Below are 230,686 nucleotides of genomic sequence, written 5' to 3'. Positions count from 1 at the left end.
GGAATGGCTTGATACTATTTATATCAGAGAAGCCCAAGACACACAAAAACTTTTTTTGGGAACAGGAGAAGGTTCATATGGAGGCTAAAATAGAGGGTCAACGGCTCCCGCAGGCGAATGTCGGCAACAAGCTGGAAAAAAAGAAGAAAAAACGCTACAAACAGCCGTGGATATTGCACTTCATGGTGCTGCCAGCGGCCATCATGGTCTTTATATTTTCATATATTCCGATGTCAGGTATTCTAATGGCCTTTCAGGATTACAAGCCCGCGTTGGGCTTCAGTGGTTCGGAGTGGGTGGGGCTGAAGCATTTCGAGTATATGTGGAAAAATGATTATTTCCTGCAAATTACGTGGAACACACTGTTCTTTGCCTGCTCGAAGATCATCATGAACCTGATCATTCCGTTTATCTTCGCGCTATTGCTCAATGAGGTGCGGAAGATGGCGCTGAAACGCACGATTCAGACGTTGGTGTATCTGCCACACTTCTTGTCCTGGGTGACGCTGTCCGGTATTCTGATCGACATTCTGGCACAGACGGGAATATTGAATCAGTTTCTGGTGTCGGTCTTTGGCATCAAACCGATCTTCTTCCTCGGGGACGGCAACTGGTTCCGGTTCACTGTCATTCTCAGTGATGTCTGGAAAGAGTTTGGTTTCAATACAATTATCTTCCTTGCTGCTCTCGCAGGCATTAATCCGTCTCTGTACGAAGCGGCTGAAGTGGATGGGGCGGGACGCTGGAAGCAGACAATGTATATCACCATTCCGGCACTCATTCCCATCGGAATTGTTATTGCCACATTGGCGCTGGGGAACGTCCTAAACGCAAACTTTGACCAAATCTTCAACTTGTACAGTCCATTAATCTATCAGCAAGCGGATATCATCGATACATTTGTGTATCGGGAAGGTTTGTTGAGTGGACAGTTCAGCTTTGCTACTGCGGTCAATCTGTTCAAATCGGTCATCAGTCTGGTCCTCATTGTGATCTCTTATCGACTGGCGTACCGTTTTGCCGGATACCGAATTTTCTAAGAAAGGATGATGACGAGCCATGTATCATAAAACGTTACCTTATCGCATTTTCAGCATCTTCAATAATGTGTTTCTGACCATCCTTTCGGTGCTCTGCTTGCTGCCGCTCTATCACTTGCTGATGGTATCACTCAGTTCGTCCGCACCTGCGAATGCCGGGCTCGTGACGTTCTGGCCGATTGGCTTTACGTTTGAAGCATACGCCAAGACATTCGCGAACGCTAACTTTCTCTCTTCCTTGTGGGTGTCCGTAGAGCGGACGGTGCTGGGCACCGGGCTTGCGCTCATCGTAAATACACTTGCGGCCTATGCGCTATCCAAGGAGACACGAGTGTTCCGCGCACGGAATATCTACTTGTGGTATTTTGTCATCACGATGTTGTTCAGCGGGGGTCTCATTCCGGGGTATATCCTCATTCTGAAGCTTGGACTAATGAATACGCTATGGGCACTGGTTCTGCCGGGTCTGGTCGCGGTATTCAACATCATTCTGCTGCTGAATTTCTTCCGCACGGTACCGAAGGATCTGGAAGAGGCCGCATTTATCGATGGCGCAGGTCATTTCCAGTCATTTATCAAAATCTATCTGCCTGTTTCTGTGCCAGTCATTGCTACTGTGTCTCTGTTCATGATGGTGGGGCACTGGAATGCGTACTTTGACGGGATCATCTACATCCGTGATGCAGAAAAACTGCCACTGGCGACGTTTATGCAGACGATCATCGTGCAGGGCGATATGACGAAGATGGACCCGCAAGCCATTGCGAACTTATCCCAACGCACGATTCGGGCATCGCAAATTTTCATCAGCGCACTGCCAATCCTGTTGGTGTATCCGTTCCTGCAACGTTACTTTGTAAGTGGGATTGTAGTTGGGGCTGTGAAGGAATAGGGACGTATCATCGGAGTGTCGGTGTAAATCTTTTTAGTTCAATCTGTATACAAATGTGAAAAGAAAGCTGTCAAACTGGGGAAGGCCAGGGAGGTGGCTTCTTTTTTTGTAGTCTTTAACAGATCATCGCCGCTTGGTGTAATCACGCAGGAGCCGTAATCATCGTGAATTCTAAGCTATGATCTTTGCAGACTTTGATTTGTATTACGTTTCTTAATCCATATCTTTAAGCAACTGTACGCGGTTACTATGATGTTCAACAATAATACACCTAAATATCCATCGGAAAATTTTGTTCGCTCAATCCACTTGTTCACCAGTTCTCCAGAAAGAGCTTGCTTCGCTAAATAGTGACTAATATCGTTCGAATGAATTTCATCGATGTATATAAGTGGGAACTCCATGCTATTGGAAGAAGCTAGTGGCGGATAGAACTCTACCCATTTCTGACCTGTCCAGCGATCATACTTATATTTGAAATCTGCGCTGGATTCAGATTCAAGATGGTCCCATCTCATAAAACCGAATAGCAGTAGAATACACAATGTAAAAATGCTAATGATTATCTTTTTATTTTTCAAATTAATCACATCCTTTTTTTGGCGCTAGCTATAAGTACTTCAATTATTGAAACCCAATTGATACTAATGGCACTGTACCCGCTTTTTATTTTACCAGTACTTCCAGTTCTATGTAAGTAGATTCTAACATGCTGAACTAAATCTCTCTGGTTACCTTTATTTGAATAAAATGGTACGATAGGAAAAATAAAAACGAATATGAGAGGAGGAAAAGCTCAACATGATGGCGGATTCAAACTCCTGGTCTGTGTGTATATCAAGCGATGTTGAGTTGAACTTTCTAGTTTATGTCGCCAGAGCGCATGGCATTTGCAATACGTATTTCCATGAGCAAGGTACATGGCCTGACAGGCAGGTTGTTTTAGCAGATGAGCTACATCTGGAGTTTGAGACACAATGGCAAGATTTCTGGAAGGGCAGCATTCAACAAAAAGCAAAAGCAAAGATCCAGCAAACAGCTGTATCCCATTTTCGATCACAGGCCCAAGAAAAGTTTGCACACCTTAACCATAACTATGTATCTCCTTTTGTACTTAGCCCGCCCCTCTTTGAAGCCATCGAACAACTGGGATTAAGGGATGCTTTGATCGCACTATGGCCGTGCTTCATCCAGTGGTGGAACATGCCCGCAGGCGGACAAGCTGCGATGCATTACTGGGAGGGTAAACCGGATGTTATAAGGTATGTTAGGGAGTTTGAGATGGAAACGGGCAGGACTATTCACCCCTTTCATATGAATGTGGAATTAATCTATAACGGTCCTCATGAGCCGATTGAAGTCGCAAATGACTACTTAATTATGCCGATCAGAACGGAATATCTAATGAAGAAGGACTGGTGGGCCGAACGATTTAGAGAGAAGTACTAAGATGAACATATATAAGCGCATGGATGATGGAGCATCAACAATGCACTCTACGAGCAGGGGGGAAAGAAATGGAATTCAGAAAAATCACTTGGGATAACTTTATTGAATGTATTGAACTCAAGGTGGCTCCGGAACAGCAACAATTCATCTCTTCGAATCAACATGCACTTGCTGAAGCGTACATAGCCTCGGATGAGGGGCAGATCATTATCACATTTGCAGTATACAAGGAAGAACGAATGGTCGGATTTATTTCGATGTATTATGACGATGGTGATGGAAATTTCGAGTACAGCAGCTATGGCATTTTCAAAATGATGATTGACCATCGGTACCAAGGCCAGGGGTACGGCAGAGAAATGGTTGAGAAAGCAATTGCGTATTCACGTTCAGCCCCGCGTGGGAAAGCCAAAGTGGTAGAACTGACGTATAAGCCAGAAAATGTGGCTGCTAAGGCAATCTATGACTCTCTTGGATTTCAACTTACTGGTGATGTACTGGCTTGTGGTGAGGTGCAGGCCGTATTAACGCTATAATTGCCCCATTCCCTCCATTCCTGCTATAATGCCCGTATATCGACTGTATTGGGGGTTATGACGTGGCAATAGGGATGATGCCGGATTGCTCGTTCGCTAGAAAGCCTTACGCAAAGCCTGAATAGGGGCGGACTTTGTGTAGGGCGCGACATCATGAGATCGTGTGCCCTGAAATCAACATCAATATCATGGTTCGACCCGCAGGCTTTGCACCTTATTGCTTGACCACTATAAATAAGGGGCTGAAGGCCATGCACACACCATTCATTCATAATCATCAATATAACACCATTTATAAACAAGCCGAATTTCTATTAAAAACGCTGCGCTCGGTCGTGGACCCCAAAGTATTGGATACGGTCCGATACACCGTCAGTACGAATGCCGTTGGCATCTTCGATCATCTGACGCTGGAACAAAAACAGCTGCTGGAGCAGCTATCCACGTATAATACGCCACATGACGTGCAGCAATATTTGAATCAGCTTGAGGCATATCTGATTCCATATCCACAAGTCACGGCGAAGCAGATTCAGAAGCTGTTTCCGAAGGCCAAAAAGCTCAAGCTGCCTGATCTGGAATCCATCGATTACGCACACACCACCTACCTGAGATGGATCGACATTGCGACAAGCCGATTGTTCATTGTGTACCCGCATGAAGGCAAGTTCCTCGGGGTCGAGGGCCGCCTTGCCGCCACGAACAAGAAGGGATACTGCATGTTCTGTCACCGCCATCAGGAGCTCGGATTCTACAACGTGAAGACCAAGGCACAGTCTGCGGACAACTTTGCGTCGATGGGTCAGTATGTGTGTATGGATGATAAGGCGTGTAACGAGAGCATTACCGACATTAGCATGCTGGAAAGATTCTTGCTGGCAACGATTAAATAAAGCTGGAGAGTCGTGTACAGTGAATATAGCAAAACCCAAGTCGTATCGAAAGCAACACAAAACACAGAAAGGTCGCTCAGTAGAGCGGCCTTTTTGATGTATAATGCCGGATTCTTACTTACCAAAACCGCTCTTGAAAAGCGGAAACGGGTGATCTATTTTTTCCGAGGCGGAGCGACATTTACAGAATTCTATTTCTTATCTTGAATGGTATGCAAGTAATCTGGTTTATGTTGTTAGTTGGTCAGCAGAATTGCTGGCATAGTTAACACCCAACTCGTACGCCTGATTCAGCAGTTCCTCATAGTGTTCCGGTGCAGCATCCACTGTTTCGTACAAAAATTCAACCTTTGAATTAGACACGCCACAGTAATCGGCAATTCCGACATTGAGCAGATTTTGGATGGCTTCACCGTAGTTTCGTTTATTCACCTGTTCTTCCGTCACACCGGCAAGGGCGATCCATAGAATTTGCTGATGATGCAGCTTATTCGAACCATAGGCAAAACTGTTGTTCATCACACGGTCAATGTATCCTTTCAGCATCGCTGGCAGATGCCACCACCATAGAGGGAAGACAAAAGCAATCGCATCGTGTTTCTGGAGTCGCTTCATCTCCGTTTCAATCTGAGGGGAGTAGCGCTGATTATCTTGTGTATAGTCTGGTTCATCTACTGCTCGAAGGATCGGATCAAAACCAATCTCATGTAAATCCACGATTTCGGCTTGATGGCCTGCTTCTGTCAGGCCTTGAACGAAACGATCGGTCACCTGAAAGGTCAGGGAATCTTTGCGCGAATGAGATACCACCACTAATACGTTCATTATCAATCACAACCTTTCTGGAGCTTGGTTTGGTAGCCGTAGCTCCTCTGCTGATGCTATTATAAACAGAGTTGAAAACATCTGGAAGTACGCACTTTGATGTCCTATAGGGAGATGAAAGTACCCTAGGAACATGAAATTTGAACGTAATACTTAAATGCACCTTAATGGAAATGTCATGTTACAAGAACGTATGATATAAAGGCCGTGATGTGAGGGCCAGAAATAACGGAGGGAAGACCAAGATGGAACAAGATCAGACAAAAAGTGAGGTTCCCAAGAAATATAGAGTTGGCGTTGAAGCGGCGCTAGAAGTGATGGGTGGCAAGTGGAAGCCGCTCATTATTTATCATTTGTTTACAGGGTGCAAAAGAACGTCGGAGCTGAAACGCTTAATCCCCGACATTACGCAGAAAATGCTGACAACACAGCTCCGAGCACTGGAAAAGGATGAGATCGTGCAGCGTAAGGTGTACTCTGAGGTACCACCCCGAGTGGAGTATGAGCTGACAGCATATGGATTGGGACTTAAACCCGCGCTGGATCTTCTGTGTTACTGGGGAGAAGAGCATCTGGATAAGGTTTACGGGGATAAGTCGAAGGTGTTGGAGGATTTTTAATTCCAGGGAAACGTGAAGGACAGGAGGCAGAATCGTTGGAACACACAACAAATGCTCAAGGAGTAAGCCAAGTGAACCAAACAGTTCAAACGGGTCTATCTGGCTCCATCCATCCAGCCATTCCAAGCAATCAAGCCGCTCCAACTGATTCACCCAAACAGACCGTGCCGATCCGCTGTGAAGGAGTTGCTGTAGTACTTTTGAAAAAATGTCTGGATGATTACCATGTACTGATGCTTAAGCGGGCTGGTCGTATGCTGCATGGTGAATGGTGTTATATCGGCGGCGGTATTGAACATGGAGAAAAAGCGTGGGAAGCCGCGCTTCGTGAGATTCGTGAAGAAACGGGCATCACGGAAGTTCGTTTATACACGTCGAATCAGTTCGAAAAGTTTTATTCACCGATAGAAGATTATATTTAATGGCTCCCGTATTTGTAGGTTATGTACACGAGGATCAGCAAGTCCAGTTGAATCATGAGCATAGCGATTACCAATGGATGACGTTTGATGAAGCGAAACAGAGCGCAGCACTGCCCGGAATCGATGATGTTCTGGATTTTGTAGAAAAGCATTTTGCCAGAAAGACCCCTTCCAAGTGGCTTCGGATTAATACTCATCAATAGAGAGGTTTGAAAATATGATTAATGAAGAATATTATGTAAAGCTTAATCAGGATGCGGCAGACAATTATTATTTTTACAAACAAGAAGCTGAGGCGCAAGTACATAGAAGAGAATATACCACAAGTAAACGATATGATATTATGCCCTATTGGTTTGAACGTGAGGGACTTATTGTTGGAGAACGTTCGGAAGAAGAGACGGATACGTATTATGAATTGGATGATCAAGGCAGATTGCTGATTTTGGCCTGTGACGATCTCATTGATGGTTATACGTATGTTACATATAGAGACGATTTAATAACGACAAGAACATATGTTGAGGGTGTATTGGACGGCGTTAAGGAATACTGGCTACAAGATAGGCATATTGGTCGATCCGTGGAATATGTCTCTCGATTTAATAAGATTAACGTTGAAGAATATATTTATGAGGGCAACCAACTTGTGCAAGTCTACCAGCCACAATATGAAAATAATGAATATTACACTCATCTTGTCCGCACATATTTTGAATATGATGAACAAGGTGGGCTGTTGCGAGTATTAGATGGTACACAAGGTGTGATTTATGTTGAGATGGCAGATGCAGAAGTTCAGACATTGCGGGAAATGGTGAAAAAGGAACTTATGCTGGCAGTGAAACAAACGATGGATACGATCTGTGAGTCTCCAGCGGAAAGAGCCTATTGTTTCTTATCCATCTACTTACATGATGAAGTTCATGCAGTGTATTCGCCCATGTTCAACCCAGGCTGGGAAGAGGTAAGAGAAGAACAGATAGAAGAAAAAGATGAGCATGACGAGTATTATTATTACAGACTCTGGAGTTCGGGCGAACATCCATTGAATGATCAACAAGAGCTGGAGGATCATGATCTGATTCAGAGGCTTCGGACTTTGATTATATATTGGCGCAGCAGAGGAGATTGGTTTGAGGAAGGCAAGCGTTTGTGGCAGGAAGTTGCTTACGAGCTAAATGTAACGACCAACTGGTCCGAATACTCCAAACTTACAGATTACTTTGTTGTGTTTGTTGAATGGGAAGCGATGGATGTCATGAATGGAGATTTACATGCAAGCATACCTGCAAACAAGTTAGCGTTGTTACAATCAGAAGATCTGGCACCAATCATTTGAGGTGCAATAAATGCATCGTAGATTAGGAGGAATAACCTATCACGTATAAGACGATTTATCCAAGAACTGTATTGAACCTGATATGTATGCTGATCATTGAGATCATTTTATCTAGAAGTGTTTTTATTAGCGGAAATGGTGTATTGAAGTACTTCGGTTTATTCTTGTTTGTCTATGTTTTAGTTTTCATTGTCTTTCTCATTCATCGGTTATTGTTCACCAAACCAAGCATTAAGCTGGAAAGCGACCACATCATCTCTACCAAATTACAGAAATACGATGCCTCTCAGATTGAGTGTATTTATATGAATTACAGACGAATCGGGTTTAAACGCTATGGCAAACGAATTGTGCCGATGGATCTATGCTTTTATTTTCAGAAAGGTCAGGAGACTGAAGGTGTAGAAGCAGTCCGTGAATGGGCCGCGCGGAACGATAAAGATATCAAACACAAATTTTTTCAAACCTTGGTGTAGAACAGCACGTCTGTTGAGTATAAGGGGACGTTGGGACTGGAGAATCATCTGGAGGAGTAGTCATGAAAACGATTGAACAATTGCTAAACAGTGATTGGTATAAAAATCTCACGGCTGAACTCATTCAGCTTAAACCTCAGGTCCAATTGGTGGATCATGCGAGCTATGAAGCATCTTTCTTGATGAATTCATTTAAAGAACGGAAGTATGTTCTGGAGGGCTTTGACGCATCGGAATCGGCCAAATTCGCATCACAGATTAAAAAGCTGTACGCATCGATATAAAATTGGACTAAGTTAAACAATTCCGTTATCGGATTGAACGTGTAAAGATCTACAGTTAACTCATATAGCAGGAGAGGTGCCCATGAAATATCTAACAAAAGAGTGGTACGAAACGTGAGCGAGCGCATATCGAAAAGCTGATTGCCGAGTATGATACCCGTCCTGCATTTGATGCGTGTAAGTGCAAAGCGGATTACCAAGAATCTATGGCGTGGAACTACCGATACCATGCGGAGAAGTTATCCTCGGAAATCTTGGAACAAATAGCGGATATCCGTGTGTTTGCACTGGGATATTGCACGAGAGAAGTCATGCAGAAGCTTAAGGAAGAGAGTGCGAGAAATACAAAAGAGATGGAACGTGTATTAGAAGAGTATAGAGAAACCATGATAAACCAGGATATTTCGAATGAAATTCGCCGCAAGGTGCAGTTTCATGATTGTGAGGTGACAGAGCTACTCACGGGGGACGATCTGGTTATCTGTTTTGACAACCGGGGAGGCTTCACTGAAATGAATAAACTCAAGTTGATTGCACCTGAAATTCTCAAGCAAGAGGGAGAGATTGTCGGTAGATTCTGGCTGTATGAGGAGCTGTATCGAATCGATAACGGATATGAGCTGCATGTTCTTCTGAACGGAGAACCGATGTCTGAATTGATTATTCGCTGTGCCGATATTGTTGCAGAAATACTAGAATGACACCGAGCCAACAGATGCACATCATCCGTTGGCGAGTAGATTCATTCCGTCATCCAGTTGGCCGGAAAGCGAAAGCACATCGTAGAAAATCCATTTGTCGGGATCAATGTGCTGTACCTTGCCTTGACGGACTGCGGTTAACTGTCTCCATATCGGATTACGCTGCAGTTGGTTATACGTTAGCACAGCCTCCGCACCATATACGATGACAAATAAACGATCGGCCTCATATTGCCAGAGCTGTTCAACCGTTACTTGTCTGCCGTACTGGTTAGGGTGCTCTACCAGCAGGTTACGAACAAGTGGAGGTGGCTGCAAACCAAAGGAACCATACATAATTTCACCCACATTTCGATCTCCAAGCACGAATAATTCGTTCCCTTCAATGACTATGAGGCCTACGGTCTCATGGGTATTTATATGAGGTTTAATCCGGTGCTGGGCGTACTCCCGTTTCAACTCATATTCGTTAATCCAGTTCTGTGCCTGCTTCTCCACACCGAGCAGATCGCCGATCGCTTGCAAATGCTCAATCGCATGCAGACCCATCCAGGGAATGGTTACCAGGGGAGCGATACGCTCCAGTTGTTGCTGATGTTCCAGATCAAGCGTATCACAACTGATAATAAGATCAGGTCTAAGCGCATGCATCTTGTCGTAATAGAATGTGGATTTATCTCCGATACTCGTAATGTTACCTGCCAGTTGTTGAGCATAATAACCCAGATGATAGGCAGGTGCCCCAATGGGTTGAATACCTAGAGCGAGCAGCGTGCCTACATAGCTCATGGACATGATTTTGTACTGGCGTGTATTTACATATACGCGCGGCGGGACACCGGTTATCTGTTTGAAGCGCCGATTAAAGTAATAACTGTCTCGATAGCCCACCTGCTCGGCAATTTCAGCAAGTGATTTTCTGGAAACAAGGAGCAGTTCTTTGGCTTTGCGTATACGCAGAGAGGACACGTATTCATGAGGCGTTAAGCCAGTTACTTTTTTGAATAAACGGGTGTAATGCTTGATGCCTAATCCAGCCTGCTCAGCTAACTGCTTCGTGCTGATCTCTTCGTGATAATGATCCATCAAAAAAGAAATGCTCTGTTCCACGGATTGCATGGCGGTGACGGTTGCAGATACATTCCTATTTTGCTTCAGCAGTGCGTACATCAGTTTCTGAAAACGAAAATAATAGGCAACCTGTTCTTCTTCGCTTACAGCAACCTTCATCGTAATCAGCTTCCGCATAGTTGAAATCGTACGACGAAAGGGCTCAATCATCAGTTCCCTATTGTTGAAACGGAGCAGCAGGTCGTGACCCGGATCTGCACCAATGATGTCAAAGGTCATACAGAGGTAGTGCAAGGATTTCTGATCTTCTCCAGCCGAAATAATGACCGGCTTGCTTCCAGGTGCAATGGAGTAGCTGCTTCCAGTCGTGAGCTTATAAGAACGGTCATCGATGTGAATTTTGCCCGATCCCTCAGATACAACGATTAGCCTGTAGCTCAAACTGACATTCAGAGGTATTTCGAGAGGGTGGTCGATCTTCAGGGATACAACATCAATTAATCTGAAAAAGCAGGAATGGAAGGCAGTGGACTGTTTAGAGTCCCTACTCGTAGAGTTAGTCATCATGAAAGGTTCGAATTCCTCCTGCGCAAATGAGAATTATTATCACTATTTTAAAGACAAAAAAGAAGCTAGTCAACCATTCGGCAGACCCGCTTCTTCTAGATCAATTTGCAGCAATAATTGCCTTCTTGACGTCTTCGAGTTTCTTCTCGTATGCGAGAGGACCATTCGTAATCCATACGTCACCGCGAACCTCATAGACATGACCTTGTTGAACAGCCGGGAGTCGTTTCCATAGCTTGCTTTCTTGGAGTTCCTTGGCCTGCTCCGCTCGACCTTCATCTACCGCGAGGAAAATATAATCGGCATCGATCTGTGGAATAGTTTCCATTGAAATGGTCTGAATGTCCTTATCTTCACCCCACGCCAGCTTCCGGACTATAGGTGCAGGCTCTAGTCCGAAATCACCATATAAGGCAGTCCCTACTTGGCCACCAGGACCGCCATATAATCGGATTTCTTTACTAGCATGTATGCGAACCATTGCAGCTGTCTTTCCTTCAGACGCGGCCTGTAATTGCTGCTTGGCAAGCTTTGTTTCCGCTTCGCGTTTCTGAATAACGGCGTCTGCTTGTTCTTTTTTACCGAGTAGGTCAGCAACAAGCAGCAAGTTCTTTTTCCAATTTTGCGGATACTGAATTTCACTGCCGGTGAATACATAGGTTGGTGCAATTTGGGATAACTTTTCATAGGTGCCTCCCTCTGCCCAACCCTGGAAGCCAAGGATAATGAGGTCTGGCTGTGCTGCCATAATGGCCTCAAAATTAAAAGCGGCTGTATCCAGCTTCGGCACATCTTTTAAATAGTTCTCAAGATAAGTCTGGTAATAGGTGCCACTGGAGTATTGCATAATCGGTTTGACGCCAAGCGCACTCATCTCATCTTCAACAAATAATCCAATGACCCTCTGAGGATGCTCCGGGATTTCAATTTTGCCAAGTACATGCTGGGCGGTTCGTGTTCCTGTTGTTTGATTTTCGGTTGAGGAAGTGGCAGGTTCCGGTTGGACCCCACTCGCCTCTGTACCTTCTTTTACTTTTCCCGCGCCGCCGCATGCAACAAGCACCAAGACAAGTACAATCATCATGCTCAATATAGATAAGCCTTTTTTATGATATGCCATCATGTTCACTTCTCCCACTGATATTTATTCTCATTTGTACACTTTGCTTATCATAATTAGCGGAACAGATTAGTTCAATGGACTTTTGAGATTGAAATATCGTTTTTTGAAATATGTCCAATATGTACATGTTACAATGCATTTGAAAATGATAGGCTACTTTAATAAAGAATGTGTTTCGACGAATGAAAGGATGGAGGAAGAACATTTGAAGATTAACAGCATAGAAACCAGATTCTCCACAAGATATGATGAGCTTGATCCTGAATACTTTTGGTATGGCAGGAATACAGTAAGAGTTTGGATCTGATTGAAAATAAATCTACTCAGCATGATGTTTACCTTTCTTGCTTCGGCTGCATGACTTGTAACTCTTGCATATAAAAAAAGAGATCATCCCCTGTTCACACAAAGGTTTGATCTCTTTTCCAATGGAAGACCTTGTATTCTTAATCCCAATTCCATATCTCTACCCGGTTCAGATGCACATGCTGGAATTCCGGATTCTCGGTAATCTTCTGCAATTCACGTACGGGGCCTGTTACAATAGCTCCATATACTTGTACGCCATTCTTTTTCAGATAGGCAAGTCGTCGTTGATCCAAATCAACACCGGTATAACTCAATTTGCTGGTCATCCATCCCAGATCAGACATCATGCCTTGAATTTGTTCCTTCATCGTTCCTTCTGACTGTGCCAGCTTCTGATCTACATGTTCTCTAGGAAAATAATTAAACCATCGACCTCCGCCGTCTTCCATTTCATAGAGCGGCTTAAGAGTCAGATGAGGAACATTATAGTCAAACATTCCTGCTCTCGAATAGGAAAGATTTTTTTCTTGCATTTCTCCTGAATAGATCAGCATCGCTGTTACTCGGACATCATACTTAGAGAGTAGCTGCATAAGTTGCTCAGGCGATTTTAGATTTTTCAATGAGATCGACATCTCGGCAACATGTCCGTCATCTATTTTACGAAGTCGCTTGGAACTGCTGTTTTCCTCCGTGTCCTCATGGGAAGGTTTGCCGTCAACCAAGTCATACGGAAGGTAAAATGGACCGGGTTCGTTCCCATTTAAATAAGCACCTGTGCTATTCATCTTGTAACTGAATTTACCGGTAATACTTCGTTCGGCTTGAACCTCACCAGTGATCACTTCCGATGAACCGACGAGGCGATATACTTTCAGATTAGCCTTCTGTGTTAAAAAGGGAGTGACTTCGAACGTCTGATTTGGATTTTTTTCGACGCGTAATCCGTCACCATGCATCTCCACCACCGAAATAATGGAACGCATGAACTCGTTCCGCACCTTGGATTGATCGAAATACATATGCAGAGCCGTGAGATAGACATGATAGAGTATAAATATTAAAAATAGAACGCCACCTGCGTTCAGGAAAATTTTCCAACGTGTTTTCCACACCATTCGTCTAAATTGCTTATGACTCCATTCCGGGCGTTGAGGTTCAAAATCATCTGCATGGAGTACATGCAGATCATCGGGTTCCGTTGACTTGGACATCATTCATTCTCTCCTTTCATCTGTAACATCTCTTCTTTAAATCGTGCTCTTGCACGAAACAGGGTAACTTTGACTTGGCTCATATTCATATCCAGAACCTCACACAGTTCCTTGTAAGACAGTTCATTCATCTCGCGAAGTAGCAGCACAGTCCGGTACTGTTCAGGCAGTTTTTTCATGACCTGTTGAATGAGCTTTATCCGTTCACGAGCAGCGAGCACTTCCTCAGGAGTACGATATGTATTCTCTACACTTTGTTTCTCCAGTTCTCGGCTCATTTCCATTTCCCCGCGGTTCTTCCGGTACCAATCGATAAACAAATGTCTGGCTACTTTGTATAACCAGGCTCTGGCATAGTCTGCATGTTTCGCTTTCATCGATACCATAGCTCTGTAAAATGTCTCTTGAACTAACTCCTCAGCCGTTTCTTGTGATCCACACATTCGGTAGAGATAGAGATGCAGGGAGGACTGGTACTGTTTGAATAGTTCGGCATATAAATCACTCCTCATTTCAGATTTCATCCTCCTTCATTTAAGACAACGGGCGGAGTTGAAAAATGTTACAATTAAATTGAATATTTATTAATAATATGAATTGAATTATGTTTTGTCAGGCACATAAGTTCATAGACACCAAGGAGATGTACACGACCATGGAGTTATTTACAGCGTTAATTGCCGTTTTTGTATTCATTATTTTCGTGCTCATTATTGCAGCAGTTGTACGTTATGCTGTTGATTCGTCCAAAACATCAAGGAAACTTGATCTACTGATGAAGGAAGTACGTAATCTGCGCGCAGAAGTCAGAGGGCTTCAACATACGAAAGGCCAGGACAGTCAACATATTATCGATGAAAAAGTGTAATAGCTGTGTGAAGCGGTGAGACCTTTAAGTTAGTGAATAGTGGTTAAAACAATAACTTAAATCGGGAATGAACAAACCTTATGACTGCAATTCCAAACGTTCAGGCTGTTTTTATCGACAGAGATGGCAGATCGGAGGTACAGGACATTTTATTCATCCAAGAGACTTTGAGTTATATCCGAATGCGCAGGAAGCGATTACGCTCTTAAAGCAGAACGGAATGAAGGTATTTGCACTCACTAATCAACACCGAATTTCACGCGGACAAGCAACGGTTCAGGAGTTTGAACAGCAGTTTCAGGAATACGGATTTGATCAGGCCTACATCTGCTCACATGAAGAAGAATGCGGCTGCTGAAAGCCTAAACCCGGCATGTTACTTCAGGCTGCGGAGCAGCACGATTTGGCTTTGACCCAATGTATCGTTATTGGAGACGTAGGCGAGACGGACATGCTTGCTGCGCATGTTGTAGGAGCGACCAAGATCATGGTGAGAACAGGCTGGGGCGAATCCTCATTAACGAAGTTCAGAGAGAAGTGGGCTCAGACTGACCCAGATTATATTGCTACAGATATTTTGGAGGCAGTACATTGGATTATTGGCGAATAATCCATTTGAGGATTAAAAGAAAAGTACATAACATTTAGGGGGAAATGAATTTTGAAGGTATTATCCATTATTGCAGTTATAGTATTTACATTGACGTTATTTTTCATATTTATTTTGGGACCCGTAGACGAGACGGCTGCAGTAGGATGGGCACTTTTATCTATGTTTTTTGCCATACCATATTCTATTTTTATGCTTGTAAAGGTCAATAAATTAAAGAAACCCGTAGTTAATGTCCATGAACAGCTTTTACAATTAGGGGAGCTAAAGGAAAAAAATATCATCTCGGAGTATGAATTTGACCAGAAGAAAGAGAAGTTGCTTGCAAAGATTAGATAAAACAGGAGAAAGATATGATGAATATCAACTCAAGCATCCAGGAGATCAACGAGCTATTTCGAAAGCATAGGAATCACGAGCAGATTATGGAAGTAAAGCAGCTGTCAGGAACGACAGCTGGTCGGGTGTTCAGGCTACTTGCGAGCTCGGGCGAACGGTACATTTTGAAATGGGATGATCCTGAGGACATTCGTGTTACATGTCAGTTTCTGAATGCATACAGTGAAGTGATGCTGCTGCCAAAGGTTCTTTTTTCGAGTTCGGACAACACTTATTTTGCATACAGCTTTATGGAAGGTGAGACCCATAACCATCGGGGAGCGAAGAAAGCCTGGTTAACCCGGATTGTGAACGAGCTGTTTAATACATATGTGCGTTTGCCGGGTACAAAGCCATGGGGAAGAATGGAGTATGCACGCGAGACATGGAAGGCATTCAATCAGATTAGTATTGATGAGGCGAGAGAGAATCTTGGTGATGTGCTTACAGCGGAAGACTACGATCTGGTTCAATCTACAGTGAATCGTCTGTTTGAGAAGGATGAGGCAGCGAGGTTTCTTTTACATGGGGATGCAGGTGTTCATAATATTGTGTTTGAGCAAAAGGAACTGATTGGGGTCATTGACCCATCTCCGATGGTTGGCCCCGTGATATATGACTTTCTGTATGCCTTTTGTTCCTCCCCCGATGACCTTGACCCGGTAATGTTATGGGATGTATTCGAGCATCTTGAACAGGTGACTATGAATAAGTCAAGATTGATGGAAGAAGCACTGGTTCATCTGTACTGCCGAATCGGGCTCAGTTGCAAACATCATCCGCAGGATTTGCCTGAGTATCTACAAGCGTGGGATTTGTGGAAACGGCAGTGTGAGAAGCATTGCTGAAATGCAATTGAGTTAAAAAGGGGATTGTGTAATTTTTGGAGATTTCGCCCTTGCCAGTCTTTAAACGTGAACTGAAATTCTAACGATCCCCACGAAGCTTATTTCATCAAAAACCTGAAAAATGTACTATATTGGAGCAAAACTAGCAAAATAGTGTCTCTGTGGATCGTTAGAAAATAAAAAGCAGCGAAACAGGCCATATAAGGCTTCTGGTAATCGTTAGCGTTTAAGTTGAGTAAGGACACAATGAACATCGCTCCATTCAACAACCTAAATTGTAAATGATGTATTACTGAGGAGGAAGTGTAATGGCGAGCACTTATAAGATTCCTGAGCTGTTGCAAGATATGATGAATTGGGAGCAGGAAATCAAGCATGAAGTACCTTATCTGGAGACACCAACGGGTTATTTTCTACAATTCGATCCTTATGATCATGGGGGTTATTTGAGTTCCCCTGCGGATGCGATCGTGTTTGCCAATACGGGCATGGATGGCATTCATTATTCATTTTTGACGGACTTTGGACATGCTCCTGATTTAAGCTTAGCACCTGTAATTCGTGTAGACCCCATGGCTTTTGGACATTATGCGAGGATTGTGGCCAGCAATATCCGGGAATTTTTCGCGCTTGGTTTTTCAGGTCATGAGGGCTTGCTTCTAAATGAATTTGAATCGAAACAAACATACCTGGACTATCTGAAAGAGGAAGAGGGGAACTCAAATAGTAGTGAATACTTTGATAGGAAACGTTGGGATCAACAAAAACATAAGGTTCGGGACTTGGCTATGCAGCGATTTGATCTTCAGCCCATTCCGGACGGTTACTCTTACATTCAGGAAGCCCGGCAGATCAGACGTGGTGAAGTCATTGTCGATACACTTGATGGCCTTGGTGTTGCCCTGGGAGAAGGTTTAGTAAGTGATCAGAAGAGAGCGGAGCCTCATCCGTGGCATGAGAAAGAGATCCCATACAATCAGGAGCAGCAGTTGAAGTCCTATATATCGAATGCAGATCCAATCGGTCTGTTTAGTTTGATCCGGGACAGTCAGGCTCAAGGTTTCGATGATCCAGATGTATACCGAGCCATGAAAGATCGGCTCATTTCATTCGGGCTGAGTATGGAAGCGCAAAAGCTGATGTACTACAGGTAAATTAAATTACGCCTGAAACCTAAGGAGGGAAAGAGAAATGCGAGAAATGCGGGAGACCCGAATTAGTCCTTATTTAAGCTACATTGGTTTTGGGTGTGGTTCTGACAATCATGTTGATATAACTTTCAAATGGGAATAGAACAAGGTTGGGATATGTAATTCTAAATTGGGATGAGATTGATATTTAGGCGGTGACAATTAGCTTGGATACATAACGATGTAGTTTGCCGAAACACCCTAGACTTACTGTTATTATATCTATAAAATGGAATTATAAAACGGAACTGAGTTTCATTAAGTGAAACTCAGTAGGGGGGTTGATGAATAGTATGAATTATAATTTCATCGGTATTGACCATGTGCAGTTGGCTGCTCCTGAAGGCTGTGAGAAGGAAGCTAGAGATTTTTTTAATCAAATTCTGGGCTGGACAGAAATTCCAAAGCCTGTATTGCTGCAGAAACGCGGCGGTGTGTGGTTTCAATGCGGCGATCATCAGGTTCATATCGGTGTGCAGCATGATTTTGTACCTGCTTCCAAAGCCCATCCGGCCTTTCATGTCCAGAATCTGGAGCAGCTGCGTGAACACTTACACATGCACGATATCCAAGTCATAGATGATGAGGCAAGAGCAGATGAGGGAGTAAGGCGCTTTTATCTGAATGATCCCTTTGGGAATCGGTTGGAGTTTCTGGAGTGGATCTCGGTTTAAACAGCCTGCATAGGCTGCAAATTCAAACCCAAAGCCAAACTATAAAACAAGCGTGAATAAATAAAAAACAGGGCGATCCCTTAACGGGAATTGTCCTGCTTTGCCTCATCAAATCGGCACAAGTGTCAGCCAGGCTGCACTAAAATCAATGATGGTGATGTGCGTGCGCGTCGGGTGCATCACCTTTTACGGTGCAAAGCACCGAGGTGTCATGAAGATGCTTTTCCGACTCGACCTGCAAGGTGACGTGTTTGATCTCTTTGTGCTCCAGCAGATGTTCGATCTTCTGTACAAGCACCTCGGATGCATATACATCCATCGTACCATCTACCACGATATGGGCGGTCAGTGCGTTCAGGTTGCTGGTGATTGACCAGACGTGCACATCGTGCACACCTTTGACACCATCGACCTGCTGGATGGTCTGCACCAGATCAGTAACATTCACGTTGGTCGGTGTGCCTTCCATCAGAATGTGTAGCGAGGACTTGGTGACATAAAATCCACTGCGTAATACCAGCACCGCGACAATGACACTTGCGAGTGGATCTGCCCAGCCCCAGCCGAAGAACATCATTAACAAGGCGGCGACAATCGCACCGATAGACCCCAGCATGTCACTGATCACGTGCAGATAAGCGCCGCGCATGTTCAGATTGCCCTCGGTATCGCTGCCACGCATCATAATCCAGGCGACCAGAATGTTCACGAGCAATCCGATTGTACTGATGATCAGCATACCCATGGTTGCGACTTCAGGCGGGTGGATAAAACGGCCAATGGCCTCGTAGAAAATATAAAGCGCAATGGCAATTAACGTAACTCCGTTAAGTGTGGCTGCCAGAATTTCAAAACGTCTGTAACCATAGGTTTTCCCCGTATTGACGGCTTTTGCTCCATATGTGAATGCCAGCAGAGCAATTCCGAGTGCAATAGAGTCCGAGAGCATGTGACCCGCATCGGAGATGAGTGCCAAACTATTGGTGATGAATCCCCCGAAGGCTTCCACGATCATATACAAGGTAATGATAATGAAGGAAAAGAGCAGTACTTTTTTGTTATTCGTACCGTGTGTGTGATTGTGCCCATGGTCGTGCCCTTGATTGTGACTATGTTGGTGTCCTGACATGATAAATCCTCTCCTTAGGAGCTTAGCTCCGTTATGTAAGTTGGATGGTAATGACTTGTGATGGTTATTTATATGAACATATGAGCAATTGCTCATATGTATGTGTTTATTATAATTCGACCTCATTCTAGTGTCAACCAGATTTGAACAAATATAAACATGCATCGACATAGATAGCTATACTGGAACTGTACTGGCTAATGACTTTGTTTTTGTGCTACCATCGGGGCAGGATCACTATAGAAGGGCGGACAACGAGATGAAACATCTGCTGCTGGCAGACGATGATGCTAATATTCGCGCGCTGCTGCGCCATGTCATGACGAAGGAGGGATACCGTGTACATGAAGCACAAGATGGTATGGAGGCGGTCAAAATCATACAGGAGACCTCCATCGATCTCGCGATCCTTGATGTCATGATGCCGGGCATGAACGGACTCGAACTCTGTGATTACATTCGTCAGCATTACGACATTCCTATTATGTTGCTGACGGCGCGGGATCAACTGGCGGACAAGAAAGAAGGATATTTGCGAGGCACGGATGAATACGTGACCAAGCCATTTGAACCCGAGGAACTGGTGTATCGGGTCAAAGCGTTATTTCGCCGATATCATCGGACCTCCAGCGATATGATTCGTATGAATCGAATTGTCATTGACCGCAACAATGTAGAGGTGAGTGACGGGCAATCGATTTTATTTTTACCGATGAAGGAATTCGAACTACTGTCTCAGCTTGCGCAGTTTCCGGGACGTTTGTTCTCGCGGGATGAGCTTATTCGGCTCGTGTGGGGTGTAGATTATGAAGGAGACGACCGAACGGTGGATGTACATATCAAGAGGCTGCGTGACCGATTCGCGGATTATGCAGATGATTTTGTGATTCAGACGGTGCGGGGCATTGGTTATAAGATCGAGGTGAAATCGCGTTGAGAACGTTGTACGTCCGTATATTTCTCATTACGGTAGCGGTGATTATAGTCAGCAGTGTGCTGGGTTTCTTTTTCTCCAACATCTATTATCACGCCAAACTCAAAGAGTTTAATGATGAGAAGCTGGTGGGCATCGCCATGGATATGAAAAAGTTTGCCGAAGAGCAGCCGGACACAGTGGAGAGGTATCTGAATAATGCGGCTTCACTTGGATACGAAATTTATGTCACAGATGGTGAGGGGCATGATCAATTTTACGGTCGTGAATTCCGTGAAAAGGATTTGGATCAACAGGCTATTCGCCTGGTGCTGGGCGGTGAAGTGTATCATGGTGTGGCCGAGTTTCCGAGCCAACCGTTTATTACCGGATTTTTTGACAATCAATTAAGTAATACGGTTGGTGTTCCGCTACAAGTGGGTGATACTCAATATGCCATGTTCATGCGTCCTGATATCATTTTGCAATTTGGGGAACTGCGGATTTTCTTTGCGCTCATTGGGACATTAACGGTTGGCATCAGTGTCCTGATCTTTCTGTTCAGCACGCGTTACCTGGTGAATCCGATTGAACGACTATCCGAAGCGACAAAACGAATTGCGCAAGGCAATTATAATCTGAAATTAAATACAGCAAGACGTGACGAAATCGGGCAACTCGCCCAGCATTTTATGACGATGAGTCGTGAATTGGAACGGGTGGATCAGGCACGGCAGCAGTTTGTGTCCAACGTATCCCATGAGATACAGTCACCGTTAACCTCGATTCAGGGGTTTGCCCAATTGGTGGCGGATCGGGAATTGCCGGAGCAGGAGCGTGAGCATTATGCATCGATTATTGAAGAGGAGAGTCGTCATCTCTCGCTGCTTAGTAAACAATTGCTGCTACTGTCTTCCCTTGAACAGGGAAATGAAGATATGCCCCCGACTCAAACGACCTTCTCGCTTAAAGGTCAATTCCGGCAGGCCGTTCAGGTGTTGCAATGGCAGCTCGAAGACAAAGAGTTGTCGCTTCGCATATCCGTACCTGAATCGATAGAGCTTAAGGGTAATGAAGTGCTGCTCATGCAGGTGTGGATGAATCTTCTGGGTAATGCGGTGCAGCATCTGCCAAAAGGCCGTAGCATTGAGATTCGGGCAGAGCAGACGGATAAAGCATGTATTGTTCATATTCAGGATACCGGAGACGGAATCGCAGCGGAGCATCTGCCGTTCCTGTTTGATCGTTTCTACCGTGTGGATCATGCACGTGAACGTTCTTCTGGTCGGACTGGCCTCGGCCTTGCGATTGTGCAGAAGATTGTCCGCATTCATCACGGCACGATTGAGGTGTCCAGTTCAGCCGAAGGCACGCTCTTTACGGTAACCCTTCCGCAGATGTAATGAGTTATTCATTTTCCGTTCATTTTCACCTCCTATACTTGGGTTATCAAGAGGGAGGTCAGAGCATATGTACTTGGCTTTACGGGAAATGAGATTTGCAAAAGGACGATACGCCTTGATTGCCACAATCATGGTGCTGGTTTCGTTTCTGGTGTTGTTTGTAACCGGACTTGCGCAGGGGCTGTCGTATGATAACGCGGCTTCGATTAAAAATATGGCAGCAACCCACTTTGTTCTCGAACAGGATTCGAATCATCGATTCACTCGTTCACAGGTGGGCCAGCAGGAGCTGGATAAGGCGCGTGCTGTCGTTGGACAGGACAATGCCGAGCCGCTTGGGGTCCGAATGACCACGGTGAGTCCGGCGGACGATACCAAGAAGATCGATGTCGCCCTATTCATGGTGAACCCCGGAAGCTGGCTGGCGCCAACCGTTACTGAAGGCAAAGCGATCAACGACCAGTCTGCGGGACAGGTTGTGGTGGATCAGAAGCTGGCGAAGTCTGGTGTGAAGATAGGCACAATTTTGGTGGATCAAGCCTCGGGAACGGAGTGGACAGTCAGTGGTTTTGTGCAAAATGAATCGTTCAGTCATGCGCCGGTGGTGTTTCTGAATGAGCAGGAATGGCTTGCATTGCAAGCTGGATCAAGGTCTGTACAGGTGTCATCAACAACAGGTGGAGTAGAAGCAAAATCGGGAGCGGGTACGATTGAAGCGAGCGCTGGCACGGACACTGGAAAGAGCGCTGAAGCTGTAACGGGTACTTCGACTCCATCTGGTTCACCGAGCAGACCAGTTTACAATGCCATCGCGGTCAAAGGTGCCGATGATCAGGCGAGCAAGCTGAGTGCAGCACTGTCAAATACGGAGATCATCACCAAATCGGATGCGGTATCTGCCATTCCTGGTTACAAGGAGGAGCAGGGCTCACTGCTGATGATGATTGCATTTCTGTATGTGATCTCGGCATTTGTGCTTGCGGTATTTTTCTACGTCATTACGATTCAGAAGACCAGTCAGTTTGGTATTTTAAAAGCCATCGGCACTCGAAACGCTTATCTGGCGGGCAGTGTCTCGCTGCAAGTGCTGCTGTTATCTGTGGGCAGTCTGGTGATTAGCGTGTTGCTCGTGCGGCTGTTTGAGTCCATTTTGCCTGCATCGATGCCTTTTCAATTAGGATTATCCACCCTTGCATTAACCTGTGTATTATTCATCCTGATGTCGATGGCGGGTTCGATGTTCTCGGTGTGGAAAGTGACCAAAATTGATGCGCTTGATGCGATTGGGAGGACGGCAGCATGAGAAACCGACTGGAATTACAAGGTATTACACAGACATTTGATGACGGCGGAAGCCAGCGCATTATTCTGGATCAGCTTGATCTGCAGGTTGCAGAAGGAGAACTTGTCGCTGTGATGGGCCCTTCGGGTTCAGGCAAAAGTACATTTCTGTCCATTGCAGGGGCACTGCTCGAACCCACGGATGGTGAGGTATTGCTGGACGGTGCTTCGATTATGGGCAAAAGTAAAACAGACATCTCGGATGTGCGGCTGCGGCAGCTCGGATTTATTTTTCAAAGTGCCAATCTGATTCCTTACCTGAAGGTGGAGGAGCAGCTATTCGTGGTTGCGAAGCTTGCAGGTATGGACAAAAGTAAAGCCGAGCGCCGTGCAGGTGAACTGCTGGAGACGGTGGGCCTGTCTCATCGGCGGAAAGCTTACACTGACAAGCTGTCCGGCGGGGAACGCCAGCGCGTTGCCATTGCGCGGGCGCTGATGAATGATCCGGCCGTGCTGCTGGCGGATGAACCAACGGCCAGCCTGGATGCGGAGCGCGGGCTGGATATTGTAGGCACGATTGCACGGCTCGTGAAGGAGCAGGGCAAGAGTGCAGTGATGGTTACGCATGATGAGCGGATTTTGCCGCTCTGTAGCCGGGTACTTTTTTTGGAAAAGGGAAAGCTCGTAGCGCGTTAGAGGAATGTAAATGTGAGGGTCACAACTCCTGCGGGGGAGGTGGCCTTCTTTTTGTGTTTTCGACTATAATTGGAAGGGAATGGAGTGTAGGTCATAGATATGAACGATTGCATAGCAGCTTGAATTACATAGGGGAGGAATGAATGCAGATGAACAGCATAAATGCAGAACAATTTCCGGCACTAAGCACATCGATCCATTGGGGAACTGTGGAGGCGGAGTTTAGGCTGGGCGAGCTTGTGGATGAATCTCTGGTGAGTAATGTGAGCATCATTCCGTTTGTTGGGAATCAGTGTGTCGTGTTTCAACTAGATAACGGTCTGTGGGAGCTGCCTGGAGGAACGTTGGAAGCAGGCGAGTCTTATCTGGATGGATTGAAACGTGAACTGATGGAAGAACTAGGTGCAGAGTTGCGTTCTTATCAGGTTTTTGGACAGTTTCATTGCACTTCCCGTGCCAAGGAGCCGTATCGACCTCACATTCCGCATCCACATTTCATCAGAGTTATTGGTTATGGCGATGTGGAATTGATATGTGACCCGCTCAATCCCGAAGATGGGGAACAGGTAGTGTTGGTTGAGTTGGTCAAGATTGATGAAGCGGTACGGCGTTTCCGGGAACAGAACCGGCATGATATTGCCGAGATGTACCAACTGGCCTATGTGTTGCGAAAAGCAGATAAAGGCTGATGTAGACGCAGAGTATTGTTACAGTTTAGTGGGATTACTTGTTAGATTCAAATGAGGTTGCTGTGTGATAGGTACATACGTATCTCATGCTCGATAAATGTTTTTATAAAGTATCTACAAACGTATCTACATAAAGGGAGGTTTCCCCATGGTTCGGGAAGAGATTAATCGGATGCTGGATGTGCTACCGGAAAGTGAACTCAACGTGGCGTACTCACGAATTGAAATGGTGTACCGCAAATATATGTATGAGAAAATGATCGCAGACAAAGGTGTGCAAGTGACTGAGTTCTGTGAGGAGTCTGAGGAAATGATTCAGCGTTGGGATGAGGTGTTTGCACACAACCTGGATGAACTTCTAAAAGAAACGATTTATTACAGCCAGTACAAATGGCATATGTTCAGTTACGAACAGCAGGAGTGTTTGGAAAGTGAAGCAGCGCGAGCAGCCTTCGATGCGGAGGAGAAAAATGATTTGTATGTGATGTATCAGAACACAGAATTTGTCCAGATCTACGAGAATGCCAGCGCTGTCGTCGCAGCCGATTTTGATGAGCAACAGGATATCTATATCTTTGACAAGGCGTTCACATGGACGTATGTACATACGCATGAATCGATGTGCGGCCCTTATTTTTATAAAATCGAGGCATAGAGGGAGGGAGTTCTGTTGCAGGAGCTGTTTAAAGAGATCATCAAGAACGAAGTAAAACCTCTATTTGCCCGTCACGGTTATGCCAAAAAAGCTCTGAATTTTCAAAGAGTCGAAGGCGGTCTTATTTACGGATTCAACATTCAGAAGTCCCAAGGCAATACAGCCAATCACGTTCGCTTCTATATTAACTGCATGATTCATTCCAAGGAGTTGGCGGAGTTGCAGTCTACGATATCAGGCGGTAAAACGATGGAGGAGCAATCTCATTTCACCTGCCGGATTGAAGAGATTGTCCCATCTGCTCCAGACCGCTACTCGTTGACACCTGACACCGACCTAGTCACCTTTTCAAAAGAACTTCTCTCCCATCTGGAAGAAGCTGTGGAATATATGCGGAACATAACCAGCCCTAGAGATATTGTGGAATACTATATGAAAAGAACAGCACTGCATTTGAGTGAAGAAACCTTTCATTTCCTGCTACAGAATGGTGATACGACGACTGCTCAGAAATATCTACAACTACTGCACGCTAAATATGGAGTCGAAAATCGCTGGGCGATCTTTGAGAAAAAGTCCAAATCCTCCAAAGCATCAGCAGCATGAGCTATAGCGTGTGCCCAACCCTTGGTTTCATCATATCCGCGATAATCCCTTTCTTCTCGTACATTGTGAAAGACAGCGTCTTTGATCTGATGAATGCGCCCACTTGACAGGAAAGGCGATTCTGCGTGTCTGATGAAAAGAAGAGGGATAACCAGCATGGAAAAAGAACGTGTGAATACGGAATCAGCTTGGGCTTCCCCCAGTTGATAAAGCAAATGCTTATGATCTAAAACGGTGGTTAAAATATGTTCTAATTCGTATGTAGTTAGAGTACTGCCAGGAATCCAGTGAGATAAGGTTGTATAGATCAACTCATCACGCAGTTGTGCGTCCAACGTACCAATGTTATGTAACATTTCTTGTACCAACTCGAATGCGTCTGCAGGTGCTTGATATTCGTTTTCTTGTATCAACAGCAGCTTTTCTTTTAAATCCATTAAACACACTCCTGAAAATTAAATTTCATTCTAGTACACTTGTTTATCAAAGGTATTATACAATCCCTGCGGGGGAAAGCCCATATGTCAATGGATAAAGAAGGATGTGCAACATTGAAACTATTTCTAAAATCGAACCCCATGAGACTGGAGATCGGCTATGAATTAGGCTACGGGCCGAACGCCGAAATAGCTGAACTCATCTTAGCCTTCAAGGAAGACGATGAAGAGATATTATTTCATTTTATAGAGTATGGCGAAACAAAAGAGCCGTATAAAGCAATGATTTCGAAAATGAATGTAGAATATTTCCATGCGGGTTTATTATGGGGCCCCGATTACGAAACGACAGCAAGAGTAGCCGATGTATTAAAGCGTAAATCCTACAATAAAGAAGCGAATCTAACCAATGAACAATGGATAGAAGAGTTTCGCAAGCAGGAACTGAACGACATGGATGCTGGATTAATACATGAAATTGAGGAGTTGTTATATGAATATGTTCACGACTTTCATGAATTGAAAGAGTATCCAGAAGCTGTACAGAACTTCATCTATCCACGAGTGAAATTTCAAAATAAGTTGTGGCTGAAGCATGTCGATATACCTCAGCATTTGAAGAATGTAATATGGTATGCATTACAGACAAAAGAAGAGATCATTAATGCTCTAGAATTAACGGATTTCTGGTTTAGTTGTGCTATCGTTAGTAAAGGCACTGCGCCCGAGCAGTTCAATAGTTATCTGTCCTATACCGAAGAACATGGTTTTGAACCGGAAGATCCAGATGGCATGGTGCTATATATCCAGATTAGGAATAAAGAAAGGTTTTTGGAGAAAACTCTCCCCAAATTAAAACGGTTCATGGATATAGAGGTTACAGAGGAGGAAAGTCCAAATGACAACCAATAAAGGAACACGACGAACATGTGAGAAGGGGCATGCTTTTGTTAAAAAGAGTGATTGTTCGACTTGCCCCAAGTGTGAGGCGGAACGGAAACCAAAAGAGGGATTGTCTTTTAAAGCATGATCTTAAGCTTTTTTCTAATCGTTTTCCTCATTCCTCAGCTCATTGGAAGCTACTCTATAACAGATAACAGCTCTTCCATCGTTACTTGATACAGCAAGTTCCCCTCACTCAGCAGCAGGTGATCCTGGCGGAAATCCTGTCGTGCCTGTTGGAAGGGGCGTTTTTTTTCGTTCAACAATGTGAACTTCGTTCCCTTGGAAAGGCTACCAGGCTTCTGCATTTTCTTGAAAATAAATGTTCCATGCTTCCCGTACCCGGCATCAAATAGGAAATGATATCCATCTGTACAGAAACCGGAGGAACCTGATATATTCGGATTCAGGAAGGTTACTTGGGTAGACTTCAATTCGACCCCACCCGTGATACAGCCGAGTTTAAAGTCAGTATAATAGTAGAACCAGATTTCCTTTTCGTTCACCACATTGAGTGCGTAACAGTCGGCAATGTCTGCGCTGTTATTTTTATAGAGGACATTCCCGTATTCGTCCCAGGCTAGCAAGCCACTCTCTCCAACGGGCTGATCCCAGCCATAGTTGCCAAAAATACCTTCATCGAAGTAACTGGTCCAGATCGTTCCACGCTCTGTCACCTGTACACTCTGAATCCCGTCTCCTAGCAAAAATTCACGAATCGTTGTGCCTTCCCTATCACACACTTTGGCATTCAGATCAAATTGATCCTTCCCGTAATAGGTGCAGCGCGCTCCCACCAGCAGTAAATGTTCTTGCAGAGGCTGTACGTAATGATAGTGATATTGTTGTCCCCAGATGACAACTTCCTCCACATGTTGATCCGATACGATCAGCACTTTGTACGTATAACTTTCGTTGAGTTTGGTTTGCACAAACATGCCTTGTTTTCGTTCAGGTACTTTGTTGATGAGTAGTATATATGCAAGGCCGTCGTGTCCCCACTGTACGGAGACGATATCGAAACCTTCGGTGTAACTGGAGATGTCGGTAAAAGGCAGTAACGTTAATTTTGGATCAGGCATGGCTTAAATCCTCCTTCATTATTATAGCAAGCGTAAAGCAGCATCTTCGACTGCTGTTGATATGTTGAATTATGACATGTACAGACTGGACGGAACATGGTGAAAGTATAACGATTCCGAAAAAGGGAGGATGGGAAAAATTGGGTATGCCTCTTTTCTCTCCTGTAGTACAATAAGGGAGATGTGTAAATTTTTATAAGAAATCTATAATGGCTTATGAACAGCATGAGAAAAGGAAAAGGAAGTGTTAGAAGTGCAACAAGAACCTCTGCAAGAATCATTTCAAGAATCAATGAGAGAACACCGCCCACTTGGTGTGTCTGGGCTCGGAGGATGGCTGATCCTTATCCAGATTGGGTTGTGGTTCACAGTAATTATGCTCCTGGTACAGATCAATCAGTCTATTTTACCTATCTTAAACGCAGAGACATGGGAGATTCTAACTGCGAAGGATTCAGGTTATTATCACCCGCTTTGGGCTCCGGTAATTATTTTTGAAGCTGTGTTTAACATATTGTTTCTGGTATTTACGGTGTACGTCATGCTTGCTTTCTATCGAAAAAAAGCAAGGCTTCCACGTCTGATGATTATTTTTTACAGTCTTAGCCTCACCGTTGGAGTTGTGGATTATTTGCTGCTCTATCAGATTCCGATGGCAAGAGAACTCGAAGATGGAAGCTCAATTCGGGACATTGCACGTTCTGTCATTGCTTGTGCGATTTGGATTCCGTATTTTAGGAAATCTGAACGGGTGCAGAATACGTTTGTTCGTTAAATGATGAGACAGCGAAAGGTGACGGTACACAATGAAGATTTTTCTGGTTCGGCATGGTGCAGATGAAGAAGGTTATCGGGGCGGTTGGAGCCAAAGGGGACTTACCGAAGCCGGTGTTATTCAGTCGAGAGCACTAGGAACGTATCTGCATGAGCATGCAGAGCAGTATGATATTCAAACGATGATAAGCAGTGATCTACCCCGTGCGGTGCAGACAAGCAGAGCGATTGAAGAGTCATTAGGTATTCAAGGCATCTATACATCCGACTGGCGTGAGATGAACAATGGTGAATTGGCGGGTATGCTCCATGCGGAAGCAGATGAAAAGTATCCTGGAGTTTATTTTAATACGCTCCAGATGGGTACTGCTTTTCCGGGCGGAGAAAGTCCGATTCATTTTTATACTAGAATAAGAAACACGTTCGAAAATCTATGTACGCAAATTGAGGCGAAGCAGATAAAATCCAATGTTCTTCTCGTTACCCACGGAGGTGTGATTAATATTCTGTATTATGTGCTGGCGAGTAGAGAGTGGAGCAATACGTCAAGCTTCTATCCCATCGACAACACGAGCATTCATACGGTTGAGAAAACGAAGAATGGCTGGAGTATAGTAGACACCAATAGAATTCTGCATTTGAGACCGTAAAGCAGATAAGCTTCTGCATGTTGCTATCGGTGTCTCGATACAAAACTCAAGAAGGAAGGAGGCAGGCAGATGAGCGGTAAACCAGAAGACCTGTTGCATCATTTAAAATCTTTATCTGGACCATTCCCAATTTGGAATATGGAACAACTACCGGATCAGCCGGGAGAGTTATTTCTGGATTGGTTAAGACTGGCTATCGAAAATAATGTAAAAGAGCCCCATGCTATGACGCTCTCTACCGTAGATCAACATGGTTATCCAGATGCGAGGGTGTTAATTTTAAAAAACATGATTCAGGATACCTTCTATTTTGCATCCAGCTTGGACAGTCGAAAAGGCCAGCAGCTGAAGGATAATCCACGGGTGGCACTTACCTTGTACTGGCCTTCTTTAGGAAGACAGATTCGAATCAGGGGGATTGCTCAAGATGAGGGAGATGCAGCAGGGGCAATGGACTTCCGGAAACGCAAACCTGGAGCCAAAGCAGTAGCCATGACGGAGCGCCAAAGTCAGCTATTGGATAGTGAGGAAGAGTTGAATGTTTCCATTGAAGTTCAGAAGAAACGACTTCAGGAGAACCCTGATTTCGCTGCACCTCATTGGCGGTTATATGCTGTACATGCACAGGAAGTAGAGTTTTGGCAGGGGGATACCGAGCGGAAACATATACGTGTTCAATATAAGTGGCAGGAAGGACATTGGCAAAAGAATAGGCTGTGGCCTTGATATTAAAGGCTCAGAGGAGCATCGTTATCAAAACTATCATTCAGTTTGGATTTGAAAAAAAGTGTACTATAGCGCATTCAAGCCAAATGGATGAATTGCAGAAAGGTGGGAAGATTTTGAATAAACGAATGTTATGCTTTGTTTCATTTATATTTTTATTAATACTCTCAGGTAATGATTAAAAGCTGCCTCAACTCAAAGCGCTGTATCTGATCATTTTACTGAGGATGAGTTCCAATTACAGTCTAAATCAAAGGGGATCTCTATTAAACTTGGATCTACACGTGATGAGGTTGAGAAGCAGTTGGGTTATGCAACTAACTATTACGCGCATTCTGAGTTCTATGATTATACTGATATGACAATCCACTATAAGGAAGGTATTGTGGACGCCATAATGATTAGTAGAGATAGTTGGTCTGACTGGTTTAATACTTATAAGACACCTAGTGGAATAGGTTTAGGTAGTAAAGTACATAAGGTTATTGAGCAATATGGCAGGGGGGCATGATGGATCCATCAGGTGAAGGACGGGTGGGAAGTATTACCTATCTCATGCATAAAAATAAACATGGAGAATATCATGTCAAATCTTCATTTAATTATGAAGAAACGAGAAAAATTTATAAAGATATTAACACGATAGCTATGAATTTTGATGATAGAGGGTACGTTCGTTTTATAATGCTGGCAACGTTTGAATATGCCTATGATCCTGATTTTGAATAAATAATCGAGGGAGCACGGAGCAAGTTTCACCAGTGAGATTACTTTTTTATGTTTTTCTGTGCAATCCTCCCTAAACGTACATAATGTCATAGCCCCTGCGGAATATCTTTCGCTATAATTTTCAGGTTATCAGGACGTGGATCTGAAATGCTGAAAAGATATTAGGGGAGGGCATATGACGATTAGAAACAAATACAAAGCACTTGAACTGGAGACTCCCGGCGTCTATGAGCTTGAGGGGTTGGAGGTAGGGGTGACTTCGAATTGCAATTATAAATGCGATTACTGCTGCGCCTACAATCGAGATGATGGCGAGTGTATTAACAGCGCAGAGGTTATCCGAATTATTCGTGAGCTTCCACATCTCAAGCGGGTACGCCTGTCAGGCGGCGAGGTGACGCTGAAATATCAGGATTGTTTGGAGATTGTAACGTACTGTACGGCACATGGTATCGATACACAACTCAATACGAATGCCAGCCTTCTGACGGAGGACAGAATCCTTGCGTTACGAGATGCAGGTTTGTCCAACATCCATATTTCTTTCAATTATACGGATGCAGAGTCGTACGCTGCCTACTACCGTGTGCATCCACGCATGTATGAGAGACTGGAGCAAAACATCCGCCTATGCACGGAACTAGGGTTGGAAACTGTTCTCGAAACCTTGCTGTTTAAAGGCAATCAGGACGATATGCAGGCGATCAGCGATAAAGTCTATGACTTGGGTGTACGCATTCATGAGATCCAGAACAGCATCATGATGCCACATACCGACTGGAGCCAGATTGTCTCCAAGGAGTCGCTGGTTCAATCGGTCACAGCATTAATCGAACATAAAAAGCCGGATACGACACTCTATTTTACATGTATGGATCGGTTTGCCGAACGATTGAATCTGCGTGAACAGCCGGGGGTGTACTTCTCGAACTGTGTAGATGGTACCAAACAATTACACTTGCACGGCAATGGAGACATCCTGATCTGTGAGCTGTGCCATCCGGTGGTGATAGGAAACATCTATAACGGAACATCGCTAAAGGATATCTATGTGAAGCAACCGGCTGCATTGACAGACTTTTTGGAAAAGCGACCGTGTCCGGCCTATGATGCATTATTTATGTAACGTAATGGATTGAATAAAGCTGAGGTCTTCTGAATTCCTTTATTAGGAAACGGAGGGCTTTTTCATATGTGTTTTATTGCAATCTTACCTCACTCTTTCAGATTCATTTAAGTTATCCGGCCTAATATGGCATTAACACTTAAATGAAGAGGTGAACGTTACATGGTAAAGCTATTTGAAAAACTAACTCGGAAAGATCAACATATACATCCAGTTTCGCGAAAAAAACGCAAGTGGCTCACGATAACGATCATTGTAGTATTGGTGATTGGCGGTATCCTTTACAGTCTGGCTGATCGATATCTGATCCAGCATGTACAGGTCGTTGTTGCTGACGGGAACACAGCAGTTGCAAGTACAACTACGAATATAAAATCTTCAGATACAACAACGTCTACACAGCCTTCAACCGATGTGAATGCAACGTCAGATGACTGGAATTATACCAGTGATAATCTGAAGATCCAGATTAAGAAGGTGCAGACAGGCTCCGGCTCGGATCAGATTACGTATTATGTCGCTGATGTAGAGGCTAAGGACGCAAGAAGCTTACGAAGTGCGCTGGCGGACAATAGCTTTGGCACCAATATCACGGAGGACACATCGGAGATTGCCGAGACAAACAACGCGATCTTCGCGGTAAACGGTGACTACTACGGATTCCGTGATGATGGTGTCATTATCCGTAATGGAGTGTTGTATCGGGACAGCCCGACAAGGGATGCGTTAGCACTGTTCAATGACGGGACGATGCAAACCTATAACGAAAATGAAATTTCTTCTGTTAAACTGCTGGCAGAAGGGGTAACCAATACGTTATCTTTTGGGCCGATTCTGGTGCAGAACGGTGACATTACCAGTGATTTCAGCAGTGTGAAAATCGACAATAACTTTGGCAACCGCTCCATTCAGGATGCTAACCCCCGAACAGCTATCGGTATGATTGCCCCGAACCATTATGTGTTTGTTGTAGTTGATGGAAGACAGGATGACAGCCGGGGCATGACGCTGTCCGAGCTTGCCCAGACGCTGAAAGAGCTGGGTGCAACCGAGGCGTATAACCTTGACGGTGGAGGTTCATCAACCATGTATTTTATGGGTAGAGTGGTGAACAATCCGCTGGGACGAAATCAGGAGCGTGGTGTAAGTGACATTCTGTATTTGACGGAGGGGAAATAATATGACGATCCTCATTCCATCCTATGAACCTGACGTTCGTTTGTTGAACCTTGTGATGCAGTTGCAGACGTTCAAGCTTGGCCCTATTATCATCGTGGATGATGGCAGCGGGCCTGGATATCGCGGTATATTTGATACAGCAGAGGCATACGGTTGTATAGTACTGACTCATGAAGTTAACCAGGGCAAAGGGCGGGCACTGAAAACGGGTTTTCAGCATATTAAAGAGCATGGCCCACAGGCTGGGGTCGTGTGTGCAGACAGTGACGGGCAACATCTGCCCCATGATATTCGCAGGATTGTTGAGACGCTACTTACGCAGACCAGCCTTGGAATCGTGCTGGGGAGCCGTCGATTTACAGGCAAGGTGCCAGCTCGCAGCCGTTTGGGCAATGCCGTTACTCGTGCCGTATTTTCGCTAACAACAGGTAGCAAGGTACACGATACACAGACGGGACTTCGGGGATTCCCATATGCCATGCTGGACTGGCTGTGCCAGATTCCGGGGGAACGATTTGAGTATGAGATGAACATGCTGCTTACAGCGCATAAGGAACGATATGAAATTACAGAGCAATTTATTGATACCGTTTATCTGGATCATAATGAGTCATCTCATTTTCGCCCTCTGGCAGACTCATTCCGTATTTACATGCCGATTCTGATGTTCAGTACTTCTTCTCTGTTATCTGCCTTGATTGATTTTGGATTATTATTCATCATGCAGTATTTCACTCATCATTTGTTTCTATCTGTGGCTGCAGCAAGGCTCTGCAGCTCCATGTTCAACTACAGCGTGAATCGCAAATATGTTTTCTCCGCAGGCCGAAGCTCCAAGGTTCGGCAATCGTTACTGAAGTATTTCACGCTAATGCTGCTAGTGCTACTGCTAAACTACGGATTGTTATATTTTTATAATGAGAAATTGATTATCCCGCTGCTGGCAGCCAAGATCCTGACTGAAATCTCAATCTTTGTGTTCAGTTACTGGGCACAGCGCAGGTTCGTATATTAATCTGCCTGAAGATCGCGAACATCTTGTGTAGCTCCCAACCGCGGTGCCTTATTCCGTAAAAACGTGGTCAGCTAAACGGATGAGCAAAGCAAGGAGTGAGCCAATGGGCTCGCTCTTTTTTTGTGTGGAGCGGTTTCCAAATGATTGGGTTATAGGGTACGATGGATAGAGTAGTTAACGTGAATCAATCTAATACAGGAGGTGAAGCATGTATCTTCGAAGTGTTGAATTGATGTCGGACAAGATTGAACAACCCGGTCAATATCCCTTTAGTATTCCATCGATTCAATCCTTGGATCGGCTCTCGTTCAAGAACAACATTACGTTTTTCGTTGGTGAAAATGGATCAGGGAAATCTACGCTGCTGGAAGGCATCGCTCATCAATGTGGATTTAATACCGCCGGGGGCGGACGAAATAATGTATTTGAGACACATGCATCAGAATCTTCACTCGGAGACTACCTGAAACTAGCCTGGCTACCCAAGATAACTAATGGCTTCTTCTTGCGATCTGAATCATTTTACCAGTTTGCATCCCATGTCGATGAGATGCCGGAATCGCTTCGATATTATGGCGGACGTTCACTGCATGAGCAATCCCATGGGGAATCTTTTCTTAACTTATTCATCAACCGTTTTAGTTCGAAGGGCATTTATCTGCTGGATGAGCCAGAGGCTGCCTTGTCTCCAGCCCGGCAGCTCTCGTTGCTTAGAATTCTCCATGATTTGTCCAATAATTCGCAATTTATCATTGCTACACATTCGCCGATTCTGCTTGGATATCCAGGGGCGGAGATTTTAAGTTTTGATGATGGATGTATTCAAGAGATTACGTATGAGGATACAGATCACTATCAGATCACTCGCAGTTTCCTGGAAAATAGGGATCGAATGCTTCATGAGTTATTTCGAGATGATTAGCCTGATCAGGAGAGAAAGAACAACGAGGCAAATCGTTAAAAAGTTGAAGGAGCGATCGGATGAAAACAGGATTATTAATTATCGATATGCAAGAGAGCATCGTGCGTCAAAAGATGGATCAGAAGGCCATAGACCATGCCTGTGAATATATTAATCATGTAGCGAATGTGCTCCGCTCCAATGATCATGTGGTCGTGCATATTCAAGATGTGGAAGGCATGGAAGGAGCAGAACCCGAACAGTATCAGGTCATTCCCGAGATTGATGTGGATGGCGAGGATATCACAATCACCAAAGAGAGTTCCAATGCATTCTGGCAGACCAATCTGGAGCAGACGCTTAGAAATCAGGGCGTTGAGCTGCTTATCGTATCCGGTTTTGCCGCAGAAGAATGTGTCCTGTTCACATACAATGGTGCCATGGAGCGTGGATTCAGACCCGTGATGCTGCAGAACGGCATTCTTAGCACACATCCCGAGGCCATATCCTCCACATATCGGGATCGCAATGTGATCTCGTACCCGGTGGTCGATTATTTGATCGGATAACGGATGTCATAAACGGAGTTTACTGTTTATCCAAACGCTTATTTATTTTCAAAGGGGGAAAAGGAGGATGGATGGATACTACATTGCTTTATTGATCGTCTCCTCTCTTGCACAGGTCTGATCTGGACGATGAAAGGCATAAAGAATAAGTTACGGCTGATGGTGTTTTTCGGAGTCATTCTGACTCTGGCACCTGTACTCATTATTATGGGTTGGATGGCGTGGTTACCACTTGTAAGTTCCGTTGCGCTTGTTGTTTCTTTGTTTGTGCGGAAAGAGGCAAAAGGGCATAAGCAAATGCCCTGCTGATAAGGGAGAGAAGAATCGCATGGAAAAGGCATTCGTTTGGTGCATTATGAAGAACGATATCATCAGGAATTAACCCGGTTTACGCTAAAAATGAACAAGTTCACTTTACGGCATTGCCTGTTGATGTGATCGATGAGGCTATGATGAATTCTGACAAAGATCCGATTATTATTTTACATCAGGATGTGCCTGTGGGGTTCTTTGTTTTACATAAAGGTTCGGAAGAAGTTGTCATGGTGATGCAGACGGAGCCAGGGGAGTATCGATTCAGAATCAAAAAAATAAATCAAGTTCAAATTCAGTTTATGGTGTACGAGATGCATGACAATTTTAGCTCACAGGTGGTCACAGAAGGGACTTTGCTGATGTCAGAGGAATTAACTCTGGTTAAGCTAACGAAATTATTTTACCGGGAATTCAGTAAGATGAGGGACTTAGGGCTAGAGGAATATAAGACTCGATGGAGCTATGAATTCCCTAATGATGCCTATGAACGAATTGGCCGAGTTGTTCAAATTAAGTAAATCCGGAGAAACGTGGCGAACGATGAATGAGTGGGTTCGGCAGCATCAAGACTTGGTTTTAGAGGTTAAGGGAGAGGCATAAAAAAACGAGCTAAAGGTCGTAAAACTACTCTGAAGAGTAGTTTTTTTGTTTTTAAATGCAACATAACAGCAGGTTCATGCAACAAAACGCAATATCGTGGGAAGTGTGCTAGCGGATATGTAATATGAGTGGTGAGAGGAGGACAGCATGTGAAAGTCATATTTGAAGAAAATCAGGAGATGCAGCCTAACGAGGCAAAAGTGATTACTCACCCAGCAGATCGACCAAAGTGGGCTCGTATTCGGGAAGCGATTGGTCAATCCGAGACAGAACTGGTCGTGATTCAGGCGAAAAACAATCGTCAGGTGAAGATTAGACTTAGCAGCGTCATTGCCATTGAATCGGAAGATCGCATGTGCGGGGTACGGGTTATTACAGGAGAGAGGTACTTGCTGAACCAACGTCTGAAATATGTAGAAAAAGAATTTCGAGATACTTCGTTCGTACGAATCAACAATCAGACGATGATTAACACCACATATATCAGCAACTTTTCAGCTGTGGAACATGCCAGAATTCAGGTTAACCTGACCGATGGCTCCAGCTACTCCGTCAGTCGGTTTTATATCCAAAACTTTAGGAGGAAACTATCATGATACAACAGCTTAAACAATCATTTTTTCAAGTATTTACAGTCAAAACACTCTGGGTGACTCTACTGCTGACGTTGTTCTACCGCGACCAATCGATTCAAATGTCGTTTCTGTGGAATGTGGCAGGTATTTCGCTCATTACAGCGGTGTTGTTCGGGGTGATGTACAGGGCACTCTGGAGCCATTTTACATTAAAGCCCATATGGAATATCGTTATCTCTTCTACATGTAACATTGCCGGAGGCATGCTCATCATTTGGTTGTTTTCCAGAGAAATGTTTGAATGGATCGCACCTTGGTTCCCTGGAATGTGGCTACTATCTATTGTGCTACACGTTATTGCATTTTATTTTTATGCTAGAATAGATAGCAGGAAAAAGGCGGAAGAGTTAAACGACATTCTAAAGTAAGCAAGGTGGACAGAGATGAATGAAGATGAGCTTTTGCAAATATACGGACTGGAGCCTGACAAGAAACATCGGGAATCGATTCGTAAGTTGGTGCATCAAGAAATGGAAAATCGGGAAGCAGAGGATCATGAAGTTCTCAAACTACTGTGCATCATGTTGTTTGCTATCGGTAGCGTAGAGGACACAGAGCTGATCTGGCAGGCCAAGCGAAAAAATCAGGACGCAGGCAGTTATATTGATGTGCAGCTACTTTGTGGTGCAGGATTTGAAGAGACAACAGTGTATCTGGCCAAAAAGGGCGGCGAACAAGCGAATGAACAGTTGCTATATCTTAGACAGTGCGAGCCATATGATTTTGTGGAGTTTTCCAAAGATCAATGGTTATCAGGATACAAAGCCTATTACGGTATCTGATGCCAAAGAAGGAGGGATATGGTGAAGCAGGAGAGCGCTATACACGTACAGAAGCAGCTGTGTGAAAAATACAATGCAGATTACGTCCCGAGTGAACCCCATATGAAGGTGGGGATTGCCTGGAACGTGAAGGAGAAGCGTGAACCCATCCATGGGATGCGAATCCAGCCAGAAGGCGATACCACAGGTTGGTACATTTGGGCCGAGGAATATTCGGCAGCCGATGATTTCTTTGTACCGCTACATGTTGCACATATCGATGAGTGGAATGAGAAGATTAATCGATATCTCGGACTTGCTCCGGGATGGAGGTTCTTGATTGCCGAGGATTACGAGGATGTATGGTTTGATGAAGGGCTGCTTAACAGATAGGAAAAAGGTATTGAGTTTTAACACGATGTGAAGGTTTACGAAATGAGGTCAGCTAAGATGGTAATTCAGCATAGGAAAACTAGAACTAGAAGCAGAAGATTACAGATTGGCGTTGCTGTGATGGCTCTGGTGGTTGGAATTTTGGCACTAACGAATCCAAATGAAAAAGATTTTGAGGCATGGCTTGAAAGTGAGTATGGAATTCATGTTTCATATGATGTGATTGATGGTAGAAGGTTTACCGAGCAGACTTCTGATGGTGAGAAGAAGCTTCAGTTTGTTAATGGACATTCACGAAAGTTGGGCATTTTATCAACTTACCAATATCTTTTGAAAGATGAGGATGGGAAGGAGCTTCAAGTTAGGGGTACAGGGATATTGAATAGGTTTGTAAATAAATAATTGAGTTAGCGCGCTTGCATATAGCATGGATATCCATGCAGGCAGCGTGTTTTTTTGTGTCAGGGGGAATGTATTCTGGAAGTAGACTAGTTTCCATTGCATTCGCAAATCCCACATTATGGGTTATGATGTACCTGGGAGAAAATTTGACAGCGACAGGAAGTCATGGGTTGAAAACGAACTGGGGGAGTGAAGTGGAATGATCCGTAAGTTAGCCTTGATTCTTGGTGTTATGATGTTGCTTGTAACGGCTTGTCAGAGTAAAACAGAACCTGAGGACGCACAGAAACCAGGTATCCCGGTAAGTACGAATGATGAATCATCTGTGGATGAAGATGAACCAGCAGTCTCTTTGCCACAAGATGAAGTTGTCCCGCCTGAATATGTGGATGAGAGAAAGTATTCTGGTGATGAGCTGGAAATTGTCAAACTAATGAATGCACGTATGCGTTATTTATATGAACAAGATGAAAAGGGATATATGAGCCTGTTTGCCCCGGAATCTCCAATCTCAGTCATGCCGAATCATACAGTCCGCAAAATTACCTCCATGGGTGACATTATGATTACCGAACAAAAAAAGCTCTATCAAGGTGTTGTAATCATTACGGAATTGAAAGAAGGGGACATCGAGGACAGCCCCATCATGGTATTTTGGAAAAAGAAAGCGGATGGTGATGCTGCAAAGTGGATCATTGCGGACATCGATTAACAAGTACAACATGAAAGAAGGTATAGAACCTGGTGCAGAAGACGTTATTTGAGCTTGTGAATGAGGTGCAGGATGAAGAGAGTTTTATTGTTTTTCTGAGTGCGTTGAGCAAGGATCGGCAAGCCTGTCCCGATGAATGGCAGCATGATTCGATAGAGTCATTTTTGGAAGCTGCGGCAGATTGGAGCCAGGAATCCGTTAACGGATTAACGCATTATGAGAAACCTGATAACTCCTGGAAGCGCTGTGCACAGATCATGTACATGGGCAAATTTTATGAGTAATTGGTAGAACTATGGGCAACTAAGAATGATACATAACGGAGGTTATATAAGATGATGGAAGTTGTAGAGATAGGTTTGATTGTTGTACTGGTAATGTTGTTCGTCCTGGGTGGGATTAGTAAACGTAAATCATTCATCAGGTGGGGGTTCGCAAGCCTCCTTCTACTAGTCGTGTTGTTTATTCCGTCGTTTGTGAGCGGATTCCAGAATGGATTGGTTGAGGGATGGGCGGCTAGATGACTGATGCGTTGAACAGAAATATATCGTATATGCAAGACAACAGCCGGTTTAACTTTCGTGTTGCCGGTATCGTGATGGATGCGGACAGAGTTCTTTTACATCAGGCGAAGCAGGATGATTTCTGGAACTTGCCTGGCGGGCGGGTGGAGATGAATGAATCAACAGAGGATGCGATTCGACGCGAGATGATGGAGGAGCTTGGCGTGTCTATCCAGGTAGAGAGGCTGGCATTTGTTTGCGAAGACTTTTATGAGTACGATGGCAAGGATATGCATGAGATGGGATTCTATTATGTGATCTCTTTGTCCGAAGGGCGTTCCTTTTATAATGAACCACAGTTTAATGGTTTGGAGCGCGATGGCGAATTAACGTTTCGCTGGTTTCCGATCCAAGAGACAGAGCAGATGGAGATTTATCCTGTTTTTTTGCGAAAAGAACTTGTTAATCTTCGTGAGGCGAGTGGCATCAGACACTTCATCCAGAAATAGAGGGGTAGCGAGTGGATATTACATTTATTCGTCATGGTCACGCGGAGCATTTGTTGAATTATCCGAAGGAGCTTAACCGATTACACCCGGGGCTAACTGAACAGGGAAAGAAACAAATCGTAGCCTTACGTAAAAACATCAACATAATTCCTCACGATACTATTGTGGTAAGTCCAACGAAACGCACCCTTGAAACGGCAGCATTATTAACGCCGAGAGAGCGTGGTAGTGCGGTAATCAGCCCCTTGGTTGGTCCAAGAATGTTTCCTCAAGATCCGAAGTTTACTCCTTTAGGCTGTGACCAAATCTATTCAAGGGCAGAACTCAGCGTATTATATCCAGATAAGCAATGCATAGATGTTGGAGTAGAAGCTTGGGAAGAAAGCATAAATCAAATGAATACACAACAGTTCACACGATTAGCAGAGCAATTTCTGGCATGGTGCAGGAAACAGACGGGCCATACGTTCATCGTGTCACATGATGGTACGATTACGAATTACAGAGTGCTGTTAGGTGAGCATGACCTAACCAGAGATGATTTTCTGGGAGAAGCAGGGTACTACACAGTCCGCGATGTTTAGCTTGAGAAGGAGACATGTTTGATGATGCTGTTTCAGCCGATGCAGACACAAAGACTGCATATGAGAGAGTTGACTTTGGCCCATCAATTGATCGGCACAGCAGGTTTTCACTGTTGGAATCCGAACGGCGTACCATCCAGCGCAGAGATCGGGTTCGATCTAGCCCCTTCTTATTGGGGGAAGGGGCTGATGCAACAAGCATTAAAGACCTTGATCCGGATGGGATGGAACGTCATGAAATTGGATTGGATTGAAGCAACTGTGGAGCAGGAAAATATTCAATCACAGCGACTCCTGGAAAAATTAAATTTTGTGAAGTCGGACGAATTGAAGGACGGTCTTTTTTATTACACATTACATAGGAAATAGGCTGTTTATCGTTAGTGACTGATCTTTCGAAATCGAACGGTACATTCTGAATCAATAGGGGGTTCACATGAAGACCATTTCCCTTTCATTTTCGATACTATTAGCCAGTTTTATTTTGGGGATCTCATTTATTATCGGCTCTGTACTGCTCTTGAATCAGGACAAAGATCAAAGTAGTGGAACACTGAATCAGATAGCGGAACAGCAGGCGCTCTTGTCTGACAAGGTTTTGTTGACATTGAAAGAGACGGCCACATATTTGGGCATGAACGAAGATCAGGTAATGAGCATTATTAAGACCGAGCAGAGCAGTTTGAATGCTTTTCACCACTTTGAGGGGAAAATGTTTCCCTTTATCAAAATTCAAGATCAGTTTTATGTAAGCCGGGTTGAACTGGATTTGTGGATACAAGATGCTTCAAGCAACCATCGTAGATATATTAATGGGCAATTGCAATAGCTCCAATATGCAACGCTATTAATAGCTTTTGATTATACTTGCATATCATTATTTTTAGAGAGGAGATATAAAAGGAGAACTAGTTTAGTTTAACTTTTATAAACGATCATGGAAATCATCGGACAAGAGATTAAAATTACGACCATAACCGAGCAGGATATGGATTTTATATGCAAACTGGAATGTGATGCAAGCTTGTGGACTTATGAGGAGAGTGTGGAAACGAAGGAAGAGGATGTGAAGGAGAAGTACCGGAGTCACTTCCCCGTTGAGGGCGAGACACCGTATGCGTATGATTTTGTTATCCGTCGCTTGAATGATGTCAGTGATACACCAGTGGGTATCGTTCAAATGTGGAGTTACGTTGATTTTCGTAAAAGCTGGGAACTTGGTTTCGCGGTTTTGCCTGAATATTCAGGCAAAGGGTACGGAAGCGAGGCGACCCGGTTATTGCTGCAATTCGCTTTTGACGAATTAAAGGCACATAAGGTCGTAGGCATGTGTAATGCCGAGAATATAAGGTCAGCTGCTTTAATGCAGCATGTAGGCATGACAAGAGAAGCCATTTTCAAGGAAGAATTATGGTGGCAGAATAAGTGGACGGACCAGTGTTTTTTCTCCATTTTGGACAGAGAGTTTAAGAAGTAGGAAATGCACGTAATTCGGTAGTAACAAGCTAAGACACGCCTTAATAATAGAGGGGGAGAATCTAATGGTCAGGCGTAAACTGGTTTTGCTTAGCGATCTGTATTTTGAGCCCAATGATGAACTGAATGAGGGAATTCGAAGCTTGTTCCAGCAACAAAAGCCTTCAATCGGTTACATCCCTTCCTGTTCCGACCCGCAGCGAATTTATGTCGAGCACACTCGGCGTTTTTATCGCCAGTTTGGGATTGAAGATGTGCAGTATTATGATCTCGATACCGAGTATGAGGAAAGCATGCTGGACTCTCTTTTCCGAAGTGATGCGATTCATTTATCTGGCGGGAATACGTTTTATTTTCTAAGTTTGCTACAGCAACGAAATATGTTTGAACAGCTACGTTCCTATGTCAGTGACGGTGGGACTTTGATTGGGGTTAGCGCGGGCAGTATTCTGATGACACCTACGATTCGAATAGCTGGATACGGTGAGGATGCAGACGAGAATTCGATCGGTTTGACCGATTTACAAGCCCTTGCCCTTGTAGATTTCGAGTTTGCACCTCACCTGGATCGTTCGGAAGAAATGATGCAATCATTCAGAGAATACGCTCAAAATCATCAAACCAAAGTATATGCGTGCCCGGATGGTGGGGCGGTTGTTGTTGAAAATGAATCACTTGAATTATACGGCGGGGCAATTCCTGCGTTGTGAGAGGATGAAGAGTAGATGCGTGCTATCCAAGTGTACCACTATGAAGCTTTTTCAAGCATTCCAGGCAAGGGCAACCCGGCTGGCGTTGTTTTTGATGCAGATCTTCTGAGTGAAACTGCAATGCAGCAGATTGCTCATGCTGTTGGTTTTAATGAGACGGTATTTGTATTGAAGTCTGAAACGGCCGATGTTCGATTGCGTTATTTCACTCCGGGCCACGAGATTAATCTGTGTGGTCATGCGACTATGGCGGCGATGTATGGGCTTAAGACACATGACTTACTACAAGGAAAAGATTCCATCACGATTGAAACGAACGTAGGTATATTACCAATTCAGTTTGAGCAACAAGGTGACACATGGTTGATGGAGATGAAGCAGGATCAGCCACGTTTTGTTCCCTTTCAAGGCGATGTAGAGAAACTGGCTAAGGCCATTCATCTGACAACGGATGATTTGGATATGACCATGCCCATCGTATATGGAAGTACAGGTACGTGGACGTTATTAATTCCGATTCGTCGTTTAGATGCATTTGTTAAAATGAAATCGGATTCTTCTCAGTTCCCGGACATTTTATCTGAAAATCCCAAGTCATCCTTACATCCATTCTGCTTCGAAACTCGCGATGATGATGCCCTGATGCATGCAAGGCATTTCTCTTCGCCATATTCAGGCACAACGGAAGACCCTGTCACAGGCACCGCATCAGGGGTGATGGGGGCCTATTATTTGACGTATGTGAATCCAGAGATTCATGAGGTTGATTTTACAGTGGAGCAGGGGCATGAGATTGATAGAGATGGCAAGGTTCAGGTGAGCATACGTCGGGAGCAAGAGGGAATAGATGTCCGAATCAGAGGCACGGCTGTTTATGTTCGGGAGATGACTGTGGAGATAGACAGTTGAAGTGATGACAGAAGGAGAGAAAGTCACTATGGATGAAAAGGCCGTATTGAGCAGGCTCGTTGATATATTAAAGGAAGAGTTAACCGACGCGTTAACAGGTGTGTATCTGCATGGTTCTATGGCTTTGGGATGTTTTCATCCGCAGCAGAGTGATATCGACATTTTAGTTGTTTGTAGAGAGAAACGCTCTTCTGAGACTTATCGCAGAATCGCCGATCAACTTATACGAATAGAAGATGAAATGCATCTTGCGAAAGGGTTTGAGATTAGTATCGTGGTAGAGTCAGCTGTAACAAGCGGTCAATACCCTACGCCTTTTGAGTTTCATTATTCTGCTTACCACCGGGAGAAGTATAGAAATGATCCTGCTTATCTCTGTGGTGGTGATGAAGACCCGGATGTTGTTGCACATATGGCGGTTATCTATGATCGAGGTATTGTGCTGTATGGCAAGCCGATCAAGGAACTGTTCCAGCCAGCGAACCGCGAGCATGTCATCCACTCCATTGCATCCGATGCAAGTTCAGCCCTGGAGGAAATCGGAGACAATCCGGTCTATAATGTCTTAACTTTGTCGCGCGTGCTGTTGTATATTCAGGAATCGGTAATCTATTCCAAGCGAGAGGCAGGTCAGCGGGCGCTGTCAGAAGCATTACCTGAACATCAGGAACTTGTCTCGCAATGTTTGGCTAAGTACAACGGGGAACGTGAATCGGTGAATATGGATCATGCACGCCTAAGAGATTATGCCGAATATATGCTCAGACAAATTCATCAAGCTATGCAAGCTTAAAGGAGAACATGACATATGAAAGAATCACAACGAATCAAATGGGAGAAACAATTGAAGCAAGGAAAAAGGCATCATATTCTCGTACGCGGCGTTCTCGGCTGGGGTCTTCCTTTGGCTTTTCTGTATACCTTGGTGATGACGTCATGGAGCGGACAAAATTTAACCCTAGATGGTGAGTTTTATGTAAACTTGCTGACTGCACTCGTTTTGTTCCCAGCCGCTGGTATCTGGTATGGTGCCTGGACGTGGAAAATCTTGAAAATGAAATTAGAGCAAGGCAGAAGGTAGATTCATATCTTGCAAAATAGGACTGATTATATGATTACTGAACTAAATGTATCTGAATTTCATAAAATAAAACATTTAACTGATGCCTACCGTAATATTGAGGTCAAAGCGGTAGCATCCGGCATGAATCCGGGACGGGTCTATGTCGACGATGCCGCTAACCCTGAGGCAGCACTCATATGGGTTCAGGGGCAATCCGGTTATCAGCTTATTGGTAATGCACAGAGTAAAGTTTTCCGAAGCGAACTGCGAATGTATATAGAGAATCATATCTATCCTGAATTGGCAACATTACAAATTTCTGACGTAGAGATTGGGGTTGCTGATCATACTTGGGGAGAGGTGCTTGAGCATATGGCTGGCCCGAGTGAACTCCACCATGATGCACAGCATGTATTCATGCCTAAGTCACTGGACGAAAGAATAGAGAAAATAGAGAGTGCCAAGCTCTCAGCTTCTTCAGGAGTTTTTTCACAACCAGCCGAGGGAACACAGGTACTTAAAATAGACGAAGCTCTAATGAATGACCGTAGACTGCATAACCTTTCATTTGTCACAGATAAAATAAAGCATTTCTGGACAGACGTAGATGCTTTTCAGAAGTATGGTGTGGGCTATGTTGTTACTCGTGAGGAAGAGATCGTTAGCATATGTCTTTCTGCTTTTGTCGAGGGAAACACACATGCCATTGATATTGAAACGTTGGAAGGTCACCGTAAACGAAATTATGCTGCCTTGGCGGCTCAAGCGTATATGAGCGAATGTAACGAAGCAGGCCTCTGTCCTTATTGGGATTGCACTCCTGATAACACAGGCTCTATCCGTTTAGCTCAAAGTGCAGGTTTATCTCTGGATTTTAACTATCAGGTGTATTGGTACAGCATTTCATAATGTATACATTTCAGCAATTGAAGGGGGTAAGAGCGTGGATGAGACACTAGAGTCGCAGATCCAATTTTTAATTGAAATTGACAAACTAAAAACGATTGAACGAAGAACGAGAATTATCCATGGTGAACGATTGGAAAATGATGCAGAACACTCATGGCATTTAGCAATGATGGCTTTAATATTGCATGGTCATTCCAACAAGAAGATCGATATTCTTAAAGTGATCAAGATGGTACTGGTGCATGACCTTGTCGAAATTGATGCCGGTGATACCTTTGCATATGATACCCAAGGAAATACAGATAAATATGAACGAGAGCTTAAGGCTGCTCATCGATTGTTTGGTATGTTGCCTGAAGACCAAGCTCAGGAACTGTTAAGTCTGTGGATGGAGTTTGAGACCAAGGAGACACCGGAAGCTAGGTTTGCTTCATCCATGGATCGGTTACAGCCAATCATTCATAATCATCAGAATGAAGGTGATACTTGGCAAAAATATAACATTACGAGTGATCAGGTATTAAACAGGAATGCAGAGATTGCGGACGGATCTGCAACGTTGTGGAAGTATGCACAACGGATTGTGCAACATTCCGTAGATCAAGGTATTTTGAAACAATCCGGTTCCTAAGTAAACTGGCCCTGTTTTAACTACATTTGGACTCAGGAGGCTAACATGGGGTACATCACGGATTTACGAAAACTGGTGGGTACACGTCCCTTAATTATGGCAGGTTCATGTGTATTGGTGTTTAATGAACAAGGTCACCTGCTGCTCCAGAAACGAACAGATAGTCTCGATTGGGGCACTATCGGCGGTTCGCTTGAACCGGGTGAATCGTTGGAAGAGGCTGCAGCGCGTGAACTCTACGAAGAAGCCGGGCTGCGCGCGGAGGCGTACAAGCTGATCACCGTATTTTCAGGTCAGGATATGTATTACCGTTATCCGCACGGAGATGAGGTCTACAATGTGACGGCGATCTATGAAGCCGGTGGCATAACGGGCAGTCCGACGGTTATGGATGATGAAGGGTTAGAGCTCAGGTACTTTGACTTGACTCAGCCAATTCCCGATATCAATCCATTTACCAAATATATGCTGTCCAAAGCGGGTTATATCAAAAACTAGGAGGAAGAAAAATGGATATGATGTTTGATTCGGGCATTGGTTACGGGTTTGGTATTGGTCCGTTAATCTCTATCGCAGTTGTTCTATTTAATCTATTGTTATATGGCTTGGGTGCCTACGCATTATTTTTATTTATCAAACTTGCCAAGCGAGGGATTCACGCTCTGGACATTTATTTATATGAGAAACGCGGAGGGCGTTATTAATCTCTCCGCACAACATTATCATTTTTCTCTCAGTGATTTACGGATGCCGATTTAGTATGATGAAGGTATCATTTTGCAAAGAGAGAGGGTTAGACATGGATACATTTTTGCAGCAAATCAACGAGTTAAATGAGCTTCAGATCGAGCTGGTCAGCCTGCATCCTTTTTTTGCAGAACATCATCCGGTTGTTGTAGTGCATGAGTCGTTGTTATATATCTATGATTATTCATCTGAATCCGGGCAATACGAATGGGTCAAGACTGTACCGGACGACCTGTATTTTCCCGATGAATGTCTCGCCGCGGTGCCTGTACACCATATGGACAATCGCATGTGCGCGATTGTGACGGCTTCTGTTTTCAAAGATTTAGAGCAGAAAGTTTTTTTGTTCCATGAATATGTTCATTGCTCGGTATATGGGAAATATGAGGAGCGGATCGTTAACCGTCTGCACATTAAACATAAAATGACCCAGTTGAAGCATGTAACCTGGGAAATCGATTATGAATTCCCGTATGAAGATGAGACTGTTGCTTGGCGGATTGAATCTCTTCTATCTGCTTTAAAGAATGAGGATTTTCAGGAAATTCAGGCGGCACGTATCGCATTGTTTCAATCTCTTACAGAAGAGCAAGCGGAATACTGGAGCTGGCTGGAGTGGAATGAAGGAGTAGCAAGGTATATCGAGAATTTGATTCGAGCCAAGTATGAATTGCAGCCTAATCATTATGGCGATACAGCACCATTTAACCGCCTCGTATTTTACGAGTGTGGATCGGAATATATCCGTTTGCTGGTAAAGGAGCAGCCTGCATATCATACGGATCTGGAGAAGTTGTTTGAGCGTATGCAGGACGAGAGAGTGGCAGGTTTGGTGAGCTAACGAGAGATTGAATATATAACCATTCCTTCAATGGAAAAAGGAGATCTGTCTATGCCTCTGCCTATGGTGCATCTAAGTGTAGCCCATCGATTGGCTGATAAGTTGCCTGAGCAGCTGGACCTGAGAGCATTTTATCTCGGAAATATCGCGCCGGATTCCATTCATATGCGTGAGGGAGCGACTCGGGACGATAAGCAGCACACTCATTTTTATCCTGAAAAAGAAGACAATTATACCGGATGTCTCCAAAAGTTATATGGTGATTACATTAGCGAGCATACGAATGAAGGCTGGACTTCCTTTGTCACGGGTTACTTTATGCATGTGATGACGGATTATTACTGGTTTCGAAGTGTATATCCCGAATTCGAAGGACGAGTTCGAGAGCTTGACCGGCGTGAGGGGATCGAACGAACCAAGGAAGAACTTTCCCGTTTATATTATCGGGAGACGGATCAGATTGATTTTAATCTCTATCGAACGGCAAGCTGGAGCCATGAAATATGGTCGCTATTAAACGAATCGTCAAGTTATGAGATGGCAGATCGTTTAACAGCAGATGAGATCATACGCTGGCGGGATCACACGTTTTCTTTCTTTCAAGGAGAAGAGCCGGGCCTTATTCCGTGTTATATTACCGAAGAGGTTGTACAAGCTTTTGTTCAAAAAACAGTTCCGCGCTTAATCGATTTGTTAGCTGAATGGGAGGCTGCTAGGTGAAACGTATCGGAATGCTATTTCTATTCTTCATCGTAATGTTGATTGCAGCGTGCGGGGGTAATAATTCCAGTGAGTTGGGCTCCGAAGAGGTCAAGAGAATAGAAAAGAGTGAAGGGGCTCCTACATTAATTATGCTAACCTGTCATCAAGCTCTTCCCTCGACTCCATGTCGGGATGTTGAATTTGATCGCTCTGACGAGATACGTATCGTGACCGAAGCCATATTCAGTGCAGAACGTATGAAAGGTGATCTTAATTATGCAGCTGAATACAAAATGGACATCACATATGCAAACGGCTCCGTTACTCGTTATGATCTGTCACTGGGTGCAGACCCAAAGATGCAGGGGCTGCTTGTAAACCAGGAGGATACGTCAACAGGCTACTCCATCTCCTTGGAGGACGCGAATCGACTCAGACAAATCATTCAGCGACGTACAGACTAATCTGAACGGACAAATAAACAACATGAATACAGGCGTATACATGAATGGAGATGCAGGCAAGTTGATAACTATCGGAACACTGACGGCAGCAGATGTGGATGAAGCATATCATATTTTTGAGACAACGATTCCAGAAGCGTACCGTCAGGAAGGAATTGGATCACTCCTGGATGAAATTCAGGAAGAGATCGAACATAAAAAGGCCGTAGTACAAGCTGTTTTACAGCATGAATCTGATCTTGAACCAACGACGACGAGTCCCTTTTTCCTTGTTGCTCGGAAAGAAGGTAAGGTCGTGGGTACGATCTCATATGGGCCTTGCGGGAAAGTCGTTCAGGAATGCACGAACCATCGTCTGGATCACGTTGGAACGCTGGGCTCACTGTATATTTTACCTGAACTGCAGGGGCAGGGGATTGGTTCTGCGCTTATTACAGCACTGGTCACCGAACTTCAGGTTCGAGGTATCACCCAATTTTGTCTGGACAGCGGTTATCGGATTGCACAGCAGAAGTGGCGGCGGAAGTTTGGAGATCCCTATGTTGTGACGAAGGACTACTGGGGCGAAGGTAGCGAGAATATGGTATGGTTGTGTGAAGTACAGGACTTTACTGGAAAATAAGCGAAAACAAAAGATGACCCTTGCACGTAAACAGGAGTCATCTTTTTTTATGTATTACATCTTGTTGCATCGATACACACCCTTATTCGTAAAGTATACAGACAAAAAGAGAAGAGCAGGAAGGAGAGACCGTTTAGGATGACAGAAACAATAGAAACAACAGGGGAATCGGGAACAGAAGTATGGAGTACACCGCAACAGAAACTTTCCCCGCATGCCGTAAGTCTGTGGAGAGTCAGCGCCATCATCTATAATGTGATTGGTTTCGTTGTATTGGCCGCGTTACTTATCCTGGATTCGGTCTATGATTGGAGACCGTGGATCGGCTGGATTTTATGGGGAGTCACAGTTTTATCGGTATGTTACGCCGTGTGGGATATATTTTTGCAGCCGGTATGGATGTATCGATATTGGTTCTATGGTGTTAACGCTGAGTTTTTACAGCTCAAGCATGGCGCGTTGAATAAGGTACATCAGGTGATTCCGATGGCCAAGGTGCAATCCGTTTCGACGAATCAGGGGCCTTTAATGCGAAAATACGGACTGTATTCGGTATCCATCGGAACGATGGGTTCGTCTCATCATATACCGGCCTTGCCGGAAGAAGTGGCTTTTGCCCTGCGAAACCAAATCGCGGATTACGCCCAAATCAACGAGGTGGATGAATGACGGGGATGAAACGACATCATGTACTGAGCTTGTTGTGGAGTCTGGGTAGTCTGATCAAAAGCACATTTGCCTTCATTCTATTTTTATTCGTATTCCGTGCAGGATCAGATTCGACATGGGTTTTCTATGCAAGAGTCATTTTTTATATTGGTATTTCCATCGCGCTGGTGTCCATTCTTTGGAAATGGTTTACAACCCGTTATTCCGCAGATGAGAAGGCCTTCCATATCTACACGGGGGCATTCAGTCGAACCCGCAGAACAATACCGTATACGAAAGTGCAAAATGTGAATCGGCATACGAGCTTTTTTCATCGCTTGTTTGGTGTGACCTCTTTACGCTTCGAAACGGGAATTAAGGGTGATGATGCAACATTCAAGTTGCAGGTCGTTTCCATCTCCGAAGCGGAGCAGCTGGAAAATAAGGTAGCCCGTCATTTATCCGAAGATCAAGCACAGGTTGGGAAAGAATTACATGCAAGCGAACAGGCCGCATGGGATGAGCATAACCAGAATACAGAACTTATCGAAACGAGAGCAGAAGCAGACCATGACGTAATTGAAAAGGCCAATACCACAGGCAGTACATCTTCAAACGAAGTGAGCCATACAGGTGATCAAGAACAAGCAAACAGTATCTCTACACCTGTTGGAAAATCTACACTCGACCGCGTCGTTCACTATCGTTCAACGCGCAAAGATGTGTTCAAAGCTTCATTTACCTCGTTCAGTTTTCTGGTGCTGATCCCCATCTTAATCTCCTTGTATTCAACGGTGAAGGATTTTTTCCCGAAGGAAACCGTAACCGAAAGTCTTGTATTATCCTGGCTTGAATCATGGTGGGTGATGAGTCTGATCATCCTTCTGCTGATCATCGTATCCATCGGACTTGGAATTGTTCGTACCTTTGTGAAATATGGAGATTTTCAGATTACGTCTGATGACAAGCAGATTTATATTACGAAGGGCATGCTGGAAAAGACATCGTTCTCGATCCAGAAAGATCGAGTGCAGGCCGTCAAGATCACACAGTCACCGATGAAAAGAATACTGGGTCTTGCTGAAGTAGAACTCACAACCGCAGGTAGTTTGGGTGAAGCCGGACAGGAGATGAATTCGTTATATCCTTTTTTGCCTGTGAAAGAGGCCCATCGCATTATTGAAGAAATTCTGCCTTCCTACCATGTAACGGAGGAGATGAAGATGCTGCCGCGGAGAGCATTGTGGCTGCGTTTGCTTAAACCGAACTGGTTCTGGATCATCGTCACGGGTGTGCTGGCATACTTCAAACCGGTTATGTTCAAGCTTGAACAGGCATGGTGGATGATTTCACTGCTGCTGCTCGTGTGGATCGCAACGTGCAGGGTGGTCAATTTTTATCATACGCGGTATGTACTGAACGATCACTTCATTCAGTTTCGCTCAGGTGCGTTGACTTCGACACTTTTTCTGTCCAAGCGGGAGAAGGTCATCGAAATCAAGATTACACGTCATCCCTTGCAGCGGAAGCTGGGGCTTGCTTCTATTCATACCGTGAATCGTGCCAAACCTGTTATGCACCATCATGTTAACGATATACCGGATGACGTGGCGAGCACATTCCAGATGTGGTACATGGCACGTTCCCAAGAGGTGCTGACTCGGTAGGCAAGCTAAAATAGATGAAAAAATGAGAGCGAGTGGAGATAGACCGTGCACAGAATGAGGTTTATTTTCGCTCGCTTTCGTTCTGATTTTTTCCATTTTAGTAAGGGGCGATAAGGTGAGTAAAACGAAGAAAATTGTATTCTGGACGATTGGCATAACGCTGATTTTATTGATTCTCACACCGTTTATTTATGTAAAAGTCAACAAAATGATCTATGCACATCGTGTCACAACTTATTTAACAGAGCAGAAACATTATTCTCCTGATGAGATTGAGTCGGTAGAAGGGGTCTGGAGCGTAAAACTGCCACCCTTCCTTGTCTTAGTGAAGTTTAAGGATGAGCCAGAGGTGGAATATATTTATTTTGCGCATAATGATGTGATTCAGTTTAACCACCGTATTTCGGAGGAAGCTCAGAAGAGGGGCAAGACAAAATCAGACCTGAAGCATTTCGCACCAATAGATGATTAGCCGTAGAGAGGATGAAGACTCGTGATTAAAGCTGTATTTTTTGATGTGGACGGTACGTTGCTCAGTGAGAAGGATCGCAGTTTATCCCAGCATACCGAAGAGTCGATCCGCACGTTAATCCGAAAAGGCATTCATATCATTCTTGTTACGGGCAGGCCTCATCATCTATGCGAAGAATTCAAACATCTGGGCATCGAAACGATCATTTCAGCGAACGGTGCTTTGATTACTTACCATGGTGAAAGGATTCATCAATCCATTCTTTCTTCATCAATGGTTAGAGAGTTCAGTGATTTTGCTGTTTCTCAAGGCCATGCAGTTTCCTATTTTACCGAGTTATTTAACATGAATGGAGCCTGCCGGACAGATAGCCGTGTGACAGAAGCCCTTCGGCAGACACTTGGAATCATTGAATATCCGCAACAAATGATGACGCTGGATGAGGACACATACTGTATGTGCTTATACGCAAATGAGGCAGAAACGAAAGACTATAGAGAGAAGTTCCCGTCCTTGCGATTTGTAAGATTCCATCCGTATGTGTGCAATGTACTTGAAGCAAATGAAGTAAATAAATCTGCAGCAGCCCGGACTATTCTTACTCACCTTAATGTACACAGAGAGGAAAGCATGGCTTTTGGGGACGGAGAGAACGATATCGATCTGTTAAGGTATGCTGGCATAGGTGTTGCAATGGGGAACGGTGGAGAACGTATTAAGCAAATTGCGGATTATGTCACGCTGAAAGCGAGTGAGGATGGAATAACTCATGCGCTGAGACACTTTAAGCTTATATAAAGGGACTTTAGTTGGAATAAGGGATATCCATATTGTGGATTTTTTATGTAAAATGAAATGAAGTGAAGTGAAGTGAAGTGAAAAACCCCTAAAGCATAGGTCGTGAAAAGAAAGGTGAATTTTAAGATGAAAAAAGGTTTTATTATCATTTTATCGCTGGTTATGCTTGTCGGTGTATCCTCCTCGGCGTATGCACATTCGGGTCGATTGGACAAAAACGGTGGACACAATTGCTCTGCGAAATCCATTAAAAAAGGACTGTGCACAGGTTATCACTATCATAAAAAGAGATCATAACAGCGAATTATTTTCCATAAGTCAAATGCATGTTAAGTTGGCGTGATTTCTTTTTTATACAGCATATTCTGGTATGATGGAAGAACGTGTCGGCACAGAACGATACAACGGGATACAGAGAGATGCAGGAGGATATAGTGAGATGAACAAGTTACAAGAAGAATTGGCGGAGTTGCTGCCGCTTGAACACATTGAAGGAATGTCCGGTGAAGAAATCGTGGGCAGCATTGCGATGGATATGTATAGGGCGGAATTTGCTACGATTATGGAGCATGTGGCGGAACTGCCGGTCGTGCTGAGAGACATCATGCTGATTATTGATCTCGACACGGAACTTTCCATGAACGGATTGACTGGTTATCTGGAGAATGCAAGCGGCCAGCATTTGAGAGAAGCCATCGAAGCTCTGAAGCGAAATGGTAATGAGACAGATGCGATGATTTTGCAAAAGGTGGAACAGCTCCTTGCGGAACAAAGTATCACAACAGGTGAGTTACGTGAGAATGTGGAACGTCTGTCTGTACACGACATCACAACAAGCCGGCAGACACATGGACCACAGATCCATGAGTTATTACAGCAGGTAGAGCAGGAAGGTCAACATTTAAGCTTTCAAGCGGATAATGAAGAAAGTTTCGACTTACTGTACCAGTACGTAGACGATCATAAAGATGAACTAAAGCAGCAACTGGAGCAGTTTCTCGTTCTATAAGAATAAGGGGGAGAAATGAATGCGTCTGAACAAACGTGTGGGGATTGAAACGATGGTCGTTACGTGTATTTTCACCCTTTTGTTGGTGGCTTGGAATGTAGTTCAAGGCATGGTTCTTACATTGGAGCATGTTCCGCAAGTAACAGCACTGCAAACGTCTGGTGCGTCTTCCCAAGTTGACTTTGGACATGTGGCAAGTGGAAGTGGTTTGATGATAGCCCTAAGCGTTGGTGGTATATTCCTTATTGCTATGACGTATTATGTCATTCGTTCTTATGTTGTGGGAAAAAGCAAGAGATAAAGAGAGCAGCCTTTGGCATCAGATGGATGCGTAGCCAAGGGCTGTTCTCTTTATATTGTTGAGTGTTCGCAGTTTAGAGATGTTCTGAAATAACCTCTTCCAAGCCTTGTGCTACAGAACGTACACCACGCTCCAGATGTCTCTCGTGCAGCTGCAGTCGCACATAGGTCTCATCCGTACCCATCGCTTCGGAGAATATTCCGCTAAGTCCACGTGCACGACGGTCAATCTGCAACAACAGCTCTAGTGAATCCCCCATTGGATAAAAAAGAACCTCAAGTTCATCCAAATATCCGCGAAACTTGGTAGTTGGCACAAACTCAAACTCCTGTACAAATGGCAGATTACCACCGAGTTTTGGAGCATAATCATTGGTTACTTCACGAAGTTTGAAACCCAGCATATCAATGGCATCTAGTACGATCTTCATCTCTCTGGAAGGCACAACATGTATAAGATCCCGATCTGAGGGGTCTACTGCGCTAGAGATGTCCAGCCCCGTTTCCACCCATACTTCCGCACGATGCAGTGTAATCGGTAGATTTTGCGGTAAATCGAATTGGAAACCCTTCTCCAGTTTTGCACCCGCCTGCAAGGTGAATCCATCCGTCAGCAGATATTTGGCAACAACAGCTGTCTCCTTCACTTTACGATCATTGCTTTCCCGAATGTAGTGGGTTTTGATCAATAGATAGATCCGATCGACCTGCTGCTCTACATCCCCGCCCTCAATGTACACCTTTCCCGCAAGAGTTCCACCGGGCGTGGCTTCTGTCGTATGTAATTCCGTATTCACTTTCGCTGCGCCTACACCAATACTGGCCAACATTTTTTTGAAAAATGACATGTGAGCAACCTCCAGATTCAATGGGTTATGATGGGGAAAAATAACTTCGAGCATAATACGGATACTGGAATAGCTACGTTTCAATTTTTACAAGAACAGGGAATTAGCTTGGTTTTGTCGAATATTGGATTAGGAGAGAAGATAGATCTAGTGGAGTATCGTTGAAGAAGATTGGAGGATCGGAATGCGCAAAACGAAGGTGTATAGCATGATTGGAATCCTGGTATTGCTCTTCGCGGGTATATTGATATACCGTCAGATGGCATCAAGTATCACTGCTCAGGATGTAACGGTATCAGGTACTATACGTTCATTGGATTCAAAAACCGTTGAAGTTGTATTACATGTTGTTCGGACAAAAGAAGATGAGGGGCAGCATATGATGTTCCCTGTCATCCCGGGTTGGGGAGGACTTTCTTTCACTGGAGAACAGGCAGATGGTCGGTTCAGACCTTCATCTGTGGGAACTTCATATGATAATCAAGTCATTCTAGAGCAGGCTGTCCAGCAGGAGGGCCGTGATGAAGGCCAGTTGAAGCAGGTATTCTCACAAGACCTGATCGGCTTTTCTTTACCCGTGAAGATTGGAACGTATAACATGCGTTTTACGTTGAAAGCCCTGGATGGAACACCTCAGCCGCTTCACGAACCAATGATATATTATGTTCACAATGAACGATTATTAGGCAAAAATTTGAGCTGGGCCATGGGTTACAAACTGGATATCGTAAAAGAGGGATCGAAATGAACAACGTATATCAAACAGAAGAAATAACCGTTCGTTTACTGGAAACCAAGGACGAGACGACTCTCGTCAAATGGTTGTCTGACCCTGAGGTTCTGCAGTATTACGAAGGTCGGGATCAGCCGCATGATCTGGAGCTTGTGAGGGCACATTTTTACAATCAGGATGATGAGGCTGCCCGTTGTATTGTGGAATATGATGGTCGGCCAATCGGATACATTCAGTTCTATGAACTTGAGCCAGAGGAACGTGCGGCGTATGGTTATGTTGACAATGGTGAGATCATCTATGGAACGGATCAGTTTATCGGGGAAACGGATTGCTGGAACATAGGCATTGGCACACGACTGGTGAAGTCTATGACAGCGTATTTGATTGGAGAGAAACATGCCCGCAGAATCGTTATGGACCCGCAAGCCTGGAACGAACGTGCGTTATCTTGTTACGAGAAGTGTGGATTCAGACGGGTTAAACAGCTGCCACAACATGAACTGCATGAAGGGCAGATGCGAGACTGTTTGCTGATGGAGTATACTCCAGAAATAGAATAGAACGAGTAGTGTTAATGTGTAGCAAACAAATCATATGGGGGATTGAAAATGGACTTTAGATATCCAATTGGGCAGTTTACACATGCAGGTGAGATAACGCTGGCTCAGAGGCAGCAATGGATTCAAGATATTGCAGACTTGCCAGAACGTGCGAGAGAAGCGGTAAAAGGACTAAATGAAGAACAGCTAAGTCTGCCATATCGGGAGGGCGGCTGGATGCTGAGACAAGTCATTCACCACATGGCAGATAGTCATATGAACAGTGTGATTCGGTTCAAGCTTGCTCTGACAGAGGACATGCCTGCGATTCGCCCTTATTATGAAGAGCGCTGGGCAGAACTGAGTGACTCAAGGGATCTGAACATTGAGTTTTCACTGCAACTTCTGGATGCATTGCATCGCCGCTGGGCGGCATTGTTAAACTCGTTCTCGGATGATGACTACGCCAAACAGTTCTATCATCCTGTATCGAAAGAAACGATGAGACTTGATCATTGTTTGGGACTATATGCATGGCATGGGAAACATCATGTTGCCCAGATCACTTCGCTTCGAGATCGACTGGGGATCTAAAAAGTACAACAAACTTTCGTCATAGTATAGGTGTTACTTTTACAAAAGGCTGTAATTGAGGGGAGAACATCATGAGTAATGTACATATTCGCCATTTAACGAAGCAGGACGCGCAAGTCATCTCGGAGGCATTTCAAGAACAGGGGTGGCACAAACCGTTAGGATTGTATGAACGGTATTGGGAAGAACAGCAGAATGGGGAACGCGTGACCTTGATTGCCGAATTACACGGACAATTCGCCGGTTATGTCAACGTGATCTGGACTTCGGATTATCCTTCATTTCAGGAACAGGGCATTCCGGAGATCAATGATTTTAATGTGCTGATGAAGTTCCAACGGCAAGGGATTGGTTCCAAGCTGATGGATCATGCCGAGAATGTGGTAAGGGAACGCTCTGCTGTGGCAGGCATTGGTGTAGGTGTATATGCGGATTATGGAAAGGCCCAGGTGTTATACGCGCATCGTGGATATATTCCAGACGGGCGGGGGCTTCACCGAGATGATCATTACCTTCAACCAGGTGAAGAGACGATCATTGATGATGATGTGGTGCTGTATTTGACCAAAAAACTGCTGTAATTCCAGAGCCGTTGAGAGAAGAACAAGATGCGGATTATGAAACGTCCAGATTATGCTTTATGTAGATAACCAGGATGAATCGCTGGCTTTTTGGACAGAAGTAGCCGGATTCCACATCGTGGATGAGGTCATCCTTGATGAAGGTATGAGATGGATTGAAGTCGCGCCTGCGAAAGACTCACAGACAAGCATCATTTTGCATGATAAAGAGGTCGTGGCACGTATGTCGGCCGAGCTAAATTTGGGGACACCTTCGTTGATGTTTTTCACTGATGACCTTGATCGGTTATATGCCGATTTGGTCGCTAAACATGTAACGGTTGGGGAAGTTGTAGAGATGCCAACAGGGCGTGTCTTTAATTTTGCAGATAATGAGAAGAACTACTTTGCTGTGATGGAGCGCAAGGTTAAAAAATAGACGATTAAACAGCGGTACAGCGGTGATTTTATAGCGGGAATATCAAGCGGGTGACATACCATGTCGCTCGCTTTTTTGTGTGGGAAAACAATGAATATTCTACCAAAATTAAACTTGGAAAATAGAGAATGATTGGTTAAAAATGTTATAATAGAGTGTATTGATTGTGCTGGATTTATTGGAAGATGTCTATAATTTGCAGTGAAAACATTCATCCATAGTGTTGAACAGGAGGGAATTAGACTTTGGAAAAAACAATAAAAAGTGTGCAGGATCTCTATGATATGCTCGATGCGGATTTCAGATCGGCCAAGCAATTTTGGGAGCCGTTCTATGAGAATCGGGACAGACCGATTCCATTTTTTCCAAACAAGCCAGATGAGAATCTGGTCGCTGAAGTAGAAGCGGGACGGTTAAGAGGCGGCAGAGCACTGGAGCTGGGATGTGGCCCCGGCCGGAATGCGTTGTATCTAGCTCGCCACGGTTATCAGGTCGATGCTTATGATCTGTCAGAGACAGCGATTGCCTGGGCAAAGGAACGGGCAGTGGAAGAACAGCTGGATGTATACTTTGAATGTCGATCGGTGTTCGAACTGGCACCAGAGCAAGAATATGATTTGGTCTATGATTCGGGTTGCCTGCATCATCTGTTGCCGCATCAGCGTATTCCTTACATCGAGATGATTCATCGTGCGCTGAAGCCGGGAGGTCTGTTTGGCATGACCTGTTTTGCACCGGGATTTGGCGGTCAGGGTGGGCCGGAACATGTGATGGACGATTGGGAAGTTTACCGCGAGAAGTCGATGCGGGGAGGGCTTGCTTTTACAGAGGAGAAACTTCGGTATTTGCTGGAGGAAGAATTTGAGTGTGTGGAATTGCGTCCCATGAAGGCGATGGGGCAGGAAGAGCCGTATTTTGGTCTGCCTATCCTGTGGGTGACGTTGTGGAGAAAAAAACAATAGAGAGGCGGCGAGCACATGGGGAACAGAATCTTTATTATCACAGGTACGTCCAAAGGAATTGGCAGACAGCTTGCAGAACTTTGTTTGGAAAAAGGGGACACAGTCTATGGCATAGCACGCGGAGCATCCGACTTGAACAATACCTACGAACGATACACTCATGTCCAGTTCGATCTTGAAGACACTCATCATATTGACGATTTGATCTCGGGGATATTGGACCAGATCCCGCTCGCTTCTGTGGAATGCATTGGACTTATTAATAATGCAGCCATGCTGGAACCGTTAAAACCCATAGATCAGTGCCTAGCGAGCGACATTAGCATTCATCTGAATATCAGCTTGGCTGCGCCTATGATTCTTACATCATCTTTTATCCGTTACACCAGTCATATGCCGGCACGTCGAAAAATCATCAATGTCAGTTCCGCTTCGGGCAGTTATCCTGCTCCTTCAATGGCAGCCTATTGCACATCAAAGGCAGGAATCAACATGTTCACACAATGTGTAGCGATGGAACAAACTTCACAGTCTAATCCGGCAGAGATCATCGTCTTTGATCCGGGCATGGTGGATACGGAATTGCAGGCCGTGGCGAGAGGAAAGGATGCAGAAGAGTTTGCTCTGTCTGGCGTATTCCAGAATGTGTACGAGTCGGGTCAACTCCGATCTCCGGGTGATGTGGCACAGGCTTTATTGGATTGCTTTGAGGAAAGCGCTACTTCGGACAACATTGTCCCAACCATGGACGAGGAGTGATATGCTATGGCTGGAGTTCAAGATGCCGTCTTCGGAATATAAATGGAATCAATTAGGTGCCCTGAATGCTTCTTTTTACGAAACGTATTCAGAGTATTCGCTGGATGAACTACGTGCTATGTTTCGCGAGACGGAACAACAGTGGCAGCAGTGGCTGGAGACATTAACGTATCAAGAATTATTTGCACAAGGAGCGAGACAGTGGACAGTGACCAAGTCTGGGTGGCCTATGGTGAAGTGGATTCAGATTAACTCGGTAGCCCCGTTCAAAACGTTTCGTACCCAGATTCGAAAATGGAAAAAGGCTTAGGAAATCAATATGTAAATGAACAAGCAGGAGGTGCGCAAAAAATGACTAATCCAAACATTACACCAAGTACCGAAGCAGATTCCGCATATGTCCGCCAGCAATTAATCGCTTATAATGCGGCAAATGTGAGCGAAGCGTTAAAGAATAGATATGAGGAACTTCATTTTCATATTCGAAACGAGGCGGGGCAGATTGTAGCTGGGGTACTGAGCACCTTATGCTGGAACTGGGTTGAGCTAGATATCCTATGGGTAGATGCCAAGGAAAGACACAAGGGTTATGGAACACAGCTACTTCAGGAGATTGAACGTTTAGCCCAGGAAAAGGGCTGTGATTTTATTATGCTGAACACGTTCTCCTACCAGGCCCCCGAATTTTACCAAAAGCACGGGTACGAGCTGATGACGTTGATCGAGAATGCGCCTACGGGACACCAGCATTACTATTTCAAGAAGGATCTTATCACACCAGAAGGAGTAGAGACATCACGATGATTACAATTAAGCAGATTGAAGCGCAGGATTTGTCAGGGTTAAACCAGCTATATCATGAATTGATGGGCACACCTTCCAATGAACAGCAAATGAATGAACAACTGATGCAAAAGACGTTGCAACAAATGAAGAAACAGAGTCACTACTATGTGCTTGGAGCCTATGATCAGGATGAACTTGTTGGATCAGTTATGGGGATCGAGTGTTTGGATCTGCTCGGTTCTTGCGAGCCATTCATGGTCGTGGAAAATGTAATTGTCTCCGAACGGGTGCGCAGGCAGGGCATTGGACAGAAACTGATGCTTAAGATTGAACATATTGCCAAGGATCTGGGGTGTGCATACATCATTCTGGTGTCTGGAGATCAACGCAAAGAAGCACATCGATTTTACGAAAAACTGGGCTTTAGGGATGAGAAGGTTCAGGGATACCGAAAACATTTATAAGTTGCAGTAAGGGCGGAAGGATTACTTAAGAAGCATGACGAATAAGGCATAGTCTTACTGAATGAACAGAATAAGAGGGAGGTACTCTTGTGTTCAAAAAATGGGCTAATGTCTTTATGATTGTGGCACTTGTCTTTGCTGTGTGTTCTCCAACGTCTTACGCTGCAGCCAAATCAGTCAAAGTCACGGTTACGTTGGTCAGTGCGGAACTGGTCGAGAATAACTCGGTCGGTAACGAGTGGGCGATCGGCGCAAGTGTGAACGGGAAAGAGCTGGAAGAAGGTTCATCCGTGACACTGAATATGAAGCCGAGTGGTACGTTGAAGTTGGAGGCTCTTGCGGAAGAACAGGACAAAATTCCGGATTACGGCAGTAAAAGCACCAATGTGAAACTTTCTTCGTTCTCAAAATCAACCACTAAGACAGTGGCGGTTGTGGTGACGGAGAACAGAGGTCGATATTCGGGTAACACGGCGACGTGGGAGTTTAAGTTTAAGATTACAAAGAAGTAGGTTAGGAAAAAGAGAGCGTATCCTTAGCGGACGTTCTCTTTTTTGTTAAACTAAGGGAAAGAATACATAGGAGGTTACCAAAACATGCGTATCGTGGATAACATCAAAGTTTGGGGGGAACCGCTGGAGAATGCTGTCAGTCAGGCGGTGACTTGTTCCAAATATGGGGATGTGATGGGTGTAGCCTTAATGGCCGATCATCACAAGGGATATTCGCAGCCGATTGGCGGAGTGGTTGCTTACCGCAACATGATCAGTCCGTCAGGAGTGGGATACGATATTGCCTGCGGCAACAAAGCTGTGCGCACCAACCTGATGTGGGACGATATTCGTGACCGGATTGCGGTCATTATGGATGATATCAATGCAACAATCTCATTCGGCGTAGGCCGGAACAATCCAACCCCGGTGGAGCATGAGCTGTTCGACGATCCGAACTGGAACCTCTTTGATGCCATTGAAGGCGGATTGCAACAGAAGTTGAAGACATTGGCACGTAATCAACTTGGAACGGTGGGCAGCGGCAATCATTTTGTCGATGTTTTTGTGGAAGAGGAAACGGGAAAGGTATGGATTGCGAATCATTTTGGCAGTCGTGGCTTCGGGCATAAGGTGGCAAGTGGATTCCTTAACTTGGCGGCTGGACGGAAGTTCAGTGGCAAAGCACCGGGCGAATCCATGGATCAGCCGCCGACCCTGTTTGACCTGAATAGTGAAATGGGTGATATGTATTGGGCGGGTATGACACTGGCGGGTCGGTATGCCTATGCCGGAAGGGATTACGTGATCGAGCAGGTGTTGGCTATCCTTGGAGCGAGCGCAGAATATGCCGTACATAATCATCATAACTTTGCTTGGAAAGAACATCATATGGGCGAAGAAGTCGTCGTTGTTCGTAAAGGAGCCACACCGCTGGCGCCGGACCAGCTTGGTTTTGTTGGCGGGAGTATGGGCGATATTTCGGTGATTGTAGAGGGGATCGACAGTCAGGAGAATACCGAGTCTTTCCGTAGCACGGTTCACGGGGCAGGGCGCATTATGAGCCGTACACAGGCGGCAGGCAAAATGAATTACAAACTTCGCACGCGTATGGGCGGCGAAATTAGTGAAGAGCAGATGCAAGCAGCGATTCGTGCTTATGGTGTAGAGCTACGCGGAGCAGGTACAGATGAAAGCCCGTTTGTATATAAAAAATTGCAGGATGTGCTGAATGCACATGCGAATACGCTGAAAATCAATCATGTCCTGCGCCCGGTAGGCGTGGCGATGGCTGGTGGCAATGAGTTTGATCCCTACAAGGATTAATCAAAGATCAATCCAGGACACCTCATCATCTTTTTTAACTAGAATTCAGACACAAGAAGGAGGGCAAACACCCTATGAGGAACTGTGCGATTTACAGCTCCCAGTTTGACTTGGATCAATTATATGAAATCATTCAATCCATTTACCCTGAGTCCACTATCCAGCGGAGAGAAGACCAGACGCACATTCAGGTGACTCAGAAAAAGTGGTTCAGCAAAAAAACAAAAGGTTTCAACATGATGACGAGCCAGACGCATCCGGAAGAGTTCAGCACGATGATTCAAGGTATGCTTGGGTTTCTAAGTCAGATCGAGGGACGTAATGCGGCGCTTCAGGAAAAAGTACTGATTAAATGCTCCACCCTGAATATGGTGGTTGGCATCGAGACCGAGGAAAATATCTCGGAAGAGTTCTTTAACGAGTTATTACAATTGGCTGAAGCGCTGGACGCCGTCATTTTCTGGGGAGGGGGCTCCTTGCTGAATGCTCAAGGTCAGCTGCTTCTGGATGTGAACGGAGAATCCGAGGTAGAGGATTACAAGGTAACTGCGCACACCAGTTATCTGGATGACAGCCGTTCACCTTCAGCGGATGCTGTAGGGCGCAAGGCACGTTCAGAGCAGCAATTAGCTGCACTGGGGATTCCGTATAATGTTAATCTGCCGGCAAGATCGGGAGAGCAAGACACGGAGATCCGAACGAAAGAAGAGGTAGCGCAGCGTGCTGTGGCTCTCTGCTTGGCCGCGCTCAAAGGCGAATGTCTGGGAGCAGGTGAAAGTGACGATGACACTGCAGCGCTTGTGCAGGAAGTGATCGATAAATATGATGCGTCTGCCTTCTTTTCGCCCGATGAAAAGTCGTTTCTGGATCAGCAGGGAGCAGAACAGCAAGAGGTCATTCGTTTCTCTTGGGGATATGAGGCATACCATGTGATGTTGTGGGCACTGGGGTACGTGGAGGAATTGGGTTCACCTGCAGAGCTGTGTAACGTAAGTAAAGATGTTGGTTATTTACAGCAAAAGGACAGCTTCGAGGCGTTTCTGTCGGGTGCTACCCTGCGCACCAAAGGTGAAATCTTGGACGAGGCAGATTTAATCTATCGGTACAACTGGGTATGTGTGGATAGCCGGATCAAGGAGAGCACACCGCCTGCTGGGCTGAATCCTGGTGTAGCTTATGAACGGCATCACGCACTTAACTGGCTCATCTGTTATCTCGATCAAGCGTGGGACGAGGTACGTACGGATACGTAAACGAGATCAAAATGAAAAGAGCCATCGACTAGATTTTTTGAATCTGATCGGTGGCTCTTAACTAATTAATGAAATTGAACCCATTGAAATACTAATTTGCGGAGTGAGATAACATAGCTTGGATCTGAGAAATTAGACTCACACTATTTGTAAATAAAATGTAAGATTGATTTGTGGTGCGAATCAGAATTCGTTCGGTTGTACCACCGACAGGACCAATTCGAATCGCTGAGGGTTCACTCCCTCCATATGTATCATCCAGCGTGACAGATGTGATCTGAGCGAGGGGAAGTTCATATTTGGATAACTGCCAGCGAATGATCAATTGATCCTCTACTTGTTTTGCGCTTACAGCAAACATCGGATGACCTCCTTCTTTTGCACGAATAAAATGATGATTGAACTAACAAAATGAGGAAATAGTTGTACGTATACAATAATTATAGTTTATCATTTTTTTGGTTAAAAATTCCTAATTAATAAGGGAGTCAAATTGATATTACAACATATTAGTCATAGAAAGAGCCAATGCGAGATAAGTCATCTATATACATAGAGAGATCCGCCGGGATCTAATCGGGGAAGTAGAAACAATCCAATGTGTTGATAGGAGATGATCTGTATGGGGCACCTCAATGGCTATCATCATTCCATGGGATGAACTCCCCCCAGAAGTTGTGAGTTTCAAATATGGCGACCTCTTTCCAACGATGCGTTATGCTGACGGAAAACCTTACCGCCAGCAGGTGTACACCAAAGACGATATGGAGCAGATTGTATTGTCAATCCGGAATCACGGTTTCGATCTCCAGCCGTTGAAGATTTTCGATCCATTCAGCCGGGCAAGCGGAGTCGGTAATGACCATGGATATATGCTCAACGGGTGCAATCTTGGCAAACGTGGAGCGTCCAAACTTGGTATGATCCGCCACGAGGATCGCTTCCTCCGCACGTTCCATCATTTTACGCGAGATCAAAGCTTCCTCCAGTACATAATCCGTGATGCCATCCGTGAAGGAAACACCCCCTGCCGAGATGAACGATTTGTTGACTTTGAACTGACTCAGCATTTCGTGTGCGGCAGGTCCGGTGGAGGCTTGAACCGCGGTGTGGATCTCACCTCCGGCAAAAATGATTTTGCCAGCAAAAGATTCCAGAGCAACAGCCAGAATTGGAACTGAATTGGTGATCACCGTCACTTGGGAACGGTGCTGCAATTGACGCATAATTTCGAGTGTGGTTGTGCCATTGTCGAGCATGATAGTCTCACCGTCCTCAATCAAGGAAGCTGCTGCGACAGCAATGGCCTGTTTTTCTTGGAGCTGCAGCTGTGAACGCTTTTGGAAGGGAGCTTCGATCATGCCAGAGCGCACACGTACAGCACCCCCGTAAACTTTACGCAATTCGCCTTCTTTCTCCAGACGATCCAGATCCCGCCGAATGGTTTCTGTGGACACCTGAAAGTGCTGAGCTAGCGTTTGTACCTGAACTTTGCCTTGTGTGGCAAGCTGGGTAAGGATGGTATCTTTTCGTTCCTCGTATGTTAATGACATTCAAATCTGGCCTCCTTACGTTCTACGGTTGGTATTTGTGTGGATTGTTGTTGTTTTTAATAGTGTAATTTTGTGAAAAGCACTTGTCAATTTCATTTGGTAGTTGTGAGTAAACGTATTGACAGACCATTGATGTGAGGATAATATCATATAAAACAACAAAAAACCACATGATAATACAGGGTATAAATAAGTCTATTAGCGCCATAATCAGCAATACATATAGCTATCTATCAAACTGCATGGAATAAGTGAAAGTTCTTGCTCGATTTCATTGCGTATTCATGTGGTATTCGGGAGGACAGTATATTGAAAAGACAACTTGCTTTTCACGAAAATAGCACCTTCACCATCGTACAGTTTACCGATTTGCATTGGAAAGACGGGCGGCCAGAAGATCTCCGAACCCAGCGGATGATGCAAACCACCATCGAGCTGGAGCAGCCGGATCTTGTTGTTTTTACAGGAGATGTAATTTACACCGGGCCTGTGGAACCGGGGAATCAAGCGTGTGAGCATCCAGAGCAGGCTTTTCGTGATGCTGTCTCGGTTGTGGAGGCGTGTGGGATTCCGTGGGCTTTTGTGTTTGGCAATCATGATGCCGAGCAGCGAATTACGCAAGCAGAGCTCATTCATGTTGTTCAGGAGCATCCGCATAGCGTGACGGAAGCAGGGCCGCGTGACATTGCAGGTATGGGCAATTACACGCTGGAGATTGCCGGAGAGGATGGTCTTCCGGCAGCCGTGTTGTACTTATTTGATTCGGGGAGTTATTCGACCGTGGAATCGATCCCCGGTTATGGCTGGATTCAGCAGAGTCAGCTCCGGTGGCTGATGGATGAATCCACACGCGTTAATCCCGACCGCAGCCGCGGGGATAAGCTGCCAGCCTTGGCGTTTTTCCATATCCCGATTCCCGAATATCAGCTGATGTGGAATAGTCAGATTTGTTATGGCAACAAATATGAACCGGTCTGCTGCGCACCAATCAATTCGGGGTTGTTTGCTACGTTGCTGGAGATGGGTGATGTGATGGGCACATTCTGCGGGCATGATCATGTGAATGATTTTCACGGCGATTATCACGGCATACGTCTTTGTTATGGTCGTTCCAGCGGTCACAGTACATACGGAAGAGAAGGTATGTTGCGCGGAGGGCGCGTTATTCAGATGCGTGCAGGTAAGCGGGCATTTGACACCTGGCTTCGTCTGGAGGACGGATCGGTAGTGAAGGAACAGCCGGAGCATCAACCTGAGCAAGAGAAACAGAGAGGAACATAAACATCATGATTTTACCGTTAATTCTGGTACTTGCTTCGGGGATGGCGCATGCCGTCTGGAGTATGTTTACGAAGCGTAGTTTGAACAAAAGTGTTTTTCTATGGTCTATTATGATGATTCCGACCGTATTACTGCTGCCTGTGCTGGTGAAGGAATTGTCTCGTGAATCGTTACCGATATCAGCCTATGCACTGCTGATCGTATCGATGGGGCTGCAGGCATTATATTCCTGGCTATTGTCTCAGACGTATGAGCTTGGTGATCTATCGCAAATTTATCCGATTATGAGAGGCACAAGCACGTTGCTGGTGCCTTTGATCGGGGTTGCTTTTCTGGGGGAGAAGTTGTCGGGATACGGATGGCTAGGCATTGCCTGCATGATTGTTGGTTTCACGGTTCTTAGCGGTGTGGGGAGCAGGAAGGTGAGACCAGGGTCCGGGATGCAAGGGGCGAAGCCGGTTCTGATGGCTCTGTGCGTTGGATTATGTACGACGAGTTATGTGTTTGTGGACAAATTAAATCTGCAGCATATTTCGCCACTGGCATTGCTTGAGATCACGAATATTGGTTTTGTGGCTGGATTAACACCGGCACTACTCGCTTCAGGTGGTTTGCGTCAGGAGTGGAGGGTGAATCGTTCGACCATTCTGCTTGGAGCTTTGCTGAATCCGGGGTCGTATCTGCTCTTTCTGTTTGCACTGGAACAGGCACCAATGTCCAGGTTAGGCCCGCTTCGGGAAGTAGGTACAGTGTTCGCGGCTTTTCTAGGGATATGGTTATTAAAAGAACAGCAAGGCATGAAACGCATCCTCTGTTCCATTGTTATTTTTGGTGGCATCCTGCTGATTGGCATGTGGGGATGATATAAGAGACATAGCGGTGTTTGTCGGGGCGTGAAGTACACACCGCATACCTCATACTGCTACCGGACAGAGATAAGCACAAAATGACAGGCCTCTGTGCGCATCATCTTGTATTATTAGGAGCAAGGAGTGATGAAGCACATGAAATGGGTCGAAGCGATACAGAAGACTATTCAATACATGGAAGAGCATTTACTGGAGCCTTTGACGGTGGATCAGATTGCAGCGCAAGCCCATATGTCGGCGTTTCATTTTCAACGTATCTTCCATTTAATGACCGACGTTACCGTGGCGGAGTACATCAGACGCAGAAGGTTAACATTGGCAGCCCATGAACTGTTACAAGGCGACCGTAAAATTATGGATTTGGCTTTCAAGTATGGCTATGATACGCCTGAATCATTCTCCAAAGCCTTTCGCAGACAACATGGCATAACGCCAAGCGAAACTCGAAAGTCTGGTGCTACAGTCCAGTCGTATAATCGACTCGTTATTCAAGTCCATTTACAAGGAGCAGAGCCAATGAAACATCATATTGTCGAACAAGAGGCATTTTCCATAACAGGTATCAAACAACGGTTTTCGTATGTGGATGGGCAGCACTTGCAGGGGATCGGCAACATGTGGGAAGAAGCCTACAACAGTGGTTTAGAGGATCGAATACTTGCATTAAATGATGGGGTAATTCCAGGTTTGTTAGGTGTGTGTGTGGATCAAGCCGAGATTCAGGACAAACAGATGGAGTACTGGATTGCAACAACGTATAAAGGTGAGCAGCCGGAAGGGTTATCTACGTTAACGTTTCCCGCCAGCAAATGGGTGGTTTTCGAGGTAGAGGAACCGATGCCTCAGGGGATACAACGTTTGTGGAAACGGATAGTCGGCGAGTGGTTCCCTTCCAATTCGTACGAACATGCATGGCTGCCTGAACTGGAAGTCTACCGGGGCATGAATCAGCCGCCTCAAATCTGGATACCAATCAAATAGAATGGGGAGAGCCCATTAGAAATCATCACAACTCCGCTCAGGAACCGTGATTTTCAGGCGTGCATTCGTTTCGGATGTAATTGAAAATGACAGCTTGAGGGGAGTTGTTTATTTTATTCCAAGGTTAAAAACATGTTATATTGAAAGATAATGGATTGTAGTCTACTATAACGAGCGTGTGTGCAAAAGAATTGGCAAACCCACTGGCCCAAGCTAACAATGATCAGGGCATAAGATAAAGATTGTGGGTGACGATGTATGGAAGGGAGTGTTGCTGTACTGATACAGAAATTTTTACGGGAAAAAGGATATATTCTTGATCTGATCCTGCTGGCGTGTCTGGTTTTCTTTTTGATCTTCTGGGGCTGGAACTTTGCCGTCAAGTTTTTTACTCTCCTCGCGGCGACCTTTATCATACTAAGACGAATTGATTATGAGAAACACATCTGGCTGAAACGTGTGGTGTTGGTCGTTTTCGGGATCGGTGCAGTGTCCTTTGTTATTATTGAAGCCCTGGTTTTTACCCAGCTTGGTTCAAAGGATACGGATCGAGCAGATTATGTCATCATTCTTGGATCAGGGATCAAGGGAACGGAATTGTCACTGACCTTGAAACAAAGACTGGATGCCAGTCTGGATTACATTCGCAGCCATCCGCAGACGCCAGTCATTGTATCCGGGGGTCAGGGGCCGGGTGAGTCCATTCCCGAAGCTCTAGCAATGAAGAATTATCTGGTGGATCAGGGCATTGCACCCGATCAAATCATTATGGAGGATCGCTCGACAAACACGCAGGAAAATTTGGCTTTTTCTAAAAATATCATCCTTGCCTCCGGGCTGGAACATCCCAAAATTATGATTGTCACGAGCGACTACCATATGTTCAGATCGAAATATATCGCAGCCAAAAATGGCTACGCCGCAGAATATGGTATATCCGCTCCTTCACCCGGATATTTGAAACCGATCAATATGATTCGTGAATACTTTGGCGCAGTCAAGGCATTTCTATAATAAAACGAGAAACAGGGCGAAGCGGTATGAAGATGCTTCGTCCTGTTTCTCGTTTTAATGGGCGACGTATGCTTACAGGGTGTTCGCGACACATCCTATTTTTCAGCAGGATCACTAACAGCTCTAATTTCAGTAGCTGGGGTTGTAACGGATCTAGAGGTACTAGGAGAAGGGGCAACTTCAGCAACCTCATCCCTAGGGGAAGTAGCCCTGATCTCAGCAGCCGGTACCAAAGTATCTCTGGAAGAGCTAACGGAAGGGGCGACTTCAGCGACCTCATCCTTAGGGACAGTAATGCTCACCTCAGCAGCTTGGGCTGAAGATTTTCCGGAAGTATCAGGTACAGGCACAGCTTCAGTCGCTTTTGATTCTACTTTGGGTGTATGGTTAGACGCCCATACGGCTGTGGACGTACTTGCTACGGCAATCAGACATAAAGCTCCGATCGTTATCATCCGATGCTTTTTGTTCATTTTTTTTACATCCAACATCATCGTTAGTCTCCTTTTGAGTTGTTTTCCTTCCCCGGAAAGGGAGGAGCAAAATTGCACAGGCAGGCTTCGTGCGCCCGCCACCACCTTTAAAATCGTTTCTCCATAACGTCTGCGATCTTCGAGGGACATCTCCCGCACTACCTTTTCATCACAAGAAAACTCGCTCCACGTATGAATCTCCTGACGAAGAAGGTGAACCAGTGGATTGAACCAGTGCAGGGCGCTGACGAATAAAGTGATGGCCTTGACCCATAGATCCTTATGTTTAAGATGAGTTAATTCATGGTGATAAACCAGTCTCATATCCAGGTGGATTGTACCGGATAGAGGTAAATAAATAATAGGTTTAGTCAAACCGACCAGTACAGGACTTCGGAGAATCGGACTATAGGCCAGTTGAACATGCCGCCGAATACGCAGCTTTTTCTTCATGATCGGAAGTAAAAGGGCTGCCTCGCTGTTCTCTTGCACATCCGTTCGTGTACGTTTCAATTCAATGGTGAATTTGCGATAACAGTAGATCTGCCACGTTGAATAAACGAGAACGCCCACTCCCCAAGCACCGAGCAGAACATAGGCCACAGTAGATGGTATAGTCCACTCTGGTGCAGGAATTCCCCCAAACATGCTTCGCCCGCTGTCGGATGGTTTAACGGTTGTGTTTGATGTGTGTTGAAACAAGCTTGCGAAGCAGGGAATACCGAACGAGAGGGGCAGTACATAAAAAACGACAGCCATTTTACTCAGTCCGTAACGCCAGTGAGCCGGGAAAACGTGAACATTCAGAAAGCGCAGTGCAAGGATGCAGGCTGTAGCCATGCTTCCGGCCATCGTCAATGCGACCAACAGCTCTAGAAAGATATTCATGTTTGGCACCTACTTTTCCGACAGCCATTTTTTTAATTCTGCAATGTCATCCTCTGAAAGTTTATCCCCGTCGTACATGGCTGAAACCAGATTTTTAACAGAGCCTTGGTAGAGTCCATCAAGTACCGTTTTTGTTTTCTGGAGTTTGTAGTCTTCGGGCAGCAGAAGAGGTTCGTAATAGTTTGTACGACCTTGTCTTGTTACGGTGAGCGCTCCCTTATCAACGAGTCTGGATAGAAAAGTAGAGATGGTCTGTGCTTTCCACGCTTTTCCTTTTTCATTAAACATGTCTAACAGTTCGGAAGAAGTGACTGGAGGAGTACAAGACCAGATCACCTCCATCAGTTCCAGCTCGGTTTCGGACCATTTTTGAATTTGGTGCACCACAAGCACTCCTTTAAAACGTTATGCGTCCATAACGAAAATTTTAACTACTACACTACGTAGTACATTCAAATTACTACAACATGTAGTAATAGTCAAGCGCGTGTATGAAAGCCTTCTGATTCTTCTTGTGCATCGCAGGCAGCATTGGAGAAAAGCATGTTATACTATAGGTCAATAATAGATGAACGAGTCAGGAGTGAACCATCATTACAGGATTTCAATTAACCGCTCTGGAGGAGCGAAAGGATATTTCAACGAACGAATTGCAAGACATTATACGAATGCTTGCCCATGCGCCCTTATTATACGATGACGGTCAGCATATTCAGGTTCAGGATTATGTGGAAGGTCTTGAGGTGGAGCTGACACATGACATTCGCCGTGCGGCAAATGAAATATTTGAATTGGGTGTCAAGGCTTGTCGCCGTTTCACGGATTTACTGGCCTATGAGCAGCTGCAGGACGTGCTTGGTTTGCAGGCAGAGTTATGGCAGGATGGCGTGCTCACACTGCATGACTGGATGAATTGGCTGAAGCAGATTGGCGAAGGGCAGCGAGCGCTACCCGTGTATAATTTTGAAGCTATATTGGGTGAACTGCCCGAAGGTTATATGATTCATGATTTTCATGATGAACTACAGTATCGACTTGAACAGGATGCTACGAATGTGTGGGCAAACGAAGAGCGAAGCAGGTTATATGAAACGATTGGTGTGCAAGGACGAGTCTGAGTACACGAGTGGAGTAAAATCAAACGAAACGGCCTCTTGTGTTGTTTAATCTGATATAAATGTACTGCATATATGGCATTGACCATCTGGTGGAAATGAGGGATACCATGAAAAAGGTTGTACTTGCTGGTGGAACGGGATTTGTTGGTCAGGATTTTGCACCCCGATTTAAAAAGCTGGGATATGATGTGCTTGTGATCTCACGCCAGTCCGGGCACATCGCCTGGGAAGATCGATCAGCTATCATTGAAGCGCTTGAAGGTGCAGAGATGCTAATCAACCTGGCTGGCAAATCGGTGAATTGCCGCTACACGGAAGAGAACCGCAGAATCATTTTCGACTCCAGGACAGAAACCACACATATTCTTGGAGAAGCGATACTGGCATGTGCACAGCCGCCTGAATTATGGATTAACTCCAGTACAGCAACCATTTACAGACATGCGGAAGATCGACCTATGACGGAAAAAGATGGCGAGATCGGTTCAGGTTTTTCCGTAGAGGTAGCCAAAGCATGGGAGCAGTCATTTTTCGGTTTTAATCTGCCCTCTACGCGACAGATTGCGCTGCGCATTGCAATTGTACTTGGTGAAGGCGGGGTTATGGAACCGTTGACGAATCTGGTTCGATTTGGCCTGGGAGGAGCGCAGGGAGCAGGAACCCAGCAGTTCAGCTGGATTCATATTGAGGATCTGTTCCGCATGGTGAGGTTTGTACAAGAGCATCCAGAGCTGGAAGGTGTCTTTAATGCCTCGTCTCCTCATCCGGTGACCAATCGAGAACTGATGGCAAGTCTTAGGAAACAGATGGGTGTCCGCATTGGATTGCCTTCTCCACGCTGGATGCTTGAACTTGGAGCCATATTCATCCGTACGGAAACGGAACTGGTACTTAAGAGCCGCTGGGTGATTCCTGATCGCATGGAAAAGGCAGGATTCACGTTTACTTATGCTTCGCTGGATGCGGCGCTCGCTGATCTCCTCAAGCGGACCAAGTAACTCGCGACAGTGGACAAGCGGAAGCTCACATTGTGTACACAATGTGCAGAAGATCATTCATATCGTAATGGGGAGGGCAGAGCAATCTGCCCTTCTGTCGATTGCACCCTTATTCAGTTGGAGGCATATGCGTTTAATGATTACTAGCACAAAATTTACATAAGACCTACGAAAGAGAAGAGGTTGGGCAAATGCAACTTAGAAGAGTAAGAATCGCAGGTACAGGGAAATATCTCCCCCATATGAAGGTGACGGATGAGGAATTGGATGAGCGCTTGAATGTACCGGCAGGCTGGGTCAGCAAAGCAACGGGGGTAGGTTTTCGTTATTACGCCTCGGACGAGGAGACTTCTTCCTACATGGGTGCGAGAGCTGCTGAAGCGGCTCTTGCCGATGCAGGTCTGTCCTTTGGAGAGATCGATTGTCTGGTATGCACAAGCGGAACGAAGGAACAGCCGCTGCCAAGTACAGCTGTCTTTATTCAGCAGGCCATGGGAGAGGAAGATTCGGGTGTACCTGCCTTTGATATGGATGCGACCTGTCTGAGTTTTCTGAACGGTCTTGATGTCATTTCTTATATGGTGGATGCTGGACGTTACCAGCGTGTATTACTTGTAGCCACCGAGATTGCCTCAGCCGGATTGAACTGGAAAGACCCGGAAAGTGCTGCCTTATTTGGGGATGGAGCTGCGGCAGTCATCATAGAGCGTACATCTGAAGAGTCAGGCTCACAGATCGTACACGCATCTCTGCGCACCTATAGCCGCGGGGCACGGTTTTCGGAGATTGCAGGCGGGGGAACAAGGCAACATGCAGCCCATTATAATGTGGCGCAGCCAGATTCATTTCTCTTTCATATGGATGGACAAGTTATTTTCCGTATGGCATCCAAGCTGTTACCCGGTTTCATGGACGAGATGCTTCAAGCTTCCGGGAACCAGATGCAGGATTTCGGGCTGGTCATTCCTCATCAGGGAAGTGCAATGGCTATGCGCCTGATTCGCAAGAAGCTGGGTATTCCGGAGGAACGCTTCATGGATATTACACGAGGTCATGGCAATACCATTGCGGCTTCCATTCCGATGGGACTGCACGAAGCGATTCGTCAGCAACGAATACAGCGTGGTGATCGTGTACTGATGATTGGAACGGCGGCGGGTTTATCCTTGGGAGGACTCATCTTTGATTACTAGATTCGGACAACGTGGGCTTCAAGCACAAGCTGGTCATTCATACAAGGTACTCCTTACTGGAGGCCGGGCTCCGGTGACGTTGGACTTGGCTCGTATGCTGCATCGGTCAGGCCAACTTGTATATGTTGCGGAGAGTATGGAACGTCATCTGTGCAGAACATCCAGTGCGGTGGAGCAGTGTGCACTTGTTCCATCGCCACGTCATCATACGGAAGATTACTTGTCAGCATTGGAACAGTGGATCAAAACATGGCAGATTGATCTGCTGATTCCGATGTGTGAGGAAGTATTTTATGTGGCTGGAGGGGTTGGTCGGTTGCGGCAGCATTGTCGTGTTCTGGTTTCCCCTTTGCAGCAGTTACATGTCCTTCATCATAAATACGATTTTATTCAGCTTGCCAAGTCTATGGGACTGCCGGTTCCCGATACACATCTTATTCAAAGTCCACAGGAGTGGCTGAAGACTCAGCATGTCCTGAATGGGTCAGGGGAATGGGTCTGGAAGCCGGTCTATTCCCGTTTTGCTGCCAAAGTGCGTATGCCAATAGCTGAAATGCGTCACGATCCGCCAGGGGAAGAGGTGTTATCTCCTGCTTCTCCTTGGGTTGCACAGCAGTACATCCATGGACGAGGACTGTGCACCTACAGTGTAGTGCATGAAGGCCAGTTGATTGCCCATGCCACCTATGACAGCCGATATCGTACAGGCAATGTAGGTGCGAGTGTTTTTTTTGAACAGGTGCAGCATGAGGGTGTGCGAGCGTGGGTACAGCAATTTGTGCAGGCGGCAGGTTTTAGCGGGCAGATTGGTTTTGATTTTATCGAAGACCTGTCAGGTCAGGTGTACGCTATTGAGTGTAACCCGAGGGCAACCAGTGGCATTCATCTGTTTCATCCTGGTGATGGTTTGGTGCGTGCATTGCTTGAACCCGAGGTGTTGTTAGACCAAAGAACAAAAGTTACACCGCAGTCAGGTAGTGATAAAGCCATGCTTGCCTTACCCATGCTGGGGAGTGGCCTCAGGCAGATCCAAGGCAGCAAAGGTAGCTTGCGCGCATGGAGAACAGCTTGGCGCAGTGCGAGGGATGTCGTGTATACACGGCAAGATTGGCGGCCTTTTTTCGAACAAGTCGCGGTAGTTCTTGCTGCTTGGCGTCTTGCGCGTTCACAGCAGATCTCGCTGACGGAAGCATTGACTCACGACATAGAATGGAATGGTGAACAACGATGAAGAGAGCATTAGTGACCGGGGCTACGGGGTGTTTGGGTAGACATCTGGCGATAAGGCTTTCATCCGAAGGATGGGATGTTACGGGTATGGGGAGACAACCAGAGATCGGTGCCACTCTTGAAACGGCTGGAGTGCGTTTCGTGAAAGGAGATATCCTGGATCAGCAGGCTGTGAATGCAGCATGTGCAGGTCAGGATGTGGTGTTCCACTGTGCGGCGTTATCGTCACCGTGGGGGAAATATCGGGATTTTTACAGCACTAATGTGCAGGGAACGCAGAATTTGGTTGAAAGCTCTGTACGCAGTCAGGTACAGCGGTTTGTGCATGTCTCGACGCCAAGTATATATTTTAATTACATCCCGCGGTATGAGGTTCATGAATATGATCCGTTGCCAGTCAAACCTGCCAATCATTATGCGGCTACCAAACGTCTCGCTGAAGAAATCGTGCTGAGCGCCCATGGAAAAGGACTGCCCTCGATCATCATTCGTCCGCGAGCTATTTTTGGACCCTATGATCAAACGCTTTTCCCACGTATTGTTGCAGCAAATGCCAAACGAGGCGTGCCAATGATCGATGGCGGACAGGCATTGATTGACCTGACGTGCGTGGATAATGTGGTGGATGCCCTGATGCTGTGCAGTGAAACTTCTGACGATGCACTTGGGCGAGCTTACAATATTTCGAATGCAGATCCGAGACCGTTTGCCGAGTTGGTCGAGTCTCTGTTCGGCATGTTAGACATGCAGCTCCGGCGTCGGAATATTCCTTACACGATAGCCTATGGAGTGGCTAGTATGCTGGAGGGGGTTCATCGTTTTATTCCGGCTCTGGGTGAGCCGCCTCTCACCAGATACACGGTTGGATCTTTGGGTGTACCACAGACATTAAGCATAGTGGATGCAAAAGAGCAGCTGGGATATACACCGCGGGTGTCTATTGAAGAGGGCTTGCAGCAATTTGCAGATTGGTGGAGGGCTGAATCATGTTAACAACCAAGCGGGTTAAGCTATATTTGGGCGCAGCAGGTTATTGTACACATCCTGAGTTTCTAACATTGCGAGGAGGGAGCTTACGAGCGGTCCCTTTTCCGGCAGGCTTTGCCTGTATCCTTCATCCAGATCATGGCCCGATTTTGCTGGACACGGGATATAGTTCCCGTTTTTTTGAAGAGACTGCTCGCCTGCCTAATGCCTTGTATCGTCATATCACACCCGTAGTATATCGGGAAGAAGACAGTGCTGTTCATTTTCTGGAGCGGATCGGGCTTAAGGCAACAGACATCCGTTATGTCATTCTTTCGCATTTTCACGGGGATCACATCGCTGGAGTGAGGGACTTCCCGGAGGCCCGGTTTATTTATTTGCCAAGAGCGTATGATGCGGTTCGCTCCCTTGGTTCGATGGCGGCAGTGAAGGCTGGTTTTCTGGCTGGACTGCTCCCGGATGATTTTATCCAGCGATCAATGCCCGTGAACGATCATCCCAAACGTTGGGCGGAAGTGGCGGAGAGTAGAGGCATAACAGCTCCGGATCGTTTCCCATGGGACGAGGTATACGATATTTTTGGAGATGGCAGTCTGCTCGGGGTAGATGTATCGGGTCATGCGGAAGGCATGATGGGATTGTTGCTGCGGACAGAACAGCATGAATATTTTTTATGTGCGGATGCGGTATGGTCAAGTCGGGCTTTTCGTGAACAACGCAGACCTCATGCACTTGCGGGTATCATTATGTCAGATCGGCAGCAGTACAGACAGAACTTTGACAAGTTGATACAGCTGCATCAGCAGTTTCCTGCGCTTCGCATTGTACCGAGCCACTGCCAAGAGGTGCTGAGCGAATGGGGCACAGGAGGAACGGGACGATGAGTAATCCCATTCGAATTGTAACTCATTATGCCTTGGCGCGTGGCTTGCGCAGATGGCGTACACGGACACAGCTTGAACGCTGGCAGGAACGCCGAATCAAGCGACATGTCGAGCAGGTTCGGGCGCAGTCTCCATTTTATCAAAAGTGGTGGGAGGGGCTGAACGCATCTGATTGGAGACAGTTTCCGCAGATTGACAAATCCATAATGATGCAGCATTTTGATACCTTGAACACCGTTGGGATTTCGAAAGAAGAGGCATTGATCCTGGTTGGTGAGAGTGAAGATACTCGTGATTTCAAGCAGTCCTCCATCAAGGGGGTAACGGTAGGACTCTCTTCAGGCACATCCGGTAACCGGGGCTTATTTCTGGTCAGTGATCAAGAGCAGGACGCATGGACGGGTACGGTACTTGCCAAACTGTTACCAGGCGGGCTGTGGAAACCTGCAAAGATCGCTTTTTTCTTGCGCGCGAACAGCAATTTGTATGAATCGGTGAAGCGTGGCAAGCTGCAATTCCAGTATTTCGACTTGCTGGAGCATGTGGATGTCTTGGTTGAGCGCATGGAAGAATATCAACCCACGGTATGGGTGGCTCCGCCCTCTATGCTTCGTATGCTGGCTGATGCTTATCTACAGGGACGTTTAACCCATGTGCCAGACAAAATCATTTCTGTAGCCGAGGTGCTTGATCCACTGGATCGTAACGTGCTGGAGCGTGTTTTTCGGCAGACCGTCCATCAGGTGTACCAGTGTACAGAAGGTTTCTTGGGAGCGACCTGCGAATACGGAACCTTACATCTGAATGAAGACATTGTGTATATTGAAAAAGAATACCTTGATCCGGCCACCCGGCGGTTCGTGCCTGTGATCACGGATTTTTCCAGAACATCACAGCCGATTATCCGGTATCGGCTGAATGATATATTAACCGAGGCGGCAGAGCCGTGCGCCTGTGGCTCATTGTTTACTGCCATTGAGCGGATTGAGGGCCGCTGTGATGATACGCTTTATTTTTCACATCAACATGAGGGTAAGGCTGTTTCGGTTTTTCCGGATTTCATCAGTCGTGCGGTCATTGCGGCCTCGCCAGCCATTGAGCATTATCGCGTGGTGCAGGGTGGCAGTGGAGTATTGGAAGTATCCATGCGGATCAGGGAAGAAGCGGGTCAGGAGCAGGTACAGGCGGCTGTGTTGCATGAAATGGGAAAATTGGCAGATAGGCTGCAATGTGTGCTTCCAGAGGTACACTTTGTGCCGTATACGTATGAACCGGGGATAACGAAGTTGCGGCGGGTGGAGAGACGTGTGAATTAATGAGGCTTGCTTGCCCAATGAACGATATAGATTGAACTATTCTTTTACACTTAAACGGAGGTGATGAAGTGACCGCGTGGGCCTATAAAATAGGAGAGGATTCTCCCAACCCTGTGGATGGCAATGGTACATCGGAATCGGGTAATACAACAGATTCTCCATCAACAGTAAAAACAAGAGAAACAAGATTAGCCGGGCTGGGAGATCAACATCCTTTAGCTTTGATCACAGGAACATCCAGTGGCTTCGGTATGCTGACTGCTATCACACTTGCCAAGCAAGGTTATCGTGTTATTGCGACGATGCGTGATCTGAGCCGTAAGGGAGAACTTTCGAACCGTGCCGAGGAGGCAGGAGTGACCGATCGACTCTACTATGTACAGCTTGATGTAACAGATTCGGAATCAGTGCAGACCGCTGTGGAAACGGTTCTACAGCAATATGGGCGAATTGACATGTTGGTGAATAATGCAGGCTTTGCTGTAGGCGGATTTATTGAGGAAGTGTCGATGGAGGATTGGCGGCGGCAGATAGAAACGAATCTGTTTGGACTTATTGCAGTTACCCGCGCCGTTCTGCCTGTCATGCGTGAACAGAATTGCGGGCTGATTGTTAATCTTTCGAGTGTGAGTGGTTTGTCCGGTTTTCCGGGATATGCACCCTACGCTGCTTCCAAGTTCGCCGTGGAAGGGTTTAGCGAAAGTCTGCGCCATGAGATGTCCTCATTTGGTATCCGGGTGGTGCTGGTGGAACCCGGGGCATATCGTACACCTATCTGGAACAAAGGATTGGGAGAGATTCACCAGAAGGAGAATTCCCCTTATAAACATAAGCTGAATGCGGTTTTGCGGTATTCCAAAAAGGCGAGTGAGACTGCACCTGATCCGCAGGAGGTCGCTGATCTGATCGGGCGGATTGCGCAAATGCGTGCACCGAGGCTACGATATGCGCTGGGCAAAGGCTCTCGGTTACTCATCATCGGGAAGGCACTGCTGCCATGGAAGTGGCTGGAGTGGCTGATTGCCCGTGGCCTTCAATAGTTTAAGAGTGTTTTGATGGTGTGCTTATACGCGAGCAGAAGTCATAACCTTTTCAAAGGGAGGGCTGATTCATGTTTGAGGTCATTGTTATTGTGCTGCTGATTATCATTACAGGTTTGCTATTGCATATCAACAGCAAACTACCAGCGCGTGATCGGGTACATGAAGCGATGGAATTGGATCGTCATCGGAGTGACAACGTTAATCAGGATTGGAAAAAATAGGGGGTTGACGAGGGATGACAACAGATGCTGGACAGGGCAAGTACATTCTGCGTAATGTCCAAAGGGATGAATCTGATCTATATTGGCCTTTACGGCTTGAAGCACTGCGAACACACCCCGAAGCTTTTGGGGCTTCCTATGAGTTATCCAGCCAGTTATCCATGAGTGAAGTGCAAGAACGCATACATAACAAGCCCGATGATTACATTTTGGGTGCGTACACCTTTGACGGCAAACTTGCGGGCATGATGGGGTTTAAAAGGGAATTCGGTCTGAAGCTCAGACATAAGGGATTTATCTGGGGTGTCTATGTATCACCTGCTCATCGGAGGAATGGATTGGCATCCCGATTGTTATCCGAGGTTCTGAAGCGAGGCAGATATCTGGAAAACCTCAAGCAGATTAACCTGAGTGTAGTGACTACCAATGTCTCTGCGAAACGGTTGTATGAAGGGCACGGATTTGAAACCTACGGAATCGAGCGCAACGCGCTTGAAGTAAGCGGGCAAGGGTATGATGAGGCACATATGACGTATTTTTACAGGCGAGAGGAGTTGTCTAATGACAAATCAGATCGTTCATGAAATCGATGGTGTCTCGTTTATGTTAAAAGAAAAACATGCTTTCGACTGGCTAATGCCGCTTGGAACTGTCTTCTGTGTATTTGATCAACAGGACTCTGGCAATATTTCATTTGGTTTAGTACAAAAGGATGGTCAAAAGAAATTTGTGAAGTATGCAGGAGCACGCACTCTTTGTGCCAATGTTATGGCAAGCCCGGTAGAAGCTATACGTCATTTGCGATCCTCTGTCTTGATTTATGAAGATCTGGCACATGACAGTCTGATTCGGTTGAGAGACCATTTTGCCACAGACGACGGTTATGCTTGTGTGTTCGATTGGGTGGAAGGAGAGTGTTTGCATTTGCACTGGTCTTTCCCGCCTCCGGCCAAGTACGAAGATCCGCGCTCACCCTATGTTCAGTTCAGGCAGCTTCCGGTACAGACACGCTTGCCGGCTATGGAACGTATTCTCGACTTTCATATCGAAGCGGAGCGTAGAGGTTATGTAGCTGTAGATTTCTACGATGGCAGTCTGATTTATAATTTTGCGGCGAAGGAAGTTCGCATATGTGATATAGATCTATACCGAAAAGGTGAGTTCACGAATACGATGGGACGCATGTGGGGTTCATCCCGCTTTATGTCACCGGAGGAATTTGAGCTTGGGGCACCGATTGACTCCGTCACGAATGTTTTTAACATGGGGGCTATGGCCTTTGCCCTGCTTGGGGGAGAATTGGATCGTTCCTGGGAACGTTGGGAAGCTGGAGAAGCGTTGTATGATGTTGTCCTATGTGCGGTGAATGCAGATCGTACCCTGAGGTACACCTCTGTAGCTGAATTTGGTCGGGCTTGGAAAGAGGGGATGCGCAATGACGCAATAGGAGATTCGTAACTATGCAGAAAATCCCGTATAATGGAAAATAATGAGGAGGTGATGACGATGTGCCGATATGCGATGTCTGGACCTTATAAAGGGATCTATGCTTGTTTTAACTGTCGCAAGTCTTTTAAACAAGTATCACCTTACGATCTGAGCTCGGAAACCGTGGGAACTCTTGAACATAAGTGCCCACAATGTGCGGAGATTATGGTGAGCATGGGGCATGATTTTCAAGCTCCAAAGCAAAAGGACATCAAACAGTGGACCAAAGTGATGACGCTCTATCGTCATGGTGTTACTTATCATAACTGTGGATGTGGGGCAGGATATCGTCCAGCCGAACTGCGTGAAGTCCCTGAATTTCTGGAGCAGCAGGCTGCTGGACAAAGAAGTGAAGGGGAGAAACTGCTTCATCGCTGGATGGAATAGCAGATCAAACAGTATGATTCGTACATTCATACAAAAAGATTTGCAATATGTCATAGAAGCGCATATCCGTATTTATCGCAACGAGTATAATTATGATGACTGCTTTGCGGCATATATTACCAATGCGGTAGAAAAGCAGAATCTGCGCCAGGAGATATAGCGATGAAAACAGAGCCTGTTTATGCTGAAAATACAATTGTTGGCGTTTGGTTTCAGAGCCGGTGGCGCTGGTACGTCACTGAACGGGAGTATTGGTTTTTAAACGTAGAGATGGAAGAACGTTTTGGTATCCATGTGTTGAATGAGGAGACAGCGGCTGTTTTCTTACAGGCTATTCAGGAGGAGCAGGTAAGCGCGGCTGAATTGAGGAGTGTGCTTCTGCAGTTTCGGGAGATGCATCACGTGGGTGATGAATGGCTGAAGTATGTGCCGTCATTTCTTGTCGATTTTGACAGGCGGCTATTCTTTTCTATGTTTCCGGAGCCTGCCTCCTTTGAGCATTACATGCCGGATGGCTGGACAGGGAGTTACATGGATTTTTTAGAGCAGGTTCCAGAGGATGAACGATACTGGAAGATAGCAGGCAAGTCTTTATTTGAAGAAAACCTTTAAGCTTCACCTCCAGTCAGCATGAGCAGTAATGAGCGGTTCCCCGAACCGAAAGAATACGTTATAGAGGTGACATCTTTGACGAAAAACATTGCTTTTTTTGATTCAGGCATCGGTGGATTAACGGTACTGCATACCGCTTTGCAGCAGTTTCCGGGAGAGTCCTATATCTATTACGCAGATACATTGCACGTTCCGTATGGAACCAAGTCTGCGGACGAAGTTCGTCGTTATATTTTTGCCTGCACGGATGCTATTGTTCGAGAACGAGCAGACGCGATTGTAATCGCATGTAATACAGCAACCAGCCTGACCGTTAATGAGCTTCGTTCCATGTATGACATTCCGATCATCGGTATGGAGCCAGCGGTGAAACCAGCTGTTGAGATGAACCGGGATAACGATAAGCGTGTGCTTGTGTTTGCTACGGCTCTGACACTGAGTCAAACGAAGTATAACGAACTGGTGTCACGCGTGGATGATGAGCACCGGGTTGATTCCTTCGCGCTTCCTGAACTGGTGGAGTGGTGTGAGCAGCTGGAGTTTGATCCGGTCAAAATAACTGCATACTTCCGCTCCAAGCTGGCGGATCTGGATCTGGAACAATACGGAACGGTGGTCATGGGCTGTACGCATTACCCGTTCTACACACCTATCTTGCGCAAGATGCTGCCGAATCATATTCAGATCCTTGATGGTAGCCAAGGGACGGTAAACCACTTGCAGCAACGGCTTGGACTTGTTGTACAACAGCATTCTGAAAGTATTCACCTGGAGCAGGCAGGGAACGTGTCCTTTTTCAGTTCATCAGGCCGAACGGAAGATCAGGATAAAATGCGTATAGCACTTCAATATCTCAAACAAAGATCATTGTAGACCAGACCACCGGAGGTGTTAGCAATGGAGTCCATTGTTCTGATTCGTCACGCAAAAGCCGAAGGACAGGAGGCATACGCAAGTCTGACGGATGAGGGTTACAGACAGGCTGAAAAATTGGCAGGAATGCTATCCGGTCACCCAATCTCCTATATTGTATCCAGTCCATGGAAAAGGGCAGTGCAAACGGCCGTGCCTTTAGGCGCGGCGATACAGCAGCACATTCATACGGATGAACGCTTGCAGGAAAGGGTGCTGAGTACACAGAATCTGCCGAACTGGATGGATGTGCTGAAACGTACATATGAGGATGAAGATTGGGCCGCAGAGGGCGGGGAATCGTCTCGAACCGCAGCTGCCAGAGGTTTGGCATTGCTGGAGGAATGTTGGAACAGACCAGAACCCCATGGAGCAGTTGTCACGCATGGCAATCTGTTATCGTTAATCATTCGTCATTACGATTCTTCTTTTGGTTATTCCGATTGGGCCAAGCTTTCCAATCCGGATGTATATATTTTGAGACGGGCGCAGGACTCGTCAGCAGAGGGAAGTTACCAAGAGGATGGGCATAAGGTCACTATATCCAGACTGTGGATGGAGTGAATGAAAAAGAGTGCTCCAGCATCACGTTCGTTCAGCTGGAACACTCTGTAGGATCGGTGAAAATGACTCTCTTCTTACAGTGCTGCGAACAGCAAGGTAATCCAGCCGGCGAGGAAGGCTACACCACCTATGGGTGTCACAGCTCCCCACTTGCGGACACCTGTAATGCTTAGTGTATAGAGGCTTCCGGAGAACAGAATGATTCCGGCGAACAAGAGCCAACCTGCTGTTATGACAAGGGATGAGGAACTCAGCCGATCTGCGAACAATCCAAGCAGGATGATGCCGAGTCCATGAGCAATATGATACTGAACACCAGTCTCATAGATTTTGATCATGTCGGCGGATAACTTGCGCTTGAGCGCGTGTGCCCCGAAGGCACCCAGTGCAACGGCCAGAAACATCATAATACTGCCGAGAACCACTAGACTTTGCATGTCGTTTTCTCTCCTTTATAAGGGTAATAACCGTTTATCTAACGGGTAATAAGCAGTATGTCCATCACTTGGTGATCGAGGCTGCTTGGTATTTCATTTACAACTTGCGTAATTGGATCTGCTGAATGGAGTGATCGGCTTCTTTTTTCAAAATTAACCTTGCACGTCCTTTGGTTGGCAAAATGTTTTCATGCAGATTTTTCGCGTTAATGTCTTGCCAGATCTGGTTGGCTGTTTCAATGGTTTCCTCTTCGTTAATATTGGCGAAGCGCTGATGGAAGAAGGAATCTTTATTCTGAAAAGCAGTCTGACGAAGCAGCTTGAAACGTTCGACGTACCAGTGTCGGATGTGCTCTTCCTCTGCATCAATGTAGATGGAAAAATCAAAGAAATCACTAACCAGTAAAGGGGTCTCCCGCTTCACTTGCAGCACGTTGATGCCTTCAATAATCAAAATGTCCGGCTGGCAAATCGTTTTCTCTTCACCTTTAATTACATCGTAAGCCAGATGTGAATAAACAGGTGCTTTAACCTCAGGCTTGCCTGATTTCACATCGCCCATGAATTTAATGAGGGATTTGATATCATAGCTTTCGGGAAAACCTTTGCGATTCATGATGCCCTTTTCTTGTAGCACCGCATTCGGATATAAAAAGCCATCTGTGGTGACCAGGTCAACCTTCGGTTTATTCTTGCCTCTGGCAAGTAAAGCCTGGATCAGCCGGGCTGCTGTACTTTTTCCCACGGCAACACTGCCCCCGATCCCGATAATATAGGGGGTGTGAAGTGCTTCCTTTTTCATAAATGAGGCCGTTAGTTGGTCAAGCTCCCGTGAAGCTCTGGCATATAAGTCAATGAAGTGGGTAAGGGGCAGATAAACATCCTCAACTTCCTGAATGGATACTTCTTCGTTCAAGCCCTTTAACTGTTCCAGTTCAGCTTCCGTCAGAGGAAGAGTGATCTGATGTTCTTTGAGTCCAGCCCATTCTTTGCGGTTAAACTCGATGTAAGGTGAGTATAAATTCATGAGATCCCGCTTTCTGTATGTAATGTAATCGAAGACACAATCATTAGTGTACCAAATTTCAGCGAACTGACAACACCTTTACATGCTCTGTTTCAGGATGACCGTTATGTATATAGGATGTAAAGCAGCTAAACGCGGTGTGTATAGTAGCCTATAAGAAAGTGTAACCCAATTTATGTTAAAGTCAACGTATACCATGCGGAAGGGTGACAGCAAATGATCGTATATGAGAGAGAGAATGATTTTGTTTTGACCGCACAGCATGAGCATGGAATTGTCGCTGGAGACATGGCTGCTCATTGGAAGAAGGAGTGGCTTCCCCTTGGATCACATCGGGATGAATTAATTTTTGCTGCGAAGGAGCATGATCGGGGCTGGATTGAGCTGGACGCGGCACCGCTATGGAACGATTATAATCAAATTCCGTACTCCTTTCGTGATTTTCCGTTGCGTCCGCGTTTTGTGTTCTACCGCAAGGGAATTGAAGAAGTTAGACAGCAAAATTCATATGCGGGTTTACTGTGTAGTCTGATGTATACAGAACTGTTTCAGAAAACGCTTGGAGCAAGTCCGGAGGATGATGACGACATCCGGGAATACCTGCTCGAAGAGCAGAAACAGCAGGGGGACTGGAAACAAGAACTTGGCGGTGATGCTGCAGAGCTGGAACAGCGGCTGAAGAACGATGTAGAGATCATGTTGTTCTGCGATCAACTCAGTCTCTTTTTATGTATGGAGGAGCCAGGTACACCTACGGCACGTTATGATTTTTTTGCAGAAGGGCTCGGTTGTGGCTTCGATACCTGTCCAAGTGCAAACATTCAAGTTGAGTGGGCATCAGGCGAGAAGGTAGCTTTATCTTTTTTCCCATTTGATGAGGAGTTCGAAGTCACGATGTCTTATAAAGTGTTGCCCAAGGCCAGCATCCGCAAATTTGGAATGTTACAGGCATATCGCCGGGCTAATTGGAAGAAACGCAGTGTATGGATAACAGAATTATCCTGAGTTGGAGTTAAGCATACCCTATGAAACTCAGGTGAAACGGCATATATACATGATCATTCAAGCGGGCATCTGGTATTACGGGCGTCCGTTTTTGATGTGGAAAAAGTCTAGCAGGAATAATCGGATGACTTCCAGAAATCTTAGTGAAACGAGAGATAAGCACATCTTGGGAGGCTGAGCATGAATCATCAGGTTAAGATTTATACGATGTGTATGGTGTGGAACCCGGTTACCGATCAGGTTTTGCTGATGAACCGTCCGAATCACAAGGGGTTCCCGGGATACATTGCACCTGGAGGGAAAGTGGAATTTCCCGAAAGTATCGTGGACGGAGCCATACGTGAAGTTTGTGAAGAGACAGGGCTTGTTGTGAAGGAAATTATGTACAAAGGGCTCGATGAGTTCTGTGACCCTGAGCAAGGGTTAAGATACATGGTGTTTAACTATTTGGCTACGTCATACGAAGGCGAACTTCTTACCGAACCGCCAGAGGGGGAGTTAATCTGGGTATCCTTGAAGCAGGCAATGGATTTGCCGATGCAGGACTGGTTTGCAGAGCGGTTCCCGCGTTTTTTTAACTCCGGTACATTTGAACGAAGTGTTGTATGGGAGAAGTCAAGCGGACAAACCCTGCAAGAAACCTTCAAGACATACTCGGACCAGATTGTGACGTGACCCATAGAGCATTCATGATGTGTGAATAGGAACGATTAGATCGTATCCATATCTATATATTTAGTTCCAGATATTATGATATAATGGAGTTTGCTTTGTTTTGGAGGTGCAGGTGATGGAAATTGTATTTCGGGATACCCTGGCGGGAATTGACTGTGAGCAATTAAGTGGCGGGTTCTTTGACGGTTGGCCGAACCCGCCATCCACTTCAACGTTTCTCAAATTGTTAGAGCAGTCGTATGCGATTGAACTGGCTGTCGATGAGCAGACAGGGAATGTGGTAGGTTTCATTCAAGCCATATCGGATGGCGTACTCAGCGCATACATTCCTTTACTGGAAGTACTGCCGGAGTATAAAGGTCAAGGGATTGGTAGTACGCTTATGCAACGTATGCTTTATCGTCTCCAGGGACTATATATGATTGATCTTCTGTGTGATCCGGAGATCCAGACATTTTATGAAAAACATTCGATGCAGAGGTCAACGGGCATGTCCGTTCGCCATTATTCCAATCAAGCAGGACACATAGGCAACAAACAGAACGACTAACATAGATTGCAGAACAGCAGAAACATCAGGAATAACAGACACATCAGGCATATCATGTAACTGGGAAGCTTCAGAATGAGTAATTTGTAGATTTGCCATACATAGGCTTCTGCAAAAGGCATGGAAAGAATAATTTGGATGTGAAAAGGTGGGGATTGGCATGAACTTGTCGTTCCGAATATTGGACTGGGATGAAGAAAAACCGTATGAACTTTTGCTGATGGCAGATCCTTCCAAAACCATTGTGGACGAATACCTTAGCAGAGGCGTTTGTTTTATAGCGGAGTATGAAGGAGAAATGGTAGGAGAGTTTGTATTACTCAAAACTCGTCCGGAGACAGCAGAGATTGTGAACATCGCCGTACAAGAGGAACTGCAGGGACAGGGTGTTGGCAAACACATGATTAAGGAAGCCATGGAGGCTGCGAGAAGGCTTGGTTGTCGTATATTGGAGATCGGAACGGGGAATTCCAGTTTTCACCAATTGAAATTGTATCAGCGCTGTGGTTTTCGGATTACGGGTGTGGAACGGGATTATTTTGTAAGACATTATGAGGAAGAGATCATCGAAAACGACATTCGTTGCGTGGATATGATTCGTCTTGCCGTTGATCTAAATGCTGTAACGGATGAGGAGAAGAAGTAGAGGCAGAACCTGATGGGGAAGACTCGCTGGGAGCAGCATGGTTTACAACGGAGCAATTGAAAGAACTGCAACTAACACCTTTGGCAAAATATATGATAAACCTGTCCTAAGAGGAAATTAGGACAGTGCGTAAAGAAGCCGCCGGTAAGTTCTCATTCGAGCGGCTTTATTCTATTTATGTGTTGTCAGGATACTTCCTGAAAAAATCCAATTTTTTGTTGAATAACATGTCAAGTGGTTAATGTTTGAATGCACGGTTTGTTTTTGGACAGAATGGACCACAATTCTTATTAAGGAGGTTTATACGGAAATCAGATCTGGATTTCAAGAAATCCGGCGTTCGTGGCTTGCCCTGAATTGCACCAATTATTCGATTCATCTAATTTATGCATCAATCGAGCTAAAAATAGGAAATGCTCCTGAGCGTAAAAGTTTATAGAATAGATATTAGAACACGAACTTCTCTGAAAACGGAGAGGAACGTATAACCTTCGAACGGATCAGGACATTTTTCGACATCTGTGCGACGGTAGTCTAATCATTGTTTTACTTTGATTTTGAAAACGCAGACAAACCTTTGACGGGAGCGTCGGAACAACGTTATTACCACGAACAGCATGAGAATTGGACTTCATGAAAAATTTCGCTTAAAATGTTGAACGAACGCGAATTACGGCTTATTCAATGATTTCCGTCAAACCCTATGACAAAATCAAGACGGAGGGAACGTCGATGACGATTGAGAAAGGCAACATGAAACCTTGGGAGAGTTACTATGGTCCCAATATGGGATATGTACAAGAACAGTATGAATTATTCACTCAAGATCCGGGTGCAGTGACACCGGCATATCGTGAATTGTTTGAACAATGGGGCGCACCGCCGATGTCTGGTAGAGGTGCAGACGTTCTTTCGAATTCCGATAATGCTCAATCTGCATCCGGAAGCGTAGATATCCAACTTTTGCAGAAAGCGGTTACAGCAGGCAAACTCGTATGGAACATCCGTACGTATGGCCACCTAGCTGCAGATATTGATCCACTTGGAATCAGTGAAGCTACAGATACATCATTGCTGGAACCAAAGCATTTTCAATTAAACGAGGAAGATTTGAAAGCATTACCTGCTTCTCTGATCTGGGAAGGTGCAGATGGTCAGACAACAACGGGCTGGGATGCTATTCAACGTCTTCGTCAGATTTATACAGGACCGATTGCTTACGAATTCAGTCATGTACATGAAGTACAAGAACGTGAGTGGCTGAATCGCCGTGCGGAATCCCGCACCTCCCCGGCTCCCCTTACACAGAAAGAACGTACGGCGTTGTTGGAACGTTTGGTTGAAGCTGAACAATTCGAAGATTTCCTGCACAAAACGTTTGTTGGACAGAAGCGTTTCTCCATCGAGGGAAATGATGTGTTAGTGCCTATGCTGGATGAAGCAGTCCGCCTTATGACAGAAGCAGGCTCCAGTCACATTCTGATGGGTATGGCTCACCGTGGACGTTTGAACGTTCTCGCTCACGTACTGGGCAAGCCGTACAGCAAAATTTTCTCTGAATTCCATCATGCCCCGAACAAAGACTTGGTTCCATCCGAAGGTTCAACAGGAATCAACTATGGATGGACGGGGGATGTCAAATATCATATGGGCGCGAACCGTTTTGTAAAAGACGGGGAGACTGTGCAGGCTCGCCTGACACTTGCAAACAACCCGAGCCATCTGGAATATGTCAATCCGGTTGTGCAAGGTTTCGCACGCGCAGCTCAGGATGACCGCCGTGAACCAGGTTATCCGAAGCAGGATGTAACGAAGGCAGCAACGATTCTGATGCACGGGGATGCGGCTTTCCCAGGTGAAGGCATTGTGGCTGAAACGCTGAATTTCAAAGCATTGCCAGGTTACCAAAATGGCGGAACGATTCATATTATCGTGAACAATCGTCTTGGGTTCACTACCGATAGCAGCGATTCACGTTCGACTTATTATGCAAGTGACCTTGCCAAAGGTTACGAGATTCCGATTGTACATGTGAACGCAGATAACCCTGAAGCTTGTATTGCAGCGATCCGTATGGCAGCAGAGTATCGCAACCGTTTCAAAAAGGACTTCCTGATCGACCTGATCGGATATCGCCGTTATGGTCATAACGAGACGGATGACCCTGAAACTACACAACCGCTCGTGTATGACAAGGTGAAGAATCACCCAACAGTAAGTCATCTGTATCAGGAAATGCTTAAGAAGGAATCTGTCATTGATGATGCATCTATCGCGAGCGTACGTGAAGGTGTAGCAAATCGCTTAAAAGAAGCTTATGACCAGATGAAGAAAAATGAAGTGCATGAGTACTACCAACGCAACATCAGTGAGTCCGAGGCAGTTACAATCACGCCAACAGCGGTGCCTCTGGAGCAATTGCGAAGCATTAATGCCGATCTTTTGAAATGGCCGGAGACCTTCAATGTATATCCCAAATTGCAACGGATTTTGCAACGCCGGAATACAGCTCTGAATGAAGGAGAGAAAGTCGACTGGAGCCTTGCCGAGACGCTGGCATTTGCAACAATTCTGGCAGACGGCAAGCCGATTCGTATCAGTGGTCAGGATGCAGAGCGCGCAACCTTCGCGCACCGTAACCTTGTCCTGCATGACGCGAAAAATGGTGAGAAATTCTGTCCGTTGCATCATCTGCCACAGGCCAAAGCATCGTTTGCCATCTATAACAGCCCGCTGTCTGAAGAATCTGTCGTTGGATTCGAATATGGATACAACGTGTACTCACCAGATACACTCGTGATCTGGGAAGCACAATTCGGTGACTTCGCTAACTGTGCACAGGTCATTTTTGACCAGTTCATATCAGCAGGACGTGCAAAATGGTCTCAAAAATCGAGCCTGGTTATGCTGCTTCCACACGCAAATGAAGGACAAGGGCCAGAACACACAAGCGCACGTCTGGAACGTTTCCTGCAACTGTGTGCGGAAGACAATATGACGGTGGTTAATCTGTCGAGTGCTTCACAATACTTCCACCTGTTGCGTCGTCAAGCTTCGTTAACTGAGACTGAAGATGCCCGTCCACTCGTCATGATGTCTCCTAAGAGTTTGATCCGCAATCCGCGTGTTGCGTCACCAGCTGTGGAATTCAGTGAAGGCAAATTTGAACTTGTACTGGAGCAGCCGGGTCTGGGTACGAAACCGGATCGGGTAGAACGAATTATTTTGTGCAGTGGTAAAGTTGCCATTGATCTGGAAGATGCGATTGAGAAGGATAAGGGAGACTTGTCCTGGCTTCATATCATTCGTGTCGAGCAGCTTTATCCGTTCCCAGCGGAAGAGATCAAACGTGTACTCGCACGTTTCAGTCAATTAAAAGAGCTGGTATGGGTGCAGGAAGAAAACAAAAACATGGGTGCCTGGACGTTTATGGAGCCTCGTCTTCGCGAAATCGCGCCTGAAGGCACTACAGTGAGGTATGAAGGCCGTCCGGAACATGCGAGTCCTTCCAGCGGTTATCAGCTTGTGCATAGCATGGAGCAGCAATTGATTATTACAGCAGCGTTGAAACAAACGGCGAAGAATAATATTCCACTGGGGAGGTAACAGCTGTGAGTGAAATTAAAGTACCTGCAATGGGTGAATCAATAACTGAAGGAACGGTATCCAGATGGATGGTTAAAGAAGGAGACAGCGTTAACCAAGGCGATGTTCTGCTTGAACTGGAGACGGATAAAGTCAACATCGAGATCAGTGCTGAAGAGAGTGGTGTACTCGAAAAGATCATTCGCCAAGAAGGCGAGACGGTAGTTATTGGTGAAACGATCGGTACACTTTCGGCTGGAGCAGGGGGAGGGAGCGCTCCAGCTGCTTCCGAACCGGCAGCGGCTGAATCCAAACCTGCACCTGCACCGGAAGCTCCAGTAGCACCAGCTGCTGTTGCGGCACCACCAGAGTCATCCGACAGTAACAAAACAGCATCTCCTTCTGCACGCAAGCTTGCTCGTGAGCGTGGGATTGAATTGGATCAAGTGCAGAGCAAAGATCCGATTGGCCGAGTGTATCAGGATGATGTGAAAAGCCACGGCAGTCAGCCGTCTGCTCCAGCAGCACCGCCAGCTGCCAAAGCTCCTGCTTCTGCGCCTAGTGCTCCAGCAGCCGGCGGCGCAACGTTTGCCAAGCCGGTAGAGCGTCAGCGCATGTCCCGCCGCCGTGCAACCATTGCTAAACGTTTGGTTGAAGCGCAGCAGACTGCAGCCATGTTAACGACCTTTAATGAGGTTGACATGACAGCGATCATGGACGTTCGTAAACGTCGCAAGGACAAGTTCAAAGAGAAGCATGATATCAACCTGGGTTTCATGTCTTTCTTTACCAAAGCGGTTGTTGGTGCACTGAAAAAGTTCCCAACGATTAACGCAGAGATTGATGGCGAAGATGTTGTACTCAAGAAATTCTATGATATCGGTATTGCGGTATCCGCTAAAGAAGGTCTGGTTGTTCCGGTTGTGCGGGATGCTGACCGTCTGGGCTTTGCCGAAATCGAAAGAAGCATTGCAGACCTTGCGTCCAAAGCACGTTCCAATACGCTGGCATTATCTGATCTGCAAGGTGGTACATTTACCATTACCAATGGCGGAACATTTGGTTCCCTGCTGTCTACGCCAATCCTGAATACTCCACAAGTAGGTATTCTCGGGATGCACAAGATTCAGCTTCGCCCAGTAGCGATTGATGCTGAGCGGATGGAAAACCGTCCAATGATGTATATCGCTTTGTCATACGATCATCGGATTATTGATGGAAGCGAAGCGGTTCGATTCCTGGTAACGGTAAAAGAATTGCTTGAAGATCCAGAATCCTTGCTGATCGAAGGTTAATGAGTTTTAATGTCTGCAATGGACTATTTCATACCTATGAGATTTAAATTTTTGCAATAGAACAAAATCCCCTGATCAAGCACAGTCTTTACTGTGCCGATCAGGGGACTTTTTTGTAATTGGATCAGAAAAAGATTTTCTTCAAAATGATCTCACGGTTCAGCCTGAACTTTGGATGGAGTGGGGTGTATCTTTCCGATCATGGATTTGTTCACCATTTTGATCAGCATGTGGCATGTGACATTTCAACCAGTTCAGGACATCTCGTGCCACTTCTGTACGATTTGTCTCGTGCAGCATCTCATGGCGGCCTCCAGGATAAAGACGATACTGCACGTCTTTCAGTCCAAGCTTCTGATACTGGGAGTAAAGGTTAAGTACACCTTTGCCCCGTAGCCCGACAGGATCGAGTTCACCTGAGAATAGAAAAACCGGTTTGTGTTTGGGGATACGCTCCATATTCTGCGGAAGATGGATTTGGAGTAACAATTTAAAAAAATCCCGAAAAAAACCAGCTGTGCATATCGCTCCACACATCGGGTCCTCAATAAATCGCTGCACCTCCTGATGGTCACGGGACAACCAGTCAAAAGGGGTTGTGGCTGGCCGAAAGGCACGGTTAAATCCGCCAAATACAATGGCATTTAACAGCAGGCTTCGATGATTGTCACCTTGAATGCCGCACTGTAACAAAGCAAGCTTTTCTCCAAATCGGAGTAGTCCTCGTTTGCCGTTGGTACCGGACAACACAAAAGCATGGTACCTTTCATGTCCGGTATACATGAGATACTGTACTAAAAAAGAACCCATGCTGTGTCCCATGAGAAACAGGGGAACTCCCGGATGTTCCGCGGCTGCCACTTCGCCCAAATCAACGATATCACTAGCCATCCAGCGAAATGCGTCCACCCCTGCATCGCCCAGTAACTCGGTGTTCTCTACAGTTTTGCCATGACCTCGATGGTCATTGGCATACACGGCATACCCGTGCTTGGTGAGATAACCCGCAAATTCGGCATAACGCGCTGCCGTCTCGCCCATTCCGTGTGCGATCTGCACAATGCCTTGAATGTGTTCGTCCGAATCGGGAAGCCAGCGGTACACATGAATACGGGTACCTTCATCGGCGATCAACGCAAAGGTAGATTCCTGCATCTCGTGTAATTCCTCCTTCACAGGTTATCGGTAACTAAAGCTTACGGAAGATAGGATCGAAGAACGGTTGTATTTCCGCTCAGTGTATAGGCACCCAGATTAGCAGGCAGGAGATAACATTGACCTGCTTTCAATGTCAGATGCTCGCCCGCTTCAGCTCCATTCCATTCAAGTGTACCTTCACCTTCACATACGACAAGAATGGTAAAGCTGTCCGGTGTAGTAGATAACTCCCAGTGATCGGTTACCACGCCTTTTTCTACAACAAAGTAAGGGCACGAGGCAAGCTGCATCCATTCACCTGGTACTGCATTGCTGGTTTTCATCGTTGTGGCCCCGGCGCCTTCATATGCAGTGACATTCAGGGAATCTTCCACATGCAGTTCACGCGGCTTGCCGTCCAGTCCGGGACGGTTGTAATCATAGATCCGGTACGTTGTATCCGAATTTTGTTGTATTTCGGCCACGACAACGCCTGCGCATAGAGCATGCACTGTTCCGGCAGGGATAAAGAATGTATCCCCGGCCTCCACGGGTACTTGACGGAGGGTGTCCATCACGGTGCCATTTTCCAACGCATGTTTCAACACGTTACGATCTACACCTTCATTAAGGCCGTAGATAATATGAGCGCCGGGCTCTGCATCAAGCACGTACCACATCTCCGTTTTACCCAGTTCACCCGGAGGAAGAGCGGCGTAATCATCTGTAGGATGTACCTGAACGGACAAATCATCGTTACAGTCCAGCAATTTAATCAGCAGAGGAAAACGTCCCCCTTTTTCTGAAACACCTTTGGACCCAAGCCAGGCAGTTCCGAGCTGTTCACGCACCTCGTCAAGTCCTTTGCCAGCGAGTGAGCCGTTCAGTACCTTGGTCGTGCCATTGGCATGATCTGCGATCATCCAGCCTTCACCAATATGTCCTTCGGGGGGGGTCAGACCGAATTGCTCCAGCGCGCGACCTCCCCATACACGTTCTTTGAATTCGGGTTGGAATTGTAATGGGTACGGCGTAGACATGGATATCTCTCCTCTAGTATATGAAATGGTGAATCGATTTAACCAGTTTCGGGCGGCCCAAAACGGCTGGCACATGCAGATGAAGCGTAAAAAGTGTATACGTTTGCATTAGCTTATGTGGAACACTGTGACATGGATGAAGCCATAGAGGCTCGTCCAGTGAATGTGTCCAGTGTATTTCATTTGGGGAACAAAGGAAATTGTTTTTTTATTTTTTCTCAATACCGATTAGATAAGGTGAAGTTTCGCGTTGCATCTGACGGTACATCACAACTTGTGCTTGTTCGACAGGCAAAGCAGCAGCCCACCTGGACACAGCTTCAGCTTCCTGAGCGCCCCCGTCATGACCGGGATACAGAACGACTGTAATAATGCCACGTGGACGCAATAACGTTGTAGCAGCCTCAAGTGCTGTAATAGTACTTGCCGTCTCGGTAATGACAGAAGTGTTCGCACCTTCAGCAGGTAAGTATCCCAGATTAAACATGATGGCTCCGACCCTGCCAATCCAGACGTCAGGTACGGCTTCTGCCATCCGTGCATGGCTCAATTCCAGCATGGATATAGAGCCGAGCTTGCTGCCTTCAGAATGTTTACGAATCCGGGTCTGGGCCAGTGTCAGTGCCTCGCTCTGGATATCAAATCCGATCACCTGACCACGAGGCCCCACCTGTTGAGCCAGAAACAATGTATCAGCACCTGTACCTACCGTAGCGTCGATTGCACAATCTCCTGGCTGGAGCCGGGAACCGACCCATTGATGTGCACAACTTAGAACCGACAGAAAACCCATCTATACTTCCCTCCAATACTTACCCTGCCAAGTATCCCGTTCACGCAGCTCCCGGTCAATGGAATTCAGAACTTCCCATTTGTTCAATGACCACATGGGTCCAATAAGCAGGTCACGCGGGGCGTCTCCTGTAAGACGATGTACAATCATTTCGGGCGGGAGCATCTCGAGGGTATCCACGATCAATTTGATATATTCATCCTGCTCAAGGAATCGAAGCAGACCGGCTTCATATTGCTTCACCATTGGCGTTTTGCGCATTAGATGAAGTAGATGAATTTTAATGCCCTGTACATCCATATTGGCCACCGCACGACCGGTATCCAGCATCATTTCGTGTGTTTCTTGTGGCAAGCCATAGATGATGTGTGTACAGACTCGAATGTTGTGTTTGCGTAGCTTGTCTACTGCTTCTTCATAACACGCCGTATCATGTGCACGGTTGATCAAAAGCGAAGTGGAGTCGTGGATCGTCTGCAGACCCATCTCTACCCATAAATAAGTGCGCTCATTAAGTTCTGCCAAATACTCCACCACATCATCTGGTAAACAGTCAGGGCGAGTAGCAATAGATAAACCGACAACACCAGGTTGTTGCAAAATTTCTTCAAAATATTCGCGCAACTCTTCGACGGGCGCATAGGTGTTGGTATACGCCTGGAAGTAACCGATATAGTGAGCCGAAGGCCACTTCAGATGCTGCCTGTCTCGAATCGTGTTGAACTGGCTCACGAGGTCTTCACGTCTGCTGCCCGCAAAATCGCCTGAACCTCGTGCACTGCAGAAGGTGCAGCCGCCTTTGGCAATGGAGCCATCCCGGTTCGGGCAAGTGAATCCGGCGTCCAGCATCACTTTAAAGACTTTGTTATTAAATTGATCGCGCATTTCGTAATTCCAGGTATGGAATCGTTTATCCCCCCACATCAGGGGAGGCTGTAAAGCGGGTGCATTCATTTTCACGGTGCTCCTTTTAAGGTCTATGTCTTTATATGCATACGTAATTTGTACGGTAATATCATATCTGAGCAGATGTACAAGCGCTGTGCGGTTTTCGTCACTTATTGTATCAAAAATTCGAAAAAAAGGGGAATAAAAACGAAAAAAAAGGCCGTCAAATCAACGTTTTTCACTTGATATAGTTTACACCATATGTTATATTTAAATCAGCGTCAGACACCATCCAGTGAGTAGTTATCATCGTGGCATTTGAATGAATGTCGACGTCATGGATCATACTATACCGTGAGGTGATATGAATGAATTCCCAAGTTAAAGATAATGAATTCCATCATGTGTCCGTTGAACTGACTGCAGAAGAGGCGCTGGCTTTAACAGGCGTTCGTTTTAATGGAAATCCAAAAGTGAAAGCGGCTGCAAGACAAAAAGTTCGTGATGCTTTCGAAAAGACATTTGATTTTTCACACCAAGATAAGGTAGACTATGAACTACTAAAGTAGTTGGACCCCAATTCCAAATAAATCGAAAAGGGAATCTTTGAGATTTGCCCAACGTGGCAGGTCTGGAGATTCCTTTTTCATTGCTCTTTACAATTTGTCAGTTCTTCGGCAAAATAAGTCTAAGACAAGTATAGACAAACGGAGGAATAAAATGCGTTTACGTGGTAGAAAAGGGATTAGAGAAAATCTGGAGCAGCAAGAGGATCTTGTTGTACTGGAGCCAAAGCAATACAAAGGCAAATGGGCCGAGCTGTTTGGCAACGATCATCCGATCTTTGTCGAATTTGGCATGGGTAAAGGACAATTCATCAGTCAAATGAGTTATAAATATCCGGAGTACAATTTTATCGGATTTGATATGTATGATGAGCTCGTCCGTCGTGCCAGTGAGAAAGCACGTAATGCCTGGAGTCAGGCTGAGGTGGAGACACCTCCGAATCTGAAGCTCGCGCTAGCCAACATTGAACAGATTGAAGAGGTATTCGAACCGCAGGAACTGGAGCGCATTTATTTGAATTTCAGTGATCCCTGGCCAAAAGCGAAACATGCACGCCGCCGGTTGACTCATCCACGTTTCTTGAAAAAATATATCGGATTGCTGAATCCGAAAGGACAGATTCATTTTAAAACAGATTCAGAGACGCTGTTTGAGTTCTCCCTGAACTCAATTGCTGACTTCGGCTTGCAGATGACCAATCTTTCTTTGAATTTGCACCGTGACGGTTTGAATGAAGAGCATGTCATGACCGAGTATGAACAAAAATTCATGGGTAAAGGCATGAACATTCATCGGGTCGAAGTGATTGTTGGGGAAGAGGCTTTGCGAGAATATAACGAAATGCGTCTGGATAAGTACAAAGTGCGTGAAGCGGCGGACGAGTCTGTTGAAGATCAGGACGAAGCACAATAAAAAGAGCGATATCTGAAGGCGAATGTTTGGCTTTCGGATACCGCTCTTTTCTTTTAAAGCTCAGTCAGAGATGGTCGGAATGGAGCTTTTTTCGTCGATAATCATTGGGAGTAACCCCGTTTAACTTTTTAAACATTCGATAAAAATAAGAGCTATTCGTAAAGCCGGTTCTCTCAGCAATATCCGCAACAGAATTTTCAGTCTGTACGAGCATGTGTTGCGCTTTAGTAATGCGTGTCTCATTGATCACATCTGTAAGCCCTTTCAACGTGAGCTGTTTGTACAGCCTGCTGACGTAAATGGGAGACATACTTAATTCCTCAGCAATAGAGGTCAGGCACAGATTTGGATCAGCATAGTCCCGTTCAACAATATCGTTGATTCTTTGAATGAGTTCCTCGTGCTTGAGTGTACGTTTTTCTTCCACCTTGGAGCCAAGTTCATCAAACATGCGATAAAAATGTTCATACACCTCGCTGATATCCTCGGCATTTTTTACTGGGAGCATCAAACTTCCTGATACAGAATCCAGTGTAAGTTGATTGTTCTTCTTGAGGGTGTTACGTACGTGATTAAGAGTCATTGTCAGATGTGACAGAGCGAGTTGAAACACGTTGAACGGATATGTTACGGTTTCACTTACAATATCTGCGTAGAGCTGCTTAGCTTCCTCGGTCTTACCTGTCATCAAACAATCTACAAGCTGTCTTTCTTTGCCTGCGGGGAAAGTGTACTCCTTGCTCTGATACGCCATAATATCCGAGGTGTGAATCAGACATCCTGGCCCCATGAACAAGCGGTGAAGTGAAGCTTCAGCGGAGCGCGCATAACCCTCAATACATTCCTCCAGCGAGTTTTCCTCAGACCCTAGTGTGCAAGAGATAGAGCATTTTAAATGCGTCATGACTGCGGCCTGCATCATACGAAGCAATTCTTCAAAGTGATGTGAGTCCTCGTTTCCTATAAGCGAATCATTTCCCGATTTTTCATTAAACAACAGTGTAATCAAGTCACCGCCCATATCCACAGCCTCTGTATTATAATGAAGGTCCGCTGTCTCGGTGCAGATGTTCATCATCGCGTATTTTACGAGTTTCGTATCATCCCGGTAAGTCTCGCAAAATTCCGTATAGTGGTCAATGCGCAGTAAAACCAGTCTGGATGAGCGATGCACATCAACAGGAGAACCATAGAACTTCATTCGTTCTTCAAGCATATTACACCTCACCGTCTCTCGCCCTTGCAGCGCTCCTCGTAGAAAGTCCTGCCTTAGCAGGTGTAGACTACCCCGCCGTTCGGCTTCCATCACACGCATGCGTTCAAGTACATTATTGATCGGGTGATACAACTTCCGGGATACCAGATAAGAGAGAATCAAACCTGCAGCCAGTAGCCCTATGCAGAACAGCAGAGTGTGTGTGCGCATACCGCGAATATCGGCTGTAATGACATCATATGGAGTTATCCGGACATAACGCCATCCCAGGCTATCTGGAGCGGTGTAGGTGATAAGTGAGTTTTCCCCGTCCACATGCTCTGTAAAATAAGCGGAATGCTCCGTATCCTGCATAATTGGACGCATGAATGTTTCGTTAGAGAGATTGCTGAGCAAGGGACGATTCCCTAAATCGGATAACAAGTCTCCTTGTTCATTCACAATAAACGTTTTGCCTGGCTGATCCGCTGCGTTCATGTTGGGACTAAGCCAGTCATCTTTAATGTTTACGATAACTGCATAATTCAGCTTGGCGTTATCATTAATGGTGTCGTAACACAGGTAAGTGTAGCTGTTCACCTCACTTGCCTCGGTTGAGCCGACCTTATACGTACGCGGGATGGGTACAAAGGGTTTATAGTCATGGAAACGATCCAGAATATGCTTGATCCCTTGATCATCTATCTCAGATACAGACTGCTGCCCATTGCGAACTCCGTCGGAACTGATGAAAAATTCATTGCTTTTGGAGTTGTATACATAGATGGATTCAATAAAGGGAAGAGACATGCGGTAATTATCGAGCTGCTCCATGGCAGAGGTAATTTGATAAATACTTGGTTTGGAATAGAGCATCAGGGAAGAAATTGTGTAGTCTTGATAGATCTGATAGGAGAGCGACTTGGCGCTTTCAGTCATTTTAGCGACTTCTCGGCTGGTCTGGGTGAGGCTGTTCACATCTGTACGGTAGACTTGGCGCAGAGCAATCCGATTATAGTTGACGTATAAAATGGCCGATGCCACAAGCAGCGTTGCAGCTGTGCTGATAATGATGCCAATGAGAATCCGCGCGAATACTTTCTGACTGTCTTCTGAACGTTTCCGCATTTTGTTTCCTCCTCGAACCTCCTGAGTTGAGTGAACATATGTATTTTTCATAAGGCATAATCGAACTTCATATGAAACAGAGCAAGAAGAGAAAGGTAACTTGAATTATATATTATGTATGCGTTTACATCAATGCTGCACAAGCATTTTGGTTCGTTTTCCCTAGATAAAGTTCAATTTACGCGGGATTGTTCATCTGACCTTAGCTATGCACGATATCAACTTTTGTGACCGTACATGCGTTCATTTCATGATTAGTGCAAATTGTTCACAGGTCATTTCGCAGTATCGTTCATGAATCAGCAGGAAGCTTCAGTATCCAGAAGTGAAGTGGGCAGTCTACACTAAATTTAGAGATTAACCAATGCATCATATCAAGCATCACCGCTACAATTTGGGAGGGATCGAGCCATGCTCAAAGAATTGAACAAAAACAAAATTATGTTTCTGATGCTGCTGCCCACGCTGATCTTTTTTCTCATTAACTCGTATTTTCCGATGGTTGGTATTTACTACGCATTCACCAGTTATGATTTTGCAGGAGGGTTATTTGGAAGTCCATTTGTCGGACTGGAAAACTTCAAATTCCTCTGGCAATCGGGAATGCTTCTGAAACTGACCACAAACACTGTAGGTTACAATCTGGCTTTCATTATATTAGGGAATGGTCTGGCAATCTTCTGTGCGATCCTGCTCAGCGAAATCCGGGGCAAGTTGTTCAAAAAAATTACCCAGTCCGTCATGTTCCTGCCGTACTTTATCTCTTTTGTTCTATTAAGTGTAATCGCTTACAATATGTTCAACTATGAATCCGGGTTTGTAAACACCGTACTCAAACGTTTTGAGGCCGGGCCAGTTGATATCTACAACACCCCATGGATCTGGGTGTTTCTGATTATTATTTTTTATCTGTGGAAAAATCTCGGGTACAGCATGGTCATCTATCTGGCAGCGATAACGGGAATAAGTGACGAGTATTATGAAGCAGCTCGCATTGACGGGGCGAATATCTTCCAGCGAATCTGGTACATTACGGTGCCGATGCTGAAACCGACATTTGTGATTCTCCTGTTATTTTCACTTGGCAGCATTATGAAAGGACAATTCGATCTGTTCTATCAATTAATCGGAAATAACGGCGTGTTGTACAACGCAACCGATATCATTGATACGTATGTGTACCGTTCCTTGAAGGTCACCTTCGATATCGGTATGGCAACAGCAGCAGGTTTATACCAGTCATTATTCGGTTTCATCCTGATTATGACGGTCAACTATATCATCCGTAAAATTAATGAAGACTATGCTTTGTTTTAGATCAAGCAAGCCCACAGGGCAGAAGGGAGAACATTCATGAGCACACCAATGCAGATTCAAAAACGGATACGAACCCGAACCCGTGCCAAAGATTCGGAATTCAATCTGGCGTTTCAGTTGATCGCTTATAGTGTCATCATTATTTTGTCATTAATGTGCCTGTTGCCATTCCTGCTTATTTTGTCGGGTTCATTCAGCAGCAACGAATCCATTGTCAGGGATGGTTATCATCTCTTTCCTACGCACTTCTCTTTGGAAGGCTACAAGATGGTATTCAAATTCCCAACCCAGGTACTTAAAGCCTATGGGGTAACCGTGTTTACAACTGTAGTCGGCACGACACTAGGTTTGTTTTTTATCACCATGGCTGGATTTGTACTTCAGCGCAAAGATTTTAAATATCGGAACACGTTCTCCTTTTTCATCTACTTTACAACACTGTTTGGCGGGGGGCTTGTGCCTTGGTACATTATGCTGGCGAACTACTTCAACCTGACGGACACGTACACCGTACTGATCTTTCCGGGCCTGATGACACCTTTTCTGATCATTCTGATGAAAAACTTTATTCGCTCGGCTGTGCCGGATGAACTGATTGAATCGGCGAAGATTGATGGCGCCCACGATTTTCGGATCTATTTCAGTATTGTGTTAAAACTGGCGATGCCAGGCATTGCAACCGTTGGACTGTTTCTTGCCCTGGGGTACTGGAATGACTGGTTTACATCCTCTTTGTTTATCAACAACCCGGATATGTACCAGCTGCAGTTTTATCTCTACAACACGATGAATACGATTACTTTTATTGACCAGATGGCGATTGGTACGGGCGTTACGCTTAGCCAGGACGTTCCAACAGAGTCGACTAAGATGGCAATGGCCATTATCGTTACTGGCCCGATCTTGTTCCTGTATCCGTTTGTACAGCGTTATTTTGTCAAAGGACTCACGATTGGTGCGGTGAAAGGTTAGAACGTATACACGCTGGGGACGTCAGGCTGTCAAGAATTATCGAGGGTCTGATGCATAGCGGGGCTGCGCTAACATATATAAGGTTTAACACAAAAAGGGAGGATGCATATGCGTAATAAAAGGATTCGTCATCTGTCTATGGTACTGGCCCTGATGTTGTTTGCTGGAGTGCTTGCTGCCTGTAACGGCGGTTCTGGAGGAAATGCGCAAGGTAGTACTAAGGGAGGTTCATCCGATAATAAAAGCGAGAAAGTGACCCTGCAATTTTACATGCTCGGAGATGCTCCCAAAGACCTGCCTGTCATCGAAGCCGAAATTAACAAGCTGGCTGAGGCAGATTTGAACGCTACTGTAAAATTCAATTTCACTTCCTGGACGGACTGGGATCAAAAATATAAACTGCTGCTGTCTTCTGGACAGCCGATCGACCTGATCTTTACTGCTGACTGGACGAATTACCAGTCCTATGCGAAGAAAGGTGCTTTCCTGCCACTGGATGAACTTTTGGCGAAGACACCGAAGCTGAAATCTCATGTTCCGGATGATATGTGGAATGCGGTTAAGATTAATGACAAAATCTACACAGTCCCATCCACATGGGTTGAATATGTAACCGAGGGCATTGCGTACCGCGAAGACTTGCGTGAGAAGTATAATCTGCCTAAGCCAGAATCGCTGGAAACGCTGGAAGCATACCTGGACGGCATCAAAGCAAACGAACCGGGCATGATTCCAATTGCAGACAGCAATGCTAACCACACGCACGGAGTTCGTCAATTAACGTCCAAGCTGGTAAATACAGCAGGTCAGCTTCCATATGGTCTGGATATTATGTATGATACACCATCTACAGTGACCTCTTATTGGGGTTCACCACAGCATCTGCAGGATCTGAAAACATACAAACGCTGGATGGATAAAGGCTTTTTCCCGAAAAACGTGCTGAACGTTAAGGATACATCCAATTCCCTGCTGCAAAATGGTAAAGCGGCTGTTATTCTCGCAGGAGAGAATCCGAACAAATTTAATTCTGATGTTATCAAAGTCCAGTCCACTCACCCGGATTGGAAGCTGGGTTATTTCCCGTATCCGAATGCGAAAGGGTTTGCACAGCCGGTTCATCCGATCCATAATGGTTTTGCCATTCCGCGCAGCAGCAAAAATCCAGAAAGAGCACTGGCGTTCTACGAGAAACTTGTGACCGACAAACGTTATAACTGGTTGACCGAGTATGGTGTGGAAGGTAAAAACTTTGAAGTGAAAGATGGGTATTACCATATGATCGGGGATGCGCAAAGCAATGGCTTCCCTCGTGAAGGCATGAATGGTTGGGCATGGCGTAATCCTGAGTTTATGCTGTATGATAAGAGCTTTGATGAAGTGCTGACGATGTTCAAAGAGCTTGATAAAATCAAGAAGCCAGATATTTTCACTGGTTTTGCCGAAGATTGGACTCCTTATCAGGCGGAGAAAGCGGCTCTGGAGCAAGTTGAGAAACAATACTTGTATCCGCTTAATGTAGGCCTTGTTGCCGATGTAGAAGGGGGTCTGAACACCTTTATGGAAAAGGCAAAACAAGCAGGTCTTGAGAAGATCCAGTCTGAGTATACCAAGCAATGGCAGGAGTATCTGAAATCTGCAGGTATACAATAGGCAGCGTGGTTAATATGCAGGCTTAAGAAACAGAAAAAAGGTGCCTTCGATTTCGAAGGTACCTTTTTCATTAGCTAAAAGAGTTATGAGAGCGAAATGTTCAGATCTTTAAGTTATACAGGTGTTTCTTCTGAAGATGAAGGGTGCATATCCTGTAACAAATTCATGATACACTGGGCGCTTTCCATGGGATGCACTTTTGCGATTTCGAGCAGATGTCTTTTCCGCTTCTCCACCACATCAGGATAATGATGAAGAAGTTTATTCAGCCAGTTTACAACGACATCAAGTGAGGTAATTCTTTCCCCTAATCCTCTGGCTGTGAAGTAATGTACATTCTCTTCTTCCTGACCCGGGATAGGATTATGAAACAGCATCGGTATGCCTTTGGCTAAACCTTCACTGCAAGTCATCCCGCCTGGTTTGGTAATCAGCAGATCAGAGACTTCCATTAATTTGTCAACTTCATTTGTGTATCCGATGATATGAATGTTTTTTTGTTGGAATAGTGGATCCTGTTCCATGCTGATTCGTATTTTGTCATTCCGTCCAAGGCAGAAGATGATCTGGATATCTTCATGCCAGCGTGCCAACAGCTGATGCACAACCTTATCACTGAGCATGCCCCAGCCACCACCCATTACAAGTACAGTAGGCATATTTTTCAGATTAAATCGCGTGCGAACCTCATCGTGCCCAGGGTGCTCCCAGAAGTTAGGGTGAACCGGTATGCCTGTCACTTTAATTTTATCTACGGATACACCTCGATGCATCAATTTGGACTTTACTTCGTCCGAGGAAACGAGGTACAAGTCAACTTCAGGACTAATCCATGTACCGTGTGCATCGTAATCGGTTAAAACGTTACATAGCGGAACCTTAGTGCCCAGCCGTTTTAACCGCGATATCACAGCACTTGGAATGGGGTGGGTGCAGACAATAGCATTGGGATGCAACTGACGAACGACGCTGCGGGTATGCGTATAGAACAATTTGTGCAATGCAAGGGTCGTCAGACGATTCAATGGTTTTTTATATTGTTGTTTGTACATGTATCCAACGAGTTTCGGCTGATTGGTCACCGTTTTTTTGTACGCATTAAGAATAAGTGGTGCTACTTTGGGATTAAGAAAGCTCCCCAGCTCAAGTACTTTAGTCTGGATACTAGGCGACAGCTTTCGTAAATGGCTTGATAATGCATAAGCGGCTTGGGTGTGGCCTGCACCAAAACCCTCAGATAATAGTAAAATTCTTTTTTTCTCCACGCTTCATTCACCTGTTCCTGCTAGGTTTTCCTGAGTCTAACATTATCGGCTTTAAGTCCAGAATGCAACTGTAGCAAGTGCGACTAAAGTACCGATTGTGGCTCCTGCCAAAACATCGGAAGGATAGTGTAACCCCAGATAGATTCGAGAGAATCCGACAATAAGAGCCACAGGCAGCAATGTTAGCAATAGAAACGGCTCAGTAGCCATGAAGGGTACTGTGACCGAAAAAATAGCGGTCGTATGCCCCGACGGGAATGAATGATCCGACAGAGGATTACGGAACGTTATTGTATCAGGCAAGGCCAGATAGGGCCGGATGCGAGGATACAATTTTTTGGCAATGGCTACAGGGATGTGACTTACTGCCAGCGCGATACAGGCCTGCAGTCCAGTCGTGCTCCATGGAGCCGGGGCTAGTAACCAGATCAGTAAAGATACAGCTATTGAAGAAGTTGCTCCACCGAGATGCGTGAAATAGTACAGCCAGAAGTTCATAAATCGATTATGAAGCCGGCCGTTAATCCACATAAACACATTGCGATCATACTCTTGAAACTTTAAGAAAAAACGGCTCATATTGGCCTCCTGCCAGTCAGGCCGCCCCGAGGGCGGCAGTAATTTTCGGGATGTTACCCGTATCCGGTTTCCACCTGATTAGTATATAACCGTATTTTAAGGTCATGAGGTTATTTCAGGGATATGTTTATCATATTTTTAAATGTTGTCCTTTTCAAGAAGAAGACATGTAAAGAACGTAAAATTCATGTAAAAGAGTGGGTGGAGAACCAATGCTTTTTTTTGACTTGATTCAGATAAAAAAGATACAATGATTCAATGTGGCTGAAATGAGGTAAAAAAATGTGAGTTTTATATTAAACTTTTTGGTGCCTATTTACGTTATATAATGTAGAGGTATGCTTCATCTGCAGTAGGCCTCAGAAAAAAGAAGGGACTTTAGAAATAAAAATCAAGAAAACGGCTGAAAATAAGATATAACAGGCATGAATGCAAGGTTGTGGTATCACTGAGTCTCTATTCAGCGTTTAAAGTTCACATTTCTGCTTCAGACAGTAGAATTGGGGTTTTGACAAATTGCTGAAAAGAATACAGAATCGATAAAGCAGCCAACTGGCCGCAGCCATGATTTGAAACATTGTCTGAATGATTGACGTATTACACAAAAGCACAGGGTCATATTCTGCAATTACAAAAAAATAAAATGCAGAATCAGGAAGAGAAATACTAAAGTAATCTGGGTTTTATAAAAAGGGGGTAACAGAGAACGATGTTGGACGCTATATTTGTCACGCTACAGGTCATTTTGGCACTGCTGGCCGTGTACCAATTCACGTTTTCGCTGTTCGGTCTGTATAAGAAAAAGAAAAAGAAAAATTATCCTGCTACAAAATCATTTGCCGTGCTTGTTGCGGCACACAATGAAGAACAAGTAATCGGTGCGCTGATGGACAATCTGAAGGAACTTGATTACCCGAGAGATCTGTATGATGTATTTGTCATCTGTGACAACTGCACCGACAGTACAGCAGATATCGTTCGTGAGCATGGCTGGAATGCATGTGTCCGTACGAATCCGGACTTGAGAGGTAAAGGGTATGCCATTGAATGGATGCTTAAATACCTTTGGGATTTACCGCGCCAGTATGATGCGGTGGTTATGTTTGACGCTGATAATCTGGTGGAACAGAACTTTTTGCGTGAAATGAACAATGATTTGTGCAATGGAGCACGTGTTATTCAAGGGTACATTGATACGAAGAACCCTGAAGATTCATGGATTACAGCTGCTTATGGTGTGTCGTACTGGTACATCAACCGTTTGTGGCAGCTGTCTCGTCACAACCTGAACATGGCCAACTTCCTCGGTGGTACTGGTATGTGCTTCGAGACCAATTTGCTTAAAGAGATTGGCTGGGGAGCAACAAGCCTGGTAGAAGATCTGGAGTTTACCATGCGCAGTGTACAACGTAATGTGTATCCGGTGTTTAACTACGACGCCAAAGTATTTGATGAGAAACCATTGACATTTAAGGCTTCTGCCAGACAGCGTCTACGCTGGATGCAAGGTCACTTTACGGTAGCTAGAAGATATTTCTTCCCGTTATTGTGGCAGTCAATCAAGGAAAGAAGTCTGGTTAAGTTTGATCTGGCTGTGTATGGTGCCAATGTGTACGTGGTGCTGCTTACCTTCCTGTTGACGGCTGTAATGTCAGTCGATATATATGTTTTGGATGGTCCGCATATCGCTAACATCTATGGATACTTCCCGTTATGGGTTGGATTCGTGGCCGTTGGTATGAACGTGCTGACGTTCTTGTTATCCATGGCTCTGGAGAAAGTTACTTTTGCCAAAGTTTATCTCTATTTAATCCTGTTCCCGATCTATCTGTTGTCCTGGTATCCAATTACGTTCTATGCGTTCTTCACACAGAACAACAAACAGTGGAGCCACACTCAGCATACACGGGTTGTCCGTCTGGATGAGGTGCAAAGCAAACAAGGATAACTTTTGCAAAGATTAATTCGAGAAATGACGCACTGCTATGCGATTGTCACGCTGCTTTCAAAAAAAATGTGTTGTATGTGTTGACAATGATGTATAATCGATGCTATAGTATTTAAGTGCGTTAAACAAACGTTAAACAAATAGCAAAATGGAATCACAAGCAGAAGTCCGACTTCTCACCTGACCAACATAAGTTGGCTGGTCAACGATCCCAATAATTTATGAAGTGTATACTCATGAAGGATTGTGTTGATTACAGGGATGTCGGTAGCTTGACCGGCATCCCTTTTATTTTTGTGTAACTGGATATTCAAAATGACCTGGAGGTGGACGGTTATTAGTAAAGATCACATGATTAATGACGAGATTCGGGCGAAAGAAGTACGCCTTGTAGGAGCTGAAGGAGAACAAATCGGGATTACTCCCATTCGTGAAGCACTTCAAATGGCAATTGACCTGAACTTGGACCTGGTTAATGTGGCCCCACAGGCTAAACCGCCGGTGTGCCGCATCATGGACTATGGCAAATTCCGCTATGAGCAACAAAAGAAAGACAAAGAAGCCCGTAAGAACCAGAAAATTGTTGATATTAAAGAAGTATGGTTCCGTTCCAATATTGAGGAGCACGATTATCAAACGAAGCTTCGTAATGTAGTTAAGTTTTTGAAAGAAGGCGACAAAGTGAAATGCTCCGTTCGTTATCGTGGACGTGAGATTGCACACGCTTCTATTGGTCAACGGATTTTGGAACGCGTTAAGGTGGAAGTTGCAGAACTTTGTACCGTTGAACGTCAACCAAAACTGGAAGGCCGCAGTATGATCATGATTTTGGCTCCTAAAGCCTGATAACATTGGAGGAGGAAACACAACATGCCTAAAATGAAAACACACAGCAGTTTGAAAGGACGCTTCAAAATTACCGGTTCCGGTAAAGTCCTTCGTTACAAAGCTCACAAAAATCACTTGCTTTCTCACAAATCCAAACGTGCGAAGCGCGTCCTGAACGGTAACCCAGTTATGGCTGCCGGAGATGTTAGACGTTTGAAACAAGGCTTGGCTAACCTGAAAGGTTAAATCAAAAAAAGTAGATTCCGTATGGGGGATTGGCTTCGGCCTTACACATACCACGGATACATTTATATTTATTTGGGAGGTTCTTTAATATGGCAAGAGTAAAAGGCGGTTTTGTAGTACGTCGTCGTCATAAAAAGGTTTTGAAACTGGCAAGAGGTTATTTCGGTTCCAAACACCGTATCTTTAAAACAGCTAATGAGCAAGTAATGAAATCCTTGGTATACGCATACCGTGACCGTCGCAACACGAAACGTAACTTCCGCAGACTGTGGATCGTTCGTATCAATGCTGCAGCACGTATGAATGGTTTGTCTTACAACAAACTGATCCACGGATTGAAACTTGCTGGAGTAGATATGAACCGCAAAATGTTGGCTGATCTGGCCGTTAACGACATCAATGCGTTCAACTCTTTGGCTACTGTAGCTAAAGGCAAAATCAACGCTTAAATCTGTATTATGTAAGCCGCCGTACTACGGCGGCTTTTTTTACGGCTAGGGAATAAGAATGGCATAGGAAGAACAACCTAAACATATCGCAAAAGCTGGAAGTGATAGCAAACTGCGAGCGCCGTGGGTGAATAACGCAACATGACATTACATAAAACACGATCGGTGAAAAAGTACAAACACAATGGAGTTTTTTGCTTGATTTTCGAAAGCGGTGTAATAATTATGTTACGCAACATCACATTGCTATAACGTTAGTGTGTTAAAACGTTAAATTATTAAGCGCTTTCAGTAAAAAAAGTACAAAAATAAGTGAACTTTGGTGATTATACATCTGGATTTTAACACTGGTTGATTGTATAATCACCTCTAGTAGCCTAGTCCTAGATTTTTCTTTTCGGGTCGTAATGTTCGGTTTTTCGACAGTTGAGCAGAAGTTGCATGTATAGGAATGCGCTTTTATTGAGCCATTAACGAAACATTTCGCTTATAATCTGCTCTTCCTTCCAGTTGATCCGTGCAATGCAGACAAGATTTGAAAGGGACATATTATTAAGGGGGAAAAAGAGAAATGAAAAAAATGCTCAGCCTGTCTCTAGTGATGTTGCTGGCAGTATCGGTTATGCTCGCAGGATGCGGTAGCAAACCGAAAGAAGAGTCTAATGCCGGAGGAAACAACGGTGGTGCTGCGACTGAAGCTAAATCCGATGTTCAAATCGGTATGGTTACTGACGTAGGCGGCGTTAACGACAAATCCTTTAACCAATCCGCTTGGGAAGCTCTTCAAGCAACTGAAACTGAAACAGGTGCTAAAGTTAAATACCTGCAAAGTAAATCCGATGAAGAATATATTCCAAACCTGAACGAATTCGTTAAAGGTGGATACAGTCTGACTTGGGGTATCGGTTTCCAATTGGCTGATGCGATCAAAACGGTAGCTGGGCAAAACCCTGATGCTAAACTGGCGATCATCGACAGCGTAGTCGATGCACCTAACGTGAAATCCGTAACATTCGCTGAAGAAGAAGGATCTTTCTTGGTTGGTGTCGTTGCTGGTCTGTCAACAAAAACAAACAAAGTTGGTTTCGTAGGTGGTATGGACAGCCCGCTGATCAAAAAGTTTGAAGTTGGTTTCAGAGAAGGGGTTAAAGCAGTAAACCCTAAAGCTGAATTCATTTCAAACTACACAGGTGCTTTTGACAAGCCTGATCTGGGTAAAGCAGCTGCAGCTACACTTTACAACAAAGGCGTAGACATTATTTTCCACGCTTCTGGTGCGACAGGTAATGGTGTGTTCAACGAAGCAAGTGCTCGTAAGAAGCAAGGTCAAGAGGTATGGGTAATCGGTGTAGACAAAGACCAATCTTTGGAATTTGGCGATGAAATTACACTGACTTCCATGATCAAAAAAGTAGACGAAGCGGTTAAACGCGTAAATAAAGAAGTCGTTGATGGTAAATTTGCTGGTGGATCTGAGAATCTGACGCTGAAAGAAAACGGCGTAGGTATTGCAGACACTTCCAGTAAAAATGTAAAACCAGATGTTCTGGCTAAAGTTGACGAATACAAAGAAAAAATCATCAGCGGCGAGATCAAAGTACCTACTGAGTAATACGAATAAGTAGCCATTTTGATATTCGCTGTATCATAATCACTGGGGCCGGTCTTGACCGGCCTTGTGATTGTAAAGACAGGAACATTTGATCAAGCCATAATAACATTTGTACAAGCTAACAACTGTAACAATGCTCCGGGTAGGAGCTTTTCTTTCGTTTGCGGAACACACTATATCAGTTATAAGGGTGATTACATGGGTGCAGCAACCCCCGTCGTTGAGTTGAAACAAATAACGAAGCGTTTCCCAGGCATTGTTGCCAACGACGCCATCAGCCTTCAGCTCCAGAAAGGCGAGATCCATGCTCTACTGGGCGAAAACGGCGCTGGTAAGTCAACATTGATGAACATTGTTTTTGGTCTCTATCAGCCGGATGAAGGTTCCATTGAAGTGAATGGCAAACCTGTCATCATCGACAGCCCGAACCGGGCAATTGATCTTGGCATCGGTATGGTGCATCAGCACTTTAAGCTTGTGCAGCCGTTCACGGTAACAGAGAACATTATTTTGGGATCCGAGCCTATGAAGGGTCTCAATATTAACTATAAAAAAGCCGCTGCAGAAGTACAGCGTTTGTCCGAGCAATATGGACTTAAGGTCAATCCTCACGCCAAAATTCATGATATTTCTGTCGGTATGCAACAACGTGTTGAGATTGTAAAAACATTGTATCGCGGTGCAGACATTTTGATCTTTGATGAACCTACAGCAGTGCTTACGCCGCAAGAGATCAAAGAGTTAATGATTATCATGAAAAAGCTTGTTGCAGAAGGCAAGTCAATCATCCTGATTACACACAAGTTGAAAGAAATCATGGAAATTTCGGATACGGTAACCATTATTCGTCGTGGTAAAGTTATTGACTCGGTCAAAACATCGGAAACGAACCCGAATGAGCTGGCAGAAAAAATGGTTGGTCGCAACGTTACGTTCAAAGTAGACAAGAAGCCTGCTACGCCTGGAGCTAACGTCCTTGAGGTCAGCAAACTGACAGCTAAAAACAAAGATGGTATCGCGGTTCTGAACGAATTGAATCTCAATGTACGTGCCGGAGAAATTGTTGGTATTGCCGGAGTTGATGGGAATGGGCAAAGTGAATTGATTGAAGCCCTCACAGGTCTGCGCAAAGTGGATAGTGGGTCGATCCGTCTGGAAGGAAAAGAGCTCTCTAATCATTCCCCTCGTCATATCTCGGAATCAGGCGTTGCTCATATTCCAGAGGATAGACATAAGCATGGACTTGTACTGGATTTCTCAGTGAGCGAAAATATCGTTCTGGAATCGTATTACAAGGAACCCTACACACGGAAAGGTTTCTTGAACTTTGACGCGATCAAAAAACAGGCTAAGCGGCTTGTTGAAGCATTTGATGTGCGCACACCGAGCATCGAGACAAAAGCACGTTCTCTGTCCGGAGGAAATCAGCAGAAGGCCATTATTGCCCGTGAGGTTGATAAAAACCCTGAATTGCTGATTGCCGCCCAGCCAACACGTGGTTTGGACGTAGGTGCTATCGAGTTTGTACAAAAGCAGTTGATCGCTCAGCGTGACCAAGGCAAAGCCGTTCTGCTCATTTCGTTTGAACTCGATGAGATCATGAACGTCTCGGATCGCATCGCGGTTATCTATGAAGGACAGATCGTTGGCGAGGTGCTGCCGGAAGAAACCAATGACAGGGAGCTCGGCTTGATGATGGCGGGCAGCACCCAAAAGAGAGGTACTGCGCATGAATAAGGTATTAAAATGGTTTACCCGAGATTCATTTATTTTGCCTGTTGTGGCAATTGTAATGGGGCTTATTCTCGGCGGGATTGTGATGATGATTGGTGGATACAACCCGTTTGAAGCTTATGGTGCTTTGTTCAAAAAAGTATTTGGCGACATGTACAACTTCGGTGAAGCTGTAAGGGAAATGACTCCGCTCATCATGACGGGACTAGCCTTCGCTTTTGCTGCCCGTGCCGGTTTGTTCAATATCGGGGGCGAAGGACAGTTTCTCGTAGGTATGACAGCGGCCACCTTCGTTGGTGTAAAGTTCGCAGGTCTGCCTATTTATATTCACGCACCACTGGCGCTGATTGCAGGTGCTGTATTTGGCGGGCTCTGGGCCGCGATTGCTGGTTACCTGAAAGCAGCCCGTGGGGTTAACGAAGTAATTAGCAGTATTATGCTGAATTGGATTGGTCTGTATTTGGCCAATTTGGTTGTTCGTCAATTCTTGCTGTTGCAAGGAGAGAACCGCTCTGTAAATATTAGCGAGTCAGCTTCCATCAGTCTGACTTGGCTTTCTGAGTTGATGGGTAACTCACGTGTTCATATGGGTACGTTGATTGCTCTTGTAATGGCAGTACTCTTTTATATCTACATGTGGAAAACAAAACAGGGTTTTGAAATCCGTGCCGTTGGTTATAACCCGAATGCAGCGGAGTATGCGGGGATGCATGTTAACCGGAATATCGTAAAAGCGATGTTTATCAGTGGTATGCTTGCAGGGCTTGGCGGAGCGTTCCAGGTTCTTGGGGTGTTCCAGTATCAGACGGTAATGTCTGGTTCGCCAGGTACTGGTTTTGACGGTATTGCGGTAGCTCTGATTGGTTTGAATCATCCGTTTGGAGTACTTCTGGGTGCATTGCTCTTTGGTACGCTCACTTACGGTTCTGCAGGTATGAGCTTTGCTGCGGATGTACCACCTGAGATTATTCGGATTGTCATCGGTTCGATTATCTTCTTTATTGCCGCACAAGGCATCGTGCGCTGGGTACTTAAACCGTTCTATTCCAAGCGCAAGAAAGAGAAGGTGTTGTAGATGGACTTCTTGACAATCGGGCAAATTATCAACACGACGCTTGTCTTTGCTACGGCATTGATTTTTGCTTCCCTCGGCGGGATTTTCTCGGAAAAATCCGGGGTAACGAACCTCGGACTTGAAGGTTTTATGGTATTTGGTGCCTTTGCAGCGGGTATTGGTGCTCACTATGCTCAAGAAGCGGGTATGGGCGGAACAACTTCCGCTTGGATGGGTGTACTGCTTGCCATCGTGCTTGGCGTACTTGTTTCGCTTATTCACGCAGTGGCTTCCATTACGTTCAAAGCTGACCAAATTATTAGCGGTATCGTGATCAACTTTTTGGCAGCAGGAAGTACGCTGTACTTGGTCAAACTGTTATTTGAGGGTTCAGGTGATTCACCTTTGGTTCAAGGATTCAGTAAATTCAATGTTCCATTTCTTGAAGACATTCCATTGCTGGGAGAGGCGTTCTTCAAAAATGTGTATCCAACGACTTACTTGGCGATTTTGTTTGTGTTCGTGACATATTACATCATGTTCAAGACGCCATTTGGACTTCGTCTGCGTTCTGTAGGTGAACATCCAAGTGCTGCCGATACGGTTGGTATCAAAGTGCGTCGTTATCGTTACATTGCTGTTATGATCAGTGGTGCTCTTGCAGCTATTGGTGGAGCGGCGATTACACTGACAACAACAGGCACATTCTCACATAATACTGTTTCTGGCCAAGGTTATATTGCGATTGCAGCAATGATCTTTGGTAAATGGAATCCAATTGGTGCCTTTGGTGCAGCTGTATTCTTCGGGTTTTCTCAAGCGATCCGTAACTATGTGCAGTTGTTTGAATGGTCGCAAAGTATTCCCCAGGAAATTATTTTCATGTTGCCTTATCTGCTCACGATCATCGTTCTTGTGGCTGCGGTTGGGCGTTCTTCGGCTCCGTCTGCGCTGGGTGAACCATATGATCCGGGTAAAAGATAATTACAAAGACACCATTTCATTAGTGTCACAGATGTTTATAAAAAAAGATCCGCAACCAAGCGGATCTTTTTTTGTGCAATCCTTTTGAAAGTACCCAACTTTCTCGGTAGGGACAAAGAAACAGGCGAATCTGGTGATGGACGAATACACTGTTTTGAATGATCCGAGGAGGAGGGATAGTATGAGAAAACATGTTACGCGTACTGAAGCGATGAAACTTATAGGCAAAAATATTGTAGCGGTCAAAAAAGACGGTACTCGGGTTACAGGGAAGCTGTTAAAAGTTTCAGGCAATAAACTCGTTCTCAAGCGTTCAGGTGGGAAAAAAGTGCGTACCAAAGCTATTTTGCCTTTGGTATTATTTGATCTGCTCGCCATTGCAACGTTGCCTTACGCTTATGGTTCTGGCCCGGGTTTTGGTCCGGGGTATGGCCCAGGTCCGAAACAAGAATGTTGCCACGGGTATGGCTCTGGTTATGGACCGGGACCGGGATACGGCCCTGGCCCAGGATATGGTCCTTATGGTCCTGGACCGAGACCACCAGGACTTTTCTAGGAGAGATTAAAGTCTCTTTTCCATTTCATAACAACGGCTTATCATAATATATCTCAGCATTTGATATCCATTTTTTTGATAAAATTGAGTTCCTTTTGTATTGCCTTCATCTACCATGACTTTGGATTTTCTACAGCCACGAGATCGTGCAAAATTCTCTGCTTTATCCAGTAAAGTATGTCCGTAACGTTTGCGCTGCTCTTTCGGACTTACGGCCATCATATCCACGTATAGTAATTCTCCGTGCATGAGAAAATGAATGAATGCAACAGCAGCTTTATTCGGCTCCGGCGAGATTACAAAGGTCATGCCCCTGTTCATTCGCAGGGGTATTTCTTTGCGTATTTTATGGATTTCCTTCTCGCTCATATGTGATAAAGGAACAAGCTGTGTGTCAATCAGCTTCATTATTGCGCCGTCATCCAGTTTGGATGAACGCTGACGAATGATCATGCGGAGCCTCCTTTCAAGGCCACTTTTTCGGCCTGTATATCTTATGCCTGAGGCCAGATAAAAGGTGACTGCATGAAGGTCAGGCATTGGGGAAATCATAGAGTGGGGGCAGGTGTGAAAAGAGGTCTGCATATTTTTATCAAAAACAGGTATTGACTTATCGCTTGGAGGAATCATATAATGTTCCTAACATTTAACGAGAATATTTGATCGGCTATGAAGAGGACGAAGTTTTAAGGGCTCTTTTGCTCAGAGAGTGGATGGATTTGCTGAAACCACCACCATTACCCCTTATATACGAGCTCACCTCGGAGCTGTTTTCCTGAAAAGCACTGGATCGTCAAATCCAACGCGTATTAGGGGGAATCGTAAGTCTGCGTTACAGACAACAGGTATGGGAGACGACTTTGTTCGTTTGAACATCGTTTTGTTATACCTGGTAAGGTCCGTTATTGCGAAATTTCGGACAAAGTTGGGTGGTACCACGGAAGCGATAACCTTTCGTCCCTCGCAAGCATGAACTTGTTTGCAGGGATGGAAGGTTTTTTTTGTAACTTTTTATGTCAGAATGGTGTGAATTTCGAGAGGAGGATGACTAATGGGAGCTCAAATTCCAGAAGTACGATCGACAGATGAATTACGTGAAAGATGGATGAAGCCGGAGGTCATTAGCGGTTCCGAGATTTTGCTAAGAAGTTTGCTGCTTGAAGGTGTGGATTGTGTCTTCGGTTATCCGGGCGGCGCGGTATTGTACATTTACGATGCGATGTATGGCTTTGAGGATTTCAAACACGTTCTGACTCGTCACGAACAAGGTGCCATTCACGCGGCTGACGGTTATGCAAGAGCCAGTGGCAAAGTAGGCGTGTGCATTGCGACCTCTGGTCCAGGTGCAACGAACCTTGTTACAGGAATTGCAACGGCATATATGGATTCTGTACCTTTGGTTGTCATTACGGGTAATGTCAATTCCAGTTTGATTGGCTCAGATGCTTTCCAGGAAGCGGATATCACCGGAATTACAATGCCGATTACCAAACACAGTTATCTGGTAAAGGATGTAAAAGACCTGGCAGGTATCATTCATGAGGCATTTCATATCGCCAATACCGGGCGTAAAGGACCTGTACTGATCGATATTCCAAAAGATGTATCGGCGAACAAAACATTGTTTGAACCGAGCACTGAACCTGTTATATTGAGAGGGTACAATCCACGCACGGTGCCGAATAAATTACAAGTAGATCGCTTGGCGCAGGCAATTCAGGAAGCGGAACGGCCAATGATCATTGCAGGTGGAGGCGTGGTATATTCCGGTGGACACGAGGCACTTTTCGAGTTTGTTGAGAAGACAGGCATTCCAATCACGACAACTCTCCTTGGACTCGGTGCTTTCCCTAGTGGTCATGAACTTTGGACAGGGATGCCAGGAATGCACGGAACGTACACTTCGAATCTGGCGATTCAACAATCCGATCTTCTGATTAACATTGGAGCACGCTTCGATGACCGGGTTACTGGTAAGCTGGATGGTTTTGCGCCACATGCCAAAATTGTGCACATCGATATTGATCCTGCGGAGATTGGTAAAAATATTGCAACGGATATTCCAATTGTGGGCGATGTGAAGACGGTACTGGAAATTGCTAACAAAGAAGTTCAGCGTGCTGAGCGTGCAGACGCATGGCGAGATCAGATTAAGCAATGGAAACAAGAGAAACCATATAGTTACACGGATTCAGATGAAGTATTGAAACCGCAGTGGGTTATTGAAATGTTGAACGATACAACCAAAGGGGAAGCGATCGTAACAACAGATGTTGGACAACATCAAATGTGGGCAGCTCAATACTACAAATTCAATCAACCACGCTCTTGGGTTACTTCAGGTGGACTCGGGACAATGGGCTTTGGATTTCCTTCTGCCATCGGTGCACAAATGGCTAATCCGGATCGACTGGTAATTTCCATCAACGGAGATGGCGGGATGCAGATGTGTTCTCAGGAACTTGCCATCTGTGCGATCAACAACATTCCAGTTAAAATTGTAATTATTAACAATGAAGTGCTTGGTATGGTTCGTCAGTGGCAGGAACTGATTTACGAGAATCGTTACAGTCACATTGATTTGGCAGGAAGCCCTGATTTTGTGAAGTTGGCTGAAGCATACGGAGTTAAAGGACTGCGTGCTACGAACAAAGAAGAAGCTGAGCGTGCTTGGCAAGAAGCTTTGGATACACCAGGGCCTGTCGTCGTAGAATTCGTTGTACGGAAGGAAGAAAATGTATATCCGATGGTTCCGCAAGGAGCAACAATCGATCAAATGCTGATGGGAGATGCTGAAGAATGATAAGACATACGATTTCGATATTGGTTAATGACCAGCCAGGTGTCCTTCAGCGTGTATCCGGATTGTTTGGTCGACGTGGGTATAACATTGAGAGTATTACTGTAGGTCAATCCGAAGAGCCCGGACTTTCCCGGATGGTCATTGTTACGATTGGTGACGACAAAACAATTGAGCAAATTGAGAAACAGCTGTATAAAATTATTGATGTTATCAAAGTGGTTGACTTTAGCTTGAAACCGATGGTTGCTCGTGAACTCGCGCTGATCAAGGTGAAGGCAGAGCCTTCCGAGCGTCCGGAAATTTTGGGTGTGGTGGAAACATTCCGCGCATCGGTTGTCGATGTAGGCCCAGCAAGTCTGATGGTACAGGCAGTCGGTGATACAGATAAAATTGATGCAATGATCGAACTGCTCAAGCCATATGGCATTCGTGAATTGTCCCGTACGGGTGTAACGGCATTGGTACGAGGCAACGTATAGAGGTATAATATAATCAGGATGGGCTGATGCATACATGAACACAATGATATACTTGTGAAAATGCACAGTTAGCGTAGAGTGTATAACCGCTATCTGATCGAAATGTGTCAGTCCCATAACTGCTGTAAACTAACATTTTAGTGATGTAACGCTTGAAAAGGGAGCCACACCCCCGCATTAACGAGCGGGTGTCTGAACGGATCGGATGATATGCAGCAACGGGATTAGCATTGATCAGGCAATTTTACCAAGATGTGAAAATTACCGATCCATTGAGACACCCGCTCATTAATGAAGGGTTCTTTACAATACAAAGGAGGACTTATAACATGCCAGTAACTACTTATTATGAACAGGATGCAGAGCTTAGCGTATTGAAAGGAAAAACGATCGCGGTGATCGGATATGGTAGCCAAGGTCATGCTCAGGCACAAAACCTGCGTGATAGCGGATTGAACGTAGTCATCGGACTTCGTGAAGGTAAATCTTTTGACGCTGCTAAAAATGATGGATTTGAAGTATTGTCTCCGGCTGAAGCAACTAGCCGTGCAGATGTTGTTCAAATCTTGCTGCCGGACGAAACACAAGCTTCTGTATACAAAAATGAAATCGAACCAAACCTGAAACAAGGTGCGGCATTGCTCTTCTCTCACGGTTTCAACGTTCATTTCGGTCAAATCGTTGCTCCAAAAAACAGCGATGTATTGCTGGTAGCTCCTAAGTCCCCAGGTCACATGGTACGTCGTACCTATGTGGAAGGATTTGGTGTTCCTGGTCTGATCGCAATCGAGCAGGATGCAACAGGCAAAGCAAAAGAAATCGGCTTGGCTTACGCTAAAGGTATCGGTTGTACTCGCGCAGGAGTTATCGAAACATCCTTCCGTGAAGAAACAGAAACAGACTTGTTCGGTGAGCAAGCGGTTCTGTGCGGTGGTGTAAGTGCCCTCGTTAAAGCTGGATTCGAAACGTTGACAGAAGCAGGTTATGCTCCAGAAATGGCATACTTCGAGTGTCTGCATGAATTGAAACTGATCGTTGACATGATGTATGAAGGCGGACTGGCAAGTATGCGTGATTCGATCAGTAACACAGCCGAGTACGGTGACTATGTAACTGGACCGCGCGTGGTAACTGAAGATACGAAGAAAGCAATGAAAGAAGTACTGACGGATATCCAACAAGGTAAATTCGCACGTGACTTCATCTTGGAAAATCAATCCGGCCGTGCATTCTTGACTGCAACACGCCGTAATGAAGCTGAACACCCAATCGAAGTGGTTGGCGGACAATTGCGTGAAATGATGCACTGGATCAAAAAGTAAGCAACAATTTTTGTTAACTTGTTGAACAAGCATTTCAAAAGATTGAAGCAACTTACTGTGTAATCTGGTAATAGCGGCCGTGCTTATGCGTGAGCCGCTATTCTGGTTTGCAGGAATCTATAATGAAACAGGTGGTGCGAAGCGTGCGTAAAATCTATGTATTTGACACAACGTTGCGTGATGGAGAACAGTCTCCAGGAGTCAATCTGAACACTCGCGAAAAGGTGGAGATTGCGCATCAACTGGAGCGGCTTGGCATTGACCGGATGGAGGCAGGGTTCCCGGCGGCATCTCCAGGTGACCTCGCTGCAGTCAACGCCGTAGCGAAAGCGGTTAAAAACGTTACAGTGATTGGTTTGTCCCGCTCCAGAGAGCAGGATATTGATGCGGTTAAGGAAGCTCTGAAAGGTGCAGAAGACCCGTGTATTCACGTATTTCTGGCTACTTCACCGATTCATCGCCAGCACAAGCTGCGCATGGATAAAGGACAAGTGTTGGATACTGCACGTTCTGCGATCCGTTATGCAAAAAAGACATTTTCGAAAATTGAGTTTTCTCTGGAAGATGCCGGTCGTACCGAGTATGATTTCCTCGTGGAAATGGTGAATATGGCAGTGGAAGAAGGCGCTTCTGTTGTTAATATTCCGGATACAGTTGGTTACCTGAGTCCATACGAATACGGTAATATTTTCAAACATCTGAAAGAAAATGTTCATAACATCGATAAAGTTCAGCTGAGCGCCCACTGTCACAACGATCTGGGTATGGCAACAGCCAATACGCTTGCAGCCATTTTGAACGGGGCCGATCAGATTGAAGGAACAATCAACGGAATTGGAGAACGTGCAGGCAACACAGCGATTGAAGAAATCGCAATGGCGCTGGAAACACGTCAGGAATTTTTCCAGGCGAAAACAACGCTCCAATTGTCCGAAATTGCACGTACCAGCCGTTTGGTTAGCCGTTTGACCGGTATGGTTGTCCCGGGGAACAAAGCGATTGTTGGTGCAAATGCCTTTGCTCATGAATCGGGTATTCACCAGGATGGCATGTTGAAGGAAAAAACAACTTACGAGATCATGACACCAGAAACGATCGGTCTCAAAGAAAGCAAGCTGGTGCTTGGTAAACACTCTGGACGTCATGCATTCCGTGAACGTCTGATTGACCTTGGATATGAGCTGGATGAAGAGGCGTTGAACCGTGCTTTTGCACAGTTTAAAGATCTGGCAGACAAGAAAAAAGAGGTTACTGATGATGATCTGCTTGCTGTGATCGAAGAGAAATTACAGGATGCACCTGAAGTGTACAAACTGGAATCGATCTTTGTTACGTACGGTGATGAATCCGTGCCTACGGCGAAGGTTCGCATTGCAACGTTGGATGGTGAGACTGTAGAGAAGCAGGCTGAGGGTAATGGTTCGGTGGATGCCATCTATAACGCTATTGACCAAGTGAGCCGAGAAGAAGTTACGCTATCCGACTATTCCATCAAATCGGTAACACATGGTAAAGATGCGCTTGGTGAAGTACATGTTGTCCTTACCCAGAATCAAGTTTCTGTTCAAGGACGCGGCGTAAGCACAGATATTCTTGGTGCTAGTGCTCGTGCGTATGTAGACGGCTTGAATCAATTGCTTGAGAAACGCAAAACATACACCAACCGGGTGAACGTCAATTTGTAGAAGAGACTTCATTCTTGGTGCACAATTCTCATTCATGCTGACCAGGCCAATATAATAAAAGCCGAGTAACCTAAAAGGTCTGACCCCTATGAAAATGAACTGCCCGTGTAGTAGAGACGATGTAAGTGGTCTATACTACACGAATAGTTCAGCAGGAGTCAGACTTTTTCTAGTTCATTTACCACGCGTATGCATTAGGAGCATGTCCACCAGGACCAGGGAAGATTTCATCCAAACGTTTGAGCGTAGACTCGTCCAGTACCAGATCAAGACATTTCAATGCGGTTTCGAATTGCTCCAGGGTACGCGGACCGATGATTGGTGCAGTTACAGCCGGATTAGCAGCTACCCAGGCAAGTGCGACCGTATCCTGTGGCTCACCAAGATCACGGCAAAGCGCAGCAAAATCTTCAAGCTGTGTCTCATGTTTCTCAATTCGTTCAGCAATGCCTCCACTGCGGGTTCCTTCCAGTTTCTGCAATGCGTTACGTCCAAGCAAACCGCCATCCAGCGGACTCCATGGAATGACGCCGAGTCCGAGTGCCTTAGCTGCTGGTAATACCTCCAGCTCGGGCAGACGGCAGTTCAGGCTGTATTTATGCTGTTCGGATACAAGACCGAGGAAGTGACGGTTTTTCGCCTCGCTCTGGGCAAGGGCAATTTGCCAAGCAGCAAAATTGCTTGAGCCGACATAACCGATTTTACCCTGATATACTGCATGTTCGAATGCGCCCCACAGCTCATCCCATGTGATGACCGGGTCAACATGATGCATCTGGTACAGTTCAACATGATCGGTTTGCAGACGTTGTAGTGAACCTTCAAGGTGACGTCTGATTTTATATGCGGATAGACCTGCCTCGTTGTTGGGGCCGTCTGTTTCATCATGCATGGAACCATAGACCTTCGTAGCAAGCACGACTTTTTCGCGCCGACCACCGCCTTGTTTGAACCAGCGTCCAATGATTTCTTCTGTCAGACCGGAATTTTCACCCCAGCCATAAATGTTAGCGGTATCAAAAAAGTTCACGCCTGCATCCAGTGCTGCGTCCATAATGCGGAAAGCTTCTTTCTCGTCAGTGGCCGGTCCAAAATTCATCGTACCAAGACAGATCCGGCTGACTTTAAGACCTGATTTTCCTAAATACGAATATTGCATGGCGAACATCCCTCCAACATATCTAATTTGATTTCAGGTATATTTTACCTTACCCTGCACTGACGAACAACTTGGATGGCTGTGAGCTGTCTTCTAGCTTGAATGTCTGTAATTTTCTGCTTATAGGTAAAAACTATTAAAGTCATAGATTGTATATCTTGGTCAAATGACCGTAGAATATGATACAAAGAAGAGAGTTATTTATGAGACGATGTTGAATGAAGATGAGGGAGTGGACAACCTATGGCAGACGTGAAAAAAATTGCAGTAATCGCAGGTGACGGAATTGGTCCTGAAGTTGTGGCCGAGGCAGAGAAAGTTCTGAAGCGTACGGAGGAAGTGTTCGGTTATCGCTTTGAAACTGAACATGCACTGTTTGGTGGTATTGCCATTGATGAGAAAGGCACCCCTCTTCCAGAAGAAACACTGACTGTATGTAAAAATGCAGATGCCGTGTTACTCGGAGCAGTAGGTGGTCCAAAGTGGGACAATAACAGCAAGGAATTACGTCCTGAAACAGGACTGCTCGGCATTCGTAAAGCGCTCGGGTTGTTCTCTAACCTGCGTCCAGCTGTCGTGTTTGACTGTCTGAAAGACGCATCCACACTGAAACCGGAAGTGCTGGAAGGTACAGACCTGATGGTTGTTCGTGAACTGACGGGCGGAATTTATTTTGGAGAAAAATTCAGACGTGAAAGTGCACAAGGTGAAGAGGCAGTAGACACTTGTGCTTACAATGTATCGGAAGTAGAACGTATCGTGCGTCAAGCGTTCGAGATCGCTCAGGGCCGCCGCAAAAAGTTGGCTTCGGTCGATAAAGCAAACGTGCTCGAAACGTCCCGTCTCTGGCGTGAAGTCGTTAACCGGGTAGCACCGGATTATCCTGATGTTGAGCTGGAGCACGTGCTTGTAGACAATTGCGCGATGCAGTTGCTGCGTCGTCCAGCAAGCTTTGACGTCATCGTAACAGAAAATATGTTTGGTGATATTCTGAGTGATGAAGCGGCAATGCTGACAGGTTCCATTGGCATGCTCGCTTCTGCATCATTGGGAGAAGGAAGCTTTGGCCTTTACGAACCGGTACACGGCTCTGCTCCGGATATTGCAGGTCAAGGACTGGCTAACCCGATTGCAACCATCCTGTCACTGGCATTGATGTTCCGTACAACGTTTGGATATGCTGAAGGTGCAGATGCGATTGAAGAGGCAGTAGCGAACGTGCTGAATTCGGGCCACCGTACAAGTGACATCGCTGTTGATAAGAGCAAAGCGATCAGCACAACCGAAATGGGCGACCTGATTGTCGCAGCTATTCAGAAAAAAGCCTAAGTTTCAGTATTAGACTAATCACCTGTTCACACATGAACATATCACAGAATGAATCCTGTGATTCGTATAAGAAACAGCCCTTTGATGCCCAAAGTAGACCTTTCTATTGGTTTCTAAATTGGAAAATACAAAGGCTGTTTTTTTATCATTTTGAGCTTGAATTTGGCACTAAAATTTCTTATTTATAATTATTATAAAAAAATAACGATTATAATCTTGACTTTGAGAAGTACGGATGATAACATTTTATTTGTACTTGAGAACAAGTATCAAGTTAATTAATGACAGGACAAGCGCTTGCGTGTATCCTGATGATGAGCAATCCATATGGATGCTTACATAATCCCAAAGGAGGAATTTTTAGTTATGGCAGAACGTTTGGTAGGTAGACCAGCACCAGATTTCGCAATGGAAACAGTATCAGGAGACGGACAAGATTTTGGTTCCGTTAAACTGTCCGATTACCGTGGCAAATGGCTTGTATTCTTCTTTTATCCTTTGGACTTCACATTTGTGTGCCCAACTGAAATTACAGCTTTGAGCGACGCTTCCGAGCAATTCAAAGCTTTGGATACAGAAATTCTTGGCGTGAGCGTAGACTCCGTACACAGCCACAAAGCATGGATCAACACACCGAAAGACAGCAATGGCCTCGGTCAATTGAACTTCCCGCTCGCTTCCGATATCACAAAGCAAGTGGCTAAAGATTACGGCGTTCTGATCGAAGAAGAAGGCGTAGCATTGCGCGGTCTGTTCATCATCGATCCAGAAGGCGAACTGAAATATCAAGTGGTTAACCACAACGATGTAGGCCGTAGTGTTGAAGAAACACTTCGTGTACTGCAAGCACTTCAATCCGGCGGATTGTGTGCAATGAACTGGAAACCAGGCGACAACAACCTGTAAGCCGGGTTTACTTGAACGATTGATGTTCAAGCCCTCATCCCACTCGGGATTGAGGGCTTTTTGCAACATTTTTCTGCAAAAGAACGTTAACTTCATTAAGGTGTTTGAACAAGCTATCAGGCGTGTTAATAATGTAATAGAAGAATATCTTCTTTTTTATAGGATGAAAGAGGAATTGAAGGCTTGTAAGGCGAATAGGGTATGGAAACCCGGTATTCTTTCCGGTAATCCGCATTTATAATTGTATATGAATGTGATACACTGTTTGAACGATTCCCTTTCGGAAGTTTTTGAAGTGCACGGGTTGTTAATTTATAAAATCCCGGCACCTAATAAGGAGGGTGAACAAAAATGAGTTACTGTTGTGGGGCAAGTATGGTGGGAACGAAGGGCACGCTGAAGCATTACCGCACCCAGGTTCATAATGTTCCCCTGCTGTTCTGTCCGGTATGTCACCGGGTAGAGGTGCATTACAAGGTTGAGAACGAATACGAGATTCTTGCTGAGTATGCGCATGGCGATGGAGCTTCTGAAATTGATTTTCAGGACTATGTGACAGAGGACGAGGATGCTATCTTCGAAAATTGCGTAAACCGTGAAAGTGAAGATGCGATGGTGATTGTTCAACGGCAGATTGATATGTCACTGGATCTGCTACGACTCGCCAAGGAAATGAACGATGAGAAATGGGAGAGCGAATTGAAGCGTCGCCTTGCCGTCATGAGTCAACGTAAACTTAAAATTCAGCATAACAAGACTGGGCTATAGATTGCAGTGAGATGTTACATGGATAGACGTATATCGGAAAAAGCAATATGAAACGAAGCTGATTTGCCTTTAGGGTGAGGAAGCTTCGTTTTTTGTGTATTTTAGATTGATCTTTTGTTATTTTTGCAAAATAATTTCCATTCGACACTTTCTCCGATTGACTCTATTCCCTAAACTTGTCTATGATAAAAACAGACTTGCAAAAGAGGCGGAGCGTTATAAAAGGTTTTTGGTTGGGAATTGGAAAAGGTTGGAAAGGAACAAAACGTATATGATTTCTCCGGATCAACTGTTACTTACCGGATTAGACCAAGCTTATGTTCCGGACATGCCATCCATATTTTCGGCTCAGCCCCCTAATGAAAGGGACCCGGTAATCAACAACAAAATCGGCCCTTCCTGTTTCTGTGATGATATGATGTCCGAACGGCAAAGTTTATCATTTACGTGAAAAGGAGGAACCTGAAGTGATCAGTGAATTTCAGGATACAGTGCCTCGACCAACGGATGTACTCCCTCAGGTGCATCTGGATCACAATAAGTATGAGAATGTGTTGGAACACATGGATAGTGGCATCATGCTGTTTGACAACCAAGGTATCTTGACCTTTATTAACGTTCAGATGGCTAAACTGTTGGAACTTCCCAGAGATCTGTTAAGTGGCTGCACATTGATGCAGATGCTGCGACTAGCACAGATGAGTCGATTCAAGAAAAAGAAAATTTTGCGGATTTATCGGGAAACGATCTTTCATCGTAAGCGCTATCATGAATTGACGGATGAATATGGACGGCACTGGCTGGTTACAGTCACCTATGGGGATCAGATGGATGGCGATTTTCTGTTTAGTGTCAAGGATGTTTCGGATTATAAGCAGATCGAGCAGACCGCCTATCAAAACGATAAACTGGCTATGCTTGGCCGTATCTCTGCATCGATTGCTCATGAAATCCGCAATCCATTGACGGCGATCCGCGGATTCATTCAGCTGCTCCGACCCCATCTGCTGCAGCTTGGCAAAGACGAGTATGCACGAATTATTTTAACGGAGATTGACAGGGCGAACGATATTATTTATGAATTTCTGAATTCCTCCAAACCTTCAGCTCCGCAGAAAACGGTCATGACCGTAGAGTCTTTGCTGAAAGAGGTCGTTCTGCTGACGGAAAGTGAAGGGCTGATGAAAGGGTGCGAGATTCTGCTTGAGGTGGAAGACACACCACTTAATGTATCCATCGATGTTAAACAGATTAAACAGGTCATTCTGAATATGGTCAAAAATGCAATGGACGCGATTGAAGAAGTTGGGGAAGAGCATACGGGCATGATTCGGATTACGACAGCTACGGAAAATAACTTTGTACAAATCACGATAGCTGATAATGGCCATGGCATGGATCACAATACGCTGGTACGTTTATTTGATCCTTTCTTTACAACGAAAGAGAGCGGAACCGGTCTTGGGCTTTCCGTGAGCTACCGCATCATTAAAAATCATGGGGGTACCATCTCTGTAGATAGTCAAAAGGGCGAGGGTACCAGCTTTATGATCAAACTTCCATTGGTGTATTGACACAGACGATATCACAAGGGATCGGTATCTTGCCGATTCCTTTGTTTTTTGTTCGTGCAATTAGGGTTATAGTTAGAAATGAATGCGAATACATATGCATCGCGGAAGGAAGGGATTATGATGAATATTCAGGATATGGAGCGCATGAACGGACAATTAATCGAGCATGCAGGTAAAGTGATTGTGGGGAAAGAGCATACGATGGAACTGATTGTGACAGCGATCATCGCGTCAGGTCATGTACTTCTGGAAGATGTTCCGGGCACAGGCAAAACCATGCTTGCCAAATCAATGGCTTCTTCACTCGATTGTACATTTCAACGGATACAGTTTACGCCTGACTTGCTGCCGTCCGATTTGACAGGTATCCATTTCTATAATCAGAAATCCGGTGAATTTGAATTCAGACCTGGTCCGCTGTTTGCGAATTTTGTGCTAGCAGATGAGATTAATCGGGCGACACCGAGGACACAGTCCAGCTTGCTGGAATGTATGGAAGAACGTCAGATCAGTATCGATGGCTCAACGAGACAGCTCGAACGACCTTTTATTGTTATCGCTACACAGAATCCGATTGATAATCAAGGGACATTTCCTTTACCTGAAGCACAGATGGATCGGTTTATGATGAAGATTCGTATGGGTTATCCCACCGGGAAAGAAAGTGTAGAGATATTGAGAAGAACCGTTAACGGCTGCTCCGTTGAAGACCTGTCTTCCATTATCTCTCGCGAGCAGCTTCTGGAAGCACAGGAAACCTATAAGACGGTTACCGTAAACGAGGATCTCATGCATTATATCGTGCAGCTTACTGAAGCCACCAGAAAACATCCTGAACTGTCGCTTGGCGTTAGTCCACGAGGCGCACAGGCGCTTTTAAAAGCAAGTCAGGCTTGGGCTGCACTACATGGCAGAGACTATGTTGTCCCAGATGACATTAAAAAACTGGCAGAACCTGTACTGGCTCACCGACTGGTGTTTCGTAATCGGATCAGACAGCAGGAAGGGCTTGCGGAACAAATCATTCAACAGATACGGAGTCAGACCGAGGTGCCAACAGAGACGTTTACTACAGGCGGACGTTAGGTTTATGACACTTCTATGGCTTGTCGTTGTTGGAAGTTTGGTCATTGTGTTGCATGGCATATGGTTTGGACGTCCGGTGTTGCATAATCTTAAGTACAGCAGACAGTTCAGCGAAACAAGGTGTTACGCTGGAGATGAACTTGAGATGATTGAGACGATATCCAATGAAAAGCGAGTATCCGTTCCCTGGCTCAGACTTGAGGCTATGATGCCAGCTTCATTTGTTTTTCACTCAGGTTCCGGCATGGATATTAGTCAAGGCAATATTTATCAGAATCATAAAAGTGTTTTTACATTAAAACCCTACAATCGGATAACGCGCACACATCCGTTTGTCTGCTCCAAGAGGGGAGTGTATACGATGGATACAGCCACCATGACGGGTGGAGACCTGTTTGGTGTATGGCGTTACACGAAGCCCATTCCTGTGCAAATGTCGATGATTGTGTATCCTTCGCTCGTGAGCATTGATGATATGCCGGCCATCTATCAGGTGTGGCAAGGAGAGGTGGAGGTTGCCAGGTGGATTGTGGAAGACCCGTTTCTGATCTTGGGGGTACGGCCTTATGGGGCTGGTGATCCAATGAATCGTATTCACTGGAAAGCAAGTGCACGAACAGGAGAACTTCAGGTGTACAAGCAAGGGTGGACCGCAGATCCACAGTCCTGGATTATTGTGAATATTCAAGATTCGGCGGAGATGTGGAGTGTTGTTACCCGGCCTGAGCTGATTGAGCAGGCGCTCCGTTATGCAGCGACTGCAGCTGTGGAGGCTATTGGCAGAGGCTTGCCTGCTGGATTTGCTCATAATGGCTATCGTGCTGGCAGAGGACGTGATGTACTTCGGATCGAACCGGATTATGGCACACCTCATCTGGAATCGTTGCTAGAGGCCATGGCTGAGACCGAGTTAAAGTGTTTGGTGCCGATGGAGCAGTTTTTGCAAGATGAAGTCAGATTAAATGAAGAAGAGCAGCAGGTACGAAGTTATTTGTTGATTACGCCATATGTCTCGGCAGCAATGGAACAGGAGATTGAACGTTTGCATGATCAGGGACATCGGGTAACGATTCTGCCTGTAGAGCAGGTGAAACGTGATGTAGGGGCGGTGGGCGCGTGAGTGAAAATGATGAAATAAAGCGAATATACATCATATCCATTTTGGCTTTTCTTACAATAGGAATATACCTGTTTCCGATCTTCACGGTCACATCACTGTATACCAGCTCTTATTTCCCGTATCTGTTATTCGGTTGGTTTGTTGTGACAGGCTGGTTTGGTCAGTGGATTCGGCATCGATTTATGGACTTTGTTGAGAAAAGCATATTTGTGCGAGGGCTAACAGCTGTTGTTGCAGGTATTTTATTTGCACTGCTTCCGAGTATGATAGTGACACTTTCGCTCCCGGAAGTTATTACGCTTGGAGCAGGGGGATTCTTTTCTGTTTACACAGGTTTGGATGTTGATCCTGATTTTCGTTCTATCTACCTTTGGCGTCTGCAGATCACGGGTACAATCAGTGCCATTGTACTCACCATCGCAGCAACTCAGATCGAATTCGTGCTGCCGATACAGAGCTATACCGTTCCAATCTATGTTGCTGGAGTCATCAGCTTTGGATTGTGGATTGTGGGGCAATACAGGGCACAACTGGATCGCGCGGTGCTTAACGATGGCAGGCGCAGAATAGTATTACGGGAATTCACAAGGGCGAACCACCTTCGGATCACATGGATGTTGATCGTTATCGCAGGGATCGGTGCTTTCCCCAGTCTTGCTGCATGGCTTGCGCCGTTACGGGATCGTCTTCTTACATGGATCAGAGGTTTATTTGGTTCTTCTGCTGCGCAGGAGCTACCACTTACACCTGAGATGCCGAACGAACCGATGAATCTGCCGGATGAATTAAGAACTCCACCTTCGGAGCCTTCTGTATTCTGGGAAATCCTCGGTTGGATTGTTTTTGGAGCAGCAGCGGCTGTAATCCTCTGGCTTCTGATCAAGCTCGGTAGAACAATTATGAATAAACTGGCGGAGCGGTTCAAAGGATTGTTACAGCCTGTGCAGAAAAGGCAAGAACCCAAAACAGAGTATGTGGATATCAGCGAAACGCTGGAAGTGCCGACTAAAGTTCGCAAACGATGGTTTCGTAAAAAAGAGCCTGTTCCAGTTCAGGCTGGAGAACGTATGCGATATTATTATCGAATCTGGGTGAGCAATGCGGTGGAGCGCGGAGCCCAGATTGAAAAGTCTCATACGCCGCTGGAGGCAGCAGAAAGCATTAAGAAGAGTCATTCGAAGCATAAAGAGGGTACGGAGGAAGAGATAGCAAGGAGGCTTCCTGAAGTCTACAATGCTGCGCGCTATGGGGAGAAAGCTGATGATCCCCCCCATATGGCTGAGATGGACCGAATCTGGAAATCTTATAGTAAATAAGCCCGGAATCCCTTTACTTTTCTTGTCTCGTTCAAGTATCATGAGAGGAATACACAAGTTGGTCAGAAAAGGAGCAGACTTTAATGAAGACAAATCATTGCAAAATTGTAGATTGTACCATCCGTGATGGTGGATTGGTGAATAATTGGGATTTTAGCGTCGACTTTGTTCAAAAGCTGTATGCAGGACTGAACGAAGCTGGCGTTGATTATATGGAAATTGGCTACAAAAACTCGCCGAAGTTGCTTAAAGGCTCCGAAGATGCTGGACCTTGGCGCTTCCTGAACGATGATTTTCTTCGTAAAGTGATTCCACAAAAAGGGAATACCAAATTGTCTGCACTTGTTGATGTAGGACGTGTGGATGAAAATGATATTTTGCCGCGCAGTGAGAGCATGCTTGATCTGATTCGTGTCGCTTGTTACAGTAAAGATGTGGACAAGGCACTTGCACTGGTGCAAACGTTCCATGATCGTGGTTACGAAACGACAATAAATATTATGGCGCTCTCCAACGTTATGGAAAATGAATTGCTGGAAGCTTTTGAGTTAATCAGAGAGAGTTCGGTTGATGTGGTATACATCGTAGACTCCTACGGCAGCCTGGATCATAACGATGTGAAATACCTGGTGGAGAAGTTCAAGACGCATCTTCCGAACAAACGTCTTGGCGTTCACACGCATAACAATATGCAGCTTGCGTTCTCCAACACGCTCGTAGCCGCAGAACTTGGTGTTGAATTGCTCGATGCTTCTGTATATGGTATGGGACGTGCGGCAGGAAACTGCCCGACTGAACTGCTGGTAGCTCATTTGAAAGGCACAAAGTATAATCTGCGTCCAGTACTTGAAGTATTGGAACAGCTTATGGTTCCTCTTAGAGAAAAAGAAGAGTGGGGTTACATTCTACCTTACATGATTACAGGTGCATTGGACGAGCATCCACGTTCAGCTATGGCGCTTCGTTCATCGGAGAACAAAGACAACGTCGTTGACTTCTACGATAAGTTGACAACACCTGAAGTGAACTTCGATAAATAAAAAATAGTCTGAAATACAGTTGTAAATTCGAAAAAAACATGGTCTCTAATCTGAGAACCATGTTTTTTTAGTTCTTTATTCCTTGTTTTTACTCACTTTTATGAATAGATATTCCTATGTATAACTATTTTTTAGTTCACGAATACGGATTTAAATGTTATTATGTACCAGATAGAACATGAGGATAATTAAATTAAACAATGGTCAATATATTTTTTTGTCGAAATGTGTAATATACTTGGTGAATTAGAACAACAGAATTCATTTGTACACGTATATCAGGATAGTGATCCCGGGAAGGAAAACATGGCATGAAGTTTAAAATGCAAGGTCAGAGTCACATAGGTTGGGTCGCTATCGGCGGTTTATTGTTTTTCCTCGCAAGTCAATGGTTTCGTTCTTCTTCAGGTTCTGATCTGATTTTTTCGGGTTACCCGGTGATAACGCTTCTGGGTGGATTCGCTGCAACGGCCGCCTGTATTGGGATTTATAATCAAAGCTGGCTATTTCAAACCCAGAAATTAACACTGCGCAGAGTGTTACTGACCACACTCTTTTTAATGATAGGTCTCTTTGAACTGGTGCACATCATTTCATTTGCAGAAGAAGTCCCCAGCAGAGCAATGATGGAATCCGATTTCTCATTAATGATGTTAACGATGGGATCACTGGTTTGTTCAGCAGGACTGCTCTTGATATACACCGTACACGAGAAGCAAGTTGCATTACCGCGCAAATTTCTTCTGTTCAGTGCTACTATAGGTGTCTTCCTGATTTTGTACATCTGTTCTATTCAACAGTGGAGCTTTATGCCTGAGATGCTTGATGGTCCTTTGCTTGGCAAAGTATTCACTCGTATGCATGGGGTTGCTGGGTTGCTGTATTTCACGGGGGCTGTGGTTCTGTATGTGCAGTGGAAAAAGATGAAAAATGACGATTTACCCCCCATCCTCTGTGGCATACTCTGTTTTTTGCTAGGACAGGGCTATTTCGTGACCGCAAGTGCAGTGGACGATCTCAATCTACTGCTTGGTATGCTTAGCAATTGTATGGGTTATTTTTTCATCCAAAAAGGGCTCTATGCGTCTGTGGTTGATACGCCATTCCTGCAGCAACAGGCTGCTGAGGCCAAAATGAATTATATTGCGCATCATGATGATGTTACAGGCCTTCCGAATCGCCGTCGTCTAAGTCAGCGGCTCCAACTTACATTGGATGATGCGGTTAAGGAGGAGAAGCTCGTAGGTGTGCTGGTGCTTAATATTAATCGGTTCAAAACGATTAATGACTCCCTTGGACAACAGGCCGCTAACCGGGTTTTGCGACAAGTCGGACAACGTCTGAGTCGCTCATCTCTTCCGGGAGAAGAAGTGTTTGGGCTGGGTAGAGATGAATTTGCGTTGACCATGACTGATTTTTACAGTACAGATACGGCGTTATGCCGCACAAGGTCCATTCTGCAGCTCTTCGAGAAACCTGTGATGGTGGATGGGAGCGAGTATCACCTTACGCTGGGCATAGGCATGGCGATTTTCCCTTATGACGGGGAGTCTCCGCAAGAGATTATTCAGAATGCTGACACGGCTCTGCATAGTGCGAAGGAACAGGGAATTGAACTCAACCGCTATGCACATGCCATGCAGATGAAAGCACAGGAACGTTTACAACTTGAAAATGATCTGCGTAAAGCACTGGCTCGGGGGCAGTTTTACCTGGTATATCAGCCTCAGGTGAATCTGCAAAGCGGACTGGTCGTAGGCATGGAAGCCCTTGTGCGGTGGCAGCATCCGCAGCGAGGCTCGGTATCCCCGGCGGAGTTTATCCCGCTGGCTGAGGAGAGCGGACTGATTGTCCCGCTTGGAGAATGGGTGCTGCGAGAGGCATGTGCACAGAACAAGCTTTGGCAGGAAGCAGGGTATCGCAAGCTATGCGTATCTGTCAACCTGTCGATGAGACAGTTCAGACATTCCCACCTGCTCGATAGTATCAACAGTATTCTCAGAGAAACGGGACTCGAGCCGGTATGGCTTGAACTGGAGATTACGGAGAGTATGACATTTGACAAGGACCGAGCCTTTGAACAGCTTCATAAAATTAAGGAGATTGGTGTACATATCAGTATTGATGATTTTGGCACGGGATACAGCTCACTACATTATCTCAAAGATTTGCCGATTGACCGGCTCAAGATTGACCGCTCATTTGTGAATGAAATAATGGAAGATAGTAATAACGCTGCTATTGTATCAACCATCACCTCGATGGCACACCATTTGCAATTAAAGGTTACAGCTGAAGGGGTAGAGAACGAGGAACAGATGATGTTTCTGCGTAATCAGCATTGCCATGAGGCACAAGGGTATTTCTTCAGTAAACCGATCGAAGCAGCAGACTTCGAGATGAGGTTTCTGAGGGAAGTAGACAAACCTGCGGGGTAAGCAGCAGGGCCGCGAGAGCGTTCCTGCCTTTTTCGTATACCGTTTTATGGGAAAAATCACCAATATCCCTTGCGCGTTGGTTCGGATCATGGTATATTAGTTTTTGTAAAATTACTGTTAACTTCCATTTGGAATTTAACGGGACGTAGCTCAGCTTGGTAGAGCACCTGGTTTGGGACCAGGGGGTCGCATGTTCAAATCGTGTCGTCCCGATTGTTAATCTTGCGGGTGTAGTTCAATGGTAGAACTTTAGCCTTCCAAGCTAATAGCGTGGGTTCGATTCCCATCACCCGCTTAACAGCAGTACTCGAAAACCCTTAGTTATCAAGGGTTTTTATTTTTTGCCTGGATTTTAGAAAGGGTCCGTGACATCCTCACCTTTGCTTTTTTTCAATGATCTGGTACAATAACGGAGATTGATACTACACATGAATGAGAGGTAACCATACGTCCCATGAAGTAAGACACATGAAATGAACCCCAGTTAACTGCACATTGATTATAACGCAGTCAGCCGAGCGGCTGAGCAATGAGGGGATTCGTGTGTCCAAATTCAGCTATAGGGAATAGTATGGAACAAGCAGTTTTTTTCTGCTTACGTATGCCCTCATTGGGGGTTCTTTGTTCATGCTAGGGTAATCCTCATATCTGTATTTTGAACGCGTTAATCCATTAAGAATTGCTAAACCGCCGGCTGATGCCAGCGGTTTTTTTGATTTTTTTGTTCAGGAAAGGATGAGGACTCATGATGACATTGGTGCGCTTACATGAAGTATCAAAAGAATGGAACGGAAACGAATTATTTGCGGGATTAAACCTTGAAATAAACGAAGGAGAACGACTTGCCATATTGGGCCGTAATGGATGCGGCAAAACCACACTTTTACGGATTATACTCGGAGAAGAGGATGGGGGTGGACGGATTGATCGTCAACTTCCCCTGTCCGAGTGGGGATTCATGCGTCAGCGTTCAGAGGTGCCGAGCGGAATAAATGTTTTGGATGCAGTAAGGCGGGAGAGTGGTCGGATAGAGGAGATCAAACGGAAGCTGGAAGAGCTGGAGCGCCGATTGAGCGATGCTGATGCTGCCGAAGGTACAGCCTTGCTGGGTGAATATGCTCGTTCAATGGAGGAATATGAGCAATTGAACGGGTACATGTGGGAAACAGAGGTGGAGAAGGTGTTGACCCGGCTTGGTTTGACGACAGAACACTGGAGCAGGCCCTATCACTCACTCAGCGGTGGTCAGAAAACGAAGGCACGGCTTGCAGGACTGCTGGTCACCAATCCCAAGTTTCTGATTCTGGATGAACCGACCAACCATCTGGATGAGGAGAGCATGCGCTGGCTGGAGATGTGGTTATCCGCATACGAGGGAACGGTACTGTTTGTATCCCATGACCGGACATTTATTGATCGGGTAGCTACCGGTGTAATAGAATTCAGCCCGGACCAATTGAAAAAATACAAAGGCGGTTACACCGATTACAAAGGGCATAAAGAGCGGGAACTGAAGGAGCAGGAGACGATTTATCGCAAGCAGCAGCTGGAACGTAAAGCACTGGAGGAGACCATTCGTAATTATCAGCAGTGGTTCCATAAAGCTCATAACGCGGCAGGAGGCCAAGAGGTGAAGATTACCCAGAGCTTCTACAAGGCCAGAGCCAACAAAAACATTTCGCGTTATCATGCCAAACAGAAGCAGCTGGAACGGCTCGAAAATGAGCGAGTGGATAAACCTCGGGAAGCCACGAAACTGAATATGGAGCTACAGATGACTTCACTCGGTGCACGTCAACTTCTTGCACTTGAAGGAGTAAGCTTTTCGTACGATCTCAAGCAGTCATTTCTCCATGATTTGCGGATTGCAGTCGAACGTGGGGATCGGCTTGCCGTACGTGGGGCAAACGGGACGGGCAAGAGCACACTCCTGAAATTAATGATTGGAGAGCTGCAGCCTTCTGAGGGTGAAGTGAGCCGTCATCCCCAGCTTAGCATCGGTTATTTCTCACAAGAGCTGGAGGGGTTGCCTGAGAAGGCAACACTGCTGGACAGCTTACTGGTTCTTCCTTCTATGACGCAAAGTGCTGCGAGAACCATCTTGGGATGTTTTTTATTTTCAAGAGAAGATGTGTTCAAACGCATTGGGGACTTAAGCATGGGGGAGAAATGCCGTGTGGCATTTCTACGGTTGTATTTCGGCGGTGCTAACCTGCTTGTACTGGATGAGCCAACGAATTATCTCGACATCGACACCCAGGAAGTGATGGAAAATGTGTTAAAAGAAGCCTCTGGTGCACTGGTTATCGTATCCCATGACCGGATGTTGATTCGATCACTGGCAAACCGCCTGTGTGATTTGAAGCCGGACGGAATAGCATCGCTCTTCGAGGGCGGTGTAGCCGATTGGGAACAATCGGTGCAGTTGAGAGAGTCTGCACTGGATACACGTGATTCGGATGATGAGCGTCTGCGGCTGGAAATGCGGCTGGCTGAATTACTTTCGCCGGTAAGCGCTACTGGAGGAGAGCGACTAACGGCAAAAGATAATGAGACAGAGAGAGAGGCGGAGGCAGCAGAGATCCGCGAAATTCAGCAGCGATTGAAAGAGCTGAGAAATCAGCGTATATCTGCAAATTAGCATCCTGGGCAAGCTTGCTATTTCGCCGTATTTTGCATATAATAATGAACGATCATCGATCATTGGTATCGATAAAGGTTAGTCTAATTGAACAAACGTATTGATGGAGACAAGTAAGCAGTGCCTCTGGACAGGGAGGAAGCGCCGTAGATTGAGAGCGTTTCTGTAGAACCAGGCTGACGAAATTCACTCCGGAGCGGTTCCCTGAACCTGATGATGTGTGCTTACACAGAGGCGACAGTAGGGGTAAACGGTTAACGGTCGTTATTCCGTACAAAGTGAGACAGAACGTGTTGCAGAGCTTGATTTGATGTGGCAACGGGAGTCTAACAAGGGTGGTACCACGGTCTTTTCGTCCCTTTTGGGGAGAAAAGGCCTTTTTTTGTTGCAATTACAGCACATTAAGGAGGCAATTACACATGAAAGAACGTTTAGAAGCATTAAAGATCGAAGCGCTGGAACAGTTGTCCAGTGTGAATGATCCGCAGACGCTTGCTGATCTGCGTGTAAAGTATTTGGGCAAAAAAGGGGCATTGACTGAGATTCTGCGCGGCATGGGTGCGCTTAGTGCGGAAGAGCGTCCAGTCATTGGACAAGTGGGTAACGAGGTTCGGGGAGCGATTGAAGAGGTTATCAACAGCAAGCAGGAGCAATTCCAGAAGGAAGAAACCGCGAAGCGTCTTCAATCCGAGAAGATTGACGTGACCTTACCGGGACGCCGCGGGCGTCAAGGCGGACTGCATCCACTGACGAAAGTGGTGCAGGAGATCGAAGATATTTTCATCGGTATGGGATATCGTGTAGCAGAAGGTCCTGAAGTTGAGATGGACTATTATAACTTTGAAGCATTGAACCTGCCCAAGAATCACCCGGCGCGTGATATGCAGGATTCCTTCTATGTGACAGAGGACCTGCTCATGCGTACGCACACATCACCCGTGCAGGTTCGTACGATGCAGAGCATGAAAGGCGAAGTGCCTGTCAAGGTCATCTGCCCAGGTAAAGTATATCGTCGTGATGATGACGATGCGACACACTCCTTCCAGTTCCATCAGGTCGAAGGTCTGGTGATCAGTGAAAACATTCGTATGAGTGACCTGAAAGGAACGTTGCTGCAATTTGTGCGAGAAATGTTCGGGGCTCACACTGAAATCCGTCTGCGTCCAAGCTTCTTCCCTTTTACCGAGCCAAGTGCGGAAGTGGATGTAACTTGTGTGCAATGTGCGGGCAGCGGCTGCCGTGTCTGCAAACAAACAGGCTGGCTCGAAATTTTGGGCGGCGGTATGGTTCACCCGAAAGTGCTTGAGATGGGCGGATATGATCCGGAGAAATACAGCGGTTTTGCCTTTGGTATGGGGGTAGAGCGAATTGCGATGCTGAAGTACGGTATTGATGACATCCGTCATTTCTATAACAGTGATCAGACTTTCCTCAAACAATTCGGACGGCTGTAATTATATTAAACGTCAATGAATGTCAAACTAATATATAGATTAAGGAAGTGAACGTGCATGAGAGTATCGACAGATTGGCTGTCTGATTATATTGCCCTTGAAGGTGTGACGCCACAGGAGCTGGCAGAGAAAATCACCCGTGCAGGGATCGAGATTGATGTTGTGGAGAACCGTAATCAAGGCGTAAACAAGGTTGTTGTCGGTTACGTGAAGAGCAAAGAGAAACACCCGGATGCGGATAAACTGAATGTATGTATTATTGATGCAGGACAAGAGGAAGAGTTGCAGATTGTATGCGGCGCGAAAAATGTGGATGCGGGACAAAAGGTAGCGGTAGCCCTTGTTGGTGCAAAGCTTCCAGGCGGGCTGGATATCAAAAAAGCGAAGCTGCGCGGCGTAGTATCGCTCGGCATGATCTGTTCCGCCAAAGAGCTTGGCATGAACGACAAATTGCTGCCGAAGGATCAACAGGAAGGCATCCTGGTTCTGCCCGAGCATACCGAGATCGGTACGCCCATCAGCCAAGTGCTCGGTCTCGACGATCATGTGCTGGAACTGGATCTGACACCGAACCGTTCTGACTGCTTGAGCATGCGCGGTGCAGCATACGAAGTGGGCGCGATTCTGGGACGTGAAGTGAAATTGCCGAATCCGAAAGAGCAGTTGGTCGAAGCTGGCGATGAAGCAGCTAATCACATTTCTGTAGAGATCAAAGCTCAGGAACAATGTAGCCACTATGCAGCTCGTTATGTGACGGGAATCAAGCTGTGTGCTTCCCCGCTGTGGATGCAAAACCGTCTGATGGCAGCAGGTGTTCGTCCGATCAACAATATCGTAGATATTACGAATTATGTCATGTTGGAATATGGTCAGCCACTGCACGCGTTTGATGCAGATAAGCTGGATCATGGACGCATTGAAGTGCGTATGGCACATGAAGGCGAAACGATTGTGACGTTGGATGGTCAGGAGCGCAAGTTGGAACCGCATATGCTGCTCATCACCGATGGCGTGAAACCAGTCGCCATCGCTGGGGTAATGGGCGGTGAAAATTCCGAGGTATCGGAAGGCACCGTGAATCTGTTGCTGGAGTCCGCCAAGTTTGACGGCGGAACGGTTCGGAAGACGTCGCGCCAACTGGGGCTGCGTTCCGAAGCAAGCTTGCGTTTTGAAAAAGAAGTAGACCCTGGGGCGGTGATTACGGCTCTGGATCGTGCGGCTGAACTCATTCAGCGTTATGCTTCAGGCCAAGTACATCAGGGGATTGTCCAGGCTGGATTGGAAACTTCCGAGAAACGTGTCATTCAAATGTCACTGGATAGACTCAACCGTTATCTGGGAACAGATTTGTCTTTGCTTGAGGTGAAAACGATCTTCGCTCGGTTGCATTTTGCATGCGGAGATGCGGAGCAAGGCGTTCTGGATGTTGAAGTGCCGACACGCAGAGGAGATATCACGCTTGATGTCGATCTGTTTGAAGAGGTTGCGCGCCTGTACGGATATGACAACATTCCAACAACATGGATTGAAGGCCCAACTACACCGGGAGCATATACCCGTCCTCAAGCCATTCGTCGTACGATCCGTGGTGTAATGTCTGGAACGGGCTGGCAGGAAATGATCAGTTATTCCTTTGTTCATCCGGACAAAGCAGTTCTGTTCCCTGCGCTGACTCAAGGAAGCAAAGCGGTTAAGCTGGCTATGCCGATGAGTGAGGATCGCAGTGTGCTGCGGACGAGCATTTTGCCACAAATGCTGGATGCTGCTGTATACAACATGAACCGGAAGCAGGATTCACTCGCTGTGTTTGAAGTAGGAAGTGTTTTCTTCACGGAGGAAGAGAAGCTGACCAAGCAACCCCATGAAATTCCAGTTTTGGCTATGTTACTTACGGGTAACCGTTCGGCTCAGCAATGGAATGTTGGAGCAGAGAAGGTGGACTTCTTTGACCTGAAAGGTGAACTAGAGAATCTGTTTGCTTACATGGGACTGGAGCAACGTATTCGTTTCGTGGCAAACAGTCCGGAAGGATTCCATCCGGGGCGCTCTGCATCCGTATATCTGGATGGTAAGGATGGCAGTGAAGGCACATTGATTGGTACACTCGGTCAATTGCATCCAGAGTTGCAGCAGCAATATGATCTGAATGATGTTTATGTTGCTGAAATTGCCCTTGAAGCAATTTATAAGGAAGCAGATGCAGATATTAGTTATCGGGAGCTTCCGCGCTTCCCGGCAATTGAGCGTGATATTGCGGTGGTCGTTAGCAAGGATATTGAAGCTGGCGATATGCTGCGTACCATTCGTGAATCTGCAGGTGAATTGTTGCAGACGGTACAGGTATTCGATGTATTCACAGGCAGCAAGCTTGGTGAAGATAAGAAAAGTGTGGCCATGGCTCTGGTCTACCGGAATCGTGAGCGCACGTTGACAGACGAGGAAGTTACCGAAGTTCATGCGCGTGTGGTAACACGTCTGGAAGAGCAATTCGACGCAGAACTGCGCAAATAGGACAGAAGTCAATTTTTTGAACAAAGATTAGCAGGAATTGCTTGAAGTCACATCGAATCCTTAGCAATAGAGGATCGATGTGACTTTTTTGTCATTACAGCTTAGAATCAACATACAGACTTGAAGGAGGGCACAACTGTGACTACACCTGATCGTACACGCGTCACCGTAGAGATCTACGGGACTTCCTATAAACTGGTCGGCAGCAGTGCCGACTATATGAAACAAGTAGCTAATCTGGTAGATGAGCGTATGAGCGCTATCTCCAAAAGTCATTCCCGTTTGGATACGCCGCGTATTGCTGTACTTGCGGCTGTACATATGGCTGAACAGTCACTTCAGACGCAGGAAATCCGAAACGAGCTCAAGATGCTCACAGGGGAACGTACAGAGCTCCGCAATGAATTAAATCGGTTAAACGCCATTCAGAGTGAACACCAACAAGAACTGCAGCAACGGGACCAGTCTCTTGCTGAGGTTCAGCAACAGAAAAATGAAGCCGAACAGGCTTTGAAAAAACGGACAGCGGACAAACAGGCGGAAATCTCCAAGCTGAATGCTTTGCTGGAGCAAGAGCGCAATCAGACCAAAGAGCAGGTTCAGAAGCTACAGACGCAGGCTGCGGCGCAACTGAAAGAGGCAGAAACAAAAGCTAATTCACGGGTAAAGGAAGCAGAGGAAAAAGCGGCCAATCAGCTCAAGCAAGTGCAAGCTCAGTCTGCTTCACAACTCAAAGAAGCTCAAAACCGTGCGGCAGCCGAATTGCAACAGGTACAGGCCAAAGCCGCGGCTCAATATAAAGAGCTGCAGGACAAAACCGCAGCTCAGTTGAAGGAGGCGGAGAGCCGTGCATTAGCAGAACGTCAGAGAGTACAGGCTCAAGCGGCGCAGCAAGTGCAAGCAGCCAAAGAAGAAGCGGAGTCAGCTATTTTGTCCGAGCTGGAACAGGCCGAGGCCAAATTGAAGCAGGTGCAGGAAAAGGCAGCTCTTCAATATAGCGAACTTGAAGAACAAATGAAGCAACGTCTGGAGCAAGCCGAGCAGAATGCACGAAAGCAGGCAGATGAATGGGAAGCGGAAGCGAAACAGGAGCGTGAATCCTTGCTCGCTGAAGCCGAACAGATGCGTCAGGCTGCAGTTGAGAAGCTACAGGCTGAGTTCAAAACTCTTTCCGAGCAGTCCGAACTGGAATGGATGGAAAAAGAGGCTCTGTATGAAGAACAGTTGAAAGAAGAACAGGAGTCGGCGGCTTCTCGCATTACGGAGGCAACAACTGCAGCTGAGGAATTGCTACATCAAGAGCAGCGTAAGCTGGAGCACCAATTGCAGGAAGAACGCGCTCAGGCCAAAACTCGCATAACCGAGATCAATGAGCAGCTTACTGAAGTTCGTAGTCAGCTACAGCATGCACAGGAAGTCATTTCTGAACAGGAACATTTGCTCCAGGCAGAACGCACCCAAGTGGAGTCGCTACGTCATGAGCATGGAGTTCTTGTTCAGGAGCAAGAGACTCAAACACGTCGTATCTCGGAGCTTCAGCAGCAACTGGAGCAATTGAAAGAGCGCAGCACGGAGTTGCAAAATAAACTCCGTGAAACGGAACAGTCGTTGAAACAGGCACGGGACTCACAGAAGCAATGGCAAGATCAGTATAATGAAGCGATTGATCGTGAAACGGCGCTGACAGCCCAGTTACGCAAACTTCAGGAGCAACATGCCCAGCTTGAACAGGATGCGCAGCATCTGTTGGAAGCAGAGACAAAGTCAGAAGAAGAACAGCGTAGACTGCATAAGGTGCTGGAGCAAGCTCATGCTGCTGTGCGTACATTGCAAAATGAAATCACTGCACTTACGGAGAGTGAGCAGTCATGGAAAGAGATCGCCGAACAGCGACTGGCAGATATCGGTGATCTGGAAAATCAGATCCTTGAGGCTGCTGAACAGAATGAAACGCTGGAATCTGGCGTTCAGTCCTTGCATGATGAGCTTTCGGTCGTGAAGGATGAGGCTAGGCTCTACAATGAAGAGGCCGTTCGTTATGAGAAAGAAAACGAGACTCTGCAAGAGAAACTCCAATCATTAAACGAGCAACTATATGTCACTCGTAGTGAGTTAGATGATGTTCACGGGGAATTGCAGAGTGCTCAAGAGGAATTAAGCCGTCTGCAAGAGCAATATAAGCAGATCCGTAACGATTACAGCGACGCTCTTCAACGAGAAGAGAATGTTGGTTCCCGAATGAGTGAATTCGAAGTGGAGAAGCAAGAGCTGGAGGTTGCGCTTAACGAAGCAAGACAGTCCGCTGAACAGCTTGCCAAGCGTTATACGGAGCAGGCGAATCAACTAGCACAGACGGAAGAGGAAGCCCTCGAATGGCAAATCAAACATGAGGATCTGTCTGCTAATCAGGCGGAACTGTCTTCTCGCATTCAGCAATTGACGACACGAGAAGGAGAGCTTCGCTCGCAATTGGAATCAGCAGCTCAGGAAGTTGATCAGAAGGAACAAGTGTGGCAGCAGCGTGCAAATGAATGGGCAACCCAAGAGAAAGCATGGCAGGAGCGCTGGACAGCACTGGAAGATGAATTGACAGCTTGGCAGCGTGAAAGTGCAACAAGTTCGGAAAAGCTGGACGAATTGGCACAAGAACGAGACCAGTTGTTGAAGGAACGAACGGAGCGAGAGCAGCTGCAAGCCGAAATAGATGAAGAGAAACAGATTATGGAGAATGAACTGCGGGAGATCGGTGAACGTTATGAACTGGCAGCCAACCAGTTACGTTTGCTGCAGGTCGAGCGTGAAATGGAACAAGAAAAAGCGGAGCAGTTGAATACAGAGTATCGTCAGTTGCATGATGAATATACGAAATTACAGACGGAATATAACGAATGGATTGAATTGATTGAGCAGGATCAGACGTAGCGGAACATGCTTTCCGTTCAGGCTTTGACCAGCGAACTCGTGCATAATTTGTTATAATACAAAAGAGCTCCCGTCGCTACGGGGGCTCCTTGTATTGAAGTCTTATTCTTCGACAATAATTTTAGAGATCATGCTGCTATGTCCGGAACCACAAAAAACGGAACAGGACATTTCAAATTCTCCGACTTTGTCCGGGACAATAACTTTAGAACTTTTTTGGGTGTCTAACCGAAGATTAAACTCAGGCACAAGCAAACCGTGATTTCCGTTGACGTTTTCATAGACAATCTTCACAGGCACGCCTTTTTTAAGTCGGTATTCGGGTTGATCAAATTTGTAGTTGCTGGCCTTGATCACGAGTTGTTCACTGGCTGTAACCTCCGGTTCGGATGCTTCGGAGTCTTTGGAGCTGCCGCATGCAGCAAGAACGAGGATTAACATACAGGCGACAAGCCATGTTATGCCTTTCTTCATCATGTGCCTCCTTCAACGTGTGAGATGGATAAAATTTAAATGATTTCTCAAGTCATCATACCGTAATCTGACGATGCCTGTACATGTCGGGTATGTCATTTTTTCGAAAATTATTGGAGTTTTATTCTCATGGGGCTTTAAATATGAAAAAAACCTCTTCAGACCTAAGGCCTTCCGAGGTTTATATTCCTTGCGAGCGTAGTCAGCATGAGTAGGATGTTTAGCCTTTGGAGTTACGTCCGGCATCAAACGGTGTGGAGACCGGAATAAAGAGATCGATAATCCCGATGACCAGAGCGGCGAGAATGGCACCGAGCAGGCTGACCTCAACGTGATCAACCACATATTGGCCCAGCCAAATAACCAGTGCACTCACGATAAAGCCGACAATTCCGCGGCCAAAAGGATTAACTCTTTTGCCAAAGATGCCTTCAACGATCCAGCCCAGCAAGGCAATAACCAAGGCAAGCATCAGCGCGCTCCAGAAACCACCAACGGCGAAACCGGGAACAATCCAGCTAACCACCATTAATACAATAGCTGCAATAATAAATCGTACGACATGGCCAAGAAAATTCATGGGGGTACCTCCTTTGTTCAGATTGGACTGAGCATAAGCATGTAGACTCACAGTGAGTTATATGAGTCGCACAATCCTGACACTCGTAGTTTGTGGCGTCGTGCTTCAAGTTATGTGTGGAAGGATTCGTTAAATAGCGCAGCAAAGTTTCTTTCGTTATAATACAGATATAGTTTGGAAGGAGTTGTACACTTGGACACGAAAATATTACACACGCTTGAATATCGCAAAATTTTAAATACATTGCTGGGCTTTGCTCAAACGTCAATGGGCAAGAAAAAGGCAGAACTTCTTGAGCCTGTTGGTGAGTTGGAAGAAGTAAAACGTCTGCTTCAGCAAACAGATGAAGCGTTCACCTTTGATCGTCTGAAAGGTTCACCTTCTTTTGGCGGAATTGTAGACATCACGGCTTCCGTGAAGCGGGCTGAAATTGGCGGTACTCTCAATCCACATGAACTTCTCAGCATTGCTACGACGACGCAAGCAGCCAGACGTTTGAAACGTCAGATTGCATCGCTCCATGAAGATGAGACAATTGAATCACTCTTCTATATCAGTGACCAGTTGTCCGAGCAGAAAGAGCTTGAAGATGCGATTCGTATCTGTATCGACGATAATGCAGAAGTTGCAGATAGTGCGAGTGTGACGTTGGCACAGATTCGCCGTGAATTGCGCGGGGGAGAAGCTCGCATTCGTGAAAAGCTGGATTCGATGATTCGTTCGTCCACCGTATCCAAAATGCTGCAAGATCAGCTTATTACGATCCGTGGAGATCGATTTGTTATTCCCGTCAAAGCGGAGTACCGCTCCTATTTCGGGGGCATTGTCCATGACCAGTCAGGATCAGGAGCAACACTGTTCATTGAGCCGGAATCCATTGTGACTATGAATAATAAATTACGTGAAACCCGGATCCGGGAAGAACGCGAAATTGAAATTATTTTGCAGAAATTGACGGCGCATGTCAGCGAGCAGGGTGAATGGCTGTTATATGATGTCGATTTGCTGGCATCGCTTGATTTTATTTTTGCCAAAGCACGCTTGGCCCGTGAACTGAAAGCAACATTGCCTCGGATGAACGACAGGGGTTTCCTCAAGCTGAAAAAAGGACGTCATCCGCTGATTCCGATTGAACATGTTGTTCCCATCGATGTGGAGCTTGGTAACGATTACACCTCTATTATCGTGACTGGACCGAATACGGGCGGTAAAACGGTAACTTTGAAAACGATCGGTCTATTGAGCTTGATGGCCATGTCTGGATTGTTTGTTCCAGCCGAAGACGGCAGTCAGCTATGTGTATTTGATGCCATTTACGCTGACATTGGTGACGAGCAGAGTATCGAACAGAGTCTGAGTACATTCTCCAGTCATATGACCAACATCATTCGTATTTTGAAAAATATGACGCCGAAAAGTCTTGTCCTGCTGGACGAGCTTGGAGCAGGAACAGACCCGGCGGAAGGATCAGCACTTGCAATCTCCATGCTGGAGCATATGCACCGGACTGGCTGCCGGATGGTGGCAACCACTCACTACAGTGAGCTAAAAGCCTACGCGTATGAGCGCAAAGGTGTTATCAATGCTAGTATGGAATTTGATATCAATACACTGAGTCCGACGTACCGTCTTCTGGTAGGTGTACCTGGACGCAGTAACGCTTTTGCGATTGCAGAGCGCTTGGGACTTCCGGGTTACATCTTGGATTACGCCCGCGGTGAAGTGAAGGAAGAAGATCAGCGGATTGAACATATGATCGCTTCCCTCGAAGAGAACCGTCTTACAGCTGAACAAGAGCGTGAGAAGGCAGAGGCTCTTCGTCAGGATATGGAAAAATTACGCAGCCGCCATCAAGCCGAGCTGGAGAAGCTGGAACAACAGCGTGACCGCAGGATTGAAAAGGCAGAGGATGATGCTCGCAGCATCGTAGACAAGGCACGTGCAGAAGCGGAGAAAATCATTGCGGATCTTCGCCAGCTCGCTTTGGAAGAGGGCGCATCTGTCAAAGAGCATAAATTAATTGCTGCTCGCAAACAGTTGGATGAAGCAGAGCCGGAGAAACGGAGAAAAACCATCAAAAAAGCAGCGGTACCAAAAGCCCGCGCGATCGGACCTGGGGACGAAGTGCTTGTCTACAGTCTTAATCAGAAGGGGCATGTTGTGGAGATGGCTGGCAGCAAGGATGCTGTTGTGCAACTCGGCATTATGAAAATGAAGGTATCACTGGATGATTTGGAATTGCAGCAGGCAGCCCCGGCAGCGAAGCAGCCAAAGCAAAAACCGGTCACAGGCATGAAACGTACTCGGGATGATAATGTGAAGAGCGAGCTGGATCTGCGGGGGACGAATCTGGAAGAGGCGTTGATGGAAACAGATCGTTTCATCGATGAAGCTTTCCTTGCCAACTTGGGTCAAGTGTACATTATTCATGGTAAGGGTACAGGGATTTTGCGTACGGGTATTCAGGATTACCTGCGGAAGCATAAACATATTAAAAGTTATCGTCTGGGCAATTACGGTGAAGGCGGCAATGGTGTGACCGTCGCAGAACTGGAATAACCTGAACAAGAATGAAAAATATCTGCTGTTCAGGCAAATTGGACAGCAGATTCGGAAGGAGAATGGGGAGTGAAAGAAGCGATTGACGGACTACTGTCTCATCCTTTAGGGATGGTCCTCGGTTTCTTCTCGGTTGCAATCATGGAGTTGCTCGTTTTTCTGGCATGCTTTGAACTGGTGACCAAATATAAATGCTGGACGGAAATCAAAAAAGGCAATGTGGCCGTTGCAATGGCTACAGGAGGTAAAATCTTCGGTATATGCAATGTACTCCGTTTTTGCATTCAGGCAAAATCTTCAGTCTATGAAGCGATGACATGGTCTTTTGTCGGGTTTATTTTGCTGCTAATTGCATACTTTTTGTTCGAGTTCCTAACGCCAGTGTTTTCAATTGACCGGGAGATTGAAGCGGATAACCGTGCAGTCGGATTGATATCGATGATCATTTCTATCTCATTGTCCTTTGTTATCGGCGCAAGCATTATCTAGGGGGATCGATGATGAAAATATTGATACGGATTTTGTTTGCGGCATCGATTGTATTTTTTGCCATCGGTGTAATCTATGTGTTGAATACGTGATTATCTGAAAGAGAAAGGTTGATACATGATGGAAACAACAGTATGTCCTTGGTGTCAAACAGAGATCGTTTGGGATGAGGAACTCGGGCCTGAAGAAGAATGCCCTTATTGTCACAATGAATTGAAGGGTTACCGTACTCTGAACATTAACATTGGTGACGAAGAGAGCGATGAAAATGAAGAAGATTTTTCTGTCCAGGACATTGCAAATGATAAAGAGCAAATATCAGATCTTACTTCACTTTGGGGCGATGAAGTTGAACTTAAACTGCCAGAGCTGCGCACATTGAATAAATATGCGGATGAAGGCAACGATCTGATCCAGTATGAACAAGGTGTGGAGAAGCAATTGGATCAACAAGAGGAAGTGCCTGAATGTCCAAATTGCCGGGAATTTATGATTCTTGCCGGATCACAGGCAGCTGGTCAAGATACATTTACGCCGATTGCCAATGCGGCTACAGGTAAAGGCACCGTATTGTCACCTCCATTTACTGTCCTGACCTATGTATGCTCTGGTTGTTTCCAGGTTCAATACAGTTTGTCTGAAGATGATCGTCTACGGTTAATTCAAAATCTGAGTGCACAGTAACTAATCCTATACATTCTGTAAGTTAATTTTATACAAACCTAAAAATTCATCATGTTTTCCTTCTGCTTGGGGTAGGTTAAGCCTAACACCAGCCTGTTCATGTTATTGCTTCAGGTGATCAAGGAGGGGCAGATGAAGAGTACTTTGGGAAGACAATCCATTCTGCTTTTGGGCGTGAATGGATTGTTTGCGTTAGCCGGAGCGTTGTCCGGCACATTTTTGAATGTGTTTCTCTGGAAGAGTCGTCCGGATTATGCCATGCTCGGATGGTTCACTATCAGTCAGCAACTCGCGATCGGCATTACGTTTTGGCTCGCAGGCAAATGGGTCAAAGAGCATAATAAGATGAGTGCGCTCAGGCTGGGGATTGCGTTGTCCGGAATGTTCTATATGCTCGTTCTGTGGACAGGTGCGAGTGCAGTGGATTGGATCTGGCCGCTTGGGTTGCTGTTAGGCTGTGCACTGGGGCTGTTCTGGATTGCCTTTAATGTGGTGTATTTTGAAATTACAGATCGGGAAAACAGAGACTTGTTTAATGGTTGGGTAGGATTGTTGGGCTCCATGACAGGCATTATCGGGCCCTGGTTTTCCGGTCTCCTTATTTCACGTATGGCGGACAATACAGGATATCGGGTTATATTTACCGTTTCTCTTGTCATTTATATCATCGCAATGTTTTCTAGTTTTTTCCTAAAAAAAAGAAAAGTCAGCGGTACATACCGCTGGTCAGAGCCGTTTCGCCAGCTATCGGTAGCAAAGAGTCCTTGGCGGACGCTAGCAATGGGGTTATTTGCCCAAGGGGTTCGGGAAGGTGTTTTTGCTTTTCTGATTGCTTTACTTGTGTATTTGGCGACAACTCAAGAATATAAACTTGGACAGTTCTCCCTTATTACTTCGGCAGTGGCTCTTGCCTGTTATTGGGCTGCAGGAAAATGGTTCAAACCCCAATATCGATCTAAAGGTATGCTGACAGGTTCTGTGTTGCTGCTTTTGGTACTACTTCCATTGCTCTGGAAAATAACTTACGGGACGTTGCTTTTTATGGGGATCGGAAGCGCAATAGCGATGCCGTTATATATTTTGCCGATGATTTCCGCAGGTTTCGACATGATGGGCACGAGCGGCGAAAATGTAGAAAAAAGGGTTGAACTTGTCGTATTAAGAGAGCTGTGCTTGATGACTGGACGACTTTTTGGGTTGACCGTATTTATGATCACTGTAATGAATTCGCCATCCACTTCAATCTTAGTTTGGCTGATGATTATTCTGGGTGCATTTCCGCTCATTGGCTGGATGTTTATGCGGAGGCTTTTGGTCGAGACTGCGCCTCGTGATTCGTAAAGTGAATAATTTGGAAATAAATTTGAAAAGGGTACAGCATAGGGAGGTGTAAACTCTCCCTTCGCCGTACCCTTTTGAAGTTTTAACAGGGTGAATGGTTAGTGAGTGATATTGATTTGTTCTTTATTAGGTTGGTGATGGTTTGCTGGTTCTGGTTAGAGAGAACAGCTTCATATCATCATTTTCTATACCGTTAATGGCATCTTCGATCAGAGAGGCCGCAATCATACTGTATACTGTTCCGTTTCCCCCGTATCCTTCAACAAAATAGGAATGTGGATAATCCGGATGTGTACCGATAAGGGGGAGACCATCATGCGTATTACCGAACACAGCACCCCAGGCATAATCGACCTCAAGCGTATCAGTCGGGAAATAGGACAGAACTTCTTCCAGTAACACATCACCTTGGTTTTTCGCACGTAGCTCACGCTGATCATGCTCAGGTATTTCCTCATCAAGCCCACCCGCAATGATTCGATTGTCCGGTGTGGTACGCATATAAAGATAAGGGCGGGCTGTTTCCCAAATCATAGCTTGCTCATGCCAACGGCTCAGATCAGGCAGAGGTTTGGTGGTAATTGCATACGTTGCTTTCAGATAGGCTCCCTTGTCTTTCTTGATTTCCTGAGTTTCATATCCAGCAGCGTATACAACCTGTTTAGCTCGTATTTTACCATGAGGGGTGTAACACCATACCCCTTCATCATCATAGACACAGTGAATCATTTCCGTTTGTTCATAAATTCGTGCCCCATATTGTGCGGTTGATTCAAACAAGCCTTGAACAAAGCGATACGGATTTACCTCCGCATCACCTTTTGTGTACAGAGCAGCTGGCTTTTCAAATGGAAAATGACTTTTGATCTGATCTGCGTACCACAGCTCTGCATCAAATCCATGCTTTTGCAACGTCTGATACTCTTCCTCCAGCATGGCAACATCTTCTTCAGAGCTGGCGAAGCAGAAGCTGTTTCGAGGAATAAACCAGGCATCGGTCTTCAGACTTTCGGCCATCTCGGTAAGCTGTTGCATGGCTTTGCGGCATAATTCATAAAAGCGAACGCCTTTTTCTTCCCCGAACGTGTTGATACAAGAGGTCAACGTTTTGTCATTGGTATATTGTAGCAGACCAGTATTGGCTGAACTGCTCCCATGAGCGATTTTACGCTTATCAATTACAACGGTGTCCAGACCACGCTCTGCAAGTAATCTTGAAGTCAGTGCACCTCCCATGCCGCCGCCGATAATCAGGCAGTCACAAGAGATTTCGCCATGTAAAGAGGGATAATCAACATCCGAGTTATAAGTAGAAGGCCAGTAAGGTGTGCCATAAACGAGATCCATTAGAACCGCTCCTTTGTCATCACATTGGTATAGTTTTGCAATTCGAGGTAACAATAAAGTCGCATAAACTTTAGCTCAAGGAGGTAAGACGTACATGCAACATTCACAGATGCAAGCACTGAGCCCGAAGGAACTGAACTATATTGCGGATTCCATCTCTAACGAGGAGATGCTGATTAAACAATGCTCCGCTACAGCTTCGATCTCCACGAATCCGGCTATCCAGCAGGCGTTGAATCAATATGTCCGCTCGCATGAGCAGCATATGAATACGCTGATCCAGACCCTGCATCAACATCAGTCACTTGCTCCTTCACAATCGCAATAACTTTCATAGGCAAACGACAGTAATATCAACGTATAGGAGGAAATCACATGTACAATCAAACCGGTAACTTTATGCAGGAACAGGATTTGTTGAAAACGATCCTTGCCGATCTAAGACGAACTTCACGCGAATACACAACAGCGACAACGGAGTCTGCTTGTCCCATGGTTCGCAGCATGTTCAATAATTTGACAAATGATACACTCCGGCTGCAAGGAGAGTTGTTCCACCTTATGCAGCAGAACAATATGTATTCGGCTTCTGCCAAAGCACCACGTCAGGACTTGGACAAGCAGATTCAGTCTGCACACCAGGCACAGCAGAAATGTCAGCAATTTGTGCAGGAGAAAAATGTACTAAATAGCCCTTACAGTCAAGTGCCTAATGTGTCTCCGCGCCAGCCGAATTACAACAACCCTTATTACATGTAACCTGTGGTTAAGGGGTTTGAAGCATATCCTTGAAGACCATACCACCGCTTGCCTGAATTGGAGGCAAGCGGTCTTTTGTCTATGCATTAACGTTAAATTCATGTAATATAAGTATTAATTCATTTTAGGAACCTGGATGACGCTGGAGGGAAAACGATGAAAGATTTGAACGATCTGCAACTCAAAGTTCTGGATCTGTTGAAGGAAGACGCGAGAAGGACTCCCGCACTGCTGTCAACGCTACTGGGGGAGTCGGAAGATAAGATCAAAGATGCTGTAGCAAAGCTTGAACAAGACCACGTTATCGTGAAATATGCAACGGTTGTGAATTGGAGCAAGATCGATGATGAGAAAGTGACAGCCCTGATTGAAGTTCAGATTACACCTGAGCGTGGCCGTGGATTCGAAGGGATTGCTGAACGTATTTATCTCTATCCACAAGTGAAGTCCGTTTATCTCATGTCAGGGGCGTACGATCTGCTTGTTGAAGTAGAAGGCGGCAACCTGCGTGAAGTTGCAAATTTTGTGTCGGAGAAACTGTCTCCGATTGATTCAGTACTGTCAACCAAGACGAATTTTATTCTTAAAAAATATAAGCAGGACGGGATTATTTTTGAAGACCATCAGGAAGACAACCGTCTCATGATCTCGCCGTAAAGGAAGATGTGTCATGATAGTGAATGAACAGACAACCGGAAATAACAAAACGATGTCCTCATATCTGGCTCCGCTCGTGAAGCAGATCCCCCCATCCGGTATTCGCAAGTTTTTTGATCTGGTGGGCGATAACAAGGATATCATTACATTAGGCGTAGGTGAGCCAGATTTCGTAACACCATGGCATATGCGCGAAGCTTGCGTATACTCGCTTGAAAGAGGCATGACAAGTTACACATCGAATGCAGGTATGCCCAAGCTGCGTGAAGCGATCAGCAATTATCTGGATACGCAGTTTGATACTAAGTATGATCCAAAAGACGAAATTATTGTTACTGTAGGTGGAAGTGAAGCAATTGACCTTGCTTTGCGTGCATTGATCGTACCCGGAGACGAAATTCTGATCCCGGAGCCTTCTTATGTAGCCTACTCACCCATAGCATCCATCGGTGGAGGTATCCCTGTTGGTGTGGAGACCTACGCGAAGGATCAGTTCAAGGTGACAGCTGAAGCGCTGGAGGCTAGCATTACACCGAAATCAAAGGTCGTTATTCTATGTTATCCAAGCAATCCTACAGGGGCTATCATGACTTATGAAGAATGGCTTCCTATCGCTGAAGTTATCAAAAAACATGATCTGATCGTGATTGCTGACGAAATTTACGCTGAATTGACGTATAATCAAAAACATGTCAGCTTTGCTTCGATTCCAGATATGAAAGATCGCACGATTCTGGTGAGTGGTTTTTCCAAGGCATTTGCAATGACGGGCTGGCGAATCGGATACATGTGCGGACATCCTGAGCTGATAGGAGCGATGCTCAAAATTCATCAGTATACCGTGATGTGTGCACCAGCCATGGGACAGGTTGCTGCCCTCGAAGCGCTGACGAATGGACTCGGTGAGAAAGACCGGATGGTTGAATCTTATAATCAGCGTCGACGTTTGATTGTGCAGGGATTCCGAGATATCGGGCTTGAATGTCATGAACCTCAAGGAGCATTCTATGCTTTTCCAAGTGTTCAGAATACAGGCCTGAGTTCTGATCTGTTTGCTGAACGATTATTAACAGAGAACAAGGTGGCTGCTGTACCAGGTAACGTATTCGGCCCACAAGGAGAAGGATTTTTACGTTGCTCTTATGCGACCTCGGTTTCCCAGTTGGGTGAAGCGTTGGAGCGAATTGGAAACTTTGTTTACAAAGTTCAAAAAGAGGGTTAATAGTCAGAAAGAATTACATTATAAATAAGGCATTTGGAACTTTTCCAAAAAAGTACTTTCTTTTACAAAATATTATGATATAATTTCAATTTGAAATGGGATTTCATATATTTGGGAAAAATTTTCCGAGGAGGGGTTAGCTTTGTTTTGTGTTGAATATGATTTACCGACAAATCGTGGACAAGTTCTGGCAGAAAGCGATCATGGCGACCGATGGTCGGTGAACCCTGATCACGCATCCTTGCATAACATTTCCTTGGAAGATGAGATCCGTATGCTTCGGAGCAAGATGGAGCAGATTTTCCGGGAAGAAAAATCATTTACGTCCGATATTGTGATTGAGATCAGCAGTCTGCTGGACTTGAAGATTAACGAATACATGAAGGCTAATCCGGTTAAACCGAAGTAAATATCGGGTTGATGGATATACGCTGGGAACATGTAGAATGATATAATTTGTAGCACGGTAGAGAAGGAGGTCCGAAAGGGTCTCCTTTTTGCTATTTACTTTAATATAATTGTTGAATAGACAGGTTATTTTTTTGCGTGGAACAATTGTGATATATTGGAGTTAGGAGACTAAAGGGGGAGCTGGAATGAAAAGATTTTGGGGACTTGCCGCGATAATTTCATTAATCTTTATATTAGCTGGGTGTGGCGGCAAAGATGGGTTTACGGTGTTTATTATTGATAATCAAGGTAATCCATCCGGTATTTCCGAACAGCTGCAAGCAAATTTGCAAAAAAAGCTCGGTGAAGAGCCAAAAGTCGAAATCATTACAAGTGCAATGTACGATGTTCAAAAAATATTGGTTGAATATGCCGCAGGCAGCCATGACATCTTCATTTTGCCGGAAAATGATATGAAACAGTATGGTCAGAACGGATCGAATGTTCCGCTAGATGATACTTTTGAAGTCAAAAAATATGAACGCGGTGTATTTGAGGGATCTGTATTGGTTGAAAAAGGGAAGGGCGACGATGGTTCTGATATGAAAAAGGAAACTCATCTGTATGGTATTCCGCTTGAAGACATGAAAATGTTCAAGGATGTAAACTATGCCCCGAGTAATTTGTTTGCTACCATTCCTTTGTCAGCAGCTAACAAAGAAGAGTCAAAAAAAGTACTTCAAGCGCTGACAGAGTAACATCCATTTAGATCAGGTATGGAAGGAGGGGGCGGATTGCTGATTACGGTCACAGGCGGCATAGGTAGCGGAAAAACGCGCTTTGCGTTGAAATATGCGGCTCAAATGAGCCGGGAAGGTGTATATTTATCTACTGGTGATCATGATCCCGTTATTCCCGAATTGCCATCCGCTCATTATCGTGCCATTCAGACGGGAAACGGCCAGAAGCTTGCTGAAGTGGTGAACCAGATTAACCGGGAATCCAATCTTTTTCTGGCGGATCAACGCATTTTGATTGTGGATAGTCTGACTTCCTGGATGGCAGCGAGTTTCAGGGAAGCAAGCGATCTGGATCAGCAACGTGTGGAAACACAACGGTTACTAGATGCACTGCTATCCTATCAGGGTAAATTACTTGTTATTACAAATGAGATGCATGGCAGCTTACATCCGTCAGAAGAGGAACGTATTTTTGTAGCGAGAATGGCTTCGGTGAATCGGATTTTGCAGTCCAATGCAAAACAGATGTTTATGTTGGTGTCTGGCCTTGCGATTGATTTGAAAGCTCAGCATTTGCCTTATGAAGATTAAGAATAGACGAGCTTTAGGTAATCGGGTAAGATATTTCAGCGTTTGATAAATGATTGATGCCTAATTGGAGGGATTATGATGGGGATATATACACGAACCGGTGATGAAGGCCAAACTTCAGTCATTGGAGGTCGAGTTATCAAAGATGATGATCGGGTAGAGGCTTATGGTACGATTGATGAATTAAATTGCTTTGTGGGTCAAGCCATTAGTCTGATTGACTCTGCTAATGGGGAGTTCGAAGAATTGCGTGAACATTTGCTGGAGGTACAGCAGGAGCTGTTTGACTGCGGGTCGGATCTGGCTTTTGTGCGCATAAGTGAGACAAAGTACAAGGTACACGATGAAATGGTTATACGTCTGGAACAGTGGATCGATCAATACGATGCCGAAAATCCTAAAGTGGAACGTTTTATTATTCCTGGAGGAAGTCTGCTTTCCTCTGCACTGCATGTGTGCCGCACCGTATGCCGCCGTGCAGAGCGCCGTACCGTTACGCTGGGACAGCATACAGATATTAATCCGTCGGTGCGTCGGTACTTGAACCGTTTATCCGATTATTTCTTTGTTGTTGCACGGACAGCCAATGCAAGACAACAAGTTGCGGATATTGAGTATGTGCGGAGTAAAAAAGTATTCCGCCGCAAAGAATGAGCCAGTATTATGCGCCAATTACCTACAGGGTGACCGAAGTGGAGGACGGCTGGCTGCTAAAGACCGTACTTCAGAAGCGACTGCAGGTTTCGCGCAAGCTTTTGTCCAAAATCAAGTTGACTGAGCAAGGGGTTATGCTTAATGGTGAACGGGTATATATCAGTGTCAAGGTGAATGCCGGTGATCTGGTAGAGGTTCGGATGGAGCAGGAGGTATCTGATGATATTTTGCCGGAAGATATCCCGTTTACCGTATTGTATGAAGATGAACATCTGCTGATTGTAAACAAGGATGCAGGGATTATCGTTCATCCAACCCATGGACATTATACAGGTACTCTGGCTAATGGTGTGGTTCATTATTGGCAGAAAAAAGGTGAGAAATTCCGCTTTCGGCCCATCCACCGATTGGATCAGGAAACATCTGGCGTGCTGGCGATTGCCAAAAATCCGTACGTGCATCAGCATGTGTCGGAGCAGATGATCGCAGGAACTGTAGATAAAAGATATATCGCGCTGGTGCACGGTAGCCCTGTTCCAGAACATGGAGCAGTCGACGGACCGATTGACCGCGACCCGGAAGAGCCGCATCGCCGTATTGTTACACCAGATGGATATGCCGCAAGAACGCTTTACACAACGCTCTCACGTTGGTCAGATGGTAGTGCCAGTGCCGTAAGTCTGAAGCTGGAAAGTGGGAGGACCCACCAGATTCGAGTGCATATGACATCGATCGGCTGCCCGTTGATTGGTGATCAGATGTATAAGACTTTACCTGAACATACATTGGACGAACAGACCATGTCCGAGAGACAAGAACGGGATACATGGATTGAACGCCAGGCGTTGCATGCGTGTGAGCTGACGTTTGAACACCCGATTCTCCGCAAACGCATGATCTTTGAAGCTCCATTTCCGGCAGATATGGCCGCTTTGGAGAAACGTTTGGATGATGAGGCGTCGCCTAGGGAAACGGTGTAGAAAGCAGTTTAGCTTACAAATACGGTGAAGGGCGAATGCATCTGAACGTTACCCTGAAGGCTAGAAGGCCGAGATTATAAATTGGACCTGACTCCTGAGGGTTTGGCGGAACTAAGTTGAGGCTGCCGCCGAGCAGCTTTGATTTCAGGATCTGTAAAGGTTCCGTGCTGCTGGCGAAGCCTAAATAAGCTTGTTGAAACGAAAGTACGGTTAAAGTCCTAGTTAATATTCCTATGGGGGTAGTCGTCATTATGACTACCCCTGATCTTACAAAGTTCACGAATAATTATGTGGAAAAAGCAATAGACTGTTCATCGGAACAGCGAATTGCTGGGCTATTTATGTAGTTTAATTGTGAGCCGAGCAATTCGCTGGTTAATTTGCTGGATTACCGTATAGACTATTTATTCGCTATTATTTACTATATTTAGTCCAACATCGATGTCGCATTGTGCCCCCAAAAGATTCAATTCTATTTTTGCTCTCATCTTTCTCTTATTAATCTTCTTAATTAACTCTTCTCGTCCCTTTAACGGACCGGAAGTTACCACTATTTCGTTATCTGTAGCTATTGCTTGTGAATAATCAATAATTCCATCATTTCCAACTAAACCAAGGATGGGCTCAATTTCTTTTTCATCAATCTCAGTATAATATGAATCTATATCAGTGCGGCTATACTTTCCTTTACGTAATATACGGAATATCCTTGGTATTTTATTAATTGATGTATATAAATCAGGATTCATTTGTGCATATACGAATACATACCCAGGGAATAGTGGCTTTACAACTTCTACGAAAGAACCTTCTACTCTTTCAGGAACTTTCCTCATAGGAAAAAAACACCTTAAATCTAATTGTTTGAAATATTTGTTTAAGTAAAGTGATACAAGAGATTCCTTGCTTGTTTCTACATATACTACATACCACTTCATAATTACCTCCATATACAACATTTGTAAGTTATTACCAATATTCCGAATTGAAATGAAAGCACTTACTTAGGATTTTATGGCGGCTTCTCGCATCAATTGTATTATTCCATGTTTGTTTCCTTATGTCAAATAATATTAAATTATATAAAAATTAATATATATTTCTAATTTTCTGGATACGGAATCCTCTAAAATTAGTACTTTCATATATAATTTTATATAAAATATTGATAAAAAACTGTTTGTTATCGCAAGTCGGTCGGGTGATATATACAAAGCATCGGTGTCCTTGCGAAATAACTCGATGTCGGGTGATATATACAAAGCAGTTGTCATAGTCATTTATGCCTTGGCAGAGCATGCTGAGATAACTCTTCATGACATAACTGTTTCCGAGAATGGTATGCTCCGTTCCTTTAATGACCGATCCATTCAAACGTTGCGATAATCGGGTAAGTGAAATGAGATGATTGATATTTATCTTTAGATTTCGACATTAGAAGTGCAATTCCTATAATTACCTCGCATTTAATAAATCATGTATTTTAAGGAAAAAGATATCTTTTTGTCGAAATTCCGGATGAAGGTTCATTCGTTTAAGGTTGATTTCTGTTATCGTTTGAGCATTGTTCTTCAGAAAAGGGATCTGTGCATATCCTAACGATTTCAGTAAATAACCGGTATTGACGTTCCAGTAATACATAGTGTACTATGCAAGTGAGGAAGGGTATTCCTTTTTTCGACATTTTAGGATTTTCTTTAAGAAATTATATGATATGGTGAGAATGTTATTAAGGAGTATTCTAAGGAAAGTTAATCGCTGTTTAGGCACGTTAATGGATCTTAGATGTCATACACACTATTAGTCGACTGTGTAACTAGTCGACCATGGCGAAGCTATGTCCAAATTGCATGAGCAACTCACAATAGCCAAGGGAAAACGAGGGAGCTTTGTTGATGAATATTGTAGATTATACAGAGACTGTTTTTTATCCTTTAACACATCCCCAGAAGAGAATTTGGTATCAAGAAAAGATTTACCCACATACATCTCTATACAATATTGGTGGACCGATTAGAGTCAAAGGTGATGTCAAATTAGATGTACTTAAAAAGTGTATAAATCATTTTATAAAGAAGAATGATGCCCTAAGATTGAGAATAATTGAAGACGAACTCGATGTTAAGCAATATGTTAGTGAATACAATAAGGTTGATTTAGATTTCATTGATTTTTCCGAACATGTTAACCCTGAAGATGAATTCAATAAGTGGATAGATAAAGAAGCAAAAAAACCAATTGTACTAGAGAACAATTGGCTTTTTTATTTTGCATTATTTAAAATATCAGACAATGATATGGGGTATTTAGCGAAATTTCATCATATTATATGCGACGGTTGGTCCATTAATATAATGACGGATGAAATCTCCAGTAATTATATGAGATCGATTTCTGGAGAAGAGCTCGATGATCGTATTAAGTTCTCCTATTTAGAATATATTGACAATGAGAAGAAATATCTTTCATCAGACAGGTTTTTGAAAAACAAGAATTTTTGGATGGAAAAATATAAAAAATTTCCTGAATCATTATTAAATGATAAATCGGAGAGTATAGAAGGCCACCGAAAAACATTTGATCTTGATGTGGAGTTGGGTTTGAAGATCAAGAATTTCGCAGCCGATCGCAAATATTCTCTCAATACATTCTTCGTAACATTATATCTACTATACATACACAAAAAAACTCAGCATGAGGATATTATAATTGGGACTCCCGTGCTGAACAGGTCTGGCAAAAAGGAAAAGAGCATTGTTGGCATGTTCACAAGTACAATGCCATTCAGATTTAAAATAGACGAGGATATAAGTGTAGCGGATATGATGTTTAGAGTAAATGAGGAACTTCAAAGATGCTATTTTAATCAGAAGTATCCTTATAATCTTCTCATACAGGATTTGGAGATGAAAAAAAATGGGTATGATAATCTGTTCAATTTTTGTCTGAATTACTATAATACACAGCTTGCTTCAGAAATGAATGGTTCCCCAGTTGAGAATAAGGAGTTCTATAACGGAAATCAGATCTATGCATTACAAATGGTTGTTAAAGACTGGTCCAGTGAGGGAAGCTTAACATTAGACTTTGACTACAAAATAACAAATTACTCTGCTAACGATATTGAGTGCATGTTTAATCATCTCCTCACTCTAATTAATCAAATCGTAGAGCGTCCATTTGATTGCATAAGAGATTTAAGTTTATTGTCTTACAGTGAGAGAACAAAGCTATTGTTTGAATTTAATGATACGAATACAGATTATCCAAAAGATAAATTGATTTATGAACTTTTTGAAGAGCAGGTACTAAAGACACCTCATAAGATAGCTGTTAGCTATAATAACTCTGAACTAACCTACAAAGGGCTAAATGAGAAAGCCAACCAGCTGGCTAGATTTATTGTTGAAAAGGGAGTAGAAGAAGAAACCATCGTTGGATTATTGATTTCGCATTCTTTTGAAAGCGTAATCAGTATGTTGGCCATAATAAAAGCCGGTGGGGCATATCTCCCCATTGATCCAAGCTATCCTTCTGACAGGGTAAACTATATGCTTGAAGATTCGAATTGCAAAATGTTGCTAACCAACATTGAACTAAGTGAAATGATTAGGTTCAGCGGCGAGATCATCGATGTTAGCAATGTTGAATTGTATGTAGGAGATACAAGGAATCTAGATGTAATCAACAAACCTGGAGACTTGGTTTATGTAATGTATACATCGGGTTCTACTGGGAAGCCGAAAGGAACAATGATTGAACATCAAGGGCTCGTCAATTATACCTGGTGGGCCAAAAAGATGTATGTAAAAAGTGACGATGAAGTATTCCCGCTATATTCGTCCCTGTCCTTTGATTTAACAGTAACATCAGTATTTACTCCACTAATAAGTGGCAGTCGTATTATTGTATATGACGATCATCGTGATGATGAGGAATATGTGCTTTATCGAATTATGAAAGATAATAAGGCTACTATCATTAAGTTGACTCCATCCCATCTGTCTTTACTAAGAGATATGAATAATAAAGGATCATCAGTCCGGAGATTTATTGTAGGTGGGGAAGACTTGAAAGTAAGCCTTGCAAGTGAAATATATGCAAGTTTTGAGGGAGAAATAGAACTATATAATGAATATGGTCCTACTGAAACAGTTGTCGGGTGTATGATTCACAAGTTTGATTGTGAGAACGATACACGAGTTTCGGTGCCAATAGGGGTGCCAGCCGATAACGTACAAATATACATTCTAGATAAAAACCTTCAGGTCATCCCCTCCAAGATGGTTGGAGAATTGTATATATCCGGTGATGGAGTTGCCCGGGGATACATGAACAGACCAGAACTGACTCAGGAAAAGTTTGTTTTAAATGATTCAGTATTTAACGGGAAGAGGCTGTATAAGACAGGAGACTTAGCCAGGTTTCTAGAGAATGGGATCATTGAGTATGTTGGAAGGGAAGATCAACAGACCAAGATTCGTGGGTATCGCATAGAATTGGGTGAAGTAGAGGGATATCTATTAAGACACGAATCTGTGAAAGATGCAATTGTTGTAGATTTAGAGGATAGCGGTGCAAGAAAATATCTGAGTGCTTACTTTGTTCGTAAATTTGAGGCACTAGAGGTTAAGGACAATGAGCTGAAAGACTTTCTCCTAAGTTTTTTACCTAGTTATATGATTCCAGTACATTTTGTTGAGCTCGATCACATTCCTTTGAATAGGAATGGCAAAGTAAACAGAGCACTGTTGCCAAAACCAGACGATTTGAATTTTGCTCATGCAGATTTCATTGAATATAGTAATGAGAAGGAGAGAATTTTAGTAAATGCAATCTGCACTGTATTAAACATGGAAAGCGTTAGCCTTAATCATAATTTTTATCATCTTGGTGGAGACTCGATTAAAGCAATTCAAATGGCCTCCAAACTAAAAGAGCAAGGCTTCAAAATTAAAGTAAAAGATATACTGTCCAATCCTATAATCTTGGATATGGCTTCATACATCGAACAGAGCAACGGAGTGACTATTTCCCAAGAGCCATGCGAAGGGGCAATTAAGCAAACGCCTATACTATCGTGGTTCTTTGCGCAACGCTTCAAGAACCCGAATTATTACAACCAAAGCATCTTCTTGGAAGTACAACAAACAGTAGAGGTCGAAGCACTTGAGATTGTCTTTAATGAATTAATCAGACACCATGATTCATTAAGGATTAGCTGTAGCTTACAAACAGGCGGGTTGTATTATAATAACCAGCATTTGGATAGACATTATACCATTTCAGTACATGACTTAACTGAATGTTCAAATATCGAGCGAGCTAATAGAATGACTGATTTGGCTAATAACTTAAAGTCTAGTTTTAACATTGAAGAAGATATTTTAATTAAAGCATGTATTCTGGAGCTCGGACCAAACGAGAAGAGATTGTTGATAACCGCTCACCATGTAGTGGTTGACGGAGTATCTTGGAGAATCATTATTGAAGATCTTAATACGATGCTTATGCAGCTTAATCGGGGAGAAGTAATTAAACTTCCTCTAAAGACACATTCCTACCAAGAATGGGCAAATGTGCTAGAAAGCCATTGTGAGAATGAAAATATAGAAAACGAAAAGAACTATTGGGAACAAATTCTAGCCAAGGACTTCAGATTCCCCACAGACAATGAATCAGAAGAAGATACGGTTAGCACAAGGATTACACTGACTGAGGAAATAGGAGAAAACGATACAGGGCGTTTGCTTACAAAAGCCGGTAATTCTTATCAGACTGAAGCAAAGGATTTATTAATTGCATCGCTCTTAAGGATAATTAAAAAGTATTCTGAAAGCAACGAAATTGTAATCGAGCTTGAAGGCCATGGCAGGAACGAAATGTTCGAGAACATAGACATCTCAAGAACAGTTGGGTGGTTCACTTGTCTGTACCCATTCTATATCAAGCTGGAAGAGGATGACTTACCCTCTCAGATTAAGGCGATTAAAGAGAGAATTAGGGATATCCCTAACAAGGGAATCGGCTATGGAATACTTGCGAATGGATCAACGGGTTTTAGTAGTAACAGCAATAAAAATAACAATACGAGAAAATATATTAGATTCAATTTCTTGGGTGAATTCACATTTAGAAGAAATGATTTTTTGAATATATTAGATGAGCAGATGGAGGGTGATTACGATCAACGCAACCAACTAACATCTGTGATGGAGATCGATGCGTTCATAATGAATGGAAGGCTGAAAGTGAATTTGTCGTACAGCACGAGTGTGTTATCTAGTGGAAGAATGGAGAAATTTTTAAATGATTACATGACCGATTTAATAGCATTGATTAACCATTGCTGTGAGAAGGAATCAGTCGAGTTTACACCATCTGATTTTGATGCTGCAGATATATCTCAGCATGAATTGGATAGCCTCTTTAACTAATAAAAAAGGCGAGGTATATAATGAGGAAAATTTGTCTTACCCTTCTGTTAACAATCATATTTCTTGGCGTGTTGCCCGTCACTGCGTTAGCAGATACGAACGATAGAGCTGCCCAAAGCTCTGGAAATTCTCTCTTGACAGAGAAGAAAATTGAACAAATTGAGTCGTGGATCAAGGAGAACATGAAAGATGGAAAAATTCCAGGTGCCTCGGTTGTAATAGTCGAGGGAAATAAAACGCTTTATAGTAAAGGATTTGGATACTCAAACTTAAAAGAAAAGAGAGCAGTTAATTCAAAGACATTGTTTGAGCTTGGGTCGGTAAGCAAAGCGTTTACTGCCCTAGGGATACGCAAACTCGAAAAAGATGGTCTAATTCATCTGGATGATCCAGTGAACATGTATATCCCTTGGTTCCAAATGAAATATGTAGGCAATCATAGAGGAGAAACGATTGACGGATATGTAGATATTACATTAAGGCAGTTATTGCACCATACAAGCGGTATTCCATTTAACTCCATTGGAGATATTCCAATTGACGAAAGCGATGATGCCCTAGAAAAGACTGTCAGAACACAGGTAGGCAAAAAGCTTGAATTTTATCCTGGAGAGAAATATCTATATGCAACTATAAATTATGACATCCTTGGTCTTGTTATAAAAAATGTATCGCAGATGCCTTATGAAGACTATATGAAGAAACATGTCATAGAAGCACTAGGGATTAATAATACCTATTTATCAAGAGACGAGGCAGCTAAGTATGATTTAGCGGATGGCTATAAAGTAAAATTTCTAAAGCAGTTCGAATACGCTGCGCCCACATACAGAGGCAATACTCCCGCAGGATATATTATTACGAATGCGGAAGATTTGGCAAAATGGATTAAAATTCAGCTTGGTACGGAAGTACCGATAACATTTGACAAGGACTTAATAGAAATCTCTCATTTGCCTGATCGTACTGTAGATCCAAGTAACGATGGCTCATCGTATGCGAGCGGGTGGTCAGTTTATCAAAGCGGTGGAGGAAAAATAGCCCACGACGGGAGCAATCCTAACTACTCATCTGAAGTAACGTTTAGGCCACAATTTCAATACGGGATCGGCATTCTCACGAACTCTAACTCCGAATACACGAATGCGATAGCTAACGGGATCGATAACATTATTCTGGGGGTGCCGCCGAAGGGTATTAATGCCGACACAAACCTTTCAATTGATAACGCTTCTTTTACTATTGTTATCATAACTTTTCCAATCATCATAATTACGATGATATTGCTTTTGCTGTTAATAGTTCAAGTTATTCAGAGAAAACGTGTATATATTGGCGATTCTAAGAAAGCAGTTTCTAGTTTTGTAATACTTTCAATTTTTATTATAGGTATCGGATATTGTATGTATAGAATACCTGATATTCTATACTGGGGACTCCCATGGAGTTTTATTGAAGTTTGGGCTCCACAGAGCTTAATTATTGGGGTCATTTCGATATTCTCTACAATCGTGGTTTTTTGTATATACTATTTTTGTACGGTGATTTTTCCCAAAAAAAAAGAAAAATCGATTTTTATCATCTCGGTTCTGAGCGTAATTAGTGGCTTTGGAAACGCAATTATTATTTTTATCGTTAATGAAGCATTAAATAGGACGCAAAGCTTTCAAACAGGATTATTATTATTCTTTTTTATGGGAATTGTGTTTTATGTGTTCGGTCAGCGGATTGTTCGAATTAGACTTTTAAAGCTGACCAATGAACTAGTGTATACGAAGCGAATACAGCTAATCAATAAGATACTTAAATCCTCTTATGAGAAAATCGAGAAATTAGAAAATGGGAAAATACATGCCGGATTAAATAATGATACGGAGACGATAAGCCATTTTGCCAATATCGTTATTACTGCGGCAACAAGCCTAGTCACGCTTATTTGTTGTTTTGTCTACTTAGGAATTATTAATTTTTACGGCATGCTAATTTCACTTGGAGTAATCATTGTTGCGACAGGATTTTATTTTTTGGTAGGCACCCGTGCGAACAAACTATGGGAAGAGACAAGGAACATTCAAAATGTATTTTTCAGCTTTATTAGCAGCTTACTAGGCGGCTTTAAAGAATTAAAAATGAATACCAAACGACAAAGCGAATTTCGAGAGGAGATGCAAGCAAGCTGCGAGCAATATAGAGACAAGCGCATTAAGGGCGAATTAGGATTTGCGAATGGTTTTGTTGTCGGAGAACTGCTCTTTACTTTTGTAATCGGTGTTGTCGCCTTCGTATTCCCGATTGTTTTCAACGATATCGAGACGGGTACTTTACGGAATTATATATTTGTCTTTCTTTATATGACGGGGCCGGTTCATGGCGTTCTCGAATCAATTCCAGAGATCATTCGCACCAAAATAAGCTATCAACGATTAATTTCACTTATTGAAGAAATCGATTCCACAGAAAAGTCTAAAATGGAGGAGACTCTTATTGAAGGGGGAAATCTTAGTGAATTAACCAAATTAGAATTACATAATGTAGAGTATCTTTACAAGAATGGCGAAGGTGAGGAGTTTCAAGTAGGTCCTGTCAGTTGTACGTTCCAGCCAGGGGAAATTACATTTATAACTGGAGGCAACGGGAGCGGAAAGTCAACACTTGCTAAACTTATTACAGGGCTTTATCAGCCTGATAAAGGTGAAATAACAGTAAACAACCATAAAGTGACAAGTGAAGTATTGAGTCAGAGTTTCTCGACAGTCATGAGTGATTATTTCCTGTTTGAGAAATTATATGGAATTGATTATACGGTTAAGGCAGAGCGGATTACAGAGCTGCTTAAAAAACTACGATTTGAAGATAAGCTTAGTATTAAGAACGGAGTATTCAGTACCACTAAGCTATCAAGCGGACAAAGGAAAAGACTGGCGCTTATGGTCAGTTATCTGGAAGATAGAAATATATATATCTTTGACGAGTGGGCAGCGGATCAGGATCCCGAGTTTAGAAGCTATTTTTATGAACATTTGCTTCCGGAATTAAGACAAAAAGGAAAGTGCATCATTGCAATCACACATGACGATCGGTATTATTCTATAGCGGATAAGGTTATTAAGATGGAAATGGGCAGGATGGTAGAGTGAATCAGTGTTTAATGGCTATTCATATGAAATCAAATAAAGATTTGAGAGGCGTATCCAATGGGGAATATTAAATTGATATGCATACCGTATGCAGGCGGCAGTAAGCATGCTTATAGAAATTGGAGCAAATATTTAAATGATTCTGTTGAACTTAATGCCGTGGAGCTTGCGGGGCGGGGAAGAAGATTTCTGGAACCAGGATATGAAGATATGAATGCTGCGGTAGATGATGTTTATCATATCGTTAAACCGCTGATCCAAAACTCGGACTATGCCATTTTTGGACATAGTATGGGGAGTATCATCGCGTATGAGTTGATTCATAGATTGAAGGGGGAAGGTTTGCATGATCCCGAACATGCATTTTTTTCGGGACGATATCCTCCTTTTATAAAAAAGGACGATCCTAGCTTTCATGATGCACCATTAGAGGCATTTATAGAGGAGCTATTAGAAATGGGAGGGACGCCAAAGGTACTGCTGGAAAACGAAGAATTTATTGATACTTTTGTTCCGATTATAAGATCCGATTATAGGATAGTAGAAACATATTGCTCACCACAAAGAGACTCAAAATATGAGTTTGACATCTCCATATTAAACGGCAACCAGGATAAGGGGATTGAACCAAACGATTTGGAAATGTGGAAAAGTTGTACTTCTGGTAAATGCAGAATTCACGAGTTTGATGGAGGACATTTCTTCATTAATGAGCAGATCGAGGATGTAACTAAAATTATAAATGATGTATTAACACCCGAGGTGATTTCTTGTGAGTAATGAAATAAAGTGTATTATCTGGGATTTGGACCATACGATATGGGATGGAGTGCTGCTCGAGGACGAGGAAGTTACATTGAAGCCTGGTATTGTAGGTATTATTAAACAACTAGATAATCGAGGAATCCTGCATTCGATCGCAAGCAAAAATAACTTCAATCATGCTATGCGAAAATTAGAAGAATTTGGGCTTTCTGAATTTTTCTTATATCCTGAGATCAATTGGAATCCCAAGTCCGAATCCATATCAAAGATACAAAAAAGCTTAAACATCGGAATTGACTCTTTATTATTTATTGATGATCAGGCATTTGAAAGAGATGAAGTGAAATTTGCGTATCCGGATATTACCTGTATGGATGTATTGGAATATGACTCCTTGCTCAATAACAGCCGTTTAAAGCATAAATATGTGACTGAAGATGCTCAAAGACGGCGTCTTATGTACGTCCAAGACCAGCAGAGAAGGGAGGAAGAGGAAAAATTCATTGGTACGCCCGAGGCATTTCTTGCTTCTCTAAATATGACATTAATCATCTCTCAAGCACAAGAGGAAGACTTAACCAGAGCGATTGAATTGACTGAAAGGACTAACCAGCTGAATACGACCGGTTATACGTACAGCTACGACGAACTCAACTGGTTCAGAACCTCGGATCAACATATCTTGTTCGTGTGCGAGCTTGTCGATTACTATGGTTCATATGGAAAGATCGGTTTAGCTTTAGTAGAAATTAAGGAATCCTGCTATCATCTTAACCTGCTTCTCATGTCTTGCAGGGTAATGTCAAGAGGTGTAGGAACAATCTTATTATCCTATATTATGCAGATGGCAAAGTCGAATAATAAAATCCTGCTTGCCGATTTTAAAAAGACGGATAAAAACAAAATGATGTACGTCACTTATAAGTTTGCGAATTTTAAAGAAGTTTCTACAGGCGCGGATGGGATTACGGTGCTTAGCAATGATTTGTCGAGTATTCAAAAATTTCCGCCATATGTAAAGGTCGAGACTAAATCGTAGTTTGGGCTTAACTTTAACAAGAAAGGATGTCGTTCATGGATATTAAAAAAAGAATTAGAACGTTTATTGAGGATAATTTAATCAGGTATGATGAGGAGATAAGCTTTACAGATGATGACGACATCTTCACGATGGGTTTCGTAAATTCACTTTTTGCAATGAAATTATTAAATTATATCGAAATTGAGTTTAGTATCACTGTTGAGGGCGACGAGATGGAGATGTCCAATTTTTCGTCTATAAATAACATATTTGGCTTCTTGAAAAAGAAGCTGGATCTGCCAATCAGCATTAACTCAGAAGCGTAAGGGATTTTTGAATCATCAATGGATTGTGAAAAATTAACGAGAAGAGTTCGGACAATCGTCCGGGCTCTTTTCCGATTCCTAAATATTACAGAAGGTGAGATAACATGGAATATAAGAAGATCGGTATTGTCGGTGCAGGGACTATGGGGAGAGGCATAGCTGCTGACTTACTCTTTCATGGCATGAGCTGTATACTAGTTGACATTTCTAATGATGTGCTTGAGAGGGCAAAAGCAGAAATCATCCGAATTATCCGCTTTGCACCTCTTGCGAACGCTTCACTTCCTAAATTGAATGCAGAGGATGCAATCAGTAGGATTAAATTTACAACCAATATTGAGGAGATCAGTGATGCGGAGTTCATCATAGAGAATATACCGGAGAAATGGGACATGAAGGAAACCGTCTATCGGGAATTGTCCAAAGTGTGCAAATCAGAGGTCAATTTTGCCGTTAATACCTCGTGTATCTCCGTCACAAAGGTGGCGAGTGTAACCGACCGTCCGGACAAAGTGATAGGTATACATTTTATGAATCCTTCCTATCTGAAAAATTGTGTAGAAGTAATCCGAGGGTATCACACATCAGAAGAGTGTATAGACAACGTAAAGGCATTACTTGGACAATTGAATAAGGATGTTGTTCTTGTGAATGACTATCCGGGATTTGTTACTAATCGAATTTCCCACTTGTTTATGAATGAGGCTGCTTTTGTAGTGCAAGACGGAGTGGCAAAACCCGCTGAGGTAGATGAGATTTTCAAAAAATGTTATGGGCATAAAATGGGGCCTTTGGAAACTGCAGATTTGATTGGACTGGATACAGTCGCCAACTCGCTGGATATTTTGTACGAGAGCTATCAAGACCCCAAGTTTCGCTGCTGCCCTTTGTTGAGGAAGATGGTTGATGCTAACTTGCTTGGAAGAAAAACGGGCAAAGGCTTTTATCAATATTAATCAAAGAATAATTAGGAGGTTAAGTTATGATGGAATATCATGCAGTTGCTGAGAAAGTGAATCAATATGTCCTGAGTAATGTAAACATAGATCGTATTGATTACGACCTGGATATTTTTGAAGAGGGATTGATTAGTTCTCTATTTGCCATAGAATTGATGACATTTCTTGAGAGGAATTTTGATATAAAAATTACTACGGATGATTTAGATATGAATAATTACAAATCTATTCATCGAATTGCTGATTTCGTATGCAATAAGAAAGCAGGTGCGAATTGATATGATGGATTTGCTTTCTACGGAGCACAGAGAAAAACATTTGGAGTTTGCCAAATTTGTCGAATCGAATATACAGCCATTTGCAAGCCAATGGGAAGTAGACGAGGCTATTCCAAGGGAAATTATCGATAAATGCAGAGAAGCAGGTTATTTAGGTGGAATCCTGCCAAAAGAGCTGGGTGGATTAGGTTGGGACCACTTGACATTTGGTTTGTTTATTGAAGCTGTTGCCAAAGAAAGTACCTCATTAAGCGGTCTATTCAATGTCCATACTATGGTGATGAAGTCGATCCAAAAATGGGGGACTGAAGCGCAGGTTCAAAAATGGCTTCCATCTATGACCTGCGGCAAAAGAATAGGAGCTCTTGCATTAACAGAGCCTGAAGCAGGCAGTGATATTAAGGGAATTGGGACTACATTTACAGAGGACGATGACAAGATCATTATAAACGGAACTAAAAGGTGGATAACCTTTGGTGGGCTAGCTGATGTATTCATTGTTTTTGGCAAATTAAACGGAGAAAAAGAAAAAGCTACCGCAGTATTGGTGGAAAGGAATACACCTGGATTAAATGTGAGTCCAATTCATAATATGATTGGCTTTAAAGCCGGTGAATTAGCCACTCTGGAATTCAATAATTGCATTGTAAGTAAGGAAAATATATTAGGAAAACCGGGATTTGCATTCTCGCATATAGCTCCATATGCTCTGGATTACGGACGTGTAAGTGTTGCTTTCACGGCTTTAGGAATCCTGCGGGGGTGTCTTGAATACTGCAGCAGACACGTTCTTAAAAGGAAAGCCTTTGGAGAGAAGTTGATTGTCCAAAGTACAATTAAGGAAATGATGACCCAGATGGGTGTGGATTATGAAGCCGCAAGTTATCTATGTGTACACTCATGTTATGCAAAGGAGGTTCATCTTCCTAACTCCGCAGAGAAGGTGATTATGGCTAAATACTTTGCTACGAAGGCAGCGCGCAAGCATTCGGACAATGCTGTCCAGATTCATGGCGCCATGGGCTGTAATGAGACTCACCCTGTGGCTAGATACTACAGGGACAGTAAAACGTTGGAAATTATTGAGGGAAGTAATCAGATCATCGAGATGATACTAGGAAACAGCATTGTGAGGAAACACAGCAGTTCAGGCAGAAAATACGCTAATGTTTAATTTTATAGTTTTTTGGAGTGTATGAGACGATGAACCATTGTGAAACAAGCGAGATTGAATTGATGTACAGGATGCTCAATGATTCAAGAGCGCCATATCCAGAAGATAAGACGGTTATTCAGCTATTTGAGACACAGGTTGAAAAAACTCCCGATGCCGTAGCAGTTGTTTTTGGTGAAGAGTGTCTTACATTCAGAGAGTTGAACAGAAAGGCAGGGCAAGTAGCATATGCCCTTCGCCAAAGCGGAATTCAGAAAAACGAAATAATCGGCATAATAACAGAGCGATCGTTGGAAATGATCGTAGCTATTTATGGTGTTTTGAAGTACGGAGCAGTCTATATGCCCATTTCGCCAGACTATCCAGACAAGAGGATAGAGTACATCGTTTCGGACAGTAATCCAAGCGGCTTAATAGGGCAGAACAAGACGATGTACAAAACAAGCAGATTTCATAAAACTTATATAAATATGGATGACGAATCCCTGTATGCTCTTCCGGAATACAGCAATGTAACTAACGTTAAGCCTGATGATTTAATGTATGTCATTTATACTTCAGGTTCGACGGGTAATCCTAAAGGAGTAATGGTTGAACAGCGTTCGGTTGTCAACAGATTGAACTGGATGCAAAACAAGTACCCTGTTGCCCCTGGTGACACCATTTTACAAAAAACTCCGTTTGTATTTGACGTATCGGTATGGGAACTGTTTTGGTGGGCAATAACGGGTGCTACTGTAAGTATGCTGAAGCCAGGATTTGAGAAATTTCCACAGGGAATAATTGAAGAGGCAGAGCGAAGCAAAATAACCATAATGCATTTTGTGCCTTCCATGCTGGATTCTTTCCTGAATTATATAAGCAACGAAGATTATAGTAAAAAGCTAATGTCACTGAGGCACATTTTCTGCAGCGGGGAGTCGCTTACGCCCGCTCATGTTAAGAAATTCAATACACAATGGGGACAAAAGACCGGAACAAGATTAACAAATCTGTATGGACCTACCGAAGCGACGGTGGATGTTACCTACTACGAATGTCCTACTAACGGAGATATCGTTAAGGTGCCTATCGGAAAGCCAATACAGAATACAGCATTATACATTTTGGGAGAATCGGGTCTTTGTCCTCCAGGGGAAAAAGGTGAGCTCTGTATTGCTGGTGTCGGACTTGCTAAGGGGTATCTTAATCAACCTGAGCTGACGGAAGACAAGTTTGTTAACAGTCCGGTGTGTAGAGGAGAAAGGATCTACAGAACAGGGGACTATGCATGTCTTCTGCCTGATGGGAATATAGAATACTTGGGCAGAATGGACAATCAGGTGAAAATTAGGGGAATTCGGATAGAACTTGGAGAAATAGAATCAAAGATCTGTGAGCATGAGTCGGTTAGTCAATGTATGGTGATTTTAGTGGATGCAGATCGTATTAATCCAGTATTGAAAGCGTATATACGAACCACAGATCCAAATTTGACGATTCAAAAATTGAAAGAGTTTTCGAAGGTAGTGCTTCCCGATTATATGTTACCTAATGAATACGTAATTATGGAAAGCTTCCCGATCACGATGAATGGGAAGGTTGACCGCAATGCACTCGCATTATTGTAAACGATTTCCTTGAGATGCTTTTAGCTATAAAGCAGAAAATAATATGGAATAGAGGAGCAATATGCACAGGATCGAACCTCAAATTGCTCTGGTTTTCCCGGGCGTTGGTTCTCAACATACGAATATGGCCAAGAGTTTTTACGATAACTCGCCGATAGCTAGAGAAACCTTCGAAGAAGCCAGTGATCGATTAAATATGAATATGGCAGAAATATGTTTCCGTGAGGAGTCTGCCGATAGATTGAATGAAATAGACGTTTCCCAGCTAGCATTGGTGACTGCGAGCATCGCAATATACAGGGTGTACCTGAAGGAAATCGGATTAAAGCCGTCAATCTGTTTGGGGCATAGCTTGGGTGAATACTCTGCATTGTGTGCAAGTGGCGTAATTGAATTCTCAGATGCTCTACAAATTGTGAAGCAAAGAGGAAGGATTATCAAAGAAACCATCCCCTCTTGCGATGGAACGATGATTTGGGTCATAAATATTGATAATAAAGCTGTAGAGGAAGCATGCAAAGCGTATTCAGAGAATGGAGGTGAACTGTATGTTTCAGCATATGATTCTCCCACTCAATGCTCAGTTTCGGGTAAGAACGATGCCATCAAAAATTTGACGAAACTATTGGAAAACAAAGGTGCTATTGTATATCCCTTGAAGATGTCGGGCCCCTTTCATTCTCCTCTCATGTTAAGAGCGAGAAATGAGATGAAAGCTGTCTTACAGGAGTACCGTTATCACCCTTCTAAATACGAGGTGCTTTCCAATTACAGTACACTACCTTATACGGGAGATCAGTCGGTTATAGATAATTTATCCAATCAGCTTATATACCCTGTCAGATGGCAGGAGTCTATTGCTTATCTTGTTAATCATAATATCAAATATGTGATTGAGATGGGCCCGAAGGATGTATTAAAGTTTTTAATTCGAAAAAACACTAAGCTGCTGACCCCTCATTCCTTTAATAAATTCAGTCAGTGTGATGAACTGAAAGATATGCTGTTCCTAAAGAATGATGAATATGTAAAGGTCATAGAAAGATGCTTGAAGGTGGCAACGACTACAAGAAATTATAACTCCAACTTTGAGGAGTACCATATTGGTGCAGTTCGGCCTTATAAAGAAATTGAGGGGATTTATGACAGTATCCTAAAGGAGAATGATACTCCTTCGGAAAATCAAGTCATTCAAGCGATAAATATGGCTATTTCTGTGATGGAAACGAAGAAAATACCCAGACCATTATTTGAGAAAAGGTTGAATCAAATTACTGAAGGAAAGTTGTTACAGCGATATCCTCTAGAGTCATAGAAATTCATAACTATCACTTTGGCATCCTTCCTTTGATTAAAATTGTACTTAACTGCAAGGATGAAGGGATCGTTATTGGGGAGAACGGTTGGTTATAACATTATGATTTATTTTATGCTCAAGTGACCTTGAAAGTGAGGCGGGGAGATTATGAACTACAGCGAAGCTGCAACTATTAGTAGTGAGTTTTTACTTCAAATCGTATCTGAGTTGTATGGGCTTGAAGGATATGAAATTAACCCAGTAGCGCCACATGAAGGAGGGCGTAATGTCATTTATACTTGTGAAAAAGAAGGTGCTGAAGCTAAGATAATTCGAATCGCCTTCTTAAATGACAGAAACCGGGAAGACTTTATAGCCGAAGTTGAATTTGTCAGGTATTTATACGAACATGGTGGAAGTGTAGCGGATGTAATCAGCTCCCGGAAGGGAAGGTTGCTGGAAGAGATCACTCATAATAATCGGACTTTTTACATCAACCTATTTAAAAAAGCCAAGGGAAAAATGCTTGTAGAAAATAATTATCGATACCGGGAAGGAGTACCCCTCACCGAATATTATTATAATTGCGGAAAAGTTCTGGGGAAGCTGCATCAGATCTCAAAAGGGTATGTGCCTGTCCATCGACGGTATAGTTTTTTTGATAAATACAATGCCGGCTTTATCGACAAACTGATACCCGATTCGTTATCTTTGCTGAAAGAGAAACTGTTTAAGCTGTTAAAAACCTTAGAAGGACTAGAAAGAAACCACGAGTCTTTCGGGCTAGTTCATTTCGATTACAGCGATGGAAACTATTCGATCGATTTTGAGACTGGACAAATTACCGTATATGACTTCGACAACTCCTGTTATTGCTGGTATATGTTTGACCTAGCAGGGCTCTGGACACATGGAGTGGGTTGGATACAATTTGAACCTGATGCGGGTAAACGAAAAAAATTCATGGATGAATATTTCGAAACAGTTCTAGCGGGGTACAGATCCGAGACCATGATCGATGATTCGATGCTGGATCACTTGCCCTTATACATCCAAGTGACCCTTATGGAAAACATTGTGGACGCTTTCGAGGTAATGCGGAACAACGGCGATAAGCCAATATGTGATGAGGCACTATCCTATCGAATAAAGTGCATGGAAGACGATATCCCTTTTATGGGATTCTTAGATGACATATACTCGTCAGAAGAACCCTTCGAGTATGAGGAACGATTGATATAACGCATTGCAGGCAGGAATCCAGCTATTCTTTAGCCTACATTTTTATTAAATCAAATAGGAAGAAGGAGATATTATGAAATATAGCGAGGTAGTTTCGATCAGTAATACTTATTTGCTTCCACAAGTAACAGAATTGTATGAGTTGGAGGGCTATGAGATTACGCTAGTAGATACGCATGAAGGGGGCCGCAATGTCATTTATAACTGTGAGAAAGGGGGGGCTGTTGCTAAAATATTCAGAGTCGCTTATCTCAAAGAAAGAACTAAGGAAGAGTTGCTGGCCGAGGTTGAATATGTTCAATATTTATTTGAGCATGGAGGCAGTGTCTCAAATGCTGTCCGTTCCAAGAACGGAGAATTGTTGGAAGCGATAACTCATAAACATCACACTTTCATGGTATGTGTATTTGAAAAGGCCAAGGGGAAAAAGCTGGCGGATAATCATTATCAGTATCGGGAAGGAGTACCCATTACCGAATACTATTATAACTGTGGTAAAGCTATTGGAAAAATACACCAATTATCAAAGGAATATACCCCGGTTCATCGGAGGAATAGTTTTTTTGATAAATACAATTTCAAATATATCGACCATCTGATACCTGATTCTTTATCAATGCTGAAACAGAAGCTGAAGGAGCTCTTTAATACCTTAGAAGGACTAGATCGGGGCCGCGATTCGTTCGGTATGATTCATTTTGATTACAATGATGGAAATTATGTAATTGATTTTGATACCGGGCAAATAACCGTATATGATTTTGATAATTCATGTTTCGGCTGGTATATGTATGACCTAGCAGATCTTTGGAGAAGCGGAATGGGCTGGATACAATTTGAACCAGACGCCGGGAAACGCAAAATATTTATGGAGGATTTCTTCAATACGGCTCTTGAAGGATATAAATCCGAGACTATGATTAGTGATTCAATGTTGGAAAAGTTACCTTTATTCATTCAAGTAACCTTAATGGAACAAATTGTAGATGAATTTGAAAATATGAGGGACAATGGCGAGGAACTGGAGTGCGATGAGGAGCTTTCTTATTGCATAAAATGCCTGGAGGATGACATTCCGTACATTGGTTTTTACCATGATATTTACTCATGTGAAGAACCGTTTGAGTATGAGGAACGAGAAATATAGTCAACTAGTATAAATTACTATTTTGATAAGAGGTAGGTATAAATGAGAAACCTAAATAAGAATAATGTGGACAATATATTGCGGCTCACTCCCGTTCAGGAGGGGCTGCTTTTTCATTATTTGATGGAGCCTGCCTCTCAACTGTACCATGCACAATTGGTTCTTGAGCTGGAAGGCAGTCTCGATCCGGTCACTTTCAACAGAGTTTGGAATAAGCTTGTTGAAAAGCATGAAATGCTGAGAACACTTTTCCGATGGGAGGGTTTGAACAATCCGATCCAAGTCAATCTGAAGAATCATCTGCTCCCCATCCGGTTTTTCGATCTATCTACGGTATCGCCGTCCTATCGAGAGCAGGAGTATGCCGAGATACTGGACCGCGATAGAAACGAAATCTTTTCATTGGACGAGGTCCCGTTCCGGGTAACTCTGTGTACGGTTGATGAGCATAGACATTATATGCTCATCACACATCACCATATTTTGTATGATGGATGGAGTACATATATCCTTTTAAAGGATTTTTTCAGACTATACGGTTCGACGCCTGAAAGCTTTAAAAGTCCAATGAGCAGGGGCACTTACCGAGATTACGTGAAGGTACTGGCCAAAATGGATAAGAAAAAAGAAGAAGCCTATTGGTCCAATTACTTAAAGAGGGGGGACAGCGAATTAAGCTGGTTCATCACCCCTCGTGACAAGAAAACATCTATTTATTTGGAAGAAAAGTTTATCGTGGATAGTAAGCTGCAAAAACAGATTGAAGGTTTTTTAAGAGAAAGGAATGTTCTCGTTTCATCCTTCTTTTATTTTGTGTATGGAGCTATGCTGAAGGCATACCAGAACGTCAGGGAAGTTACCATCGGTTATACGCTTTCTTCAAGGGGGATCGAAGGAAACTCCTTCGAGGATACGATTGGCTTATTTATTAATACGTTGCCATTAAGGATAGATCTGTCAAACAATAAAAAAATACTTGATGTCATTGAAGAGATTACACAGACTCTCGGTGAACAGCGGGAAGTATGCACCACCCCTTTAGTCGATATTAAGAAATACAGCAATACGAGCGGGGAATTATTCAATTCTATTATTGTCATTGAGAATTATCCTGCTGATATGAAAAAGTTGAGCAACAACGAATTGCAGTTGAAGTCCTTTGCATCCTCAGAGCAATCCAATTATCCCTTAACGATAGGGCTTGAATTGTTTGATGCGATGGAAATCTCCCTTTCCTATGACCAGACCGCAGTCGATCCTGTTATTATTCAAAGAATGGGTAGAGACTTCCTACATATGCTGGAGGAGGTTGCAGCAAACCTTAATGGAACTTGCGATGAACTGAGTCTGATTAGCTCCCCGGAGAAGAGAATAATCCTTGAAGAGTTCAATAAATTGGAGCTTTCTTCAGACGCATCCATCCCTTTGTTCAAGCAGTTCGAAAAGGCAGCGCATACTCATCCCTCAAAAATAGCGATTCGTACTGCCGATGGGCAAATCGATTATATGACCCTGAATGCGATGAGTGATTCGATTGCACGGTCATTAAGCGCCAAAGGAATTGTGCCTGGGAGCACCGTACTCATATTCCTGCCCAATTCCATCAAGGCTGTTGCCGCAATGTTAGGAGTTCAAAAAGCAGGACTTGGTTATGTTCCTATCGACATATTCTCGCCGGAAGAGAGAGTACGGTACATACTGAACGACTGCCGAGCTTCCTGTGTCATAACAGGAGGACCGGAAACGAAAAAGATAAAGCAGGTTTACGATGGAACAATCATTGATTTAACCGATATTGGTCATTCCATTGACTTGGATCATAATAAACCTGTTGAAGTCGATATCAATATGGATGACACTTGTTATATTATTTACACCTCCGGAACCTCAGGAAATCCGAAAGGTGTTATGGTGAGCCATAAGAATGTAGCGTCCTATGTCCAATCTTTTTCTAGGGAGTTTGCTGTTCATACACAAGATGTTGTTCTTCAGCAGGCTTCTTTGGCCTTCGATGCAAGTGTCGAGGAAATATTTCCTGCCCTGGTTAATGGTGGAGAAATTTCCATACTAGGTCATGATAAAATCTTTGATATCCATGAAGTTCACCAGTTTATCCGGGATCGTAAAGTATCGATTGTTTCTTGCTCACCGCTGCTGCTGAATGAATTAAACAAGCTGGAATTATTGAAGGATGTCAGATTGTTTATTAGCGGCGGCGATGTGCTCAAGACAGAATATATAGATCGTTTGAAGCAAAACTGTACGGTATACAATAGTTATGGTCCGACGGAAGCCACCGTATGCGCCGCTTATTATAATTGCGCAGAGATGGACGCTGCGAGTATTAGAATTCCGATTGGGAAGCCGATAGACAATGCCCAAATCTATATTGTGGATACCGAAGCAAGGCTTGCACCGATAGGGGTTCCCGGTGAGTTATGTATTGCCGGGCTTGGAGTGGCCAAAGGTTATGTGAACCTACCGAGGCCTACAGCTGAGAAGTTTACGACAGCGGTTATACCCGGTCAAACTCTCTATAAAACTGGTGACCGTGCGAGATGGCTTCCAGGCGGTAATATTGATTTCATGGGTCGAATGGACAATCAGGTCAGTATCCGGGGATATCGGATTGAGCTTGAAGAGGTAGAAGCGACCCTTCGTCGTATTAGGGGCGTGGTGGACGCCATCGCCATTGTTAACGAGTATGATGACAGCAGAAAGCGAATTCTTGCCTTCTATAAAGCCGCCGGTAGCTTGAGCCCTGTACATGTGAGGGAGGAGTTGATTCGCTATTTACCGGACTTTATGGTCCCAGCGGAAATTAAGCAAATCGAAAAGATCCCCTTTACCTTAAATGGCAAGGTCGATTATAAAAAGTTAATGAGTTTGGACGCAATGCAGCCGGAAGAGACACTTGACAAATTCGTTAACGATCGTTTAGAGAAAGAACTTCAGCTTATATGGAAAGAGATCCTAGGGCAGGAGAGCATCGGGTTAGAGGATAATTTCTTTGATGTGGGCGGTAATTCAATCATCCTTATCCAACTGAATAATCGGATCAATCGTACTTTTGGTAAAAATATTAAAATCGGAGATTTATTTCAGTACACGACAATACGACGACAGGCACAACTGATTTCAGGAGACGCCGGAAGCGCTACCACAGGTGAACGATTGCAGTTTAAAGCAGGGGCTTCACCAGACATTGCTGTGATAGGGATGGCTGGTCGTCTTCCCGCAGGTTCTAATATTTATGAGATATGGGATAGCTTGGCCACCGGAGTTAATTCAATCTCTGTTCTTTCCCAGGAGGAGCTTGATAAAGCAAATGTGAATCGAAAGCTGCAAGCACATCCGAACTATGTTAAATCTCAGGGAGTTATGGAGGGGATCGATCTGTTCGATCCTGATTTCTTTGGATATAAACCCAATGAAGCTATGGTCATGGACCCCCAGATAAGAATCTTTCATGAGGTTGCCTGGGAAGCGCTCGAAGATGCAGGCTATGATCCCGGGAAATATCATAAACCTATTGGGATATTTGCCGGAGCTTCTCCAAACTTGTATTGGGAGAAGAGCACCATGTACTCTGAAATGGCCGAAAAGCTCGGTTTATTTACTTCTGAACTCTACAGCAATAAGGATTATATGAGCCAGTTGGTTGCCTATAAGCTTGGTTTAACAGGTCCAGCTGTATCCATATATACCGCATGCTCTACGTCTCTTGTTGCAGTCCATACGGCAGCGCAATCGATATTGCGCGGTGAGTGTTCCATGGCATTAGCCGGAAGTGTCACTACCGTCCCTCTGCCCGATAAGAGCGGCTATCTATATGAAGATGGAATGATACTATCGGAAGACGGACTGTGTAAATCCTTTGATAATAACGCCGATGGTTTCATTCCCGGTAAAGGCTCGGCCGTTGTCGTCCTCAAGCGGTTAGAGGATGCTCTTGCTGATCATGATCATATTTATGCGGTAATTAAAGGTACTGCCATCAATAATGACGGTGCCAGAAAAGTTGGGTACAATGCTCCCAGTGTGGAAGGCATAGCAGAGGTTATCAGGGAGGCGCTAAGGGTAAGCGAAGTACCGGGGACTTCGATCAGCTATATGGAAACCCATGGAGCAGCTACCAAACTGGGCGATTTAATTGAAATTGAAGCGGCCAGTCAGGCCTTTAATACAGAAGAGAAGGGTTTCTGCGCTGTAGGCTCAATCAAAACGAATATTGGCCATCTGGATTGCACTTCCGGCATTGCGGGTCTTGTAAAAACCGTTCTTATGTTAAAGAACAAAACCATTGCACCGTCATTGCATTTCAATGTACCTAATCTAGAGATCGATTTAATTGACGGGCCATTCTATGTAGCGAGTGAAATCGAGGAATTTCCAGATACAGGTCACCCTCTAAGGGCTTCTGTTAACTCTATCGGGCAAGGCGGGACAAATGCTCATGTCATTCTGGAAGAAGCACCGCCTTATGAGCCGAATCCGTCACAGCGGTCCCGCCACCTTATTCTGGTCTCCGCCATGACGGAACAATCGTTGCAAGAACTGTCAGAGAAATATATTCAATTTTTTAAGGCAAACGATGGGCTTTTTCTGGGCGACATCGCTTATACGTTGCAAGTTGGAAGAAAACATTTCAATTATCGCAAATATGTATGCTGTTCTAATCTGTCTGAGGGAACGGAATTGCTGCAAAAGACGCAGCAGGTTTCTTATGTTGATGGAAGTCATGGAGATCGTACGATTTATTTCGTGTTTGGTGACGATTGCGATAGCGTATTCCAGCAAAATATAGATTATTATTGCAGCGAGCCTTTGCTGAAAAAGGAACTGGAACAAAATATCCTTATCGGGGATAGAGCTTCCATGCCTGGACTCAGCGAATATTTTACAGCCCTAATCACCCATGCAGGCGTAACCGCTAATGAACAATATAATGAAATCATTAATTCCATCTTCCTCTATTCTTATGCACGAATGCTAATCTCTCTTGGGGTTAAACCTGCCGGGGTAGTAGGCTGCGGAAATAACGAGTTAATCGCTTTATGTCTGGCCGGGGTATTGAGCTTCGAAAATGTCCTAGAGATGATGAAGGATGAAGGTAGAGGGCTGAAAGACTCGGGAGCCTGGGGGAATCCAGTTATCCCGTATTGGTCTCACACAATCCGAGACTGGTACACTCGGGAAATCGGCGAGACATATGCATCCTTCCAGTTGCAGGCGAGAGGGGAGGCTACGATCGAAGCATTTGTCGAGTGGGCAGACCAGAATAAGAAGGGCTGGACGGGAATTTTGAATTTTTCCCGAGTTTCCTTAGCGCATGAGGAAGTGACATGCATAAACTCTCTTGAAACGGAAAAGGATCCATTGAACAATATTCCCGGTTTTTTATGGTCGGTTGGATATGCGATTGACTGGGAGTACTTTGGCTCACTTGAACATGCCTCAAGGGTTTCTTTACCTACCTATAGTTTCAAGAAAGAGTCTTATTGGCTGGAGAACAAAACGCCTGAGGCGGTCTATGCTCCTGTAGAAAACGATGATAGCCGGAAACCTTTACCCGACTGGTTCTATGTACCAGCCTGGAGGCAGAGCTTAATACTGGAATCTCCGCAAGAGAAGATGGGTTCCAGTGTACTGATTCTATGTGACGAAAGTGAATTCTCTCAAGGGCTAATTGATTATATGAATATATCGGGGTATGAGGTTATTGCTGCATTTCCGGGGAATTCCTTTGCCCTTGTGAAGGGAAATTCGTATCAGCTTAATCTCGGAAGTCGTTCGCAATATAAGGAATTGCTGACAGATATAAGTCGCAAGGGTTACGTAATTCAGTATATCGTAAACGGTTTGGGGCTTTCATCCATTAAAACCTGCGGGCAACCGGTAGCAGAGGATATCATAGAGAACTATTTTCTGAATGTTGTGTACCTTGCTGATGCGGTTCAGGAATGCAATCTTAACAATCATATAAAGCTGATTAGTCTAACCGCCAGTCTTCACCGTATTTCAGGCGGAGAAGTAAGAGTACCTGAGAAATCGTTAATGATCGGCGCCTCGATGGTTGCCGCCCAAGAAATTAGTAATCTATCTTTTCAATGTCTGGAGCTGGATGAGAAGGATCTCACTAACGGTGCATCCTATCCCTATATCGAACAGGAACTCCGGCATTATTCCGAGAATCCAATGACGGCTTATAGAAACAACATCCGCTGGGAACTGGATTATCGTCCGATCAAACTTGAAGAATCCGTTAAGCGGAATGGGGCGATTAAAGAAGGCGGCGTTTATCTTGTGGTAGGCGGTCTTGGAGGAGTCGGGTTCCATCTTTGCCAGTATCTCCTGAAGAACTATAAAGCAAAGCTTATCATCACTGGAAGAACGGCTATCCATTCTGATTCAGGCAGCAGCTCATGGGATGCGGGTATTGCTCACAGAGCAGCGAGATTGAATAAGCTCCAGTCGCTCGGAAGCGAATGTACGTACGTTGCCGCTGGAGTTCATAATCGCGAAGAAATGGAAAAAGTCTTTGAAATGATTGATGAAACCTACAGCTCTCTGAACGGTGTCATATTCGCACCTGCTTCCAGTGACTCATCTCTATTCCGTTCCCTGCATGAGCTTACGAAGGATGATGTGAAGATGCAGTTTCATTCGAAAGTAGAGGGCGTGCAGGTGCTCGCAGAGCTTATAGAAACCCGTAATCCGGATTTCTGCTTATTGATGTCTTCAATTTCCTCGGTGGTCGGTGGCCTGGGTTTTGCAGCTTACAGCTCGGCCAATATTTACTTGGATTATTTTGCTGGATCCAAAAGTAATTCGAGGACGCGATGGATCAGTGTCAACTGGGAAGGCTGGGATATCGAGAATAAAGAAACTCGGTTTGATTATAACAACGCATCCGTCACCAATTATTTTATGAGTGTAGAAGAGGGGATCGAAGCGATGGAGCGGGTACTGGCGTTGCGAAATATTCCCCAGGTTGCCGTTTCATCTGTGCCATTATCAGGAAGGCTAAGCAAATGGGTTTATAAGAAGCATTTTAGTGGAAATGAGTCTGCCTCCGCGAAAGCATTGGCCCTGCATAATATGTCTCTAAGAGAAATTGAGGATTCCTTGGGGGCAATCGTCAAGGACTATTTCGGATTTGACGACATTAAGGAAAATGCTACTTTCTTTGATATGGGCGCTTCTTCGCTTGACGTTATTCAGTTATGTCTGAATATCCGAAAGCAATTTAATATTAGCCTTACGATCGTCGAGCTCTTCAGGTATTCTTCGGTGGTTTCTCTTGCTGAGCATTTGCTTAAACGGAATGAGCCGAAGGCGACTGCCGATGGTAAAAAAGCAATCGACGAGGAAATGAATAAAATTAAGGATCGAAAACAAAGACGTCTGCAAAAAAGCAAAAGGTAGGTGATGATCAGTGAGCCGAGAAATAGATTCAACAGGTTTGGAAATCGCAGTTGTTGGAATGAGCTGCCGATTCCCTGGAGCTGAGTCGATTGAACAGTTATATAACAACTTGAAAAATGGAGTAGAATCCATTGAGTTCTTATCCGAGGAAGAACTTCTCGAGCTGGGGGTTTCACAATCCATAATCGATAGCCCTAATTTTGTAAATGCAAAATCTTCCTTCAAGTCGGTTGAGCAATTTGACTCAGATTTTTTTGGTTATACACCGAAAGAAGCCTTGATAATGGACCCCCAAATCAGGGTTATGCACGAGTGTGTATGGGAAGCAATCGAAAGTGCGGGGTATGGCCCTTCGAAATACGATAAGCCGATTGGCCTGTTTGTTGGAGGAACTTCAAATCAATATTGGGAATATGTCACTTTGTTCAAAAACGTCGAAAAAGACGATATGTATGATCCAGAAAAAATTGTTGATCTATTTTCAAACTCTTTTTTAAACGATATGGATCTAATGTCTACCAGAATTTCGTATAAACTCGACCTTCGTGGACCGAGTATGAATTTATTCTCATCCTGTTCTACATCGTTAGCCGCTGTTCATTATGCATGTCAGTCACTTCTGGATGGAGATTGCGATATGGCAGTCGCTGGCGGCGCCTCGATCATGACTCCCCAACGAAACGGCTATATTCATAAAGAGGGACTGATCTTGTCCAAGGATGGTCATTGCAGAATATTCGACAAGAAGTCCTCCGGGAGTGTATTTGGAGACGGTGTTGGAGTGGTTGTGTTAAAACGATTGGAAGATGCTTTGCATGATAAAGACACGATTCATGCGGTTATTCGGGGATCTGCTATAAATAATGATGGTAACAGAAAAATAGGCTATGCCGCACCTAGTCTTGATGGTCAGGTTGATGTGATCAAGAAAGCCCTCGATTTTGCCGAGCTTAGCTGCGATGATATTGATTTTGTTGAGGTTCATGGCTCAGGGACAAGCATAGGTGATCCTATTGAGTTTAAAGCTTTAACAGAAGTTTATAGTACCGTAAAAGGAAAACAATGCGCCTTGGGCTCCATAAAGACCAATTTCGGTCATTTAAACAGCGCTGCAGGAGTAGCCGGACTTATTAAAGCGGCACTCATAGTAAAGTACGGAGAGCTGTTCCCTACTCTCCATTTTGAAAGTCCGAACGAGAATCTGGACTTTGAGAATAGTCCGTTTTATGTGAACACCGAGTTGGTCGGTTTAAAGAAAAATGAGGATGATAGGATATATGGCGGTGTAAGTTCATTTGGGGTAGGGGGGACGAATGTCCACGTTATACTTGAATCTCCACCCGTAATAGAGAAGGATCTTACCGAGACAGAATATAAAATTATTGGAGTAACTGCCAAGACAAAATCGGCCTTGGATAAACAGACTTCAAATCTATTGGACTACATGAAGCATTCTTTCGGAGCAAGACTGGAGGACATTTCCTGTACGTTGATGACCGGAAGAGAGCATTTCGCATACAGAAGGGCCTTTATATGTAATGACCGTCAGGAGTGTATTGCTCTACTGGAAGATAGCAATGCTCGGCAGGTAGTGCAGAATGAGGCTTCTTTAGGAAGGCATAAAGTTGTATATATGTTTCCCGGTCAGGGAGCGGAATATCAGCAATTGGGCCATAAGCTTTACCGGCTTCAGTCGGTGTTTCGGGAGGAAATGGACCGGTGCTTCGAATATTTTGAAACCTATGCTTCTTTTGATTTGAAATCTTTTATGGAAACGGATACACCTGCCACTTCGGCTGAAAGCAATCGAGGCAAATTGTTCCTCTTGTTCAGCTTCGAATGTGCGCTTGCCAAACTGCTGAAATCCTGGGGGGTCTTTCCGGAAGCGGTCATAGGTTATAGCTTCGGAGAACTGGTTGCCGCATATATCGCCGGTGTATTCGACTTGAAGGATATGATCAAATTTGTTGTTTATCGAAACGAGTTAATGGAGGGCGTACCCAAGGGGGCGATGCTATCTATACCTCTTCCATGTGCTGAAGTGAAGGCTTTGCTTCAACACCATGTAGAAATAGCAATTGATAATGGTGAAAGCTGTATTGTGGGTGGTCTGGAGGAGAACATTCGTCTTTTCGAAAAAGAAATGCGGACTAAAAAAATATTCTGTTTTCCTGTGAACGTTCCTTTTGCCAGCCATACGTATCTAATGAAATCGATTATACCTAAATTGGAAGCATTCCTTACCAACTTGTCGCTTCAAAAGCCTACCGTTCCTATTATATCTGGAATAAGCGGGAAGATGCTATCCAATGAGCTTGCCGTTTCTCCCGTTTATTGGGCCAGCCATATCGGAGAGATGATTAACTTCTGCAAGGCTGCCGAAGGAGTCCTTACCAGGGACCCTGTTGTTTTGCTTGAGCTGGGGCCTGGAATGGATTTGACTAATTTATTAAAGCGGTATCAGGACAAAGCCCCGGATTCCTTGGTTTCTGATTTAGTGAATTCTGGAAGCGATAAAATATCGGAAGAGTATTACTTATATAACCGGTTAATAAGTTTATGGACCCAAGGTGTTCATGTGGACTGGCAAGGTTATTATGCGGGGGGCGATTATTGCCGGATTCCATTACCCGCTTATCCTTTCGAGAGAAAAGTTTATTCTATTAACAAAATGGATGAAGATCTTCCAGTAGTCCCGAAAAGGCGTCTGACTCAAGGCAGTGAGAGCATTGAAAATCCGGATGAATGGTATTACCAGCCTTCGTGGAAGCTGTCTCCGCTGCCGAACGTCAAAGAGCCTATCGACACTTGCATTCTGCTATTCAGTGATTCCTCGGCTAGGGCAGCTGAAATGATAGAGAAGCTCTCTAGTAGCAATACAATGATAACGGTCACTTGCGGAAACGGATTTTCAAAGGTGAATGATCAGGCATATGTCATAGATCCAAGCAATAAGGCAGATTACACAAGGCTCTTTGAGAGCCTTGAATCAATGGGTGCTATTCCTGATACGATCATGCACCTATTCAGTTTCTACGAGCGTAATACTACATTTGATGCAGGGCTTGGATTGGGTTTCTTCAGTTTATTGAATCTATTCCAAGCTTTTGAGTTTACTAAGAAGACTTCTGTTTATGTCATATCCGAAGGAATGTACCGGGTGTACGGCTATGAACAGGTTTATCCCGAGAAGTCTCTCATGCTGGCGCTAATAAAAACGATGTCTCAGGAGAATATTAACACGGATTGTTTCTACATCGACATAGACGAGTCTACTAGAACCGGAGTGTTGCTCACACAATTTAGCCATCATCACGCATTAAGGGAAATCGCCTTACGAAACAACAAGCGTTGGGAACGGACTTATGAGAGAGTGTCTGTGGGAACTGGCGGAGGACGTTTGAAAAAAAATGGAGTCTACCTTATTACCGGGGGACTCGGTAATATCGGTCTGTCAATAGCCGATTATTTGACCAGAACGTATAATGCCAGAGTTATACTCGTAGGTAAATCTAATTTACCGGATGAGAATCAGTGGAACAGCATTCTTCACAATAAGAATGATAAGAACTACAACAGGGTATTGCAGCTAAGTCGGTTTATGGAAAACAAGAGAGAGTATAAAGTATATACGGCCAATGCAGCTGATCATACGGCCATGAAGGAAATTGTGGCTGATTGCGAGGCGGATTGGGGCAGAATTGACGGTGTCATTCATGCAGCAGGAATTACTGGGGCGCACTTGTCCAAGACAATTACGGAGTTAACTCCCCAGGAATGCTACGAGCAGTTCGAACCTAAGATTAACGGCACTCGTGTATTATATGACTTGTTTAAAGACTATGATCTCGATTTTATGCTCTTAATATCGTCACTCTCTCCAATCCTAGGGGGATTAGGGTATACGGCTTATGCTGCAGCTAATTATTATCTCGATGGTTTTTTCGAATCGTTAGATGAAGAAATGCGTGATTTCCTAATTTGTATAAATTGGGAAACATGGGATTTTAAGCATGAACATACAGCGAGTCTGTCGAAGCTGGGCGAAAGCAATTCATTGCTCGCGATCTCGGAAAAGGAGAGCCACCAGGTGCTGGAACGGATTCTGGCTCACCGGGGAAATCACTTTGCTGTTTCCTCGGGGGATCTGGTGCACCGCATCGACAAATGGGTTGGATTATCTTCCGTTAAAACAGCCGATGCGCAAGAAATAACCGTGGCAGCAGGTGAAACGGACTCCTCTAGCAATACCGGCAAGGCGAGACCCAAGCTAATGACACCATACAAAGAAGCAGAAACGGATATAGAGACAAGACTGATTGCGCTCTGGACGGATTTTTTCGGAATAACTGATATCGGCGTGCAGGACAATTTCTTTGAGCTTGGCGCAGATTCTCTAAAAGCGGTCGTCATGATATCCAAAATTTCAACGGAGTTCAACAATGAACTTCCGTTAATGCAATTTTTCAATAATCCTACGATTGCAGTAACCGCCGAGTATATAGAAAAGAATACATCTCGGACTTATCTTTCCGTCTCCAAGGCAGAGCCGAAAGATTCGTATACCATTTCCCCGGCTCAGAAGAGGCTGTACTTCATGCAATCTATTGCGAAGGATAGCTGTCTGTATAATGAAACACAGGCTTTTATCATTGAAGGGGAAGTAGCTTATGCAAAAATGGAGGCAGTTTTTCGAAGTATCATCGACCGACACGAAATTTTTAGAACACTTTACAAGCTGGTAGGGGACAATACGTGTCAAATTGTGCTGGACAAACATAACTTTTGCATCACCGAATTAAACATCGATGCCCAGGGAGCCTTGGAGTCTGTAGTGGATCATTTCCGTCGTCCCTTTGATCTGGATAACGAGCTTCCAATTCGAGTTGGCCTTGGGAAATTCGCGGAGAACCAACATCTGCTCATCATTGATATTCATCACATTGCAACCGATGGCGTTTCTGACAGTAATATTGTAAGAGATTTTGTACGTTATTATAACGGACAATGGCTTCCGGAGTTGAACATTCAATATAAAGATTATGCCGACTGGCTGAATTCCGAAAAGCAGCGCACGGTGAAAGCGCAACAGCGTGAATTCTGGATGAATGAATTTAGGAGCGGCTATGCAGTAGTTGACTTGCCTACAGATTATAAGCGTCCGTCGATTCGTGAGGAATTAGGCGGGCAGGTCACGATTAAATTTAATAGAGAAACGACTCAAATGATGCAGGTAGTAGCAAAACAAGCAAACGTTACGCTCTTCATCCTTCTACTCTCTCTGTTTAATTTGCTCGTTGCCCGCCTGACGGGACAAGATAAAGTTCTGGTCGGAATTCCTGTAGCCGGAAGGAGAAGTCCGGAGCTTGAAGAATTGATAGGCGTGTTTGTAAACATGTTAGCGGTCCAAACCGAGATTGAATCCGAAGTCAGCCTGAAGGAATTTATATCACGGTTTAAAGAGAGAATGATTCAGATTTATGATAACCAGGAATATCCATTCGAGGAGTTAATCGAAGAGCTGAATGTTGACCGTGACCCAAGCCGTAACCCTTTTATTGATATTGTCTTTGTTATGCAGTCGCCTGATGATTTCGCCATCGAACTAGCCGGCTTAAATATTAGTAAGTTGCCGTATCAGCAGAAGTCATCGAAATATGATCTTCAGTGCACGGCCTTTTTACAGGGCGACGAACTAGAGCTTGTTTTTGATTATAATGCTTCTCTTTTTAAAGAATCTACGATTAGCAGGATAAGCAATTGTTTCCTTCGACTGGCCCAGCAGGTTCAAGAGAAATTAGATGAGAAGATATCCTGTCTGGCTTTGATGACCAAAGAGGAAGAGGCGCTCTGTTTAGTCACTGGCGGGAAAGCAGCTGTGGTTGACAACGATGATACGATCATACAGTTATTCGATGAGCAGGCTGACATGTATTCCACAAAAATAGCCGTCCGGTTTGGTGAGGAGCAAATAACTTATGGCGAACTCCTGTGCAGCGCCAATAAGCTGGCCAATAGGATGAGAAAAGACGGTGTCGGTCCAGGTACTATAGTTGCTCTGTACCTTCAGCCGTCTATTGACATGATTGTTGCCATTCTTGCTACGCTGAAGAGCGGAGGAGCATACCTGCCCATCGATCCGGAATATCCTGAGGAGCGGTGCAGGTTTATGTTGCAGGACAGTGGGAGCAGTTGCTTGTTGACGCACCGTGATAGGCAACATGATCATTTATTCCATTCAGGCACCGTCTATTATGTTGACGATAAGAACAGTTATGCCGAAGAATCCGCGATGATCGACAATATCAATCGTGCTACGGATGTGGCTTACATCATTTATACTTCGGGAACGACCGGAACGCCGAAGGGAGTAATGGTCGAGCATCGCAATCTGTATAGCCTATTCGTTAATACCAAATCAATTTTTGGTTTTAATGAGGCGGATGCTTGGACGTTATTTCACTCGTACTGTTTCGATTTTTCGGTTTGGGAAATATGGGGTGCGTTGCTGTTCGGCGGGAAATTGTGCGTATTATCACAGGAAGAAAGAAAAGATACGAGGCAATTATTAAACTTGCTGTCCAGAGAAAATATAACCGTGCTCAACCAGACCCCTTCCGCCTTCTATAACTTGAGCGAGGAAGCGGCCTATGCCGGAAATCTGCCCCTGAACATTCGTTATGCTCTATTTGGGGGGGAAGCGTTAACCCCGGTTAAGCTGAAGAAATGGTCAATGCTCTATCCTGAAACGAAGTTTCTTAATATGTACGGGATTACCGAGACAACGGTACATGTCACGATTAAAGAAATCACTCCAGCCGAAATTGAGAACAATACGAGCAGTATCGGTATCCCTCTACCGGGTATGTGTGCATATGTTCTTGACGGTAACGGTAAGCCTATGCCTCCTGGTGTTTATGGCGAGCTGTATGTTGGCGGTGCGGGGGTGTCCAGGGGATATCTTAACAGGCCAGAATTAACCGAAAAGGTTTTCTGTCAAAATGTTTATATGCCAGATGAAAGGGTATTTAAGACGGGTGACAAAGTCCGGTTGACAGAAAACGGTGAGCTTGAATATGCCGGTCGGATCGATAGGCAGGTACAGCTTCGCGGCTTCCGCATCGAATTGGGTGAAATCGAACATCATCTCTTAAAAATATCCGGGATATCCGATGCAGTGGTCTTGATCCATAATGGCAGCAATCAGGATTCGCATATTATAGCCTATTATGTTTCAGATTCCGAATTCAAAACCGAGGAAATCAAGACGATTCTTAGAAAGGCTTTGCCTGATTATATGATCCCTTCCTTTGTCGTTAAAATAGAGGCAATTCCTTTAACCTCCAACAAGAAAATCAACTATCGTCTTCTGCCAGACACATTAGAAGCGATGGAAACGGAGCAACTGGAATCTCCAGGAAATGAAAAAGAACGAAAAATGCTATCGCTCTGGAGCAATGTACTACAACTGGAGGAAGACAAAATAAGTGTGCTTAAAAATTTCTTCGATCTGGGCGGGAACTCGCTGAAGATTATGCATCTAAACCGTTTAATTCGTGATGAGCTGGAGATCGACATACCTGTGGTCTATATGTTTAAGTATACGACGATCCGCTCTTTGGTCCATTTCATGAATAGTGGCGGTATTGCTACCGGACTCGCTAACCAGGATGCGATCGAGACCTCTCTTGCCGAAGGCAAGAAGCGAATGGAGAATTTGTTAAGGAGGAATGTGAGAAGATGACGCGTTACAAGGAACTTAAATCACAGACCGGCTTTGAGATAGCCATTATCGGTATGGGATGTCGTTTCCCAGATGCTGATAATCCAGATGAGTTTTGGGAAAATCTTCTGGCGGAAAAAGAGTCCATTACTTTTTTTGATAAAAAAGATATTGCTGAGCAAGTACCTGCCGAGTTTCTGGTGGATGATAAAAGTTATATTCCTGCCAGCGGGTATCTGGATAAACCGGATTATTTTGATGGGGCCTTTTTTGACTTTTCCAATAAGGAGGCATTATTATTGGATCCGCAAATCCGCCTTTTTCTTGAATGCTCTTGGGCGGCATTGGAGGAGAGTGGTTATGCCGATAAAGTGGATCAATACCGTGCAGGCGTATTTGGCACAGCCTCCGATAATTTGCTCTGGCAGATGGTTACCTCAAGTACGTCATCAAAGTTGCTATCGGAATATTACCAGGCTTCCATACTGAATAATAAGGATTTCTTGTCCACAATTGCATCGTATAAATTGAATCTTACGGGAGCAAGTCTCAATTTAAGTACGGCTTGTTCGAGCTCACTTGTAGCTGTTCATCTAGCTTGTCAGAGCCTTCTAAGCGGAACGATCGATTTGGGCATTGCGGGTGGGGTATGCATTAATTTCCCCTTCAAACAGGGGTATGTCTATCAGGATGGGATGATTCTGTCAAAGGACGGACATTGTCGGTCCTTTGACATGGATGCTAGCGGTACTGTGGGTGGTAATGGAGGCGGTGTAGTGCTTCTAAAGCGGTTGGATCAGGCTTTGGAAGACAATGACTATATATATGCTGTCATTAAAGGTTCGGCTGTTAACAATGACGGCATTCGGAAGATCGGCTTTACTGCTCCCAGTATCGACGGCCAGGCAGAAGTTATTTCCAACGCTCATTACATGGCAGAGATTGACCCGGAAAGTATCGGCTATGTAGAAGCACATGGATCGGGAACACAAATTGGGGACCAGATTGAGATAGAGGCTTTGAAAAAAGCCTTCGATACCAAAACGAAAAATTATTGTGCGGTCGGGTCGGTAAAAAGCAATATCGGCCATCTGGATACAGCTGCGGGGATTGCGGGATTAATCAAAGCAGCTTTATCTCTGAAGCATAAGAAACTGATACGTAGCTTGAATTATAATAAACCAAACAAGGGTATCAATTTTGAAGAAAGTCCTTTTTATGTAAATGACATTACGCGTGATTTTGTGCCAGTAGGAAACAACCCTCTAAGAGCTGGCATCAGCTCTTTTGGTATTAGCGGTACGAATGCTCATGTGGTTCTCGAAGAACGTCCTGAGGAGTATGATCGTTTTAACCGAGCAGAGGAAGAGGATGTCCAATTGCTATTGCTGTCTGCTAAGACGGTAAATTCCTTAGAGAACATAGCAGGTAGCTACAAGCATTATTTTGAGAATAATGAGTTCGATTTATGTGATGCGGGGCATACGACCCGTGTTGGTCGTAAACATTTTAACCTGCGCCGATGCGTGGTCTGCCGAAACAAGAGTGAAGCAACAGAACGGTTGGAGGCTGCGAGCTTAATCTCCAACAGCCGCGAAATTAAATATGCTGAGAAGGAAAGACGGATTTACCTGCTCTTCTCTACTGAAGGGCAGAATATCGCTGATAACTCTTCGGCGCAAAATCAATATGCTGCACGCCTTGAGGAATATACCGGCGTAGTGTGTGAACATATCGCATCCCATCAATGGGATGCTTTTTTACAGAGGATTCAAGAGGAACAGGATGCAGTGTCTGTCATCGTTGAAGTGGGGAACACGGCTAGTTTTCAACCGGTATTCGACGACTTGTCAAAGCAAAATGACCGTATGGAATACATACATCTTGCTAGCGAGTTGGATGAAGCTATGAATGAACAACCCTTCCTGCTCCAAACGATCGGTTCGCTGTGGGAGGTTGGACTGGAGGTTTTGTGGGAAAAGGTCTATGCTGGCAAGGAACACTATATCATTCCTCTACCAACGTATGCTTTCGATAAAACCCAATACACCTTAAAGCTGGATAGCATTAACTTAGGCGGACAGAAAATTGAAAACGCTTCGTCAGAACATCATCCATTGATGTTTGAACGGACTTGGAATAGCAGCTCGATGGCTTCTGTGGCTGCCACCGGCATTGCCGGCGATACAATCGTGCTATTCGCCGATCAATCGGAACTTAGAGAATCCTTGATGGCGACTATCGGGGAATGGGGCCAAGATCTGATTGTTGTCACAAGAGGAGATTCCTTCTATAAGGTAAGCGATAAAAAGTACGTCATCTGTGAGGACAATTTTGAGGATTATGTTCAATTGTTATACTTGTTGGAGAAGGAAAAGCGGAACGTCTTCACCTACATTCACCTATTCAGCATGACGGAAAAGCCAGCAGCCGGATCGGACGATGACCCGTGCGGCCAATTTGCCTATCGGGGCTATTATGATCTGCTTCATCTGGCGAGGGCTCTAGGATATATTGAAACATCGAATAAGAATAAGAAGAATCTCTTCGTTATCTCCAATAACTTGCTCTCGGTTAGCGGAAGCGAAGAGATCATTGTCGATAAAGCGGGATTAATCGGTCCGATCCGAAATATCTCGGTGGAGTTCCCGTTGATTCAGTTGAAATATATCGATTTTGACCTATTCTCGGCAACACAAAATGATAAGCTAATAGCCCGGCAGATTTCCGAGGAGATCATTAGGCCGGAAGCAGGCTGTCTGATAGCTTACCGTGGAAGAAAACGTTATGTTGAGAGCTTTAAGCAAATTGAATTTCAGCAGGAATTGCCTGACTTCTCTACCGGAGAAAGAGGCTGGAGCATTCTCTTTTGCGAGGATGACACCTTACATGAAAGTGATCTTGCACCTGTCTATTCTTCCATGTCAGGGCTAACAGAAGGAAAGCTGACTCTGGTGAGCAGGCTACCCTTGACGGATATGAGGGCTGTGGAGAAGCTGAAAGGGAACGGAATCGAGGTCGAGTATATTCAGTGTGATTACTACAACCAGAACGAGTTGGACTCCCTCTTAGCAGCTATACCTCGGAATAGTATAGATGGGATCTTCTGTATGGGTCTAGTGAAGGAAGATGAATACCCGCGCTTTATACTTGAAGCCAATGAACAGCAACGCGAGATGGATTATCTTTCTGTAAAGTGGACATTTGTGTTGAATTTGTTCAACGGCATAAAGGATCTGGAGTATAAGTTTGTTATGTTTTGTCTGCCCGGTGTTCTCTATAGCGGAAAAGAAGGCAATAGTCTGGGGGCAGGGTTGGTTCATGCCATCAACGGACTGTGTGTGTATGCAGATTACAGTCATTTAAGGAAATGGTATACGTATTTTTCCTATCCTGTATCAGCAGGGCAGAATCATTCCATCCCCTATCCTCCGTTGTCCTTCTCGGGCAGCTCGACAGAAATGATTTTTGCTCAGCAGCATCCTCGTGAAATCTTGGAGGATAGTCGTAAATCCTATGATGAGCTTTTTCAACTGTTCTTGGATCGGAAGCGTCCCATCGAGGATGTATTTTACAAACCATCTTGGATACAGCGAAAGAATATCAATATAAGACTGGACTTCGAAGAGAAGGTTTGTGTTCTCTTTGCGGGCAGTTCCGATAAAGGACAGATGCTTGAGCAGGCTTTCTCCTCCCGATTTAAAAATTTGATTGTTGTTTGGGAAGGGGAGGCTTTTTCCCGCTCCGATATAAGAACCTATTATATAGATAGCTCCAAGCTGGAGGATTATTACGAGCTTTTTGACAATATTCAGGCTGAAACGGGACTGCCGGATATCATCATACACGGTTATAATTTCAACGACAGCAGTTTATTTGCCACTAAGAGCCTGAATAAGGATTTGGACAGGGGGCTGTATAGCCTCATCAATATCGCCCGGGCGATGGGACGATTTGAAAGCGTAACCAAGACAACCATCTGTTCTATTACGAATAACATCATAAAAATTGATGATGCGGATACAATCAATCCCGGGAAAGCACCATGCCTGGCCGCTGTAAAAGTTATACCTTTCGAATATCCTTCGCTCTCCTGTTTAAACCTGGATATCGATGTGGAGAAAGAAAAGGAGTTAACAGACATTCTCGATTCCATTCTTATTGATATCGCATTGGCGGGAGACTATTTTACTGTTCTTTCCTATCGAAAAGGGCGGCGGTATATCGAGAGGTTTGAACAATGCCATCCTATGCCGGAAAAAAGTTGGAAGCCTCTACTGAAGGACAAGGGGATTTATTTAATAACAGGTGGATTTGGAGGAATGGGATTCTCGATAGCGTCATTCCTGGCGAAAACGTACAGAGCGAGATGCGTGCTGGTAGGCCGTTCTCCATTCCCGCCTGCTGAAAAGTGGGAAAGTTATTCCGGGGAGGATAAGAAGACCGCCAAGTTTATTCAGAAGATATTGGAGCTTGAAGCGCACGGGGCCGAAATCCTTGTCGTCCCAACCGACATTACCGATAAGGAACAGGTTAACGCATTAGCGAATAAGATCGAGGAACGTTGGCAAGCACCTCTTAACGGGATTATCCATACTGCCGGCCTCGTAGATTATAATGGCATTATACAAAACCGTCCTAGGGAAAAGACAGCAGAAGCTGCTGCACCTAAAATTGAAGGAACTTTAAATCTTGACCAGGTATTTAATCATCATCATCTGGATTTCTTTGTTTTATGCTCTTCGATCGGGGATATTATTCCGGCTTCGAAGGTCGGAGAAGTGGGTTACTCAGTAGGCAATGAATTTCTAGATGCGTATACCCACTACAAAGGCGACAAGGGAGAAAAGTTCATCACCATCAACTGGAATGACTGGTCCGAGGTGGGCATGTCTGTTGACTCGCATCATAAAAGGTTCGAGGGTAAAGATTTTGTTCCAGCGTTTGATGAACCTATTGCTACGAAGCCGGAAGAAGGTGTAGCTGCGTTTAACCATGTTCTTCACATGAACCAACGGCGGCTTGTCATCGCTCCCTACGATTTGTCGGCTCTTATACTTAAAGATGTAGAGATGAATTACATTAGGATGACGAAAAATGTTCTTAATTCGGAGGAAGCTGGGAGAATGAAGTCCGGTCATAAAGAACCGGAGCTACTAAGCAAAACAGAAGCAAAAATGCTGGATATTTATCGGGATTTATTTGAAACCGATGATATCAAGATCGAAGATAATTTCTTTGACATCGGCGGGGATTCCTTGATGGCAATGTCCATTCTTTCTTATATTCATGCACACTTTGATGTGAAATTGCCGGTGGATAAATTTTTTAATCAGCCTACAATACGAGAGGTTGCAGGAACGATCGATTCTTTAACCAAGAAGAAGTTTACCACCATCACCAAAGCCGAGCCAAAACCAGTTTACGCTCTATCTCCGGCCCAGGAAAGAATGTTCGTTACAGATCAAATCTATAAAGAGATGGCTCTCACGACATATAACGAGCCTCATATGGTTACGCTGAAAGGCAAGGTTGACATCAACCGAGTAGAGCGGACCTTTAGGAAGATTATTGAGCGTCATGAATCCTTCCGTACCAGTTATCACTTTAATAATAAAGTACCTGTTCAGAAGATTCACGAAACGGTTGATTTTAAGGTTGAAGTTTTGGATGTCGATCGGACTTCTGTCGAATCTGTAATCCGCGGTTTTATTAAACCCTTCGACCTTGCCACACCTCCGTTGGTAAGGGCAGGTTTGATGCGGATCGAAGAGGGAGAATGGATTCTCGTAATTGACAAACATCATATCACTTGCGACGGGCTTTCGAACCAAATCTTATTCCAGAATTTTGCTGAGTTATACGATGGTGCGGACCTCCCCGTGCAAGCTTTGCAATATGTAGATTTTTCCGAGTGGTATAACCATACTTACCGGGAAAGCATGCAGGATGAAAATGAGAAATTTTGGTTGGATCTGTTCAAGGATGGCGTTCCTGAATTAAAGCTTCCGTATGATCATAGGAAAACACCGGCCGCTATGTTCCAAGGAGCACTGTTAGATTTTGAATTCACATCCGAACAATGGGACAAGTGGAGGAGCGTCTTCTCCGGTAAGGACACCACCCAATTTGTTATTATTCTGGCCATCTATTCTCTTATGCTTGCCAAAATAACCGGACAAAAAGATTTCGTTATTGGTTCTCCTGTATCGGGCAGGTGGCACAAAGATGTGAACTCGATCGTAGGAATGTTCGTGAATATGCTCTCTTTCCGCACTCGCCTAGGAGAGGAGAATACTTTTCTTGATTTTCTTAAGATACAGAAAAAGCATTACCTCGGCGTCTTAGAGAATCAATATTATCCTTTCGATCTATTAGTGAAAAAAGTTGTGAAGAAGAGAGATTACCTGGAGAACCCGATCTTTAATGTCAGCCTGGAACAACATGCTTTTAATGACGCCTCCAATGATTCGGAAGATAAGGTTAAAGATTTCACTCTAGGACTTTATCAATTGCCGTCAGAGTATATTACGTCTCGCTTCGATCTATCCTTGTTGTTTGGAGAGAAGGAGGATCGTCTGGCCTTCAGGTTCATTTATGCCAGAGAGTTATTCGACCAATCAACGATTGAGGAGTATCGCAATTGTTTCATGGATATGATAGAGAAAATACTGGAAAACCCGGCTGTTCAGCTCAGCGCGTTGCTCGTTCCGGATGTGCCACGTTTGCCGGGAATTTCGAAGCAGGAGTCAAGGCAGGTGGTTTCCTATGCTGACGCTTCTTCGCACCAAGAAAGGCTGTGGTTTATTGACAGTTTTGAGGCGAATAAGCTTTATGAGGGAAGTCCTGTCTATCATAATATCCCAGCTCTTGTTCCATTAGACTTTGTTCCCGACATTCCGGTACTGCAGAAAGCGGTAGACACTGTATTCAATAAATACGATGCATTATGTACCGCTGTACACATTCGTTCTCATAAACCGATTCAGGTGGTTTCGAAGCCTGCTTTGTTCCCAATAGAGGTTCGAAGTACGCAATTTGAAGAAAGCAATAAGGACGAACTGTTGGCTCTGGCAAACAGGGAGGCTCGGATTCCATTCGTGTTGGAGGAATGGCCCCTGATCAGGGTCATTTTATTAGAGAATTCGCATAATCGTTCCGTGTTGTTAATTGTCGCCCATCATATTATTTGCGATAACTATTCTTTGCAATTATTGCTTCGGGAACTGGTTGATGCGTATCATGCAGGGGGAACTGTGAAGGACGGTACAGTACACCTTCAGTATTCCGATTATTCTCATTGGCAGGCTTCAATCCCTGGCAATGTTAAGAAGCAGCTGTTGACGTTCTGGGAGAATACGCTGCGTGAAGTGAAGCCTCTCGAGCTTTATACCGACTTCCCCCGCAAGGATATTCATGTTTATGAAGCGGGTTTCAGAACGTTTACCTTGCCTGAAGGGATTGTAGAGAAGGTTATCGAATGGAAAGGGCTCAACAACGTGGATACGGCAACCTTATTAATGGCAGGATTTAAAGCCCTACTCTATAGATATTCAGGTGCTGAGAATATCACCATCGGTACAATGAGGGATAATAGGAACAAGGTCCAGGGAGATTCAATTATTGGTCCTCTGGCGGGTTTGGTGACGGTTTCGGCCGATATAACTCCCGGTATGACGTTTGAAGATCTTGTTAAGGCAGTTGCGCACTTTATGGAACGGTGTGAACCTTATACGGATATTCCATTTGAGCCGATCGTCAGCCACATTAATCCTAGGAAGGATATGAGCCGAACAGCCTTGTTTGATATCCTTTTCCGTTATTCCGATCGTTCCGGTTATACCGAAGCATTAAAATTTCTGGACACTAACTTGGGATTGGGCAAGTACGACCTGAATTTATTCATGGAGAAAACAGATTCTTCCTTTGAGGGAACACTTACTTACAACGCACTTTATTATTCTAGTACGACAATTGACCATTTGGTTCAGCATTTTATCGTCTTATTGGATGAGCTTTTTACTGACCCTCAGAAGGATCTTTTAGCTTATCCGATTATTAAAGGCGAGGTTAAGGAAGCAATGCTCAAGCTTCAGCAGTCCAATAAATCTGTCTATCCTGGAGAGCTTACATTATTTGAGGCATTCCAAAGACAAGTGAATAGAACGCCGGATAAAGCAGCATTAACTTATAATGGCCGCTCTATGTCCTACAGGGAGCTGGAGCAGCATTCGATTAATCTGTCGAATTATTTGCTCGAAACGTATAACGTTGAGTCTGGCGAAGTCGTAGCGCTCCTGATGAGTAATTCCGAGTGGATGATTGTTGCTATGCTGGCGGTTCTAAGATCCGGAGCTTGTTATTTGCCTATTAATACTGAAAACCCTGAAGATCGGGTTAAATACTTGATCGGGGATAGCAAGAGTAGATTGCTCATTACGGATCAGAATATTGGCCAAGAAATGGAGTATGACCGGGAATTCAGGGTGCTGCATATTACCGGTTATACGGAGAACCGTCCGGAGGTAGCGTATCGGCCCGCACCGCTCTTGCAGCAGAACACTCCAGCTTATGTCATCTATACCTCCGGTACTACAGGGGAACCCAAAGGGTGTCTTGTAACACATAGCAATGTGATTAGACTGATTTTAAACAGCGACCTGCCCTTTAATTTTGACGAATCGGACAAATGGGTAATGGCTCATGCGTACAGTTTTGACTTCTCGGTTTGGGAAATCTTCGGCTCACTGTTCACAGGCGGAGAGTTAGTCATACCTTCGGTTGAAGAGGTCCGAAATGTCGAACAATTTGTGAATATTGTGAAAAGTAACAAGATCACTGTCTTGAATCAAACTCCTGGTGCTTTCTTGGCATTCATGCTGGTGGAAAAAAAACTAGGAGAGCCCGAATTGCAACGGCATTTGAGATATGTTCTTTTTGGTGGCGCCAAACTTGAGCCATACTTGCTTAAGGATTGGATAGACAGGTATTCCTTGGATGAAATAGTTCTGTGTAATCTATACGGGATTACAGAGACAACTGTTCATACGACCTATTATTTTCTACAGGAAAATGAAATTGTCGAAAGTAAAGCTGTAAGCAATATAGGCGGACCTTTGCCGGAGACAGCGGTTTATATCTTAAATGACAAGCTTGAGCTTGTTCCACGCGGTGTCATCGGCGAAATCTATGTGGGTGGCTCCGGCGTGTCGGCGGGATATTTAAATCGTCCCGAGCTTAACAAGAAGGCATTTATTGTCAACCCGTTTCATCCTGAAGAGATCTTGTACAAGTCCGGAGACTTGGGACGGTGGATCTCAGAGAAGGAAATTCAGTATTTAGGAAGGAAAGACCGGCAGGTTAAAATTAGAGGGTATCGCATTGAGCTGGGAGAGATCGAAAGCCGGCTTCTGGATTATCCGGGTATTAACCAGGTTCATATTGCTCAACACCGGGAAAATGAAAAACTCTGTGCATATATCGAAGCGGATAAGCAGCTTGATGCAGAGGACTTAAAGAATTACTTATCCCGGAGATTACCAGAGTATATGGTTCCCACTTTTTTCATGCAAATTGAGAAAATACCGTTAAATAGGAACAACAAAGTTGATGCCCAAGCTTTGCCATTACCAGAAGAGCACTATGCTTCCAATACAAAAATGGTCTTGCCCAGAAATGAAACGGAAGAAAAAATAATTGCTATTGTCAAAGAGCTGTTGAAAATAGAAAAAATCAGTGTGCTTGATAATTACTTCGATCTGGGAGTGGATTCACTGATGTTGATTCAGATGAATTCCCGTATTCAAGAAGAGTTGGGGATGAGGCTACCCTTGATGGAGCTGTTTAAACATACTTCCATCAGTCAACTGGGTTATTACATTGCGAATCAAGGATCTTCTTATGAGTTTAACGAGGAGAAAGCTAAGCAAATGGCTGGTCATGTATCAAATCTCAGTACGATCAGGAAGAGATTAAAGGATAAGCAAGAGGAACTCTAGTATAGACAGGATAGGAGGGACAACACAAGTGAAAGGTTATGGCATCGCTATAATAGGAATGGCATTAAATTTTCCCAAGGCTTCCTCTCCGGAGGAATTCTGGGAGAATATTCATGGAGGCCGAAACTGTATAGAAAATTTAACAGATGCCGAGTTGCTAGCAGCAGGTGTAAGTGAAGAACAGCTTCAATCTCCCGATTATGTCAAAGTAAAGGGCGGGACAATGGACTCGCCCTATGATTTTGATACGGGATTATTCAACTATACGGAAAGCGAAGCCCGGGCTATGGAGCCGCAAATGCGGATTTTCCATGAGGTTGTCTGGAAAGCACTCGAGAATGCGGGGTATGACCCCCGCCGCGTTCCCGGCTCTGTGGGCGTGTATGCCGGAGCTGCTCCCAATCTCTATTGGCAGTATTTAAATATTGCCGGGGAAGACGATTCGATTTCCTCCCAGGTTACGCTGGACAATCTGGTAAGTACCAATTATCTTCCTACGCGGGTCTCCTACAATTTTGGATTTGAGGGGCCCAGTGTATTTATGTACACAGCCTGCTCCACCTCACTCGTGACGATCCACATGGCTTGCCGTGCGCTGCTAGGAGGGGAATGCGATGTGGCTGTCGCCGGAGGAAGTTCGATCCTTGGTGATACATCGAAGGGTTACACCTATGAGGACGGTATGATCCTTTCTCCCGACGGGCAGTGCCGTGCTTTCGATCAAAAGGCCCAGGGGACCATTCCTGGAGAAGGGGTTGGGGTAATTGTCCTGAAGCCTCTAGCTGCGGCATTAAGTGACGGCGATAACATTCTTGGCGTAATCCGAAGTTCCGCAATAAATAACGATGGGAAGAGAAAGGTAGGGTATTCCGCCCCGAGTATTTATGCCCAAGCTGATGTTATCAGAACAGCGATGGCCATAGGAGATATTGCTCCCGGGGAAATGTCCTATATTGAAACGCACGGAACAGGAACTCTTCTAGGGGATTCTGTGGAGATTGAGGGTTTAAAAATAGCCATGGAATCCATGAACGGTAACAAAAAATGTGTACTGGGATCCTTAAAGCCCAATATCGGACACCTTGATTCGGCTTCTGGGATTGCCGGAATTATCAAGGTTATATTGGCTATGAAGAACAAAACCCTTCCGCCCACCATTAATTGTGATGCTCCAATCTCTGGATTGGCAGATGAAGAAAGTATGTTTACCATTTTAAGCGAGCCTGCTACATGGGAGAATGGCGATTTCCCCTTGGTAGCTGGTGTGAGTTCCTTTGGCATCGGCGGAACCAATGCTCATGTTATTCTTGAAGAACCACCAAAGAGGAATACTGTTGCCCTGCCAGAAGGAGCTTTAGGGGAGGATGTTGTCCTCCTTTCTGAAAGATCTCCGATTGCATTGGATCAGCTGAGCAGAGAGCTTGTCGAGTGTGTCGTTAAGGAATCCGTATCTTTTGAGAGTCTGGTTTATACCTTGAAGACGGGCAGGCATTCTTTTCCCTGGCGCCGACTGCTGCTGGGGAGCGGGCTGAATGATGTTAAAGAGGGATTGCTACATGGCAGCTACAGAGACAATTCCCCAGCAGGAAAAAGAAGCCGTGTAGCTTTTGTTTTTAGCGGATTGGAGACAGAGAGCACGATTCTGGGAAAGGATTTATATACGCACAGCTATCATTTTAAGAACATTCTGGATAAATGCTTCCGCATAATAGAAGAGAAGTCTGGGATTGAACTGAATAGAATCTTCGATAAAAATAGAAATTGTGGTACTGATCTCCATACGACTCTAATACGCTTCTGTGTTGCAATCTCTCTGGCGGATACGTTAAAGGTCTATGGGATCTTGCCGGAGCTCGTGGCTGGAGAGCACTTAGGAGAGCTTGCGGCGGCATACACGGCGGGTATGTTCAGCCTAGAGGATCTAGTGTCTTTGCTTCTTCGATCTTTACTGCCGTCAACACATACAGCGGAGATATCGATTCCTTCAAACATTAAGGCCCCTCAGATTATTGTGATTTCAAGTATGACGGGAGAGCCTATCCATGCAACCCATGGAAGTTACTGGGAAAACAAAGTGGACTGGCGGTCAAGTCCTCTTTTCACGGAGAAAGCGAGACAAAGTCTGTGCGCCCAAAATAATACTACAATTTTAGAATTCGGTCACAAAGGTAATTTAGCATCTCTGATCCAAGAAAGCATAAGGGCGGATTTCGACCAGGAAATGCTTAACCCCTTAATTCCCCAAAAGGAGGGATTGTCTGAAAGGACTGCTCTTAACTATGCGCTCGGCGTATTGTGGCTCAAGGGATGGGACATTGAGTGGGCAAGTTCGTATGCCAGGATTAAGGTTAACAAGGCGGTGTTGCCTGGGATCAAGTTCGACCGCAAAGAGTACTCTATCCATATGGATCAAATCCATCTGAGGCAAGACGCGAACTCCTTCCTGGATAATCAGAAATCCTCAGGTGTATTGAATACACTCTTTTGGAAACAAAAGAATGAAACGGGAATTGATGCTGGAGGCGAAAATGAAGCAGGTTGGCTGATTTTTTGTGACGACTTGGGCATCGGAGAACAATTGGCCGGGAAGCTGGAGAATGGATCCGGCCCACCTATCTTGGTTAAAGATGGGGAGGCCTTTAAAGCTCTAGATGACAACAGCTTTGTAATCAGGCATGGGGTTCTGGATGACTACCAAGCGATGTTTTCCCAACTTGCAGAAAGGAACCAAACACCGTCACGTATTTTACATTGCTTTTCTCTCACTGCACGGAGTGAACAGACCGGGAAAGAATTTGCAGAAGAACAAAACAGGGGAATGTACTCCTTATTGAATATAGCGAAAAGTCTAAAAGCATTTGAGCAATCGAATAAAACGGTAATTAACATTATCACGGAAAATCTGTACCGGTTATGTGACGAAACCCGTACATTCCCCGGCACTGCAACCCTCATGGGTCCAATGAAGGTTATTCCTCAGGAATACCCTTTTTTAGTTTGCCGAAATATCGATATCGATACATTCGGACCATGGAAGAACGCTAAACGGGATACAACGCTTGCGCTGATAGGCCATGAATTGTTGCAAGCGGTGGAAAATCCTGTCGTTGCGATCCGCGGAAGGAGAAAGTGGATTCAGGACTTTCAGGAGTTAAAGCTGCCGGAAGCTGTAAACGAGACTAGCATACGGAAGAAAGGCACCTACATTATTATTGGCGGATTGGGAGACGTAGGCTTTTCCTTTGCTAGTTTGTTGGCTTCCAAGTATGAAGCCAATTTGATTATTGCAGGCAAGAGTAGTTTGGGAGAGTCATATTATACTGGTCCTTTCACGAATGGCCGCTTTGATCCAACCCGGATGGATAGATTAAATAAACTGAAAGAATACGGAACCAACATTCAATACTTATCCCTGGATGTAGCGGATGACAAAGGGGTCTGGAAGTTTTTCGATGAAGTGAAAAGCAAATATGGTAAATATGACGGAATTATTTATGCAGCAGGTACAGTGTCCGGCCCAGGTATCCAGTTTATCGATTCCTTAAAGCAGAACGACTGCGAGAATCAATTTCTAACTAAGGTCTACGGTGTTATGAATGTCACAAGGGCATTGGAGGAACATAAACCCGAGCTTTGTCTGTTTATCTCTTCGATTGCCAGCCTGCTTGGCGGGATGGAGTATGCCGCTTATGCCGGTGCCAATGCCTTTGTTGACTCCTATATTCTGGAACAAAATTATCAGCATAACATGAAATGGAAGGTTATCGATTGGGATGGTATGAGTTCAAGGGAAAGCATGGAGGAGTTCGAACGAATTGCTTCGGTCAAGGGCCTGGAGCAAATCTTTGTTTCTGCCGGGGGCAATTTAAAGGGAAGGCTTTCCCGTTGGATTGATCTTCAAGAGCCAGAAGAGGATGCCCCTGTCCTTCTGGATCACAGCGGCGAGGTCCGAAATCGTTTAAGCTCCGAATATGAGGCGCCTGAGGGAGAGATGGAGAAACGGCTGGTCAAAATTTGGCAAAGGTTCTTCGGGATTGCCGATATTGGGGTTAAAGACAGCTTCTTTGAATTAGGTGGGGATTCGCTGAAAGCATTAACGTTCCTCTCCAGCGTCCATAAAGAACTCCATGTGAAAATATCCATCAAGGACTTTTATAGAAATTTAACCATTAGACAATTGGTGCGTGTGATTGAAGGACATAAAGGCGAAGAATACATTCCAATGAAAAAGGCTGAAGAAAAAGAACTATACAAACTGACACCGGGACAAAAACGGATGTATGTATTATGGAAGCTGAACAAAGGTAGCATAGCCTATAACCAGACCTATATCCTTCAGGTGAAGGGAGCACTTGATGTAGAGCGCCTGCTACAGGCATTGTCCAAGCTGGCTTCCAGGCATGATGCCTTCAGAACCTCCGTGGCAGAGCTGGACGGGAAACCATTTATGAAAGTCATCCCCCACCTGTCGACTGTCTGTAAACAAATAGAGACAGATGAAGTGTCTCTTGATTCAACGATTCAGGGATTGGTGAAACCTTTTAATCTCTTGGAGGCTCCTTTGTACCGGACAAATATATTAAAGGTGAAGGATGATCATTTCGTCCTGGTTTTGGATTTCCACCATATGCTTGTGGATGGGGTTTCGTTCAAAATCATTATTCGTGAATTAATGGATTTATATCAAAATGATGAGCCAGGAAACCAGAAGTTCCAGTATAAGGATTACAGCGAGTGGCTACATGAGCCTGCCCAACAGGAACGAATGAAGAACGATGAAGCATACTGGCTTGAGAAGTTTAAGGAAGAAGTTCCGTTGCTGGATTTGAAATCGGATAAATCCCGTCCTGGAACTCTCAGTTACCGGGGAGAATCCATTTCCTTCTATCTCGATATGGATCAAACCTTGGCCATCAAGACATATACAGGCAAGCAAGGAATCAGTCTTTATGTCTTCTTACTGTCTGCTTACTATATCTTGTTAAATAAGTTAACGGGACAGGACAAGATCGTTGTCGGAACGCCGGTCGCCGGCAGAGAAACCATGGAGCTTGACAACATAGTCGGTTTCTTTGTCAACACTCTAGCCCTAAAAGCGGAGCTTGATGGCGCAGAAACATTCCACTCCCTGATAAGACATGTAAAAGATATGGTGCTCGAGTCTTTCGACCATCAGCTTTACCCCTTCGATGAACTTGTGAAAAAAGTCGAAGCTGCAAAGATCAGCAATAGGAACCCATTATTCGATACGATGTTTGTTTTCCAGAATATGATGAGTGATGCCGAAACTGCCGGTAATATCCCAGGGGTGGAAATCAGTCCTCATCCTTATAAGAACAAGACAGCCCAATTCGATATAACCGTCATAGCCGAGGAACGTAATGACAAAATTTTATTTGAGTTTGAGTATTTTACGGATCTCTTTGATAAAAATACAATGCTGCAGTACAAAGAATATTTTATTCGCATTATCGATGAATGTCTTAAACATAACAACATACTCTTGAAAGATATTAATCTTCTGGCTCCGAATTCAGAGAAAGAACTTCTGAAAGGCTTGTACAATAATTATCCTGCAACTTATGAAAACAGATCGATCCAAGGGGTATTTGAACAAGTGACGGAGAAGTATCCTGCGAACCAGGCAGTGGTATTTGAGGGAGAGTCACTCACCTATCAAGAGCTTAATGAAAGCGCTAACCGTCTTGCACATTTCTTACGGGAGAAAGGGGTAACAAGCAACACGATAGTCGGATTGCTGCTGGAGCCTTCTGCCCAAATTGTCGTTGCTATTCTTGCAATTCTGAAGGCAGGCGGTACCTACCTGCCCATCGATCCTCATTATCCCCGAGTAAGAATCGAACAGATCTTATCGGATTCTAAGGCGAAATATCTTTTACATGAGGACGATGGACTCACCGGCGAGATTGATGGCATGGAGATGTATAACCTGCGTGCAATAGATCTCGTGAAGGAGCCAACTACCAGTCCGGATAATTTCACTAGAAAAGAAGACGGCGCGTATATCATTTACACCTCGGGAACAACAGGCGTGCCTAAGGGAGTTCGAATCAATCACCATAATGTGATCCGATTATTTGCTAACGATTCGCCTGTATTTGATTTTAATGAAGAAGACCGTTGGCTATTGTGCCACTCTTATAGTTTTGATTTCTCAGTTTGGGAAATATTCGGCGCTCTATTGTGGGGCGGTACGATCGTTGTTATTCCAAATGAGGTCAAGAAGGATACTCGGGCTTTGCTATCAGTATTGCATAAGGAACAAATAACGGTATTGAATCAGACCCCTTCAGCCTTTATTCCTTTGCAGGCAGAGATACTTCGCCATCAACTCGATAGGCCCGTAGTTTTGCGGTATGTCATTTTTGGCGGGGAAAACTTGAAGCCATACTATTTAAAAGCTTTTAAGGAGCAGCTTCCTCAGACCAAGCTTGTGAATATGTATGGAATCACCGAAATAACGGTGCATGGCACATTTAAGGTAATCGGGGATAAAGAAATTGAAGGGAATATATCAAACGTGGGCAAACCCTTGCCTACTTTGAACATGTATCTGCTAGATAAATATATGAAGCTTGTGCCTCCCGGGGTACCGGGTGAAATCTATGTTAGTGGGGAAGGGGTTTCCTCCGGTTATTTGAACAATCCTCAACTAACGGCGGAACGGTTCATTCCCAATCCCTACAACAAAGACGAAATTATCTATAAGACGGGAGATCTTGCGTTCATTGATACAAACGGAGAGATCATCTACATCGGACGTAATGATAAGCAAGTCCAAATCAGGGGATTCCGTATTGAGATCGGAGAAATTGAAAGCTGTTTGATGAAATTAGAGGGGATAGAGAACGCTTTTATCATACCCAAAAAGAGCAACAATGGATCCGATCTCTTAACTGCCTACCTGAAGATGAGCAGAGAGCTTGGTTTTGAAGAAATCAGGTCCCGTCTCAAGAAGGAGTTGCCGGAATTTATGGTTCCCGCTCTGTTCTATACCATTGATCATATTCCTTTAACTACTAGCCAAAAGATCGATATTAAGGAATTGGAGCGGATCGGTGAGCGGTTGGAGTCAATTGTTGATTTCGTTAAACCTACCTCGGTTATGGAAAGCAAGCTTACAGAAATTTGGAAGAACATCCTTGATAGGGAAGATGTAGGCATCAGGGATAATTTCTTTGAAATTGGAGGAGATTCTCTTTCTGCGATTCACGCCATTACTAGAATGGAGGAGGAGTTGGGTAGAGAAATTTCTCCTATCGTGATTTTCTCCCATTATACGATTGAATCATTGAGTCGTTATCTGGAAGAAGACTTGCCGACTGAGCCTATCGAGATTGGCCAACAGGATAGAGTTGACAGAGGTCGGCTTAACCGGCAAAAGCGCCTGCATTTGCGCAAAGGGGAATGAGCAAGAATGAAACTAGGAGGATTGAAATGCGCAATGGATTAGAAGTCGCAATAATCGGTATGTCCGTCCGTTTTCCTGGTGCTCGCAATTACCGGGAATTTTGGGACAACCTTAGGAATGGTGTGGAATCGATCGACTTTTTTAGCGAGGAAGAGCTGCGGGAAGCCGGGGTACCGGAAGAAAAAATGAACGCTGCCGACTTTGTTAACGTCAAAGGAGGCAGAGTGAAAAGCAGGGATTCATTCGATTACGACTTTTTTGGTTATACCCTGCATGAGGCCAAGGTAATGAATCCGCAGACGAGGATACTCCACGAGACCGTTTGGGAGGCTCTGGAGGATGCGGGCTACAATCCATTGGAATATGAGAAGTTAATCGGGCTATTCGCGGGAGCCGCTTCCAGCTTTTATTGGGAAGGGATTAATACGCTTGCGGAAGGCGATAAAGAGACGGACGATTTTTCCGAATCTCAATTCATGGATAAAGATTATATTTGTTCAAAGATCTCTTATGCGCTCAATCTTAAAGGTCCGGTTTTCCATCTTCATACAGCTTGTTCTACCAGTCTGGTCGCGGTTCATCTGGCCTGTCAGTCACTGTTAAACGGAGAATGTGATATGGCCTTAGCAGGGGGTGTCTCGCTTAAGTCACACGAAGAATATGGCTATATGTATCAGGAGGGAATGATCCTCTCGCCAGACGGGCATGTCCGCCCCTTCGATAAAGACGCTGGTGGCTTCGTAGGTGGAGAAGGTGCAGGTATTGTCGTATTGAAATTGCTGGATGATGCTATAAGAGATAATGACACTATATATGCAGTAATTAAGGGAAGTGCTATTAATAATGATGGGCGGAGAAAAGACAGCTACACGTCCCCCAGCATTACCGGTCAAAAGGAAGTTATCAAATATGCTCATCAGCTTGCAGGGGTGGAGCCCGAGTCCATCTCGCTCCTAGAAACTCATGGCACAGCCACCAATCTCGGAGATCAAATCGAGATTGGGGCTTTGAAAGGCGCTTTTCAACTAACAGATTATACTTCGAAGAAAAATTTTTGTGCCTTAGGCTCGGTTAAGGCAAACTTCGGACACCTCGACGTAGCTGCGGGGATTGCAGGGTTGACCAAGGTCGTGCTTGCCTTGAAGCACAAAGAAATCCCGAAGATGGTGAATTTTAAGGATTATAACCCCCAGCTGAAATTGGAAGACAGCCCATTCTACATTAATAACGAGACCATTCCCTGGGAGGCACAAGAGAGTCCTCGGCGGGCTGGAGTAAGCTCTTTCGGGATCGGGGGGAGCAATGCCCATGTTCTGTTGGAGGAATATATCTCGCCGGCAGGCACAAGAAAAGAGAATACGGAAGAATTAATATTGCTAAGTTCTCGTAGCCAAGAGGGCTTGGAGAAATCGATTAATAATCTGAGGGACTTCATTGAATCGAATGAAGATATCTCCTTGTCTGACCTCGGTCATACGTTGCAGGTAGGAAGGAGGGGGTTCGAGCACCGCTGTATGTTCCTTGCTTCTAACATCGAGATGGTGGCTTCCACTTTGGCAAATCCATTACCAGGAAAAATTAAATTCTCAAAAGTAACAACCCATAGGCATAACATTGTATTTATGTTTGCTGGACTAGGGTCCCAATACATAAATATGGGTAGACAATTATATGAGCGAGTTCCCTTCTTTTCCGAGACCGTTGACAGTTGTTATAAGATTTTGCAGCAAGAAATGGGGGTAAAGGAGCCTCATTTTTACAATTCCACTGAGCAGATAGGTGAAGAGAAGATTCACGAATTTGTCGGCTCACAATATGTTGTATTCATCTTCGAATATGCGCTGGCCAGACTGTTAATGCATTGGGGACTAAGACCCTCGGGGGTTATCGGCTACAGTCTGGGGGAATATACCGCAGCATGTATTGCCGGAGTAATGACGGTTAGAGAAAGCCTGGAGATCCTAAGAGTAAGAGGAGAGTTGGTTGCCCAGATCGATGACAGTGTGCTGTTATCCATACCGTTATCCAGAGACAAGACAGAAAAGTACCTGAACCCCGATATATCTTTGGCCATAGATAATGGTGAGTCATCTATTCTTGCAGGAAGAGCTGATGTGATGGCAGAGCTGGAGCAACAGCTTAAAAAAGATCGAGTTTTTTCCATCAGAATCGCCAATTCCCGGGCCGTCCATTCTCATCTTGCTCTTCCTGTTGTTGAACAATTCAAAGCGGCAATGGGCACAATAAACTGGAAGAAGCCGCAAATACCCATACTTTCCAATGTCAAAGGAGAGTGGCTGACTGGCTTGGAGATCGCCTGCCCTGCTTATTGGGCCGATCACCTGAGCAAAACGGTTCAATTCCATCAAAGCATGGAGCACTTAGCTCGACTGGATGAACCTGTATTGTTGGAAATTGGCCCTGGTCGGGATTTGTCCAATCTCGTGAGCCGTTACATAGATAAAAAGGGCATTATCCTAAATACGGTCAAGAGCGAAGGTGAGGAGGATGGCGACTATTCCTTCCTGATCAAGCGAGTGGGGTTATTATGGAATAGTGGCATAGAGTGGCAGTGGAATCATATTTATGATTCCCGGGACCGGCGCCGCATTTCTTTACCGACATTCCCGTTTGAGGAGAAGTTGTTGAAGAATGAGCTGACCGAGCAGGGGGCTCTCGGAGCTCTAAGGGAGCTAGTACAGTTGAAAACTGGCGGAGCCCAGAACGAAGAAGTTTATACCATTGGATGGAAGTCCGCCTTTCTTGCGCCTGTTGACAGAGAGGAAAAGAGTAAAGGGGAATCCATACTTGTCTTTACTTCTTCCCATCCCGTATGTTCCGCTTTTCTTAAGCTTATAGAGGGGGAATCCGGCAAAGTCACCCGTGTGGCATGCCAAAATTCCTTTGATAATAGTGTTGAATCCTCCTACGGGATAAACCCTAAACGATTTGCACACTATACGCGCTTGTTTACCGATTTGGTGTATAAGGGGAAGAGACCTAACAAAATTATATATTGCTGGTCAATGGACAATCCCAAGGCAGAATCCGATTCGAAAGCGTTTGCGAGGTTTAAGGCAGCCCAAACTACAGCTCTCTTCGGCCTTATCCTGCTAGCCCGGGCAATAAAAGAAGCAGGAATCATTCACGATATAGAATTAACGATCATCACGAATCATTTATATTCCGTAACGGGGGAAGAACCGCTATTCGCGGAGAACTCCACGATTATGGGACCTTTAAAGGTTTTCCCGCAAGAAATGAGTTTTCTAAAAACAAGGAACATCGACTTTTCCATCTCTCCGTATGGAGATCAGCATGTTCAAGAGCGTGGTGCACGGCAGCTGTTTCAGGCCATACAGGATCCTCCGACAGACAAAATAGTCGCTTTCCGGGGAGAGAAACGCTGGATTGAACAATTTGATGTAATTGAACTATCCGGGAAAATGCCTTTGCTTAAGACGAACGGAGTTTATTTGATCACTGGCGGTATGGGAGAGATTGGATTGCAATTAGCCGAAGCGATCGGCCGTGATTATAAGGCTAAATTAATTTTAACGGGCCGCCGTTTGTCGGTCCCTGGACTTGAGGGAGGGGAAAAGGGAGATTCCATCTTACACGCGTTGCAAAGACTCAGTGCAGCAGGAGCCGAGGCAATGTATTTGCAAGGCGATGTGGGGGATTATGAGCAGCTTGAGGAAGTATTCAGGCTCGGGGAAAATAAGTTTGGCAAGATCGACGGAATCATCCATTGTGCGGGAATTGTTGATGAGAAATTATTCCGAACAGTATTAGAGTCTGATGAGTCCAATGTTGAAGAGCAGTTCCAGGCTAAAGTATATGGGCTAATAAATCTGGAGAAATTGCTGGAAAACAGGGAACCGGATTTCTGCTTGGTTATGTCATCGATATCAACTATTTTGGGGGGGCTTGGCTTTTGCGCCTACACAGCTGCCAATGCTTACATGAATCATAAAGTGTTAAGCAAGCCTTCTGATGCTGCAACGCGATGGATTTCGGTGGACTGGGACAAGTTGCCGCCATCCAAAACGGTATCAACAATTTATAAGATTTTAACGGCAGGCAATCCAAACCGCATGATCGTCTCCAATGTGGGAGGACTGAAAGAACGTATGGCCCGTTGGATCGATCTGCACGAGCTTGACCTGACTGTCCCTGCCGTTATGGATTACAGCGAGGATATTCGGAATCGGTTAGGCTCGGAATATCAAGCGCCTCAAGGAGAGACGGAGAAACAACTGGTTAGTATTTGGCAGAATTTCTTCGGAATTAATGCGATCGGCGTTAAGGACAGCTTCTTCGAGCTGGGGGGAGATTCCTTAAAAGCATTGAGTTTGTTGAACGTAATCAGAAAAACTTTGAAAAAGGAAGTAACTCTCCGAGAACTTATGGATCATTCAAGTATCGACAAGCTGGCAGCCCTGCTGGGCCAAAAAAGCGGAGATTATCAGTCAGTAAGTGAATTCAGGCCTGATCCTAATAATCTGGACAAGCCATTTCCTCTTACTGACGTACAATTTGCCTATTGGATCGGCCGATCTGATGTCTTGGAGCTGGGGAATATCGCTGCTCACGGTTACCAAGAGAATGATCTTGTCGATTTTGATTATGAGCGTTTTAGCCTGGCATTCAACACTATGATCAAACGTCACAGCACATTGAGAATGGTTGTGCTTGACAGCGGAGAACAAATCATATGTCCTTCAAAACCCGTATATGCGATACCTGTGCTGGATCTGCGGGGAAAAAGCACGAGCGAGATTGTTACAAAAATACGAGAGATCCGAAACGAAATGTCTCACCATGTGTTTGACAGCCAAAAATGGCCTCTGTTCGAAATCAGGGCAACAAAAATTAGCGATAGATTAACTAGAATACATTTCAGTTTCGATGGCCTTGTACTTGATGGACCTAGTACACGTATTCTGTACAGCGAGTTATACAGACTATACGTAAATCCAGAAGAGGAACTGCAACCATTAAGCCTGAATTTCAGAGATTACGTGCTTGCTCTGGAGGAACAAAGGAATCTCGTCTCATTCCAAGAGAAGAAAGCCTATTGGGAAGTAAGAATCCCCGATTTTCCACCGGGACCGGAATTGCCAACCCTGCACAGGATATCAGCGTCAGAAGGCCCTATTTTTACCCGATACAATCATATTCTTAAAAAAGAATCCTGGGACAAGCTTAAACAGCTCTGCAGGGATAATGGATTTACCCAAAACTCGCTCTTGCTGGCGGTTTATAATGAGGCACTCCTAGCCTGGAGTAGAAATAAACGGTATGCCTTAAATCTCACCTTTTTTCAGCGTGATCCAAATATTCATCCTCAGGTAAACGAAATTATCGGTGATTTTACTTCGCTCATCTTGCTTGAGATCGATAACACGGAACCGAAGATCTTAGCGGATCGGATCGATAGTATTCAGGAGCAGCTATGGAAGGATATTGATAATAGTGCTTATAGCGGTATAAGAGTAATAAGAGATATTACTCGTTTGAGGAAATCACAAGCTGCAGCCAGGTATCCGGTAGTGTTCACAAGTCTGCTTTCGATGGAGGATATGGAATTGGAACCGCATAATCCGGGAAGCGTTGAAAGCAGACATGCAGACTTGAAAGAGATACCGGCTTGGCAAGACGAACATTCAGAGGAATTGGAAACCTTTGAAATATCTCAGACCCCTCAAGTTACTCTAGACCATCAGGTCTCGGAATCTGGGGGAGAACTCCATATCGCGTGGGATGTTAGGGAGGGAATATTTCCTGCCGGAATGATTAAGGACATGTTCCAAGCATTCTGCGGATTGCTTGACAAGTTGGCGCTTGAGCCAGCAGTTCTTGGAAGCAAAGAACCTCTAGGCGGTATGACATGGCAGAATGCCGTGTCGAAGCTTCCGGAAGAGTCATGGGGTATTGGCGAGATGTTGCGACGGCTCAAGGATGCGGAGGCGCTGCAGACCGAAGAGAAACGGCGTGAGTGGGTAATGGAATCTCTAACAAGACGGCTGCTCGGGGATTCTGAATTTTATGGGGAGCGGCTGCCAGTTAGTGAGGATTTCCGCAAGAGAGAGGGGATCGGGCAATGCCAAGCTCTCCCGTTTCATGAGTTTTCTTCATTGTTGAACTATTTCGCACCCGTACAAAATGATTATGTAACTAACAAATTTCGGTATGCCTCCGCGGGCGGCCTCTATCCGGTAGATATTTACCTTGCCGTCAATAAGGGCGGTATCGAGTCATTGCCAGAAGGTATGTACTATCTGGATAAAGAAAATAGCGTAATTTATAGAGTGAATGAGAGGACTTGGGTTGATATGCCTGAGGACATGAATGTTTCTCTTATGCTTGTCGGCTCCTTTGGTAAAATTCAAGCACTGTACGGGGAAGAAAGCTACGGCTTTATGAACATCGAGGCAGGTATCGTCACGCAAGGAATGAAGACAGAAGTTGATAAGAGAAGCTGGCAATTAAGTCTCCTTTATGGAATGGACATCAAAGACATAGAACAGCAGCTGGGTCTAAACAGTCATCAATTAATTCTTAATGTGTTAGGAATAAGCCTTCCTAACGGTGACCACCGAGAAAGAGAATTGCATCATACTCCTATGGGTAACTTCCCGAATGATTTAATGAGACGACTGAATGTGATCGACTATAATCGCAATCAATTTCCTCTAATTATCGATCCAATTCGGCGTTATCAATTTAAACAGAAACAGGTCGGCAGGGCAGTCATGGAACAGGAGAAGAAGATCGACCTGGCAATTCAAGATGAAGCTGCGGATGAATCATCCTTGTCTGCCATTTCCTCGCGCAGGAGCTACAGGAACTTTGTGGAGGATAAAATACTTTTAGCAAACTTCAGAAGCCTTTTGGAGGATTTGACATGTCTGGCGAAGGATAAGGACAAGAGCTTCCCTTATATTTCGTACTGCAATCTGCATGCTCTAAAGCTCTATTTTATCGTAAAGGAAAACCGTATTGAAGGTGTAAAACCGGGGGTGTACCGATTTGAATCGATCGGAGGACAGTGGACCTTAACCTCGGAGACGGTTTCTGACGCTCAAGTGCAGAAGCTCTACGATAATGAAGTAAATTCGCCTACCTTCAAAGGGGCAGCTTTTGGGATCTATTTGACGGTTGATTTAACGGAGAGTTTGCCGCTTTATGGGGACCGTGCTATGGAATATGCCTATTTTGAAGCTGGCGCGCTGTGTCATTTCCTTGAAACGAATGGACCGGCGCAGCAGATCGGTTTTTGTCAGATCGGCGGACTTGACCAGGAATACTTGCTGAGGCTTCTCCAGGCTGGCGAAGGCGAGCTTTATTTGCATTCCATCCTAGGGGGGAACATCACAGCAGTACAAGCTCATGAATCGGCGAGCCATACGGATCCGATGTATTCCGACAGCTCAATCTGGAAGAAGAGAACGAAGTACAAGGAATCGCTGCTCCATACTCCATACTTAGAACAGGTGCAGAAAAACGGTGACGCCATCGCTCTTACTGCCGGAGATAAGGAGTTCACTTACAAGGAGCTGGACAGCATGTCCGAGGTTCTGGCAACGGAGTTAAGACGGAAGGGAGTTGTCCCAAATTCACTTGTCGCTGTTTTAATGACCAAAGGGTGGGAACAGGTAGTCAGTGTATTGGGAATCTTAAAAGCGGGAGGCGCCTACCTGCCTATAGACGCAGAGCTGCCCCGGGACAGGATCGATTATATTCTGGAATCCGGTGAGGTTAGAATTGTCCTGAGCCAAAAAGAGTTTGCTGGTGAAAGGGACAACATGGTCATAAACAAGGAATTGCTTACCGGTGACCCAGGAAGCGAGCGATTGCCAGATATCATGCTGACTGGGGACGAGCTCGCTTATGTGATCTTTACTTCCGGTTCAACCGGAAACCCGAAGGGGGTTATGATCTCTCATAGTGGTGCACGAAATACGATTCTCGCCATTAATTCATTGTATAGCGTGACAGAGCGTGATCGTGTTATTGCCCTCTCGTCTCTGGATTTTGATTTATCTGTTTACGATATATTCGGAACCCTTGCAGCCGGAGGAACTCTTGTTATACCGGATAAAACTGTGCTTAAAGACCCTGCTTTACTATATCAAGTAATGAAACAGGAGCAAATTACGGTCTGGAATTCCGTGCCCGCGTATCTGAAGATGTTTGTAACTTATATGAAGGAAAACCAGCAGTCCCTTGATTTTGGTCTAAGGCTTGTGTTATTAAGCGGTGACTGGATTCCTATTTCAATGCTTAGGGAAATACGTACCATTAACAAGGAGATTGAGATCATTAGCCTTGGTGGGGCGACGGAAGCTTCCATCTGGTCCATTTATTATCCGATCACTGAGATTGATCCTCAGTGGAGGAGCATTCCGTACGGCACGGCTTTGCCCAATCAGACTGTATATATATTGGACAGTAATCTTAGCAGGGGTAATATTCTGAACCCGGGAGAAATCTGTATCGGAGGAGATGGTCTCGCAAAGGGCTATTGGAAAGACTCCGAGAAGACCAAGGCACACTTTGTTGTACACCCGGTGACAGGGGAGCGGTTATATAAGACTGGCGATATCGGGCAATATTTGCCGGATGGCAATATTGAGATTATGGGCCGCCTGGATTTTCAGGTGAAAATCCAGGGTTTTAGGATTGAGTTAGGCGAAATTGAGCTTAATCTATTAAACCACGATGATGTCCAGGATGCGATCGTGATGCCTCATGGAGAAAGAAACGAAGAGAAGAAACTGGTGGCCTATGTCATTCTGCGGCAGGAGGCAGCTCCCTCCATATCGGAGCTGAAAGCATATTTGGCATCCATGCTTCCCCATTATATGGTACCTGGAATGTTCTTCTTTATGGATGTATTCCCATTAACCTCTAACGGTAAAATTAATAGAGGAGCGTTGCCTAAGCCGTCACTTATCTTGGAAAACGAAATCAGCTATATGAACCCTTCTACAGCTGCACAGAAGAAGCTCCTGGCAATCTGGAAGAACAAATTGAACTTAGAGAAGGTTGGCATTACCAACAATTTCTTCGAAGTGGGTGGAGATTCTTTGATGCTGCTCGAAATTCATCGAGAGATCAAGAAGCAATTCAATATGGATTTTCCCGTAATCGAACTGTTTAGATTCCCGACAATTGAATCCCTGACGGAAAACCTGGACTTTGACAGCGATATGACCGAACAGAAAGATATTGCCAATAAAAACCGGGATAGCGCTAAAGCCAGAGCAGAATTCAGAAAAAATTTAACGAGAAATCGAATATAGGAGGATTGAAGTGGCCGAGACAAACGTTTCTTCAAAAATAGCAATCATCGGTATGGCTTGCCGATTTCCGGGCGCTGACAATGTCGAGGAGTACTGGAATAATCTTATAAACGGCAAAGAATCTATTTCGTTCCTCACCCAGCAGGAGCTGAAACAAGGGAACGTAGAAACTGGTTTGATGAAAGATCCGGCTTATGTTGCAGCCGGATCTTTCATCGATGGAATTGAATGTTTTGATAACGAATTTTTTAACTACACATTAAAAGAGGCCAGTGTTATCGACCCCCAGCACAGGCTGTTTCTTGAATGCTCCTGGCATGCGCTGGAGGATGCTTGCATTAAACCCGGTGCTGCCGACAGGATCGGTGTGTTCGCGGGAAGCCACATGAATTCCTATCTGTTTCATGTCCTTACCAATCCTGAAGTTGCAGAGTTGGTGGGAGACCTTAATGTAGAATTAGGCAATGAGAAGGATTATTTAGCAACAAGGGTCTCGTACAAAATGGATTTGCGCGGCCCCAGTATGAATATTCAGACGGCGTGTTCATCCTCACTGGTAGCTGTTCATATGGCTGTTCAAAGCCTACTGAACGGGGAGTGTGATATTGCCCTTGCCGGAGGAGTAACGATCAATGATCTTGAGAAAAAGGGCTACTTATATCAGCCGGGAGGAATCAAATCTCCGGATGGCCATTGCCGTACTTTTGATAAAGATGCGGAAGGGACGATCTTCGGCAATGGATTGGGTATCGTGGTCTTAAAGCGCCTGGAGGACGCCAGGGATGACGGCAATCAAATCTATGCTTCAATTATCGGGACAGCCGTTAACAATGACGGTGCAGATAAAGTAGGATTGGCGGCTCCTGGCTTCAGCGGACAGCGAGACGTTATCGAAGAGGCGATTCTTATGGCGGGTATCACTCCACACGATCTGTCTTATATTGAATGCCATGGAACCGCGACAAGATTAGGAGATTCAATTGAAGTGAGTGCTCTGAAAGATGTTTTCTCGGGGTATCCCGGGAAAGGTGAAAGATGCGGTCTGGGTTCGGTTAAGACGAATTTGGGGCACTTGAACAAAGCATCGGGGATTGCTGGACTTATTAAAACAGTACTCGCTGTTAAGAACAAAGTAATACCTCCAACCCTTCACTTTAAAGAAGCTAATCCATTGCTGGAGCTACAACATAGTCCATTCTACATCGTGGACAAGTTGACTGACCTTTCAAAGCAAAACAAGGTGATGCGGGCTGGGGTCAGCTCTTTCGGGGTAGGGGGTACTAATGCCCATGTCATTTTGGAAGAAGCAGAGACATCCAAGGGGGAGGATTCGCCCCCCAAATTGTACCTGCTACCTTACTCAGGCAAATCGAAGGCAGCCTTAGAACGCGTTGAACAGAACATGTATGGTCTCGTCAGTAGTCGCGGGGAGAACAATATTAGAGATATTGAAAATTCGTTGCAACGAGGGAGAGTCTTCTTTCCATACAGAAAGTTCATGGTTGTAGATCGGGCAATGACAATAAAACTATCCGCAGATGACGTACAGACAGAGCTTCACGTCGATGGAGACGGAGAATTTCAGTATGCAACCGGAGGAGTTTTATTTGCCGGGATGATGGATGGTGCCTGCGAGCACCTGAAAGATCTGCTTGGATCAGATGCATATCTGAAGAAACTGATGGAGCCTCTGCTCAATGAGGCTAGACGGATGACAGGGTTTGATGTGAGCCAACCGGATCATAGGAATATGTCCATTGAGGTAGCAGATGCCGTAGCCTCCTTTATTCTTCAAGCTGCCGTAGCTAGGTTGTTGGAGGACTTTTCCGTTAAACCGGAATTTATTGCGGGAATAAACAGCGGTGAATTAGCCGCTGCTTGTTCGGCAGGTATTATGAGCTGGAAGGATGGGCTGTTGCTTCTGCTTGTTCGGGGGAAAGTCATAGACTCGTCGGCCCTTGCGTCCTGTAAGCTCTCTTCCACTCATGGGCGGCTCATACTGGGGCGTGACGGGGGTAGTAGGAACAGCTCCACAAGTTTGTTAAATATAGATTATTGGCTGCAGGAAGATGCTGATGGGACCTCAGAGGAGGATTTTGCAAAAAACTATTGCCATACTGGCACATCTTCCGAAGAGACTTTGCTTATCCGAATCGGTATGAAGAAGGAAAAGCTGAAAGATGTTAATGGCGATGAGATTAAGATCATTGACGCAATAGAACTGATCGATCATCGAATCTCTCTATTGCCCCTGATAGGTAAACTCTGGGTTAACCGGCTCGCCTCTGGGTTTGATGCCTATTCCCAAAGTCACCCTGCCCGCTTCGTTTCTCTCCCGGCCTATCCTTTTGAGAAAGCAAAATGCTGGTTGGACTTGCATGACGAAGTCTTCCAAGGGAGGCCAGAAGCTCCATCAACTGAAGATTTCCTGTACGCTCCATCCTGGCAGCAGGTGAGGGAGAAAGCAGCAACACCGACTACGCCCGACAAGTGCTGGCTGTTTCTAATGAATGAGGAACGCTGGACCGAAGCAATTAAGCAGGAGGTCCGCAAGGCGGGACATACGGTCATTTCCATGGATAACGCTGAAGAGGAGCAAGACTGGCAGAACACCTTTACTCGCCTAAAGAATACGGGCGTAAGTCCGGATTATATCGTGTATTCTCTTGTATCGGAGCCGTCGGGTATGAACGCATCACTGTTTACACGGCTGAAGGCTGACTTCTATGCCTTGTTGCGTATGACCTGCGCATTCGAAGCGGTTTTTAATCAAGAGGTCAAAATTCTTATTTTATCTAATAATGTTTACTCTGTACTAGGTGAGAAAGCGGATAACTTTTTTGCTTCCGTTTTCCAAGGTGCGTGTACCGTTGTCCCTCAGGAATTCCCAAAGATTAGTTGTCTTGCTGTTGATGTGGATTCTAACGAGTACGATGGTTCGGCAGAGTTCTTCCGGAAAATCATCAATAAGGTCCTTCAAGCGCGAGGAGGGGAATTGCTTGTCTATCGGAGGGGGTATTTTTGGAGGAGGTCTTATGAAAAGATCGATGACTTCACCGAAGTAGCTAAAGAACCTCTAGCTATAGAACCGGATGGGGTCTATGTGATTACCGGTGGAACCGGAGGGCTGGGACTGGAAGTGATTGAGTATTTAATCAATCGCATTAATCCCAAAATAGCTGTCATATCTCGAAACCCCGCAGGGGGACAACGAATAGATGAGTTGCGGACAAGGGCTGCAGAATTGAAGCTATTCCAAGCAGATGTTACAGATGCCGAAGCTCTGGAACAGGTGTTTCGAGATATACGTTCCACAATGGGAGAGATAAGGGGAGTTTTTCATCTTGCGGGATTGCCGGGTAAAGGTCTAATTCTGAATAAGACAATGGAGGAACTACAAGCGGTCATGGGGCCAAAGCTGGAAGGGACCCTTCTACTGGATTCCATTGTCAAACCATATCATCCGGATTTTATTATTTTGTTTTCCTCCATGATCGCGTTAAAAGGCGGTAACGGTCAGGTCGATTATTGCGGAGCAAATCATTTTCTTGACAACTATGCTCTATATAACACCCAGCGCGGAACACGTGTTGTCTCTATTAACTGGGATGCGTGGCACAATGTAGGAATGACAGCAGATTCTATGGGGTCAGGTCAAGGTCTCACTCAACAGCAGGCTGCGGAATGTCTGGATTACATCCTAAGGAGCCTTGATAACCCGCGGGTTGTTGTCTCTATGAATGATGTCAACAAGCTTATAACCTGTACAACGAAACCTTCTGCCCGAGAGTCGGGACAGGGCAAACCACGATCTGCGGAAGATATCAGCTATGAATTTGTTGTGCAAAAGTTAGAAGGTTTGTTCACTCTTATAGCGGAAGTTGATGAGATCGATCCCAATGCGACACTGGACGATTTAGGTATCGATTCAGTTTTGATTCTTCAGCTGCTCAATGAAATAGATCGTGTTTTTCCAGGGATCTTCTCGATCAGCAAGTTTTATATATACCCGACCTTACATGCAATGGCTGACTATATCTTCAACGAGCTTACGATTTCACTGGCGAAAAAGGACAAAATCAGTGAACCGAATGAGAACGGGATTACCGACTTTATGAAGAAAGTTAAAAACGATGATATTTCTATTGAAGAGGCAGTCAACTATTTGCTCAAGGGAGAGACAGACGATGAATGAAACTAAAGATTTAATCACATACATCTTGTCCCAATTCAAAGATAATAAAATTGAAGAAAAAACAGCTCGAACGATAATGGAGAAGCTTTCCGGGCAAAAAAAGCAGAATCCAGAACAAGCTATCGCTATTGTAGGAATGGACTGCAGGCTACCTGATGCAGAAAATGTTGTGGAGTATTGGAAAAACCTTACAGAAGGTAAGGATAGTATAGCTCATTTTCCTGATAGCAGGCGCAAGGATATCGAACCTTTTGTATCCGATGATATGCTGAAGAAACCGGAAGACCTTTATTCCAGGGGAGGCTTTTTACAAGAGATAGATAAGTTTGACGGAGAATTTTTCCGTATCTCGCCCAGAGAATCCGTTCTTATGGAGCCAAGCCAGCGTTTGGTTCTGGAATCAGCTTATAGAGCTCTGGAGGATGGGAATGTCCTCGAGGCAGAAAGTACGAATAAATCAGTCGGCGTTTATGTTGGACTGGATAGCACAGACATCCTTCAATACTCCCAAATGGTAGAGGCTGTGGGGCTAACGGACATTTTGAGCATAACCGGCTCATTAACGAGTCTTATCGCAGGGAGAATCTCTTATGCCCTCGGCCTCCATGGCCCTGCCCTCGTCATCGATACTTCTTGTTCGTCAGGACTGGTAGCTGTCGTTGAGGCATGCAAGGCTTTGAATAATGATGATTGCTCCGTCGCCCTTGCAGGAGGATGCAATATCATGATTACTCCCCTCAAAGAGAATTCGATTCTTGAGATCGAGTCGATGAGCAATGAGGTAAGGGCGTTTGACCAAGCAGCGGGCGGGACTATATTTAGTGAAGGGGTCTGTTTTGTCGTCCTCAAGAGGCTTGATGATGCAATTCGTAATAAGGATACGATTTATGGCGTTATCCGTTCAGGTGCCATCAATAGCGACGGTGCCTCATCTGGATTAACTGCCCCAAACCCTGACGCACAGGTTATGCTCTATCAGAAGGCTTGGGAGGATGCTGGGATTAACCCCGAAACCATCTCTTATATCGAAGCACACGGCACGGGTACGGTCATCGGTGACTCAATTGAACTGGAAGGCATTATTGCTGCCTTCCGCAAGTACACGGATAAAACGGGCTTTTGTGGAGTAGGTTCGGTGAAGAGCAATATTGGACATACGAAAGGGGCTTCCGGAATCGCGTCCCTAATCAAGGTCGTCACGGCGCTTCAGCGCAGGCAAATACCGGCATCCATTCATTTCGAAACCCCTAATCCACAGGTGAAATGGGATGGCTCTCCGATCTATATCAATAATCAACTGAAAAAATGGGAAGCGGCATATCCACTCAGGGCGGGGGTAAGTTCCTTCGGGTTCAGTGGAACCAATGCCCATCTTGTTGTAGAGGAGTTCAGACACTCTTACGAAACAGAAGCCAACACCGAAGGTATGGAATTGTTTACCTTGACGGCAAAAACCGAGAAATCATTGAAAGCGTTAGCCAGATCTTATATCAATTTTCTGGAAGGCGATTCTAACCAATCGCTCGAACAAATCTGTTATACGGCTAACGTGTGCCGTCCTCATTTTGCTTGCAGAACGATTATGATCGTGTCAAGCATTGCCGAACTCCGCGAGAAGTTGGCTAAGATTGCTGACAATCCGGTAACGATCGAAGAACTTAACATTTTCTACGGTATATGTCCTGAAAAGCCAAAGGAGCATAAAAAAGACGCTATGCTCTCTGAGCGTAACGAGCAGCTGGCAGATATGCTTAAGAATGGGGCAGCAGATTACACGGTGCACTACGAGACGATTAGTAAACGATATATCCAAGGGGATGCCATACCATGGAGAAAACTTTATCCCGAAAAGACACAGAAGGTGCACCTTCCGGGGTATGCTTTTGAGAAGAAGAGAGTCTGGATTGATACGAGAGGCTACAAAAAGCAGAAGGAAATACGGGATCGCCTGTATCCATTGGTAGATGAGTTGTTAATTAATACTCATGATCAGGCCATATATAAAACGAGATTAAGCATCCCTACTCACTGGCCGCTTGCAGAGCACAAGATTTATGATCGTTATGTATTGCCGGGGACTACATTGATTGATATGGCGACATTTGTCGGCGTCTCCCAGTTGGGCAAGAGTAATTTTCACTTCAGAGACTTGTTATTCCTGCAAACGGTAACACTGGACGAACATGAAACCTTGGATCTTTATATCATTGTTACAAAATCAAGGGAGAACCTGGAACTACAAATAATTAGCAAGGAGGACTCCGATAGCCCTGATTTTACGCTTCATATGAAGGGGATGCTTGTGAAAAGCATGAAAAGTGCTGCCGAATTCGAATCAAACGAGAGATTCCGGGAGCTACCGCTTCATTCCAGTAGGAAGGGAGCGCTTTCCTCTTACAGTCTTGAACATACGAAGACGGATGGAGATTTGGTTCTCGGACCCCGTTGGCATGTTAATGGAACGGTATATGAGGGCAAGGAAGAATTGCTGGCTGACATCACAATACTGCCCGAATTCGAAGGTGAAGTGCAATCGTATAACCTGCACCCATCGCTAATGGACATTGCAATGAACTATGTTGTGGGAATTCTCGGTAATGATATCTATGTGCCTTTTTCAATTAAAGAGTTCCATATTTATGGTGAAATGAGTTCTTCTATATCAAGCTATGTTACAAAAGTAGACCGAGATGGAAGCTCCGATGAAATTATTTATGTAGATGTTGCTCTTTTGAATGATACAGGGGAAGTATTTGCTTTCCTGCATCGTTATGCGATTAAGAAGCTGCGATCCGAAAACATGGGTGTTCAGGATGCAGGGTTTTTCAAGAAATTCTTTTATCGTACCCGCTGGATACCTGCTGAATTGTCAGCCGCTGCTGAACGGGAACCATCTACAGATAGAATTTTGTTCATAAGAGGGCATGACTCTTATTCCGTCAGTCTGGTGAAAGCATGCAAAGATACCGGTGTCGTAGTAACAGAGGCGATTATAGGTGATGAGTCTCCCTTGGGAAGCGAGGATCCACTGTTCATAGTCAACGATTCCTTAGCGGATTATAACCGGCTCATCGAACATATCAAAGACGGGAGGATTACAAAAATTGTGCATATGTCCTCCTTAAAGCTTGATAGGGGTGCAGGATTTAGCGATGATACCCAATCTTTTAAGGATGATCTGGATCAGGGATTAATCAGCCTTTGCCGCCTCGTACAGTGTCTGATTCACGCCAGAATCGAGTGGCAGACGGAAATCGTTCTTCTTACAAACAACGCCTCCTGCGTTACTGGTGAAGAGAATCGGGTCTATCCCTTGAATGGTGCATATCAGGCTGTAGCAGGGGTAATAGCAGCAGAGCATAACAGCATCTCGTGCCGCTCTATAGATATTGATCAATCAGTCCAAGTTGAACAAATTATTCATCAAATTTTCGGCGGGAATAACCTCCGGGTAGCTATGCGAGAAAACGATATTTTCGTGCCTGAGGTCACCCATTCATTCGATAATCCGAATGGAAATGACCAAGCGGTATCCCTTAAACATGATGGCATATATTTGGTAACCGGAGGTATGGGGGGAATTGGCAAAGAAATTTTAAGGCATCTGGCCAAGGGAAGCGATGCTACGCTCATCATTATCGGACGAACCATACTTGATGAGTCGGAATTGACGATAAAAACCAAAAAGTATATCGAATTTATAAATCAGCTTCGGTCTGAGGGGAATCGTGTCGAATATTACAGTGTTGATGTTTCCGATTTCGAGCAAATGGAAAGCTGCCTTTTTTCCATAAAAGAAAAGTATGGTACATTGGATGGCATATTCCATTGTGCAGGTGTGCCGGGAGATAAATTACTCTCTAATAAAAGTATAGATGACTTTTTGGAGACCATCGCTCCGAAGGTGCTGGGTACATATAACATTGACCGGATAACACGAGGATGGCAGCTGGATTTTATTTTATTGTTTTCTTCGTTGACCACTATTCTTCTTCCGCCGGGGCAGATGGATTATGTAGCTGCCAACGCATTCCTGAATTCCTATGCCGATCAGGCAGGTCTTGAGGGCCGGAATGTAAAAAATATATTATGGCCTGCCTGGGAAGATACGGGTATGGCTTTCCATGCTAACGGCAAAACGAATGAAGGATTAAACTTCGGATTTTTAAAAGCGATCTCCGCTGAAAACGGCGTAAAAGCAATTGCAAAGGTGCTGAACTCCAACATCCAGAATGCTATCGTTTGCGAGCTGGATTATTCGTATGAATACCATAATCAGCTCACTGAATTTGGCTATTCTTTGGACAAGGAACTGGCCAATCGATTTAACAGAAAACAAGCTGTGGAACTGATAGCGGATGAAGAGGTAACTGCCCTCAGTCTGACAGGGAAAAATGTTTTCACCTCAACAGAGCAGCTTGTTGGAGAGATTTGGGGAAGTGTCCTTGGTTTTACGGAGCTGGATGTTACGGCAGATTTCCATCACTTGGGAGGAGACTCCATTCATAGCATTCAGATCACCAATGAGATCAACAAAGCATTGAACGCTAAACTAGATATTGTTCACATCTTTGATTACCCAACCATTTCAGAACTTTCAGGATATTTGGATTCTTTCGCTGTTACGCCTCAAGATGGCGAGAGGGAGGAGGAAAATGACCAAATCGTCAGCGAGTATAACTTATCTGAGTTCCAGCTTAGAATCTGGTTCATTCAGAAGCTATTGCCAGATATTACGATCTATAATTTGCCTATGACCATAAAGCTAGATTTTCCTATTGAGCCGATCTTTATTGAGAAGACCATCAATACGATTATTCAAAGACATAGCGTGTTTAGAACGGTATTTGTGGAGAAGGATAAGGGAGTCCAGCAAATTATTCTGGATGATTACCGCTTATCTGTTGAGGTCGTTGATTGTACTGATCGTGACTACGATGTCGAAGCAGCAGAGAAGGAGATCTATGCCGAGAATAATAAGCCCTTTGATTTCTCCCAGCCGCTGATAATTACCAAAATATACAGGTTCAAGGAACAATTGCATTATCTATATCTTAATATTCATCATCTAATCTGTGATGGATGGAGTTCCTCCTTGCTCATTAATGAGCTTATGAGTACTTACCAGGATATAACGGCAGGAAAGGCAGTCGATACTTCGGAAAGAGCTCCACGCTACATTGACTGGATTGCTTCCATGGAAGAGTGGAAGGGGAGTGCAAACTATCACGATCAGAAAAAGTACTGGGAGAATGAACTCGGAGGGACGCTACCTATTATCGATTTGCCCTTGGACTATAAGAGGCCGGATCATTTTTCGTATAAAGGTGATACGCATACATTATTCCTGAATCACGAGCTCAAGCAGAAAATAAAACAGCTTTCCGCATCTTTAAATTATTCAGGCCATATTTTGATGCAATCATTGTTCTTCCTCTTCCTGAACAGGATAACGGGAGATGAAGATATCATAGTGGGCATCCCTGTAGCAGGAAGGGATAATGCCAGCTATGAGAAAGTAATCGGCGCATTTATGAATACGCTCTGCATCAGGTTAAAATGGGATGGCTTGAATGGCTTAGCTGACCTGTTGGAGGAAGTGAAGAGTAAAAACCATGGGGCTTTACGCAATGGAAGAATGCCTTTCGCTGATTTGATCGGGTTCTTAAACCCTGAGAGGGAGACGAATAGGAATCCGATATTCTCTGTATTCTTCCAATATTATGATAACATTCCTCCTATCAATGAAGGCACGTCGCAATTTGATTTAAGCTTGTACTGTAAAGATGAGGTAGACGGTATTTATTGTCGGTTTGAATACAATACGGATTTGTTCCGTAAGGAAACGGTTCAAAAGTTCAGTGAATTATTTGAAGGTATCGTTAAGATTGTAACAGATGTAATAATGGCTAAAGAGTCAGAGAAGAATGTCAAGGAAAAGGCTGCAATCTCGCTGGCGGATGTATTCCTTTTACTTGAGAAGGCAGTTCCAGATGAAAGCTTTAAGCATCGGAGCCAAGAGAAGTACTGGATGAACTTATTAGCCGGCGAATGGCCTGCCCTTCATTTGCCCTACGATCATCATTATCCGACTAGCCGTGAGTATAACTGGAATACCGTGCGC

The 230,686-nt window shown here is 44.7% G+C and carries 197 protein-coding genes and 2 tRNA genes (1 of these 199 running past the window's edge); 171 read left to right on the top strand and 28 right to left on the bottom strand.

The features are described from left to right. Positions 1-182 precede the first annotated feature (182 nt). The 5 genes from ACR8BL_RS08860 to ACR8BL_RS08840 all read left to right on the top strand — a co-directional run bounded on the left by ACR8BL_RS08860 (position 183) and on the right by ACR8BL_RS08840 (position 4,810). On the top strand, positions 183-1,040 hold the full coding sequence (locus ACR8BL_RS08860) for an ABC transporter permease (RefSeq protein WP_434753058.1): 858 nt from the start codon (positions 183-185) through the stop codon (positions 1,038-1,040). A 19-nt stretch (positions 1,041-1,059) separates the two neighbouring features. Next, the gene (locus ACR8BL_RS08855) at positions 1,060-1,932 is read left to right on the top strand and encodes a carbohydrate ABC transporter permease (RefSeq protein WP_434752270.1); all 873 of its coding nucleotides are present in this window, start codon (positions 1,060-1,062) and stop codon (positions 1,930-1,932) included. Positions 1,933-2,733: 801 nt separating this feature from the next. Further along, positions 2,734-3,381: a hypothetical protein gene (locus tag ACR8BL_RS08850; protein ID WP_434752269.1), complete on the top strand. Its 648-nt coding sequence runs from the start codon at positions 2,734-2,736 to the stop codon at positions 3,379-3,381. Positions 3,382-3,449: 68 nt separating this feature from the next. Next, positions 3,450-3,917 carry a GNAT family N-acetyltransferase gene (locus ACR8BL_RS08845; protein ID WP_434752268.1) on the top strand — a complete coding sequence of 156 codons (468 nt, stop codon included), beginning with the start codon at positions 3,450-3,452 and terminating at the stop codon, positions 3,915-3,917. A 251-nt stretch (positions 3,918-4,168) separates the two neighbouring features. Continuing rightward, positions 4,169-4,810, top strand: a complete 642-nt coding sequence (locus tag ACR8BL_RS08840; RefSeq protein ID WP_434752267.1) for a FusB/FusC family EF-G-binding protein — start codon at positions 4,169-4,171, stop codon at positions 4,808-4,810. A gap of 228 nt (positions 4,811-5,038) precedes the next feature. Here the strand turns inward: ACR8BL_RS08840 and ACR8BL_RS08835 are convergent, their stop codons facing one another. Continuing rightward, the gene (locus ACR8BL_RS08835; RefSeq protein WP_434752266.1) at positions 5,039-5,635 is read right to left on the bottom strand and encodes an NAD(P)H oxidoreductase; all 597 of its coding nucleotides are present in this window, start codon (positions 5,633-5,635) and stop codon (positions 5,039-5,041) included. 245 nt (positions 5,636-5,880) lie between these two features. Here ACR8BL_RS08835 and ACR8BL_RS08830 point away from each other — a divergent pair, with 245 nt between their 5' ends. The 7 genes from ACR8BL_RS08830 (at position 5,881) to ACR8BL_RS08800 (ending at position 9,480) form a co-directional block, all read left to right on the top strand. After that, positions 5,881-6,255: a winged helix-turn-helix transcriptional regulator gene (locus tag ACR8BL_RS08830; RefSeq protein WP_434752265.1), complete on the top strand. Its 375-nt coding sequence runs from the start codon at positions 5,881-5,883 to the stop codon at positions 6,253-6,255. Positions 6,256-6,290: 35 nt separating this feature from the next. Then, positions 6,291-6,677: an NUDIX domain-containing protein gene (locus ACR8BL_RS08825; protein WP_434752264.1), complete on the top strand. Its 387-nt coding sequence runs from the start codon at positions 6,291-6,293 to the stop codon at positions 6,675-6,677. Continuing rightward, positions 6,677-6,880, top strand: coding sequence for a hypothetical protein (locus ACR8BL_RS08820; protein WP_434752263.1), 204 nt, complete (start codon positions 6,677-6,679; stop codon positions 6,878-6,880). The genes ACR8BL_RS08825 and ACR8BL_RS08820 overlap by 1 nt, the downstream gene beginning before the upstream one ends. 14 nt (positions 6,881-6,894) lie before the next feature. Beyond that, positions 6,895-8,019, top strand: a complete 1,125-nt coding sequence (locus ACR8BL_RS08815) for a hypothetical protein (RefSeq protein WP_434758342.1) — start codon at positions 6,895-6,897, stop codon at positions 8,017-8,019. Positions 8,020-8,105: 86 nt separating this feature from the next. Next, positions 8,106-8,495, top strand: a complete 390-nt coding sequence (locus ACR8BL_RS08810) for a hypothetical protein (protein WP_434752260.1) — start codon at positions 8,106-8,108, stop codon at positions 8,493-8,495. Positions 8,496-8,557: 62 nt separating this feature from the next. Continuing rightward, positions 8,558-8,779 carry a hypothetical protein gene (locus ACR8BL_RS08805; protein ID WP_434752259.1) on the top strand — a complete coding sequence of 74 codons (222 nt, stop codon included), beginning with the start codon at positions 8,558-8,560 and terminating at the stop codon, positions 8,777-8,779. A gap of 206 nt (positions 8,780-8,985) precedes the next feature. Further along, a complete protein-coding gene (locus ACR8BL_RS08800; protein ID WP_434752258.1) occupies positions 8,986-9,480 on the top strand; it encodes a DUF4085 family protein in 495 nt (164 codons plus the stop codon). A gap of 21 nt (positions 9,481-9,501) precedes the next feature. Here the strand turns inward: ACR8BL_RS08800 and ACR8BL_RS08795 are convergent, their stop codons facing one another. The 4 genes from ACR8BL_RS08795 to ACR8BL_RS08780 form a co-directional block, all read right to left on the bottom strand. Next, on the bottom strand, positions 9,502-11,118 hold the full coding sequence (locus tag ACR8BL_RS08795; RefSeq protein ID WP_434752257.1) for a helix-turn-helix domain-containing protein: 1,617 nt from the start codon (positions 11,116-11,118) through the stop codon (positions 9,502-9,504). Positions 11,119-11,218: 100 nt separating this feature from the next. Further along, complete coding sequence (locus ACR8BL_RS08790) at positions 11,219-12,241, bottom strand: ABC transporter substrate-binding protein (RefSeq protein ID WP_434752256.1); 1,023 nt, start codon at positions 12,239-12,241, stop codon at positions 11,219-11,221. A 446-nt stretch (positions 12,242-12,687) separates the two neighbouring features. Beyond that, on the bottom strand, positions 12,688-13,767 hold the full coding sequence (locus ACR8BL_RS08785; protein WP_434752255.1) for an anti sigma factor C-terminal domain-containing protein: 1,080 nt from the start codon (positions 13,765-13,767) through the stop codon (positions 12,688-12,690). After that, the gene (locus tag ACR8BL_RS08780; protein ID WP_434752254.1) at positions 13,764-14,276 is read right to left on the bottom strand and encodes an RNA polymerase sigma factor; all 513 of its coding nucleotides are present in this window, start codon (positions 14,274-14,276) and stop codon (positions 13,764-13,766) included. The genes ACR8BL_RS08785 and ACR8BL_RS08780 overlap by 4 nt, the downstream gene beginning before the upstream one ends. A 143-nt stretch (positions 14,277-14,419) precedes the next feature. Between ACR8BL_RS08780 and ACR8BL_RS08775 the strand changes: the two genes are divergently transcribed. The 7 genes from ACR8BL_RS08775 (at position 14,420) to ACR8BL_RS08745 (ending at position 18,332) form a co-directional block, all read left to right on the top strand. Continuing rightward, positions 14,420-14,632 carry a hypothetical protein gene (locus ACR8BL_RS08775; protein ID WP_434752253.1) on the top strand — a complete coding sequence of 71 codons (213 nt, stop codon included), beginning with the start codon at positions 14,420-14,422 and terminating at the stop codon, positions 14,630-14,632. Positions 14,633-14,699: 67 nt separating this feature from the next. Further along, entirely contained in the window at positions 14,700-14,990 is a 291-nt protein-coding gene (locus tag ACR8BL_RS08770; RefSeq protein ID WP_434752252.1) for a hypothetical protein, read from the top strand. Between the two features lie 15 nt (positions 14,991-15,005). Then, complete coding sequence (locus ACR8BL_RS08765; protein WP_434752251.1) at positions 15,006-15,242, top strand: HAD hydrolase-like protein; 237 nt, start codon at positions 15,006-15,008, stop codon at positions 15,240-15,242. Positions 15,243-15,293: 51 nt separating this feature from the next. Beyond that, positions 15,294-15,581: an SHOCT domain-containing protein gene (locus ACR8BL_RS08760; protein WP_434752250.1), complete on the top strand. Its 288-nt coding sequence runs from the start codon at positions 15,294-15,296 to the stop codon at positions 15,579-15,581. A 14-nt stretch (positions 15,582-15,595) separates the two neighbouring features. Further along, a complete protein-coding gene (locus ACR8BL_RS08755) occupies positions 15,596-16,468 on the top strand; it encodes a phosphotransferase (RefSeq protein ID WP_434752249.1) in 873 nt (290 codons plus the stop codon). Positions 16,469-16,776: 308 nt separating this feature from the next. Then, positions 16,777-17,622: a hypothetical protein gene (locus ACR8BL_RS08750; RefSeq protein WP_434752248.1), complete on the top strand. Its 846-nt coding sequence runs from the start codon at positions 16,777-16,779 to the stop codon at positions 17,620-17,622. Positions 17,623-17,951: 329 nt separating this feature from the next. Continuing rightward, positions 17,952-18,332, top strand: a complete 381-nt coding sequence (locus ACR8BL_RS08745) for a VOC family protein (protein ID WP_434753057.1) — start codon at positions 17,952-17,954, stop codon at positions 18,330-18,332. A gap of 145 nt (positions 18,333-18,477) precedes the next feature. Here the strand turns inward: ACR8BL_RS08745 and ACR8BL_RS08740 are convergent, their stop codons facing one another. Next, positions 18,478-19,461: a cation diffusion facilitator family transporter gene (locus ACR8BL_RS08740; RefSeq protein WP_434752247.1), complete on the bottom strand. Its 984-nt coding sequence runs from the start codon at positions 19,459-19,461 to the stop codon at positions 18,478-18,480. Between the two features lie 259 nt (positions 19,462-19,720). Between ACR8BL_RS08740 and ACR8BL_RS08735 the strand changes: the two genes are divergently transcribed. The 7 genes from ACR8BL_RS08735 (at position 19,721) to ACR8BL_RS08705 (ending at position 25,704) form a co-directional block, all read left to right on the top strand. Continuing rightward, the gene (locus tag ACR8BL_RS08735; protein WP_434752246.1) at positions 19,721-20,398 is read left to right on the top strand and encodes a response regulator transcription factor; all 678 of its coding nucleotides are present in this window, start codon (positions 19,721-19,723) and stop codon (positions 20,396-20,398) included. Further along, the gene (locus tag ACR8BL_RS08730; protein WP_434752245.1) at positions 20,395-21,777 is read left to right on the top strand and encodes a sensor histidine kinase; all 1,383 of its coding nucleotides are present in this window, start codon (positions 20,395-20,397) and stop codon (positions 21,775-21,777) included. The genes ACR8BL_RS08735 and ACR8BL_RS08730 overlap by 4 nt, the downstream gene beginning before the upstream one ends. A gap of 88 nt (positions 21,778-21,865) precedes the next feature. Beyond that, the gene (locus ACR8BL_RS08725; RefSeq protein WP_434752244.1) at positions 21,866-23,080 is read left to right on the top strand and encodes an ABC transporter permease; all 1,215 of its coding nucleotides are present in this window, start codon (positions 21,866-21,868) and stop codon (positions 23,078-23,080) included. Beyond that, positions 23,077-23,754, top strand: coding sequence for an ABC transporter ATP-binding protein (locus ACR8BL_RS08720; protein ID WP_434752243.1), 678 nt, complete (start codon positions 23,077-23,079; stop codon positions 23,752-23,754). The genes ACR8BL_RS08725 and ACR8BL_RS08720 overlap by 4 nt, the downstream gene beginning before the upstream one ends. A 149-nt stretch (positions 23,755-23,903) precedes the next feature. Next, a complete protein-coding gene (locus ACR8BL_RS08715; RefSeq protein ID WP_434752242.1) occupies positions 23,904-24,443 on the top strand; it encodes an NUDIX domain-containing protein in 540 nt (179 codons plus the stop codon). 148 nt (positions 24,444-24,591) lie between these two features. Further along, positions 24,592-25,098, top strand: a complete 507-nt coding sequence (locus ACR8BL_RS08710) for a DUF4275 family protein (protein WP_434752241.1) — start codon at positions 24,592-24,594, stop codon at positions 25,096-25,098. A gap of 15 nt (positions 25,099-25,113) precedes the next feature. Then, positions 25,114-25,704 (top strand): DUF4304 domain-containing protein, encoded by a 591-nt coding sequence (locus ACR8BL_RS08705; RefSeq protein ID WP_434752240.1) that lies wholly within the window; start codon positions 25,114-25,116, stop codon positions 25,702-25,704. On the opposite strand, the gene ACR8BL_RS08700 is transcribed toward ACR8BL_RS08705, so the two are convergent. Continuing rightward, positions 25,605-26,141 (bottom strand): DUF2785 domain-containing protein, encoded by a 537-nt coding sequence (locus ACR8BL_RS08700; protein WP_434752239.1) that lies wholly within the window; start codon positions 26,139-26,141, stop codon positions 25,605-25,607. The genes ACR8BL_RS08705 and ACR8BL_RS08700 overlap by 100 nt on opposite strands. Before the next feature lie 84 nt (positions 26,142-26,225). On the opposite strand from ACR8BL_RS08700, the gene ACR8BL_RS08695 reads away from it, so the two are divergent. Beyond that, the gene (locus ACR8BL_RS08695) at positions 26,226-27,053 is read left to right on the top strand and encodes a hypothetical protein (protein WP_434752238.1); all 828 of its coding nucleotides are present in this window, start codon (positions 26,226-26,228) and stop codon (positions 27,051-27,053) included. 167 nt (positions 27,054-27,220) lie between these two features. Here ACR8BL_RS08695 and ACR8BL_RS08690 read toward each other — a convergent pair whose 3' ends face one another. Beyond that, positions 27,221-28,165 carry a hypothetical protein gene (locus ACR8BL_RS08690; RefSeq protein WP_434752237.1) on the bottom strand — a complete coding sequence of 315 codons (945 nt, stop codon included), beginning with the start codon at positions 28,163-28,165 and terminating at the stop codon, positions 27,221-27,223. Between the two features lie 292 nt (positions 28,166-28,457). Between ACR8BL_RS08690 and ACR8BL_RS08685 the strand changes: the two genes are divergently transcribed. The 41 genes from ACR8BL_RS08685 (at position 28,458) to ACR8BL_RS08485 (ending at position 55,217) form a co-directional block, all read left to right on the top strand. Next, on the top strand, positions 28,458-28,940 hold the full coding sequence (locus ACR8BL_RS08685) for a DUF2569 domain-containing protein (protein WP_434756642.1): 483 nt from the start codon (positions 28,458-28,460) through the stop codon (positions 28,938-28,940). Between the two features lie 31 nt (positions 28,941-28,971). Beyond that, positions 28,972-29,589: a histidine phosphatase family protein gene (locus tag ACR8BL_RS08680; protein WP_434752235.1), complete on the top strand. Its 618-nt coding sequence runs from the start codon at positions 28,972-28,974 to the stop codon at positions 29,587-29,589. A 69-nt stretch (positions 29,590-29,658) separates the two neighbouring features. After that, positions 29,659-30,315 carry a pyridoxine/pyridoxamine 5'-phosphate oxidase gene (locus tag ACR8BL_RS08675; RefSeq protein ID WP_434752234.1) on the top strand — a complete coding sequence of 219 codons (657 nt, stop codon included), beginning with the start codon at positions 29,659-29,661 and terminating at the stop codon, positions 30,313-30,315. A gap of 507 nt (positions 30,316-30,822) precedes the next feature. Next, positions 30,823-31,044 (top strand): hypothetical protein, encoded by a 222-nt coding sequence (locus ACR8BL_RS08670; protein ID WP_434752233.1) that lies wholly within the window; start codon positions 30,823-30,825, stop codon positions 31,042-31,044. Between the two features lie 175 nt (positions 31,045-31,219). Beyond that, the gene (locus ACR8BL_RS08665) at positions 31,220-32,170 is read left to right on the top strand and encodes a radical SAM protein (RefSeq protein WP_434752232.1); all 951 of its coding nucleotides are present in this window, start codon (positions 31,220-31,222) and stop codon (positions 32,168-32,170) included. Positions 32,171-32,332: 162 nt separating this feature from the next. Continuing rightward, positions 32,333-33,349 carry a phosphodiester glycosidase family protein gene (locus ACR8BL_RS08660; RefSeq protein WP_434752231.1) on the top strand — a complete coding sequence of 339 codons (1,017 nt, stop codon included), beginning with the start codon at positions 32,333-32,335 and terminating at the stop codon, positions 33,347-33,349. Between the two features lies 1 nt (position 33,350). Beyond that, positions 33,351-34,364 carry a GtrA family protein gene (locus tag ACR8BL_RS08655; protein WP_434752230.1) on the top strand — a complete coding sequence of 338 codons (1,014 nt, stop codon included), beginning with the start codon at positions 33,351-33,353 and terminating at the stop codon, positions 34,362-34,364. A gap of 208 nt (positions 34,365-34,572) precedes the next feature. Then, positions 34,573-35,286 (top strand): AAA family ATPase, encoded by a 714-nt coding sequence (locus ACR8BL_RS08650; protein ID WP_434752229.1) that lies wholly within the window; start codon positions 34,573-34,575, stop codon positions 35,284-35,286. A gap of 59 nt (positions 35,287-35,345) precedes the next feature. Next, positions 35,346-35,834, top strand: coding sequence for a cysteine hydrolase family protein (locus tag ACR8BL_RS08645; RefSeq protein WP_434752228.1), 489 nt, complete (start codon positions 35,346-35,348; stop codon positions 35,832-35,834). A gap of 449 nt (positions 35,835-36,283) precedes the next feature. Then, the gene (locus tag ACR8BL_RS08640) at positions 36,284-36,667 is read left to right on the top strand and encodes a hypothetical protein (RefSeq protein ID WP_434752227.1); all 384 of its coding nucleotides are present in this window, start codon (positions 36,284-36,286) and stop codon (positions 36,665-36,667) included. A 231-nt stretch (positions 36,668-36,898) separates the two neighbouring features. After that, the gene (locus ACR8BL_RS08635; RefSeq protein WP_434752226.1) at positions 36,899-37,345 is read left to right on the top strand and encodes a LytTR family DNA-binding domain-containing protein; all 447 of its coding nucleotides are present in this window, start codon (positions 36,899-36,901) and stop codon (positions 37,343-37,345) included. Continuing rightward, positions 37,342-37,752, top strand: coding sequence for a hypothetical protein (locus ACR8BL_RS08630; RefSeq protein WP_434752225.1), 411 nt, complete (start codon positions 37,342-37,344; stop codon positions 37,750-37,752). Before ACR8BL_RS08635 ends, ACR8BL_RS08630 begins: the two co-directional genes overlap by 4 nt. A gap of 15 nt (positions 37,753-37,767) precedes the next feature. Beyond that, a complete protein-coding gene (locus ACR8BL_RS08625; protein ID WP_434752224.1) occupies positions 37,768-38,166 on the top strand; it encodes a hypothetical protein in 399 nt (132 codons plus the stop codon). Between the two features lie 18 nt (positions 38,167-38,184). Next, a complete protein-coding gene (locus tag ACR8BL_RS08620; protein ID WP_434752223.1) occupies positions 38,185-38,538 on the top strand; it encodes an immunity protein Imm33 domain-containing protein in 354 nt (117 codons plus the stop codon). 57 nt (positions 38,539-38,595) lie between these two features. Continuing rightward, entirely contained in the window at positions 38,596-38,940 is a 345-nt protein-coding gene (locus ACR8BL_RS08615) for a hypothetical protein (protein WP_434752222.1), read from the top strand. Between the two features lie 199 nt (positions 38,941-39,139). Next, the gene (locus tag ACR8BL_RS08610) at positions 39,140-39,652 is read left to right on the top strand and encodes a hypothetical protein (RefSeq protein ID WP_434752221.1); all 513 of its coding nucleotides are present in this window, start codon (positions 39,140-39,142) and stop codon (positions 39,650-39,652) included. A 32-nt stretch (positions 39,653-39,684) separates the two neighbouring features. Next, entirely contained in the window at positions 39,685-39,936 is a 252-nt protein-coding gene (locus tag ACR8BL_RS08605; protein ID WP_434752220.1) for a DUF7660 family protein, read from the top strand. 248 nt (positions 39,937-40,184) lie between these two features. Further along, on the top strand, positions 40,185-40,664 hold the full coding sequence (locus ACR8BL_RS08600) for an NUDIX hydrolase (RefSeq protein WP_434752219.1): 480 nt from the start codon (positions 40,185-40,187) through the stop codon (positions 40,662-40,664). Positions 40,665-40,675: 11 nt separating this feature from the next. Next, entirely contained in the window at positions 40,676-41,248 is a 573-nt protein-coding gene (locus ACR8BL_RS08595; RefSeq protein ID WP_434752218.1) for a histidine phosphatase family protein, read from the top strand. Between the two features lie 21 nt (positions 41,249-41,269). Then, on the top strand, positions 41,270-41,617 hold the full coding sequence (locus ACR8BL_RS08590) for a GNAT family N-acetyltransferase (protein ID WP_434752217.1): 348 nt from the start codon (positions 41,270-41,272) through the stop codon (positions 41,615-41,617). Between the two features lie 67 nt (positions 41,618-41,684). Further along, positions 41,685-42,077 (top strand): hypothetical protein, encoded by a 393-nt coding sequence (locus ACR8BL_RS08585; RefSeq protein ID WP_434752216.1) that lies wholly within the window; start codon positions 41,685-41,687, stop codon positions 42,075-42,077. A 108-nt stretch (positions 42,078-42,185) separates the two neighbouring features. Then, on the top strand, positions 42,186-42,725 hold the full coding sequence (locus ACR8BL_RS08580; protein WP_434752215.1) for a GNAT family N-acetyltransferase: 540 nt from the start codon (positions 42,186-42,188) through the stop codon (positions 42,723-42,725). 64 nt (positions 42,726-42,789) lie between these two features. Further along, complete coding sequence (locus ACR8BL_RS08575; RefSeq protein WP_434752214.1) at positions 42,790-43,434, top strand: Type 1 glutamine amidotransferase-like domain-containing protein; 645 nt, start codon at positions 42,790-42,792, stop codon at positions 43,432-43,434. Positions 43,435-43,449: 15 nt separating this feature from the next. Continuing rightward, a complete protein-coding gene (locus ACR8BL_RS08570; RefSeq protein WP_434752213.1) occupies positions 43,450-44,343 on the top strand; it encodes a PhzF family phenazine biosynthesis isomerase in 894 nt (297 codons plus the stop codon). Positions 44,344-44,371: 28 nt separating this feature from the next. Then, positions 44,372-45,136 (top strand): aminoglycoside adenylyltransferase domain-containing protein, encoded by a 765-nt coding sequence (locus tag ACR8BL_RS08565; RefSeq protein ID WP_434752212.1) that lies wholly within the window; start codon positions 44,372-44,374, stop codon positions 45,134-45,136. Between the two features lie 15 nt (positions 45,137-45,151). Next, positions 45,152-45,424, top strand: coding sequence for a hypothetical protein (locus ACR8BL_RS08560; protein WP_434752211.1), 273 nt, complete (start codon positions 45,152-45,154; stop codon positions 45,422-45,424). Between the two features lie 30 nt (positions 45,425-45,454). Beyond that, a complete protein-coding gene (locus tag ACR8BL_RS08555; protein WP_434752210.1) occupies positions 45,455-46,315 on the top strand; it encodes a GNAT family N-acetyltransferase in 861 nt (286 codons plus the stop codon). A gap of 34 nt (positions 46,316-46,349) precedes the next feature. Beyond that, entirely contained in the window at positions 46,350-46,946 is a 597-nt protein-coding gene (locus ACR8BL_RS08550) for an HD domain-containing protein (RefSeq protein WP_434752209.1), read from the top strand. Positions 46,947-46,991: 45 nt separating this feature from the next. Then, positions 46,992-47,444, top strand: coding sequence for an NUDIX hydrolase (locus ACR8BL_RS08545; RefSeq protein ID WP_434752208.1), 453 nt, complete (start codon positions 46,992-46,994; stop codon positions 47,442-47,444). A gap of 11 nt (positions 47,445-47,455) precedes the next feature. Next, positions 47,456-47,650 carry a hypothetical protein gene (locus ACR8BL_RS08540; RefSeq protein ID WP_434752207.1) on the top strand — a complete coding sequence of 65 codons (195 nt, stop codon included), beginning with the start codon at positions 47,456-47,458 and terminating at the stop codon, positions 47,648-47,650. A gap of 95 nt (positions 47,651-47,745) precedes the next feature. Beyond that, positions 47,746-48,534 (top strand): hypothetical protein, encoded by a 789-nt coding sequence (locus tag ACR8BL_RS08535; RefSeq protein WP_434752206.1) that lies wholly within the window; start codon positions 47,746-47,748, stop codon positions 48,532-48,534. A gap of 51 nt (positions 48,535-48,585) precedes the next feature. Beyond that, positions 48,586-49,254: a zinc dependent phospholipase C family protein gene (locus ACR8BL_RS08530; RefSeq protein WP_434752205.1), complete on the top strand. Its 669-nt coding sequence runs from the start codon at positions 48,586-48,588 to the stop codon at positions 49,252-49,254. Beyond that, positions 49,251-49,700, top strand: a complete 450-nt coding sequence (locus tag ACR8BL_RS08525) for a hypothetical protein (RefSeq protein ID WP_434752204.1) — start codon at positions 49,251-49,253, stop codon at positions 49,698-49,700. Before ACR8BL_RS08530 ends, ACR8BL_RS08525 begins: the two co-directional genes overlap by 4 nt. A 22-nt stretch (positions 49,701-49,722) precedes the next feature. Further along, positions 49,723-50,322, top strand: a complete 600-nt coding sequence (locus ACR8BL_RS08520; protein ID WP_434756641.1) for a GNAT family N-acetyltransferase — start codon at positions 49,723-49,725, stop codon at positions 50,320-50,322. A 138-nt stretch (positions 50,323-50,460) separates the two neighbouring features. After that, complete coding sequence (locus ACR8BL_RS08515) at positions 50,461-50,991, top strand: PH domain-containing protein (protein WP_434752202.1); 531 nt, start codon at positions 50,461-50,463, stop codon at positions 50,989-50,991. After that, on the top strand, positions 50,988-52,637 hold the full coding sequence (locus ACR8BL_RS08510; protein ID WP_434752201.1) for a PH domain-containing protein: 1,650 nt from the start codon (positions 50,988-50,990) through the stop codon (positions 52,635-52,637). Before ACR8BL_RS08515 ends, ACR8BL_RS08510 begins: the two co-directional genes overlap by 4 nt. 115 nt (positions 52,638-52,752) lie before the next feature. Then, positions 52,753-53,109 carry a DUF3139 domain-containing protein gene (locus ACR8BL_RS08505; RefSeq protein ID WP_434752200.1) on the top strand — a complete coding sequence of 119 codons (357 nt, stop codon included), beginning with the start codon at positions 52,753-52,755 and terminating at the stop codon, positions 53,107-53,109. Between the two features lie 21 nt (positions 53,110-53,130). Then, complete coding sequence (locus tag ACR8BL_RS08500; protein WP_434752199.1) at positions 53,131-53,907, top strand: Cof-type HAD-IIB family hydrolase; 777 nt, start codon at positions 53,131-53,133, stop codon at positions 53,905-53,907. Positions 53,908-54,033: 126 nt separating this feature from the next. Continuing rightward, on the top strand, positions 54,034-54,204 hold the full coding sequence (locus tag ACR8BL_RS08495) for a YHYH domain-containing protein (protein WP_434752198.1): 171 nt from the start codon (positions 54,034-54,036) through the stop codon (positions 54,202-54,204). 142 nt (positions 54,205-54,346) lie between these two features. Next, positions 54,347-54,916 carry a DMP19 family protein gene (locus ACR8BL_RS08490; protein WP_434752197.1) on the top strand — a complete coding sequence of 190 codons (570 nt, stop codon included), beginning with the start codon at positions 54,347-54,349 and terminating at the stop codon, positions 54,914-54,916. A 19-nt stretch (positions 54,917-54,935) separates the two neighbouring features. Then, positions 54,936-55,217 (top strand): hypothetical protein, encoded by a 282-nt coding sequence (locus ACR8BL_RS08485; RefSeq protein WP_434752196.1) that lies wholly within the window; start codon positions 54,936-54,938, stop codon positions 55,215-55,217. Between the two features lie 73 nt (positions 55,218-55,290). Here ACR8BL_RS08485 and ACR8BL_RS08480 read toward each other — a convergent pair whose 3' ends face one another. Next, positions 55,291-56,064, bottom strand: a complete 774-nt coding sequence (locus tag ACR8BL_RS08480) for a sporulation protein (protein WP_434752195.1) — start codon at positions 56,062-56,064, stop codon at positions 55,291-55,293. A 184-nt stretch (positions 56,065-56,248) separates the two neighbouring features. Here ACR8BL_RS08480 and ACR8BL_RS08475 point away from each other — a divergent pair, with 184 nt between their 5' ends. From ACR8BL_RS08475 to ACR8BL_RS08415, 13 genes are all read left to right on the top strand, one after another. Next, positions 56,249-56,812 (top strand): hypothetical protein, encoded by a 564-nt coding sequence (locus ACR8BL_RS08475; protein ID WP_434752194.1) that lies wholly within the window; start codon positions 56,249-56,251, stop codon positions 56,810-56,812. Beyond that, a complete protein-coding gene (locus tag ACR8BL_RS08470; protein ID WP_434752193.1) occupies positions 56,809-57,360 on the top strand; it encodes a GNAT family N-acetyltransferase in 552 nt (183 codons plus the stop codon). Before ACR8BL_RS08475 ends, ACR8BL_RS08470 begins: the two co-directional genes overlap by 4 nt. A 48-nt stretch (positions 57,361-57,408) precedes the next feature. Further along, complete coding sequence (locus tag ACR8BL_RS08465) at positions 57,409-57,933, top strand: YfiT family bacillithiol transferase (protein WP_434752192.1); 525 nt, start codon at positions 57,409-57,411, stop codon at positions 57,931-57,933. Positions 57,934-58,004: 71 nt separating this feature from the next. Then, positions 58,005-58,514 (top strand): GNAT family N-acetyltransferase, encoded by a 510-nt coding sequence (locus ACR8BL_RS08460; RefSeq protein ID WP_434752191.1) that lies wholly within the window; start codon positions 58,005-58,007, stop codon positions 58,512-58,514. Between the two features lie 52 nt (positions 58,515-58,566). Next, the gene (locus ACR8BL_RS08455; RefSeq protein WP_434752190.1) at positions 58,567-58,932 is read left to right on the top strand and encodes a VOC family protein; all 366 of its coding nucleotides are present in this window, start codon (positions 58,567-58,569) and stop codon (positions 58,930-58,932) included. Positions 58,933-59,216: 284 nt separating this feature from the next. Then, complete coding sequence (locus tag ACR8BL_RS08450) at positions 59,217-59,894, top strand: class I SAM-dependent methyltransferase (RefSeq protein ID WP_434753056.1); 678 nt, start codon at positions 59,217-59,219, stop codon at positions 59,892-59,894. Positions 59,895-59,909: 15 nt separating this feature from the next. Next, positions 59,910-60,653 (top strand): SDR family NAD(P)-dependent oxidoreductase, encoded by a 744-nt coding sequence (locus tag ACR8BL_RS08445; protein WP_434752189.1) that lies wholly within the window; start codon positions 59,910-59,912, stop codon positions 60,651-60,653. Between the two features lies 1 nt (position 60,654). Next, a complete protein-coding gene (locus tag ACR8BL_RS08440; RefSeq protein WP_434752188.1) occupies positions 60,655-60,963 on the top strand; it encodes a ClbS/DfsB family four-helix bundle protein in 309 nt (102 codons plus the stop codon). A 41-nt stretch (positions 60,964-61,004) separates the two neighbouring features. Continuing rightward, complete coding sequence (locus tag ACR8BL_RS08435; RefSeq protein WP_434752187.1) at positions 61,005-61,457, top strand: GNAT family N-acetyltransferase; 453 nt, start codon at positions 61,005-61,007, stop codon at positions 61,455-61,457. Then, the gene (locus ACR8BL_RS08430; RefSeq protein ID WP_434752186.1) at positions 61,454-61,903 is read left to right on the top strand and encodes a GNAT family N-acetyltransferase; all 450 of its coding nucleotides are present in this window, start codon (positions 61,454-61,456) and stop codon (positions 61,901-61,903) included. Before ACR8BL_RS08435 ends, ACR8BL_RS08430 begins: the two co-directional genes overlap by 4 nt. A gap of 89 nt (positions 61,904-61,992) precedes the next feature. Continuing rightward, a complete protein-coding gene (locus tag ACR8BL_RS08425; RefSeq protein ID WP_434752185.1) occupies positions 61,993-62,415 on the top strand; it encodes a hypothetical protein in 423 nt (140 codons plus the stop codon). 84 nt (positions 62,416-62,499) lie between these two features. Next, positions 62,500-63,720, top strand: a complete 1,221-nt coding sequence (locus ACR8BL_RS08420; RefSeq protein WP_434752184.1) for an RtcB family protein — start codon at positions 62,500-62,502, stop codon at positions 63,718-63,720. A gap of 74 nt (positions 63,721-63,794) precedes the next feature. Continuing rightward, the gene (locus ACR8BL_RS08415; protein ID WP_434752183.1) at positions 63,795-64,973 is read left to right on the top strand and encodes a DUF4272 domain-containing protein; all 1,179 of its coding nucleotides are present in this window, start codon (positions 63,795-63,797) and stop codon (positions 64,971-64,973) included. A gap of 91 nt (positions 64,974-65,064) precedes the next feature. On the opposite strand, the gene ACR8BL_RS08410 is transcribed toward ACR8BL_RS08415, so the two are convergent. Both ACR8BL_RS08410 and ACR8BL_RS08405 read right to left on the bottom strand, forming a co-directional pair. Next, on the bottom strand, positions 65,065-65,334 hold the full coding sequence (locus ACR8BL_RS08410) for a SunI/YnzG family protein (RefSeq protein ID WP_434752182.1): 270 nt from the start codon (positions 65,332-65,334) through the stop codon (positions 65,065-65,067). Between the two features lie 421 nt (positions 65,335-65,755). After that, entirely contained in the window at positions 65,756-66,526 is a 771-nt protein-coding gene (locus ACR8BL_RS08405) for a DeoR/GlpR family DNA-binding transcription regulator (RefSeq protein WP_434752181.1), read from the bottom strand. A 309-nt stretch (positions 66,527-66,835) separates the two neighbouring features. Between ACR8BL_RS08405 and ACR8BL_RS08400 the strand changes: the two genes are divergently transcribed. The 4 genes from ACR8BL_RS08400 (at position 66,836) to ACR8BL_RS08385 (ending at position 70,671) form a co-directional block, all read left to right on the top strand. Further along, positions 66,836-67,807 carry a metallophosphoesterase family protein gene (locus ACR8BL_RS08400; protein ID WP_434752180.1) on the top strand — a complete coding sequence of 324 codons (972 nt, stop codon included), beginning with the start codon at positions 66,836-66,838 and terminating at the stop codon, positions 67,805-67,807. Positions 67,808-67,812: 5 nt separating this feature from the next. Further along, on the top strand, positions 67,813-68,670 hold the full coding sequence (locus tag ACR8BL_RS08395) for a DMT family transporter (protein ID WP_434752179.1): 858 nt from the start codon (positions 67,813-67,815) through the stop codon (positions 68,668-68,670). Between the two features lie 141 nt (positions 68,671-68,811). After that, positions 68,812-69,657, top strand: coding sequence for an effector binding domain-containing protein (locus ACR8BL_RS08390; RefSeq protein ID WP_434753055.1), 846 nt, complete (start codon positions 68,812-68,814; stop codon positions 69,655-69,657). A 258-nt stretch (positions 69,658-69,915) separates the two neighbouring features. Further along, a complete protein-coding gene (locus ACR8BL_RS08385) occupies positions 69,916-70,671 on the top strand; it encodes a YdcF family protein (protein ID WP_434752178.1) in 756 nt (251 codons plus the stop codon). 95 nt (positions 70,672-70,766) lie between these two features. Here the strand turns inward: ACR8BL_RS08385 and ACR8BL_RS08380 are convergent, their stop codons facing one another. Together ACR8BL_RS08380 and ACR8BL_RS08375 are read right to left on the bottom strand one after the other, a co-directional pair. Further along, complete coding sequence (locus tag ACR8BL_RS08380; protein ID WP_434752177.1) at positions 70,767-72,032, bottom strand: M56 family metallopeptidase; 1,266 nt, start codon at positions 72,030-72,032, stop codon at positions 70,767-70,769. Positions 72,033-72,041: 9 nt separating this feature from the next. After that, a complete protein-coding gene (locus ACR8BL_RS08375; RefSeq protein ID WP_434752176.1) occupies positions 72,042-72,416 on the bottom strand; it encodes a BlaI/MecI/CopY family transcriptional regulator in 375 nt (124 codons plus the stop codon). A gap of 266 nt (positions 72,417-72,682) precedes the next feature. Between ACR8BL_RS08375 and ACR8BL_RS08370 the strand changes: the two genes are divergently transcribed. From ACR8BL_RS08370 to ACR8BL_RS08300, 15 genes are all read left to right on the top strand, one after another. Continuing rightward, the gene (locus ACR8BL_RS08370) at positions 72,683-73,150 is read left to right on the top strand and encodes a hypothetical protein (protein ID WP_434752175.1); all 468 of its coding nucleotides are present in this window, start codon (positions 72,683-72,685) and stop codon (positions 73,148-73,150) included. A 107-nt stretch (positions 73,151-73,257) separates the two neighbouring features. Then, positions 73,258-74,148 carry a TIGR01777 family oxidoreductase gene (locus tag ACR8BL_RS08365; RefSeq protein WP_434752174.1) on the top strand — a complete coding sequence of 297 codons (891 nt, stop codon included), beginning with the start codon at positions 73,258-73,260 and terminating at the stop codon, positions 74,146-74,148. A 191-nt stretch (positions 74,149-74,339) separates the two neighbouring features. Further along, a complete protein-coding gene (locus ACR8BL_RS08360; RefSeq protein WP_434752173.1) occupies positions 74,340-75,341 on the top strand; it encodes a beta-ketoacyl-ACP synthase III in 1,002 nt (333 codons plus the stop codon). Next, positions 75,331-76,572: an ATP-grasp domain-containing protein gene (locus ACR8BL_RS08355; protein ID WP_434752172.1), complete on the top strand. Its 1,242-nt coding sequence runs from the start codon at positions 75,331-75,333 to the stop codon at positions 76,570-76,572. The genes ACR8BL_RS08360 and ACR8BL_RS08355 overlap by 11 nt, the downstream gene beginning before the upstream one ends. Continuing rightward, positions 76,569-77,564 carry an NAD-dependent epimerase/dehydratase family protein gene (locus ACR8BL_RS08350; RefSeq protein WP_434752171.1) on the top strand — a complete coding sequence of 332 codons (996 nt, stop codon included), beginning with the start codon at positions 76,569-76,571 and terminating at the stop codon, positions 77,562-77,564. The genes ACR8BL_RS08355 and ACR8BL_RS08350 overlap by 4 nt, the downstream gene beginning before the upstream one ends. Beyond that, complete coding sequence (locus tag ACR8BL_RS08345) at positions 77,558-78,442, top strand: MBL fold metallo-hydrolase (protein ID WP_434752170.1); 885 nt, start codon at positions 77,558-77,560, stop codon at positions 78,440-78,442. Before ACR8BL_RS08350 ends, ACR8BL_RS08345 begins: the two co-directional genes overlap by 7 nt. Further along, positions 78,439-79,758: a F390 synthetase-related protein gene (locus ACR8BL_RS08340; RefSeq protein WP_434752169.1), complete on the top strand. Its 1,320-nt coding sequence runs from the start codon at positions 78,439-78,441 to the stop codon at positions 79,756-79,758. Before ACR8BL_RS08345 ends, ACR8BL_RS08340 begins: the two co-directional genes overlap by 4 nt. A gap of 197 nt (positions 79,759-79,955) precedes the next feature. Continuing rightward, positions 79,956-80,798, top strand: a complete 843-nt coding sequence (locus ACR8BL_RS08335; RefSeq protein ID WP_434753054.1) for an SDR family oxidoreductase — start codon at positions 79,956-79,958, stop codon at positions 80,796-80,798. Between the two features lie 71 nt (positions 80,799-80,869). Then, complete coding sequence (locus ACR8BL_RS08330) at positions 80,870-81,022, top strand: hypothetical protein (protein WP_434752168.1); 153 nt, start codon at positions 80,870-80,872, stop codon at positions 81,020-81,022. Positions 81,023-81,036: 14 nt separating this feature from the next. After that, entirely contained in the window at positions 81,037-81,606 is a 570-nt protein-coding gene (locus tag ACR8BL_RS08325) for a GNAT family N-acetyltransferase (protein WP_434752167.1), read from the top strand. Beyond that, positions 81,584-82,480 carry a serine/threonine protein kinase gene (locus ACR8BL_RS08320; RefSeq protein WP_434752166.1) on the top strand — a complete coding sequence of 299 codons (897 nt, stop codon included), beginning with the start codon at positions 81,584-81,586 and terminating at the stop codon, positions 82,478-82,480. Before ACR8BL_RS08325 ends, ACR8BL_RS08320 begins: the two co-directional genes overlap by 23 nt. 48 nt (positions 82,481-82,528) lie before the next feature. Next, positions 82,529-82,897, top strand: coding sequence for a hypothetical protein (locus tag ACR8BL_RS08315; RefSeq protein ID WP_434752165.1), 369 nt, complete (start codon positions 82,529-82,531; stop codon positions 82,895-82,897). 162 nt (positions 82,898-83,059) lie between these two features. Beyond that, positions 83,060-83,509, top strand: coding sequence for a hypothetical protein (locus ACR8BL_RS08310; RefSeq protein ID WP_434752164.1), 450 nt, complete (start codon positions 83,060-83,062; stop codon positions 83,507-83,509). 18 nt (positions 83,510-83,527) lie between these two features. Further along, positions 83,528-84,382, top strand: coding sequence for a glutamate racemase (gene murI, locus ACR8BL_RS08305; RefSeq protein WP_434752163.1), 855 nt, complete (start codon positions 83,528-83,530; stop codon positions 84,380-84,382). A 24-nt stretch (positions 84,383-84,406) separates the two neighbouring features. Further along, the gene (locus ACR8BL_RS08300) at positions 84,407-84,985 is read left to right on the top strand and encodes a histidine phosphatase family protein (RefSeq protein ID WP_434752162.1); all 579 of its coding nucleotides are present in this window, start codon (positions 84,407-84,409) and stop codon (positions 84,983-84,985) included. Positions 84,986-85,059: 74 nt separating this feature from the next. On the opposite strand, the gene ACR8BL_RS08295 is transcribed toward ACR8BL_RS08300, so the two are convergent. Together ACR8BL_RS08295 and coaA are read right to left on the bottom strand one after the other, a co-directional pair. After that, positions 85,060-85,422 (bottom strand): DUF423 domain-containing protein, encoded by a 363-nt coding sequence (locus ACR8BL_RS08295; RefSeq protein ID WP_434752161.1) that lies wholly within the window; start codon positions 85,420-85,422, stop codon positions 85,060-85,062. 97 nt (positions 85,423-85,519) lie between these two features. Then, positions 85,520-86,449, bottom strand: a complete 930-nt coding sequence (gene coaA / locus ACR8BL_RS08290; protein ID WP_434752160.1) for a type I pantothenate kinase — start codon at positions 86,447-86,449, stop codon at positions 85,520-85,522. Positions 86,450-86,665: 216 nt separating this feature from the next. On the opposite strand from coaA, the gene ACR8BL_RS08285 reads away from it, so the two are divergent. From ACR8BL_RS08285 to odhB, 6 genes are all read left to right on the top strand, one after another. Beyond that, positions 86,666-87,454, top strand: a complete 789-nt coding sequence (locus ACR8BL_RS08285) for a DUF3891 family protein (protein ID WP_434752159.1) — start codon at positions 86,666-86,668, stop codon at positions 87,452-87,454. Between the two features lie 180 nt (positions 87,455-87,634). Further along, positions 87,635-88,129, top strand: a complete 495-nt coding sequence (locus ACR8BL_RS08280; protein ID WP_434752158.1) for an 8-oxo-dGTP diphosphatase — start codon at positions 87,635-87,637, stop codon at positions 88,127-88,129. A gap of 115 nt (positions 88,130-88,244) precedes the next feature. Next, complete coding sequence (locus ACR8BL_RS08275; RefSeq protein WP_434752157.1) at positions 88,245-88,679, top strand: GNAT family N-acetyltransferase; 435 nt, start codon at positions 88,245-88,247, stop codon at positions 88,677-88,679. A 160-nt stretch (positions 88,680-88,839) separates the two neighbouring features. Then, positions 88,840-89,325 carry a GNAT family N-acetyltransferase gene (locus ACR8BL_RS08270; RefSeq protein WP_434752156.1) on the top strand — a complete coding sequence of 162 codons (486 nt, stop codon included), beginning with the start codon at positions 88,840-88,842 and terminating at the stop codon, positions 89,323-89,325. Positions 89,326-90,057: 732 nt separating this feature from the next. Further along, the gene (locus tag ACR8BL_RS08265) at positions 90,058-92,931 is read left to right on the top strand and encodes a 2-oxoglutarate dehydrogenase E1 component (protein WP_434752155.1); all 2,874 of its coding nucleotides are present in this window, start codon (positions 90,058-90,060) and stop codon (positions 92,929-92,931) included. 5 nt (positions 92,932-92,936) lie between these two features. Beyond that, on the top strand, positions 92,937-94,205 hold the full coding sequence (odhB, locus tag ACR8BL_RS08260) for a 2-oxoglutarate dehydrogenase complex dihydrolipoyllysine-residue succinyltransferase (RefSeq protein ID WP_434752154.1): 1,269 nt from the start codon (positions 92,937-92,939) through the stop codon (positions 94,203-94,205). A 159-nt stretch (positions 94,206-94,364) separates the two neighbouring features. Here the strand turns inward: odhB and ACR8BL_RS08255 are convergent, their stop codons facing one another. The 4 genes from ACR8BL_RS08255 to ACR8BL_RS08240 form a co-directional block, all read right to left on the bottom strand. Continuing rightward, positions 94,365-95,360 carry an alpha/beta fold hydrolase gene (locus ACR8BL_RS08255; protein ID WP_434752153.1) on the bottom strand — a complete coding sequence of 332 codons (996 nt, stop codon included), beginning with the start codon at positions 95,358-95,360 and terminating at the stop codon, positions 94,365-94,367. 41 nt (positions 95,361-95,401) lie between these two features. After that, positions 95,402-96,382: a type I phosphomannose isomerase catalytic subunit gene (locus tag ACR8BL_RS08250; RefSeq protein WP_434758341.1), complete on the bottom strand. Its 981-nt coding sequence runs from the start codon at positions 96,380-96,382 to the stop codon at positions 95,402-95,404. Between the two features lie 208 nt (positions 96,383-96,590). Further along, entirely contained in the window at positions 96,591-97,175 is a 585-nt protein-coding gene (locus ACR8BL_RS08245) for a class I SAM-dependent methyltransferase (protein WP_434752152.1), read from the bottom strand. Further along, positions 97,176-98,129, bottom strand: a complete 954-nt coding sequence (locus ACR8BL_RS08240) for a TIGR01212 family radical SAM protein (RefSeq protein WP_434752151.1) — start codon at positions 98,127-98,129, stop codon at positions 97,176-97,178. Between the two features lie 302 nt (positions 98,130-98,431). Here ACR8BL_RS08240 and ACR8BL_RS08235 point away from each other — a divergent pair, with 302 nt between their 5' ends. Both ACR8BL_RS08235 and trmB read left to right on the top strand, forming a co-directional pair. Beyond that, positions 98,432-98,632 (top strand): hypothetical protein, encoded by a 201-nt coding sequence (locus ACR8BL_RS08235; RefSeq protein WP_434752150.1) that lies wholly within the window; start codon positions 98,432-98,434, stop codon positions 98,630-98,632. A gap of 151 nt (positions 98,633-98,783) precedes the next feature. Beyond that, complete coding sequence (gene trmB, locus ACR8BL_RS08230; protein WP_434752149.1) at positions 98,784-99,542, top strand: tRNA (guanosine(46)-N7)-methyltransferase TrmB; 759 nt, start codon at positions 98,784-98,786, stop codon at positions 99,540-99,542. Between the two features lie 64 nt (positions 99,543-99,606). Here the strand turns inward: trmB and ACR8BL_RS08225 are convergent, their stop codons facing one another. Next, positions 99,607-101,865, bottom strand: a complete 2,259-nt coding sequence (locus ACR8BL_RS08225; RefSeq protein WP_434752148.1) for an AraC family transcriptional regulator — start codon at positions 101,863-101,865, stop codon at positions 99,607-99,609. A 411-nt stretch (positions 101,866-102,276) separates the two neighbouring features. On the opposite strand from ACR8BL_RS08225, the gene ACR8BL_RS08220 reads away from it, so the two are divergent. The 3 genes from ACR8BL_RS08220 (at position 102,277) to ACR8BL_RS08210 (ending at position 105,807) form a co-directional block, all read left to right on the top strand. Beyond that, positions 102,277-103,182 carry an ABC transporter permease gene (locus ACR8BL_RS08220; protein ID WP_434752147.1) on the top strand — a complete coding sequence of 302 codons (906 nt, stop codon included), beginning with the start codon at positions 102,277-102,279 and terminating at the stop codon, positions 103,180-103,182. Between the two features lie 36 nt (positions 103,183-103,218). Next, a complete protein-coding gene (locus tag ACR8BL_RS08215; protein ID WP_434752146.1) occupies positions 103,219-104,154 on the top strand; it encodes a carbohydrate ABC transporter permease in 936 nt (311 codons plus the stop codon). A gap of 102 nt (positions 104,155-104,256) precedes the next feature. Next, positions 104,257-105,807: an ABC transporter substrate-binding protein gene (locus tag ACR8BL_RS08210; RefSeq protein ID WP_434752145.1), complete on the top strand. Its 1,551-nt coding sequence runs from the start codon at positions 104,257-104,259 to the stop codon at positions 105,805-105,807. Positions 105,808-105,920: 113 nt separating this feature from the next. Here ACR8BL_RS08210 and ACR8BL_RS08205 read toward each other — a convergent pair whose 3' ends face one another. Continuing rightward, on the bottom strand, positions 105,921-107,072 hold the full coding sequence (locus ACR8BL_RS08205) for an MGDG synthase family glycosyltransferase (RefSeq protein WP_434752144.1): 1,152 nt from the start codon (positions 107,070-107,072) through the stop codon (positions 105,921-105,923). 51 nt (positions 107,073-107,123) lie between these two features. Continuing rightward, positions 107,124-107,651 carry a phosphatase PAP2 family protein gene (locus ACR8BL_RS08200; protein ID WP_434752143.1) on the bottom strand — a complete coding sequence of 176 codons (528 nt, stop codon included), beginning with the start codon at positions 107,649-107,651 and terminating at the stop codon, positions 107,124-107,126. 709 nt (positions 107,652-108,360) lie between these two features. On the opposite strand from ACR8BL_RS08200, the gene ACR8BL_RS08195 reads away from it, so the two are divergent. The 9 genes from ACR8BL_RS08195 to ACR8BL_RS08155 all read left to right on the top strand — a co-directional run bounded on the left by ACR8BL_RS08195 (position 108,361) and on the right by ACR8BL_RS08155 (position 117,062). Further along, entirely contained in the window at positions 108,361-109,599 is a 1,239-nt protein-coding gene (locus ACR8BL_RS08195) for a glycosyltransferase family 2 protein (RefSeq protein WP_434752142.1), read from the top strand. Positions 109,600-109,950: 351 nt separating this feature from the next. Further along, the gene (gene infC / locus ACR8BL_RS08190) at positions 109,951-110,445 is read left to right on the top strand and encodes a translation initiation factor IF-3 (protein WP_434753053.1); all 495 of its coding nucleotides are present in this window, start codon (positions 109,951-109,953) and stop codon (positions 110,443-110,445) included. Between the two features lie 24 nt (positions 110,446-110,469). Then, complete coding sequence (rpmI, locus tag ACR8BL_RS08185) at positions 110,470-110,673, top strand: 50S ribosomal protein L35 (RefSeq protein WP_017689665.1); 204 nt, start codon at positions 110,470-110,472, stop codon at positions 110,671-110,673. Between the two features lie 89 nt (positions 110,674-110,762). Beyond that, positions 110,763-111,122, top strand: a complete 360-nt coding sequence (rplT, locus tag ACR8BL_RS08180; protein ID WP_017689664.1) for a 50S ribosomal protein L20 — start codon at positions 110,763-110,765, stop codon at positions 111,120-111,122. 571 nt (positions 111,123-111,693) lie between these two features. Further along, entirely contained in the window at positions 111,694-112,734 is a 1,041-nt protein-coding gene (locus tag ACR8BL_RS08175) for a BMP family lipoprotein (protein ID WP_434752141.1), read from the top strand. Between the two features lie 198 nt (positions 112,735-112,932). After that, positions 112,933-114,471 carry an ABC transporter ATP-binding protein gene (locus tag ACR8BL_RS08170; protein WP_434752140.1) on the top strand — a complete coding sequence of 513 codons (1,539 nt, stop codon included), beginning with the start codon at positions 112,933-112,935 and terminating at the stop codon, positions 114,469-114,471. Next, the gene (locus ACR8BL_RS08165) at positions 114,464-115,543 is read left to right on the top strand and encodes an ABC transporter permease (RefSeq protein ID WP_434752139.1); all 1,080 of its coding nucleotides are present in this window, start codon (positions 114,464-114,466) and stop codon (positions 115,541-115,543) included. The genes ACR8BL_RS08170 and ACR8BL_RS08165 overlap by 8 nt, the downstream gene beginning before the upstream one ends. Then, positions 115,544-116,506, top strand: a complete 963-nt coding sequence (locus ACR8BL_RS08160; RefSeq protein ID WP_434752138.1) for an ABC transporter permease — start codon at positions 115,544-115,546, stop codon at positions 116,504-116,506. A 181-nt stretch (positions 116,507-116,687) separates the two neighbouring features. Beyond that, positions 116,688-117,062: a hypothetical protein gene (locus ACR8BL_RS08155; protein ID WP_434752137.1), complete on the top strand. Its 375-nt coding sequence runs from the start codon at positions 116,688-116,690 to the stop codon at positions 117,060-117,062. A 6-nt stretch (positions 117,063-117,068) separates the two neighbouring features. Here the strand turns inward: ACR8BL_RS08155 and ACR8BL_RS08150 are convergent, their stop codons facing one another. Then, a complete protein-coding gene (locus tag ACR8BL_RS08150) occupies positions 117,069-117,512 on the bottom strand; it encodes a GNAT family N-acetyltransferase (RefSeq protein WP_434753052.1) in 444 nt (147 codons plus the stop codon). 601 nt (positions 117,513-118,113) lie between these two features. On the opposite strand from ACR8BL_RS08150, the gene ilvB reads away from it, so the two are divergent. The 4 genes from ilvB (at position 118,114) to ACR8BL_RS08130 (ending at position 123,351) form a co-directional block, all read left to right on the top strand. After that, positions 118,114-119,865, top strand: coding sequence for a biosynthetic-type acetolactate synthase large subunit (gene ilvB / locus ACR8BL_RS08145; protein ID WP_434752136.1), 1,752 nt, complete (start codon positions 118,114-118,116; stop codon positions 119,863-119,865). Next, positions 119,862-120,344 carry an acetolactate synthase small subunit gene (gene ilvN, locus ACR8BL_RS08140; RefSeq protein ID WP_123065083.1) on the top strand — a complete coding sequence of 161 codons (483 nt, stop codon included), beginning with the start codon at positions 119,862-119,864 and terminating at the stop codon, positions 120,342-120,344. The genes ilvB and ilvN overlap by 4 nt, the downstream gene beginning before the upstream one ends. 329 nt (positions 120,345-120,673) lie before the next feature. After that, positions 120,674-121,666: a ketol-acid reductoisomerase gene (gene ilvC / locus ACR8BL_RS08135; RefSeq protein ID WP_434752135.1), complete on the top strand. Its 993-nt coding sequence runs from the start codon at positions 120,674-120,676 to the stop codon at positions 121,664-121,666. Positions 121,667-121,809: 143 nt separating this feature from the next. Next, positions 121,810-123,351 carry a 2-isopropylmalate synthase gene (locus tag ACR8BL_RS08130; RefSeq protein WP_434752134.1) on the top strand — a complete coding sequence of 514 codons (1,542 nt, stop codon included), beginning with the start codon at positions 121,810-121,812 and terminating at the stop codon, positions 123,349-123,351. A gap of 178 nt (positions 123,352-123,529) precedes the next feature. On the opposite strand, the gene ACR8BL_RS08125 is transcribed toward ACR8BL_RS08130, so the two are convergent. Then, positions 123,530-124,510 carry an aldo/keto reductase gene (locus tag ACR8BL_RS08125; RefSeq protein WP_434752133.1) on the bottom strand — a complete coding sequence of 327 codons (981 nt, stop codon included), beginning with the start codon at positions 124,508-124,510 and terminating at the stop codon, positions 123,530-123,532. 243 nt (positions 124,511-124,753) lie between these two features. Between ACR8BL_RS08125 and leuB the strand changes: the two genes are divergently transcribed. The 15 genes from leuB to ACR8BL_RS08050 all read left to right on the top strand — a co-directional run bounded on the left by leuB (position 124,754) and on the right by ACR8BL_RS08050 (position 145,615). Next, positions 124,754-125,839, top strand: coding sequence for a 3-isopropylmalate dehydrogenase (gene leuB, locus ACR8BL_RS08120; protein ID WP_434756640.1), 1,086 nt, complete (start codon positions 124,754-124,756; stop codon positions 125,837-125,839). Between the two features lie 366 nt (positions 125,840-126,205). Next, a complete protein-coding gene (locus ACR8BL_RS08115; protein WP_183521295.1) occupies positions 126,206-126,745 on the top strand; it encodes a peroxiredoxin in 540 nt (179 codons plus the stop codon). A 351-nt stretch (positions 126,746-127,096) separates the two neighbouring features. Then, positions 127,097-127,513, top strand: a complete 417-nt coding sequence (locus ACR8BL_RS08110; protein WP_434752132.1) for a hypothetical protein — start codon at positions 127,097-127,099, stop codon at positions 127,511-127,513. 467 nt (positions 127,514-127,980) lie between these two features. Further along, positions 127,981-129,087, top strand: a complete 1,107-nt coding sequence (locus ACR8BL_RS08105; RefSeq protein WP_434752131.1) for an ATP-binding protein — start codon at positions 127,981-127,983, stop codon at positions 129,085-129,087. A gap of 120 nt (positions 129,088-129,207) precedes the next feature. After that, entirely contained in the window at positions 129,208-130,173 is a 966-nt protein-coding gene (locus tag ACR8BL_RS08100) for an AAA family ATPase (RefSeq protein WP_434753051.1), read from the top strand. A gap of 4 nt (positions 130,174-130,177) precedes the next feature. Next, positions 130,178-131,293 carry a DUF58 domain-containing protein gene (locus ACR8BL_RS08095; RefSeq protein ID WP_434756639.1) on the top strand — a complete coding sequence of 372 codons (1,116 nt, stop codon included), beginning with the start codon at positions 130,178-130,180 and terminating at the stop codon, positions 131,291-131,293. After that, positions 131,290-132,609: a hypothetical protein gene (locus ACR8BL_RS08090; protein ID WP_434752128.1), complete on the top strand. Its 1,320-nt coding sequence runs from the start codon at positions 131,290-131,292 to the stop codon at positions 132,607-132,609. The genes ACR8BL_RS08095 and ACR8BL_RS08090 overlap by 4 nt, the downstream gene beginning before the upstream one ends. A gap of 83 nt (positions 132,610-132,692) precedes the next feature. Continuing rightward, on the top strand, positions 132,693-133,649 hold the full coding sequence (locus tag ACR8BL_RS08085; RefSeq protein WP_434752127.1) for an aldolase catalytic domain-containing protein: 957 nt from the start codon (positions 132,693-132,695) through the stop codon (positions 133,647-133,649). 311 nt (positions 133,650-133,960) lie between these two features. After that, the gene (locus tag ACR8BL_RS08080; RefSeq protein WP_434752126.1) at positions 133,961-136,087 is read left to right on the top strand and encodes a bifunctional diguanylate cyclase/phosphodiesterase; all 2,127 of its coding nucleotides are present in this window, start codon (positions 133,961-133,963) and stop codon (positions 136,085-136,087) included. Positions 136,088-136,226: 139 nt separating this feature from the next. Beyond that, a tRNA-Pro gene (locus ACR8BL_RS08075) sits at positions 136,227-136,300 on the top strand. Positions 136,301-136,311: 11 nt separating this feature from the next. Then, positions 136,312-136,382, top strand: a tRNA-Gly gene (locus tag ACR8BL_RS08070). Positions 136,383-136,832: 450 nt separating this feature from the next. Then, positions 136,833-138,728: a ribosomal protection-like ABC-F family protein gene (gene abc-f, locus ACR8BL_RS08065; RefSeq protein WP_434752125.1), complete on the top strand. Its 1,896-nt coding sequence runs from the start codon at positions 136,833-136,835 to the stop codon at positions 138,726-138,728. Positions 138,729-139,147: 419 nt separating this feature from the next. Next, on the top strand, positions 139,148-140,182 hold the full coding sequence (gene pheS / locus ACR8BL_RS08060; protein ID WP_434752124.1) for a phenylalanine--tRNA ligase subunit alpha: 1,035 nt from the start codon (positions 139,148-139,150) through the stop codon (positions 140,180-140,182). A gap of 57 nt (positions 140,183-140,239) precedes the next feature. Then, the gene (pheT, locus tag ACR8BL_RS08055) at positions 140,240-142,693 is read left to right on the top strand and encodes a phenylalanine--tRNA ligase subunit beta (protein ID WP_434752123.1); all 2,454 of its coding nucleotides are present in this window, start codon (positions 140,240-140,242) and stop codon (positions 142,691-142,693) included. A 138-nt stretch (positions 142,694-142,831) separates the two neighbouring features. Then, the gene (locus ACR8BL_RS08050) at positions 142,832-145,615 is read left to right on the top strand and encodes a hypothetical protein (protein WP_434752122.1); all 2,784 of its coding nucleotides are present in this window, start codon (positions 142,832-142,834) and stop codon (positions 145,613-145,615) included. Positions 145,616-145,717: 102 nt separating this feature from the next. Here ACR8BL_RS08050 and ACR8BL_RS08045 read toward each other — a convergent pair whose 3' ends face one another. Together ACR8BL_RS08045 and ACR8BL_RS08040 are read right to left on the bottom strand one after the other, a co-directional pair. Then, positions 145,718-146,092: a cytochrome C oxidase subunit II gene (locus ACR8BL_RS08045; RefSeq protein WP_434752121.1), complete on the bottom strand. Its 375-nt coding sequence runs from the start codon at positions 146,090-146,092 to the stop codon at positions 145,718-145,720. A 217-nt stretch (positions 146,093-146,309) separates the two neighbouring features. Continuing rightward, positions 146,310-146,669, bottom strand: a complete 360-nt coding sequence (locus ACR8BL_RS08040) for a phage holin family protein (protein ID WP_434752120.1) — start codon at positions 146,667-146,669, stop codon at positions 146,310-146,312. A gap of 192 nt (positions 146,670-146,861) precedes the next feature. Between ACR8BL_RS08040 and ACR8BL_RS08035 the strand changes: the two genes are divergently transcribed. The 4 genes from ACR8BL_RS08035 (at position 146,862) to ACR8BL_RS08020 (ending at position 151,742) form a co-directional block, all read left to right on the top strand. Further along, entirely contained in the window at positions 146,862-149,228 is a 2,367-nt protein-coding gene (locus ACR8BL_RS08035) for an endonuclease MutS2 (RefSeq protein WP_434752119.1), read from the top strand. Positions 149,229-149,339: 111 nt separating this feature from the next. Beyond that, complete coding sequence (locus tag ACR8BL_RS08030) at positions 149,340-149,717, top strand: DUF350 domain-containing protein (protein ID WP_434753050.1); 378 nt, start codon at positions 149,340-149,342, stop codon at positions 149,715-149,717. Between the two features lie 117 nt (positions 149,718-149,834). Further along, the gene (locus ACR8BL_RS08025) at positions 149,835-150,401 is read left to right on the top strand and encodes a hypothetical protein (protein ID WP_434752118.1); all 567 of its coding nucleotides are present in this window, start codon (positions 149,835-149,837) and stop codon (positions 150,399-150,401) included. A 132-nt stretch (positions 150,402-150,533) separates the two neighbouring features. Next, positions 150,534-151,742 (top strand): MFS transporter, encoded by a 1,209-nt coding sequence (locus ACR8BL_RS08020; protein WP_434758340.1) that lies wholly within the window; start codon positions 150,534-150,536, stop codon positions 151,740-151,742. A gap of 126 nt (positions 151,743-151,868) precedes the next feature. Here the strand turns inward: ACR8BL_RS08020 and ACR8BL_RS08015 are convergent, their stop codons facing one another. Next, positions 151,869-153,089 carry an NAD(P)/FAD-dependent oxidoreductase gene (locus ACR8BL_RS08015; protein ID WP_434752117.1) on the bottom strand — a complete coding sequence of 407 codons (1,221 nt, stop codon included), beginning with the start codon at positions 153,087-153,089 and terminating at the stop codon, positions 151,869-151,871. Positions 153,090-153,183: 94 nt separating this feature from the next. Here ACR8BL_RS08015 and ACR8BL_RS08010 point away from each other — a divergent pair, with 94 nt between their 5' ends. The 9 genes from ACR8BL_RS08010 (at position 153,184) to ACR8BL_RS07970 (ending at position 159,082) form a co-directional block, all read left to right on the top strand. Next, positions 153,184-153,417, top strand: a complete 234-nt coding sequence (locus tag ACR8BL_RS08010) for a hypothetical protein (RefSeq protein ID WP_434752116.1) — start codon at positions 153,184-153,186, stop codon at positions 153,415-153,417. 47 nt (positions 153,418-153,464) lie between these two features. After that, a complete protein-coding gene (locus tag ACR8BL_RS08005; RefSeq protein ID WP_434752115.1) occupies positions 153,465-153,848 on the top strand; it encodes a spore coat protein in 384 nt (127 codons plus the stop codon). 156 nt (positions 153,849-154,004) lie between these two features. After that, positions 154,005-154,505 carry an Lrp/AsnC family transcriptional regulator gene (locus ACR8BL_RS08000; protein ID WP_434752114.1) on the top strand — a complete coding sequence of 167 codons (501 nt, stop codon included), beginning with the start codon at positions 154,005-154,007 and terminating at the stop codon, positions 154,503-154,505. Between the two features lie 13 nt (positions 154,506-154,518). Beyond that, a complete protein-coding gene (locus ACR8BL_RS07995) occupies positions 154,519-155,727 on the top strand; it encodes an aminotransferase class I/II-fold pyridoxal phosphate-dependent enzyme (RefSeq protein WP_434752113.1) in 1,209 nt (402 codons plus the stop codon). Positions 155,728-155,947: 220 nt separating this feature from the next. After that, on the top strand, positions 155,948-156,136 hold the full coding sequence (locus ACR8BL_RS07990) for an aspartyl-phosphate phosphatase Spo0E family protein (protein WP_434753049.1): 189 nt from the start codon (positions 155,948-155,950) through the stop codon (positions 156,134-156,136). 187 nt (positions 156,137-156,323) lie between these two features. Further along, positions 156,324-156,875 carry a hypothetical protein gene (locus ACR8BL_RS07985; RefSeq protein ID WP_434752112.1) on the top strand — a complete coding sequence of 184 codons (552 nt, stop codon included), beginning with the start codon at positions 156,324-156,326 and terminating at the stop codon, positions 156,873-156,875. Between the two features lie 36 nt (positions 156,876-156,911). Further along, the gene (locus tag ACR8BL_RS07980; protein ID WP_434752111.1) at positions 156,912-157,448 is read left to right on the top strand and encodes a bifunctional adenosylcobinamide kinase/adenosylcobinamide-phosphate guanylyltransferase; all 537 of its coding nucleotides are present in this window, start codon (positions 156,912-156,914) and stop codon (positions 157,446-157,448) included. A gap of 78 nt (positions 157,449-157,526) precedes the next feature. Further along, positions 157,527-158,102, top strand: a complete 576-nt coding sequence (locus tag ACR8BL_RS07975) for a cob(I)yrinic acid a,c-diamide adenosyltransferase (RefSeq protein ID WP_434753048.1) — start codon at positions 157,527-157,529, stop codon at positions 158,100-158,102. After that, positions 158,099-159,082 carry an RluA family pseudouridine synthase gene (locus tag ACR8BL_RS07970; protein ID WP_434752110.1) on the top strand — a complete coding sequence of 328 codons (984 nt, stop codon included), beginning with the start codon at positions 158,099-158,101 and terminating at the stop codon, positions 159,080-159,082. Before ACR8BL_RS07975 ends, ACR8BL_RS07970 begins: the two co-directional genes overlap by 4 nt. Positions 159,083-159,486: 404 nt before the next feature. Here the strand turns inward: ACR8BL_RS07970 and loaP are convergent, their stop codons facing one another. Further along, positions 159,487-160,020 (bottom strand): antiterminator LoaP, encoded by a 534-nt coding sequence (gene loaP / locus ACR8BL_RS07965; RefSeq protein WP_434752109.1) that lies wholly within the window; start codon positions 160,018-160,020, stop codon positions 159,487-159,489. 957 nt (positions 160,021-160,977) lie between these two features. On the opposite strand from loaP, the gene ACR8BL_RS07960 reads away from it, so the two are divergent. The 19 genes from ACR8BL_RS07960 to ACR8BL_RS07870 all read left to right on the top strand — a co-directional run. Continuing rightward, positions 160,978-165,519, top strand: coding sequence for an amino acid adenylation domain-containing protein (locus tag ACR8BL_RS07960; RefSeq protein WP_434752108.1), 4,542 nt, complete (start codon positions 160,978-160,980; stop codon positions 165,517-165,519). 20 nt (positions 165,520-165,539) lie between these two features. Beyond that, on the top strand, positions 165,540-168,656 hold the full coding sequence (locus tag ACR8BL_RS07955) for a cyclic peptide export ABC transporter (RefSeq protein WP_434752107.1): 3,117 nt from the start codon (positions 165,540-165,542) through the stop codon (positions 168,654-168,656). A 57-nt stretch (positions 168,657-168,713) separates the two neighbouring features. Further along, on the top strand, positions 168,714-169,436 hold the full coding sequence (locus ACR8BL_RS07950) for a thioesterase II family protein (protein WP_434752106.1): 723 nt from the start codon (positions 168,714-168,716) through the stop codon (positions 169,434-169,436). After that, complete coding sequence (locus ACR8BL_RS07945) at positions 169,429-170,460, top strand: HAD-IIIC family phosphatase (RefSeq protein ID WP_434752105.1); 1,032 nt, start codon at positions 169,429-169,431, stop codon at positions 170,458-170,460. The genes ACR8BL_RS07950 and ACR8BL_RS07945 overlap by 8 nt, the downstream gene beginning before the upstream one ends. 35 nt (positions 170,461-170,495) lie before the next feature. Further along, positions 170,496-170,768, top strand: a complete 273-nt coding sequence (locus tag ACR8BL_RS07940) for a phosphopantetheine-binding protein (RefSeq protein ID WP_434752104.1) — start codon at positions 170,496-170,498, stop codon at positions 170,766-170,768. 104 nt (positions 170,769-170,872) lie between these two features. Further along, a complete protein-coding gene (locus tag ACR8BL_RS07935) occupies positions 170,873-171,724 on the top strand; it encodes a 3-hydroxyacyl-CoA dehydrogenase family protein (RefSeq protein ID WP_434752103.1) in 852 nt (283 codons plus the stop codon). 26 nt (positions 171,725-171,750) lie between these two features. Beyond that, positions 171,751-172,005 carry an acyl carrier protein gene (locus ACR8BL_RS07930; protein ID WP_434752102.1) on the top strand — a complete coding sequence of 85 codons (255 nt, stop codon included), beginning with the start codon at positions 171,751-171,753 and terminating at the stop codon, positions 172,003-172,005. A 1-nt stretch (position 172,006) separates the two neighbouring features. Next, complete coding sequence (locus ACR8BL_RS07925) at positions 172,007-173,179, top strand: acyl-CoA dehydrogenase family protein (protein ID WP_434752101.1); 1,173 nt, start codon at positions 172,007-172,009, stop codon at positions 173,177-173,179. Between the two features lie 17 nt (positions 173,180-173,196). Beyond that, entirely contained in the window at positions 173,197-174,789 is a 1,593-nt protein-coding gene (locus tag ACR8BL_RS07920; protein ID WP_434752100.1) for a non-ribosomal peptide synthetase, read from the top strand. A 61-nt stretch (positions 174,790-174,850) separates the two neighbouring features. After that, complete coding sequence (locus ACR8BL_RS07915) at positions 174,851-176,104, top strand: ACP S-malonyltransferase (protein ID WP_434752099.1); 1,254 nt, start codon at positions 174,851-174,853, stop codon at positions 176,102-176,104. Positions 176,105-176,254: 150 nt separating this feature from the next. Next, positions 176,255-177,328, top strand: coding sequence for a phosphotransferase enzyme family protein (locus ACR8BL_RS07910; protein WP_434752098.1), 1,074 nt, complete (start codon positions 176,255-176,257; stop codon positions 177,326-177,328). 73 nt (positions 177,329-177,401) lie between these two features. Then, complete coding sequence (locus ACR8BL_RS07905) at positions 177,402-178,475, top strand: phosphotransferase enzyme family protein (RefSeq protein WP_434752097.1); 1,074 nt, start codon at positions 177,402-177,404, stop codon at positions 178,473-178,475. A 42-nt stretch (positions 178,476-178,517) separates the two neighbouring features. After that, on the top strand, positions 178,518-185,903 hold the full coding sequence (locus tag ACR8BL_RS07900; RefSeq protein ID WP_434752096.1) for an amino acid adenylation domain-containing protein: 7,386 nt from the start codon (positions 178,518-178,520) through the stop codon (positions 185,901-185,903). A gap of 10 nt (positions 185,904-185,913) precedes the next feature. Then, positions 185,914-193,647: an amino acid adenylation domain-containing protein gene (locus tag ACR8BL_RS07895; RefSeq protein WP_434752095.1), complete on the top strand. Its 7,734-nt coding sequence runs from the start codon at positions 185,914-185,916 to the stop codon at positions 193,645-193,647. After that, a complete protein-coding gene (locus ACR8BL_RS07890; protein WP_434752094.1) occupies positions 193,644-203,624 on the top strand; it encodes an amino acid adenylation domain-containing protein in 9,981 nt (3,326 codons plus the stop codon). Before ACR8BL_RS07895 ends, ACR8BL_RS07890 begins: the two co-directional genes overlap by 4 nt. 28 nt (positions 203,625-203,652) lie before the next feature. Next, on the top strand, positions 203,653-211,056 hold the full coding sequence (locus ACR8BL_RS07885; protein ID WP_434752093.1) for an amino acid adenylation domain-containing protein: 7,404 nt from the start codon (positions 203,653-203,655) through the stop codon (positions 211,054-211,056). Between the two features lie 26 nt (positions 211,057-211,082). After that, the gene (locus tag ACR8BL_RS07880; RefSeq protein ID WP_434752092.1) at positions 211,083-220,367 is read left to right on the top strand and encodes an amino acid adenylation domain-containing protein; all 9,285 of its coding nucleotides are present in this window, start codon (positions 211,083-211,085) and stop codon (positions 220,365-220,367) included. Positions 220,368-220,377: 10 nt separating this feature from the next. After that, positions 220,378-224,562 (top strand): SDR family NAD(P)-dependent oxidoreductase, encoded by a 4,185-nt coding sequence (locus ACR8BL_RS07875; RefSeq protein WP_434752091.1) that lies wholly within the window; start codon positions 220,378-220,380, stop codon positions 224,560-224,562. Further along, positions 224,501-230,686, top strand: the 5' portion of a protein-coding gene (locus ACR8BL_RS07870; protein ID WP_434752090.1) for an amino acid adenylation domain-containing protein. 3,501 nt of this gene lie beyond the right edge of the window; the window shows 6,186 of its 9,687 coding nt (coding positions 1-6,186); its start codon is at positions 224,501-224,503; its stop codon lies beyond the right edge, outside the window. Before ACR8BL_RS07875 ends, ACR8BL_RS07870 begins: the two co-directional genes overlap by 62 nt.

The sequence above is a fragment of the Paenibacillus amylolyticus genome (genome assembly GCF_051136285.1).
GTDB lineage: Bacteria > Bacillota > Bacilli > Paenibacillales > Paenibacillaceae > Paenibacillus > Paenibacillus amylolyticus_F.
Note: the sequence above shows the minus strand (reverse complement) of the source record. Positions and strands in the feature narration are given on the sequence as shown.

Excerpts from the sequence above, each read along its gene's own strand:
- ACR8BL_RS08685 (WP_434756642.1), top strand. The coding sequence starts at position 28,458 with ATGAGAGAACACCGCCCACTTGGTGTGTCTGGGCTCGGAGGATGGCTG.
- ACR8BL_RS08420 (WP_434752184.1), top strand. The coding sequence starts at position 62,500 with ATGCGTATCGTGGATAACATCAAAGTTTGGGGGGAACCGCTGGAGAAT.
- ACR8BL_RS08680 (WP_434752235.1), top strand. The coding sequence starts at position 28,972 with ATGAAGATTTTTCTGGTTCGGCATGGTGCAGATGAAGAAGGTTATCGG.
- ACR8BL_RS08390 (WP_434753055.1), top strand. The coding sequence starts at position 68,812 with ATGAAATGGGTCGAAGCGATACAGAAGACTATTCAATACATGGAAGAG.
- leuB (WP_434756640.1), top strand. The coding sequence starts at position 124,754 with ATGGCAGACGTGAAAAAAATTGCAGTAATCGCAGGTGACGGAATTGGT.
- ACR8BL_RS08025 (WP_434752118.1), top strand. The coding sequence starts at position 149,835 with ATGATGGAAACAACAGTATGTCCTTGGTGTCAAACAGAGATCGTTTGG.
- ACR8BL_RS08585 (WP_434752216.1), top strand. The coding sequence starts at position 41,685 with ATGAAGACCATTTCCCTTTCATTTTCGATACTATTAGCCAGTTTTATT.
- ACR8BL_RS08835 (WP_434752266.1), bottom strand. The coding sequence starts at position 5,635 with ATGAACGTATTAGTGGTGGTATCTCATTCGCGCAAAGATTCCCTGACC.
- ACR8BL_RS08095 (WP_434756639.1), top strand. The coding sequence starts at position 130,178 with ATGACACTTCTATGGCTTGTCGTTGTTGGAAGTTTGGTCATTGTGTTG.
- ACR8BL_RS08340 (WP_434752169.1), top strand. The coding sequence starts at position 78,439 with ATGAGTAATCCCATTCGAATTGTAACTCATTATGCCTTGGCGCGTGGC.
- ACR8BL_RS08780 (WP_434752254.1), bottom strand. The coding sequence starts at position 14,276 with ATGAGGAGTGATTTATATGCCGAACTATTCAAACAGTACCAGTCCTCC.
- ACR8BL_RS08200 (WP_434752143.1), bottom strand. The coding sequence starts at position 107,651 with ATGAGCCGTTTTTTCTTAAAGTTTCAAGAGTATGATCGCAATGTGTTT.
- ACR8BL_RS08805 (WP_434752259.1), top strand. The coding sequence starts at position 8,558 with ATGAAAACGATTGAACAATTGCTAAACAGTGATTGGTATAAAAATCTC.
- ACR8BL_RS08570 (WP_434752213.1), top strand. The coding sequence starts at position 43,450 with ATGCGTGCTATCCAAGTGTACCACTATGAAGCTTTTTCAAGCATTCCA.
- ACR8BL_RS07910 (WP_434752098.1), top strand. The coding sequence starts at position 176,255 with ATGAACTACAGCGAAGCTGCAACTATTAGTAGTGAGTTTTTACTTCAA.
- ACR8BL_RS07905 (WP_434752097.1), top strand. The coding sequence starts at position 177,402 with ATGAAATATAGCGAGGTAGTTTCGATCAGTAATACTTATTTGCTTCCA.
- ACR8BL_RS08860 (WP_434753058.1), top strand. The coding sequence starts at position 183 with ATGGTGCTGCCAGCGGCCATCATGGTCTTTATATTTTCATATATTCCG.
- ACR8BL_RS08245 (WP_434752152.1), bottom strand. The coding sequence starts at position 97,175 with ATGGGTTTTCTGTCGGTTCTAAGTTGTGCACATCAATGGGTCGGTTCC.
- ACR8BL_RS08295 (WP_434752161.1), bottom strand. The coding sequence starts at position 85,422 with ATGCAAAGTCTAGTGGTTCTCGGCAGTATTATGATGTTTCTGGCCGTT.
- pheS (WP_434752124.1), top strand. The coding sequence starts at position 139,148 with ATGAAAGAACGTTTAGAAGCATTAAAGATCGAAGCGCTGGAACAGTTG.
- ACR8BL_RS08450 (WP_434753056.1), top strand. The coding sequence starts at position 59,217 with ATGCTCGATGCGGATTTCAGATCGGCCAAGCAATTTTGGGAGCCGTTC.
- ACR8BL_RS07995 (WP_434752113.1), top strand. The coding sequence starts at position 154,519 with ATGATAGTGAATGAACAGACAACCGGAAATAACAAAACGATGTCCTCA.
- ACR8BL_RS08210 (WP_434752145.1), top strand. The coding sequence starts at position 104,257 with ATGCATATGCGTAATAAAAGGATTCGTCATCTGTCTATGGTACTGGCC.
- ACR8BL_RS08365 (WP_434752174.1), top strand. The coding sequence starts at position 73,258 with ATGAAAAAGGTTGTACTTGCTGGTGGAACGGGATTTGTTGGTCAGGAT.
- ACR8BL_RS08670 (WP_434752233.1), top strand. The coding sequence starts at position 30,823 with ATGATGGATCCATCAGGTGAAGGACGGGTGGGAAGTATTACCTATCTC.
- ACR8BL_RS08515 (WP_434752202.1), top strand. The coding sequence starts at position 50,461 with ATGACAGAAACAATAGAAACAACAGGGGAATCGGGAACAGAAGTATGG.
- ACR8BL_RS08665 (WP_434752232.1), top strand. The coding sequence starts at position 31,220 with ATGACGATTAGAAACAAATACAAAGCACTTGAACTGGAGACTCCCGGC.
- ACR8BL_RS07955 (WP_434752107.1), top strand. The coding sequence starts at position 165,540 with ATGAGGAAAATTTGTCTTACCCTTCTGTTAACAATCATATTTCTTGGC.
- ACR8BL_RS08015 (WP_434752117.1), bottom strand. The coding sequence starts at position 153,089 with ATGGATCTCGTTTATGGCACACCTTACTGGCCTTCTACTTATAACTCG.
- ACR8BL_RS07900 (WP_434752096.1), top strand. The coding sequence starts at position 178,518 with ATGAGAAACCTAAATAAGAATAATGTGGACAATATATTGCGGCTCACT.
- ACR8BL_RS08080 (WP_434752126.1), top strand. The coding sequence starts at position 133,961 with ATGAAGTTTAAAATGCAAGGTCAGAGTCACATAGGTTGGGTCGCTATC.
- ACR8BL_RS08085 (WP_434752127.1), top strand. The coding sequence starts at position 132,693 with ATGAAGACAAATCATTGCAAAATTGTAGATTGTACCATCCGTGATGGT.
- ilvB (WP_434752136.1), top strand. The coding sequence starts at position 118,114 with ATGGGAGCTCAAATTCCAGAAGTACGATCGACAGATGAATTACGTGAA.
- ACR8BL_RS08770 (WP_434752252.1), top strand. The coding sequence starts at position 14,700 with ATGAACAAACCTTATGACTGCAATTCCAAACGTTCAGGCTGTTTTTAT.
- ACR8BL_RS07890 (WP_434752094.1), top strand. The coding sequence starts at position 193,644 with ATGACGCGTTACAAGGAACTTAAATCACAGACCGGCTTTGAGATAGCC.
- ACR8BL_RS08795 (WP_434752257.1), bottom strand. The coding sequence starts at position 11,118 with ATGATGACTAACTCTACGAGTAGGGACTCTAAACAGTCCACTGCCTTC.
- abc-f (WP_434752125.1), top strand. The coding sequence starts at position 136,833 with ATGATGACATTGGTGCGCTTACATGAAGTATCAAAAGAATGGAACGGA.
- ACR8BL_RS08045 (WP_434752121.1), bottom strand. The coding sequence starts at position 146,092 with ATGATGAAGAAAGGCATAACATGGCTTGTCGCCTGTATGTTAATCCTC.
- ACR8BL_RS08310 (WP_434752164.1), top strand. The coding sequence starts at position 83,060 with ATGAAAACAGAGCCTGTTTATGCTGAAAATACAATTGTTGGCGTTTGG.
- rplT (WP_017689664.1), top strand. The coding sequence starts at position 110,763 with ATGGCAAGAGTAAAAGGCGGTTTTGTAGTACGTCGTCGTCATAAAAAG.
- ilvN (WP_123065083.1), top strand. The coding sequence starts at position 119,862 with ATGATAAGACATACGATTTCGATATTGGTTAATGACCAGCCAGGTGTC.
- ACR8BL_RS08170 (WP_434752140.1), top strand. The coding sequence starts at position 112,933 with ATGGGTGCAGCAACCCCCGTCGTTGAGTTGAAACAAATAACGAAGCGT.
- ACR8BL_RS07940 (WP_434752104.1), top strand. The coding sequence starts at position 170,496 with ATGGATATTAAAAAAAGAATTAGAACGTTTATTGAGGATAATTTAATC.
- ACR8BL_RS08415 (WP_434752183.1), top strand. The coding sequence starts at position 63,795 with ATGAGGAACTGTGCGATTTACAGCTCCCAGTTTGACTTGGATCAATTA.
- ACR8BL_RS08545 (WP_434752208.1), top strand. The coding sequence starts at position 46,992 with ATGGGGTACATCACGGATTTACGAAAACTGGTGGGTACACGTCCCTTA.
- ACR8BL_RS08675 (WP_434752234.1), top strand. The coding sequence starts at position 29,659 with ATGAGCGGTAAACCAGAAGACCTGTTGCATCATTTAAAATCTTTATCT.
- ACR8BL_RS08755 (WP_434752249.1), top strand. The coding sequence starts at position 15,596 with ATGATGAATATCAACTCAAGCATCCAGGAGATCAACGAGCTATTTCGA.
- ACR8BL_RS08475 (WP_434752194.1), top strand. The coding sequence starts at position 56,249 with ATGCGCAAAACGAAGGTGTATAGCATGATTGGAATCCTGGTATTGCTC.
- ACR8BL_RS08625 (WP_434752224.1), top strand. The coding sequence starts at position 37,768 with ATGAATGAAGATGAGCTTTTGCAAATATACGGACTGGAGCCTGACAAG.
- ACR8BL_RS08410 (WP_434752182.1), bottom strand. The coding sequence starts at position 65,334 with ATGTTTGCTGTAAGCGCAAAACAAGTAGAGGATCAATTGATCATTCGC.
- ACR8BL_RS08510 (WP_434752201.1), top strand. The coding sequence starts at position 50,988 with ATGACGGGGATGAAACGACATCATGTACTGAGCTTGTTGTGGAGTCTG.
- ilvC (WP_434752135.1), top strand. The coding sequence starts at position 120,674 with ATGCCAGTAACTACTTATTATGAACAGGATGCAGAGCTTAGCGTATTG.
- ACR8BL_RS08470 (WP_434752193.1), top strand. The coding sequence starts at position 56,809 with ATGAACAACGTATATCAAACAGAAGAAATAACCGTTCGTTTACTGGAA.
- ACR8BL_RS08380 (WP_434752177.1), bottom strand. The coding sequence starts at position 72,032 with ATGAATATCTTTCTAGAGCTGTTGGTCGCATTGACGATGGCCGGAAGC.
- ACR8BL_RS08710 (WP_434752241.1), top strand. The coding sequence starts at position 24,592 with ATGGTTCGGGAAGAGATTAATCGGATGCTGGATGTGCTACCGGAAAGT.
- loaP (WP_434752109.1), bottom strand. The coding sequence starts at position 160,020 with ATGAAGTGGTATGTAGTATATGTAGAAACAAGCAAGGAATCTCTTGTA.
- ACR8BL_RS08655 (WP_434752230.1), top strand. The coding sequence starts at position 33,351 with ATGACGATCCTCATTCCATCCTATGAACCTGACGTTCGTTTGTTGAAC.
- ACR8BL_RS08345 (WP_434752170.1), top strand. The coding sequence starts at position 77,558 with ATGTTAACAACCAAGCGGGTTAAGCTATATTTGGGCGCAGCAGGTTAT.
- coaA (WP_434752160.1), bottom strand. The coding sequence starts at position 86,449 with ATGAATTTATACTCACCTTACATCGAGTTTAACCGCAAAGAATGGGCT.
- ACR8BL_RS08215 (WP_434752146.1), top strand. The coding sequence starts at position 103,219 with ATGAGCACACCAATGCAGATTCAAAAACGGATACGAACCCGAACCCGT.
- ACR8BL_RS08620 (WP_434752223.1), top strand. The coding sequence starts at position 38,185 with ATGGTGAAGCAGGAGAGCGCTATACACGTACAGAAGCAGCTGTGTGAA.
- ACR8BL_RS08005 (WP_434752115.1), top strand. The coding sequence starts at position 153,465 with ATGTACAATCAAACCGGTAACTTTATGCAGGAACAGGATTTGTTGAAA.
- ACR8BL_RS08725 (WP_434752244.1), top strand. The coding sequence starts at position 21,866 with ATGAGATTTGCAAAAGGACGATACGCCTTGATTGCCACAATCATGGTG.
- ACR8BL_RS08810 (WP_434752260.1), top strand. The coding sequence starts at position 8,106 with ATGCTGATCATTGAGATCATTTTATCTAGAAGTGTTTTTATTAGCGGA.
- ACR8BL_RS08735 (WP_434752246.1), top strand. The coding sequence starts at position 19,721 with ATGAAACATCTGCTGCTGGCAGACGATGATGCTAATATTCGCGCGCTG.
- ACR8BL_RS08330 (WP_434752168.1), top strand. The coding sequence starts at position 80,870 with ATGTTTGAGGTCATTGTTATTGTGCTGCTGATTATCATTACAGGTTTG.
- ACR8BL_RS08840 (WP_434752267.1), top strand. The coding sequence starts at position 4,169 with ATGCACACACCATTCATTCATAATCATCAATATAACACCATTTATAAA.
- ACR8BL_RS08650 (WP_434752229.1), top strand. The coding sequence starts at position 34,573 with ATGTATCTTCGAAGTGTTGAATTGATGTCGGACAAGATTGAACAACCC.
- ACR8BL_RS08485 (WP_434752196.1), top strand. The coding sequence starts at position 54,936 with ATGCGTCTGAACAAACGTGTGGGGATTGAAACGATGGTCGTTACGTGT.
- ACR8BL_RS08495 (WP_434752198.1), top strand. The coding sequence starts at position 54,034 with ATGAAAAAAGGTTTTATTATCATTTTATCGCTGGTTATGCTTGTCGGT.
- ACR8BL_RS08610 (WP_434752221.1), top strand. The coding sequence starts at position 39,140 with ATGATCCGTAAGTTAGCCTTGATTCTTGGTGTTATGATGTTGCTTGTA.
- ACR8BL_RS08155 (WP_434752137.1), top strand. The coding sequence starts at position 116,688 with ATGAGAAAACATGTTACGCGTACTGAAGCGATGAAACTTATAGGCAAA.
- ACR8BL_RS08820 (WP_434752263.1), top strand. The coding sequence starts at position 6,677 with ATGGCTCCCGTATTTGTAGGTTATGTACACGAGGATCAGCAAGTCCAG.
- ACR8BL_RS08565 (WP_434752212.1), top strand. The coding sequence starts at position 44,372 with ATGGATGAAAAGGCCGTATTGAGCAGGCTCGTTGATATATTAAAGGAA.
- ACR8BL_RS08445 (WP_434752189.1), top strand. The coding sequence starts at position 59,910 with ATGGGGAACAGAATCTTTATTATCACAGGTACGTCCAAAGGAATTGGC.
- ACR8BL_RS08800 (WP_434752258.1), top strand. The coding sequence starts at position 8,986 with ATGGCGTGGAACTACCGATACCATGCGGAGAAGTTATCCTCGGAAATC.
- ACR8BL_RS08580 (WP_434752215.1), top strand. The coding sequence starts at position 42,186 with ATGGAAATCATCGGACAAGAGATTAAAATTACGACCATAACCGAGCAG.
- ACR8BL_RS08535 (WP_434752206.1), top strand. The coding sequence starts at position 47,746 with ATGGATACATTTTTGCAGCAAATCAACGAGTTAAATGAGCTTCAGATC.
- ACR8BL_RS08645 (WP_434752228.1), top strand. The coding sequence starts at position 35,346 with ATGAAAACAGGATTATTAATTATCGATATGCAAGAGAGCATCGTGCGT.
- ACR8BL_RS07975 (WP_434753048.1), top strand. The coding sequence starts at position 157,527 with ATGGGGATATATACACGAACCGGTGATGAAGGCCAAACTTCAGTCATT.
- ACR8BL_RS08300 (WP_434752162.1), top strand. The coding sequence starts at position 84,407 with ATGGAGTCCATTGTTCTGATTCGTCACGCAAAAGCCGAAGGACAGGAG.
- ACR8BL_RS08255 (WP_434752153.1), bottom strand. The coding sequence starts at position 95,360 with ATGCAGGAATCTACCTTTGCGTTGATCGCCGATGAAGGTACCCGTATT.
- ACR8BL_RS08745 (WP_434753057.1), top strand. The coding sequence starts at position 17,952 with ATGAATTATAATTTCATCGGTATTGACCATGTGCAGTTGGCTGCTCCT.
- ACR8BL_RS08235 (WP_434752150.1), top strand. The coding sequence starts at position 98,432 with ATGAATTCCCAAGTTAAAGATAATGAATTCCATCATGTGTCCGTTGAA.
- ACR8BL_RS08315 (WP_434752165.1), top strand. The coding sequence starts at position 82,529 with ATGTGCCGATATGCGATGTCTGGACCTTATAAAGGGATCTATGCTTGT.
- ACR8BL_RS08490 (WP_434752197.1), top strand. The coding sequence starts at position 54,347 with ATGAACAAGTTACAAGAAGAATTGGCGGAGTTGCTGCCGCTTGAACAC.
- ACR8BL_RS08125 (WP_434752133.1), bottom strand. The coding sequence starts at position 124,510 with ATGCAATATTCGTATTTAGGAAAATCAGGTCTTAAAGTCAGCCGGATC.
- ACR8BL_RS08220 (WP_434752147.1), top strand. The coding sequence starts at position 102,277 with ATGCTCAAAGAATTGAACAAAAACAAAATTATGTTTCTGATGCTGCTG.
- ACR8BL_RS08555 (WP_434752210.1), top strand. The coding sequence starts at position 45,455 with ATGATTACTGAACTAAATGTATCTGAATTTCATAAAATAAAACATTTA.
- ACR8BL_RS08225 (WP_434752148.1), bottom strand. The coding sequence starts at position 101,865 with ATGCGGAAACGTTCAGAAGACAGTCAGAAAGTATTCGCGCGGATTCTC.
- ACR8BL_RS08530 (WP_434752205.1), top strand. The coding sequence starts at position 48,586 with ATGCCTCTGCCTATGGTGCATCTAAGTGTAGCCCATCGATTGGCTGAT.
- infC (WP_434753053.1), top strand. The coding sequence starts at position 109,951 with ATGATTAATGACGAGATTCGGGCGAAAGAAGTACGCCTTGTAGGAGCT.
- ACR8BL_RS08385 (WP_434752178.1), top strand. The coding sequence starts at position 69,916 with ATGGAAGGGAGTGTTGCTGTACTGATACAGAAATTTTTACGGGAAAAA.
- ACR8BL_RS08280 (WP_434752158.1), top strand. The coding sequence starts at position 87,635 with ATGAATCATCAGGTTAAGATTTATACGATGTGTATGGTGTGGAACCCG.
- ACR8BL_RS08440 (WP_434752188.1), top strand. The coding sequence starts at position 60,655 with ATGCTATGGCTGGAGTTCAAGATGCCGTCTTCGGAATATAAATGGAAT.
- ACR8BL_RS08395 (WP_434752179.1), top strand. The coding sequence starts at position 67,813 with ATGATTTTACCGTTAATTCTGGTACTTGCTTCGGGGATGGCGCATGCC.
- ACR8BL_RS08850 (WP_434752269.1), top strand. The coding sequence starts at position 2,734 with ATGATGGCGGATTCAAACTCCTGGTCTGTGTGTATATCAAGCGATGTT.
- ACR8BL_RS08405 (WP_434752181.1), bottom strand. The coding sequence starts at position 66,526 with ATGTCATTAACATACGAGGAACGAAAAGATACCATCCTTACCCAGCTT.
- ACR8BL_RS07950 (WP_434752106.1), top strand. The coding sequence starts at position 168,714 with ATGGGGAATATTAAATTGATATGCATACCGTATGCAGGCGGCAGTAAG.
- ACR8BL_RS08700 (WP_434752239.1), bottom strand. The coding sequence starts at position 26,141 with ATGGATTTAAAAGAAAAGCTGCTGTTGATACAAGAAAACGAATATCAA.
- ACR8BL_RS08000 (WP_434752114.1), top strand. The coding sequence starts at position 154,005 with ATGAAAGATTTGAACGATCTGCAACTCAAAGTTCTGGATCTGTTGAAG.
- pheT (WP_434752123.1), top strand. The coding sequence starts at position 140,240 with ATGAGAGTATCGACAGATTGGCTGTCTGATTATATTGCCCTTGAAGGT.
- ACR8BL_RS08480 (WP_434752195.1), bottom strand. The coding sequence starts at position 56,064 with ATGTCATTTTTCAAAAAAATGTTGGCCAGTATTGGTGTAGGCGCAGCG.
- ACR8BL_RS08010 (WP_434752116.1), top strand. The coding sequence starts at position 153,184 with ATGCAACATTCACAGATGCAAGCACTGAGCCCGAAGGAACTGAACTAT.
- ACR8BL_RS08775 (WP_434752253.1), top strand. The coding sequence starts at position 14,420 with ATGGAGTTATTTACAGCGTTAATTGCCGTTTTTGTATTCATTATTTTC.
- ACR8BL_RS08845 (WP_434752268.1), top strand. The coding sequence starts at position 3,450 with ATGGAATTCAGAAAAATCACTTGGGATAACTTTATTGAATGTATTGAA.
- ACR8BL_RS08855 (WP_434752270.1), top strand. The coding sequence starts at position 1,060 with ATGTATCATAAAACGTTACCTTATCGCATTTTCAGCATCTTCAATAAT.
- ACR8BL_RS08175 (WP_434752141.1), top strand. The coding sequence starts at position 111,694 with ATGAAAAAAATGCTCAGCCTGTCTCTAGTGATGTTGCTGGCAGTATCG.
- ACR8BL_RS08455 (WP_434752190.1), top strand. The coding sequence starts at position 58,567 with ATGCTTTATGTAGATAACCAGGATGAATCGCTGGCTTTTTGGACAGAA.
- ACR8BL_RS08615 (WP_434752222.1), top strand. The coding sequence starts at position 38,596 with ATGGTAATTCAGCATAGGAAAACTAGAACTAGAAGCAGAAGATTACAG.
- ACR8BL_RS08830 (WP_434752265.1), top strand. The coding sequence starts at position 5,881 with ATGGAACAAGATCAGACAAAAAGTGAGGTTCCCAAGAAATATAGAGTT.
- ACR8BL_RS08695 (WP_434752238.1), top strand. The coding sequence starts at position 26,226 with ATGTCAATGGATAAAGAAGGATGTGCAACATTGAAACTATTTCTAAAA.
- ACR8BL_RS08460 (WP_434752191.1), top strand. The coding sequence starts at position 58,005 with ATGAGTAATGTACATATTCGCCATTTAACGAAGCAGGACGCGCAAGTC.
- ACR8BL_RS08520 (WP_434756641.1), top strand. The coding sequence starts at position 49,723 with ATGAATACAGGCGTATACATGAATGGAGATGCAGGCAAGTTGATAACT.
- ACR8BL_RS07880 (WP_434752092.1), top strand. The coding sequence starts at position 211,083 with ATGCGCAATGGATTAGAAGTCGCAATAATCGGTATGTCCGTCCGTTTT.
- ACR8BL_RS07930 (WP_434752102.1), top strand. The coding sequence starts at position 171,751 with ATGATGGAATATCATGCAGTTGCTGAGAAAGTGAATCAATATGTCCTG.
- ACR8BL_RS08115 (WP_183521295.1), top strand. The coding sequence starts at position 126,206 with ATGGCAGAACGTTTGGTAGGTAGACCAGCACCAGATTTCGCAATGGAA.
- ACR8BL_RS08640 (WP_434752227.1), top strand. The coding sequence starts at position 36,284 with ATGATGAATTCTGACAAAGATCCGATTATTATTTTACATCAGGATGTG.
- ACR8BL_RS08715 (WP_434752242.1), top strand. The coding sequence starts at position 23,904 with ATGAACAGCATAAATGCAGAACAATTTCCGGCACTAAGCACATCGATC.
- ACR8BL_RS08785 (WP_434752255.1), bottom strand. The coding sequence starts at position 13,767 with ATGATGTCCAAGTCAACGGAACCCGATGATCTGCATGTACTCCATGCA.
- ACR8BL_RS08350 (WP_434752171.1), top strand. The coding sequence starts at position 76,569 with ATGAAGAGAGCATTAGTGACCGGGGCTACGGGGTGTTTGGGTAGACAT.
- ACR8BL_RS08240 (WP_434752151.1), bottom strand. The coding sequence starts at position 98,129 with ATGAATGCACCCGCTTTACAGCCTCCCCTGATGTGGGGGGATAAACGA.
- ACR8BL_RS08740 (WP_434752247.1), bottom strand. The coding sequence starts at position 19,461 with ATGTCAGGACACCAACATAGTCACAATCAAGGGCACGACCATGGGCAC.
- ACR8BL_RS08160 (WP_434752138.1), top strand. The coding sequence starts at position 115,544 with ATGGACTTCTTGACAATCGGGCAAATTATCAACACGACGCTTGTCTTT.
- ACR8BL_RS08540 (WP_434752207.1), top strand. The coding sequence starts at position 47,456 with ATGGATATGATGTTTGATTCGGGCATTGGTTACGGGTTTGGTATTGGT.
- ACR8BL_RS08360 (WP_434752173.1), top strand. The coding sequence starts at position 74,340 with ATGCAACTTAGAAGAGTAAGAATCGCAGGTACAGGGAAATATCTCCCC.
- ACR8BL_RS08100 (WP_434753051.1), top strand. The coding sequence starts at position 129,208 with ATGAATATTCAGGATATGGAGCGCATGAACGGACAATTAATCGAGCAT.
- ACR8BL_RS07935 (WP_434752103.1), top strand. The coding sequence starts at position 170,873 with ATGGAATATAAGAAGATCGGTATTGTCGGTGCAGGGACTATGGGGAGA.
- rpmI (WP_017689665.1), top strand. The coding sequence starts at position 110,470 with ATGCCTAAAATGAAAACACACAGCAGTTTGAAAGGACGCTTCAAAATT.
- ACR8BL_RS08275 (WP_434752157.1), top strand. The coding sequence starts at position 88,245 with ATGGAAATTGTATTTCGGGATACCCTGGCGGGAATTGACTGTGAGCAA.
- ACR8BL_RS08630 (WP_434752225.1), top strand. The coding sequence starts at position 37,342 with ATGATACAACAGCTTAAACAATCATTTTTTCAAGTATTTACAGTCAAA.
- ACR8BL_RS08790 (WP_434752256.1), bottom strand. The coding sequence starts at position 12,241 with ATGATGGCATATCATAAAAAAGGCTTATCTATATTGAGCATGATGATT.
- ACR8BL_RS08590 (WP_434752217.1), top strand. The coding sequence starts at position 41,270 with ATGATGCTGTTTCAGCCGATGCAGACACAAAGACTGCATATGAGAGAG.
- ACR8BL_RS08110 (WP_434752132.1), top strand. The coding sequence starts at position 127,097 with ATGAGTTACTGTTGTGGGGCAAGTATGGTGGGAACGAAGGGCACGCTG.
- ACR8BL_RS08720 (WP_434752243.1), top strand. The coding sequence starts at position 23,077 with ATGAGAAACCGACTGGAATTACAAGGTATTACACAGACATTTGATGAC.
- ACR8BL_RS08265 (WP_434752155.1), top strand. The coding sequence starts at position 90,058 with ATGACGATTGAGAAAGGCAACATGAAACCTTGGGAGAGTTACTATGGT.
- ACR8BL_RS08575 (WP_434752214.1), top strand. The coding sequence starts at position 42,790 with ATGGTCAGGCGTAAACTGGTTTTGCTTAGCGATCTGTATTTTGAGCCC.
- ACR8BL_RS08165 (WP_434752139.1), top strand. The coding sequence starts at position 114,464 with ATGAATAAGGTATTAAAATGGTTTACCCGAGATTCATTTATTTTGCCT.
- ACR8BL_RS08690 (WP_434752237.1), bottom strand. The coding sequence starts at position 28,165 with ATGCCTGATCCAAAATTAACGTTACTGCCTTTTACCGACATCTCCAGT.
- ACR8BL_RS08430 (WP_434752186.1), top strand. The coding sequence starts at position 61,454 with ATGATTACAATTAAGCAGATTGAAGCGCAGGATTTGTCAGGGTTAAAC.
- ACR8BL_RS08195 (WP_434752142.1), top strand. The coding sequence starts at position 108,361 with ATGTTGGACGCTATATTTGTCACGCTACAGGTCATTTTGGCACTGCTG.
- ACR8BL_RS08560 (WP_434752211.1), top strand. The coding sequence starts at position 45,152 with ATGAAAGAATCACAACGAATCAAATGGGAGAAACAATTGAAGCAAGGA.
- ACR8BL_RS08040 (WP_434752120.1), bottom strand. The coding sequence starts at position 146,669 with ATGAATTTTCTTGGCCATGTCGTACGATTTATTATTGCAGCTATTGTA.
- ACR8BL_RS07985 (WP_434752112.1), top strand. The coding sequence starts at position 156,324 with ATGAAAAGATTTTGGGGACTTGCCGCGATAATTTCATTAATCTTTATA.
- murI (WP_434752163.1), top strand. The coding sequence starts at position 83,528 with ATGAGCAGTAATGAGCGGTTCCCCGAACCGAAAGAATACGTTATAGAG.
- ACR8BL_RS08815 (WP_434758342.1), top strand. The coding sequence starts at position 6,895 with ATGATTAATGAAGAATATTATGTAAAGCTTAATCAGGATGCGGCAGAC.
- ACR8BL_RS08020 (WP_434758340.1), top strand. The coding sequence starts at position 150,534 with ATGAAGAGTACTTTGGGAAGACAATCCATTCTGCTTTTGGGCGTGAAT.
- ACR8BL_RS08435 (WP_434752187.1), top strand. The coding sequence starts at position 61,005 with ATGACTAATCCAAACATTACACCAAGTACCGAAGCAGATTCCGCATAT.
- ACR8BL_RS07915 (WP_434752099.1), top strand. The coding sequence starts at position 174,851 with ATGCACAGGATCGAACCTCAAATTGCTCTGGTTTTCCCGGGCGTTGGT.
- ACR8BL_RS08030 (WP_434753050.1), top strand. The coding sequence starts at position 149,340 with ATGGTCCTCGGTTTCTTCTCGGTTGCAATCATGGAGTTGCTCGTTTTT.
- ACR8BL_RS08270 (WP_434752156.1), top strand. The coding sequence starts at position 88,840 with ATGAACTTGTCGTTCCGAATATTGGACTGGGATGAAGAAAAACCGTAT.
- ACR8BL_RS08285 (WP_434752159.1), top strand. The coding sequence starts at position 86,666 with ATGATCGTATATGAGAGAGAGAATGATTTTGTTTTGACCGCACAGCAT.
- ACR8BL_RS08660 (WP_434752231.1), top strand. The coding sequence starts at position 32,333 with ATGGTAAAGCTATTTGAAAAACTAACTCGGAAAGATCAACATATACAT.
- ACR8BL_RS08765 (WP_434752251.1), top strand. The coding sequence starts at position 15,006 with ATGTTACTTCAGGCTGCGGAGCAGCACGATTTGGCTTTGACCCAATGT.
- ACR8BL_RS08320 (WP_434752166.1), top strand. The coding sequence starts at position 81,584 with ATGACAAATCAGATCGTTCATGAAATCGATGGTGTCTCGTTTATGTTA.
- ACR8BL_RS08325 (WP_434752167.1), top strand. The coding sequence starts at position 81,037 with ATGACAACAGATGCTGGACAGGGCAAGTACATTCTGCGTAATGTCCAA.
- trmB (WP_434752149.1), top strand. The coding sequence starts at position 98,784 with ATGCGTTTACGTGGTAGAAAAGGGATTAGAGAAAATCTGGAGCAGCAA.
- ACR8BL_RS07960 (WP_434752108.1), top strand. The coding sequence starts at position 160,978 with ATGAATATTGTAGATTATACAGAGACTGTTTTTTATCCTTTAACACAT.
- ACR8BL_RS08465 (WP_434752192.1), top strand. The coding sequence starts at position 57,409 with ATGGACTTTAGATATCCAATTGGGCAGTTTACACATGCAGGTGAGATA.
- ACR8BL_RS07925 (WP_434752101.1), top strand. The coding sequence starts at position 172,007 with ATGATGGATTTGCTTTCTACGGAGCACAGAGAAAAACATTTGGAGTTT.
- ACR8BL_RS08750 (WP_434752248.1), top strand. The coding sequence starts at position 16,777 with ATGGCGAGCACTTATAAGATTCCTGAGCTGTTGCAAGATATGATGAAT.
- ACR8BL_RS08250 (WP_434758341.1), bottom strand. The coding sequence starts at position 96,382 with ATGTCTACGCCGTACCCATTACAATTCCAACCCGAATTCAAAGAACGT.
- ACR8BL_RS07970 (WP_434752110.1), top strand. The coding sequence starts at position 158,099 with ATGAGCCAGTATTATGCGCCAATTACCTACAGGGTGACCGAAGTGGAG.